197 protein-coding genes, 3 tRNA genes and 2 pseudogenes (1 of these 202 running past the window's edge) are annotated in these 229,594 nt (G+C 71.4%); 113 read left to right on the plus strand and 89 right to left on the minus strand.

The window, feature by feature from the left end; translation table 11 throughout:
- The 4 genes from QSK21_RS11185 to QSK21_RS11200 form a co-directional block, all read right to left on the minus strand.
- Nucleotides 1-814, minus strand: partial view of a DUF4097 family beta strand repeat-containing protein gene (locus tag QSK21_RS11185; RefSeq protein WP_285695455.1) — the 5' portion only. Its footprint begins 35 nt before the window's first position; the window shows 814 of its 849 coding nt (coding positions 1-814); the start codon lies at nt 812-814; the stop codon falls past the left edge of the window.
- A gap of 315 nt (nt 815-1,129) precedes the next feature.
- The gene (locus QSK21_RS11190; protein WP_285695457.1) at nt 1,130-1,756 is read right to left on the minus strand and encodes a cob(I)yrinic acid a,c-diamide adenosyltransferase; all 627 of its coding nucleotides are present in this window, start codon (nt 1,754-1,756) and stop codon (nt 1,130-1,132) included.
- Between the two features lie 53 nt (nt 1,757-1,809).
- Nucleotides 1,810-3,309 carry an aldehyde dehydrogenase family protein gene (locus QSK21_RS11195; RefSeq protein WP_285695458.1) on the minus strand — a complete coding sequence of 500 codons (1,500 nt, stop codon included), beginning with the start codon at nt 3,307-3,309 and terminating at the stop codon, nt 1,810-1,812.
- A 96-nt stretch (nt 3,310-3,405) separates the two neighbouring features.
- Complete coding sequence (locus tag QSK21_RS11200) at nt 3,406-4,779, minus strand: carotenoid oxygenase family protein (protein WP_285695459.1); 1,374 nt, start codon at nt 4,777-4,779, stop codon at nt 3,406-3,408.
- A 101-nt stretch (nt 4,780-4,880) separates the two neighbouring features.
- Between QSK21_RS11200 and QSK21_RS11205 the strand changes: the two genes are divergently transcribed.
- Entirely contained in the window at nt 4,881-5,417 is a 537-nt protein-coding gene (locus QSK21_RS11205; RefSeq protein WP_285695460.1) for a PadR family transcriptional regulator, read from the plus strand.
- A gap of 11 nt (nt 5,418-5,428) precedes the next feature.
- Here QSK21_RS11205 and QSK21_RS11210 read toward each other — a convergent pair whose 3' ends face one another.
- From QSK21_RS11210 to nucS, 4 genes are read right to left on the minus strand one after another with little or no spacing between them, the layout of a single operon-like run.
- Nucleotides 5,429-6,244, minus strand: coding sequence for a site-2 protease family protein (locus QSK21_RS11210; protein ID WP_285695461.1), 816 nt, complete (start codon nt 6,242-6,244; stop codon nt 5,429-5,431).
- 54 nt (nt 6,245-6,298) lie between these two features.
- A complete protein-coding gene (locus QSK21_RS11215) occupies nt 6,299-6,904 on the minus strand; it encodes a TetR/AcrR family transcriptional regulator (protein ID WP_285695463.1) in 606 nt (201 codons plus the stop codon).
- Nucleotides 6,905-6,945: 41 nt separating this feature from the next.
- A complete protein-coding gene (locus QSK21_RS11220) occupies nt 6,946-7,356 on the minus strand; it encodes a DUF3224 domain-containing protein (protein ID WP_285695466.1) in 411 nt (136 codons plus the stop codon).
- A 26-nt stretch (nt 7,357-7,382) separates the two neighbouring features.
- A complete protein-coding gene (gene nucS / locus QSK21_RS11225) occupies nt 7,383-8,063 on the minus strand; it encodes an endonuclease NucS (RefSeq protein WP_285695467.1) in 681 nt (226 codons plus the stop codon).
- A gap of 209 nt (nt 8,064-8,272) precedes the next feature.
- On the opposite strand from nucS, the gene QSK21_RS11230 reads away from it, so the two are divergent.
- Both QSK21_RS11230 and QSK21_RS11235 read left to right on the plus strand, forming a co-directional pair.
- Nucleotides 8,273-8,473 carry a hypothetical protein gene (locus QSK21_RS11230; RefSeq protein ID WP_285695468.1) on the plus strand — a complete coding sequence of 67 codons (201 nt, stop codon included), beginning with the start codon at nt 8,273-8,275 and terminating at the stop codon, nt 8,471-8,473.
- Between the two features lie 171 nt (nt 8,474-8,644).
- On the plus strand, nt 8,645-9,031 hold the full coding sequence (locus QSK21_RS11235) for an SCO5389 family protein (protein WP_285695469.1): 387 nt from the start codon (nt 8,645-8,647) through the stop codon (nt 9,029-9,031).
- A 44-nt stretch (nt 9,032-9,075) separates the two neighbouring features.
- Here the strand turns inward: QSK21_RS11235 and QSK21_RS11240 are convergent, their stop codons facing one another.
- Nucleotides 9,076-9,327, minus strand: coding sequence for a hypothetical protein (locus QSK21_RS11240; protein WP_285695470.1), 252 nt, complete (start codon nt 9,325-9,327; stop codon nt 9,076-9,078).
- Nucleotides 9,328-9,443: 116 nt separating this feature from the next.
- Here QSK21_RS11240 and QSK21_RS11245 point away from each other — a divergent pair, with 116 nt between their 5' ends.
- From QSK21_RS11245 to QSK21_RS11260, 4 genes are all read left to right on the plus strand, one after another.
- The gene (locus tag QSK21_RS11245) at nt 9,444-11,018 is read left to right on the plus strand and encodes a 3-hydroxyacyl-CoA dehydrogenase family protein (protein ID WP_285695471.1); all 1,575 of its coding nucleotides are present in this window, start codon (nt 9,444-9,446) and stop codon (nt 11,016-11,018) included.
- Between the two features lie 47 nt (nt 11,019-11,065).
- The gene (locus QSK21_RS11250; protein WP_285695472.1) at nt 11,066-11,359 is read left to right on the plus strand and encodes an Rv1322 family protein; all 294 of its coding nucleotides are present in this window, start codon (nt 11,066-11,068) and stop codon (nt 11,357-11,359) included.
- A 29-nt stretch (nt 11,360-11,388) separates the two neighbouring features.
- The gene (locus QSK21_RS11255) at nt 11,389-12,120 is read left to right on the plus strand and encodes an alpha/beta hydrolase (RefSeq protein WP_285695473.1); all 732 of its coding nucleotides are present in this window, start codon (nt 11,389-11,391) and stop codon (nt 12,118-12,120) included.
- Between the two features lie 146 nt (nt 12,121-12,266).
- Nucleotides 12,267-13,058, plus strand: a complete 792-nt coding sequence (locus tag QSK21_RS11260; RefSeq protein ID WP_285695474.1) for an alpha/beta fold hydrolase — start codon at nt 12,267-12,269, stop codon at nt 13,056-13,058.
- 31 nt (nt 13,059-13,089) lie between these two features.
- On the opposite strand, the gene QSK21_RS11265 is transcribed toward QSK21_RS11260, so the two are convergent.
- The 3 genes from QSK21_RS11265 to mce form a co-directional block, all read right to left on the minus strand.
- The gene (locus QSK21_RS11265) at nt 13,090-14,481 is read right to left on the minus strand and encodes an AI-2E family transporter (protein WP_285695475.1); all 1,392 of its coding nucleotides are present in this window, start codon (nt 14,479-14,481) and stop codon (nt 13,090-13,092) included.
- 215 nt (nt 14,482-14,696) lie between these two features.
- Nucleotides 14,697-16,067, minus strand: coding sequence for a DivIVA domain-containing protein (locus QSK21_RS11270; protein WP_285695476.1), 1,371 nt, complete (start codon nt 16,065-16,067; stop codon nt 14,697-14,699).
- Between the two features lie 422 nt (nt 16,068-16,489).
- The gene (gene mce, locus QSK21_RS11275; RefSeq protein ID WP_285695478.1) at nt 16,490-16,930 is read right to left on the minus strand and encodes a methylmalonyl-CoA epimerase; all 441 of its coding nucleotides are present in this window, start codon (nt 16,928-16,930) and stop codon (nt 16,490-16,492) included.
- A 178-nt stretch (nt 16,931-17,108) separates the two neighbouring features.
- Here mce and QSK21_RS11280 point away from each other — a divergent pair, with 178 nt between their 5' ends.
- The gene (locus QSK21_RS11280) at nt 17,109-18,299 is read left to right on the plus strand and encodes an acetyl-CoA C-acetyltransferase (protein ID WP_285695479.1); all 1,191 of its coding nucleotides are present in this window, start codon (nt 17,109-17,111) and stop codon (nt 18,297-18,299) included.
- A gap of 63 nt (nt 18,300-18,362) precedes the next feature.
- Here QSK21_RS11280 and QSK21_RS11285 read toward each other — a convergent pair whose 3' ends face one another.
- The gene (locus tag QSK21_RS11285) at nt 18,363-19,025 is read right to left on the minus strand and encodes a DUF4230 domain-containing protein (RefSeq protein WP_285695480.1); all 663 of its coding nucleotides are present in this window, start codon (nt 19,023-19,025) and stop codon (nt 18,363-18,365) included.
- Nucleotides 19,026-19,173: 148 nt separating this feature from the next.
- Between QSK21_RS11285 and QSK21_RS11290 the strand changes: the two genes are divergently transcribed.
- Nucleotides 19,174-19,494, plus strand: a complete 321-nt coding sequence (locus tag QSK21_RS11290; RefSeq protein ID WP_285695481.1) for a DUF3817 domain-containing protein — start codon at nt 19,174-19,176, stop codon at nt 19,492-19,494.
- An 85-nt stretch (nt 19,495-19,579) separates the two neighbouring features.
- Here QSK21_RS11290 and QSK21_RS11295 read toward each other — a convergent pair whose 3' ends face one another.
- Together QSK21_RS11295 and QSK21_RS11300 are read right to left on the minus strand one after the other, a co-directional pair.
- Nucleotides 19,580-20,905, minus strand: a complete 1,326-nt coding sequence (locus QSK21_RS11295; protein WP_285695482.1) for a hypothetical protein — start codon at nt 20,903-20,905, stop codon at nt 19,580-19,582.
- Nucleotides 20,898-21,950, minus strand: a complete 1,053-nt coding sequence (locus QSK21_RS11300) for an ATP-binding cassette domain-containing protein (RefSeq protein ID WP_285695483.1) — start codon at nt 21,948-21,950, stop codon at nt 20,898-20,900. Before QSK21_RS11300 ends, QSK21_RS11295 begins: the two co-directional genes overlap by 8 nt.
- 516 nt (nt 21,951-22,466) lie before the next feature.
- Here QSK21_RS11300 and QSK21_RS11305 point away from each other — a divergent pair.
- The 3 genes from QSK21_RS11305 to QSK21_RS11315 all read left to right on the plus strand — a co-directional run bounded on the left by QSK21_RS11305 (nt 22,467) and on the right by QSK21_RS11315 (nt 25,623).
- The gene (locus tag QSK21_RS11305; RefSeq protein WP_285695485.1) at nt 22,467-23,423 is read left to right on the plus strand and encodes a tetratricopeptide repeat protein; all 957 of its coding nucleotides are present in this window, start codon (nt 22,467-22,469) and stop codon (nt 23,421-23,423) included.
- A 9-nt stretch (nt 23,424-23,432) separates the two neighbouring features.
- Complete coding sequence (locus QSK21_RS11310) at nt 23,433-24,092, plus strand: cytidylate kinase-like family protein (RefSeq protein ID WP_285695486.1); 660 nt, start codon at nt 23,433-23,435, stop codon at nt 24,090-24,092.
- Nucleotides 24,093-24,243: 151 nt separating this feature from the next.
- Nucleotides 24,244-25,623 (plus strand): NAD-dependent malic enzyme, encoded by a 1,380-nt coding sequence (locus tag QSK21_RS11315; RefSeq protein WP_285695487.1) that lies wholly within the window; start codon nt 24,244-24,246, stop codon nt 25,621-25,623.
- Nucleotides 25,624-26,619: 996 nt separating this feature from the next.
- On the opposite strand, the gene QSK21_RS11320 is transcribed toward QSK21_RS11315, so the two are convergent.
- On the minus strand, nt 26,620-27,333 hold the full coding sequence (locus QSK21_RS11320) for a hypothetical protein (RefSeq protein ID WP_285695489.1): 714 nt from the start codon (nt 27,331-27,333) through the stop codon (nt 26,620-26,622).
- A gap of 179 nt (nt 27,334-27,512) precedes the next feature.
- Here QSK21_RS11320 and QSK21_RS11325 point away from each other — a divergent pair, with 179 nt between their 5' ends.
- The 6 genes from QSK21_RS11325 to QSK21_RS11350 all read left to right on the plus strand — a co-directional run bounded on the left by QSK21_RS11325 (nt 27,513) and on the right by QSK21_RS11350 (nt 31,940).
- Entirely contained in the window at nt 27,513-28,088 is a 576-nt protein-coding gene (locus QSK21_RS11325) for a YqgE/AlgH family protein (protein WP_285695491.1), read from the plus strand.
- A gap of 121 nt (nt 28,089-28,209) precedes the next feature.
- On the plus strand, nt 28,210-28,458 hold the full coding sequence (locus QSK21_RS11330) for a DUF3039 domain-containing protein (protein WP_285695492.1): 249 nt from the start codon (nt 28,210-28,212) through the stop codon (nt 28,456-28,458).
- 184 nt (nt 28,459-28,642) lie between these two features.
- Nucleotides 28,643-30,388: a DEAD/DEAH box helicase gene (locus tag QSK21_RS11335; protein ID WP_285695692.1), complete on the plus strand. Its 1,746-nt coding sequence runs from the start codon at nt 28,643-28,645 to the stop codon at nt 30,386-30,388.
- Between the two features lie 92 nt (nt 30,389-30,480).
- Entirely contained in the window at nt 30,481-31,113 is a 633-nt protein-coding gene (locus QSK21_RS11340; protein WP_285695493.1) for a GNAT family N-acetyltransferase, read from the plus strand.
- A 212-nt stretch (nt 31,114-31,325) separates the two neighbouring features.
- Complete coding sequence (locus tag QSK21_RS11345) at nt 31,326-31,817, plus strand: SepX/GlpR family protein (protein WP_285695494.1); 492 nt, start codon at nt 31,326-31,328, stop codon at nt 31,815-31,817.
- 49 nt (nt 31,818-31,866) lie between these two features.
- A tRNA-Ala gene (locus tag QSK21_RS11350) sits at nt 31,867-31,940 on the plus strand.
- 196 nt (nt 31,941-32,136) lie between these two features.
- On the opposite strand, the pseudogene QSK21_RS11355 reads toward QSK21_RS11350, so the two are convergent.
- The 7 genes and pseudogenes from QSK21_RS11355 to QSK21_RS11385 all read right to left on the minus strand — a co-directional run.
- Nucleotides 32,137-32,691 (minus strand): annotated as a pseudogene (locus tag QSK21_RS11355) (site-specific integrase); the annotation flags it as partial.
- Between the two features lie 14 nt (nt 32,692-32,705).
- Nucleotides 32,706-32,924, minus strand: a complete 219-nt coding sequence (locus QSK21_RS11360; RefSeq protein WP_285695495.1) for a hypothetical protein — start codon at nt 32,922-32,924, stop codon at nt 32,706-32,708.
- Nucleotides 32,912-33,094 (minus strand): hypothetical protein, encoded by a 183-nt coding sequence (locus QSK21_RS11365; protein ID WP_285695496.1) that lies wholly within the window; start codon nt 33,092-33,094, stop codon nt 32,912-32,914. The genes QSK21_RS11360 and QSK21_RS11365 overlap by 13 nt, the downstream gene beginning before the upstream one ends.
- 127 nt (nt 33,095-33,221) lie before the next feature.
- Nucleotides 33,222-34,043: a protein phosphatase 2C domain-containing protein gene (locus QSK21_RS11370; RefSeq protein WP_285695497.1), complete on the minus strand. Its 822-nt coding sequence runs from the start codon at nt 34,041-34,043 to the stop codon at nt 33,222-33,224.
- A 5-nt stretch (nt 34,044-34,048) separates the two neighbouring features.
- Nucleotides 34,049-34,894 carry a sigma-70 RNA polymerase sigma factor region 4 domain-containing protein gene (locus QSK21_RS11375; protein ID WP_285695499.1) on the minus strand — a complete coding sequence of 282 codons (846 nt, stop codon included), beginning with the start codon at nt 34,892-34,894 and terminating at the stop codon, nt 34,049-34,051.
- A 122-nt stretch (nt 34,895-35,016) separates the two neighbouring features.
- The gene (locus QSK21_RS11380) at nt 35,017-35,343 is read right to left on the minus strand and encodes an ATP-binding protein (RefSeq protein WP_502871547.1); all 327 of its coding nucleotides are present in this window, start codon (nt 35,341-35,343) and stop codon (nt 35,017-35,019) included.
- A gap of 158 nt (nt 35,344-35,501) precedes the next feature.
- Nucleotides 35,502-36,305: a helix-turn-helix domain-containing protein gene (locus QSK21_RS11385; protein ID WP_285695501.1), complete on the minus strand. Its 804-nt coding sequence runs from the start codon at nt 36,303-36,305 to the stop codon at nt 35,502-35,504.
- A 490-nt stretch (nt 36,306-36,795) separates the two neighbouring features.
- Between QSK21_RS11385 and QSK21_RS11390 the strand changes: the two genes are divergently transcribed.
- The 3 genes from QSK21_RS11390 to QSK21_RS11400 all read left to right on the plus strand — a co-directional run bounded on the left by QSK21_RS11390 (nt 36,796) and on the right by QSK21_RS11400 (nt 41,422).
- A complete protein-coding gene (locus QSK21_RS11390; RefSeq protein WP_285695503.1) occupies nt 36,796-38,844 on the plus strand; it encodes a helicase HerA domain-containing protein in 2,049 nt (682 codons plus the stop codon).
- Nucleotides 38,845-38,918: 74 nt separating this feature from the next.
- Nucleotides 38,919-40,229: a hypothetical protein gene (locus QSK21_RS11395; protein ID WP_285695504.1), complete on the plus strand. Its 1,311-nt coding sequence runs from the start codon at nt 38,919-38,921 to the stop codon at nt 40,227-40,229.
- Nucleotides 40,226-41,422, plus strand: a complete 1,197-nt coding sequence (locus QSK21_RS11400) for a DNA adenine methylase (RefSeq protein ID WP_285695506.1) — start codon at nt 40,226-40,228, stop codon at nt 41,420-41,422. The genes QSK21_RS11395 and QSK21_RS11400 overlap by 4 nt, the downstream gene beginning before the upstream one ends.
- A 99-nt stretch (nt 41,423-41,521) precedes the next feature.
- On the opposite strand, the gene QSK21_RS11405 is transcribed toward QSK21_RS11400, so the two are convergent.
- The 3 genes from QSK21_RS11405 to QSK21_RS11415 form a co-directional block, all read right to left on the minus strand.
- Entirely contained in the window at nt 41,522-41,767 is a 246-nt protein-coding gene (locus QSK21_RS11405; protein WP_285695507.1) for a hypothetical protein, read from the minus strand.
- Nucleotides 41,764-42,093, minus strand: a complete 330-nt coding sequence (locus QSK21_RS11410; protein ID WP_285695508.1) for a DUF6247 family protein — start codon at nt 42,091-42,093, stop codon at nt 41,764-41,766. The genes QSK21_RS11405 and QSK21_RS11410 overlap by 4 nt, the downstream gene beginning before the upstream one ends.
- 1,021 nt (nt 42,094-43,114) lie before the next feature.
- On the minus strand, nt 43,115-43,966 hold the full coding sequence (locus QSK21_RS11415; RefSeq protein WP_285695509.1) for a hypothetical protein: 852 nt from the start codon (nt 43,964-43,966) through the stop codon (nt 43,115-43,117).
- Nucleotides 43,967-44,006: 40 nt separating this feature from the next.
- On the opposite strand from QSK21_RS11415, the gene QSK21_RS11420 reads away from it, so the two are divergent.
- Nucleotides 44,007-45,287 carry an MFS transporter gene (locus tag QSK21_RS11420; RefSeq protein ID WP_285695510.1) on the plus strand — a complete coding sequence of 427 codons (1,281 nt, stop codon included), beginning with the start codon at nt 44,007-44,009 and terminating at the stop codon, nt 45,285-45,287.
- Nucleotides 45,288-45,320: 33 nt separating this feature from the next.
- Here the strand turns inward: QSK21_RS11420 and QSK21_RS11425 are convergent, their stop codons facing one another.
- Together QSK21_RS11425 and QSK21_RS36105 are read right to left on the minus strand one after the other, a co-directional pair.
- The gene (locus QSK21_RS11425; RefSeq protein ID WP_285695511.1) at nt 45,321-45,764 is read right to left on the minus strand and encodes a hypothetical protein; all 444 of its coding nucleotides are present in this window, start codon (nt 45,762-45,764) and stop codon (nt 45,321-45,323) included.
- A gap of 223 nt (nt 45,765-45,987) precedes the next feature.
- Nucleotides 45,988-46,629, minus strand: a pseudogene (locus QSK21_RS36105) (phytanoyl-CoA dioxygenase family protein); the annotation flags it as partial.
- Nucleotides 46,630-46,676: 47 nt separating this feature from the next.
- On the opposite strand from QSK21_RS36105, the gene QSK21_RS11430 reads away from it, so the two are divergent.
- Nucleotides 46,677-48,155, plus strand: coding sequence for a peptide deformylase (locus QSK21_RS11430; RefSeq protein ID WP_285695512.1), 1,479 nt, complete (start codon nt 46,677-46,679; stop codon nt 48,153-48,155).
- Between the two features lie 112 nt (nt 48,156-48,267).
- Here QSK21_RS11430 and QSK21_RS11435 read toward each other — a convergent pair whose 3' ends face one another.
- A complete protein-coding gene (locus QSK21_RS11435) occupies nt 48,268-48,414 on the minus strand; it encodes a hypothetical protein (RefSeq protein ID WP_285695513.1) in 147 nt (48 codons plus the stop codon).
- A gap of 501 nt (nt 48,415-48,915) precedes the next feature.
- On the opposite strand from QSK21_RS11435, the gene QSK21_RS11440 reads away from it, so the two are divergent.
- Nucleotides 48,916-49,788, plus strand: coding sequence for a DUF6924 domain-containing protein (locus QSK21_RS11440; protein WP_285695514.1), 873 nt, complete (start codon nt 48,916-48,918; stop codon nt 49,786-49,788).
- 29 nt (nt 49,789-49,817) lie between these two features.
- On the opposite strand, the gene QSK21_RS11445 is transcribed toward QSK21_RS11440, so the two are convergent.
- Nucleotides 49,818-51,350, minus strand: a complete 1,533-nt coding sequence (locus tag QSK21_RS11445; protein ID WP_285695515.1) for an AMP-binding protein — start codon at nt 51,348-51,350, stop codon at nt 49,818-49,820.
- A 175-nt stretch (nt 51,351-51,525) separates the two neighbouring features.
- Between QSK21_RS11445 and QSK21_RS11450 the strand changes: the two genes are divergently transcribed.
- Nucleotides 51,526-51,648: a hypothetical protein gene (locus QSK21_RS11450; RefSeq protein ID WP_285695516.1), complete on the plus strand. Its 123-nt coding sequence runs from the start codon at nt 51,526-51,528 to the stop codon at nt 51,646-51,648.
- Nucleotides 51,649-51,668: 20 nt separating this feature from the next.
- Here the strand turns inward: QSK21_RS11450 and QSK21_RS11455 are convergent, their stop codons facing one another.
- The 3 genes from QSK21_RS11455 to QSK21_RS11465 form a co-directional block, all read right to left on the minus strand.
- The gene (locus QSK21_RS11455; RefSeq protein WP_285695517.1) at nt 51,669-52,436 is read right to left on the minus strand and encodes an SDR family NAD(P)-dependent oxidoreductase; all 768 of its coding nucleotides are present in this window, start codon (nt 52,434-52,436) and stop codon (nt 51,669-51,671) included.
- A gap of 248 nt (nt 52,437-52,684) precedes the next feature.
- Nucleotides 52,685-52,861 (minus strand): hypothetical protein, encoded by a 177-nt coding sequence (locus tag QSK21_RS11460; RefSeq protein ID WP_285695518.1) that lies wholly within the window; start codon nt 52,859-52,861, stop codon nt 52,685-52,687.
- A gap of 358 nt (nt 52,862-53,219) precedes the next feature.
- Nucleotides 53,220-54,404, minus strand: coding sequence for an aminotransferase class I/II-fold pyridoxal phosphate-dependent enzyme (locus QSK21_RS11465; protein ID WP_285695519.1), 1,185 nt, complete (start codon nt 54,402-54,404; stop codon nt 53,220-53,222).
- Nucleotides 54,405-54,561: 157 nt separating this feature from the next.
- On the opposite strand from QSK21_RS11465, the gene QSK21_RS11470 reads away from it, so the two are divergent.
- From QSK21_RS11470 to QSK21_RS11500, 7 genes are all read left to right on the plus strand, one after another.
- Entirely contained in the window at nt 54,562-55,563 is a 1,002-nt protein-coding gene (locus tag QSK21_RS11470) for an ACP S-malonyltransferase (protein WP_285695520.1), read from the plus strand.
- Complete coding sequence (locus QSK21_RS11475; protein WP_285695522.1) at nt 55,560-55,832, plus strand: phosphopantetheine-binding protein; 273 nt, start codon at nt 55,560-55,562, stop codon at nt 55,830-55,832. Before QSK21_RS11470 ends, QSK21_RS11475 begins: the two co-directional genes overlap by 4 nt.
- Nucleotides 55,832-57,064, plus strand: coding sequence for a beta-ketoacyl-[acyl-carrier-protein] synthase family protein (locus tag QSK21_RS11480; RefSeq protein WP_285695523.1), 1,233 nt, complete (start codon nt 55,832-55,834; stop codon nt 57,062-57,064). The genes QSK21_RS11475 and QSK21_RS11480 overlap by 1 nt, the downstream gene beginning before the upstream one ends.
- A gap of 2 nt (nt 57,065-57,066) precedes the next feature.
- Entirely contained in the window at nt 57,067-58,341 is a 1,275-nt protein-coding gene (locus QSK21_RS11485) for a beta-ketoacyl-[acyl-carrier-protein] synthase family protein (RefSeq protein ID WP_285695524.1), read from the plus strand.
- Nucleotides 58,338-59,561: a GNAT family N-acetyltransferase gene (locus QSK21_RS11490; protein WP_285695526.1), complete on the plus strand. Its 1,224-nt coding sequence runs from the start codon at nt 58,338-58,340 to the stop codon at nt 59,559-59,561. Before QSK21_RS11485 ends, QSK21_RS11490 begins: the two co-directional genes overlap by 4 nt.
- The gene (locus QSK21_RS11495) at nt 59,558-61,810 is read left to right on the plus strand and encodes an MMPL family transporter (RefSeq protein WP_285695527.1); all 2,253 of its coding nucleotides are present in this window, start codon (nt 59,558-59,560) and stop codon (nt 61,808-61,810) included. The genes QSK21_RS11490 and QSK21_RS11495 overlap by 4 nt, the downstream gene beginning before the upstream one ends.
- 104 nt (nt 61,811-61,914) lie before the next feature.
- Nucleotides 61,915-62,061 carry a hypothetical protein gene (locus QSK21_RS11500; RefSeq protein WP_285695528.1) on the plus strand — a complete coding sequence of 49 codons (147 nt, stop codon included), beginning with the start codon at nt 61,915-61,917 and terminating at the stop codon, nt 62,059-62,061.
- A 101-nt stretch (nt 62,062-62,162) separates the two neighbouring features.
- Here QSK21_RS11500 and QSK21_RS11505 read toward each other — a convergent pair whose 3' ends face one another.
- The gene (locus QSK21_RS11505) at nt 62,163-63,083 is read right to left on the minus strand and encodes a hypothetical protein (protein ID WP_285695529.1); all 921 of its coding nucleotides are present in this window, start codon (nt 63,081-63,083) and stop codon (nt 62,163-62,165) included.
- Nucleotides 63,084-63,138: 55 nt separating this feature from the next.
- Here QSK21_RS11505 and QSK21_RS11510 point away from each other — a divergent pair, with 55 nt between their 5' ends.
- On the plus strand, nt 63,139-64,584 hold the full coding sequence (locus QSK21_RS11510) for a sensor histidine kinase (protein ID WP_285695531.1): 1,446 nt from the start codon (nt 63,139-63,141) through the stop codon (nt 64,582-64,584).
- A 246-nt stretch (nt 64,585-64,830) separates the two neighbouring features.
- Here QSK21_RS11510 and QSK21_RS11515 read toward each other — a convergent pair whose 3' ends face one another.
- The 5 genes from QSK21_RS11515 to QSK21_RS11535 form a co-directional block, all read right to left on the minus strand.
- A complete protein-coding gene (locus QSK21_RS11515) occupies nt 64,831-66,468 on the minus strand; it encodes a toprim domain-containing protein (RefSeq protein WP_285695533.1) in 1,638 nt (545 codons plus the stop codon).
- A 108-nt stretch (nt 66,469-66,576) separates the two neighbouring features.
- The gene (locus QSK21_RS11520) at nt 66,577-69,375 is read right to left on the minus strand and encodes an AAA family ATPase (protein WP_285695534.1); all 2,799 of its coding nucleotides are present in this window, start codon (nt 69,373-69,375) and stop codon (nt 66,577-66,579) included.
- A 171-nt stretch (nt 69,376-69,546) separates the two neighbouring features.
- A complete protein-coding gene (locus QSK21_RS11525) occupies nt 69,547-71,040 on the minus strand; it encodes a serine/threonine-protein kinase (protein WP_285695535.1) in 1,494 nt (497 codons plus the stop codon).
- Nucleotides 71,037-72,605, minus strand: a complete 1,569-nt coding sequence (locus QSK21_RS11530) for a serine/threonine-protein kinase (protein WP_285695536.1) — start codon at nt 72,603-72,605, stop codon at nt 71,037-71,039. The genes QSK21_RS11525 and QSK21_RS11530 overlap by 4 nt, the downstream gene beginning before the upstream one ends.
- A 110-nt stretch (nt 72,606-72,715) precedes the next feature.
- A complete protein-coding gene (locus QSK21_RS11535; protein ID WP_285695537.1) occupies nt 72,716-75,661 on the minus strand; it encodes an AfsR/SARP family transcriptional regulator in 2,946 nt (981 codons plus the stop codon).
- 96 nt (nt 75,662-75,757) lie between these two features.
- Between QSK21_RS11535 and QSK21_RS11540 the strand changes: the two genes are divergently transcribed.
- A complete protein-coding gene (locus tag QSK21_RS11540) occupies nt 75,758-78,748 on the plus strand; it encodes an AfsR/SARP family transcriptional regulator (RefSeq protein WP_285695539.1) in 2,991 nt (996 codons plus the stop codon).
- Here the strand turns inward: QSK21_RS11540 and QSK21_RS11545 are convergent.
- The gene (locus tag QSK21_RS11545; protein WP_285695540.1) at nt 78,745-79,812 is read right to left on the minus strand and encodes a LacI family DNA-binding transcriptional regulator; all 1,068 of its coding nucleotides are present in this window, start codon (nt 79,810-79,812) and stop codon (nt 78,745-78,747) included. The genes QSK21_RS11540 and QSK21_RS11545 overlap by 4 nt on opposite strands.
- Nucleotides 79,813-79,899: 87 nt before the next feature.
- Between QSK21_RS11545 and QSK21_RS11550 the strand changes: the two genes are divergently transcribed.
- A complete protein-coding gene (locus tag QSK21_RS11550) occupies nt 79,900-81,117 on the plus strand; it encodes an MFS transporter (protein ID WP_285695542.1) in 1,218 nt (405 codons plus the stop codon).
- Here QSK21_RS11550 and QSK21_RS11555 read toward each other — a convergent pair.
- A complete protein-coding gene (locus QSK21_RS11555; protein ID WP_352231272.1) occupies nt 81,075-82,676 on the minus strand; it encodes a dolichyl-phosphate-mannose--protein mannosyltransferase in 1,602 nt (533 codons plus the stop codon). The genes QSK21_RS11550 and QSK21_RS11555 overlap by 43 nt on opposite strands.
- Nucleotides 82,677-82,734: 58 nt before the next feature.
- Between QSK21_RS11555 and rsmI the strand changes: the two genes are divergently transcribed.
- Nucleotides 82,735-83,634, plus strand: coding sequence for a 16S rRNA (cytidine(1402)-2'-O)-methyltransferase (gene rsmI, locus QSK21_RS11560; RefSeq protein WP_502871550.1), 900 nt, complete (start codon nt 82,735-82,737; stop codon nt 83,632-83,634).
- Nucleotides 83,635-83,653: 19 nt separating this feature from the next.
- On the opposite strand, the gene QSK21_RS11565 is transcribed toward rsmI, so the two are convergent.
- Nucleotides 83,654-85,456, minus strand: a complete 1,803-nt coding sequence (locus QSK21_RS11565) for a hypothetical protein (protein WP_285695546.1) — start codon at nt 85,454-85,456, stop codon at nt 83,654-83,656.
- Between the two features lie 341 nt (nt 85,457-85,797).
- Here QSK21_RS11565 and QSK21_RS11570 point away from each other — a divergent pair, with 341 nt between their 5' ends.
- Nucleotides 85,798-87,096, plus strand: coding sequence for a glycosyltransferase family 2 protein (locus QSK21_RS11570; RefSeq protein ID WP_285695548.1), 1,299 nt, complete (start codon nt 85,798-85,800; stop codon nt 87,094-87,096).
- 153 nt (nt 87,097-87,249) lie between these two features.
- On the plus strand, nt 87,250-89,025 hold the full coding sequence (locus QSK21_RS11575) for a hypothetical protein (RefSeq protein ID WP_285695549.1): 1,776 nt from the start codon (nt 87,250-87,252) through the stop codon (nt 89,023-89,025).
- A 26-nt stretch (nt 89,026-89,051) separates the two neighbouring features.
- On the opposite strand, the gene QSK21_RS11580 is transcribed toward QSK21_RS11575, so the two are convergent.
- Complete coding sequence (locus QSK21_RS11580; RefSeq protein WP_285695550.1) at nt 89,052-90,689, minus strand: glycosyltransferase family protein; 1,638 nt, start codon at nt 90,687-90,689, stop codon at nt 89,052-89,054.
- A 118-nt stretch (nt 90,690-90,807) separates the two neighbouring features.
- Between QSK21_RS11580 and metG the strand changes: the two genes are divergently transcribed.
- From metG to QSK21_RS11615, 7 genes are all read left to right on the plus strand, one after another.
- Nucleotides 90,808-92,664: a methionine--tRNA ligase gene (gene metG / locus QSK21_RS11585; protein WP_285695551.1), complete on the plus strand. Its 1,857-nt coding sequence runs from the start codon at nt 90,808-90,810 to the stop codon at nt 92,662-92,664.
- Nucleotides 92,661-93,482 (plus strand): TatD family hydrolase, encoded by an 822-nt coding sequence (locus tag QSK21_RS11590; protein WP_285695553.1) that lies wholly within the window; start codon nt 92,661-92,663, stop codon nt 93,480-93,482. Before metG ends, QSK21_RS11590 begins: the two co-directional genes overlap by 4 nt.
- Entirely contained in the window at nt 93,476-94,456 is a 981-nt protein-coding gene (gene rsmA, locus QSK21_RS11595) for a 16S rRNA (adenine(1518)-N(6)/adenine(1519)-N(6))-dimethyltransferase RsmA (RefSeq protein ID WP_502871551.1), read from the plus strand. Before QSK21_RS11590 ends, rsmA begins: the two co-directional genes overlap by 7 nt.
- On the plus strand, nt 94,377-95,453 hold the full coding sequence (locus QSK21_RS11600; RefSeq protein ID WP_285695556.1) for a glycoside hydrolase family 26 protein: 1,077 nt from the start codon (nt 94,377-94,379) through the stop codon (nt 95,451-95,453). Before rsmA ends, QSK21_RS11600 begins: the two co-directional genes overlap by 80 nt.
- 58 nt (nt 95,454-95,511) lie before the next feature.
- Nucleotides 95,512-96,432 carry a 4-(cytidine 5'-diphospho)-2-C-methyl-D-erythritol kinase gene (locus tag QSK21_RS11605; protein WP_285695694.1) on the plus strand — a complete coding sequence of 307 codons (921 nt, stop codon included), beginning with the start codon at nt 95,512-95,514 and terminating at the stop codon, nt 96,430-96,432.
- A gap of 69 nt (nt 96,433-96,501) precedes the next feature.
- A complete protein-coding gene (locus tag QSK21_RS11610) occupies nt 96,502-96,879 on the plus strand; it encodes a hypothetical protein (RefSeq protein ID WP_285695557.1) in 378 nt (125 codons plus the stop codon).
- A gap of 54 nt (nt 96,880-96,933) precedes the next feature.
- On the plus strand, nt 96,934-99,039 hold the full coding sequence (locus QSK21_RS11615; RefSeq protein ID WP_285695558.1) for an ABC-F family ATP-binding cassette domain-containing protein: 2,106 nt from the start codon (nt 96,934-96,936) through the stop codon (nt 99,037-99,039).
- A gap of 16 nt (nt 99,040-99,055) precedes the next feature.
- Here QSK21_RS11615 and QSK21_RS11620 read toward each other — a convergent pair whose 3' ends face one another.
- On the minus strand, nt 99,056-99,556 hold the full coding sequence (locus tag QSK21_RS11620; RefSeq protein ID WP_285695559.1) for a MarR family winged helix-turn-helix transcriptional regulator: 501 nt from the start codon (nt 99,554-99,556) through the stop codon (nt 99,056-99,058).
- Between the two features lie 78 nt (nt 99,557-99,634).
- Here QSK21_RS11620 and QSK21_RS11625 point away from each other — a divergent pair, with 78 nt between their 5' ends.
- Nucleotides 99,635-100,432 (plus strand): trans-aconitate 2-methyltransferase, encoded by a 798-nt coding sequence (locus QSK21_RS11625; RefSeq protein WP_285695560.1) that lies wholly within the window; start codon nt 99,635-99,637, stop codon nt 100,430-100,432.
- 222 nt (nt 100,433-100,654) lie between these two features.
- Here QSK21_RS11625 and QSK21_RS11630 read toward each other — a convergent pair whose 3' ends face one another.
- Nucleotides 100,655-101,479, minus strand: coding sequence for a TetR/AcrR family transcriptional regulator (locus tag QSK21_RS11630; protein ID WP_285695561.1), 825 nt, complete (start codon nt 101,477-101,479; stop codon nt 100,655-100,657).
- Between the two features lie 53 nt (nt 101,480-101,532).
- Nucleotides 101,533-102,486: an acyl-CoA desaturase gene (locus QSK21_RS11635; protein WP_285695562.1), complete on the minus strand. Its 954-nt coding sequence runs from the start codon at nt 102,484-102,486 to the stop codon at nt 101,533-101,535.
- Nucleotides 102,487-102,946: 460 nt separating this feature from the next.
- Between QSK21_RS11635 and QSK21_RS11640 the strand changes: the two genes are divergently transcribed.
- The 13 genes from QSK21_RS11640 to rfbD all read left to right on the plus strand — a co-directional run bounded on the left by QSK21_RS11640 (nt 102,947) and on the right by rfbD (nt 116,581).
- On the plus strand, nt 102,947-103,714 hold the full coding sequence (locus QSK21_RS11640) for a sigma-70 family RNA polymerase sigma factor (RefSeq protein WP_285695564.1): 768 nt from the start codon (nt 102,947-102,949) through the stop codon (nt 103,712-103,714).
- 85 nt (nt 103,715-103,799) lie between these two features.
- Nucleotides 103,800-103,871 (plus strand) — tRNA-Gln (locus tag QSK21_RS11645).
- A gap of 219 nt (nt 103,872-104,090) precedes the next feature.
- Entirely contained in the window at nt 104,091-105,617 is a 1,527-nt protein-coding gene (gene glmU, locus QSK21_RS11650; RefSeq protein WP_285695565.1) for a bifunctional UDP-N-acetylglucosamine diphosphorylase/glucosamine-1-phosphate N-acetyltransferase GlmU, read from the plus strand.
- A gap of 103 nt (nt 105,618-105,720) precedes the next feature.
- Nucleotides 105,721-106,701, plus strand: coding sequence for a ribose-phosphate diphosphokinase (locus tag QSK21_RS11655; protein WP_285695566.1), 981 nt, complete (start codon nt 105,721-105,723; stop codon nt 106,699-106,701).
- Nucleotides 106,702-106,960: 259 nt separating this feature from the next.
- Entirely contained in the window at nt 106,961-107,578 is a 618-nt protein-coding gene (locus tag QSK21_RS11660) for a 50S ribosomal protein L25/general stress protein Ctc (RefSeq protein WP_285695567.1), read from the plus strand.
- 202 nt (nt 107,579-107,780) lie between these two features.
- Entirely contained in the window at nt 107,781-108,389 is a 609-nt protein-coding gene (gene pth / locus QSK21_RS11665; RefSeq protein WP_502871548.1) for an aminoacyl-tRNA hydrolase, read from the plus strand.
- Nucleotides 108,390-108,630: 241 nt separating this feature from the next.
- Nucleotides 108,631-110,115: a sugar transferase gene (locus QSK21_RS11670; protein ID WP_502871549.1), complete on the plus strand. Its 1,485-nt coding sequence runs from the start codon at nt 108,631-108,633 to the stop codon at nt 110,113-110,115.
- 97 nt (nt 110,116-110,212) lie between these two features.
- Entirely contained in the window at nt 110,213-111,130 is a 918-nt protein-coding gene (locus tag QSK21_RS11675; RefSeq protein WP_285695568.1) for an inositol monophosphatase family protein, read from the plus strand.
- An 86-nt stretch (nt 111,131-111,216) separates the two neighbouring features.
- The gene (gene cysD / locus QSK21_RS11680) at nt 111,217-112,134 is read left to right on the plus strand and encodes a sulfate adenylyltransferase subunit CysD (protein ID WP_285695569.1); all 918 of its coding nucleotides are present in this window, start codon (nt 111,217-111,219) and stop codon (nt 112,132-112,134) included.
- Between the two features lie 50 nt (nt 112,135-112,184).
- Nucleotides 112,185-113,447, plus strand: coding sequence for a sulfate adenylyltransferase subunit 1 (locus QSK21_RS11685; RefSeq protein ID WP_285695697.1), 1,263 nt, complete (start codon nt 112,185-112,187; stop codon nt 113,445-113,447).
- A gap of 172 nt (nt 113,448-113,619) precedes the next feature.
- Nucleotides 113,620-114,687 (plus strand): glucose-1-phosphate thymidylyltransferase, encoded by a 1,068-nt coding sequence (locus QSK21_RS11690; protein WP_285695570.1) that lies wholly within the window; start codon nt 113,620-113,622, stop codon nt 114,685-114,687.
- A gap of 17 nt (nt 114,688-114,704) precedes the next feature.
- Nucleotides 114,705-115,739 carry a dTDP-glucose 4,6-dehydratase gene (rfbB, locus tag QSK21_RS11695; protein WP_285695571.1) on the plus strand — a complete coding sequence of 345 codons (1,035 nt, stop codon included), beginning with the start codon at nt 114,705-114,707 and terminating at the stop codon, nt 115,737-115,739.
- On the plus strand, nt 115,736-116,581 hold the full coding sequence (gene rfbD / locus QSK21_RS11700) for a dTDP-4-dehydrorhamnose reductase (protein ID WP_285695572.1): 846 nt from the start codon (nt 115,736-115,738) through the stop codon (nt 116,579-116,581). Before rfbB ends, rfbD begins: the two co-directional genes overlap by 4 nt.
- Here rfbD and rfbC read toward each other — a convergent pair.
- From rfbC to QSK21_RS11720, 4 genes are read right to left on the minus strand one after another with little or no spacing between them, the layout of a single operon-like run.
- Nucleotides 116,578-117,189 carry a dTDP-4-dehydrorhamnose 3,5-epimerase gene (gene rfbC / locus QSK21_RS11705; RefSeq protein WP_285695573.1) on the minus strand — a complete coding sequence of 204 codons (612 nt, stop codon included), beginning with the start codon at nt 117,187-117,189 and terminating at the stop codon, nt 116,578-116,580. The genes rfbD and rfbC overlap by 4 nt on opposite strands.
- Nucleotides 117,190-117,199: 10 nt before the next feature.
- Nucleotides 117,200-118,516 (minus strand): O-antigen ligase family protein, encoded by a 1,317-nt coding sequence (locus QSK21_RS11710; protein WP_285695574.1) that lies wholly within the window; start codon nt 118,514-118,516, stop codon nt 117,200-117,202.
- A 59-nt stretch (nt 118,517-118,575) separates the two neighbouring features.
- Nucleotides 118,576-120,387, minus strand: a complete 1,812-nt coding sequence (locus QSK21_RS11715; protein ID WP_285695575.1) for a right-handed parallel beta-helix repeat-containing protein — start codon at nt 120,385-120,387, stop codon at nt 118,576-118,578.
- On the minus strand, nt 120,384-120,980 hold the full coding sequence (locus tag QSK21_RS11720; protein WP_285695576.1) for a DUF4352 domain-containing protein: 597 nt from the start codon (nt 120,978-120,980) through the stop codon (nt 120,384-120,386). The genes QSK21_RS11715 and QSK21_RS11720 overlap by 4 nt, the downstream gene beginning before the upstream one ends.
- Nucleotides 120,981-121,154: 174 nt before the next feature.
- Here QSK21_RS11720 and QSK21_RS11725 point away from each other — a divergent pair, with 174 nt between their 5' ends.
- Nucleotides 121,155-124,397 carry a LamG-like jellyroll fold domain-containing protein gene (locus QSK21_RS11725; RefSeq protein ID WP_285695577.1) on the plus strand — a complete coding sequence of 1,081 codons (3,243 nt, stop codon included), beginning with the start codon at nt 121,155-121,157 and terminating at the stop codon, nt 124,395-124,397.
- Nucleotides 124,398-124,688: 291 nt separating this feature from the next.
- Entirely contained in the window at nt 124,689-126,257 is a 1,569-nt protein-coding gene (locus QSK21_RS11730; RefSeq protein ID WP_285695578.1) for a YncE family protein, read from the plus strand.
- An 89-nt stretch (nt 126,258-126,346) separates the two neighbouring features.
- Here QSK21_RS11730 and QSK21_RS11735 read toward each other — a convergent pair whose 3' ends face one another.
- Nucleotides 126,347-127,462: a DUF1972 domain-containing protein gene (locus tag QSK21_RS11735; RefSeq protein WP_352231273.1), complete on the minus strand. Its 1,116-nt coding sequence runs from the start codon at nt 127,460-127,462 to the stop codon at nt 126,347-126,349.
- A 198-nt stretch (nt 127,463-127,660) separates the two neighbouring features.
- On the opposite strand from QSK21_RS11735, the gene QSK21_RS11740 reads away from it, so the two are divergent.
- From QSK21_RS11740 to QSK21_RS11750, 3 genes are read left to right on the plus strand one after another with little or no spacing between them, the layout of a single operon-like run.
- A complete protein-coding gene (locus QSK21_RS11740; protein ID WP_285695579.1) occupies nt 127,661-128,827 on the plus strand; it encodes a glycosyltransferase family 4 protein in 1,167 nt (388 codons plus the stop codon).
- Nucleotides 128,824-130,521 (plus strand): YveK family protein, encoded by a 1,698-nt coding sequence (locus QSK21_RS11745; protein WP_285695580.1) that lies wholly within the window; start codon nt 128,824-128,826, stop codon nt 130,519-130,521. Before QSK21_RS11740 ends, QSK21_RS11745 begins: the two co-directional genes overlap by 4 nt.
- Nucleotides 130,518-131,852, plus strand: coding sequence for a lipopolysaccharide biosynthesis protein (locus tag QSK21_RS11750; RefSeq protein WP_285695581.1), 1,335 nt, complete (start codon nt 130,518-130,520; stop codon nt 131,850-131,852). The genes QSK21_RS11745 and QSK21_RS11750 overlap by 4 nt, the downstream gene beginning before the upstream one ends.
- On the opposite strand, the gene QSK21_RS11755 is transcribed toward QSK21_RS11750, so the two are convergent.
- From QSK21_RS11755 to QSK21_RS11765, 3 genes are all read right to left on the minus strand, one after another.
- The gene (locus QSK21_RS11755; protein ID WP_285695582.1) at nt 131,759-132,772 is read right to left on the minus strand and encodes a sulfite exporter TauE/SafE family protein; all 1,014 of its coding nucleotides are present in this window, start codon (nt 132,770-132,772) and stop codon (nt 131,759-131,761) included. The genes QSK21_RS11750 and QSK21_RS11755 overlap by 94 nt on opposite strands.
- A 114-nt stretch (nt 132,773-132,886) precedes the next feature.
- On the minus strand, nt 132,887-134,365 hold the full coding sequence (cysC, locus tag QSK21_RS11760; protein WP_285695702.1) for an adenylyl-sulfate kinase: 1,479 nt from the start codon (nt 134,363-134,365) through the stop codon (nt 132,887-132,889).
- 181 nt (nt 134,366-134,546) lie between these two features.
- Nucleotides 134,547-135,359 (minus strand): class I SAM-dependent methyltransferase, encoded by an 813-nt coding sequence (locus QSK21_RS11765; RefSeq protein WP_285695583.1) that lies wholly within the window; start codon nt 135,357-135,359, stop codon nt 134,547-134,549.
- Nucleotides 135,360-135,707: 348 nt separating this feature from the next.
- Here QSK21_RS11765 and QSK21_RS11770 point away from each other — a divergent pair, with 348 nt between their 5' ends.
- The 9 genes from QSK21_RS11770 (at nt 135,708) to QSK21_RS11810 (ending at nt 146,725) form a co-directional block, all read left to right on the plus strand.
- Nucleotides 135,708-136,151, plus strand: coding sequence for an adenylyltransferase/cytidyltransferase family protein (locus QSK21_RS11770; protein WP_285695584.1), 444 nt, complete (start codon nt 135,708-135,710; stop codon nt 136,149-136,151).
- Entirely contained in the window at nt 136,148-136,933 is a 786-nt protein-coding gene (locus QSK21_RS11775) for a CDP-alcohol phosphatidyltransferase family protein (protein ID WP_285695585.1), read from the plus strand. Before QSK21_RS11770 ends, QSK21_RS11775 begins: the two co-directional genes overlap by 4 nt.
- The gene (locus QSK21_RS11780) at nt 136,930-137,376 is read left to right on the plus strand and encodes an FAD synthase family protein (protein WP_285695586.1); all 447 of its coding nucleotides are present in this window, start codon (nt 136,930-136,932) and stop codon (nt 137,374-137,376) included. Before QSK21_RS11775 ends, QSK21_RS11780 begins: the two co-directional genes overlap by 4 nt.
- 150 nt (nt 137,377-137,526) lie before the next feature.
- Nucleotides 137,527-141,204 (plus strand): transcription-repair coupling factor, encoded by a 3,678-nt coding sequence (gene mfd, locus QSK21_RS11785; RefSeq protein ID WP_285695587.1) that lies wholly within the window; start codon nt 137,527-137,529, stop codon nt 141,202-141,204.
- 43 nt (nt 141,205-141,247) lie between these two features.
- The gene (locus QSK21_RS11790; protein WP_285695589.1) at nt 141,248-141,859 is read left to right on the plus strand and encodes a SurA N-terminal domain-containing protein; all 612 of its coding nucleotides are present in this window, start codon (nt 141,248-141,250) and stop codon (nt 141,857-141,859) included.
- Between the two features lie 3 nt (nt 141,860-141,862).
- Nucleotides 141,863-142,849 carry a MazG family protein gene (locus QSK21_RS11795; RefSeq protein WP_285695591.1) on the plus strand — a complete coding sequence of 329 codons (987 nt, stop codon included), beginning with the start codon at nt 141,863-141,865 and terminating at the stop codon, nt 142,847-142,849.
- A complete protein-coding gene (locus tag QSK21_RS11800) occupies nt 142,812-145,355 on the plus strand; it encodes a penicillin-binding protein (protein ID WP_285695593.1) in 2,544 nt (847 codons plus the stop codon). The genes QSK21_RS11795 and QSK21_RS11800 overlap by 38 nt, the downstream gene beginning before the upstream one ends.
- 112 nt (nt 145,356-145,467) lie before the next feature.
- Nucleotides 145,468-146,415 (plus strand): NADP-dependent oxidoreductase, encoded by a 948-nt coding sequence (locus QSK21_RS11805; protein WP_285695594.1) that lies wholly within the window; start codon nt 145,468-145,470, stop codon nt 146,413-146,415.
- Between the two features lie 103 nt (nt 146,416-146,518).
- Nucleotides 146,519-146,725 carry a hypothetical protein gene (locus tag QSK21_RS11810; RefSeq protein WP_285695595.1) on the plus strand — a complete coding sequence of 69 codons (207 nt, stop codon included), beginning with the start codon at nt 146,519-146,521 and terminating at the stop codon, nt 146,723-146,725.
- A 31-nt stretch (nt 146,726-146,756) separates the two neighbouring features.
- Here QSK21_RS11810 and QSK21_RS11815 read toward each other — a convergent pair whose 3' ends face one another.
- Together QSK21_RS11815 and QSK21_RS11820 are read right to left on the minus strand one after the other, a co-directional pair.
- Nucleotides 146,757-148,184 (minus strand): sensor histidine kinase, encoded by a 1,428-nt coding sequence (locus tag QSK21_RS11815; RefSeq protein WP_285695596.1) that lies wholly within the window; start codon nt 148,182-148,184, stop codon nt 146,757-146,759.
- Between the two features lie 119 nt (nt 148,185-148,303).
- Nucleotides 148,304-149,251: a sulfite exporter TauE/SafE family protein gene (locus tag QSK21_RS11820; RefSeq protein ID WP_285695598.1), complete on the minus strand. Its 948-nt coding sequence runs from the start codon at nt 149,249-149,251 to the stop codon at nt 148,304-148,306.
- Nucleotides 149,252-149,500: 249 nt separating this feature from the next.
- On the opposite strand from QSK21_RS11820, the gene eno reads away from it, so the two are divergent.
- Genes eno through QSK21_RS11840 form a run of 4 tightly spaced genes read left to right on the plus strand, consistent with a single transcriptional unit; the run spans nt 149,501 to nt 152,726 of the window.
- Nucleotides 149,501-150,784, plus strand: a complete 1,284-nt coding sequence (gene eno / locus QSK21_RS11825) for a phosphopyruvate hydratase (RefSeq protein ID WP_285695599.1) — start codon at nt 149,501-149,503, stop codon at nt 150,782-150,784.
- A gap of 6 nt (nt 150,785-150,790) precedes the next feature.
- Nucleotides 150,791-151,225 carry a septum formation initiator family protein gene (locus tag QSK21_RS11830; RefSeq protein ID WP_285695600.1) on the plus strand — a complete coding sequence of 145 codons (435 nt, stop codon included), beginning with the start codon at nt 150,791-150,793 and terminating at the stop codon, nt 151,223-151,225.
- 44 nt (nt 151,226-151,269) lie between these two features.
- On the plus strand, nt 151,270-151,803 hold the full coding sequence (locus QSK21_RS11835) for a DUF501 domain-containing protein (RefSeq protein WP_285695601.1): 534 nt from the start codon (nt 151,270-151,272) through the stop codon (nt 151,801-151,803).
- Nucleotides 151,800-152,726: a Ppx/GppA phosphatase family protein gene (locus QSK21_RS11840; RefSeq protein WP_285695602.1), complete on the plus strand. Its 927-nt coding sequence runs from the start codon at nt 151,800-151,802 to the stop codon at nt 152,724-152,726. The genes QSK21_RS11835 and QSK21_RS11840 overlap by 4 nt, the downstream gene beginning before the upstream one ends.
- Before the next feature lie 10 nt (nt 152,727-152,736).
- Here QSK21_RS11840 and QSK21_RS11845 read toward each other — a convergent pair whose 3' ends face one another.
- On the minus strand, nt 152,737-153,537 hold the full coding sequence (locus QSK21_RS11845; protein ID WP_285695604.1) for a DUF2510 domain-containing protein: 801 nt from the start codon (nt 153,535-153,537) through the stop codon (nt 152,737-152,739).
- Between the two features lie 432 nt (nt 153,538-153,969).
- On the opposite strand from QSK21_RS11845, the gene QSK21_RS11850 reads away from it, so the two are divergent.
- The 5 genes from QSK21_RS11850 to QSK21_RS11870 all read left to right on the plus strand — a co-directional run bounded on the left by QSK21_RS11850 (nt 153,970) and on the right by QSK21_RS11870 (nt 159,031).
- Nucleotides 153,970-154,815 (plus strand): uracil-DNA glycosylase, encoded by an 846-nt coding sequence (locus QSK21_RS11850; RefSeq protein ID WP_285695605.1) that lies wholly within the window; start codon nt 153,970-153,972, stop codon nt 154,813-154,815.
- A gap of 272 nt (nt 154,816-155,087) precedes the next feature.
- Nucleotides 155,088-156,467 carry an NAD(P)/FAD-dependent oxidoreductase gene (locus QSK21_RS11855; protein WP_285695606.1) on the plus strand — a complete coding sequence of 460 codons (1,380 nt, stop codon included), beginning with the start codon at nt 155,088-155,090 and terminating at the stop codon, nt 156,465-156,467.
- On the plus strand, nt 156,464-157,780 hold the full coding sequence (locus QSK21_RS11860; protein WP_285695607.1) for a class I SAM-dependent methyltransferase: 1,317 nt from the start codon (nt 156,464-156,466) through the stop codon (nt 157,778-157,780). The genes QSK21_RS11855 and QSK21_RS11860 overlap by 4 nt, the downstream gene beginning before the upstream one ends.
- 239 nt (nt 157,781-158,019) lie before the next feature.
- Nucleotides 158,020-158,092 (plus strand) — tRNA-Leu (locus QSK21_RS11865).
- Nucleotides 158,093-158,227: 135 nt separating this feature from the next.
- A complete protein-coding gene (locus tag QSK21_RS11870) occupies nt 158,228-159,031 on the plus strand; it encodes a Bax inhibitor-1/YccA family protein (RefSeq protein ID WP_285695608.1) in 804 nt (267 codons plus the stop codon).
- Between the two features lie 853 nt (nt 159,032-159,884).
- Here QSK21_RS11870 and QSK21_RS11875 read toward each other — a convergent pair.
- From QSK21_RS11875 to QSK21_RS11890, 4 genes are all read right to left on the minus strand, one after another.
- Nucleotides 159,885-160,112 (minus strand): DUF4287 domain-containing protein, encoded by a 228-nt coding sequence (locus QSK21_RS11875; protein WP_285695609.1) that lies wholly within the window; start codon nt 160,110-160,112, stop codon nt 159,885-159,887.
- Between the two features lie 173 nt (nt 160,113-160,285).
- Nucleotides 160,286-161,506, minus strand: coding sequence for an acetyl-CoA C-acetyltransferase (locus QSK21_RS11880; protein ID WP_285695610.1), 1,221 nt, complete (start codon nt 161,504-161,506; stop codon nt 160,286-160,288).
- A gap of 206 nt (nt 161,507-161,712) precedes the next feature.
- Entirely contained in the window at nt 161,713-163,041 is a 1,329-nt protein-coding gene (locus QSK21_RS11885) for an outer membrane protein assembly factor BamB family protein (RefSeq protein WP_285695611.1), read from the minus strand.
- A 128-nt stretch (nt 163,042-163,169) separates the two neighbouring features.
- Nucleotides 163,170-164,210, minus strand: coding sequence for an SGNH/GDSL hydrolase family protein (locus QSK21_RS11890; protein WP_285695703.1), 1,041 nt, complete (start codon nt 164,208-164,210; stop codon nt 163,170-163,172).
- A gap of 191 nt (nt 164,211-164,401) precedes the next feature.
- On the opposite strand from QSK21_RS11890, the gene QSK21_RS11895 reads away from it, so the two are divergent.
- On the plus strand, nt 164,402-165,811 hold the full coding sequence (locus QSK21_RS11895; protein ID WP_285695613.1) for a cystathionine beta-synthase: 1,410 nt from the start codon (nt 164,402-164,404) through the stop codon (nt 165,809-165,811).
- A 181-nt stretch (nt 165,812-165,992) separates the two neighbouring features.
- Here QSK21_RS11895 and QSK21_RS11900 read toward each other — a convergent pair whose 3' ends face one another.
- The gene (locus QSK21_RS11900) at nt 165,993-168,161 is read right to left on the minus strand and encodes an MMPL family transporter (RefSeq protein ID WP_285695614.1); all 2,169 of its coding nucleotides are present in this window, start codon (nt 168,159-168,161) and stop codon (nt 165,993-165,995) included.
- Between the two features lie 175 nt (nt 168,162-168,336).
- Between QSK21_RS11900 and QSK21_RS11905 the strand changes: the two genes are divergently transcribed.
- Both QSK21_RS11905 and QSK21_RS11910 read left to right on the plus strand, forming a co-directional pair.
- On the plus strand, nt 168,337-169,497 hold the full coding sequence (locus QSK21_RS11905; RefSeq protein ID WP_285695615.1) for a cystathionine gamma-synthase: 1,161 nt from the start codon (nt 168,337-168,339) through the stop codon (nt 169,495-169,497).
- A gap of 109 nt (nt 169,498-169,606) precedes the next feature.
- Nucleotides 169,607-170,731: an alpha/beta hydrolase gene (locus QSK21_RS11910; protein WP_285695617.1), complete on the plus strand. Its 1,125-nt coding sequence runs from the start codon at nt 169,607-169,609 to the stop codon at nt 170,729-170,731.
- Nucleotides 170,732-170,735: 4 nt separating this feature from the next.
- Here QSK21_RS11910 and QSK21_RS11915 read toward each other — a convergent pair whose 3' ends face one another.
- The 3 genes from QSK21_RS11915 to QSK21_RS11925 all read right to left on the minus strand — a co-directional run bounded on the left by QSK21_RS11915 (nt 170,736) and on the right by QSK21_RS11925 (nt 174,891).
- A complete protein-coding gene (locus QSK21_RS11915; RefSeq protein WP_285695618.1) occupies nt 170,736-171,254 on the minus strand; it encodes a hypothetical protein in 519 nt (172 codons plus the stop codon).
- 51 nt (nt 171,255-171,305) lie between these two features.
- Nucleotides 171,306-173,357 (minus strand): vWA domain-containing protein, encoded by a 2,052-nt coding sequence (locus tag QSK21_RS11920; RefSeq protein WP_285695619.1) that lies wholly within the window; start codon nt 173,355-173,357, stop codon nt 171,306-171,308.
- A gap of 112 nt (nt 173,358-173,469) precedes the next feature.
- On the minus strand, nt 173,470-174,891 hold the full coding sequence (locus QSK21_RS11925; RefSeq protein WP_285695620.1) for a magnesium chelatase ATPase subunit I: 1,422 nt from the start codon (nt 174,889-174,891) through the stop codon (nt 173,470-173,472).
- A 167-nt stretch (nt 174,892-175,058) separates the two neighbouring features.
- On the opposite strand from QSK21_RS11925, the gene QSK21_RS11930 reads away from it, so the two are divergent.
- The 4 genes from QSK21_RS11930 to ilvA are packed head-to-tail and all read left to right on the plus strand — an operon-like array spanning nt 175,059 to nt 179,855.
- The gene (locus QSK21_RS11930; protein ID WP_285695621.1) at nt 175,059-176,249 is read left to right on the plus strand and encodes an FIST signal transduction protein; all 1,191 of its coding nucleotides are present in this window, start codon (nt 175,059-175,061) and stop codon (nt 176,247-176,249) included.
- A complete protein-coding gene (locus tag QSK21_RS11935) occupies nt 176,246-177,250 on the plus strand; it encodes an ROK family protein (RefSeq protein WP_285695623.1) in 1,005 nt (334 codons plus the stop codon). The genes QSK21_RS11930 and QSK21_RS11935 overlap by 4 nt, the downstream gene beginning before the upstream one ends.
- A gap of 52 nt (nt 177,251-177,302) precedes the next feature.
- Nucleotides 177,303-178,634 (plus strand): MFS transporter, encoded by a 1,332-nt coding sequence (locus tag QSK21_RS11940; protein ID WP_285695624.1) that lies wholly within the window; start codon nt 177,303-177,305, stop codon nt 178,632-178,634.
- Nucleotides 178,635-178,643: 9 nt separating this feature from the next.
- The gene (gene ilvA / locus QSK21_RS11945; protein ID WP_285695626.1) at nt 178,644-179,855 is read left to right on the plus strand and encodes a threonine ammonia-lyase; all 1,212 of its coding nucleotides are present in this window, start codon (nt 178,644-178,646) and stop codon (nt 179,853-179,855) included.
- A gap of 60 nt (nt 179,856-179,915) precedes the next feature.
- On the opposite strand, the gene QSK21_RS11950 is transcribed toward ilvA, so the two are convergent.
- The 4 genes from QSK21_RS11950 to hppD all read right to left on the minus strand — a co-directional run bounded on the left by QSK21_RS11950 (nt 179,916) and on the right by hppD (nt 185,789).
- Entirely contained in the window at nt 179,916-181,340 is a 1,425-nt protein-coding gene (locus QSK21_RS11950; RefSeq protein WP_285695628.1) for a M1 family metallopeptidase, read from the minus strand.
- A 31-nt stretch (nt 181,341-181,371) separates the two neighbouring features.
- Nucleotides 181,372-182,901 (minus strand): M1 family metallopeptidase, encoded by a 1,530-nt coding sequence (locus QSK21_RS11955; RefSeq protein WP_285695629.1) that lies wholly within the window; start codon nt 182,899-182,901, stop codon nt 181,372-181,374.
- A gap of 101 nt (nt 182,902-183,002) precedes the next feature.
- Complete coding sequence (locus QSK21_RS11960) at nt 183,003-184,523, minus strand: M1 family metallopeptidase (RefSeq protein ID WP_285695630.1); 1,521 nt, start codon at nt 184,521-184,523, stop codon at nt 183,003-183,005.
- A gap of 171 nt (nt 184,524-184,694) precedes the next feature.
- On the minus strand, nt 184,695-185,789 hold the full coding sequence (hppD, locus tag QSK21_RS11965; protein WP_285695631.1) for a 4-hydroxyphenylpyruvate dioxygenase: 1,095 nt from the start codon (nt 185,787-185,789) through the stop codon (nt 184,695-184,697).
- Nucleotides 185,790-185,915: 126 nt separating this feature from the next.
- Here hppD and QSK21_RS11970 point away from each other — a divergent pair, with 126 nt between their 5' ends.
- Nucleotides 185,916-186,449: an Lrp/AsnC family transcriptional regulator gene (locus QSK21_RS11970; RefSeq protein ID WP_285695632.1), complete on the plus strand. Its 534-nt coding sequence runs from the start codon at nt 185,916-185,918 to the stop codon at nt 186,447-186,449.
- 22 nt (nt 186,450-186,471) lie between these two features.
- Here the strand turns inward: QSK21_RS11970 and greA are convergent, their stop codons facing one another.
- Complete coding sequence (greA, locus tag QSK21_RS11975; protein ID WP_285695633.1) at nt 186,472-186,972, minus strand: transcription elongation factor GreA; 501 nt, start codon at nt 186,970-186,972, stop codon at nt 186,472-186,474.
- A 172-nt stretch (nt 186,973-187,144) separates the two neighbouring features.
- On the minus strand, nt 187,145-187,696 hold the full coding sequence (locus QSK21_RS11980; RefSeq protein ID WP_285695634.1) for a DUF4307 domain-containing protein: 552 nt from the start codon (nt 187,694-187,696) through the stop codon (nt 187,145-187,147).
- 199 nt (nt 187,697-187,895) lie between these two features.
- On the opposite strand from QSK21_RS11980, the gene mca reads away from it, so the two are divergent.
- The 7 genes from mca to QSK21_RS12015 all read left to right on the plus strand — a co-directional run bounded on the left by mca (nt 187,896) and on the right by QSK21_RS12015 (nt 195,402).
- Entirely contained in the window at nt 187,896-188,756 is an 861-nt protein-coding gene (gene mca / locus QSK21_RS11985; protein WP_285695704.1) for a mycothiol conjugate amidase Mca, read from the plus strand.
- Nucleotides 188,747-189,019: a hypothetical protein gene (locus QSK21_RS11990; protein ID WP_285695635.1), complete on the plus strand. Its 273-nt coding sequence runs from the start codon at nt 188,747-188,749 to the stop codon at nt 189,017-189,019. The genes mca and QSK21_RS11990 overlap by 10 nt, the downstream gene beginning before the upstream one ends.
- A gap of 49 nt (nt 189,020-189,068) precedes the next feature.
- Nucleotides 189,069-189,554 (plus strand): hypothetical protein, encoded by a 486-nt coding sequence (locus QSK21_RS11995; protein WP_285695636.1) that lies wholly within the window; start codon nt 189,069-189,071, stop codon nt 189,552-189,554.
- A gap of 40 nt (nt 189,555-189,594) precedes the next feature.
- Nucleotides 189,595-190,548 carry a ribonuclease Z gene (locus QSK21_RS12000; RefSeq protein WP_285695637.1) on the plus strand — a complete coding sequence of 318 codons (954 nt, stop codon included), beginning with the start codon at nt 189,595-189,597 and terminating at the stop codon, nt 190,546-190,548.
- Nucleotides 190,549-190,613: 65 nt separating this feature from the next.
- Nucleotides 190,614-191,975, plus strand: coding sequence for a dihydrolipoyl dehydrogenase family protein (locus tag QSK21_RS12005; RefSeq protein ID WP_285695639.1), 1,362 nt, complete (start codon nt 190,614-190,616; stop codon nt 191,973-191,975).
- Between the two features lie 41 nt (nt 191,976-192,016).
- Nucleotides 192,017-194,023 carry a thioredoxin domain-containing protein gene (locus QSK21_RS12010; RefSeq protein ID WP_285695640.1) on the plus strand — a complete coding sequence of 669 codons (2,007 nt, stop codon included), beginning with the start codon at nt 192,017-192,019 and terminating at the stop codon, nt 194,021-194,023.
- Between the two features lie 212 nt (nt 194,024-194,235).
- Entirely contained in the window at nt 194,236-195,402 is a 1,167-nt protein-coding gene (locus QSK21_RS12015; protein ID WP_285695641.1) for a C40 family peptidase, read from the plus strand.
- 7 nt (nt 195,403-195,409) lie between these two features.
- Here the strand turns inward: QSK21_RS12015 and QSK21_RS12020 are convergent, their stop codons facing one another.
- Nucleotides 195,410-196,048 (minus strand): acyl-CoA-like ligand-binding transcription factor, encoded by a 639-nt coding sequence (locus QSK21_RS12020; protein WP_285695642.1) that lies wholly within the window; start codon nt 196,046-196,048, stop codon nt 195,410-195,412.
- Nucleotides 196,029-197,555 carry an MFS transporter gene (locus QSK21_RS12025; protein WP_285695643.1) on the minus strand — a complete coding sequence of 509 codons (1,527 nt, stop codon included), beginning with the start codon at nt 197,553-197,555 and terminating at the stop codon, nt 196,029-196,031. The genes QSK21_RS12020 and QSK21_RS12025 overlap by 20 nt, the downstream gene beginning before the upstream one ends.
- Nucleotides 197,556-197,670: 115 nt before the next feature.
- Between QSK21_RS12025 and abmR the strand changes: the two genes are divergently transcribed.
- The 4 genes from abmR (at nt 197,671) to QSK21_RS12045 (ending at nt 202,299) form a co-directional block, all read left to right on the plus strand.
- On the plus strand, nt 197,671-198,192 hold the full coding sequence (abmR, locus tag QSK21_RS12030) for an ATP-binding transcription factor AbmR (protein ID WP_285695644.1): 522 nt from the start codon (nt 197,671-197,673) through the stop codon (nt 198,190-198,192).
- A gap of 228 nt (nt 198,193-198,420) precedes the next feature.
- Nucleotides 198,421-199,266 carry an isoprenyl transferase gene (locus QSK21_RS12035; protein WP_285695645.1) on the plus strand — a complete coding sequence of 282 codons (846 nt, stop codon included), beginning with the start codon at nt 198,421-198,423 and terminating at the stop codon, nt 199,264-199,266.
- Nucleotides 199,267-199,422: 156 nt separating this feature from the next.
- Nucleotides 199,423-200,742, plus strand: a complete 1,320-nt coding sequence (gene phoH2, locus QSK21_RS12040) for an RNA 5'-3' helicase PhoH2 (protein ID WP_285695705.1) — start codon at nt 199,423-199,425, stop codon at nt 200,740-200,742.
- A gap of 609 nt (nt 200,743-201,351) precedes the next feature.
- Nucleotides 201,352-202,299: an aggregation-promoting factor C-terminal-like domain-containing protein gene (locus tag QSK21_RS12045; RefSeq protein WP_285695647.1), complete on the plus strand. Its 948-nt coding sequence runs from the start codon at nt 201,352-201,354 to the stop codon at nt 202,297-202,299.
- Between the two features lie 29 nt (nt 202,300-202,328).
- Here QSK21_RS12045 and QSK21_RS12050 read toward each other — a convergent pair whose 3' ends face one another.
- The 4 genes from QSK21_RS12050 to QSK21_RS12065 all read right to left on the minus strand — a co-directional run bounded on the left by QSK21_RS12050 (nt 202,329) and on the right by QSK21_RS12065 (nt 207,867).
- Nucleotides 202,329-203,723 (minus strand): class II fumarate hydratase, encoded by a 1,395-nt coding sequence (locus QSK21_RS12050; RefSeq protein ID WP_285695648.1) that lies wholly within the window; start codon nt 203,721-203,723, stop codon nt 202,329-202,331.
- Between the two features lie 99 nt (nt 203,724-203,822).
- On the minus strand, nt 203,823-205,094 hold the full coding sequence (locus tag QSK21_RS12055; RefSeq protein ID WP_285695650.1) for a serine/threonine-protein kinase: 1,272 nt from the start codon (nt 205,092-205,094) through the stop codon (nt 203,823-203,825).
- 130 nt (nt 205,095-205,224) lie between these two features.
- Entirely contained in the window at nt 205,225-206,865 is a 1,641-nt protein-coding gene (locus QSK21_RS12060) for a fumarate hydratase (protein ID WP_285695651.1), read from the minus strand.
- A gap of 36 nt (nt 206,866-206,901) precedes the next feature.
- Nucleotides 206,902-207,867, minus strand: coding sequence for an EamA family transporter (locus QSK21_RS12065; protein ID WP_285695652.1), 966 nt, complete (start codon nt 207,865-207,867; stop codon nt 206,902-206,904).
- 114 nt (nt 207,868-207,981) lie between these two features.
- On the opposite strand from QSK21_RS12065, the gene pdxR reads away from it, so the two are divergent.
- Together pdxR and QSK21_RS12075 are read left to right on the plus strand one after the other, a co-directional pair.
- The gene (pdxR, locus tag QSK21_RS12070; RefSeq protein WP_285695653.1) at nt 207,982-209,547 is read left to right on the plus strand and encodes a MocR-like pyridoxine biosynthesis transcription factor PdxR; all 1,566 of its coding nucleotides are present in this window, start codon (nt 207,982-207,984) and stop codon (nt 209,545-209,547) included.
- Between the two features lie 28 nt (nt 209,548-209,575).
- Nucleotides 209,576-209,848: a hypothetical protein gene (locus QSK21_RS12075; protein WP_285695654.1), complete on the plus strand. Its 273-nt coding sequence runs from the start codon at nt 209,576-209,578 to the stop codon at nt 209,846-209,848.
- Here the strand turns inward: QSK21_RS12075 and QSK21_RS12080 are convergent.
- The gene (locus QSK21_RS12080; protein ID WP_285695655.1) at nt 209,808-210,596 is read right to left on the minus strand and encodes an ABC transporter permease; all 789 of its coding nucleotides are present in this window, start codon (nt 210,594-210,596) and stop codon (nt 209,808-209,810) included. The genes QSK21_RS12075 and QSK21_RS12080 overlap by 41 nt on opposite strands.
- Nucleotides 210,593-211,522 (minus strand): ABC transporter ATP-binding protein, encoded by a 930-nt coding sequence (locus QSK21_RS12085; protein ID WP_285695656.1) that lies wholly within the window; start codon nt 211,520-211,522, stop codon nt 210,593-210,595. Before QSK21_RS12085 ends, QSK21_RS12080 begins: the two co-directional genes overlap by 4 nt.
- Nucleotides 211,523-211,619: 97 nt before the next feature.
- Here QSK21_RS12085 and QSK21_RS12090 point away from each other — a divergent pair, with 97 nt between their 5' ends.
- Entirely contained in the window at nt 211,620-212,225 is a 606-nt protein-coding gene (locus QSK21_RS12090) for a DUF1707 SHOCT-like domain-containing protein (RefSeq protein ID WP_285695657.1), read from the plus strand.
- A 371-nt stretch (nt 212,226-212,596) separates the two neighbouring features.
- On the opposite strand, the gene glpX is transcribed toward QSK21_RS12090, so the two are convergent.
- The gene (glpX, locus tag QSK21_RS12095; RefSeq protein ID WP_285695658.1) at nt 212,597-213,616 is read right to left on the minus strand and encodes a class II fructose-bisphosphatase; all 1,020 of its coding nucleotides are present in this window, start codon (nt 213,614-213,616) and stop codon (nt 212,597-212,599) included.
- A gap of 200 nt (nt 213,617-213,816) precedes the next feature.
- On the opposite strand from glpX, the gene QSK21_RS12100 reads away from it, so the two are divergent.
- Nucleotides 213,817-214,521, plus strand: coding sequence for a TetR/AcrR family transcriptional regulator (locus QSK21_RS12100; RefSeq protein ID WP_285695659.1), 705 nt, complete (start codon nt 213,817-213,819; stop codon nt 214,519-214,521).
- Nucleotides 214,522-214,541: 20 nt separating this feature from the next.
- The gene (locus QSK21_RS12105; RefSeq protein WP_285695660.1) at nt 214,542-215,228 is read left to right on the plus strand and encodes a DUF4245 domain-containing protein; all 687 of its coding nucleotides are present in this window, start codon (nt 214,542-214,544) and stop codon (nt 215,226-215,228) included.
- Here the strand turns inward: QSK21_RS12105 and QSK21_RS12110 are convergent.
- A complete protein-coding gene (locus tag QSK21_RS12110; RefSeq protein ID WP_285695706.1) occupies nt 215,225-215,440 on the minus strand; it encodes an exodeoxyribonuclease VII small subunit in 216 nt (71 codons plus the stop codon). The genes QSK21_RS12105 and QSK21_RS12110 overlap by 4 nt on opposite strands.
- 67 nt (nt 215,441-215,507) lie before the next feature.
- The gene (xseA, locus tag QSK21_RS12115) at nt 215,508-216,743 is read right to left on the minus strand and encodes an exodeoxyribonuclease VII large subunit (RefSeq protein ID WP_285695661.1); all 1,236 of its coding nucleotides are present in this window, start codon (nt 216,741-216,743) and stop codon (nt 215,508-215,510) included.
- 96 nt (nt 216,744-216,839) lie between these two features.
- Here xseA and QSK21_RS12120 point away from each other — a divergent pair, with 96 nt between their 5' ends.
- Entirely contained in the window at nt 216,840-217,274 is a 435-nt protein-coding gene (locus QSK21_RS12120) for a MarR family winged helix-turn-helix transcriptional regulator (protein WP_285695663.1), read from the plus strand.
- Between the two features lie 6 nt (nt 217,275-217,280).
- Here QSK21_RS12120 and QSK21_RS12125 read toward each other — a convergent pair whose 3' ends face one another.
- Both QSK21_RS12125 and QSK21_RS12130 read right to left on the minus strand, forming a co-directional pair.
- Nucleotides 217,281-217,643, minus strand: a complete 363-nt coding sequence (locus QSK21_RS12125) for a 4a-hydroxytetrahydrobiopterin dehydratase (RefSeq protein ID WP_285695665.1) — start codon at nt 217,641-217,643, stop codon at nt 217,281-217,283.
- Between the two features lie 97 nt (nt 217,644-217,740).
- Entirely contained in the window at nt 217,741-218,937 is a 1,197-nt protein-coding gene (locus tag QSK21_RS12130) for an NsdA family TPR-like regulatory protein (protein WP_285695666.1), read from the minus strand.
- 167 nt (nt 218,938-219,104) lie between these two features.
- Between QSK21_RS12130 and QSK21_RS12135 the strand changes: the two genes are divergently transcribed.
- From QSK21_RS12135 to hemC, 3 genes are all read left to right on the plus strand, one after another.
- Nucleotides 219,105-219,362 (plus strand): hypothetical protein, encoded by a 258-nt coding sequence (locus QSK21_RS12135; protein ID WP_285695667.1) that lies wholly within the window; start codon nt 219,105-219,107, stop codon nt 219,360-219,362.
- Nucleotides 219,363-219,443: 81 nt separating this feature from the next.
- Nucleotides 219,444-219,983 carry a porphobilinogen synthase gene (locus QSK21_RS12140; protein WP_285695668.1) on the plus strand — a complete coding sequence of 180 codons (540 nt, stop codon included), beginning with the start codon at nt 219,444-219,446 and terminating at the stop codon, nt 219,981-219,983.
- A gap of 156 nt (nt 219,984-220,139) precedes the next feature.
- Entirely contained in the window at nt 220,140-221,144 is a 1,005-nt protein-coding gene (hemC, locus tag QSK21_RS12145; RefSeq protein WP_285695669.1) for a hydroxymethylbilane synthase, read from the plus strand.
- A 434-nt stretch (nt 221,145-221,578) separates the two neighbouring features.
- Here the strand turns inward: hemC and QSK21_RS12150 are convergent, their stop codons facing one another.
- Nucleotides 221,579-222,334 carry a DUF8129 domain-containing protein gene (locus QSK21_RS12150; protein WP_285695670.1) on the minus strand — a complete coding sequence of 252 codons (756 nt, stop codon included), beginning with the start codon at nt 222,332-222,334 and terminating at the stop codon, nt 221,579-221,581.
- 226 nt (nt 222,335-222,560) lie between these two features.
- On the opposite strand from QSK21_RS12150, the gene QSK21_RS12155 reads away from it, so the two are divergent.
- Nucleotides 222,561-223,529 carry a 4-hydroxy-3-methylbut-2-enyl diphosphate reductase gene (locus QSK21_RS12155; protein ID WP_285695672.1) on the plus strand — a complete coding sequence of 323 codons (969 nt, stop codon included), beginning with the start codon at nt 222,561-222,563 and terminating at the stop codon, nt 223,527-223,529.
- 13 nt (nt 223,530-223,542) lie between these two features.
- Here the strand turns inward: QSK21_RS12155 and QSK21_RS12160 are convergent, their stop codons facing one another.
- Nucleotides 223,543-224,157 carry a DUF6542 domain-containing protein gene (locus QSK21_RS12160; protein ID WP_285695673.1) on the minus strand — a complete coding sequence of 205 codons (615 nt, stop codon included), beginning with the start codon at nt 224,155-224,157 and terminating at the stop codon, nt 223,543-223,545.
- Nucleotides 224,154-225,587, minus strand: a complete 1,434-nt coding sequence (locus QSK21_RS12165) for a DNA recombination protein RmuC (protein ID WP_285695675.1) — start codon at nt 225,585-225,587, stop codon at nt 224,154-224,156. Before QSK21_RS12165 ends, QSK21_RS12160 begins: the two co-directional genes overlap by 4 nt.
- A gap of 101 nt (nt 225,588-225,688) precedes the next feature.
- Between QSK21_RS12165 and QSK21_RS12170 the strand changes: the two genes are divergently transcribed.
- Nucleotides 225,689-226,708, plus strand: a complete 1,020-nt coding sequence (locus QSK21_RS12170) for an alpha/beta hydrolase fold domain-containing protein (protein WP_285695676.1) — start codon at nt 225,689-225,691, stop codon at nt 226,706-226,708.
- 83 nt (nt 226,709-226,791) lie between these two features.
- Nucleotides 226,792-227,883, plus strand: coding sequence for a redox-regulated ATPase YchF (gene ychF / locus QSK21_RS12175; protein ID WP_285695678.1), 1,092 nt, complete (start codon nt 226,792-226,794; stop codon nt 227,881-227,883).
- A 32-nt stretch (nt 227,884-227,915) separates the two neighbouring features.
- On the opposite strand, the gene QSK21_RS12180 is transcribed toward ychF, so the two are convergent.
- Together QSK21_RS12180 and QSK21_RS12185 are read right to left on the minus strand one after the other, a co-directional pair.
- Entirely contained in the window at nt 227,916-229,037 is a 1,122-nt protein-coding gene (locus tag QSK21_RS12180) for a tyrosine-type recombinase/integrase (protein WP_285695679.1), read from the minus strand.
- A 4-nt stretch (nt 229,038-229,041) separates the two neighbouring features.
- Nucleotides 229,042-229,551, minus strand: coding sequence for a hypothetical protein (locus QSK21_RS12185; RefSeq protein WP_285695680.1), 510 nt, complete (start codon nt 229,549-229,551; stop codon nt 229,042-229,044).
- Nucleotides 229,552-229,594 lie beyond the last annotated feature (43 nt).

The following is a 229,594-nucleotide window of genomic DNA, read 5'->3' on the forward strand; positions in this document are numbered from 1 at the left end:
CGGATTCGGTGCGGACCTTGACGTGGTGCGGCGAGCGGTTGTTCCTGTGCAGGGCCGAGTCGATGGACTGGTGGCCGGACTCGCTGGTGAGGTCGATGTTGTAGCCGAGGTCGGCCTGCGGCAGGACGACCTTCACCATGCCCGAGTCCACCTGCACGTCGACGTTGTCGGGAACGGCGGTCAGGGCGAGCGAGACCATGCCGGACTCGCTGCGCGTGGTGACCTTCTTGGCGTTCAGGCCGGACGCCTTGATCCTCCCGCTGTCGGCCCGCAGCGTCACCGTGTCGGCGTGCCCGTCCAGCTCGATCCGTCCCGACTCGGCGGTCGCGGTGAGCGTCTTGGTGCGGATCCCCTTGGCCTTGATCGAGCCGGAGTCGCTGGTGAGCGAGAGGGAGTCGCCGGTCAGCCCGCTGACCTCGACCGAGCCCGAGTCCGCGGTCAGCCTGACCGCGGTCTTGCGGGGGACCTCGACCCGGAAGTCCGCCCCGCACGCGGTGTAGCCGATCCCGCCGGGCTTGCAGTCGCTGTCGAGGGTCAGCGTGCCGTTCCGCACGGTGCGCCGGGTCTTCGGCTTGTTCTTCTTGTTGGTCCAGTTCAGCCGTTCCACCACGCGGATGCCGGACCGGTCGGTACCGACGACCTCCAGCCGGCCGGAGTCCCCGCCGATCGCGAGCGTGGGGAAGGAGCCGGGGATGTCGTACGACTTCGTCTCGTGACGGATCCCGGCGTTGAAGTCAACGCTGCACCCCGCCACTGCCGTCGCCGCGAGCGCCACCGCCGCGGCCGTCACTGCCAAGCCCCTCTGGGTCTTCACGTCGTCTCCTGCGATCGGCCGTCCCCGTACGCTTCCAGCTTCACAGGTGGAGAAGGCGCCGGACAGGTGGAGGGCCAGCGTCCACAGGGTGGGGTTAACCCCACTTGTTTATTGCAAGCGAGAGCTGCGCTGTGTTTATTGGCGGTGCCTGCGGCGTCGGGCGCTGGGCGCCCTCCTTCTCCGGCACCGCGTGCGATCGCTGCATCGCTCCGACTCGCCTAGGGGCTCGCTTCGCGATCAGATTCTTGCTTCGCTCGAATCTGCCTTCGGACGCGATCGCGACGGTTGGGCGAGCGTTCGGGGCTGGGCTGGTGGTTAGCGTTCGCCGCCGGGCTTCCAGAGGATGTCGCCGTGCCCGGCGTTGGCGGCTCGGCACAGGATGAACAGCAGGTCGGAGAGCCGGTTGAGGTAGCGGACGGTGAGGGGGTTGATCCCGCCCTCCACGGCGTCCTCGGCGCCGATGGGGGCGGCCCCGTGCGCCTCGATCGCCGCCCAGGCCGACCGTTCCGCGCGCCGCGTCACCGTACGGGCGACGTGCAGGAGCGCCGCTCCTGGAGTCCCACCGGGGAGGATGAAGCTGCGCAGCGGGGGGAGCCCTTCGTTGTGGGCGTCGCAGTCGGCCTCCAGGCGCTCGATGTACGAAGCGTCGACGCGCAGCACCGAGTACTTGGGGTTGGGCACCACGGGCGTGGACAGGTCGGCGCCGACGTCGAACAGCTCGTTCTGGACGCGGGTCAGCAGCCTGGTCACCGGTTCGGGCAGGGAGCCCATCGCGATCGCGGCGCCGATCGCGGCGTTGGCCTCCTCGGTGTCCGCGTAGGCCGCCAGCCGGGGATCGGTCTTGGCGGTACGGGACATGTCGCCCAGAGCGGTCGTCCCGTCGTCCCCGGTACGGGTGTAGATGCGCGACAGCACGACCGGGGTCTCCCTGTTCTTCGCCATGCCCGTCACCCTAGTCCGGGACCGGCCCGGCCGGCTCCGGGGGTGGGCGGCGGTCAGCGCTTGGGGCGCCTGGCGTGCAGCAGGTTGACCATCTGCATGACGCGGGCCATGTCCTTGTCGGTACGGCCGAACGAGGTGAGGTTGATCGGCAGGGTGAACCGGGTGCGGGTGATGGCCTTGGGGCGCGTGAACTCGCGCAGGCCGTCGGCGCCGTGGATGCGTCCGAAGCCCGACTCGCCGACGCCGCCGAACGGCAGGGCCGCGACCGTGGCGTAGGCGGCGAAGGCGTTGATGGAGGTCATGCCGGAGCGCATCCGGCGGGCCAGGTCCATGGCGCGCGCCTTGTTCTTCGAGAAGATCGTGCCGGCCAGGCCGTAGCCGGTGCGGTTGGCCTTCTCCAGGGCCTCCTCCAGGTCCTTGACCTTGTGGACGGTGATGGTGGGCCCGAAGGTCTCCTCGCACACGGCGGCGGAGTCGTCCGGGACGCCGGTCAGCACCACCGGCTCGACATAGGGCTTGCGCACGGACTCGGGGCCGCCGACCACCGCCGTGCCGCCCTTGTCGAGGGCGTCCCTGATGTGGCGTTCGATGATGTCGAGCTGGCCGGGCATGGTGATCGGGCCGTACGCGCTGTCGCCGTCGAAGCCGGGACGCAGGGCGCGGGCCTTCTCGGTGAGGGCCGACAGGAACGCGTCGTACGCCGTGTCCACCACGTAGATCCGCTCGACGCCGATGCAGGTCTGCCCGGCGTTGGACATCGCGCCCCACAGCGCCGCGTCGGCGGCGGCGTCCAGGTCGGCGTCGGCGTCGACGATGCAGGCGTCCTTGCCGCCGCACTCGGCGACGAGCGGGGTCAGGTTCTCCGCGCAGGCCGCCATCACCTTCCTGGCGGTACGGGCGGAGCCGGTGAAGGCGATCTTGTCGACGTCCGGGGAGGACGCCAGCGCGGCGCCGGTCTCGCCGAGCCCGGTGACGACCTGGAGCACGGGCTGCTCGGGGACGACCTCGGCGACCAGCTCGGCGATGCGAACCCCGACGCCCGGGGTGTACTCGGACGGCTTGAACACCACGGCGTTCCCGGCGGCCAGCGCGTAGGCGATCGAGCCCATCGGGGTGAAGATCGGGTAGTTCCACGGGCCGATCACGCCGACCACGCCGAGCGGCTGGTACTCCAGGACGGCCTTCTGATTGATCGAGGCCACGCCGGGGAACACGCTGCGGGGACCGAGGACCTTGCGCGCGTTGCGGGCGGCCCAGTCGAGATGGGTGATCGCCATGACCGTCTCGAGCTGGGCGTCCTGCACCGGCTTGCCGGTCTCCTGGTGGATGAGCTCGGCCATCCCGTTCAGGTCGCGGGCCAGCGCGCTCTTGACGCCGAGCAGCCGCAGCCGCCGTTCCTTCCAGCCGAGGGCGCGCCACCAGCCCGCAGCCGCCCGCGCCCGCCGCAGGGCCTGCGCCACCGCGGCGGGATCGTGGACGGGGTGTTCGGCGACGACCTCTCCGGTGGCCGGGTTGAGGGATGTGAACGTGGGGCTCTCGGTGGCCACGGACATGGGTACCCTCCCGGTCGAGCTCGGTAAGCGCCTGCTTGCGCGATAACCGTACCGACAAGTAGAGCACGTTATTGGACCGGAAGGCGAATAATCGGGCTAGGCGCCGGGCGTGTCCGCCGGGTCGGGGATCCAGCTTCCGTGGAAGCCCGCCGGGACCCGGCGCGGCAGCCGCACCGAGGCGGTGCGGGACAGGTCCGACGCGTCCAGGACGAGCAGTTCCGACCCGGTTCCCGCCACGTCCGACACGATCGACAGCAGCCAGCCCTCGTCCTCGTTCCGAGCCCCCGAGGCCGGAACGAAGGCGGCCTCGCCGGGGATGAGGCCGGGGCCGGGCGTGTGCGCCGTCGCGGAACCGGTGCGCACGTCGTACTTCACGATCGAGTCACGGGACGCCGCGTAGAGGTAGCGGTGCTCCAGCCCGGTGCGGGCCTCGTCATGGGTGGGGAACTCCACGCCCCGGTCGTCCAGCGGCTCCTCGACGCACTTGCCGGTCGCGGGGTCGAGCGTCCAGCGGTGCATGCGGGCGTCACCGGTCACCGCGGCGGCCGTCACCGCCTCGGCCATGCGCACCCCGCCGATGGTCGACCAGAGCCTGGCGAAGTCGCGGGGGCTGTAGCGGGCGGCGTCGAGCACCACGCGGCCCTCCGCGTCCTCGTGCGCGTTGCCCACGTGGAAGATGAAGCACGGGTCGATGTCGAACCAGGTGACGGCCGTGCCGGCGGACGGGTCGCGCGGCATCACGCCCAGCCGGTAGCCGTAGCCGTCGTCCCAGCTGTAGGGTATCCGGCCCTGGAGGGCCAGCCCGACGTCGAACACCATCGGCAGGTCCAGCCACACCACATGGTTCTCGGTGATCGCGAAGTCGTGCATCATCGTCGAGCGCGGCACCTCCACCTCGCGGCTCTCCACCAGCTCGCCGTCCGCCGACAGCCGGTGGTAGGTGAGGTGGGGCGGGAGGGAGCCGTAGCCGAAGAACAGCAGGTCGCCGGTGCGCGGATCCTCCTTCGGGTGGGCGGTCATCGCGGTGGTCAGCCGCCCGCCGAAGTCGCGGGGGCCCACGGTGTCCAGCTCGGGCGTCAGCTCGTAGGGGAACCCGATCTCCACCAGCGCGTAGATCCTGCCGCTGTGCGGGACGACGTGCGTGTTGGCCGAGACCGCGGTGCGGTCGAAGGTCAGGTCGGGCCGGACGAACACGGCGTCGTCGGTCAGCTTGGCGGTGCGGACCCAGCGGTTGCGGTACCACTCGGCGCGGCCGTTCCTGAGCCGGATGCCGTGGACCATGCCGTGTCCCGAGAACCAGTGATCGGTCACCTCGCCCGGGGCCGGATTCGGCCCGTTGCGGAAGTAGCGTCCCGTCAGTTCGTCCGGAAGGGTGCCGGTGACCGGTAGGTCCACGGCGTCGATCTCGTCCGGGACGGGGGCCAGCGGACCCTCCAGCCATGCGCGGCGGGCGCCGGTCTGCTCACTCATGGTGGGCTCCTCAGTGTGGAAGGAGGATATTCCACTATCGACAGGTCGAAAGTAAACCTTCCAAAAGTGATATGTCAAGATCGATAGATAGGATTCTGCGCATGAGCCTTCGACACGCCGTACTGGGCCTGATCGTCCAGGTGCCCGGCTGCAGCGGGTACGACCTGCTCAAGATCTTCGAGATCTCGCTCGCGCACGTCTGGCAGGCCACCCAGAGCCAGATCTACGGAGAACTGGGCAAGCTCGCCGCCGACGGGCTCATCGAGGTCGCCTCGGAAGGCCCCCGGGGCCGCAAGGAGTACGCCCCCACCGAGGCCGGCCGCGACGAGCTGCGCCGCTGGCTCACCGGCACGCCACCCCGCCGCGTCACCCGGGACGAGGCCCTGCTCCGCGTCTTCTTCCTAGGCTCGATCCCGCACGACCAGGCACGCGAGTACCTGCGCAGAGAGGCCGACGACGCCGCCGCGGGGTACGACGAGCTGGTCGACCTGGAGCACCGCCTGAACTGGACACAGGACACCATGGCCGAATTCGGCCGCATCGCCCTGGAGTTCGGCCAGCGCTACATGGCCACGCGCCGCGACTGGGCCCGATGGGCCCTCACGCAACTGGAGGCCCGCTCCCGCGAGACCACCTGACGGCGGGCGGGTCAGTCCACCCAGAAGCGGAACAGGTCGAGACCCAGCTCGATGGGATTGATCGGCCAGTCCTCCGCGAACGGGAACTCGTTCAGCCCGAGCGCCCCGGAGATCCCCAGCGTGACATCGAAGAAGGCCCGGTTCACCGGCTCGATCAGCCAGAGCGCGACCAACAGCAGCAGGAAGAGGTAACCGCCGTACTGGTTGGCCTTGATCACCCAGGTGCGCGGCAGGTACGGCTCCCAGATCCCGAAGCCGTCCAGTCCCGGGATCGGCAGCAGGTTGAGGACCGTGGCGGTCACCTGGAGGAAGGCCAGGAACGCCACGCCTGCCCAGAACACCCCGTGCTCACGATCGGCGAAGTTGGCGAACAGCACCCCCAGCACGACCGCGAACAGCGCGTTGGCCAGGGGACCCGCCGCCGACACCAGGCTGTGCCTGATCCGCCCGGGGATCGAACCACGGTCGATCCACACCGCGCCGCCCGGCAGGCCGATGCCGCCGAGCAGGATGAACAGCACCGGAAGCCCGAAGCTCAGGATCGGGTCGGCGTACCTCGCCGGGTTCAGCGTGAGGTACCCGCGGGTCGCGACGGTGTGATCGCCCGAACGGAACGCGAAGTAGGCATGACCGAACTCATGCAGGCACAGCGACACCATCCAGGCGCCCAGCACGAACGCGAACAACGCGACACGCGCCGGCCGGTCCGGGATGTCGCCGTACCGCCACGCGATCAGCCCGGCGAGCACCGTGAGGACCGCGATCCCCAAGAACACCGGACTCGGCTGGATCGAGGAACGCCCCCGCATGTGGTGTACCGTGCCCATCCGCGTTCCTCTTCCCATCCGTGTCATCGCTCGTGGCGCCGTGCCGTTTGCGCCTCATAGCGCTGTGTTGTTCGTGGGGGGTGCTGCTATCACCGGTACCACATAGGTGTGCAGGAAATGTCGGAGTTCGGCGGGGTCCCGGTCGCGGTCCATGACGATCAGTGATGTGATCATGCGGAACAGGAACTCCACCGTCCCCTCCACGTCGATCTCCGCTCGCAGGACGCCGCGGCGCTGTGCGGCGTCGAAATGCGGGCGGACGTACTCGCGGCAGGTCGCCAGGACGCGCTCGGCGGACTGCGCCACCGCCGCCTGCATGTGCCCGGCCGCCTCCGGCACCAGGAACGCCGCTATCGCGGGACGCTCCCGGACGTAGGCGACCGCGTCCAGCGTGCCCTCCACGACCGCGTCCCGGACGGAGCGTTGCGCGCGCAGCCGCTCGGCGAGCCGGTCGAGAAAGCGGCGCAGGTCGCGCAGCACCACCGCGAGGATCAGCTCGTCCCGGCCGCCGGTGACGCTCCGGTACACCGTCGCCCGCGACAGGCGCGCCTCCGCCGCGATGTCCTCCACCGTGGTCTTGGCCACGCCGAAACGGGCGAAGCACACCTCGGCCGCGTCGATGATCCGCTCGCGGGTGGTGTCGGTCGTCGCCGGGGGCATACCCGCAGATTATCGATTCGCGCCGGTCGTTCGGCACGCCGTCAGCCGAGGGTGTAGTCGAGACTCCAGGAGTGCGTGCCGTCCGCGCCGACGACGATCCGTCCCTCGCCGCGGATGCCGGTCAGCTCGCCGGTGCCCGAGCCCGAGACGATCAGCCAGCGCAGCCACTGCGTCTCGGGGGTTCCGTCGTCGCTGCCCCCGCTGTGCTGGAGCACGAACGTGCCCTCGCGCCCGTGCAGGATGCCTTGGACGGTCTCGATGCCCACGTACGCGAGCGGCCCGCCCTCCACGCTCTCGACCGTGATCAGCTCGGTGACGCTGGTGCCCACCAGGTCGCCGTGGAAGGTCTTGCCCACCCGGACCCGGGTCTGCTTGGTGCCGATGTCCTCGTGGAACGGCTTCTCGGCGTCCCACGAGTCGAGGTCGAAGGTCCCGGTCGCATGACTCGTCATGCCGCTATCATGCCGCACTCGCCGTCTCAGAAGAGAGTGCCCTCATGTTCGATGCCTCGCAGGGCGTCGTAGTCGAGGGTGACGCAGCCGATGCCGCGGTCGGTGGCGAGGACGCGCGCCTGGGGGCGGATCTCCTGCGCGGCGAAGATGCCGCGTACGGGGGCCAGGCGGGGGTCGCGGTTGAGCAGTTCCAGGTAGCGGGTGAGCTGCTCGACGCCGTCGATCTCGCCACGGCGCTTGATCTCGACGGCGACCGTGGTCTGGTCGGCGTCCCGGCACAGGATGTCCACCGGGCCGATGGCGGTGGGGTACTCGCGGCGGATCAACGTGTAGCCCTCGCCCAGCGTGGTGATGTGCTCGGCCAGCAGTTCCTGGAGGTGCGCCTCCACGCCGTCCTTGACCAGGCCCGGGTCCACGCCCAGGTCGTGGCTGGAGTCGTGGACGATCTCGTTGATGGTGAGGATCAGCCGCTCGCCCGACTTGGCGTGCGTGACCGTCCAGCGGGCGATGGCACCGTCCTCGTCCAGGGGCTCCTCGCGCAGCTTGCAGGGCGGGTTCATCCAGTTGAGCGGCTTGTAGGCGCGGTCGTCCGCATGGATGCTGACGCTGCCGTCCGCCTTGATCAGGACGAGCCTCAGCGCCATGGGGAGGTGGGCGGTCAGCTTGCCGGCGTAGTCCACGCTGCAACGGGCGATTACGAGACGCACGAGGCCCCACCTTAGTGACGGCCGCGCGCGCTTGCGTCGCGCTCCGCGGATGAGGCGTAGGACACGGCCTAAGGCGTCCTAGACGGAAGGGGCTCGTCTAAGGCGTTCCGGGCGCCCTAGATAAGGCTTAGTCCCGATGTGGGGGTGGCCGCCTTAGGACGAACCTTGAAGATGTCGGGCCAGAGGGGCCCGGGATCCGAGGAGGGGCCATGTTCCACAACGACATCCTGGCGTCGATGATGCGGGAGCGTGCCCGCGACCTGCGAGCCAGCGCGCAGAGCGCGCGGGACGGCCGCGTCTCCCGCCGGGCCCGGAGGTTCTGGGCCGAGGAGGCCGCGCGGCAGGTCCCGGCGCGCCGCCCGTACCGGCGTTCCCACACGCACGGCGCGGCCGGCGCCACGGGCCGGTGAGGCCGCGGCACAGGCCGTCGAGGCCGCCGAGAGGGCCGGACGCGGACCCCCAGGGGACCGTGTCCGGCCTTTCCGTCTGACGGGCCTCTGGAATTCTCTCGGACGGCTGGTTAGCGTCACCGGTGGTGGATGGTCAACGCCCCTCGGATCCGGTGAAAGGAACCCCGGCCCATGTCCCTCGACGTGACCCCCGAACTCCTCGAGACGGCGCACCGGGGAGAGGTCGACGACGACGCGTTCGTCGAGTGCATCCGCACCTCCCTCCCCTACGCCTGGGAAATGATCAGCGGGCTGGTGGCCCGGCTACAGGTGGACGGCGGCGACTTCGCCGACAACCTCACGCCGCCGCCCGACGAGCAGTCCCGCGGCCAGTTGCTGCGGGTGCTGGCGAGCGACGCGATGCGCGGCTCGCTGGAGCGGTACTTCGGTGTGAAGCTCGCGTTCCAGAACTGTCACCGGGTCGCGGTGTTCCCGGACGGGTACTCGGCGGCGTACCGCAACTTCGTGACCGCCCGCGAGCAGATCCTCAACCAGTCCCCCGAACTGCGCGACTGCTGACCGCGTCCTGAGCAGGTGGCCGGGCCGGTCGCGGCCCGGCCATCTCATCGTTCCCCGTCCGCGGCGGCCGCCCGGACGGCGGGAAGCACCTCGCGACCCAGGCGGTCGATGTTGCGCAGCGTGGCCGCGTCCGACCCCGACGCCTCCACCAGAAGAATCAGGTGCCGGATGCCCGTGCGCCGCATCGTTTCGATCATCGTGCCGGCGCAGTCGGCGGGCGATCCGACCGGGTGCAGGCGGCACAGGTGCCGGGTGTAGGCGGCCGGGTCGCGTCTCGGCCGGGGACGGTCGTCCACGGGAAACGGGCCGCGAGCAGGAAGATCCCTACACGCACCACCCCGTACTACCAGGATCGGGGCACCGCCCACACCCGGTCTCGAGGCCGCGGCGCCGCTCTGCGACACTGCCGTTCATGAGCACTGGGTCGTTCAGCAAGGTCGGGGTCGTGGGGCTCGGCACGATGGGCGCGGGGATCGCCGAGGTGCTGGCCCGCGGTGGCCTGGACGTGGTCGGGATCGAGGTCGACGCGGGCGCGCTGGAACGCGGCCGCGGGCATCTGGAGAGCTCGACGGGACGGGCCGTCAAGCGCGGCAGGCTGACCGAGGAGGCTCAACAGGAGCTCCTCGGGCGGGTGGCGCTCTCCACCGACTTCGCCGAGCTGGGCTCCTGCGACCTGGTGATCGAGGCGGTGCCCGAGGCCATGGATCTCAAGCGCGGTGTGTTCGCCAGGCTCGACGAGGTGTGCCGGGCCGACGCGGTGCTGGCGACCAACACCTCCTCGCTGCCGGTGACCGAGATCGCCGCCTCCACCCGGCGTCCCGCCCAGGTCGTGGGCGTGCACTTCTTCAACCCCGCGCCGGTGATGCGGCTGGTCGAGGTCATCCGGACCGTGCTGACCGACCCCGATGCGGTACGGCGGGTCGAGGACCTGGTGCGGGCGCTCGGCAAGACCCCGGTGACCATCGGCGACCGGGCCGGGTTCGTCGCCAACCGGCTGCTGTTCGGCTACCTCAACCAGGCGGCCGGGATGCTGGAGTCAGGGCACGCCACCCGTGACGACATCGACACCGCGATGACGGCCGGGGCCGGGCTGCCGATGGGGCCGTTCACCCTCATGGACCTGATCGGGCTCGACACCTGCCTCGGTGTCCTGGAGGCGATCCACGCCGAGACACGGGACCGGCGCCACGCGCCGTCCCCCATCCTGTCCGAGCTGGTCAGGGCGGGCCTGCTGGGACGCAAGACCGGTCGCGGCTTCTACACCTACGGAGGGGACGGGCAGGACGAGGAGAAGGCCGAGTCGTCGTCCGAGAACCAGGGCAAGCCGTCGGTCGGCGTCGTCGGAGAAGGCTTCGAGGCCGTCATCGGCAAGGCCGACAAGGCGTGCCGCTTCCTCGCGGACGGCGCGGAGCTGGGCGACCTCACCGCCTGCGACCTGATCATCTTCGCGCCCGGCGCCACCGTGGAGGACCAACTGGCGGCGGCCGAGGCGGCGCGGACGGGCGCGATCCTGGCCGTGACCGATCCCGCGGTGCCGATCCTGCGGCAGGCGGTGGCCACCGGCCGTCCCGAGGACGTGGTGGGCCTGCGCCTGCCGGAGCCGGACGCCGGGCTCGTCGAGATCGCGACCACGGACGCCTGCGGCGCCGGCGTCGCGGATCGCGCCGCCGCCCTGATCTCCTCGCTCGGCCTCACGCCGGTGCGCTGCGGCGGCCGGGCCGGATTCATCGTGGACGCGCTGCGCTTCCCGTACCTCAACGACGCCGCCGCCATGCTCGGCTCGGGCTATGCCGGAGCGGACGACATCGACGCCGCGATGACGCTGGGCTGCGGCTACCCGACGGGCCCGATCGCCGACCTGGACCGGCTCGGCGCCGGCCTCGCCGTCGCCGTCCTGCGGGGCATGCACGCCGAGACCGGGGACCCGGCGCTGGTCCCCGTCCCGATGCTCCAGGAGCGCGCCGCGATGGGACGTCCGCTGCGCTGAGGCGACCGGAGGACGATCGGCCGCACAACCCTCCTATCCTGGACGCCATGAGCCCGCGCAAGAACCGCCGTGCCGTCTCCGGCCCGTCCCGTACGGGTGGCGGCGCCGGCCCGGACGGCGAGTGGAACGTCCGGACGATCGCCGGGGCCAACGCCACCAAGCCGTACCGCTGCCCGGGATGCGACCAGGAGATCCCGCCGGGCGTGGGCCATGTGGTCGCCTGGCCCGCCGACGGGCTCGGCGGGGCCGACGACCGCCGGCACTGGCATCGTCCCTGCTGGCAGGCGCGCGACCGGAGGGCACCGCGCCCGTTCCGGTCACGGGGCGCGCCGCGCTACTGAGCGTTTCCGACTTCTGAGGCAGGAGAGCGATGGGGGAGATCCGCGCGAGCACGGTGCTGCCCGCCCGCCGCGAGGCGATCACGCTGCACACCGCGGACGGGCTCGAACTGGTCGGCGAGCTGGCGCTGCCCGCCGACCGGCCCCCGGTGGCCACGCTGGTCTGCCTGCATCCGCTGCCGACCGCCGAGGGCATGATGGACAGCCATGTGCTGCGCAAGGCGTCCTTCCGGCTGCCCGCGCTGGCCGGGCTCGCGGTGCTGCGGTTCAACACGCGCGGGACGACCTCGGCGCACGGCACCAGCCAGGGGGAGTTCGGCGAGGGCGAGACCGAGCGGTTCGATGTCGCGGCGGCGCTGGAGTACGCCGAGTTCCACGACCTGCCCCACCCGTGGTTGCTCGGCTGGTCGTTCGGCACCGAGCTGGCCCTGAAGTGGGGCCGCGACCCGCTCGTCGAGGGCGCGGTGCTGCTCTCGCCGCCGCTGCGCCGCGCCGGTGACGCCGACCTGGACGCCTGGGCGGAGTTCGGACGTCCGCTGGTGGCGCTGGTGCCCGAGTTCGACGACTACCTGCGTCCGGCGGAGGCCAGGGAGCGGTTCACGCGGGTCCCGCAGGCCGAGGTGGTCGCGGTCGACGGGGCCAAGCACCTGTGGGTGGGCGAGCCCTACGTCCGGATCGTGCTGAACGAGATCGTCAAGCGGGTCGCCCCGGACGCCGCGCCGCTGCCCACCGAATGGGACGGCCTCTCCCAGAAAGCGGACTAACCGGTCGAAAAACCGCGACGGCCGATCGCGGCCACACCTTCCCGTCCGGCCCCGCTCCGGGGCGACGATGGCCTCACGGGCCCAGGACGGAGGCCGGTGGGAGGCGTTTCACCGGAGCGGCATCGACGCGGGAGGACCGGCGCCACATGACCGTGCAGCTCTACGCGAGGGACATCGGCACGGGCACCCCACTCGTCCTCCTGCACGCCTTCCCGCTGTCCTCGGCCATGTGGCTGGCGCAGCGCGAGGGCCTCGCCGGGCGCTTCCGCGTGGTCACCCCGGACCTGCGCGGCTTCGGCGGCTCCGTGCTCGGCGCGGACGAGCCGTCCATCGACCTCATGGCCGACGACGTGGCCATGCTGTTCCGGCGGCTGGGCATCGGCAGGGCGGTCGTCGGCGGCCTGTCCATGGGCGGGCACGTCGCGATGGCGCTGTGCCTGCGCCACCCCGACCTCGTCCTCGGCCTGGTGCTGGCCGGTGCCAAGGCCGGCGGCGACCCCGAGCCCGTGCGGCGGTCCCGGCTGCGGCAGGCCGAGATCCTCGAACGCGACGGCGACGTCGGCGTCCTCGTCGACGAGCTGCTGCCCGACCTGGTCGGCCCCACCACGTTGCGGCAGCGGGCCATGGTGTACGGGCGGGTGCGCGGCCTCGTCCAGGCCACCCCGGCGCGCGCCGCCGCCTGGGCGCAGCGGGCCATGGCCGCCCGCGCCGAGACGGCGGAGACGCTGCGCGAGCTGCGGGTCCCCACGCTGGTCATGGTGGGCGCGGAGGACACCCTCGCCACCGAGGAGGACGCCCGCGCCATGGCCGAGGCCATGCCCAACGCCGAGCCGATGGTCATCCCGCGCGCCGGGCACCTGTGCGCCGTCGAGCAGCCCGAGCTGTTCAACCAGACCGTCGCCGAGTTCGCCGCCGCCCTCGCCCGCGCCACGAAATAGGCCGTACCCGGAAACGGCCCGCACCCGGCGGCTAGATCGACTCCTGGCGCGGCAGCAGCACCTCGCGGATCACCAGGGAGATCGCCGCCGCGGTGGGGATGGCCAGCAGCGCCCCGATCACGCCGAACAGCGCCGCGCCGACCAGCGCCGCCACCACGGTCACCGCGGGCTGCACGTCCACCGTCCGCTTCATCACCCGCGGATAGACGAGATAGTTCTCCACCTGCTGGTAGATGATGTAGAAGACGAGGCTCGCGATGCCCTCGGGCACCCCGGTCAGGAACGCCACCAGCGTCACGATCACCGCCCCGATGGTCGCCCCGATCAGCGGGATCAGGTCGAGCACCGCCACGATCAGCGCCAGCGCCAGCGCGTACGGGACCCCGAGGATCTGCAGGAACACGTACGAGGTGACGCCCGCGATGAACGCGATGGTGAACTGGCCGGCCACGTACCCGCCGATCCGGTCCAGGATCTCGTCACCCAGCAGCGCCACCCTGGCCCGCCGCGAGCGCGGCACGAGCTGGTAGGCGAAGGTCTTGATCTGCGGCAGCGAGCTGAGGAAGTACAGCGTCAGGATCAGGACCGTGATCGTCTGGAAGGTGCCGCTGAGCGCCTGCCGGCCCACCTCGTAGGCCCGCTCGGCCAGCATCGACTGGAACCCGGGCTCGCTGATCTTGTTCTGTACCTGCTCCAGCAGCCGGTACCGCCGGTCCCACTCGGCGATCTGCGGGTTGTTCTGCAACTGCTGCACGTACTCCGGCACGTTGCGGGTCAGCGCCGTGATCTGCTCGGTGAGCGGCGGGACGAGCGAGGCCACGAACCCGGCGAAGAACAGGATCACGGCGAAGAACACCGCGGCCACCGACCAGCCGCGGGACAGCCCGAGCCGCTTCAGCCGCTCCACCGCCGGGTTGAGCCCGACCGCCAGGAACATCGCGACCACGATCATGACGATCACCGACTGGGCGCTCGCCGCCGCCCGGATCAGCAGCCAGGCCGTGATCACCCCGAGCGCGCCGATGAAACCGAACGTGAACGGATGCGAGGTCCCCATCGGCTGCCCGGGACGTCCGAACGGGAACCGGTGGTCCACGCCCGCTTCGAGCTTGCGCTGCTCGATGTCGTGCGCCGGGTCGGGGGTGCTCGCCTCGACCTTCCCCCGAACCGTCGGCACGGGAAGCCTTCTGCCGCCGTCGTCGCTCGGGAATTCGGGTTCGGTGTCGCTGTCGGTCGCTTCCTCCGTCACCTCGCCGGGCGGGCCGTCGGGCGTGTCGGCAGACGCGTCGTCGGGTGTGTCGCCGGGCGTGTCGCTGGGCGTGTTGCCGGGTGTGTCGCTGGGCGTGTCGTCTGAGGGCGGGGAGGGGTCGGGGACGGGTGAGCGCGCGGCGGCACCCTCCTCACCCGTGTCGTCGGGAGGCATGGGCTTATCCGTCTGGGGAGTCTCCTCGGCCATGCCAGCCTCCTCGCCCTGCCGCCGGGTTCCGTCCCGGCCCATACCGTTCAGACACTGAAAAGCCTAGAGGCGATCGCCGCCTCTAGGCTTTTCAGGTTCCGCCGTTCTCGCCGGCCGTGTCGTGCTGACGGGACGGACCGGGGACTACCACCCGCTCCCGGTTCACACCGGGCGTCGCGGGCTCACTCCTGCCACCAGTCCTCGTCGTCCTCGTCGTCCTTCTTGGCCTGCGCGTTCTTGGTGGCCGTCGGAGCCGCCTTGGAAGCAGACGCCGCAGCAGACGCCGAGGCAGACGCCGAGGCGGCCTTGGCCGGGCCGGAGGAGGGCGCCGCCGCGGGGGCGGGCTTGGGCTCGGGGGACGACAGCGCGGGCTTCTCCTGCACGGGCGCCAGCTCGTCCACGCCGCCCATCGCCGGGGCCACGCCGCCGATCAGCTGGCGTAGCTGGTTGAGGTGGCTGGTGATGCTGTCGCGCTGGCGGGTGAGCTCGTCCACCTGACGCTGGGCGGCGGTGCGCACCCGGTCGGCCTCGGCCTTGGTCTCGGCCAGCAGTTGCTCGGCCTGCGCCTTGGCCTCGGCGATGACGTTGTCGGAGTTCTTCCGCGCGTTGGCCATGAGCTGCTTGGCGTGCGAGTCGGCCTCGCGCCGGGTCTGCTCGGCCTGCTGGGTGGCCTTGGCGGCGCGCTGCTCGGCGGACGCGGCGCGCTGCTCGGCCTCGGCGACCAGCTTCTGGGTGGCCTGCTGGGCGGCGGCGTGCCGCTCGGCGTCCTGCCGGTCGGCCTCCTCGCGCCGGGCGGCGAGCTGGATCTCGAACTCGGCCTCGGCCTGGGCGCGCTGGGCCTCGCTCTCCTCCAGGATGCGCTGGGCCTGGGCGCGCATCTCGTCCGCCTGCCGCTTGGCGGTGGTGAGGATCTCGTCGCGCTCGCGCTTGGTGGAGGCGCGGAGCTGGGCGACCTCGCGCTCGGTGGTGGTGCGGAGCTTGGCGATCTCACGCTCGGCGGCGGCGCGCTTCTCGGCCACCTCGTGGTCGGCGGTGGCGCGGAGCTTGGCGACCTCGCGCTCGGTGGTGGAGGTCAGCTCGTCGGCCTCGCGCCGGGCGGACGTGCGCACGTCGTCGGCCTCGCGCTCGGCCGCGCTGCGCATCTCGTCGCACTCGCGCTGCGCGCTGGCGCGCAGCTCGCTGGCCTCGTTCTCGGTGGCCGCGCGCAGCTCGGCGGCGTCGACCTTGGCCGCGGCCTTGATCTCGTTGGCCTCGGACCTGGCGGCCTGGACGAGCTCGGTGGCCTGCTCCTCGGCGAGGCGCAGCAGCTGCTCGATACGGGCGCCGAGGCCCGAGTAGGTGGGGCGCTCCTGCTCCTGGAGCTGCCGATGCGCGTCCGACAGCTCACGCTGGAGGGCCTGGGTCGACTCGCGGGCCTGCCTGACCTCGTTGTCGAGTTGTTTGATGTGCTCGTCGACCTGGTGCCGGTCGTAGCCGCGAAGCACCACGTCGAACTCGCGTGGGGGTGTGTCTTCAAAGAAGTTGCTGAGCTGGGCGTCGATGTCGGACTGCATGTGGCTCAATCCTGATGTGACGGGGCTACGGGTGGTTCCGGGGACCGGTTGATCGCCTGGCCGCCGGGCCGGTCACCCGACGGCACGGGGCGCATGTGGCCCCAGACCTCTTCCGGCGAAAGAAGCGTACTCCGCGAGCTGCCGTGTTGGGGGCTCAACGGGATGCACCACGCGATTTGTCGTTCTTGCGAACTTGTCCCGGGTGTGTCGTCGTGCCCGAAGGCGGCTCGCCAAAAACCCTCAATTGCCACGAACTACCCCATCACACCCCGTGATGATCAATTGAACGGGCGGTGATCTCAATCACGTCACGATCGCGACCCCGCGGCCGGAATCGGTCCCGCGGGCCGACGCCGGCGCCTCCGGGCCTCCCAAGCCACCGGCCCTCACGGGGGCGCGGGTGCCTCAGCCCTCCGGGCGCCTCAGCCCTCGGGGCGCTCGTCCGCCTTCTGGACGAGCTCGGTCAGCACCCCGTGGCAATCCTTCGGATGCAGGAAATTGATCCGCGAGCCCATCGAGCCCCGGCGCGGCTCCTCGTACAGGACGCGCACGCCCTTGCCCGCGATGCCCGCCGCCTCGTCCGCCACGTCGCCGTCGGTGCCGAACGCGATGTGGTGCACGCCCTCGCCGTTCTTGGCGAGCCACTTCGCCACCGGCGAGTCGTCCCGGATCGGCTGAAGAAGCTGGAGGTAGCTGGCCGCGCCGTCCCCGGTCGAGTTGATTCTCAGCATCGCCTCGCGGACGCCCTGCTCCTCGTTCACCTCGATATGGACGTCGGTGAAGCCGTAGGTCCGCCGGTAGAAGTCCACCGTCGCCTCAAGGTCATGGCAGGCGATGCCGATGTGGTCGATCCGGGTCAGCATGGCGCTCCTCGCGGGACGTGCCCCAATGGGACGGGGCGGCCGGAATCGGGCTCGGTCGTCCTGGGTATCGTGGCAAACGTTGCACCGGACCTTTGTGGAGGCCCCCCACGATGACCGAGCTTGTGAGGGAAGCGATGAGCACGGCACGCCTGGCCATGAGGCGGACGAAGGAGGTCTCATGACCACGCGATCGGTGATCGTGGCCGGAGCGCGCACGCCGATCGGGCGCCTGCTCGGCTCGCTGAAGGACTTCACCGCCGTCGACCTCGGCGCGCACGCCATCCGCGCGGCGCTGGAGCGCGCGGGCGTGCCCGGCGACGCGGTGCAGTACGTGATCATGGGCCAGGTGCTCCAGGCGGGGGCGGGCCAGATCCCGTCCCGGCAGGCCGCGGTCAAGGCGGGCATCCCGATGAGCGTCCCCTCGATCACGATCAACAAGGTGTGCCTGTCGGGCCTGGACGCCATCGCGCTGGCCGACCAGCTCGTCCGGGCCGGCGAGTTCGACATCGTGGTGGCCGGCGGCATGGAGTCGATGACCGGCGCCCCGCACCTGATGCCCAAGTCGCGAGGCGGCTACAAGTACGGGTCGATCGAGGTCCTCGACCACATGGCGTACGACGCGCTCACCGACGCGTTCGACGGGCTGTCCATGGGCGAGTCCACCGAGCGGCACAGCGCCCGCGTGGGGATCGGCCGGGCCGAGCAGGACGAGTTCGCCGCCCGCTCGCACCAACGTGCCGCCGAGGCCATCAAGAACGGGGTCTTCGACGAGGAGATCGCCCCGGTGGAGATCCCCCAGCGGCGCGGCGAGCCCGTGATCTTCTCCGCCGACGAGGGGGTGCGCGGCGACACCACCGCCGAGACGCTGAGCCGGCTGCGCCCCGCGTTCAGCGAGGACGGCACCATCACCGCCGGGTCGTCCTCGCAGATCTCCGACGGCGCCGCGGCGGTCGTGGTGATGTCCAAGGCCAAGGCGCAGGAGCTGGGGCTGAGCTGGGTCGCGGAGATCGGCGCGCACGGCAACGTCGCGGGGCCGGACAACTCGCTGCTGTCCCAGCCGTCCAACGCGATCAGGCGCGCCCTGGCCAGGGAGGGCCTGGACGTCGCCGGCCTGGACCTCATCGAGATCAACGAGGCGTTCGCGGCCGTCGGCATCCAGTCGATGCGCGACCTGGGCGTCGGGCCCGAGAAGGTCAACGTCAACGGCGGCGCGATCGCCCTCGGCCACCCGGTCGGCATGTCGGGCGCCCGCATCGCCCTGCACCTGGCCTACGAGCTGAAGCGCCGTGGCGGCGGCACCGGCGCCGCCGCCCTGTGCGGTGGAGGCGGTCAAGGGGACGCCCTCATCCTCCGGGTGCCCGCGGCCTAGAGCCCGCTCGGGCGCCCGCCCGCCGTTCTCGCCTCTTGGGACGCTCCCATCTATTGGGACCGCCTATTGGGACGCGGTGTTCCGGACGGTCACGGTGGTGAAGCCCAGCGCCTTGAGCATGTTCTGGAGCATCAGCCTGGTGTTCTGGTCGGCGCGTTCGCGCAGGCCGCTCTGCGCGGCGGCCGCCTGGATCTTCTGGGCCGCGAGTACGTAGAGCTGCTGCTGATCGGCGGGGTTGCCGCTGAAGAAGTCGCCGGCGCGGTTGATCAGGCCGCGTTCGGTGGCGAAGACGTAGCTGCGCTTGGGGTCGAGGTTGGTCGGTTCGAGCTGTGCGCGCGGCAGCCGTACCGTCGCGGCCGTCCGGTCCTCGTTCACGGTCACCGCTCCCGAGCCGAGCTTGGCGAAGTCGACATAGGCGTCCACCGAGCCGTGCCCGACGAAGAGGGTGCGCGAGCCGCGTATCGCGTCCGGGAGGAACTTGGCGTCCTTCTCCAGGTCCACGACCACCTGGAAGTTGCCGGAGGCCGCCTCGAACCGGGCCAGGTCGCGGATCGACTGGAGCACCACGGGCCCGCTGCGGTCCCTGGTCTCCTCCTCGAAGGGGTTGATCCAGTCGGGGAGCATCCGCATCGCCTGCTGTCCGGCCAGGACCACGGCGGCGGTCAGGACGACGACGGCCGCCAGGACGCCCCAGCCCCGCCGTCCGCTTCGTTCGGAAGGTGCCATGCGGAGGGGCATTCCCGGCGGACGGGGCCGGTCACCTTACCTCGCGGTTCCGGATGTGAGCGAATGCGAGCGAACGTGAGCGAAGGCGTGTGATCAGGGCCATACGCCTGTCCGAAACACTCCGGGACTGCGTGTACGTTGACGTGCTGTGGACACCGTTCGAGCACTCAGGTACGTCTCCATCGGGGAGGCGACCTCGTTCCTCGTACTGCTGCTGATCGCGATGCCGCTCAAGTACGGAGCGGACATCCCGCAGGCTGTGTCGCTGGTAGGACCCATCCACGGGGTCCTGTTCCTGGCGTACATCGCGCTGGTGGTCGCGGCGCGCGAGGCCCTGGGATGGGATCTGAGGCGCACGGTGTTGGCACTGGTCGCAGGGGTGCTTCCGGTGGCGCCGTTCCTGGTGGAGCGCTACTGGGTCAAGCCGGCCGGGTCCGTCGACCGAGCGGTCGACGAGGCCACGGCCTGAAGCTCTGCATGGCCGCGGCGGGTCTGGGGGGTCCTGCTGCGGCCATGCAGGGATCATCTCCCGCACCCTCTTCGGGGGGCCGTCCCTACTTGGGAAGTCCGTCCGCCCCGCGTGGTTCCAGCGGACGCGGTGACGGGCGCGGAGCGTCCGCCGGGCGCGGTGTGACCGACAGCCGGAAGTCGCGGGCCGCGAGCGCGCAGCTCTGGTAGTTCGCGTAGTGGGTACGCAGCCAGCCGCGCCGCTGCTCCTCCGTCCACTGCCCGAACCTGCGCGCCGTCCGCGTGTCCGTGATGGGGGGTGCCGCCCGGCCGAGCAGCCAGGCGTCGACCAGCGCGCGGTAACCGGGGTTGCGGGGGGACGCGCATGCCTGTGCGTCGGCCAGTGAGCGCATGATCTGCCGTACGGCGCGTACCTCGTAGCCGGGGGACAGCTCGTCGTCGAGATGGATGGACGCCGTCCCGCCCGCGACCGTGGCGGGTTCCGTGGCGGGACGCTGCACGACGCGGTTGAACTCGCCGGGTGTGCCGCTGAGACGGGTCGCCAACGGTGTCGTCGCCGTCATGAGCGCGGGCAGCGCCGACCGTAGCGCTGGGTGCACGCACACCGTCAGCGGCCATTCGCGGCATGCCAGGCGCACCGGTGCCGGGACGACCGCGCTGCCTCCGGAGCCCTGGAGGCCCGTCATCGCGTTCCCCGTCACCAGCAGCGCGAGCACCATCGGGACCGCCACGGCGCGGCGCCGCGTCACCCACCCCACGTAGGCGAGCACCAGCGCCGCCGTGACGCCCATCGCCCACACCGTCTGATCCGCCAGCACGCTCGTGCGCAGCACGGTGAACAGCTCGACATGGTCGAGCGCCGCCGGGGGCAGCAGGCTCCACCACGACGTCCCGGGCGGGCGCAGCGCCGCCCACAGCCAGGTCAGCGCCGCGACCGCGACCACCGTCGCGGGACGCGGCACGGCCCGCCCCGCCAGATAGCCGATCACCACGTGCAGCACGAGGGACGCCGTGCCCGCCAGCAGCCCGAGCGGGTAGGGGTGCCCGGCCTCCTGCCGCAGCATGGTCTCGACGGTCACGGCGACCGTCACCGCCCCGTACGCCAGCGCCGCCGCCCCCGCGAGCAGCAGCAGGTCGAGCAGGGCGCCGGTGGCCGGGGAACGCGGCGAGAGGTCCCTCAGGTAGTTCAGGCCGCGCTCGCGTACCGCCGTCCAGGCGGCCAGCCCCGCGGCGACGGGACCCAGCAGCCGCACGGAGTTGATCAGCGCGACCACCGAGTTGTCCCAGTACCCCACGCCCGGGACCAGGGACCGCCAGGCGGTCACGATCCCGATCCCCGCCAGCAGCGGGACGGCGAGCAGCAGTGCCGCACGCCGCGCGTCGAGCCGGAGCACCCGCCCCAGCTCAGACACCGGCGCCGCTCCTCGCGGGCCGCCGTGCGGCGTGGTTCCCGGGACGGACCGCCACGGCCTGCTTCTCCGCGGGCAGCGGAGGCTCACCGCCCGCGGGATGGGCAGCGGCCCCCGCGTGCACGGCGGGGCGGGCGTCTTTGGACGGGCACGTCTGGACGAACTTGCCTGCATGGTCGATGGGATGGGGAGAAGGCGGAGGAAGCGCACCGGGCTGACCGGGCTGATCGGGCGGGCCGGAGGGCGTTTCAGGGGCTTGGACGGTTTCAGGGGCTTGGACGACCGTGCACGGGAGGGGCCTGGGGTTCGGCGCCGGGACGGGGACGCACGGCGCGGGTTCGCCCCCCGCCGATGTCGGGGCGCGGGGCGCCGAGGTGGCGCGGGACGGTGAGGCCGCACGGCGTGCCGAGGTCACACGGGGCGCGGAGGGGAGCAGGGCGGCGGAGGGCGCGGGACGGGGCGGGTAACGGGTCAGGCGCCCCCGGGCCAGCGTGTGGACCTCGCGGCACCAGGGGGCCAGGTGCTCGGGTCGGGCGCCGGAGACCACCACGGTGGGCGCCAGCGACCGGATCAGCGGGATCAGATCGGCGAGCGCGGCCTCGTCGGCGGTGGTGCGGCGCGCGTACAGCTCGTCGAGCGGATCGTCCAGGACGACGAGCTCGGGATCGTGGACGCACGCGGCGGCGAGCCCGGCGCGCAGCCGCACGTCCGGCGGGAGCAGCCCGAGCTCGGTGCGGCTCGAGTCGGCGACGTCGAGCCTTTTCATGATGTCGCGCGCTGCCGGCGCGCGCACCCGCTTGTAATAGGCCGCGTAGGTCACCAGTTCCTCGGTCGTCATGTTCCGGGCCCACTGGAACCTGCCGGGAAGGAAACCGATCCGCGCCCGGGCGGCGCGCAGGCCCCTGGCCGTCCCGATGTCATGCCCCAGAATTCTCAGCGCGCCGGAATGCGGCCGGCGCAATGTCGCGAACGTGGCCAGCAGAGTGGATTTACCGGCACCCGGTGGACCGGCCACGCCGATCACGCCTTCGGCCATGCCGAAGGCCACCGGGCGCAGGAGCCACCGCCCCCCGCGGCGGACACCCATCCCTTGGGCCACGATCGCGGAACGCTCCGCGATCACACTTAACCCCCCATTGTTCCGTCATGCGATTCAGTGGCGGCCTGGAGGGGCACCGATGGCCATTCCGTGCCGTGGCGCGTGTTCCGCTAGGGCCGGATCTCCTGCGAGCCCGGCGGCGAGCCCCGTTTGCCGTCGCACCATGCATCGACTCGGTGACTATAACCGTGCTTGGCGATAGCTGTCAGCCTTCTTTCAGGTCTGCCGCCTGGGGTCCTGGATTCTTTGCCTTCGGCAAGAACGGCCGAATTCCTTTATTCGGCGTTATGTCGGGTGCAGTGCGGCCGAGCCGGGCTGAAGGCGGCCGGATCACCCCGTACCGGACGTCCAGGCGGGCGGGCGACGGGTCCGGTGACAGGTCCGCCGGAGGGTCCCGCGCAAAGCGTGCTCAGCTAGCGGCGTACGGACGTACGGACCGCGGCGTTCATGCGGCAGGATGGACCCATGCCTTCTCGGGACTTTTCGTTGCACGGGGCCATCGACCTGGGGGCGCGCCAGGCCGCCGCCAAGAGGCAACAGGAACGCCAGGCGAACGCGGGCACGTCGGGTGCGCCGGGCGGCGACGGCGGTGGCGGCGCCTACGTCGTGGACGTGACCGACCAGACCTTCAACACCGAGGTGGTGGAGCGGTCGCGCACCGTTCCGGTGCTCGTCGACTTCTGGGCCGAATGGTGCGGGCCGTGCAAGCAGCTCGGCCCGATCCTGGAGAAGCTGGCGGGCGAGGCCGCGGGCAAATGGATCCTCGCCAAGGTCGACATCGACGCCAACCCGGCGCTCGCCCAGTACATGCAGCAGATGGGCGTGCGCGGCATCCCGTTCGTCGCCGCCGTCGTGGGCGGGCAGCTCCTGCCGTTCCTGAACGGCGCCGCCCCCGAGCCACAGGTGCGGCAGGCCATCGACCAGCTCTTCGAGGCGCTGCGCAAGGAGGGCCTCATCCCCGACGGCGCGGGCGCCCCGGACGGGCAGGGCGCGCAGGCGCAGCCGCAGGCCGACCCGGTGTACGCCGAGGCCGAGGCAGCCCTGCAGAAGGGCGACCTGGACGGCGCCAAGGCCGCCTTCCAGCGCATCCTCGACAAGTCCCCGCAGGACGCCGACGCCAAGCGCGGCCTGGCGCTGGTGGAGCTCAGCCTGCGCGTCAGGTCCCTGGACGCGCTCCAGGTCATCAAGGAGGCCGAGGAACGTCCCACCGACGTGCGGGCACAGACCCAGGCGGCCGACGTCGAACTGGTCTCCGGCCGCATCGAAGACGCCTTCGACCGGCTGGTGGCCACCGTCCGGCGCACCTCCGGGGACGACCGCGACACCGCGCGCAAGCACCTGCTCACCCTCTTCGAGGTCATGCCCTCGGACGACCCGCGCGTGGGCAAGGCCCGCCGCGGCCTCCAGTCGGCGCTGTTCTGACGGAACCCCGTGAGCGCGCGCGTCGTCACGGTCTCCGCCACGTTCGGCGCGGGCGGCAGCTCGATCGGCCCCGCCGTCGCCGACGCGCTGGGCCTGCCCTTCGTCGACCGCGCGATCCCCGTCTCCGTCGCCGCCGAGATCGGCTGCACCCTCGAAGAGGTCCTCGCGCACGACGACCGTGCCGAAAGGGGCCTCGGGCGGCTGCTCGCCAACGCCGCCAAGCTGCCCAGCGCCACCCTCGGCGGCATGGACGTCTACCTGCCCGGCACCGCGTTCGTCCCGGAAGAGGAGTTCGTCTCCCACACCGAACGGTTCATCCGGCAGGTCGCGCGCGAGGACGGCGGCGTGATCCTCGGCCGCGCCGGGGCCCTGGTGCTCGCCGACCACCCCCAGGCGCTGCACGTCAGGCTGGACGGCGCCCGCGAACGGCGGCTCGGCCGTGCCCTGCGGACGGCGGACAGGACGGACGAGGTGCCCCGGACCGGGACGTCCCGGCGCGCCATGGAGCGTATGCTCGATGACAATGACCGCGCACGGGCGGCCTACGTGAAGCACTTCTACGGGGCCGATCCCGCCGATCCGCGGCTCTACCACCTCGTGGTCGACACCACGAGGCTCCCCGAGCCCGCCGCCGTCGACCTCATCGTCAGCGCGGCGCGGGCGCTCTGAGGTGGCCCCGGGGGGCACCCTTCCCGGGACGGTCCGAGCCGGCAGGACGGCGAACCCGGGCGGCGGCCCCCCACGGACGCGCCGCGGGACGCGCCCGAGCGGAACAACGACGTACCCGGTAGAGATACCCGGTAGTAGAGGGGAACAAGTCGTGGCGAGCGTGCCCAGCGTGTCGTACTCCATCACCGTCCGCCTGGAGGTTCCGGCGGGCGGCAAGGCCGTCAGCCAGATCACCCACGTGGTGGAGAACGCCGGCGGCATCGTCACCGCCCTCGACGTCAACACCGCCGGGCACGAGACGCTCCGGATCGACGTCACCATCGCCACCCGCGACACCGAGCACGCCGAGTCCATCGCCGCGGCCCTCGAACAGATCGACGCCGTCCACATCCACAAGGTCAGCGACCGCACCTTCCTCATGCACCTCGGCGGCAAGATCGAGATGCAGTCCAAGGTGCCGCTGCGCAACCGCGACGAACTGTCCATGGCCTACACGCCCGGTGTGGCACGGGTCTCGCTGGCCATCGCCCGCAACCCCGAGGACGTCCGGCGGCTCACCATCAAGCGCAACAGCGTCGCCGTCGTCACCGACGGCTCCGCCGTCCTCGGCCTCGGCAACATCGGCCCGCAGGCCGCCCTGCCCGTCATGGAGGGCAAGGCCGCCCTGTTCAAACGGTTCGCCGGGATCGACGCCTGGCCGATCTGCCTGGACACCCAGGACACCGACGAGATCGTCCGTACCGTCCAGATCCTCGCGCCCGCCTTCGGCGGCATCAACCTGGAGGACATCTCCGCGCCCCGCTGCTTCGAGGTCGAGGCCAGGCTCCGCGACCTCCTGGACATCCCCGTCTTCCACGACGACCAGCACGGCACCGCGATCTGCGTCCTGGCCGCCCTGACCAACGCGCTGCGCGTCGTCGGCAAGGACATCGGCGCCGTGCGGATCACCATGGCCGGTGCCGGCGCCGCCGGCACCGCCATCCTCAAACTGCTCATGCACGCCGGCGCCACCGACATGATCGTCTGCGACTACAAGGGAGCGGTCCACAAGGGCCGCGACGACCTCGACGACTCCCTCCGCTGGATCGCCGAGCACACCAACGCCGACGGCTACACCGGCGACCTGCGCGGCGCCGTCAAGGGCGCCGACGTGTTCATCGGCGTCTCCGCCCCCGGCATCCTCACCGGCGGCGACATCGCCGCCATGAACGACGACGCCATCGTGTTCGCCCTCGCCAACCCCGAACCCGAGATCGCCCCCGACCAGGCCCGCGAACACGCCGCCGTCGTCGCCACCGGCCGCAGCGACTACCCCAACCAGATCAACAACGTGCTCGCCTTCCCCGGCGTCTTCCGCGGCCTCCTGGACGCCCAAGCCGACGGCGTCACCCAGGACATGCTCCTCGCCGCCGCCACCGCCCTGGCCGCCGTTGTCACCGACGACGAACTCGGCCCGAACTACATCATCCCCAGCGTCTTCCACGCCGACGTAGCCTCCAGCGTGGCCGCCGCGGTGAGGGAAGCTGTGTAGCTGTGACATATGTGGGGGGCGTGTCATTGTGGGGGGGCGTGTCATTGTGGGGGGCGACCCCCCACACCCCCCGGTGCGGGGCCAGCGGACCCCGCCGCTCGCCTTGACGGCTCGCGGCGGTGCCCACTGACCCCGGGTAGGGGCTCCGCCCCTACGACCCCGGCAGGGGGCTCCGCCCCCTGCACCCCCTTAGGGCTTGGCCCCTTCGGTCTCACTGGGGTGGCTCGGTCGACTGCCGATGCGTTCCGCTGTGGCGTCTCCACCCCGGCGGGGCGCTGTGTCATTGTGGGGGGCGACCTTCCCCACCCCCGAAAGGGTGCAGCGATCCCCGCCGACCCTTGGTAGGGGCTCCGCCCCTACGACCCCGGCAGGGGGCTTCGCCCGCTGTACCCCCGTGGAACTTTGCCTCTTTGGTCTCATTGGGGTGTGGTTCGGCTGGCTGCCCGATGCGTTCCGCTGCGGCGTCTCCGCGCCGGAGGGGCGACGTGTCCTTGTGTGGGTCGCCGCCCCGCGCCTTCCCGATGGCGGTCAACGGCTTCACCGTTCGACTGGGGCTCGCGGCGGTGTCTGCTGACCGTGGGCTTCGCCCGGCACGCCCGTTGGGGCCTTGCCTCCTTGGTCTCACTGGCGGATGGGCGTGCGTACTGGCCGCGCCGTTTTCGCCCCGGCGGGGGCCTCGGCCTGCTTGCCCTTGGTGGGGGCTCGCTGAGTGAAGGGCGTCGATGGCCTTGGCGTCCGTCAGGCTCGGAACGGGCAGCACGTCGGCTTGGGCACGTTCGGCCGGCCGTGGAGGGGGCGTCGACCCAGTGGGCATTTTTGCGGGAGTGGGCTTGTCGCTTCCCTTGGGGTCACGACGTGGGTCCCGGCTTCCCGTTATGCGTCGAGCCGTGTGATGGCCCAGATACCTACGGCAGGCTGCCGAGCGCGCCGACGACAGAGGGCGCTCGGGCGGGCTGGCAGGTCGATGGGCGCGACCTGACGCCTGGGTTGGGGGTGTCAGCTCTTCTTGGTTCCGCCGAAGAGGTGTTCGCGGCGGCGGGGCCAGATGCCGCCGTACCAGAAGATGATCGCGCCGGTGACCATCGCGGCGCCGCCGGTGGCGGCGCGTGCCCACAGTACGGTGTCGTCCGGGCCGGTGCGCGGTAGCTGGTCGTCCGGGGACTTGGAGGGCGTCGGCTCCTCGGTCGGGGTGGGGGACGCGGTGCGGCAGTTGGCGGTGACCGACCTCGTCCGTATCGGCTCGTTCCGCAGGGTGATCTGGATGGTGGTGCGGCGGTCCTCGCGGAGGGTGAGGGAGACGGTCCGGGTCTGGCCCGCGCCGATGCGGCCCGGTGTGGCGGCGGTGCCGTCGTTGCGTTCGATCGCGAAGTCCTCGGCGCGCGGGCCGGTGTTGCGGATGGTGACCTCGATCGTGCGTGCGGGGCAGCGTACGGAGCCGATCGAGATCTGCAGCGGCTGTACGGGCACCGCCGGGCGGGTCGTGGTGCGGGTGGGCGTCGGTGACGGGGAGGCCGTCCGGGTCGGGGACGCGGTGGTGCGCGTCGGCGATGGGCTGGTGGGGCTGCCCGAGGTGGGGGAGGGGGACGGGGAGGTCGTGCTGCCGGCCGGGCTGCCGTCCGCGCGCGAGACCTGGTCCCAGATGGCGGGGATGGCGATCAGCGCCCCGATGGCGAAGAAGACGGCGGCGATGACGACCCTGGGCAACTGCATCGCGATCCTCCCAGCCCGCGGGCGCGCACGTCCTCTCCGACCCGCGTACGGACGTGTTCCTAGATCATTATTGACCCAGGCCCGTATTGTGCTTGTATCCCCGGACAAGTGGAATGCTTAACAGGCTAACGAGTGGGGGGACGTGCCGCCGGAGGTCTCGGCAACGCATCATGGAATCCATGGAAGACGGCATCAGGGTGGGGCTCCTGCTGGTCGCCACGCCTCAACTGGAGGACCCGAACTTCAAGCGGAGCGTCGTCCTGGTGGTGGAACACGACGTGGAGGGCGGAACACTCGGCGTTGTCCTGAACCGGCCGACCGAGGTGCCGGTCGACCGTGTGCTGCCGCCGTGGGCCGAGCTGGTGACGGGTCCGTCCGTCGTCTTCCAGGGCGGTCCCGTCGCATTGGACAACGCGCTGGCGCTCGCCCGGCTCCCCGGCGAGGACGAGCCGCTGGGCTGGCGTGCCCTGGACGGCGGCTCCGAGGTCGCGAGGGTCGGTCTGGTCGATCTGGACGCCCCGCCCGCCCTGCTGGCGCCCGAGCTGCTGCAACTGCGGGTGTTCGCCGGGTACGCGGGCTGGTCGGCGGGCCAGTTGCGCTCGGAGATCGAGGAGGGCGCCTGGTATCTGGTGCCCGCCGAGGCAGGGGACGTCTTCGCGGGCGACCCCGATCGGCTCTGGCAGGAGGTCCTGCGTCGCCAGGGCGGCGACCTGGCGTTCGTGTCCACCTTTCCCGAGGATCCCACCCTGAACTGACGGGGAAGAGGCGCCGGGTTCGCGGTCGTTGGATTCAGGGACGACGGGCCGTACGGCATCTGGCGAAGGTGTCGGAGTCCTGAACTAAGGTGTGGGGCCAGGAGGCATGATGAGCACCCAGATGAGCACGAAGATCCTTCCCGAGAGCGATACCAGGCCGGATCTCTCGCATGGCGATGGCGATCATGAGCGGTTCGCCCACTATGTCAAGAAGGCCAAGATCACCGAGAGCGCCGTCACCGGCACCCCCGTGATCGCGCTGTGCGGCAAGGTCTGGGTCCCCAACCGCGACCCGAAGAAGTACCCGGTATGCCCGGAGTGCAAGGAGATCTACGACTCCATGCAGCCTGGGGGTGGGGACGAAGAGTGACCCCAGCCGCGTACCAGGGCCTGACCACCGCCCGGCACCGCGGCGAAGCCCCCAGGGGGGCGAGGGGTGAAGCCCGGTGGACGGGCCGTAGCGAGGAACGAGCGAAGGTGCGTCTACCCCGCGCCGGGGGGCGTGGGGGGCCGCGCCCCCACTATGAACCGTGAGTACGTTCGCTGCACCCGACATGCCCCCCGCGTTCCCCGAACGGGCCGCCTGGGGCACGGCGTCGTCGCTGCGTGCCTGGCAGCAGCAGGCGCTGGAGGCGTACTTCGGAGGCGACGGGAGCTCCTCGGGGCCGCGCGACTTCCTGGCCGTCGCCACGCCGGGTGCCGGTAAGACCACGTTCGCGCTGCGGCTGGCCCGGGAGCTGCTCGATCGCCGGATCGTCGCCGCCATCACCGTGGTCTGCCCCACCGAGCATCTGAAGCGGCAGTGGGCGGAGTCGGCGTCCAGGGTCGGCATCAAGATCGACCCCGAGTACCAGAACGGGCAGGGCGCGGTCGGCAAGGAGTACCTGGGCATCGCCGTCACGTACGCGACGGTCGCGGCGCGTCCCGCGCTGCACCGCAACCGCACCGAGGCGCGCAAGACCCTGGTGATCTTCGACGAGGTGCATCACGCGGGCGACGGCCTGTCCTGGGGTGACGCGGTGCGCGAGGCGTTCGAGCCGGCGACGCGGCGGCTGTCGCTGTCGGGGACGCCGTTCCGCACCGACATCAACCCGATCCCGTTCGTCCGGTACGAGGAGGGTCCGGACGGTGTCCGGCGCAGCAGGGCCGACTACACCTACGGGTACGGGCCGGCGCTCGCCGACGGCGTCGTCCGCCCGGTGATCTTCCTGGCGTACGCGGGGGAGATGCGCTGGCGGACCCGGGCGGGCGACGAGATCACCGCGACCCTCGGCGAGCCGCTGACCCAGGACCAGACGGCGCAGGCGTGGCGGGCCGCGCTCGACCCCAAGGGCGACTGGATCAGGCAGGTGCTGGTGGCCGCGGACCGCCGGCTCACCGAGCTGCGCCGCGCCATCCCCGACGCCGCCGGGCTGGTGATCGCCACCGACCACGAGGCGGCCCGCGCGTACGCCAAGATGCTGCGCTCGGTGACCGGCCAGGGCGCGACCGTGGTGCTGTCGGACGACCCCGCCGCGTCCAAGAAGATCAAGACGTTCGCGGAGACCGACGACCGTTGGATGGTGGCGGTGCGGATGGTGTCGGAGGGCGTCGACATCCCGCGCCTCGCCGTCGGCGTGTACGCCACGTCCACCAGCACGGCGCTGTTCTTCGCGCAGGCCGTGGGGCGTTTCGTCCGGGCGCGCAGGCGCGGTGAGACGGCCTCGGTGTTCCTGCCGTCCGTGCCGACGCTGATGGGGCACGCCGCCGAGATGGAGACCGAGCGCGACCACGTCCTCGACCGTCCCCTGCGGGAGGACGGCCTGGACGACGAGCTGCTCGCCGAAGCGAACCGGCGGCGCGACACCTCCGATGTCGGTGAGGAGCTCGCGTTCGAGACGGTGGAGGCGTCCGCCACGTTCGACCGCGTCCTGTACGACGGCGGCGAGTTCGGCATGCAGGCGGCCGCCGGTTCCGCCGAGGAGCAGGAGTACCTCGGGATCCCCGGCCTGCTCGAGCCCGAGCAGGTCGCCGCCCTGCTCCGCAAGCGCCAGGCGGAGCAGGTCAAGGCCGAGCGCAAGCGCAGGACGGCCGGCCAGAAGGCCGACGACCGCACCGCCGCGGAGACCCTGCACGAGCTGCGCAAGGAGCTGAACGGCCTGGTGGGCGCCTGGAACCATCGCACCGGCCAGCCGCACGGGGTGATCCACAACGAGCTGCGCCGTACGTGCGGCGGCCCGGCCATCGCCCAGGCGTCCGCCGACGACATCCGCAAACGGATCGCGAAGATCCGCGAATGGGCGGCGCGCCGCCGGTCCTGATTCCGGCCCGGCAGGCCCCCGACCTGCGTCATCCCGCAATAGTCGGCCACAATTGATAGCCTCTTTACCCCAGTCCAGGGAATCATGGAGTCGTGGAACGATTGCGGGGTTGGCCGGTCACCTTGACCGAGGGGCCGGTCGGGCTGCGCCCGCTCCGGCACCGTGACGCTGCTACCTGGCGTGACCTGCGGGTGCGCAACGCCGACTGGCTACGTCCCTGGGAACCCACCAACCCTGAGACACCGCTCTTCCGCAGCGGCCTCGGCCCGTACATCAGCATGGTGCACACCATGCGGCGCGAGGCCCGCCAAGGGCTCGCCCTGCCGTGGGTCGTCACGCACGAGGGTGACTTCGTCGGGCAGCTCACCATCGGGGCGATCGTGTGGGGTTCGGCCAGGTCCGCGCAGGTCGGGTACTGGGTGGATCGCCAGGTCGCCGGCCGCGGCGTCATCCCCACCGCGGTGGCGCTCGCCGTGGACCACTGTTTCTTCACCGTGGGCCTGCACCGGGTGGAGGCCAATATTCGCCCGGAGAACACCGCGAGCCGCCGCGTGGTGGAAAAACTCGGTTTCCGGGAAGAGGGAATTCGCCGCCGCCATCTGCACATCGACGGGGCCTGGCGGGACCACATCTGCTACGCCCTCACCGTCGAAGACGTCCCCGGTGGCCTGCGCGCACGCTGGCTCGGCGGCCAGCGGCGGGCATTTCCCCGCTCCCCTTCGTGACCCGACTTCCATCGGTCACTTTCTGCGGTAAGAATCCTCCGAACGCGAAGAGCGTGCAAACGGAGAGTAACCCCGGGCTCGATCTCGCGACACACCGCCCCTTATGCTCGTCAAGCTCTGACACCGGCTCGTACCGTGCGGGACGTGACCCTGCTCCCAATGCACATCCGCGCGCCGAAAGTCGGCCCGCCGTTGTCCCCGGCGGTGTGTCGGTGAGCAGTGCCGTCCTTTATCTTGCCATCGTCGCGGTCTGGGCCGTCGTCCTGGTCCCCATGTGGCTCCACCGCGACGGATCCCGCCTTCTCACCAAACGCACGCCCGAGGAGGGAGAAGAGCCCACGGCGGACCCGTCCCCTGCGCCCGCGCCCGCGCCGACGCCGCGCCGCCGCCAGAGCCGCGCCGCCATCATCGCCCGGCGCCGCCGGCGCACGGCCGGCCTCACCCTCCTCCTCGCCACCACCATCGGCGTCGTCGTCCCCGGCCTCGCCCCCTGGTGGATCACCCTCCCCCCGGTCGCCCTCCTCGCGGGCCACCTCGCCCTCCTCCGCGTCGCCGTCCGCATGGACGCCGCCTCCCGCCACCAGCGCAGGGCCCGCGCCCGCGAAGCCCGCCGCGAGGAACCCCAGGCCGAGATCATCGAACTGGCCGCCCCCACCGAGGTCTTCGACCAGTACGCCGACGACCGCCACGCCGTCGGCGAATAAACCCCTGCGCGAGCACCCTCCCGAGTTTGCTAACCTTACGGAGGTTCCTGGGGCTGTAGCGCAGTCCGGTAGCGCACCTCGTTCGCATCGAGGGGGTCAGGGGTTCAAATCCCCTCAGCTCCACCCAGCTCAAAGGCCGGTCCCCAGTGTGGGAACCGGCCTTTTTGCTGCCCGTACAGCAGCGAAGTACAGCAACGGGCCCTACGAACCCAGGACTTTTGCCGAGCCGCTTGAGCGCCCTGCGGGTGGCCACCGACGAGACCTCGCTGTAGACGTTCATGGTCACGGAGATCTGGCTGTGCCGGAGGATCTGCATCGCCACGCGCGGATGGACGTCCATGGCCACGAGCAGCGAGGCGCAGGTCTTCCGGGTGGCGTGGACGGGGATGCGCCGGACGCCCGCCTTGGCGCAGGCGGTGACGAAGCTCCGATTGAAGTTCCGAGGCTCGACCGGCTGACCGGTGCGGGTGGTGAACACCAGCCCCGTCTCAGGCCAGGGCTCGTCAGCCTGCTCACGGGCGGCTTCCTGCTCCTTCTTGCGCTCCTGGAGGGCCGTGACGCAGATGTCCAGCAGCGGTAGGACGGCGTCCGAGGATTCCGTCTTGGTCTCCCGGTGGAGTAGCCGGCCGTTGATCCGCTGGAGCTGCCAGCCAACGGTCAGCTCGCCCTTGTCCAGGTCGACGTCCTCCCAGCGGAGCCCGAGCATCTCCCCGCGCCGCAGGCCCAGGACGAGGATCAGGACGTAGGCCGCGTAGAGAGGGTCACGCCGCTTCCGGGCCGACTCCAGGAACTTGCGCGCCTCATCGACCGACCACGACTTGACCTTGCGCTGCATGACGGCCAGGACCCCGAGCACCACACACATCGTGTCCATCACCGGACCGCCGATCAGGCCACGTCCGCCGACGCGGACGACTCCGCCGAGGGAACCGGGACCGGCCGGGCCGCCGCGGCGATGGCGAGCTTCTCGGCGCGGAAGGCCACGCCCCAGCGCTTCTCACCGCCGATGTACTGCTCCCAGGGGAAGGCCACCAGGCCCACCGGCGTGACGATCTGCCCGATGGTCACCTCCTGGTCTCCGGGGACGGCCACGTTCAGCAGCTCCACCCCCCGGAGGCGTCGGCCACCGACAGGCCCACGGTGAAGACCGGCTTGCCGTCCCGGTCCACCTTGACCTCGCCCGTCTCCTGGCTGACCAGCTTGGGACGCGGCGGGGACACGCACACGAATGTCAGGGACGAGATGTCTACGGGGATGTTGCGCATGGATGCCTCCACTGCTCGGATTTTCGTCCACCCCCCTAGACACTTCTCAACTCGATGTCGAGGACTGTCTAGGGGGGTACGCAGTCAAGGTAAGCGATATTCGGTCGACTGTCTAGGGGGGGTAGGCAAAATTCTGAGATCAGTCCGAGAGCTGCCAGAAGATGGCGGTGGCGTCATCGTGCGTCTTGCCGCGTGGCCAGCGACGCCCCTCAGGGTCATCCCGTTCGGCCGCACGGGTCCGCGCGATGAGAGCCTCCGCCCCGTCCTGCCGGAGCACATCGAGCAGGCCCGGCCAGGTGAGCAGCCCAAACCGGTCAACAAGGCGACTGGCGCCGTCGCTGAGGACCGCGAGCGCGCGCAGTTCATCGCCCGCGTTCGAGCCGGTGAGGGCCTGGTCGGCGGCTTGCGGGTCGGTGCTGGCGACCCAGAACCCGCCCGGCCGGTTGCGGTAGCCGGCCAAGGCTTCAGTGAAGGACCGCAGGGCCGCAGTGTGCTCGGCGCTGCCGGTCGGTAGGGCGTCCAGATCCTTGCGCAGTTCCCGAGTGGTGACCGCCAGCCGGTCGTCACTCATCACCGCAGGGTCGGCGCCCTTGCGGTCCAGGACCAGGACCGAGTCAGCGAGCACCAGGTGATCCAGCTTGCCGTCTTGCAGCCGCGCCATGGCGACCGTCGCGGACGGCGTCCCGGGGTGGGCGAGGTCGCAGGCGGCCCCGTGCAGCGCGTTGACCCGCTCGATCGCGCGGCCGAGGGATTCGGCGAGCTGGCGGCCGGGCTGGATCTCGGCCAAGAGCAGCCCGCCGAGGGTGCGCGCGTACCACGCGGTTCCGTGCACGCATCCGGACGGCATCCCGGCCGGGGGGCCCGCCCCGTCCAGCAGCACCACCGCACCGGGGACGGCGGCGGCGAAATCCTCGTTGGCCCGGTCGGGTTTGGCGGCACAGGTGGCGAGACGAACACGCATCCGCGTCAGTGTGCCCCATCGTCATGCCGATAAAGCGGGGTCAGCAGCTCGGTACGGACCGGCTCATGGGTGTCGGGGTCGTACTCGGTGCCGACCACCACAGAGAAGCACTCCGTTCCGACCTGGCCCCACAGTGAGCCGATGTCGGTGGTCAGCAGGTTGACCACGCCAAGCGACCCCTCAGGGTGGATACCGGCGATGGCCAGGAGGGAGCCTTGCCCGTCCGGCCGAGGTAGCCGCCCCAGGTAGCCGACGTCATAGGGCCGCGCCGGGTCCTCTTCCTGGCCCGAGCGGAAGGTGTCGCCGGTGCGCGTGTCGCGCAGCAGCCAGCCGACGTCATCACGGTCCCACTCCAGGACCGGATCCTTCTCGTAGGTCTCACGCATGGCGGGCGACATGCGAGGGCCGCAGATGACCAGGAGCCCGGCCCGGTTGAGGTCGATCTCACCCGACAGCGACACATGGTCGTACCGAACCGACAGGTCAAAGGTGCGCGCCAGCTCCTCCAGGCGCTTGCCGGTGGTGAGGTCGTCCAGGGCGACATACGTCCGGTCGCTCGCGGGGTCGGGCCGCAGGGGGGTCACCACGGTCACCTCGCCGGAGCCGAGGAAGGCGCCCTCAGGCGCCGGCCCCGTGTGCCGGATCTGGTGGATGCGCCCGCGGCTCAACCCCGCAGCCGATGCGATCTGCGCGTACGACATCCCCTGCGCGTGCAGGTCTTGAATGAGCCGACGCCGCAGCCGCGCCAACTCGGTCACCTCCTGCTGCGCCTCCGCCAGGCGCTCGGTGGCCGCGCGCAGCAGCTCGTAGGGGTCTTCGATCTGCGCGATGCGCTCCAACTTGCCTGGCATGACTTCCCCTCTGGCCTTCCGCAGCGAGTCTAGGACCCTAGACACGCTGCGGGAAAGCTCATGACCAGTTGAGGAACTCACAGCCCGCAGGCGGCGCCGCCGCCGGGGGATGGGCGGACCACTCACGCCATCTCGCCGACGACGTCCGCCCACACCCGCCGTCCCATCAGGACGAGTTCGCTTCCCCATGCCTTGGAGAGCGCTTGGACGATGTACAGGCCGCGCCCCGACTCGGCATCGAGCCCGGCCGCCGGGTCGAGCGCCGGAACCTTGGCGGTCGTCCCCTTGTCGATGACGGCCACGCGCACATGGTCGGGGTGCATCTCCAGTTCGAGGACGAACCATCCGCCCGGTTCCCCGCTCGCGGTGTGCTCTACCGCGTTCGTGCAGAGCTCACTCACGACGAGTTCCACGCTGTGCGCCAGTTCGCCGGTGACCCGTTCGGCCACGTACGCCCAGGCAAAGCATCGTGCGTCCCGAACCGATGCGGGTCCGCTCGCGTACAGGCGGGCCAAGCGCCTCATGTCGATCACCACCGCGCGTCTAGGGGGCTACACACCCCGAGGACGCGCAGCGTATGACAGATCCAGAGGGCTATTCAATACGTTCAGTGAATAGAGCCTAGAGTCTCATCGAGATCACGAGCCGCCGCTTCGACCAGAACCCGAGCACGATCACCGAAGACCGCCGCCCGCTCGAACCCCTCGAAGATCTCCACGTACTCCCCGACCTCAGCGGCATCGGTCAAGGTCAGCTCACGCGTGAACGTCTCCACCGACACGGCCGCATCGTCGTACACGGTGAACCCATGCAGGGGAGTCCGACCAAGGGACACCGACCCCGGCACCACGCCCAGGCGCACGTTCGACCGCTCAGCCACCGCCAGCAGATGCGCGAGCTGCCCACGCATGCACTCACCGGACCCCGGCCACGTCCGCAACACCGCCTCAGCAACCACGAACGTCAACCGCCGATCCCCATCGAGCACGGCCAGCCGCTCAGACTCACCACCAGCGAGCCCGTCCCCGAACTCGGCCGCATACTCAGCAGTCCGCAGCAGGCCCGGCACCACCGCGGACTCAAACACCCGCACCACCCGAGCCCCCAGCGCCAACTCGCCGGCAGCCCCAGGCCGGAACGACACCCCCGCATCCACCCGCCGAGGCGGAGACTCGGCATACGCAGCCTCAACCAGCTCGGCCAGCCGCCCTGCCTCCGCCGGCCCCAGCTCCAGAACTGCAAAAAGCTTCAGCACCACTCCGGGATCAGCGACGCGCCGCCCAGTCTCCACCCGAGACACCGTCGGCTGAGGAACCCCAGCCTTGGCAGCAAGCCGAACCCCCGACAACCCAGCAGCCGCACGCAACCGCCGCAGCTCCTGGCCGATCTCCTGCAGCCGCTCAGCACCCATAACCGAGCGTTCTACCACCCACAGCACCAGCCAACAGCCCAGAGGGAGTCACCAGCCAACACACAGCTCGGACACATGGGACTGAAGCGCACAGAGTGCCCGATGAGAAGTTTCTTCACGTCGTCAAGCCTGGCCACCTGCGGCGGCCAGGGTGAGGGGGCTGGCCGCGCTGCGGCTCTCCGGCCGGTCCCGGCCAGCCCCCTCACCTGAACTGCTGTCGAGGCCGACGTAGAGGTCCTGTCTCTAGCAACCTTCCCGATCGCCCCAGAGTCGCCAATCCGCTCGACCATTGGACATTTCCGCTGGAGGGGGCGCTGTGGCGCCACTCAAGCTCACTCCAGGGCGCTCTTCCATGTGTAACGCAAGCCCACTCTTCCGAGAGTCGACCAAGCGCGTGAGGCACCGAACCGTCACCCCGTCGATTGTCGGAAGGCCTGTCCGCAGAGTGACGTAGCAACTATTCTTAGCCTTCCACGACACAGGGGGACACATGGCTAATCTCATACCTGGCGTCGGCGCCGGCTCGCTGCTCCACTCAGAGTTGATGGCGGAGGACCGGTCTATCCGGATCGGCGCGATCTACCGGATTGACTACGGCGAGGCCATCGTGCTCACCCACGATCGGTGGAAGGCGGAGGCGGGTGGCATACCCCAATATTCGTTCTTGCTCGCCACGGCTCAAGACATTAACGCCCCCGATGGGGACGATGACGAGGTACTCTTGCTGCGTGTCGAGGGCACAGCACCCTTGTCCATGGAAAGCGATCTACACGCAGTTCGCGAGGAATCTCTCCGCGCAGCGCTCTCGAACAATCAGAGTCCATCTCCTTCTGTCGTGCTTGATATAGACATGGATCCGGTCACCAAGAATCGGATTTCCTTTACGGGTCTACGATGCAGGATCCTTGGGACTTTCTATGAAGATGTCGACAATGGTAAGAAAGTTTTGGAATTCGGGGCGGATGTCGACAACTTCTATGCCACTTCGAGCTATCGCGTGCTAAAGCCATTGGGTGAGGGGCTGTCAACCATTGCTTCCTATCTGAAGCCGACAGACCGTCCCGTGGACCGCGTTCGCATCGGCGTTGTGCGGTACTCGGCGACACGCCGTCGAGCCAAAATGTCGAAGCAGGCTGCTTCTGCGGTCGAAGTCAACATCCGGGACTTCATTGGCAACAAGACTGCCCTGCTGGGCATGACTCGGATGGGAAAATCAAATACGGCCAAAATGATTATCGCTCGTACATTTGCAATATCGGAACGGCAACGAGCAAAAGGCGGCCACCCGGTCGGACAGCTCATCTTTGACCCGCAGGGTGAGTACGCCAATCCAAACACTCAAGACGGGACTGAAATCGCTGCTATCGGGGAGAAGCACGTCCGAATCTTCAAGTTCGGAGCGGACGGATCCCAGACACATGTCAAGCCTCTCTCAATAAACTTCTTCTCCGAAAATCAAATCGATGCAGTGCAAGGTCTCATCTCTGATCAACTTAGCACCGACGACGTTGGCTATGTGAAGGACTTTGCGGGTACATCCTATGCTGATGTTCCCAACGATCCCTCGACTACCACCCACGCTCAGCGCGCAAGATTGGTCCTCTATGCCGCACTCATGCGCGCAGGCTTCGATGTGCCGTCTGGGTTCCGTGCACGAGTCAACATCAAGAGTGACTTTCAGCGGAAGATAGCAGCAGAGCTCGGGCGAAATCCCTTTATCCGAGCAGGCAATACAGCTAATATCGTCGCTGTGGCCGCGAATGACGTAGAAGACGTTGTTCAGAAGATCGTGGATCTCCGCGAGGCGAGGGACGTCGATGCTGTGGACTTCACCAAGAACGTCAGATGGACGAGCGTCGAGCCGATTTTTACCACGAAGAGCCAGAAGCGCAGCGTACGCGGCTGGAAGAATCTCAACCCCTTGCGTCCGTTCCATAGTCCTCTGACGAAGAACGACCCAGCGATTGAAATCTATGAGGAGCTCGTTCAAGGGCGAATCGTGATCGTCGATCTCCACGTCGGAGCGAGCGCCATTACAAAGGCCCTCAGTGAGTCGATCACTGCGCGGTTGCTAGAGCGTCAGACCACGGTCTTTACGTCCGGGCAGGAACCGCCGGCCATCCAGGTGATGCTAGAAGAGGCTCACAACCTTTTCTCCTCTGACCGCTATAAGAACGAGAGAGATGTCTGGGTGAAGCTTGCTAAGGAGGCAAGCAAGCTGAACCTTGGAATGACTTATGCAACGCAAGAGGTATCCGGTGTCGCACACCAGGTGAAGGCCAATACTGCTAACTGGGTGGTCGCACATCTGAATAACACAAAAGAGGTCCGCGAACTCGCCCAGTTCTATGACTTCGGATCTTTCTCGGATGCCATAATCGCCTCAGAGGACCGTGGCTACGTACGGCTCAAGACCTTGTCGTCACCGTACATCGTGCCAGTGCAGATCGATCGGTACGACTTGGACCTTGTCAATGAGGCCCGCGCAGCTGCAGGTGATCCGCCTTTAATCCCAAGTAGCCAAGGAACGCTTATCTAATGCCATACGAGACTGTCAGCGGGGCGCACGAACTCGCCTCACGGCTAGGGCATTCTACCGCTGCGGTTCGCGCCGTGGCTGATCAGCGCCAGTTTTATGTGCCGGCTGAGTCACTGCGGGATATGGAGGATATACAGCAGAAAATCCGGCATCGCGCCGACTTTCAGACTTCCGGCCCACGACTGTCCGCTGCGCTCGCCGTAGATGGTTCGTACGTTGTTGAGCGAGTTCGCGATGGATTGCCTTCGGTGCTTTACGGATTCGCGCAAGCTGCGGCTGCATACCTTAACTTGGCCATTTTGGAAACACAGCGGGCGGAGCGATTTGTCGACCCATATGAGATCGAAAGAGCGGTAAATACGGCGCTTGTGACTCTCGACCTTCCTGTAGCCGGCGCTTACACACGTGAGGGCGTCGACATCAAAACGTCCTGGCGGGAGGCAATCGATCAACTCTTTCGCACGAAGAAAATCGAGGTAAATCGCCTCAATCAGACTTTGCTAGAGCTACTCTTCCTTCTGCACGGGGCTCCTGGGGAGCCTGCAATAACGGTTCCTGTGAACTGTCCCACTGAGGATTGTAGTAAGGACGTTCGTGTCCCGTCAGCAGGCTTGAAGTGTGATACGTGCGAAACTTGGCTATTCCCGACTGATGTGCTACGCATCTCTGAGGAAGTGAGCGAGGAGGGTAGTAATCAGTCTGCCCTTGGCCGGCTCATGTCCGTTGTTGAGCTCTTGGTCCTAGTCGGACTGGCGACTCTCCTGTGGGAGCAGTCTCGTCAGGAACTCCTTCCTGCCACGCTATTCATCGTGGACGGTCCCCTCGCTATGTATGGCCCTCCAGCGAAGCTGCGCGGTCGAGCTCTTGATTACTTTCAAAAAATGTCTTCAACCACTCCCGGAGCGGCGCCTTTTGTTTGCGGCATTGAAAAAACCGGCGTAATGGTTGACTATGCTCGGCAGTTGGCTCGCCATAATGTGTTGAAACCTGGTGACCTGCTCGTTTGTGATGAAGATATTATTGCCCGCGTTACCAACGCTTCCAATGCCCGGGCGTATGGAAAAGAGACTTATTGGGGTCGCAAATTCGTCTACCGTGCGCTGGATGGGCGGGTAATAGTACCGACTGTCATGCCGCCGCACGGGGCGCCATATGATGCTCACGGTGGACAACCAGACCCAAAGGATTACCCCACCCTTGCCTCAATTCTCGATGTGGTCGACCGCACCGGATCATCAATGTATGCAGACGGGATCATCCCTGTGGCGGCCGCGCATGGGAAGGCAGCGTTCCCCATTGGTGTCGGCACAGATGTTCTACGGTTGGTCGCTACAACGCGACTTGGACTCGACCGGGCATCCTACGGTTCTAATGTAGTACGATGATCGCTGTGAAAGTATCCGCACGTGATCAAGACTCCCTGCGCGCGGCAAACTTGCTTCCGGTTGGAACGACGCCACGTAAAATCGAGAGCGCTCCAGCTGAGGTCACTCATCCTCTGGCGTTTGGACGATATCAAAGCCCACTCCGATATCCAGGTGCTAAGAGCGGCTTGACTCGTGTGATTGGCGAGCTCCTTGCCGCCGCTCAGCGATCCGCTCAGATCAAAAAAATAGACCTTCTCGTGGAAGCGTTTGCCGGTGGTGCGTCCACTAGTCTCAGATTGGTGGGGGCAGGCATCGTTGAGCGGACTCTGCTTGCGGATGCCGATCCGATGGTGGCGGCCTTCTGGCAAGTGGCTGCCTCGCGCACGCAAGAACTTATCGAACGAATTGCCGACGAGTATACGAAATACGTTGCCGTCGGAGGAGATACAGCTCTAGAGCGTTGGGACTACTGGCGTGCTTGGACTGCGGCACCTGGTATCGGCCGATCAACAAGGGATCTAGAGTTCGCCACGAAATGCCTATTCTTGAACCGTACTACGTTCTCTGGAATTCTGCATGGGCAGGCTGGGCCAATTGGTGGCCGTGCCCAAACCTCTGAGTATGGCATTGGGTGTAGGTTCAATCTCAATAGCTTGACGAAGCGACTTGCATATATAGGGCACCTTTACGACACGGGTCGGATTGTGGACGTCTGGCTCTCGGACTGGAAAAGCACGCTGCATGGTGTCGCATCTCACTATAAGACGCTGCTCCCGGATCGCGTAGTGGCGTATCTTGATCCGCCGTATCTTTCAAAGTCGGGCAAGCTATATCAGCGCTCGTTTGATGTTCGGGCTGTTGAGGCCGGCAATGATCTGGATTGGGTGAGCGCACGGCAGCATTACGATTTGGCGGAATACCTCCGAGAAGAGATGCAGTACCGCTGGATCTTGTCCTACGACTATAACGAGCGACTGCTTACAGATGGGGCGCTTTATGCAGCAAAAGCGATGCGTCCTACGAGTTCTAGTCGCGAGTTGAAGGGTGTTAGGTCTTGGCGTATTAGCAAGCGCATCGTAACGCTGAATTATTCAGCCTCATCACGAACTGGACGTGGTCCAGCGCAGGAGCTACTGCTTACCACGCTTCCGCCGACTACAGTGCCAATCAATGAGAGGCTGCAATTGTGTCACATGACTGAAGGGGTGTAGGTGGAGTTCCGGGAGGTCATGAGACGACTCCGGCCCATATTAGCCCCTCGTAAACTTTGTTAAGGGAGACCGAACGAGCGGAGCGGGCTTGAGTTAGAATCAGCCCGTCCAGGTAATGTCGAACACGCGGATGGTCTCCTTGGTTTCGTCGACGTAGAAGGAGACCAGACCGTAGGTCCCGAAAATGACTTGGCGGAACTCGGGTTCGCTGTTGTAGAGCGCCATGGCGTCCCACGGGCGTTCCGCGACGTCGGCGAGCCTGCTCACCAGAGCGTCGAAGGCGTCGCTTGGCAGCCCGCCAACCTGGGCGAGGGCTGTGGCGTGTAGTTCGACGCGGTAGCTCAACGAGCGCCGTCCGTACGCTCCGCCCAGCCAGGGATTGCCTCGCTTGCCGGCACGAAGGCGGACGGATCGCCGCTACGGGCTTGCTCCGCCCGCTGTGCGAAGTCGGGGCTGGCGTAGGCCGTGGCGCGCAGGTGCCAGAGGCGCAGGACGTCTTGAAGCTGCTGGTAGCGCCACAGCTCGTGGGCGGCGTCGAGGGCGCTGCGGTAGTCCCGGATGAAGCGCTCCCGTTCGTCTTGCGGGAGCCGACGCAAAATGTCCTCGGGGTCGAGCGGATTGTTCTCAAGCGGCTCAGCCGTCACGTCGCCCTCCCACCGGTCGAGGCTCATCCTGCTGGCAACCTACTGGCAACCTGCTGTAACTGGATCCCTTGGACGAGTTTACGGTCCTTGGGCCGGAAGTGCGGGAACGACGGACACAAAGGCTGTGCCCGCGTTCGAGCGGGCTGAGGTTAAGGTGCTGCCGCGCGGCTTCCGGTGCTCGGGCCGTGGCCGGCCCTGCGCTCTGGGTCCGCTTGCCCTCGGATTGGGCGGGTGCTGTCGCAGGTCGGCGGAGCCTGCTGTACAGCAGCGGAGTACAGCAACGACGGCACATTGTGGCTGACGTCCGCTGCCGTTGGCACATGTCATGACGTGCTGGAACGCCTGACGGAGCAGGGTTGCCGGTAGTTCGCATCGAGGGGGTCAGGGGTTCAAATCCCCTCAGCTCCACCCAGGGTCCTTCTTGAGATGGCCTGAGGTTGTTTGACGAGATCCCGTTCGATCGTGAGATCGAACGGGATCTCATCGTTGGGTGGGCCGACCGCGGTGGTGGGTAGTAGCGGTCTCGCGGTGTGGATTGGTGCGTGTGGTTGTCGGCGCGGGGGTCAGCGGCCGACGGGTGGTGGTCGTCCGCGGCGGGACGGCGGGGTGCCTTCTTGCGTCGGGGTGGACGGCCGGGTGGTGGTGTCGGGGATGGACTCGGCTGGTTGGCGGGTTTGTTCCCAGGCTGCGGAGATGTGCAGGTTCGCGACCATGACCATCAGGGCGGTCAGGATCGTTTGTGCGGCTTGGCCGTGCACGAGGCGATGTTTGGGGTCGGCGAGGTCGATGAAATGGCTTTTGAGCCTGCCGTTAATGCCTTCGGTTCGTGCTCGGATGGCTTTGTAGGGCGCCGGTCCAGGGCTCGGTCAGGTAGTGCAGTTCCTGGTGGAGTTTGAGGAGGTCGCCCAGGTCGCTGGGGTGGACGGTGATGGTCTGCTGCCTGCAGATTCGTGGCAGCGACTCGGGTGGTGGCGGGTTGCGGAGTTCGTCGACGGGCAGCGTGACGGTGGGTTTGGCCGCTTGGTGCGGGCGCGTTGCCGGGTGTCGGTCAAATCGATGGAAGTCCGGCGGCCGGGCGTGGCGGTTTTCTTGGGATGCAGCCGGTTGCGGCGGGGCATTGCAGCCGAAACGTGCCGTGTGAGTCGGGTCGCTGTTTGAGCTTGAGGTAGAAGGGCTCGCGGGCGGCGATCAAGTCGAGCAGGGTGTCGCTGGGTGCACGGACGGCTTTGTCGTCCAGACCGGTGGTGGCTTCGGCCAGCGGCGCGGGAGTGAGGGGCAGGCCAGGTTCCCGTCGATGAGGGATGCGCCGTGCACGCTGCCTTGGATGCCGCGGCGGTCCCTGTTCGTAGTCCAAGACAAGTTGATAGCCCCGGTCGCGGGCGGGACGGGCGAAGTTGGTGGCGGTCTGGTCGGTGTAGGCGCGATCGACCGCCAACAACCCGATCGGCAGGCCCGGCGGCGCGAAGTCCGTCCAGGGCGGTGACGGCGTTAGGGCCGGTGCGTTTGCCGGGGGTGTCCAGGACCAGCCCGAGCGCGAGCTGGGGATGGGACCGCCGGTTAGGCGTGCGGCGACGGCGAGGGTGGCGCTGTAGTGCCAGCCTGCGGTGATCTCGATCGAGGCCAGGTGTTTGGAGCGTCGGGGTGGGCGCGCGAAGGCGGGGACGGCGGTGGTGCGATCCCAACGTCGCCGTTCCAGTGCCGCAGCTGCCCGCGGGTGGTGATGGTCGTGCCAGGCGGCGGCCAGGCGATCGGCCTGGGCTTGGGGCAGGCGGCTGCGCCGGTCGGCGCGGGCGGGGTCGGTCAGGCTGGTCAGCCGGTCGAAGGTCCGGTAGAGCCGCCGGGCCGCCTGCGGACGGTGGGGCTTGGTGTTTCCGGTGAGTTGCCGAGGGAGCTGCGGCACCCTGGTGGGCTGTGTCGGCCAGGACGCCGGGAGGGCATCTATGGGGTATCTGCGGCTGTTGCGACGGCCTCGCATTCTGCTGTTGTGGGCGGCGCAGACGCTGAGCGTGCTCGGCGACCGGATGTACGCGCTGGTCGTGATGTGGCTGGTGTGGGAGACCACCGGATCGGCCGCGCTTATGGGTCTGGTCGCGGTTGTGGAGTCGGTCCCCTACATCGCGGCCGGGATGATCGGTCATCGTCTGCTCGGCCGCTTCTCGACGCTCGGTCGGCTGGCCGCCCTCGACGCGGCGCGGATGCTGGTGGTGGCAGCGCTGCCGGTGGTGTGGGCGGTGCACGGGGCGAGCCTGGCCGCGCTGCTGGTCGTGGCTGCGCTTCTGGGAGTGCTAGGCGCGCTGTTCGATCCGAACTTGGGCGCCCTGGTGCCGGACCTGGTACGCGCCGATGAAGTTCAGGCCGTCACCGGGCTGATGGATCTGGTGGGTCGGATCGCCCGCATCGCCGGCCCGGGCGCGGCCGGGCTGCTGCTCCTGGCACTGCCCGAAATCACGCTCTACGTTGTGGACGCGGTCACGTTCGGGGTGTCGGCGGCCGTGCTGACGCTGCTGGCCCGGCGGCAGACGAAGACGCCGGCGACCGCGACGGGCAGGCGGGAGCCGATCGTAATGGCGCCCGCACTGGGGCGGCCGCGGGCGTGGCGGCTGGTGTCGGCGTACCCGGTGACGGCGTGCATGGTCGCCCTGCACGGGGCCGGGCAGATGCTGCTGGGTGTCGCGCTGGTGCTGCCTGCGTTGCTGGCGCTGCGCGGCGGCGACAGCTCGACTCTCTACGCAGCCGTGTCGACGGCGACCGGGGCCGGTGCGGTGCTGACGAACATGGTGGTCGGCAATGTGCGCGCAGCGATGGTGTTCCCGGGCGCGTATTGCGTGGCGTGGATCGTGCATGGCGTGGTGATGGCCGCCACGGGGGTGGTGGGATCGGCGGGGTGGATTGTGGCGCTGTCGCTGCTGGCCGGGGCTGTCGGCCCGTTCCTGGCCGTGGGGCTGCGCACCCACTTGGCCGAGTTCGAGCGCAGCGAGCGGCTGGCCTGGATGACGCTGGACCAGACGGTACTGCGTGCCGCTGGGACGGCCGGAACACTTGTTCTGCCGATGCTGGCGGCGCCCCTACCGGCGACCGGGTTCGTGGTGGGAGGCGTTGCCACGGTGGCGGTCGCGGCCCTGGCATGGGCGGCGGCCGGCGTCCTGCGGTCCCGTGCGGTGTCGCGGGCGGGCGGCGGGGCTCTGGTGGCCGAGCATGCGGGCGGGCCCTCCCCGCGCTGAGGAGGGCCCTTGGGCACGCCTGCGGCGCGGAGTTCAGACGGTGCCGTCGTCGGGGTCGAGCCGCCAGTGGGTGACCTCGACGTTCTCCAGCGGGATGCCGATCTGGGCGTACACGTGGCGGTGCATGCGGCCGAACCAGGCGACCTTGCGCTCGGCGTAGAACTCCTCGTCGTACCAGGCGACGCCGAGGATGATGGTGCCACCGCCGTGGGCGTTGTCGGGGTCGGCCTGGAAGTAGGTGGACTGCCAGTCCCAGAGCATCATCTCTTCGGGGCGGGCGCGCAGCCGCTCGTCGGATTCGCGGATCGCATCCACGCACCGCTGGACGGTGGCCTCATCGGGGCAGTAGTAGCGGCAGTCCGACCAGGCGACGAGCTGCTTGTCGCCGCGGCGGGCGGTGTCGTCGTCCTCGCCGATCAGGACCCTGATCCGGGTGACGGCCTTCTCCGGAGCCTCGTACATCGTGCGGGTGGTCATGCCCTCTGTCTCCTTCCGGTTGGCGGGCAGGGCAGTGCGGGAGGCGGGTCAGCGGGTGGTGGACCAGGTACCGGCCACCAGGCACAGCGGCACTGGGTTGGTGTCCGCTGTGGTGTACTGGATCGCGTCCGGGGCGACGTAGCAGACGTTGAGCCCCATGCGGGTGCAGCGCGTGGTATTGGGGGCCGACCGGTGGATCAGCCGCACGTCCCATCACCAGGGTGCCCCCGGTCGCCAGCGGCACCGCCTCGTGAGCGTCATTGGCGGGCGGTTCGGCCAGGGTGAGAGGGGCGCCGCGGCCGCACTTGTCGGCGCCGCGCACGTGCGGCCGGTACCCGCCGGCGTGTGAGCCGGGAACGACTCGCAGGCAGCCGTTGGCGGCTGTGGCGTCGCTGATGGCGAACCACACCGAAACTGCGCGCTCGGGGTCGAGCCGGTAGGTCTGGTTGTTGCCGTCCTGATGCGGCGGAACGGCGAACTGGCCGGGACGCTTGACCAGTAGCAGCGTGGGCTCGGCCACCGCGATGACCGGGCCGATCCGCGCTCGGACAGCTGCAAGGACCTGCGGCCGGGTCAAAACCCTACGCGCCCACGGTAAGCGGTGAAGCGGCGAGCAAGTGATGTCGCTGATGGCGGCCACGGCGAGCTGGTAGGCGATGCGCTGGGCGTGCGTCGGCGTAGCCCAGGCGATCCCTGCCCGGTAGCCGGCGCCGTGGGCGGTTGACTGCGCGGGAGCGTCCAGAGTTTCCAATGAGGTGCGAGTCACCGGGTCCTCCTGGGATGGTTCGGGCCGCCTTGTGGGCGGCCGTTCCGCATTCAGAGGACTACGGGTGGCGAGGATGAGACCATCGTGCGCAACGGTCATTCACGATTCATTCATGCAATTCACCGACGCTCACGGAAGGCCCGATCGTGTCGGGAGAGCCCTCCGCCCCGCGAGAGACCGCCTCGTTCGGTGACGCGCTGGCCTTATGGCGGACCCGGCGCCGGATGAGCAAACGCGCGCTGGCCCAGGCGATGGGATTCGACCCCTCCTACGTCTCGCACATCGAGTCCGGGCGGCATCACGCCTCGGCCGACTTCGCACGCAAGGCCGAGCAGGTTCTATCCGCCGGGGGTGACCTGTGGCAGGCATGGCAGGCCGCACCCTCGGCCACCCCCGCTGGCGCCGTGACCGCGCGGGGGCCGGCCGGGCTGGTAGTCGAGTTCGACCACGCCGAACTGCGCTACGACGGCCACACCTACACCGCGGCGATGTCCCGGACCATTGTCAACACCGGGCCCGACCCGGTCACCCGCTACCTGATCCGCATCAGCGTCGACCGCCACCCCGGTGACCCGGAGGCATCCAACCGGCTGTACCGGCGGCACCCGCTCACCTTCGATGATCTCGGCCTTTCCGCGTCCTGCGACGGTGAGCCGATGACCTGGCAGCCCAAGCTGGACCGCGACTCCTTCAAGGAGGTGTGGCTGTGCTTCGACAACGACCGGGGCCGGTTTCCGCTCTATCCGGGACAGCGCGCCACCCTCCGCTACTCCTACCGCGTCTCCGACGCCCAATGGGGACAGTGGTTCCAGCGCGCCGTACGGCTGCCCACCCTGAACCTGTCGGTCCGCCTGGTGTTCCCCGGAGAGCTGGCGGCAACCGTGTGGGGCACCGAAACCTCCACCACCGCCGAAGCCGTCACGCTCCGGACCCGGATCACCCACCGGCAGCACGACGACGGCCAGGACGTGTTCGACTGGGCGACCACTGACCCGCCGCTGAATGCCCGCTACCGGCTCGAATGGCGATTCCGTGGCCGCGACGACCAGGCCCGTGCCCCCGAACTACGGCTGGCCAGTGACCGAATGAAGGCCGCCGGGATCGTCCAGCAAGGAGACCCGGTGCTCACACAGGTTGCCGAGCCGTTCGGCCTACCCGCCGAAGCCGGCCAGGCCGCAGAGGTGATCGACGCGCTGCTGACAGCCATGCAACGTGTCCGTGAGCACCATGTGTTCGGCAAGGGCATGGGCCTGGCCGCCCCGCAGATCGGCATCCCGCGCGCGGCCGCGATCGTGCAGCCGCCCGGCGATGACGCAGAACCGCTAACTCTGCTCAACCCACGCATCGTCGCCGAGGACGGCGACGTCGACGAGCAGTACGAGGGGTGCCTGTCGTTCTTCGACGTTCGCGGCCTCGTCCCCCGGACCCGCCGCGTGGAGGTTGAGCACACCGCCATGGACGGCGCCCGCACCATCACAGTGTTCACCGACGCCCTGGCCCGTCTGGTTGGGCACGAAATCGACCACCTGTACGGGCGGCTCTACACCGACCGGATGCGCCCCGGTGTCCAGCCCATCCCGGTGGAGGAGTATCGCGGCACCGGTCAAACCTGGACCTACCAGTGACCAGACCCCAGATGCCAGACCGTACGGCGCTACTCGAAGGAGAGAGGTCGCTGCGTCCCCGGACCTCAGCGGCCCCTCTCATGATCATCTAGAGGGGTGCCAACCGACATCCTCACTCGATGTATAGATCCGATTTCCGGCTGTGAACGGCCACCTCGGCGTGCACGATGACGCGGATCCGGTCGACGACACCGCTCGCGTGCAGCCGCTGGACGCCTCCCCTGATCCGGACGGGTGCCGCCTCGAGCCGGAGGTGCATGAGCCAAACGTCGAACGCTGTGTGCGGGCACGGTTCGGTGCTGGCGGGGGAGCCGACGAGGGCGCCTCCTCGGTGACGAACCGCGTGGGGTTCTGCCTCCGCGTTCCGGCGTGTGGCTGCCTTGGCCGGATGAGGGGGCGCTGATCCCGTCCAGTAGGGCCAGAAGCTTGTCGAGGTCATCGACATTGCTACCTGCTGGGGCCGCTTTGGCGGTGGGGAGGTTTGACCAGGCGGGCGCTTTCGCGCCATAGGCGTTCTGGGCCGGTGGTGTGCGGCTGGTCGAGGTTGCCGCTCTTGTTCCGGATGTGCCCCGTTCACGGTTGTGCCGGGTCGAGACTTGACGCCAGCGCGTACACGCACATCGCGTTCATGTGGTGCGTGCGAGACCGCGCGGAGATGCGTCCCGCGGTGCTGGACGACGTGATCGACCGGCTCGCGGAATGTCCCTCTGTGGCCATCATCATGATTGGGAATCGCCGCAGCGGCCCTTGAAGGAGAGCCATGTCCTTTCCCGAGCTTCCTAAGCCCGCGCCCGGCGAAGTGTTGTTGGTTTGTACGTGCTATGAGGACCGCACGGCGCTGTGGGGAAGGCTGCTTGGCGAGATCGAGGGGCGCCGAGAAGGGGATGTGCTTCACGTTGAGGGCGGCAGGGTGCGGCTTCGTGTGCTCGAAGGGCACGGATGGCACGGCCTGCTCGGGGGGCACGTGCCGGCGCTTGTGCCGCCCGGCTCACCTGCACCGTTGATGGTCCTCTTGGCCGACATTCCGGTGGTCTATGGCGGGGACGCCCCCTTGCTGGTGGATTTGGCGCAGATACTCGGGCGCGGCGTCCGGGTTCCGTCGGCCCGGCTCGGTGAGGTGTTGGGCGCGTTGCTGGACGGCGCGCTCACGTTCGACCATCTGGTGGGCGACATGGACGTGACCGGGATCTATCAGGGGGACGGAGGCCGACCGGCCTTCCTCGCGACCACCACGCCGTCGCGGTGGACCTTCCCCTCACTGCCCTCCCCGGCCGGCCCGCTGCTGGTCCGTACCTCCTTCGACGACGAGGAGGGCTGGGTCGGCAGGAACATGGACCTGGACGAGATCGACGTCCAGCGCTTTCCGCTGACGGCGTTGGTCGTCGACGACCGGGCCTTCGAGGACCTCCGGCCGGGGCAGGTCCCCACGCTGGTCGCGCTCGCCGACGCCAGGACCTTCGCCGAGCCGGGCCGGCCGCTGACCGTCGTCGATCTGTGGGACACCCCGGGGCAGCCGGCGGTCCTTCCTTGCGGCATGGTCGGATTGATGGCGTGCAATCTGGAGATCGGCAACATGGATTTCCGCGACTTCGTCCCAGAGAAGGACGTCAAGCCGTGGTGGGAGGACTCCTGAAAAGAAGTGGGTCGCTCGGGAACCGTTTTTTAGATGGTGCGGCCTGTGTTCTGCCAGTAGGGGTCTCGTAGGAGGCGTTTGAAGAGCTTGCCCGAGTCTTCGCGGGGGAGTTCCCTTTCGAAGACGACCACTCGGGGGACCTTGTAGCCGGCGAGGGATTCGCGGACGTGGGCCTTGACCGTGTCCTCGGTGATGCCGTCGTCGGCGACCAGATGGCAGGCCAGGGCCTCGCCGTACTCCTCGTCGGGGATGCCGAAGACCGCGACGTCGGTCACGCCCGGCATTCCGATCAGGCAGTTCTCGATCTCGGCGGGATAGATGTTGACCCCGCCGGAGATCACCATGTGGTTGCGCCGGTCGGTCAGGTAGAGGTAGCCGTCCTCGTCCAGGTAGCCCATGTCGCCGACGCTGACGTAGCCGTCCCGTTCCATGGCGCGGCGCTTGTCGTCGGCGCCCATGTAGGTGAAGTCCGGCCAGAACGGCGGTGGTTTGAGGTAGACCTCCCCGACCTCTCCGGGCGGCAGCGGCCGGTCGTCGGCGTCGAGGATCCGGACGTCCGCGCCCTCGATCGCCTTCCCGACCGTTCCGAGGTGGGCGAGGTACTGCTCGCTGTCACAGGCGGTGACGATGCCCGTCTCGCTGCCGCCGTAGTACTCCAGGATGATCGGGCCCCACCAGTCGATCATCGCCTTCTTGACGTCCGGCGGGCACGGGGCGGCGGCGTGCACGACGGCCTTGAGGCTGGAGACGTCGTATCGGTTCCGCACCTCCTCGGGCAGCTTGAGCAGGCGGACGAACATGGTCGGCACCATCTGGATGTGGTCGATCCGTCCGGTCTCGACCGTCCGCAGCAGCTCTTCCGGGTCGAAGCGGGGCATGACGGTGAGATCGCAGCCGGTCGCCAGGGCCACGGTGGCGTGCGCGTACGGGGCGGTGTGGTACAGCGGCGCGGGGATGAGCGTGCGCATGCCGGGTTCGAGGCCGAAGTGCTTGAGAATGGTCATGGCCCCTTGCATGGTCTTCTCGGGCGTCGTGGCATCGCGCAGGATGCCTTTGGGCGTGCCCGTGGTGCCCGAGGTGTAGACCATCCCGATGAGCTGCCGCTCGGCGGGTTCGGCGATCGGCTCGGTCTGGGCGATCAGCGTCTCCAGCATGGGGTGGCGGCCGGACGCGGCGGTCCGCGCGGCGCCGAGCGCGTACGCCTCGGCGACCTCCGGCGGCACCTCGACCTCGATGATCCGCGCGTCCGGGGGCAGCACGGCCTCGACCGGGCCCAGCAGGTCGGTGTGGACGAACACGACCTTGGCCGCGCTGTCGACGAGCAGGTGGCGCAGGTCGTCGCCGGACCAGTGCCAATTGCAGGGCACCGGCAGCGCCCCCGCCAACTGGCCTCCGAGGTGGGCCTCGACGAACGCGATGTCGTTGCGCATCACGGTGACGATGCGGTCGCCGGGGCGGACGCCCATCGCCTGCAGGACGTTGGCGATGATGGCGGCGCGCTGCTGCACCTCGGCGTGACTCCGCGCGCGGGGGCCCGAACGGATGGCAGGTACGTCGGACACGGTTCGGCCCTCCTGGAGGCGAGTGGGCGGGCAGCCGGGCCGCTGATCGATCCTCAAGCGAATCTAGAACGTGCTCGTCCGCCCTACAACCGTCGCGTGGAAGCGGCCGACGGTGACGTCATAGGTCGCTGGCTTTGGCGGCTGCGGCGGCCAGGAGGTTGACATGGTCGCGTAGGTGGGCAATTTCTCCGTCGCGTACGGTGAGTACGACGCACAAGATGCACCGGACGGCTCGGCTCAGGCCGAACGCCTGCTCGCCCTTTTCGTGAACGGGCTTCGTTACGGTGCTGTGCGCTGATGGCCAGGCCCGGAAGTACGTTACTTTGCCGCTTCGGGGTCTTGGCCTTGGGCGGAGCGGCCTCCGTCGACCGGGATTATCGCGCCGTTGATGAAGTCGGCGTCATCGGAGAGCAGATGGGCGACCGTGGCCGCCACCTCTTCCGGGCGGCCCACTCGGCCCAAGGGGTGGAGCGACCGCATTTCCTCCACGATGCGCGCCGCGGTCGCCGGTTCCAGTTCTCGCAGGTACGTCTCGTAGCGTTCGGTCGCGATGGAACCCAGGGCCACGGCGTTCGTGCGGATTCCTTGCGGGCCGTAGTCGACTGCCAATGCTCGGGTCAGTCCTTCGATCGCGGCCTTTGCCGTCGCGTAGGAAACGGAGCCGCGGACCGGGCGCTGTGCCTGGTGGGACGAGACGTTGACGATCGCTCCGCCTGTGCCCGCGGAAAGGAAACGGCGGATCGCCGTTACACAGCCGGTCACGGTCGGGGCGACGTTGCGTTGGACGCTGTCGAGAAGTTCTCGTGCCGCCGGGAGTTCCAGGGACGCGGGCGGGAAAACGGCGGCGTTGTTCACCCAGCCCCTGAGCGGGGCGGCGGCTTCGGCCAGGTCGGCGGCCTGTTCGGTCACCGTTTCCGCTGCGGCGCTCCCGGTGACCGCCTTGAGACGGTCGGCCGCTGGATGGTCACGAGTCCAGTCGGCTGACAGGTCGATCACCACGACGTGGCCCCCGTCGGCCAGCAGGCGTTCGGCGATGGCGCGGCCGATTCCCCGGCCGCCCCCGGTCACCACGAAACCGGCGGCCATCCGCTACTCCGGACGGGTGAAGCAGACGCGCTGGATCGCCGGAGCGCGTCCGTTCGGCGCCCAAAGGCAAGGGCAGGGAACCTGGTCCGCCATGTGTCCCGTCCGTACGTTGCGAGATCTGCAATGCGGACCAGGTTATCCCGGCCGTGTCGATGTTCGGGAGATGAGGAGGGTTTCGCCCGTCACCTGCCGGGATTCGATGGCGGTGTGGGCCTCGGCGGCGTGGTCCAGTGGGAAGGACTGGCCGATCAGAGGTTACCGGCGATGCCCTTGGCGACGAGTTGAGGGCGTCGGCTCGGCTCCTGCTGGAAATCTTGGACGGTGCGCAGGGTCATGCCTCGGCGGGCCGGTTTGCGGGTGGTGCGGGCGGCTCCTATGACGCGGGCGCCCGCGTTCCGGGCCAGTTCGATGAGAAGGGCGCCCATTCCGCCTGTCGCTCCGACGACCAAGACCCGTTGTCCGGGGCGGATGTCGGCGGCCTCGAAGAGGTTGCATCGCCGCGGCGCCGTCATTGGCCAGTGCGGCGGTCGTTGTGAAGCCGACGGTGTCCGGGATGCGGGCGGGTTCGCGGGGACGGTCACACGGTCGGCGTACTCGCCCCGTTCGGATCTCCGTTTCCAGCATCAAAGTTTGGATGGCCGCCACGTCGATCACGACTTCGCCCGTGGCGGGCTATCCCGAGGTCAAGATCCTCCCGCCACGGGGCGGACTTCGCCTCGTTCTTCTACGAGTCGATGGTGAACAGTTCGTCTAGCGGAAGGCGGGCTGACCGGCACGCCGCGGTCAGTCGATCAGCCGGAGGCGGCGGCCAGCCGTCGCGAACGCCTCCAGGATGCGGTCGACCTGGGCCGGGGTGTGGGTGGCGGTGACGCTGACGCGGATCAGTGCCCGGCCTTCCGGGACGCCCGGGGGCACCATCGCGTTGGTGAAGACGCCCTCGTGGAACAGCTCCGTCCAGAAACGGAAGCACCGGAGGGTCTCGCCGACGTGGACGGGAATGGTGGGCGTCCCGGCGCGGGTGGTGGTGAAGCCGAGCGTGTCCAGCCCGGCGCCGAGGCGTTCGCCGGTGGCCAGGACGCGGCGGCGGCGTTCGGGTTCGGTGCGGATGATGTCGAGCGCGGCGAGCGCGGCGGCGGTGTCACCGGCCGGTAGCGAGGCCGTGTACACCGCCGCGCGGGCGTGGTGCCGCAGGTAACGGATGACCTCCTCGGGTCCGGCCACGGCGCCGCCGATGGTGCCGAAGCACTTGGAGAAGGTCAGGGTGTGCAGGTCGACGGCCGAGGGCATGCCGTAGTACTCGGCGGCGCCACGGCCGTTCTCGCCGAGCAGGCCGATGTCGTGGGCGCCGTCGAGGACGACGCGGGCGCCGTGCCGGCCGGCGAGCTTGCCGATGCCGGGCAGGTCGCACAGGTCGCCGCTGGTGGAGAACATGCCTTCGGTGGCGATGAGCCGTCCGGAGTCCGGGGAGGTCTCGTTCAGCAGCCGGCCGAGGTGCTCCATGTCGTTGTGGCGGAACCGCAGCAGCCGGGATCTGCCGAGCCGGACGGCGTCCACGAACGACGCGTGCATCGCGCGGTCGGCCAGCAGCACGTCGTCCGGGCCGAACAGGGGGGCGAGGGCGAGGTTGGCCTGGTACCCGGTGGAGGTGACCATGGCCGCCTCGTGGCCCAGGAACTCGGCGAGCCGCCCTTCCAGCTCCTCGTGCAGCGCCAGGGTGCCGTTGGCCATGCGGGAGCCGGAGTTGCCGGTGCCGTGCCTGCGCAGCGCCTCGGTCGCGGCGGCGGCCGGACGGGGGTCGGTGGCGAGCGCCAGATAGTCGTTGGATCCCGCCATCAGGACCCGCCGGCCGCCGCACACGATCTCGTTGGGCGCGGGCCGCTCCGAGATCGCCTTGTAGAAGGGGTAGACGCCCAGGGCCTCGACGGCCTTGTCGTCCCGGAAGGCGTGGCATTTGCCGAACACGTCCATGGCGACCCATGACTACAGCCCGTGAGCGCCCTGGCCGGGGAGGACCGGGCGGCGTGTTGCGATCCGGGCTTGGCCAGGGATTTTTCGGGAGAAGTTGATCGAAGCCTTACGCGGGGCGGCGTGACGTGCGGTGGGGCCGTGACGATACTCCGTGGCCATGTGCCGAGCCGATGCCGTGGGGTGGACGCCGCTCGCGGTGGTGTTCCCCGGCCAGGGCGCCCAGACCGTGGCCATGGGCGCGGTCTGGCGCGGCCACCCGGCGTGGGCACTGGCCGAGCGCGCCGAGGACGTGCTGCGGCGGAGCCTGCGGCCACTGCTGCTGGACGAGCGGCGCGCGCCGCAGGGGACGGCCGAGACGCAGCTCGCGGTGTTCCTGACCTCGATGATGGCCTGGAAGGCGCTGCGCGCCGAGGCCGTGACGCCGGCCGTGCTGGCGGGGCATTCGCTGGGGCAGATCAGCGCGCTGGCGGCGGCGGGGGTGCTGGGTTTCGACGACGCCGTCCGCCTGGTGGAGCGGCGCGGGCAGGTCACCGACGAGGTGTGCGCGAGCGAGCCCGGCGGGATGGTGGCGGCGCTCTCGCGGGACGCCGGCCTGGACGCCGAACGGGCCGCCGCGGCGTGCGAGGCGGCGCCGGGCGAGTGCTGGACGGCCAACGACAACGCGCCCGGCCAGGTCGTGTACTCCGGTACGGCACGGGGCCTGGACCGTACCGTCGAGCGCGCCCGAGAGCTGGGCGCGCGCAGGTTCCACCGGCTGAACGTGGCGGGTCCGTTCCACACGCCGCTGATGGCGCCCGCGGCCGGGCGGCTGACCGCGTTCGCGCGTTCGCTGGCGTTCGCCGCGCCCGGCCGCCCCGTGATCCTCAACGCGGACGCGCGTCCCGCCGGGCCGGGCACGCCGTGGCCGGACCTGCTCGGCGAGCATCTGGTCCGGCCCGTGCGCTGGCGCGCCACCCAGGAGCTTCTGGGCCGGTACGGGACGGCCGCGCTGGTGGAGGTCGGACCGGGCACCACGCTGGCGGGGCTGGCCCGGCGCACGGTCCCGCACCTGCACATCCTGTCGGCCGGCTGTCCCGCGACGGCCGCCCGCGCCGCCGCGTTCCTGCGCCGCCCCACCGCGCCTCCGCAACCGAACACGGGAAGGACATCCGATCGATGACCGATGACGAGATCTTCCAGCTACTGCGCCCGCTGTGCGCCCGGGTGCTGTCGGTGGAGCCGGCGGACGTCACGCCCGCCGCCGACCTGCGGCGCGAACTGGGCGCCGACAGCCTCGACCTGGCCGAGCTGGCCATGTCGGTCGAGGACGTGTTCGGCCTGGCCGTGCAGGAGGAGGCCACCGGCAGGGCCCGCACGGTCGGGGACGTGATCGGGCTGATCAGGTCCGGTCTGGACGGGGAGAGCCGGCTCGCGGGCAGGCCGGCCTGATGGCGCGGCGGACCCGGGTCGCGATCACGGGCATCGGGGTGCGGACGCCCATGGGCGACCACCCCAAGGAGCTGTGGAACGCGCTGACCGCGGGACGGTCCGCCGCGTCCCGCATCACCCGGTTCGGCACCGACGGGCTCCCCGCGGACTTCGCCTGCCAGGTGCCGCCGTTCGACACCGCCACGTACATGACGGCCAAGGAGGCGAGCCGGATGGACCCCGCCACCGTGCTGGCGTGCTGCGCCGCCTCCGACGCGCTCGCCGACGCGGGGGGCCCGGCGGCGCCGCCGGAGCGCCGCGCCGTGGTGATCGGGACCGCGATCGGCTCGAACCGGACCATCGAGTCCACGCTGCTCGACAACGGCGGCACCGACCGCGGGCGCCCGTATCCCATGCACGTGCCGAAGGGGATGCACAACGCCGCCGCGGCGGCGATCAGCATGCGGCACGAGATCCTGGGGCCGAGCCTGACGGTGTCGACCGCCTGCGCGTCCGGGGGCCATGCGATCGGGGAGGGGCTGCGGCTGCTCCGCGACGGGTCGGCCGACCTCGTGCTCGCGGGTGGCGCCGACGCGTGCGTGTCGCCCACCAAGATCCTGGCGCTGGCGCGGGCGGGCGCGCTGTCCCGGCGGGTCGGGGACCCGGCGGGCGCGTCACGGCCGTTCGACTCCGGCCGGGACGGGTTCGTCCTGGCCGAGGGCGCGGCCTGCCTGGTGCTCGAACCGCTGGAACGGGCACGGGACCGTGGCGCCCGCGTCTACGCCGAGGTCGCCGGGTACGGGCGGACGTCCGACGCCTACCACCTGACCATGCCCGACCCGGACGGGGCCGGGGCGTACCGCTGCATGCGGCAGGCGCTCGACGACGCGGGGCTGACGCCGGGCGAGGTCGCGCACGTGAACGCGCACGCCACCGGGACTCCGCACGGCGATCTGGCCGAGGCGCGGGCGATCGCCCGGCTGTTCGGCCCCGGCGGGGTGCCGGTCACGGCGCCGAAGAGCATGCTCGGCCACGGGCTCGGCGCGTCCGGTGCGGTGGAGGCGGTCATCGCGGTGCTGTCCCTGCTCCACCGGACGGTGCCGCCGTCGATCAATCTGGACGACCCGGATCCGGCCTGTGAGATCGACGCGGTGGTGCGCCCGCGTCCCGCCGCGCCGGGACCGGTGCTGTCCAACTCCTTCGGCTTCGGCGGGCACAACGCCTCGCTCGTCCTGGCACCGGCCGCGACCTGACCATGTTTCCGGAGCATGCCGACGGGCGGGGGCGGCCCCGGGTGGCGATCACCGGGATGGGAGTGATCACACCCGCGGGGGAGACCCTGGACGCGTTCTACGCGAACGTGCACCGGGGCCTCGGCCTGGCCGGGCCCGTGACCCGTTTCGACGCCGACGGCCTGCCGACGCGCATCGCCTGCGAGGTCCACGGGTTCGACGCGACCGACTACCTGCCCCCCAAGGACGTGCGGCGGCTGGACCCCTTCGCGCGGTTCGCGGTCGCCGCCGCGTTGCGCGCCGTCGAGGACGCCGGGGCGCCGCGCGGCGACCCGTACCGGCGCGGCGTGGTGTGCGGGACGGCTCTCGGCGGCCACCACATCGTCGCCGAGCAGGCGCTGGCCTGCGCGCGCAAGGGACCGTTGCGGGTCAGCGGGTTCCTGGCGCCGATGGGCATGGACAACTCGCCCGCCGCCGCGATCTCGGCGCGTCTCGGCTGGCTGGGTCCCGCCCTGACGGTGAACACCGCCTGCGCGGCGGGGGCGACCGCGATCGGCGAGGCGGTCCGCTGGATCCGTTCCGGCGACTGCGACACGGTCCTGGCCGGGGGGACGGACGCGGGCGTGAACCGGCTGATGATGGCCGCGTTCAGCCGGCTGCGCGCGCTCAGCAGGCGCAACGACGAGCCGGAACGCGCGTCCCGTCCCTTCGACAAGGCACGCGACGGCTATGTGATGGGGGAGGGTGCGGCGTTCCTCGTCCTGGAACGCCTGGACGTGGCCGCGCGGTGGGGTGCGCGGGTCTACGCGGAGGTCGCCGGGTACGGGCACACCTCGGACGCGTACCATCCGACGGCACCGCTCCCCGACGGGACGCAGGCGGCGCGCTGCATGCGCCTGGCGCTGGCCGACGCGGGCCTGGACCCGTCCGACATCGGGCACCTGAACGCGCACGGGACCGGGACCAGGCTGAACGACGCCATGGAGGCCACGGCCCTGACCGCGGTGTTCGGCCAGGCACCGCCCCCCGTCACCGCGCCCAAGGGGGTGCTCGGCCATCTGATGGGGGCGGCGGGCGCGGCCGAGGCGGTCGTCGCCGCGCTGAGCGCGCGGGACGGTCTCGTGCCGCCCGTCGCCAACCATGAGGACGGCGACCCCGAGCACCCCCTGGACATCGTCACCGTCGCTTCGCGCCGTGTCCGTCCCGGAGCGGCGGTGCTGAGCAACTCGTTCGGGTTCGGCGGGCACAACGCCGGCCTTGTGATCGCCCCCCACCGACTGGAGGTGGCAGGACCATGACGAGGACCATCGGGACGGCGGTCAGGGTGGAGGCGGTGCGGCGCCGCACGCAGCGGCGCCGGTTCATCGAGTTCCCGTATCGGCTGTATCGGGACGACCCTGTCCACGTGCCGCCGCTGCGCCGGGACTGCCGGCGCCTGCTCAGCCGGAGACGCAACCCCTTCTTCGAGTACGGCGAGGTGGGGCTGTTCCTGGCGTACCGCGGCGGGCGGGTCGCCGGGCGGATCGCGGCCGTGCACAATCCCCGCCACAACGCCGTGCACGGCGTCCGCGACGGGTTCTTCGGGCAGTTCGAATGCGAGGACGACCCCGACGCCGCGGTCGCGCTGGTCCGCGCCGCCGAACGCTGGCTGCGCGGGCGCGGGCTCACCTCGATCGTCGGCCCGGTCAACTTCACCACCAACGCCGAATGCGGCGTGCTCGTGGACGGGTTCGGCACGCCGCCGCGGGTGCAGATGCCCTACAACCCGCCCTACTACGAGGCGCTGCTGCGGCACGGCGGGCTGAGCAAGGTCAAGGACCTGTGGGCCTGGGAACGGGACATCTCGGCGCTCGACGCCCGGCTGCTGCACGTCGCCGAGCACGTCCAGGACCGCCACGAGATCACCGTGCGGAGCGTCGACCTGGGCCGCTTCGAGTCCGAACTGGTCCGGATCAAGTACGTCTACGACACCGCCTGGGAGCGCAACTGGGGCTTCGTGCCGATGACGGACGCGGAGTTCACCGCCCAGTCCCGCGAGTTCCGCAAGATCTGCGACCCCTCACTGGTCCTGCTCGCCGAGGCCGGCGGCGAGCCGGTCGGTGTCGCCTTCGCGCTGCCCGACCTCAACCAGGCGCTGCCCGCCGCGCGCGGCCGCCTCACCACGATGGGCGTGCCCATCGGCATGGTCAGGCTGGCTCGCGCCATACGCCGGATCGATCGGGCGCGCGGGGTGCTGCTGGGAGTCGTCCCCGAGTACCGCAACCGCGGGATCGAGGCGCTGCTGTACGTCCGCATCCAGCAGGCGCTCCGGAACGGCGGCTACCGGGGCGCGATCGAGCTGGGCTGGACGCTTGAGGACAACAAGCCGATCGTGCGCAGCCTGACCGCGCTCGGCTGCCGCCACACGAAGACCTACAGGCTCTTCCGGAGGGACCTCACGGCCGGGACCGGCGAGGCGCCTGCCGCGTCGCCGGCGACCGCCGTGCTGCTGGAGACCGCGGATCGAGGATCGGCGTGACGCCGTCCCCGCAGGCGACGCTGGAGCGGACGCTCCGGGAGGCGCCCGCGCCGCCCGCCGGCTCTCCGCCGGGACGCCGCACCCGGCGGCGCGCGCTGCTGGTGCTGTGCCTGGCCGCCGCCGGTTTCCTGGGTGCGCTCGCGGCCGGTCACGACGTCCACGAACGCCTGACGCCCGGTGGCACCATCGCGATCGGCGCCGAGTCGGGGCAGGCCGATGAGCTGCTGCGCGCCGGGTTCCGGGCCGGGGATCCCGACCTTGTCCTGGTGGCCCGCGCCGGTGGTCCGGTGGACGGCGCCCGTGCCGATGAGGCGGGGTCGCGGCTCGCCTCGCGGCTGGCCGCCGCACCCGGCGTCGCCCACGTGACCTCGTACTGGGAGGCGCGGGACCCGTCACTGCGCAGCCGCGACGGCCGCGCCGCACTGATCGTGGCCCAGTTGGAAGGCGACGAGCTGTGCCGCATCGAGACCGCGCGGCGGCTCGTCCCCGGCCTCACGGGACGGCACGGCCCGCTGGAGGTCGGCGCGACCGGCAAGGCCCAGGTGAGGGCCGAGATCCAGGACCGCAGCGAGCGCGACCTGCGCTGGGCCGAGCTCATCGCGGCGCCGCTGACCCTGGTCGTCCTGCTGCTGGTGTTCGGCGGCGTGCTCCCGGCCGCGCTGCCCGTCCTCGTCGGGGCGCTGGCCGTCACCGGCACGATGGCCGTCCTGCGCCTGCTCACCCTGGTCACGGACGTGTCGGTGTTCGCGATGAGCGTCGCGAGCGCGCTCGGCTTCGCCCTGGCCGTCGACTTCAGCCTGTTCGTCGTCACCAGGTTCCGCGAGGAGCTGGCGGCGGGACGCGATCCGGCGGGCGCGATCGGCGTCACCCTGCGCACCACGGGGAGGGCGGTGGGGTTCTCGGCGGCCGCCGTGTCGCTGTCGCTGGCCGCGCTGCTGATCTTCCCGTTCACGATCCTCCGGTCGATCGCGTACGGGGGCATCGCGGTCACGGTCCTGGCCGCGCTGGGCGGTCTTGTGGTGCTTCCGGCGGTACTGGTGCTGCTGGGGGACAGGATCAATGGGACGCGGGTGCCCGGCCGGCACCGTGGCCGTCCGCCCGGGTACGCGTGGCATCGGCTCGCGATGGCCGTCATGCGCCGTCCGCTGCGCGTCGCCGTTCCCACCGCGCTGCTGCTGGCCGCGCTGGGCCTGCCCTTCCTGGGCGTGCGGTTCGGCATGTTCGACGACCGCCTCCTCCCCCCGGACGCGCCCGCCGCCCAGGCTTCGCACCAGGTGCGCAGCGACTTCGACCTGGCCGCCGTCTCCACGACATCGGTCGTCCTGCCCGAACTGCGCGTCACCGCATCCGACCACGGGTGGTCGGCCGCGCGCCTGGACGCCTATGCCCGGCGCCTGTCGTCCCTGGACGGTGTCACCCGCGTCGACACCGCCACCGGCTCCTACACGCGCGGCACCGCCGCCCGCGTCGCGAACGTCGACGGCCGGTTCACGGGACCCGCCGGCACCTGGCTGGCGATCTCCACGGCGCACGAGCCGGCCTCGGTGGAGAACGGCGAGCTGGCCGAGCGCATACGCCTGGTGCCCGCCCCCGGCAAGGCCAGGGCGGGCGGGCCGGGGGCGGAGCTCGCCGACATCAGGGAGGGCGTCGGCACACGGCTGCCGATGGCGCTGGGCCTGGTGGCGATGGTGACGTTCGCCCTGATCACGGCGCTGACCGGGAGCGTGGTGCTCGGCGCGAAGGCGCTGGTGATGAACGCGCTGAGCCTCGGCGCGACGTTCGGCGTGCTCGTCCACATCTTCCAGGACGGGAACCTGCGCGGCCTGGTCGGGGACTTCGCCGTGACCGGCTTCGTGGACGCCCTGGCGCCCGCGCTGCTGTTCTGCGTCGCGTTCGGCCTGTCGATGGACTACGAGATCTTCCTTCTGGCGCGGATCACCGAGGAGTACCGGCGTGGCGGCGACACCGTCACCGCCGTCGCCACCGGCCTCCAGCGCACCGGACGGCTGTTCACCTGTGCCGCGCTCGTCTTCGCCGTCGTCATGGCGGCGCTGGCCACCTCGGGTCTGGCCCTGCTCAAGATGATCGGCGTGGGGCTCGCGCTGGCGGTCCTGCTGGACGCCACGCTGGTGCGGGCGCTGCTGGTCCCCGCCGTGATGCGGCTGGCCGGGCGCGCCAACTGGTGGACGCCCCTTTCCAGGAACGACGGTCGGTCGTTTTGCCGGGGCATCGTCTCCGCCAGGCGATGATTTTGACGTCCCCGCGACGATCACCGTTACCAAGGGCGGCATCGGGGAAGGTGCCGTAGTCGTACCGCTGGTACGGACTGAGTGTTGAAATGGGGGAGAGGGAAATGCGCCGATTGTCGGTGGTGGCGGGCCTGGGCATCGTGGTGCTGACGGGCTCGCTGGTCCTGGCCGGTTTCGCCCGCAAGGCGAGAGCACGGTCGCGGCACGGCGACACCGGCACGGGGAGGCGTTCCGCGACCCGGAGCCGGTGAGGCCGCGCTATTTCCGCACCTCCGCACGGCCGTTTCCGATCGCCGCGTACCCTGCCCGCGCCATGGGGAGGGTACGCGGCGATCTCGTTCCCGGCCCGCGCTCACATCCTGCCGTTGGCGCGCAGCACGGTGACGGCGTGCACGGTGATGTACCCCCGCCAGTCGAGGGCCCCGGCGGGGGAGATCTGCGCGTAGTCGACCGTCCAGCCGCCGTCGTCGCGCTGCTCGGCGGCCAGCCGGTCCAGATCCGCCTCGATCACCTTCCGGTCGAGCAGCGAGCGGGCCGGGCGTCCCGGGAACGGCGCGAGGTCCAGCGGGCGCAGCATCTCGTTCTCCGTCCCGCCCTCGACGGGCAGGGTCCCGCTCTCCGGGATGTACTGCCCCAGCTTGGACAGCAGCCCGGAGGCTTCGGGGTGGGTGTCGTACACGGCGTCCAGGAAACGCACCGCGAACGACAGGACGTAGGCGTGCGGGGCCTCGTCGATCGCCGCGATCGCGTCGAGGCAGTACCGGGTGGCCCGCTCCAGCCAGGGATGTCGTGCCAGCTCGGGGACGTGCTTGGCGAGCGTGTGGGCGGTGGCCGCGGATACCGAGGTGATCTGAAGGGACGAGGACGCCGGGTCCGCGGACGCCCACCACGGCGCCGACCCCTCCTCGACGCCGAGCGGCCGCAGCGCCATGGGCAGCCCGCCGTCCGGCAGGGACACCGCGTCGAGCCAGTCGCAGAGAGCGGAGGCGCGCGACGCCACCTCGCCGATCCGGTCGTCCCCGGCGGCCGCCGCGATCTCGGTGAGGGTCTCGAAGGCGTGCAGGGCGGCGCCCGGCTGGCTCTCCGGGGTGCGCAGGTCGCACTCCAGGCCCCAGCCGTAGCCGCCGTCGGGGTTGCGGTAGGCGTCGAGGGCCGACAGGGCGCCGGCGGCATCCGCGTCGGGGCCTTCGACGAGAAGCTGGAAGCGGCGGCGGTCCAGGATGCGCGCGTGGGTGGCCATGAACGCGGCCACGGCGGAGATCTCGTGAGTCATGGGTTCATCGTGGGCGGGGCGGCTACCTGCGGTCTTGTAGGTTCCGGTCGTCCGCGTGGTGTGTGATCCCGTGGTCGCCGCAAAGCGGAGGGGGACAGGGCGGAGACGTTTTCCGCCGTCCTCGCTGCGCGCCCGGCTGACCCTGGTCGCGGCCCTTGTCGCGACCGTGGCGTTCTGCGTCCCGGCGGCGCTGGTGATGACGGTCGCCCCGGCCGCCCTTCAGGACGACACGCGGATGCGCGCCGAGCTGGCGGCGCGGCGGGTGTCGAGCCAGGCGGAGCGCGGCGAGCTGCCGCCCGAGCTGCTCACCTTCGCGGCGGGAACGGCGCGGGCCGACCACATGCAGGTCGTGGCGCCGGACGGGCGGGTCATGGCGGCCAGCCACAAGCTGGCGGGCCAGGGACCCATCGCCACCTTGCTGCCCGCCGGCTTCGAGCAGCCCGTCGTGCTGAGGGCCCCGTTGCGGCTGTCGCCGCGGCACGAGTCGTTCGGCGAGACCCATCTGGTGGTGGCGGTGCGGACCCGCGCCCCCACCGGTCCCGTCGTGGTGTACTCGGCGGTCAACATCGCCCACATCGAGCGCACCATCACCGCCCTCCGCCTGGCGGCCCTCGTCGGCACCCCCTTCGCGGTGCTGCTGGTCACGGCGGTCGCCTGGACGGCGGTCGGGCTGACGCTGCGGCCGGTGGCCGCGATCCGGCGCAGGCTGGAGCGGATCAGCGGGCGGGACCTGGGCCGCAGGGTGCCGGTGCCGGACTCGGGGGACGAGATCGCGCGGCTCGCCGCGACCATCAACGACACGCTGGAGCGGCTGCACCGCTCCGCCGAGGCGCAGCGGCGGTTCGTCGCCGACGCCTCGCACGAGCTGCGCAGCCCGATCTCCGCGCTGCACACCCAGCTCGAGGTGGACGCGGAGTACCCGGACCAGACCGACTGGCTCGCCGCCAACCGGCGCGCGCTGGACGCGACCCGGCGGCTGGCCGAGACCGTGGACGAGCTGCTGGCCCTGGCCCGGATGGACGCGGGCACCACCACGGAGAAGCGGCCCGTGGACCTGTCCCGGCTCGCGGCGGCGCAGATCAGGCGGCGCGCCCGCGAGCGGGTGCCGATCCACGGCGACCTGGCCCCGGAGCCGCGGGTGCTCGGCTCGCCCGCGCAGCTCGACCGGCTGCTGACCAACCTGCTCGACAACGCCGTCCGGCACGCCCGCACCCGGGTGGACCTGAGCGTCCAGGTCGAGGACCGGCACGTCGTGCTGAAGGTCGCCGACGACGGGTCGGGGATCGCGCCGGAGGACAGGGAGCGGGTGTTCCAGCGGTTCACCCGGCTCAAGGAGGGGCGTGAGCTCGACAAGGGCGGAAGCGGCCTCGGGCTGCCGCTGTCCCGGGAGATCGCCCGGTCGCACGGCGGTGACCTGGGCATCGCCGACACCCCCGGCGGTGCCTGTTTCGTCCTGCGGCTTCCGCGCGCCCCTGAGGGCGGCGGCCCCGCCGGACGGTAAGGGAGGTCACGGCGACCGGTGCGCGCCTCAACCGGTCGCCGTGACCCCGTCCCCCCGCCCGGGTGGGACGTCTTCGCCGGCTCCACGGCGGTGGCCGACTCTCGGGGCCGCCGCTCGCCCCCCAGCGGGGAGCCGGACGCCGCTTACCCAGGCGTTATGAAGTTATTGCGTACCGGGTCGTAGGTTCACGCGGGGACCGGTTCCCTTCGGCGAGCGGTAGCATGGCCTCGATGAGTGGTCAACTGATTACCCAGAGTGAGTGACGGCGGCGGTCAGTTCGGCCGTGACCGTGACGCACGGGACGCGGGCGCGGGCCGCGACGCGGACGACCTGCCGGGCGGCCTCGCCCGCCCGGCCGCCCGCGATGACCGCCACCGCCGCTCGGATCGCCGCCAGCCGTTCCTCGGGCGTGGCGAGCGACCCGCCGGAACGCTCGATCGCCCCGTCCACCACCACGTCCATGAGGGGGACCGGCGAGCCCAGGACGTCGCGCACCCCGCGCCGCCCCTCCCCGCGCAGCACGTCCGCCGGGTCACGCCCGTCCGGGAACAGCGCGGCCTCCAGCGGGCCGCCCACGCCCTTCAGCGCCCGCCAGAGCCGCAGGGTCGCCGAACGACCCGCGCCGTCGCCGTCCAGGGCGACGACCAGCCCGCTGCGGTCCAGGCCGGCGATCTCGTCCAGCGCGGCGAGCTGCGCGGCGGTCAGCGACAGGCCGAGCGTGGCCACCGCCGCGTGCTCCCTGGACGCCACGTTCACCGCGATCGCGTCCAGCGGACCCTCCACCATGATTGGGCGCGCCCTGCCGCCCGCGAGCCGGTCGCGCATCTCGTGCAGCCCGAACAGCAGCTCGCTCTTGTGGAACGCGGCGGTGTCCGGGCCGTTGAGGTACTTCGGGCCCGGCGCGCCGTCGGGGAGGCGCCCGATGAACCCGGCGATCGTCCCGTCGGCCGGGGACCGGATCGCGAACATCGCGCGGTCGCGGAAGGTGTCGTAAAGACGGCCCGTCCTGCCACGCCGGGCCAGCCCGGCGGCGACGATCGCCGCGTCGTCATGGCCGCGGGCGCGCAGGTGCCGGGTGAGCGCGCGGGGACCGGGCGGCGCGTACCCGATCTGCCAGCGCCGCTGCACGTCCCGCCCGAAGCCGCGGCCCGACAGGTAGCCGGGGACCCAGCCGTCCGGCATCCGGGCGCGGAAGAACGCGTGCGCGGCGTCCATCAGGTCGTGGGCGTCGGAGAACTTCTGGGCCGCGCAGACGCGCCGGGCCGTGCGCAGGATCCGGTCGGCGAAGTCCGGGCCGGCGGCCACCCGGTCCGGGAAGGCGAGCCCGCCGGTGTCCAGGCCGAAGTGGGCCAGGACCAGGAAGGCCACCGAGTCGGCCTCGACGCGCCGCAGCCCATGGCAGCCACCGCGATCGGCGTGGTCCCCCGGTTCGAAGGCGTGCGCCAGCCGGTGCGCGAGGACCGTGCAGGCCCGCAGATCGTCCACCTCCTGGACGGGCGGGACGCCGCGCCGCGCGGCCAGCGCGGCGAGCCTCTCCCGTGCCTCGCGCGGACCGCGGGCGCGCGGGACCTCGGGGGGAAGGCCGTCGGTCTGGCTGATGTCGAAGACGGTGCGCGGACCGCCGCCGGGCGCCTCCGGCAGAATGGCAATGCCCTTCTCGCCGCGCCGCACCTGGCGTCCGGCGGCCAGCCACGACCCGTACGACCGGACGTCGGTGGCCGCCCGCCACTGCGCCGAGATCAGCAGCGTGTCGGTGAACCCGTACCGGCGCCCGAGGCGGGCCGCGCGTTCCAGCCACCAGCGCCACGGCAGCGTCCCGTCACGCAGCCGGGCGGCCTCGTGCCCGGCGAGCTCGCGCAGGACCGCCTCGTCGTGGGCGTGCATGGTCGGGCCTCCTCGCCGGCGGGCGTACGCAGGGGAAGCGGAAGGCCGGGACTCGCAACTACGTCATACCCATCCAAAGGGCTCGTTACAGCCCTTTTCACTGCCCCGTCACAGGTAGAGGCCGACCAGCTCCTCGGGATGGTCCAGCAGCGGCGGGAGGTCCTCGGCCCTCAGGGTGACCAGCTCCTCCGTGGTCGGGGCGGCGATCGCGGCGGCGTGTCCGTTCTTGGCGGCCCTGCCGTTCGCGGCCCCGTTCTTGGCGGCTTTGCCCTTGGCGCCGTTCTTCGCGGCGTTCTTGGCAGTGTTCTTCGCAGCGTCTTTCACAAGGGAGGCCCGCTGGGCGTCGCGGGCGGCGGTGGCCACCCGCTGGGCCTGGTTCGCCACAGCGACGTCCAGGAGGTTGCGCATCAGCCGCCCGTTGCCGAACGACTTCCCGCGCGGGACGCGGCGCAGCGACCCCCGCAGCAGCTCGGTCACCCCCGGCGCCAGCCGGAACCCGTCCGCCGCGGCCAGCCGCTCGAACATCGTCACCAGCTCGTCGTCGCTGTAGTCGGGGAAGTGCAACTGCTTGGGGAACCGGGAGTCGAGCCCCGGATTCGCGGCCAGGAACTCGGCCATCTCCCGCTGGTACCCCGCCACGATCACCACCAGGTCGTCGCGGTGGTCCTCCATCAGCTTCACCAGCTCGGCGATCGCCTCGTGCCCGTAGTCGCTCTTGTGCGGCGACTGGGTGAGCGTGTACGCCTCGTCGATGAACAGCACCCCGCCGATCGCCCGTTCCACCAGCCGCCGGGTGCGCGGCGCGGTCTGGCCGATGTACTCGCCGACCAGGTGCGCGCGGGACGCCTCCACGACATGCCCGGACGACAGCACGCCCAGCTTCTTGTAGATCCGGCCCAGCAGCCTGGCCACCATCGTCTTGCCGGTGCCCGGGTTGCCGGTGAACACCATGTGCCGGGTCGGCGGCGTGATCCGGAGCCCGCTGCGGCGGCGCAGCCGCGCCGCGTAGGTGCCCGCGACCAGCAGCTCGATCTCCTTCTTGATCGTGTCCAGGCCGGTGAGGTCGCGCAGCTCGGTCATCGGGTCGCCCTCGGCCCGGCTGGTGTCCAGTGCGTCCGGGATGTCCTTTTTGGTCACCACCAGCTCGGCGCCGTCCTCGGTCTTGGCGCGCACCGCGTCCACGACGAGGTCGGCGAGGTACGGCGCGAGACGGGCGTTGCGCAGCGTCTGGACGGGCGGCGTCGCGGCCAGCAGGGCACCGGCGGCGGCGATCGCGTGCCGGGTGCCGCGGGCGCCCCGCTCGCGCAGCGCCCGCCGGAACAGCTCGGCGTGGCCCTCCGCGTCGAACGGCCGGGTGCGCGCGATGCGGAAACGGAGCGGCAGCACCGGGTTGACCTCGCGGATCCGCTCGTCGCCGCCCGCGTCGCACAGCGCCACCAGGTGCAGGTCCGGATGGATCGCCAGCAGCCGGTGCAGCTCGCCCGCCAGCGCCTCCCCGTTGCCGGGATCGGTGACGATGCCGTCCAGCCCCTCGATGATCAGGAGCCGCTCGCCCGCGCACTCGCGCACGTCGGCGTGCAGCTTGCCGACCGCGTCCGAGAGCCGCTGCCCGGCGAACAGGTTGTCGGTCAGCCACACCGGGTCGCGGCCCAGGTTCAGCGCCCGGCCCAGTTCCTGTGCCGCGTCCCGCTTGCCGGTGCCGTCCGGGCCGACCAGCATCAGCCGCACCGGCTCGCCGCCCCCCGACAGCTCCGCCAGCGCCCGGCTCACCTCCGGCTGCCCCACCAGCCCGCTCTCCACCGGCTCGGGGGAGACCTTGGACACGGCCTCCTTGACCGGCTCCACCTTGAGCGCGTCCACCAGCGGGTTGATCACCCGCCTGCGCGGCGCGAACAGCCGCCGCAGGTCCGTCTGGAACTGCCCGACCGGGATCCACTCCGGCTTGGGGAACCACGGGTCGCCCGGAAGCCCCTGGACGGTCGCCACCCAGCGCATCGCCATGTCGAGCCAGGCGCGACAGGCGTCGGCCGCGCCCGCGACCAGCGCACGCAGCAGCCAGGCTCGGGTCCGCTCCTGCCACGCCGCCGGCTTGAAGCCGCGCCGTTCCACCGCGAACCGCGCCCGCAGCTCCTGGTAGCGGTCCTCGCCCAGTGCGGCGGCGAGTTCCGCTGGGACGTCCTCAATGCTCCCTTGCAGCAGCAGTTGGGTCAGGTGGGTCTCGACCGTCTCGTCCCTCGGCGCCACGGTCACCAGGTGCTCGTACGCGGCCAGCAGTCCAGCCGACACCCATTCCAGGTAGCCGACCGGGCCCATCAGCTCGGGGACCACCGCCAGGATGTCGTCGCCCGCGTGGGCGTGCCAGTGCTCGCGCAGCTCCAGCTTCGGCAGGCCGGTATCGCACTGGGGCGGGTCCTCGTACAGGCGGAGCAGCGCCTTGCGCCGCCCCTCCAGCGGCTCGATGCCCTCCAGCACGTCCAGGCAGTCCCGGGCCAGGGAGATCGCCAGCTCCCGGTCGGGCGCCTCCACCAGCCAGTCCACCGGCGGCCGCCATCGGCCGCCCGGCGCGTCCCAGCGGGTCATCCGGGTGCTCAGCGGGCCGGGGTTGAGCAGGTGCCGGTACAGCAGCCGCTCGGGAAGCTGCGACCACGAGCCCGCCTTGATCGCACCGCCGCCGGGCAGGAACGCCAGGATCCCGAAGATCTCCGCCGTCACCAGCGAGGCGGGCAGCGTCAGCAGCTTGTGCTCGTCGGTCGTCAGCCCCGCGCAGCGGGGATCGGCCGCCAGCGCGTCGATCCGCGCCGAGATCTCCTCGAACAGCCCGTCCGGCACCCGCCAGGGCCCGTAGGCGTAGACGTCGAGAACCGGCTCGTCGGTGAGCAGGAGCTCCAGATGATCCGGCAGCCGCAACGCATTCTCCCCATGAGTGACCCAAACCGGGGTACAGCCTATGGTTCCGAACGACCTGAGTTCGTCATCGGTCCGAGAGCCCGCCCCCTTCCATTGAACTGTGCCCGTCCTTCGATCGCTCTCGGGTTCGTCAACGACGGGTAAATTACGGCGACCCGGGCCTGTCCGGGCTCAGAGGCGTTCAAGGGCGGCGAAGGCCCATTGGGCGGCCCTGCGGGCGTCCTGCGACTGCCTGGCCTGGGGGACGCGCTCGCTGCGGTAGCCGACCTCGGCGGTGAGATTGCCGACCCTGAAGAAGACCACCGAGTTGCCCGAGGAATCGATCGTGGCGAAGCCTTCGTCGCCGAGGCCGGGGATGGTCTCGGGGGAGGCGGCCGCGTTCTTGCGTTCCTTGGCCAGGAGACCGCGTGCCCCGGCCGTGTCCGGTGCGGTCAGGAGTTCGAGCGTGAGGTCGTCGTCCTGATCTCCCGTGCCGCTCGCGGTGGGGCTGGTCTGCCAGTTGCAGCTCCTTGTGGGCCAGCCGGTGGACGCGTCGCGGCCCTCGTCGCCGTCGCTGAAGAACTCGCGGACCAGCCGGCCCGCCTGCTCGGCGCTGATCAGGCCGCACGGGGCCGGGGGCGTCGCGAAGCGGACCCGTTCGGGCGGCCGGGCCTGCGCCGTTCCCGGCGCCGTCGCCGCCCGCTGCGGCGTCTGTGGCGGGCCGGAGCCGCCACGCGTGGCGGCGATCACGATGATCACGATGGCCAGGGCCGCCGTCACGGCCGCGGCGAGGGCCGGGACGACCCAGGAGCGGCGCGGTCGTGGACGTGGTGGCCGCGTCGCCGTCACGGGTATCGCGGGCTGTGTCGGTTTGCCCTCCACCACCGCGCGCAGGAAAGACTCGGCCTCCTCCGCCGTCGCACGGGACGCGGGGTCCTTCACCAGCATCCGCATCAGCAGCGGGCCGAGCGGGCCTGCGGCGCGAGGCGGATCCGGCTCGCTGGTCAGGACGGCGCCGAGGGTTCCCATGACGGTGTCGCGTGCGAAAGGCGGGCGGCCCTCCGTCAAGGCGTACAGGGTCGCGCCCAGCGACCAGATGTCCGAGGCGGGACCGCTGGGGCCGTGCCGCACGCGTTCGGGCGCCATGTAGGACGGGGATCCGATCAGCGCGCCTTCCCGGGTGAGCGTGGCCTCGCCCTCCAGCGCCGCGATGCCGAAGTCGGTGAGGACGGCACGCCCGTCGTCGCGCAGCAAGATGTTGGCGGGCTTGACGTCCCGGTGCAGCACCCCCTGGGCATGGGCGGTACGGAGGGCGTCGAGGATCTCCAGGCCGATGCGCGCCACCCGATCGGGCGGCAGGGGCCCCTGGTCGGAGGTCACCGCGTCCAGGGAGCGGCCTGGGAGCAGGTCCATGACGATGCACGGCCTGCCCTCGTCCACGACCACGTCGTGCACCGTGACGATGGACCTGTGCTGGAGGAGGGCCGCGGCCCGCGCCTCCCGCAGGGCACGCTGGGACGCCTGCTCGCGCTGCCCGGGGCTCAGATGGTCGGGGAGCAGCAGTTCCTTGACCGCCACGTCCCGGCCCAGCAGGTCGTCGCGGGCCTGCCAGACGACGCCCATGCCGCCTCTGCCGAGCCGCCGGACGAGCCGGTAGCGGCCGTTGAGCGTACGGGTGGCCGTCACGACCGCCTGGCCAGCGCTTGCGCGACCCAGCGTGCCGCCTGCCGCGTCGCAGCGGGGGACGCGGTTCCGCGCTCGTACATGTACGAGACCTCCAGCACCGTGTTCCTCGCCCTCAGGACGACATAGGAGGCGTCCATGGCCTCGGACGAACCGGTCGAGGAGTAGATGAACGCCTCATCGCCCACTCCAGAGATGGCGCGGGCCGGGGTCTGCCGGGCACGTACGGGGCCGACGCCGATCTCCGGCCATCCCCAGACGTGGGACCCGCCGGACTTGCGGGCGTTGCGCCTGCTTACATACGTGTTATGGGCCTCGGCGGGAGAACTCGGCGAGGGGTCCCCGACGTTGAGGTTGATGTCCTCGATCTGGAACCCGCGTCTCTTGGTGCCCCACCCGCACTGTCCCTTGTCCCGCTCCACCCGAGGCGTCCCGTTGGGCAGCAGGCGCCGTATCTGGTCCCGTGTGAGGAGGCCGCAAAGATCCAGCGTGGACGCGCTGGGAGAAGCGGACGGGGACGGCGTCGCCGGGGGCCTGGCCTGGGCGGCGGACGGTGACGCGGACACGGCCGTTCCCCGATCGTCGTCACCGGACGACGTGATGGCCACGGCCACGGCGGCACCGACGAGCGCGACCACCGCCACGCCCGCCGCGACGGGGACCCACGCCTTCCCGCGACCCTTCGCCGAAGGCCGTCCCGGGGGCTTCGGCGCAGGCCCGTGAGGACCCGGGAACGGATCGGGCAGCCCCGACGGCCGTCCGGCGGCGACGTTCTCCAGCACCCGGCGGACGTCCTGGGCCTTCGGCCGCGCGGCCGGGTCCTTCTGGAGCAGATACCACAGCAGCGGCGCGAGGGAACCGGCCCGCCTCGGCGGAGCCGGAGCCTCGGTGAGCACGGCGCCCAGCACCGCCATCGGGTCGTCCCGCTCGAACGGCGGCCTGCCCTCCACGGCCGTGTACAGCGTGGCGGCCAGCGACCAGAGGTCCGACTCGGGGCCGGCGGGCCGCTCCTGGAGCCGTTCCGGCGCGATGTACCCGGGGGAGCCGACGAGCGTGCCGGTACGGGTCAGGGCGGGGTCGGTCTCGATGCCGGCGATGCCGAAGTCGGTCAGGACGACACGGCCGTCCTCGGAGAGCAGGACGTTGCCCGGCTTGACGTCCCGGTGGACGATGCCACGGGCATGGGCGGCCTCGAGCGCGTCCAGCACCTGGAGGCCGATCCGGGCGGCCACCGACGGAACCCGCGGGCCGTCGTGCCGGATCACCTGGTCCAGGGACGGGCCGCGCACCAGTTCCATCACGATCCACGGCCGGTCGTCCTCGACCACGACATCGTGCACGGTGATCACGCCGGGGTGGTCGATCAGCGCCGCCGCCCGCGCCTCCCGCCGCGCGCGGCCGGTCGCGACCTCGCGCTCCTCCGCGGTGAGGCCGTCCGGGAACGTGACCTCCTTGACGGCCACGGTCCGGCGCAGGGTCTCGTCCACGGCGGACCAGACCGTCCCCATCCCGCCGCCGCCGAGCCGTTCCCGCAGAAGATACCGCCCGGCGAGCAGCCGCTCCGACATGTGGACGCCGGACCCCCTTCCGCGACGCGCCCTTCGCTCCGGGAGATTATGCCGGGCGTGTCCGCCAGAGGCCGTCAGAAAATTCGTCAGGAGGTTTGTCGGAAGGTTCGTCAGGAGGTACTCAGCCCGCAGCCCGAGGAGCGCTTGAGGAGTTCCCGCATCCTCTCCGCGTCCGGGACGCGGATGCGTTCGAAGAGCTCCAGGGCCTCCTCGCGCCGGGCGCGGGCCTCATCGTGGTGTCCCAGAGCTTCGAGGGCGTCGGCCAGGACACGCAGAGCATGGCCCTGTCCCCAGGAATGCCGGTTCTCGCGCAGTATGCGCAAGGCCGAGCGGGCATCGCGGGCGGCCTCCTCGGGCCGGTCGAGCGCTAGCCGGGTCTCGGCGACGCGGTACATGGCCAGCCCTTCCCACTGCCGGTTGCGCCGGGCACGGAAGAACGTGACCGCCTCCTGGTGCCGCGCCATCGCCTCCGCGTGCCGCCCGAGGTGATGCAGGACGGCACCGAGATGGTAGAGCCCGAACCCGGTGCGCCCGCCGCCGAGTTCCTGATGCAGGGCCAGGCCGTGCTCCGCGGAGATCAGCGCCTCCTCGGGGCGGCCCAACGCCAGGAGCGCGCGGGCCACCGCGCCCAGGGCACCGGCCTCCCCGTAGCGGTCACCGATGCGGCGGAACGCGTCCAGCGCCTCGATGTAGTGGCGGAGCGCGTCCTCGTCCCGTCCCATGATGAGGTCGCAGCCGCCGAGAAGGGCGAGCGCGTCGGCGACGATCCACAGGTCGGCGGTGTCCCGGCCGCGGCGCAGCGCGACCCTCGACACCGCCGCGGTGTCGTCGATCCGGTCGGCGTAGAAGTAGAGGCGGCCGAGGTGCAGGTGGGCGCGGCCTTCGCTGCGCGCGTCCCGGCGGTCCCAGGCGCCGTCGATCACGGCGTGGGCGGCCCGCTCGCACTCCTTGGCGTGGACACCCGAGGTGACCAGGGTGTCGGTGAGCAGTAGCAGGTCGGCGGCCAGGGGGAGCAGCGCGGCCGGGCCGCGTGCGGCATGGGCGATCGCGGCGAACAGCGCCGGGGCCTCGGCGAAGAACCAGTCGCGTGCGGCGTCGGAGCCGCCGAAGGACAGCCCCTCCACGGCGGCGGGCAGCAGCGGGTTCTGCGCCCGGCCGTCCCCGGGGTTGACGGTGAGCTGCGCGTTGCGGGCCGTGGCCAGGTAGAAGTGGAACAGCCGGTGCTGCGCGGCCTGCCGCTCGGCCTGCGGCTCATCGCGTTCGGCGCACTGACGGGCGTAGAGCTGGAGCAGGTCGTGATAGCCGTACCGGCCGGCGGTGGGGGACCGCAGCAGGTTCGCGTCCACCAGCGCCTCGCACAGCCCCTCCGCCTCGCACGCGGACAGCCCGAGCAGCGCGGCGGCGGCGTCCCCCGAGAAGGTGGGGCTCTCGGCCAGGGCCAGCAGCCGGAACGCCCGCTTCTGCGCGTCGTCGAGCTGGTTGTAGCCGAGCTGGAACACCGCCTCCACGGCCAGGTCGGCGACGCGCAGCTCGGCCAGCGTGCGGCGGCGGTCGGCGAGCCGCCCGACCAGCGACTCCACCGTCCAGGCCGGGCGGGCGGCCAGCCGCGCCGCCACGATGCGGACGGCCAGCGGCAGATGGCCGCAGGCGGCCAGCAGCGCGCGGGCGGCGGCGGGCTCGGCGGCCAGCCGGTCGGCCCCCGCGATCCGGGACGCCAGCGCCCGCGCCTCGTGCGGCTCCATGACGTCGAGGTCGACGGGGCGGGCGGCGCCCAGCCCGGCCAGCTTGGACCGGCTGGTGATCAGCACCGCGCAGGACGGGCCGCCGGGCAGCAGCGGCCTGATCTGCCGGGCGTCGCGCGCGTCGTCGAGCACGACCAGGACGCGGCGCTCCGCCAGCCGGGTCCGGTACAGGGCGGCGCGCTCGGCGGGACCGGCCGGGATCGCGTCCCGGTCCACGCCCAGCGCCTGAAGGAACGCGCCGAGCACGGCGTGCGGGTCGGCGGGCTCGTCCCCGGCGCCGCGCAGGTCGCTGTAGAGCTGCCCGTCCGGGAAGCCGGACCGGACGAGGTGCGCGACATGCAACGCCAGCGCGGTCTTGCCGACGCCGCCGGGCCCGGCGATCGCCACCGTCGGGACGGTCCGCCGCGGCTCGGCCAGCAGCACGCCCCGCAGCTCGTCGACGAGCCGCTCGCGTCCGGTGAAGTCGGGCACGTCCCGGGGCAGCTGCGCGGGCGGCGCCGCGCCCGCCGCCCTGGCCCGGGGCGCGGGTGGCGCGGGCGTATGGCCGGTCTCGGTCAGCAGCCGCCGGTGCAGCGCCGACAGGTCATGGCCCGGCTCGATCCCCAGATCCTCGATCAGGGTGCGGCGGGTCTCCGCGTACACCTCCAGCGCCTCGGCGGGACGGCCCGCGCCGTGCAGGGCGAGCATCAGCAGGCCGCGCAGCCGTTCGCGCAGCGGGTGCTCGGCGACCAGCCCGGTCAGCTCGCCGATGATCTCGGCGTGGTCGCCCAGCTCCAGGTCCAGCTCCAGGCGCGACTCCAGGACGGCCAGCCGCCGCTCGGTCAGCCGGATCCGCTGGGCACGCGCGTACGGTCCCGGCACCCCGGAAAGCGGCGTGCCGCGCCACAGGCCCAGCGCGGAGCGCAGCAGCTCACGGGCCTGCGCGGGCCGCCCCTGCGAGCGGGCCTCCTCGGCCGCGGCCACGTCCCGCTCAAAACGCGCCACGTCCAGGGCCTCGGGCGGTAGCCGCAGCGCGTAGCCGTCGCCGACGGAGACCAGCAGCCGGTACGGCCGGTCCCTGTCGTGGTCCGGTTCGAGCAGGCGGCGCAGCCGTGAGGCGTAGGTGCGCAGGGCGCCCACCGCGCGGTCGGGCGGCGCGTCCCCCCAGACCGCGTTGACCAGTTCCTGGGCGGTGGCGGGACGGCCCTCCCTGAGCAGCAGCGCGGTCAGCATCGCCCGCTGCTGCGGCGGGCCGAGGGGCAGCTCCTCGGTACCGCGCCGGCCGCGAGGAGGACCGAGGACGGCGAAGGTCGTCGTCACCTGAGGCATTTCCATTGGTCAGCACCTTATGAGCCGACCTGCGCCTGGTCGAGCAAGCACCCGGTTTCCCGGCCCCGGCTCTGTCGCAGGCGAGTGAGAGACTGCCCTGCTGTGGACACTCCCGGGTTGCGCTTCACCGTGCTCGGGCCTGTGCGCGCGTGGCGAGGGGACGACGAACTGCGGCTCGGCGGCCCTCAGCAGCGGGCCCTGCTCGCCGTGCTGCTGCTGAACCGGGGGCGTGCCATGCCGATGGGGGCCCTGGTGGACGCGCTGTGGGGGGACGAGCCCCCGCCCCGCGCGGTGGGAACGGTGCGCACCTACGCGTCCCGGCTGCGCGGGGTCCTGGAGGACGACCGGGCCTCCCCCCGGTTGCTGGTCTCCAGCGGCCAGGGCTATGCGCTGCGCACCCCGCCCGGCCTGCTGGACGCCGAGGTGTTCGAGGACCTGGCCGCCGAGGCGGGCCGCGCCCGCATCGCCGGTGACCCGGCCCGCGCCCGGGAGCTGCTCGGCGCGGCGCTCGACCTGTGGCAGGGGGCGCCGCTGCCCGCACTGCCCGGCCCGTACCTGCGGGCCCGCCGGGCGCGGCTGGCCGACCGCAGGCTCGCCGTGCTCCAGGCCCGGCTGGAGGCCGATCTGGCGCTGGGCCGCCATGCCGAGGTCGTCGGCGAACTCGCCGTGCTGAGCGCCGAGCACCCGCTGCGCGAGCCGCTGCGCGGGCTGCTGATGATCGCGCTGTACCGGTGCGGGCGGCAGGCCGAGGCCCTGGAGTCCTACGCGGCGGCGCGCCGCACCCTGTCCCGGGAGCTGGGCATCGATCCAGGCCCCCAGTTGCGGCGCCTGCACGAGCGCATCCTCCGCAACGACCCGTCGCTGGCGGCGCCCGGCCGGCCGCCGGGAACGGAGGACGCGCACGCCCCCGAGCCCGGCCCCGCGCCCGAGCTGGACGCGCCCGCCGAACGGCCCGCCTCACTCCCCGCCGACCTGGCCGACTTCACGGGACGTACCGCACAGATCCAGCGGCTGACCGGGTGGTTGAGCGAGCACAGCCCGGACCCCGTGGTCGTCTCGGTGTCCGGGGTCGGCGGCGTGGGCAAGACCGCGCTGGCCGTGCACGCCGCCCACGCGGTACGGGACGACTACCCCGATGGGCAGCTCTACATCGACCTGCTGGGCACGGGCGAGCACCCGCTGCCTCCCGGCGTGGTGCTGGGGGAGTTCCTGCGCGCCCTCGGCGTGCCCGACTCGTCCGTCCCGGAGGGGGAGGGCGAGCGGTCGGCGCTGTTCCGCTCCCTGCTGTCGGGACGGCGCGTCCTGATCGTCCTCGACAACGCCCGCGACGCCCGGCAGGTCCGCCCGCTGCTGCCCGGCACGGCGGGCTGCGCGGTCCTGGTGACCTCCCGCGCCCGCCCGGCCAGGCTGCCGGGCGCCCGCCGGATCGACCTGGACGTCCTGGAACCCCGGGAGGCGATCGCGCTGTTCACCGGGATCGTGGGCGCCCGCGCCGCGGCGGAGCGGCGGGCCGTGGTCGACGTCGTGGGCCTCTGCGGCCACCTGCCGCTGGCGGTGCGGATCGCCGCCGCCCGGCTCGCGTCCCGTCCCGGCTGGTCCATCAGGACGCTGGCGGCCCGGCTCGCCGACGGCCGGCGCAGGCTGGCCGAGCTGCGCATCGGCGACCTGGCCGTCGAGGCCACCTTCCGGCTCGGGTACGACCAGCTCGACGCGCCGACCGCCCGCGCGTTCCGGCTGCTGGCCGTGCCGGACGTGCCGGCCCTCACGCCCCCGGCCGCCGCCGCGCTGCTCGGCACGTCCAGGGCGGCGGCCGAGCGCGTCCTGGAGTCGCTGGTCGACCTGGGCATGCTCGACTCGCCGGCCCCCGGCCGCTACCGCTACCACGACCTGCTGGGCCTGTTCGCCCGCCAGGTCAGCGGGCCCGACGGCGACGCCTCCGCGCGCCGCGCCGCCTTGCGCCGCCTGCTGCGCCACACCCTGGCCACACAGCGCGCGGTGCTGCACCTGGTCAGCCCGGGCACCCCGCTCGCGCCGCGCGGCGCGACGGCCGCGGCCGGTTTGGCGTTCCGTTCCGCGGCCGAGGCCCGTGACTGGACGTCCCGCGAGCTCACCGCCGGCCTGGCGATCATCCGCCAGGCCGCGGCGCCCGAGCACGACGTGGCGGAGGCGGCCGACCTGCTGGTCACGCTCGAACCCGTGCTGGAGGACGGCTACCGCTGGGACGAGGCCCGGCCGGCGGCGCGCGCCGTCCTGGACGAGGCGACCCGGCGCGGCGACCGCCGGGCCGAGGCGCGGGCGCGGTACGTGCTCGGGCGCATCCTCACCAACACCGGCGTGCTCGCCGAGGCCCGCGAGCACGCCGAGCGCGCCATCGCGCTCTGCCGTGAGACGGGTGACCGGGTGCTGCTGATGTGCGCGTTCGACGGCCTGTCGCACATCGCGTTCCACGAGCACGACCCCCACGAGGCCATCGGCAACATCGAGCGGGCGCTCGCGCTGGCCCGCGAGTTCGGTGACCGGGCGGGCGAGGCCGTACGCACCGGCAACCTCGCCTACGCCTACGCGGGGGCCGGCAAGGCGGCCGAGGCGGTCACGGCGGCCGAGCGCAGCCGCGCCCTGGCCCGCGCCGCCGGCCACGCCGCCGGCGAGGCGTACGCGCTCTACATTCTCGGCATCGCGCTGCGCGAGCTGGACCGGTGGGAGGAGGCGGAGGCCCGGTTCGACGGCGCGCGGGCCATCTGCTGGTCCCAGGGGTTGCGGGCGCTGGAGTCCTCCGTCCTGCTGCGGCTGGCCGAGACCAGGCTTCGCCGCGGACGCCCCCGCGAGGCCCGGGACGCCGCCGAGAGATCCCTGGCCATCGGCCGCGAGATCGGTGAGGAGTACCACCAGGGCCGGGCGCTGACCACCCTGGGCCTGATCCTGTCCGCGCTCGGCGAGCACGACCGGGCACGGGTCCGCTGGCGGGAGGCCCTGGAGCTGTTCACCACGCTGGAGGCCGCCGAGGCCGACGAGGTCCGCCGCCTCCTGCACAGCGACGGCGCCGCCGCCGGCGTGTTCCCTCTCTGGCCGTATCCCTCCGGCCGTGCCCTCTAGCCGGGGGCCGGGCCGGTCGAGCGGCGGGTGACCAGCTCGACCGGGAGCGACCGCGAGCCGGGACGGCCGCCGTCGAGGATCTCCAGGAGGGCGGTCAGCCCGCGGGCGCCCAGCTCCCCGGCGGGCAGCCGGACGGTGGTGAGCTCCGGTTCGACCGCCCTCGCCAGTTGCACGTCGTCGAAGCCGGTGACCGACAGGTCGCGGGGGATCTCCAGGCCGCGGGCCAGGGCCGCCTTGATCGCGCCCGCGGCGATCAGGTCGTCGTCGCAGACCAGCGCGGTGGGACGGTCCGGGCGGTCCAGCAGGCGGCCGGCCGCCTCCTTCGCCGCCTGGACGTTGATGGCGCCGGCCTCGCGGGCGAACCGGCCGCCGTCGAGGGCCTGGACGGCCTCGGCCAGGGCGGCGCCGCGGGCCCGGAACGTCCACTCGTCCACGGCCGCCGCGACGTGCCCGACCCGGCGGTGGCCCAGCGCCGCGAGATGGTCGGTGATGGCGCGCATGCCCGCCCCCACGTCGAAGTCCACCGTGGGCGCGCCCCCCGCGTCGGGGCCCGCGTCGAGCATGACCACGGGGACGTCCCCGAAGCCGGAGATCGCGTCCAGCGGCATGGACGAGGCGATGATCCCGTCGATCGCCTCGTGCCGGGCGCCGAAGGGCGCGTCCGCCGGCGCGCCGGTGCCGCCCGGGAAGCCGGCGTCGTCGGGCGGGTACACCACGATCCTGAACCCGTGGCGTGCCGCGACCCGTGCCGCGCCGATGTAGACGGCGCCGAAGAACAGCGAGGTGAGGGTCGGGACGACCAGCAGGACCGTCCGGGTGGTGCCCAGCCGCAGGTTGCGGGCGGCGACGTTGGGCCGGTACCCGAGGGCCTGCGCCGCCTCCTGGACGGACCGTGCCGTGGCCGGGGAGACCCTTCCGCTCCATTTGCCGTTCAGGACGAGCGACACCGTGGACTGCGAGACCCCGGCGGCCTGCGCCACGTCCCTGCTGGTGGGACGGTGCGCGGGACGCCCGGCCGGGTTCTCGTCCCGGGCGGGCGGCGCGTCCTCCGACGGCGTTCGCATGAGGAAACAGGGTAGAGCGGCGGGGCGGAGAAGTGATACGTATGACTCTGGACATAATACGTATGACTGCTGGATTCAGGCGAGGGCATGCGCTCCTATCTCGACTTCCTGCGGGTCGCCCACGCGGCCCGGCTCCTCGGCGGCACGCTGCTCGGACGGCTGCCCAACGGCATGGGCATGCTCGCGGTCATCCTGCACGTGCGCGCCGAAGGCGGCGGCTACCCGCTGGCCGGGACGCTCGGAGCCGCGTTCCTGCTGGCCATGGCCGTGGGCCAGCCGGTGCTCGGACGCGCCATGGACCGGTTCGGCCAGCCCCGCGTGCTGCAACCGGCGGCCCTGCTGTCCGCCGCCGGGTTCGCGCTGCTCGCCCTCACCGGCGCGGACCCGCTGCCGGTGACGGCCGCCGCCGTCGTCCTCGCCGGATTCGCCACACCGCCGCTCGAAGCCGGGCTGCGCGCGCTGTGGACCGCGGTGCTGCCCGGCCCCGCCCAGGTCAAGGCCGCCTACGCGCTGGACGCCGCCGCCCAGGAGATCCTCTTCACCGTCGGCCCGCTGCTGGTGGCCGCCGCCGCGCTGGTCAACACCGAGACGGCGCTGCTGCTCACCGGCGCGCTCGGCGTCGCGGGGACGCTGGTCGTCACCACCTCGCTGCCGTCCAGGACCTGGAAGGGGGACGAGCGCGCCGCCGACTGGGCCGGGCCGCTGCGCTCGTCCGGCCTGCGCGTCCTGTTCACGACGCTGGCCTGCTCGGGCATCGCGCTCGGCGTGTACGCGGTGGCCGCCACCGCCTACGGCGAGCGCGCCGGGGACGACCTGGCCTCCGGCATCCTCCTCGCCGCGATGTCCGCCGGGGCCCTGACCGGCGGCCTGGTGTACGGGGCACGCCCGTGGCCCGGCGACGACCACCGCCGCTTCCCCTGGCTGCTGGCGTTCCTCGCCGCCGGGTACCTGCCGCTGATCTGGACGCCCGGACTGCCGGTCATGACCGTGCTGGCCTTCGCCAGCGGCCTGTTCCTGGCCCCGATGCTCGCCTGTAGCTTCATCCTCGTCGACCGGCTGGCTCCCAGCGGGACGGTGACCGAGGCGTTCGCCTGGGTCGTCGCCGCGTTCAGCGTGGGCAGCGCGGTCGGCTCGGCCGCCGCGGGGTTCGGCCAGGATCTCGCCGGCGTCCGGGGCGCCTTCGCCGCCGCCGGGGCGGGCGGCCTGCTCGCCCTGGCCGTCTGCCTGCTCGGTGGCCGCCGCCTGCGTCCCGGTACGGGGGATCAGATCCAGTTGCGGAACCAGATCCGGGCGTGCCAGTCCTGATAGGGCAGGATCTTGGCGGCCAGTATCGGGTAGAAGTAGGCGAAGTTCGCCAGCACCACCAGCACGAACGCGCCCGCGGCCGCCGCCCCCGCCACGCGCCGCGTGCTCGGCGTCCCCGCGTGCCACAGCGTGGCCGTGCGCCCCGCCGGCCCGATGAGATACCCCAGGACCAGGACGATCGCCAGCACCATGAACGGCAGCACCGGCGTGGCGTAGAAGAGGAACATGGTGCGGTCGCCGAAGGCCGAGGGGAACCAGGGCAGCCAGCCCGCCAGGAACCCCAGCACGATCGCGCCCGCCCGCCAGTCGCGCACCGCCAGCCAGATCCCCACCGTGACGACCAGGGCCAGCAGCGCTCCCCACCACAGGGCCGGGGTGCCGATCCCCAGGATCTCCCGCGAGCAGCGGCTCGCGCCGCACGCCCCCTTGGGCTCGGTATAGAAGAAGGCCACCGGGCGCCACAGCACCGGCCAGTCCCACGGCCAGGACTGGTACGGGTGCTCGGAGTCCAGCCCGACGTGGAAGTTCAGCATCTCCCTGTGGTAGTTCCACAGATCGGGCAGCGCCTCGAACACCCGCGCGGGGACGAAGGCGGAGACCTCGCCGCGTCCCCAGCCGCCCGGCCGGAAGATCCAGCCCGACCAGGTGGCCAGATAGGTGACCGCGCCCCCCACGACGAGCTGGCCGAACGCGGGCAACGCGTCCAGCGCCAGCGTCCCCGGCAGCGGCTGCCGCACCCCGGCGGCGCGGCGCGCCCCGAAGTCCCAGAACACCAGCATGATCCCGAACGCGGCCACGTAGAAGATCCCGGTCCACTTGGTCGCGCAGGCCAGGCCGAGGCAGATCCCGGCCAGGACACGCCAGCCGTGCGGCACGAACGGGCCGAGGTCGGAGAGGGTGCCCGCCGTGGCGGCGGCCTCCACCCGCTCGGCCAGCAGCCGCCGGGAGCGGTCCCGGTCGATCACCAGGCACGCGAACCCGGCCAGGATCCAGAACATCACGAAGATGTCCAGCAGAGCGGTCCTGCTGGTGACGAAGTGGAGCCCGTCCAGCGCCAGCAGCAGCCCGGCCATGCACCCCAGCAGGCTGGACCCGGTCATCCGCCGCGCCACCCGGCACAGGATCAGCACCGACAGCGTCCCGCACAGCGCCGCCGCGAACCGCCAACCGAACGGGGTCGCGCCGAACAGCCACTCACCGCCCGCGATCATCCACTTGCCGAACGGGGGATGGGCGACGAACGAGGCGCCGCTCGACCAGATGTCGGCGTTCGGATCGGCGATCAGCAGCTTGTCGGCGTCCTTCCTGGTGTTGTGCTCCCAGCCGAACGTCAGCAGCGCCAGCGCGTCCTTGGCGTAGTAGGTCTCATCGAAGACCACCGCCTTCGGCACGCTCAGCCGGTCGAACCGCAGGAACCCGGCGAAGGCCGTCACCAGCAGCGCCCCGAGCCAGCCCGCCAGCGCGTTCCCCGGAACGGGCGGCGCCGGCCGCTTGCGCGGGGACGGCGGGTGCGACCGCCCTCCGGAGGCCGGTTCCGACACCAGGTCCGTCATCGCCATTCCGCCATCTTGTCATTGCAGCCCGACCCCCACACCTCACAGTACGGCGCTCATGCCCATGCCCCGGATCGGGCGCGTCATCACCGGCCACAATGGACGGGTGACGGGGAACGAAGACGGCACCGGACGGCTCCTGCTCGCCGCGGCACCGATCGGCAGGGCGGACGACGCCTCCGGACGGCTGCGCGCCGCCCTGGCCGACGCGCAGATCATCGCGGCCGAGGACACGCGGCGGCTGCGCCGCCTGGCCGCCGACCTGGACGTGCCCATCAGCGCCCGGGTCGTCTCCTACTACGACCAGAACGAGCGGGCCCGCGCCGCGGAACTGATCGAGGAGCTGCGGGCCGGCCGCGACGTGCTGGTGATCACCGACGCCGGGCTGCCCGGCGTGTCCGACCCCGGCTACCGGCTGGTCAACGCGGCGGTCGCCGCGGGCGTACCGGTGACCGCGCTGCCCGGCCCGTCCGCCGTCACCACGGCGCTCGTGGTGTCGGGACTGCCCACCGACAGGTTCTGCTTCGAGGGCTTCCCGCCCCGCAGACCGGGAGAGCGGGGCCGGCGGCTCGCGGCCCTCGCCGCCGAGCCCCGCACCATGGTGTTCTTCGAGGCCCCGCACCGCCTCGCCGCCACCCTGAAGGCGATGGCGGACGCGTTCGGCGCCGACCGTCCCGCCGCCGTGTGCCGGGAACTCACCAAGACCTACGAGGAGATCCGCCGGGGCCCCCTCGGCGACCTGGCCGACTGGGCCGCCGGAGGCGTCCGCGGAGAGATCACCCTGGTGGTCGGCGGCGCCCCGCAGACCCCCGGCCTGTCCGAACCCGCCGACCTCGCCGCCGCCGTCGCCGAACGCGAATCCACCGGAACACCCCGCAAACAGGCCATAGCCGAAGTCGCCAAGAACAATGGCCTACCCAAACGGGTCGTCTACGACGCCGTGGTCAGCGGCCCTTCCGCTTGAGCGACCGTTCGGGGCCGGGCTAGTTGGCGGCGGGTTCGGGCACCTTGTGCTCGACCGGTTCGGTGGTGGGTTCGAGGTCGGGCAGGGCGGTGGTGCGGCGGGTGCGCAGGCGGAGCAGAGCGGCCATCCGGTCGCGCCCCTCGGGGGAGAAGGCGATGCCGGCGGCCAGGCAGGCCAGCGGCAGGGCCGGAAGGACGTACCGGTAGTCGAACTCGGCGGTGGCGGCCGGGGCGAGCAGCAGCCCGGTGGCCAGCGTCCACGGCAGGAACGCCATCCCGCCGAGACGCCGCCACATGGCGCCCATGCCGGCCAGGCCGACCAGGAGGATGACACCGACCATGGTGCCGCGCACATAGACGTGGTCCTGGTACACGCGGATCACACTGGCGAACGGCTCCACCACGTTGGTGCGCGCACGGCCCCTCTCGTAGGCGACCGCCTCGTCGGCCGCGGTGTTGTCGCTGTCCATCCGCCAGTTCGGCAGCGCGCTGGAGCTCCTGCCGAACTCGTACTGCTGGTAGGTGGCCTTGTCGGGGAAGACCGTGCGGTTCCAGCGGAAGACCCGCAGGAAGTCGTAGCCCACGACCTGCAGATAGTCCACCGGCTGGGAGAGGATCGCGCGCTTCGCGAAGGCGTTGGCGACCTTGTTCTTGTCGGCGTCGAACCGCTCGCCGGGGTAGCGGCCCAGCGGCGAGGCCGCGTTCCAGATGCCGTCCTGGCTGTTGGGGAGCCGGTTCTCCGGCTCGGTGCACAGCGGGATCTCCTCCACCGGCGGGTTGATCTTGTGGCAGTCGGCGAACTTGTAGACCCGCGCGTACAGGAAGATGCCGTTGCTCTCGGTGATCGCGAACTTGTCGTTCTCCAGCTTGTACCAGCCCGCGTACATCACCACGGGCAGCGCGCAGAAGGCGACGGTGACCGCCAGGATCCGCCAGCCGTCCCGCCTGATCAGCATGAAGGTGAGCAGCCCGATCAGCACCGGCAGCCCGACCGACCTGGTCAGCCAGGCCACCCCGACGATCAGGCCGAGGGAGGCGGCGATCCTCCAGGTGGGGCGGCTGTGCCAGAGCAGCAGCGTGACCGCCCCCATCACCAGGAACGTGAACAGGGTGTCGGACAGGATCAGGTGCTCGAGCTGGATCTGGTAGGCGTCCAGCAGGAACGGGACGGTGGCCAGCGCCGCGCCCCACCCGGGCAGCCGGAACCGGGACCGCAGCAGCGCGTACACCATGACGCCGACGGCCAGCCCCATGAGGTGCTGAAGCGCGGTGACCAGCGCGAAGCTGTGGAACGGCTTGAGGATCAGCAGCATGAAGGCGTAGCCGTCGGGCCGCAGCGGATGCGGGTACGGCCGCATCGCCACATGCAGGTAGTCGAAGCTGTCGTTGAAGAACATCGCCGGCTGGTAGCCGACCATCGCGATGACCCGCAGCAGCGCGGCCACGGCGAGGACGACGGTGAAGGCCGGGTGCCGCCGCATCAGCGCCCACGTGCGCGCGGACCGCTCGCGCACGTGCCCGGACGGGTCGGCGGCGAACGCGCGTCCCGAGGCGACGGCGGACGAGACGACGCGCCGCGCACCACGCTGCACGCGGCCCGCGCCGCGCCTGGCCGGGGCCGCCCTGAGCGCGCGTGTTACCAGATTCTTGCCTTGATTCGCGCGCTTCGGCGTGTCGCCGGTTCCGAGGCGGACGTCTCCGGCGGCCGTCGCGGTGGCCATGGCGGCCACCGCGGGCATGCCCGACGCGGCATCATCCCCTTGGGCGCCGCCGTTCGAGGCGGAGCCGTTGGAGGCGGCCCCGTTCATCTCGGCCCCCTTCATGCCTGCCCCCTTCGTCGCGGCACCGGCACCGTTGCGGCGGGCACCGCGCCGTCCAGCCCCCGACTCGGTGGCACTGCGTTCTCCGGCGCGCGTCACAGCCGACCCAACCTTTCCGGGCCGCGGTGCCCGTATGCTTGTCCGTCTAGCCTGCCGCTTCTGGTCGTTGCTGAGCGGGTCTTCAGATTGCAAGTAGGCAACACGATACGGGCGCTCTTGGTGAGAGCGCCGCGCATCGCTCGCTTCGGGCGTGCATCATGAACGATGGTCGTCCGCCCGGCGGGACACGACGAGATCAGTGAAAAATACCGCAGACGGTCACCAGGGGAAGCGAAGGAGATCGCGTGGAACTCTCCGTAGTGATGCCGTGTCTGAACGAGGCCGAGACGGTCGAGACCTGCGTCCGCAAGACGATCGGCTTCTTCGAGGAGAACGGCATCGACGGCGAGGTCGTCATCGCCGACAACGGCAGCACCGACGGCAGCCAGCAGCTCGCCAGGGAGGCCGGCGCGCGCGTCGTGCCGGTGGTCGACAAGGGCTACGGCAACGCGCTGATGGGCGGCATCCGCGCCGCGCGCGGCCGGTACGTCGCGATGGGCGATGCCGACGACTCCTACGACTTCACCACGCTCGGGCCGTTCCTCGACGAGCTGCGCGACGGCGCCGACCTGGTGATGGGCAACCGCTTCAAGGGCGGCATCGCCCCGGGCGCGATGCCGGCCCTGCACCGCTACCTGGGCAACCCGGTGCTGAGCTTCATCGGGCGGCTGTTCTTCGGCAGCAAGATCGGTGACTTCCACTGCGGGCTGCGCGCCTTCAACAAGGAGTCGATCCTGCGGCTCGGGCTGCAGACCGGCGGCATGGAGTTCGCGAGCGAGATGGTGGTGAAGGCCACCCTCGCCAAGTACGACATCCGGGAGGTGCCGACCACCCTGTCGCCGGACGGCCGGTCGCGCGCGCCGCACCTCAACACCTGGCGGGACGGCTGGCGGCATCTGCGCTTCCTCCTTCTCTACAGCCCGCGGTGGCTCTTCCTCATCCCCGGGTTCGTGTTCATGACGCTCGGACTGATCGCCGGGATCGCGCTGTCGTTCGGCCCGGTCCGGATCGGAGAGATCGCCTTCGATGTCGACACGCTGGTGGGCGCCGCCGCGGCCATGGTGATCGGGTTCCAGGCGGTGCTGTTCGCGCTGCTCACCAAGGTCTACGCGATGCAGGAGGGCTTCCTCCCGCATGATCGCAGAGTACAGAGGTTCACCGACTGGTGGAGTCTGGAACGCGGCCTGGTGCTGGGCGGGCTGCTGGCCGTGGCCGGTCTGGCGGGCCTGGTCGCCTCTCTGCTGCACTGGCGCGTCAACAACTTCGGTGAGCTGGACCCGCGGCAGTCGCTGCGCATCGTCGTCCCGTCCGCGACCGCGCTGATGATGAGCCTTCAGGCGGTGTTCGCCTCGCTGTTCGCCAGCATCCTGAGCATCCGCCGCCGCCAGCACCCGCCGGCGATCGACCCGGCCGACGAGGCCGCGGACGTCGTCGACGCGGCCGCCCACCGGGTCGCGGCCGAGAGGCCGGCGCCGGGCGAGCCCGTGGCGGCCACCGCGCGCAAGCGGGCCGCCGCGCCGTCGTCCGGGGACGAATCCGACTGAGCCCGGACGTCGTCATCGCGTTCCGGAGTCGGAAGCCGGGAACCCGCTCAACGTTCCGCGGCGGGGAGGTCCGGCCTTCCCTGGACTATGACAGGCTGAAACGTTGATGGATCCTTCGCCCGTGCGGGCCCGTTACCGGGGACCGCGTCCCTGATGTCCGCGACCCAGGCCGCGACGGCCCCCGCCGTCCGGCGCCCGGCCCGGTCCACCGGCCCGGAGCGGCGAGCGGATCGGCGGTTCCGCCATTGGGGCCTCCTGCTCCTGCTGGGCTGGGCGGCGCAGGTCGCGGTGCGGCTGTGGATGTCGTCCCGGCAGGTCATGCCGGTGGCGACGCCGGACGAGACGGGCTACCTGTTCGCGGCCCGGGTGCTGACCGGCGGCCCCGAGGCCGACCTGTCGTACGGGACGGTGTACCGCGGCGGATACGCGCTGCTGCTGCTCCCCGCGTTCTGGCTGGCCGACGACCCGGTCGCCGTCTACCGGATCTGCCTGGTCATCAACGCCCTCATCAGCGCGGCGACGCTGCCGCTCGCGTACCTGATGCTGCGCCGCATGCGCCTGTCGCGGACATGGTCGTACGCGCTGGGGCACGCCACCGCGCTGCTTCCCGCCGTGGTGTTCTACGCGGAGTTCGTCCTCACCGACGCGGTGCTGCCCGTCGCGGTGTTCGGCTGGCTGCTGCTGACGCACTCCTGGCTGTCCGCGCCCAAGGGCGAGTCCCCGGTGCGGGTGGCCGTGTACGGGGCCTCCGCGGGCATGGTGGTCGCGTACGTGTACGCCTCGCATTCGCGCGGGATCATCCTGATGGTGGTGCAGGCGTGCGTGCTGGCCGTCGCCGTCCTGTGCCGGTGGCGAGGCTGGACACCGACGGGGATCGCCGCCGCGGCGATGGGCGCGGTCGCGTACGCGGGCATGAAGCTGAACGAGGGCCTGCTGCCGCGTCTGTACCCGGGCGGCGACAACAACCTGGCCGCGAACCTGGAGTGGCGCCTGACCCACTGGGACGGGTACGGCTGGACGCTGTCGCTGGGCACGGGCCAGATCTGGTACCAGATCGTGGCGACCGGCGGGGTGGCGGGCGTCGGGCTCGTCACCATCGCGGTGGTCGCGGTGCGGCGCGGCACGCCACCGCGGTTGCGCGTGCTCGCACTGGCCGTGCTGGCGGCCATCGCGGGCATCGCGTTCGCGACCTCCGCCGCGTTGCCGGTGGAATGGCGGGTCGGCAACTACGTGTACGGCCGTTACCTGGCGTGCGTCACGCCGGTGCTGTTCGCGGTCGGCGCGGCGGTGCTGTTGCGCGCGACGCTGCGTACCGTCCTGTGGGCCACGGCGGCGACGGTCGCGGTGACCGTCATGGCGGCCAGCGTGGTGCAGTGGTACGCGGGCGACCTGCTGACCCGCTACACCTACACCCTGTTCGACTTCCCCGAGACCTCGTTCCTGACCTGGAACTGGTCGTCGTTCCATCTCTGGCGCGCCACGCTGGCCGGGCTGGTCCTGCTGGGCCTGGCGGTGGTCGCGGCGCGGCTGCCCCGGCACGGGCGCGCGGCCGTCGTGGGCCTGCTGGTGCTGGTGAACGTGGCGGCGGTGACGACGGCCACGACCGAGATCTCCCGTCCGCTGTCACGGAACCTGGCCGCCTACAGCGACCTGCGCGACAGCACGGACCTGGACGCGCAGCGCTCGATCGCCCTCGACTGGAACATCCCATGGATGCTGCGGCTCTCGCAGTTCTACTGGGCGTGGAACAGCAAGGGCACCATGTTCGACGCCCGCTGGGTGCCTCCGCCTCAGGCGGACCTGGTGGTGCTGTCCTGGCCGAAGAACGTCCCGGCGCACATGACGTGGCGTAACGCGCCCCCGGGTTGGCGCATCGTGGCGAGCCGCCGCACGCCGGAGGGCGACTGGGTGGCGTGGCGCCGCCCCTAGCGCAGCATCCCCTAGTGCAGGCGCCCCTAGTGCCGGGCGGGGCCCCAGATTTCCAGGAGCCCGTCGGATGACCGCCACATCAGCCGCCACCCGTCCTTGGCGGTGGGGCGGTAGCCGCCGAGGATCTGCGACTCCTGGCCGCGCCACCGGGTGAACAGCATCGGCTGCCCGTAGGACGCCTCGGGCAGCGTCCAGGTCGAGTGGTCGAAGTCGCGGATCTGCCCATGCCACAGCGGTTCGCCCCAGGGGGAACGGGTGTAGAAGGTGAGGGTCTGCGCGAGGCGCCGGTCGGCCCACAGCACCGGCAGGTCGCGGTCGTGCTCTTTCAGGTGGACGCGCAGTTCGTTCCACGCCGTGTCGCGGGGCAGGTACGGGACGGTGCGCACGGCCGTGGCGACATAGGCCGTGCCCAGGACGACGGCCAGGGCGGGCGCGACCACCGTGCGGAGCCGGAACCGTGCCATCGGCCCCTCGGGAAGCCGCTGGGCCAGCAGGATCAGCGACCCGATGCCGCCCGCCAGCAGCGCGGGGAACACCGCGAACCAGTACCGCAGCAGCCAGGCCCGCAGCGAGATGTCGTGCGGGTCGATCACCCCGGCGAACAGCGTCAGCGGGACGGCCAGCGCCAGGAACCACACCAGCACCAGCGCCAGCCGCCGGTCCCTGGTCACCGCCCAGCCCACCACGGTCAGGACGAGCGCCACCACGAAGATCACACCGAAGGCGTTCCAGTCGTCCATCGCCCGGACGAACGACGCGAGCGCCAGCGCGCGGGTCACATGGTCGCGGGACTCGCCGCCGTGCGACGCCGCCGACATCAGCCCGGCCAGCGGGTCGCCCCAGACCAGCGCATTGTGGACGAGGCTGACGGCCAGGATCGCGATCATGGGCAGCGCGACCGTGACGTTGCGCCGCCACCCGATCCGCAGCAGCGCCAGGTACAGGGGTATGGCCAGGAACAGGAACGCCAGGAACTCCCTGACCAGGAAGGACGCGCCGAACAGGGTGCCGGCGGCCAGGAGCAGCCGGGTCTGGGCGCGGCCCGTCCCCCTCCGCTCCGCCGGCGCCCCGCTTCGGGGACCGGGCCGGCGGCTCGCGGCCACCAGCGCGGCCATGCCGAGCGCGAACAGCCCCGCGCCGGGCATGTCCGGCAGCATCACCCCGTGCGACCAGGTGATCTCCACCCCGTACGGGTTGGTCAGCGTGAAGAACGGGTGGACGATCAGCAGCAGCGCGGCGGCGACCCCGGCCAGGTCGCCGAACAGCGACCGCACGGCCAGGTAGCAGCCCACGAAGAACAGGCAGCCGCCGAGCGCCGCGACCGTGAAGTACGCGATCTGGCCGTCGCCGAGCAGCTCCTGCGCCGCCCGCGCGGGCAGGACGAGCCCGAGCCTGGTGACCTGGTGCGGGACGGTGCTGTAGGGCCACTGGTCGAGGGGGATGTGCGGCCAGTCGCGGGCGGCCAGCCAGACGTAGTACGGGTCGAAGTACAGCGGCGGCGTGTCGATCACCCATTGGGCCAGGACGGCGCACGCGGCCACCAGCCCCGACAGCCACCAGACCCTCCTCCGCCGCGCGCCCCCGCCGCGGGTCCGGGCGCGTTCCGGGGCGCCGGCCGGGGCCTCGTTCTCGCCGGCCGGCTCGCGGACCGTGGTCTGGGGCATGCGTGGTCAACCTTCGCTCGCGGGCCGGGGGACGTCCGGTCCGCAGGGTATCGGCAGGCCCGCCCTGCCGGACGGGGATATCGTCCGAGCGGGCCCGCGGGCCCTCTAGTCTGGAGACATGTCCTCGTCGAGCCGACACATCCTCACCGCGCCCGCCTGGCCGTACGCCAACGGGCCCCGCCATATCGGGCACGTCTCCGGCTTCGCGCTGCCCGCCGACATGTTCAGCCGCTACCAGCGGATGGCGGGCAACCAGGTCCTGATGGTCAGCGGCACCGACGAGCACGGCACGCCCATCCAGGTGCAGGCCGACAAGGAGGGCGTGACGGCCCGGGAGCTGGCCGACCGCTACAACCGGGTGATCGCCGAAGACCTGCTCGGGCTGGGCATGTCCTACGACCTGTTCACCCGCAGCACCACGGCCAACCACTACGCGGTCGTCCAGGAGATCTTCAAGGGCCTGTACGACAACGGCTATATCTTCCCCAAGACCACGATGGGCGCGATCTCGCCGTCCACCGGCCGCACCCTGCCCGACCGCTACATCGAGGGCACCTGCCCCATCTGCGGGTACGACGGCGCGCGCGGCGACCAGTGCGACAACTGCGGCAACCAGCTCGACCCGATCGACCTGATCAACCCGGTCAGCCGGATCAACGGGGAGAAGCCCGAGTTCGTCGAGACCGAGCACTTCATGCTCGACCTGCCCGCGTTCACCGAGTCCCTGGGCCGCTACCTGCGCTCCAAGCAGGCAGGGGCGGGGAACGGCGAGGGGCAGTGGCGGCCGAACGTGCTCAAGTTCGCGCTGAACCTGCTGGACGACCTCCAGCCGCGGGCGATCAGCCGCGACCTCGACTGGGGCGTCCCCATCCCGCTGGAGGGGTGGCGCGACAACCCGGCCAAGAAGCTGTACGTGTGGTTCGACGCGGTGATCGGGTACTTCTCCGCGTCCGTCGAATGGGCGCGCAGGAAGGGCGACCCGGAGGCGTGGCGCGCCTGGTGGCAGGACCCCGACGCCCTGTCCTACTACTTCATGGGCAAGGACAACATCGTCTTCCACGCCGAGATCTGGCCGGCGATGCTGCTCGGCTACAGCGGCAAGGGCGACAAGGGCGGCACGCCGGGCTCGCTGGGCGAGCTGAACCTCCCGACCGAGGTGGTGTCGTCGGAGTTCCTGACGATGGAGGGCCGCAAGTTCTCCTCGTCCCGGCAGGTGGTCATCTACGTCAAGGACTTCCTGGAGCGCTACGACGTCGACGCGCTGCGCTACTACGTGGCGGTGGCGGGCCCGGAGAACCAGGACACCGACTTCACCTGGGCCGAGTTCGTCCGGCGCAACAACGACGAGCTGGTCGCGGCCTGGGGCAACCTGGTCAACCGGTCGATCAACCTGGCCGCGCGGAACGTCGGGGCGATCCCGGAGGCGGGCGAGCTGACCGACGCCGACCGGGCGCTGCTGGAGCGCAGCCGCGGCGCGTTCGGGACGGTGGGCGCCGAGCTGCGGCGGTCGCGGTTCAAGAACGCGATCACCGAGGCGCTGGACGTGGTCCGCGACGCCAACCGGTACCTGTCCGACCAGGCGCCGTGGAAGCTCAAGGACGACCCGGAGCGGGTCAAGTCCATCCTGCACGTGGCGCTCCAGGTGGTGGACGACGCCAAGTCGCTGCTCACCCCGTTCCTGCCGAACTCCTCGCAGAAGGTGTACGAGATGCTGGGCGGCGAGGGGGTCTGGAGCGGCATGCCGCGGCTGGAGGTGGTCTCCCAGGAGGGCGGCCCGGACTACCCGGTGCTGACCGGCGACTACGCCACCGAGGCGGTGTGGGAGTCACGCCCGATCAAGGCGGGTGTGCCGCTGGCCAAGCCGGTGCCGCTGTTCAAGAAGCTGGACTCCTCGGTCGTCGACGAGGAGCTGGCCCGCCTCCGCGAGGAGGCAGGGGACGCCGGGGGCTCCGGGGGCTCCGGGGAGGGCCGGTGACAGGTCAGGCCGGGAAGGCCCCGCGGCCCCTCCCGCCGCTACCCGAACCGCTCCCGGTGGAGGTGTTCGACAGCCACTGCCACCTGGACGCGGCCGGCACGCCGATCGGCGAGGCGCTGGCGTCCGCCCGCGCCGCCGGGATCGGGCGCATCGTGACGATCGGCTGCGACCTGCCGTCCTCGCGGTTCGCCGTGGACGCCGCCGGCGGGTACGAGCGCGTGTTCGCGGGCGTGGCGATCCACCCCAACGAGACCTCGGGGATCACCGACGCCGTCCTGGACGACATCGAGGCGATGGCCGCGCACGACAAGGTCGTCGCGATCGGCGAGACCGGGCTCGACTACTACCGCGACCGCGCACCCACGGACGACCAGCACCGCTCGTTCCGCGCGCACATCGCGATCGCCAAGCGCACCGGCAAGGCCCTGGTCATCCACGACCGCGACGCCCATGACGACGTCCTGCGGATCCTCCAGGAGGAGGGCGCCCCGGAGCGGGTGGTGTTCCACTGCTTCTCGGGGGACGCCGCCATGGCCAAGGTGTGCGCCGACCGCGGCTATGTCATGAGCTTCGCCGGCAACGTCACCTTCAAGAACGCCGAGCCGCTGCGGGAGGCGCTGCGGGTCGCGCCGCTCGACCTGATCCTGGTGGAGACGGACGCGCCGTTCCTCACCCCGGTGCCGCACCGGGGCAAGCCCAACGCCTCGTACCTGATCCCGCACACGGTCCGTTTCATGGCCGAGGTGAAGGGCGTCGACGTCGCCGAGCTGTGCACCGCCATCGCCTCCAACGGCGAGCGGGTCTTCGGAGCCTGGTGACCGCGCGGTTGCTCGGACCCGCCGAGGTGCGGGACCTGGCGGCGCGGCTGGGCGTGCGCCCGACCAAGACCCTCGGCCAGAACTTCGTCATCGACGCCAACACCGTCCGCCGCATCGTACGGGCCGCCGACCCGGCGCCCGGCGACGTGGTCCTCGAGGTCGGCCCCGGGCTCGGCTCGCTGACGCTGGCGCTGCTGCCCGAGGTCCGCCGGGTCGTCGCCGTGGAGATCGACCCCGTCCTCGCCGGGGCGCTGCCCGCGACGGTCGCGGAGCGCGCCCCCGGCCTGGCGGAACGGCTGGAGGTCGTCAACGCCGACGCGCTGCGCGTCGAGTCCGTGCCGGGGCCGGAGCCGACCGCGCTGGTCGCGAACCTCCCCTACAACGTCGCCGTCCCGGTCGTCCTGCACCTGCTGGCCGCGCTGCCCTCGCTGCGGCGCGCGCTGGTGATGGTGCAGGCCGAGGTCGCCGACCGGATGACCGCGAGCCCCGGCGGCAGGATCTACGGGGCGCCGTCGGTCAAGCTCGCCTGGTACGGGCGGGCGCGCCGGGCCGGGCCGGTGAGCCGGGCGGTGTTCTGGCCCGTGCCGAACGTGGACTCGGGCCTGGTGTCCTTCACCCGCGGCGATCCGCCGCCGTGCCGGGTGTCGCGGGAGGAGGTGTTCGCGGTGGTGGACGCGGCGTTCGCGCAGCGCCGCAAGACCCTGCGCGCCGCGCTGGCGGGCTGGGCCGGGTCCGCCGCGGCGGCCGAACGGGCGCTGCGCGCCGCCGGTGTGGATCCCCGGGAACGGGGCGAAGCGCTCGACGTGGCCGCCTTCGCCAGGATCGCCCAGTATGGTCCAGGGGGCGTGCTGGACCGGAGCGAGGCGGAGGACCATGCTGAAGGGGCGGGCGACGGTGCGTTCGCGGACGAGGGCGGACAAACCCGCGGCGGTGGTGGCGGCGCTGACGCTAGCGCTGGCGACCGGATGCAGTGACGGGACGAACGCCACCCCGAAGATCACCACCACCGCCCGTGCCGGCGTGGCCCCCGTGCCGCCCAAGGAGGGCGCGTACTTCGGCGCCTGGGTCCCCCGTTCCGCCGCATCGTCCCGTTCCCCGTCCAGAGAGGCTTCGGACGCCCCGGAGTCCGGGGAGGCGCCGCCGGGAGCGCCGTCCGCGCGGCCCCTGCCCGGCCCGTTGGGCGACTTCGAGCGGCATCTCGGCCGGCCGCTGGACATCGTCCACCACTACCGGGGCTGGAAGAGCGACTTCCCGACCAAAGAGGACACCCAGGTGCTGGGCGCCGGCCCCCGCTACCTGCTGCTGACCTGGGGCGGCGCCGACACCCGTGAGATCGTCGCGGGACGGCACGACGCGCTGATCCGCAAGCGCGCGAGGGCCATCAGGAACACCCGCAAGCCGATCTTCCTGCGCTGGCAGCAGGACATGGACACCCAGGGCGCCAGGGCCCGGACGCACGGCGCGAAGGACTTCGTCGAGGCGTGGAAGCACCTGCGGACGATCTTCGCCCAGGAGCGGGTCGACAATGTCGCGTGGGTGTGGTGCCCCACCGCGACCGGGTTCGGCAGCCGCAACGCGCAGTCCTTCTACCCGGGTGACGACCAGGTCGACTGGATCTGCGCGGACGCGCAGCCCGGCGGTGACCACGACTACCGGGACCTGTCGGAGACCCTGAAGCTGTTCCTCGACTGGGCCGGGGACCGGCCCAAGCCGATCATGGTGGCGGAGTTCGGCGTCCCGGTGTCCTATGGCGTCCGCCGCGCCGAATGGCTGCGCAGGGCCGCGGAGACCCTGCAGAACCCCCAGGTCAAGGCCGTGGTGTACTTCAACTCCGACGAGCGGGCGCAGACCCCGGACGACCACCGCCGCCGTTACGCGGTGACCGGAGACAAGCAGGCGGTGTCCGCGCTCCGCGAACTGGCCACCACGCCGTACTTCAACCCGCGGAACCTGCCGGTCACGAGCGGCTGACCGGGGCGATGCCCTGGGGCGGGGCCGGGGTCCTCTACGCTTCCGTGACGTGACCTCTGTGACCGTACGGGTGCCCGCCAAGGTCAATCTTCAGCTCAGCGTCGGGCCGCTCCGCGACGACGGCTATCACGACCTCGTCAACGTCTTCCACGCCGTCTCGCTCGCCGACGAGGTGACCGCCGTCCCGTCCGAGCGGCTCCAGGTGTCGGTGGAGGCCGCGCCGCGTTCCCGGGTGGACGTCGCCGGCGTGCCGTCCGGCCGCGGCAACCTGGCGGCGCGGGCGGCGCTGCTGGTGGCGGCGCGGCTGGGCGTGGAGCCGCAGGCCGCGCTGAGGATCCGCAAGGCGATCCCCGTCGCGGGCGGGATGGCGGGCGGCAGCGCCGACGCCGCCGCCGCGCTGGTGGCCTGCGCGCGGCTGTGGGACGACCGGGAGGACCCGCTGCTCGGCCGTGCCGAGCTGCTGGAACTGGCCGCCGAACTCGGAAGCGACGTGCCGTTCGCGCTGGTCGGCGGGACCGCGGTCGGCCTGGGACGGGGAGAGCGGCTGACCCCGGCGCTCACCCGCGGCACCTTCCACTGGGTGTTCGCGCTCGCCGAAGGCGGCCTGTCCACCCCCGCCGTCTACGACGAGTGCGACCGGCTCCGCGCCGCGCGGGGGGAGCGGCCGCGCTCGCCGAAGGTGTCGCAGGAGCTGATGACCGCGCTGGCGACCGGGGACGCCAAGGGCCTCGGCGGCGCGCTGACCAACGATCTGCAGCCCGCGGCGCTGCTGCTGAAGCCCGCGCTGCGCCGCACCCTGGCCGCCGGGCGCGACCTCGGCGCGCTCGGCGCGCTGGTGTCGGGATCCGGCCCGACCTGCGCGTTCCTCGCCGAGTCCGACGAGCACGCGGCGGAACTGGAGGCCGGACTGGACGCCGCGGGCGCGGCGGCCGCGCTGGTCCGCGCGCACGGGCCCGTCCCCGGGGCGACGATCATCTGACCATCCGGCCGAACCATGACGCCCCCATGGGCGTCCCATACCGAAACCCCCTTTCGGAAGGGAGGCCGGATGGGTTCCATAGCTCTTCTGGCGGTACTGGTGATCGCGATCGCCATCGTGGGCGTGCTGGTGGCGCTGGTCGTCATCGCCGTGAACGCGAGCAGGTCGGGCGCCTCGCACGGTGCCGGATACGGCGCGGGGACCTACACGGGGACCTACTACGACGAGCCGGGCTCCGCGTCCGCCACCTCCGACCCGGGCTCCTCCGAAGGGTCCTGGCACGGCGGCTGGAGCAGAAGCGACAGCGGCGGAGGCTGGAGCGGAGGCGACAGCGGCGGAGGCTGGAGCGGAGGCGACAGCGGCGGAGGCTGGAGCGGAGGCGACAGCGGCGGAGGCTGGAGCGGAGGCGGCGGAGGAAGCGACAGCGGCGGAGGCGGCGGCTTCTGACCGCGCGGCGCGCGTCCGGTACCGCCCCGGCGGGGCATTAGCCTGGAAAGCGCCGTGAATCTGATCAACGTTGAGAACGTCACCAAGAGCTACGGGCCCACGCCGCTGCTGGACGCGGTCTCCCTCGGCATCGACGAGGGCGACCGCGTGGGCGTCGTCGGGCGCAACGGCGGTGGCAAGACCACCCTGGTGGAGATCCTCGCCAAGGCCGCCGAGCCCGACGAGGGCCGCGTCACCCACGCTCGCGGGCTGCGGGCCGGGTACCTGACCCAGCGGGACGTCTTCCCGCCGGGCGCCACCGTGCGCGGCGTCGTCCTCGGCGACCGTCCCGAGCACGAGTGGGCCGGCGACACCCGCGCCCGCGACATCCTGTCCGGGCTGATCGGCGACCTCGACCTGGACGCCACACTGGACGGCATGTCCGGCGGCGAGCTGCGCCGGATCGCGCTGGCCCGGCTGCTGGTCCCCGACCTCGACCTGGTCATCCTGGACGAGCCCACCAACCACCTCGACCTGGAGGCCATCGACTGGCTGGCCCGCCACCTGCGCGGCCGCCGCGTGGCGCTGCTGGTGGTCACCCACGACCGGTGGTTCCTGGACGAGGTCACCGACCGCACCTGGGAGGTCGTGGACGGCCGGGTCGAACGCTACGAGGGCGGCTACTCGGCGTACGTCCTGGCCAAGGCCGAACGGGCACGGATCGCCGCCGCCACGGAGGCCAAGCGGCGGAACCTGCTCCGCAAGGAGCTGGCCTGGCTGCGCCGCGGCCCGCAGGCCCGCACGTCCAAGCCCAAGTTCCGGGTGGACGCCGCGCAGGCGCTGATCGCCGACGAGCCGCCGCCGCGCGACGCGGTGGAACTGACCCGGTTCGCCACGGCCCGCCTCGGCAAGACCGTCCTGGAAGCCGAGGACGTGACCGTCCGGGTCGACTCCCGGAGCGGAGCGCCAGCGGAGCGGAGGGAGCCGACCCGGACTTTTCCTCCGGGGGGTGTGGGGGGTCGTCCCCCCGGTGGGGAAGGTGTCGACTCCCGGAGCGGAGCGCCGGCGGAGTGGAGGGAGCCGACCCGGACTTTTCCTCCGGGGGGTGTGGGGGGTCGTCCCCCCGGTGGGGAAGGTGTCGACTCCCGGAGCGGAGCGCCGGCGGAGTGGAGGGAATCGACCCGGACTTTTCCTCCGGGGGGTGTGGGGGGTCGTCCCCCCGGTGGGGAAGGTGTCGACTCCCGGAAGAGGGAATCGACCCGGACTCTGTTCGAGCACCTGACGTGGCGGCTCGGCCCCGGCGACCGGATCGGGGTGGTCGGCGTCAACGGCAGCGGCAAGAGCACGCTGCTGCGGCTGCTGGACGGCTCGGTCGCCCCCGAGTCGGGACGGCTCGTGCGCGGGCGCACCGTCCAGCTCGCGCACCTGTCGCAGAACCTGGAGGAGCTGGATCCGTCCCGGCGGGTGCTGGAGTCGGTCGAGGAGATCAGGCGCCGCATCACGGTCGGCAAGCGGGAGTGGACGGCCGGTCAGCTTCTGGAGCGCCTGGGGTTCCGCGGCGACCGGCAGTGGACCCCGGTCGGCGACCTGTCCGGCGGCGAACGCCGCCGCCTCCAGCTACTGCGGCTGCTGATGGGCGAGCCGAACGTGCTGCTGCTGGACGAGCCCACCAACGACCTCGACATCGAGACCCTCACCGAGGTCGAGGACCTGCTGGACGGCTGGCCCGGCACGCTGGTCGTGGTCAGCCACGACCGGTACTTCCTTGAGCGGGTCACCGACCGGATCGTGGCGCTGCTCGGCGACGGCCGGGTGTCGCTGCTGCCCGGCGGAGTGGACGAGTATCTGCGGCGCCGCGCCGAGGGCACCGCCCCGACCCGTGCCGCCGCGTCCGGGACGACCGCGACGGCCGTCACCGCGCCCAAGCCCACGGACAGCGCGGCGAAGGGCGGCGCGGCGAAGGGCGGCGGTCGGGAGTGGCGGGCGCGCAAGGAGCTGGACCGGCTGGAACGCCGCCTCGACCGGCTCGCCCAGCAGGAGGCCGAGCTGCACGAGCAGCTCGCCGCCGCCGCCACCGACTACGAACGTCTCCAGGAACTCGACGGCAAACTGAAAGCGATCCAGGCCGAGGCCGCCCGGGTCGAGGAGGAGTGGCTGATGCTCGCCGAGGACGTCTCCTGAACGCCGTGCCGGCGGCCTACGGGCGCCGGGGCGTGTCGAACGGGATCAGCAGCTTGCGCAGCAGCCCGGACAGGGTCTCCCGCTCGGCCGTGGTCAGCCCGTCCAGGATCAGGTGCTCGCGGGCCAGCAGGTCGGCGAACGCGGCGTCCACCCGGGTCATCCCCGCCTCGGTGAGCCGGACCAGCACACCGCGCTTGTCCGCCGGATCGGGATGGCGCTCCACCAGCCCGGCCGCCGCCAGCCGGTCGATCCGGTTGGTCATGGTGCCGGAGGTGACCAGTGTCGCGCGCAGCAGCGCGCCGGGGCTGAGCTGGTAGGGGGCTCCGGCGCGGCGCAGCGCCGTGAGCACGTCGAACTCCCAGCCCTCCAGCTCGTGCGCGACGAACACCGCACGCCTCGCGCGGTCGAGGTGGCGCGCCAGGCGCGACACGCGGCTGAGGACCTGCAAGGGCCGGACGTCCAGATCCGGGCGCTCGGTGTTCCACGCCTCGACCAGCCGGTCCACCTCGTCCTGCATGGCGGACAGCCTAGCCCGTCTCGATCTCGAGACGACTTTCTTGACATCAAGATTACCGCCTTGGCATGCTGTCTCTCGATGTCGAGACAAGCAGCCGCTCCCGTGTGGGACCCCGTCCAATACGGGGCGTTCGGCGACCACCGGGCACGGCCGTTCGACGAACTGCTCGCCCGCGTCGACCTCACCGCACCCGCCCACATCGCCGACCTCGGCTGCGGATCGGGCGAGCTGACCGCCCGGCTGGCCCGCCGCTGGCCGGACGCCTCCATCGAAGCCCTCGACGCCTCACCCGAAATGATCGACGCCGCCCGGGCCCACGCCATCCCCGGACGGCTCGCCTTCACGGTCGGCGACCTCACCCGCTGGCGCCCCCGGCGGCCGGTCGACCTCATCATCTCCAACGCCGTCCTGCACTGGATCCCCGGCCACACCGACCTGCTCCCACGCTGGACCGCCGACCTCACACCCGGCGGACGGCTCGCCTTCCAGGTCCCCGGCAACCACGACGCCCCCAGCCACGCACTCCTACGCGAACTGTGCCAGGCACCGCGCTGGCGCCACCGGCTCGGCGGACTCGCCCCCCAGCGGCCCGTCCTCGACCCGCAGGGATACCTCGACCTCCTCACCCGCCACGGCTGCGAGGTCGACGCCTGGGAGACCACCTACATCCAGGTCCTCCAAGGGGACGACCCCGTCCTCGAATGGGTCAAAGGCACGACCCTGCGCCCCATCCTCACCGCCCTCGACACCGGAGAGGCACACGACTTCCTGAACGCCTACGGCGCCCTGCTGCGCCAGGCATACCCACCCGGCCCCTACGGCACCGCCTTCCCCTTCCGGCGCGTGTTCGTCATCGCGGGCCGGGCCGGCCCATGAACCCGCCGCCCACCGTGCGCGACCAGTGGCTCGTTCCCCTGCGGTGCGCGGAAACGCGCGGCGGGCGGCGCCCCGCCACGCCCCGAACAGGGCCACGGCGGCGGGCCACCACCATCAGGACCCCCGGCCTCGAAATCCGACGGCCGGGCCAGCCGGTAACACGGTGACCCCTGCCGGTGGCCGCCAGGACGAACTCCAGGCGGCCACCGGCCCACCAAGGGCCTACGGCTCCCCGCGTTCCGGAGCTCCCAGCGGAGCGACCTCGCCCTGCCCCGGCGCGGCACCGTCCTCGGCCGCCGCCTCCACGGCGGGCGGCGCCTCCGCGTCCTCGGACCTACGGCTCTTGCGCCGTTCCTTCTCGGCCTTGGCCGCCGCCTTCTCCTCGGCCTTCTGCGCCTTCTCGGCGGCCTTCTCAGCCCGCTTCTCCTGCCGTTCCTGCTCCTTACGGCGGCGCTTCGGATCGAGGGACGGACGCGGCTCCAGCCCCGACAACCCGTTCCAGGCCAGGTTCACCAGATGCGCCGCGACCTCCTCCCGCTTGGGCCGCCGCGCGTCCAGCCACCACTGCCCCGTCAGCGCCACCATGCCGACCAGCATCTGCGCGTACATGGGCGCGTACTTGTCGTCGTAATCGCGGCGATCCAGCTCCTGGGCCATCACATACTCGACCTCACCCGCGATCTCGCTCAGCAGACTGGCGAAACTCCCCGTCCCCGTCCCCCCGTGCGAATCGCGCACCAGGATCCGGAAACCGTCGGTGTTGGTCTCGATGTACTCCAGCAGCGCCAGCGCCGCCTTCTCCAGCTTGCCGCGGTAGTGGACCGCCGAGTTCAGTGCGTCGATCACCAGGGCGAGCAACCGCTCGAACTCCCGGTCCACCACCACCGCGTACAGCCCTTCCTTGCCGCCAAAGTGCTCGTACACCACGGGCTTGGACACCCCGGCCTTGGCGGCGATCTCTTCCACCGAGGTGCCGTCCAGCCCGCGCTCGGCGAACAACGTCCGGCCGACGTCGAGAAGTTGTTCGCGGCGTTCCTTACCGGTCATCCGCTTTCTGCGGGATCTGGGGGCGGGTTCTGTCACAGAGTCGATTGTGACGCTCACGCGGCGCGCTTCGTGCGCTTGGCCGCCAATCGCTCCGCATTCGGCCACCGCACACTGTGCGCCCAGCCCACCTTCTCGAACATCCAGATGATCCGGGCGCTGATGTCCACCTGCCCGGGCAGCACCCCGTGCCGAGCGCACGTCGGGTCGCAATGATGCAGGTTGTGCCACGACTCACCGAGCGACGGAATCGCCAGCCACCACACGTTGCGCGACTTGTCGCGGACCTCGAAGTCCTCGGCGCCGAAGGTGTGGCAGATCGAGTTGATCGACCAGGTGACGTGATGCACCAGCGTGACCCGTACCAGGCCCGCCCAGAAGAACGCGGTCAGCGCGCCCGCCCACGACATCGTGATCAAGCCCCCCAGCACGCCGGGCAGCAGCAGGCTGACCGCCACCATGGCGGGGAACGCCTTGTGGATCCGGACGATGTCCTTGTCGTTGAGCAGGTCCTTGGTGAACCGCTGCTTGGACGTGCGGTTGCCGTTGAACAGCCACCCGTAGTGCGCCCACGCCAGGCCCTTGGTCAGCGCCTTCCAGTCGTTGCCGAAGCGCCACGGCGAGTGCGGGTCCGCCTCCTTATCGGAGTGCTTGTGGTGCCGCCGGTGGTCGGCCACCCACGTGATCACCGGGCCCTCGATGGCCAGGCTGCCCGCGAGCGCCATCGCGATCTTCAGCGGCCGCTTGGCCTTGAACGAACCGTGCGTGAAGTAGCGGTGGTAGCCGACGGTGATGCCGGCCGCGGAGACCAGGTAGAAGATCGCCATCAGGATGACGTCGGTCCAGCCCAGGAAGTTCCGCCAGGCCAGCGGGATGGCGGCGAAGAGCGCCAGGAACGGAACTCCGGTGAAGACCCCGACGAGAACCCGCTCGAACCTCCCCTGCGGTTCCGGCTCGATTTCGGGACGACCTTGTGGGCGGGGTGGATCGAGAACGGGGGCAGTAGCCATGAGTCACCACTTCCTGCTTCTTGGCTGCCTTACCTACGCCACCGTAACCTACGGTTCCGTAGGTTGGACAGGGCCCCAAGCGTAAAATCGTCGGGATCCGCCCCGGCCGCCACCGGTCAGCCCCAGAAACGCCTGGTCAGAGCGTTTGTGAACACGACCGAGTGATGCCTCTCACCCCCCGGGCAACGTCCGGCACGCCCCAAAGGTTCGCGCGCACACCGCCCTCCCGCGCCGACGCCGGCCTCCCATGCGCGCTCGCCTTGCCACTCATCCGCTTGTCGCACCACCTGCGCGCCTCCCCGTCCTGGGAAAACGGGCAGGTGGCTTTGAACGGTGCGTGCTCGCTCAGAAGCAACCTAAACCACCCTCATCTGAATAAAGGCCATCAAGTGCCGATCAATGGTGACTCCAAGTAGTATCATCGCCACAGATTGTCGGTGCGCCGTCGTACCTTGCGCGCATGACCAAGAAACTCCCCGAAGAGCTCCGGGAACTGGCGATCTCCCTCCGCAGGGAAGGCAAGACCTACCGCGAGATCGCCGGCTCCCTCGGAGTCTCCATCAGCACCTGCTCCCTCTGGCTCCACGACGTCCCCGCCCCCGAGCGTCCCGGCTACCACCAGGAGCGCGTCGCCGCGATGTGGGAATCCCGCTGGGCGCCCTTCCATCGCGAACGTGAGAGGGCGCGGCTCCGGGCCAAGGTCGATGCCAGCAAGGAGGTCGCGGACCTGAGCGACCGCGAGGTCCTTCTCGCCGGTGCGCTGATCTACTGGTGCGAGGGCACCAAGGACAAGCCCTACCGGCGCTCCGAGCTCGTCGACTTCATCAACAGTGACCCGGCGGTGATCACCTTCTTCCTCCGGTTCCTGAGGGTCGCGGGAGTGCCGCGCGAGCGCCTGCGGTTCCGGATCCACATCCACGAGTCGGCGGACCTCGGCGAGGCCGAGCGCTATTGGGCGGCGCTGGCGGGCATCGGCGTGGACGAGTTCCAGAAACCGGTGCTCAAGCGCCACAACGCCAAGACCACCCGCAAGAACCTCACAGAGGATTACCGCGGGTGCCTGAACATCCGCGTCCGGAAAAGCGCGGACCTGTACCGGCGCATCGAGGGGTACGCCTACGGGGCGATGCTGGGCTCGGCCGCGGCGGGCGACCGCTTTCGGCGGGAGGCGGAGCACATGCTCGGGCGTCTGGAGAAGGAGCGGCCGGTCCCATCGCCGGGGAAATGAGTGAGGGGGCGGGGGCGGCGGTCGGTATCATGGCTGCCGCCCCTTCCCACGTTGGACAGGATGTCCGACTTGGGGGGAAATGTAGTCCGGTGTGGTGTAATCGGCAGCACTGAGGCCTTTGGTGCCTTATGTCCGGGTTCGAGTCCTGGCACCGGAGCTTCTTGTTCGCATCATCGGAGGTGGTCCCTGGTGGGTGCGGATCGTCGGCGTGTGCAGGGGCCGGGCGGCGGGGTGACATGAGGCGGCCTGACGGTATCCTTCGGATGTCGGGCGTGTTGCCAACCTGTTCGAGCAGGTGGATCTCGATGGGCTGAGCCCCGTGATCGGCGTCCGAGGCCAACAAGATCCCGTCCCCGCGATGCCGAGGAGCTTTCACGTGCCCGCTCGCCGCCCGGCCGCCGTCATCGTCCTCGCCGCCGGTGAGGGCACCCGGATGAAGTCCCGCACCTCCAAGGTGCTGCACGAGCTGTGCGGACGGAGCATGCTCGGGCACGTGCTGGCCGCGGCCTGCGCGCTGGAGCCGGAGCGGCTGGTGGTGGTGGTCGGGCATCGCCGGGAGCAGGTGATCGCCCACTTGGAGGGGCTGGAGCTGACGCCGTGTCCCGAGCCGGTGGTGCAGAAGCGCCAGGGCGGTACGGGGCATGCCGTGCGGATGGCGTTGGAGCAGGCGTGGGGCGGGGGGAAGGGCGAGCTGCGCGGCACGGTGGTGGTCACCAATGGGGATCATCCGCTGTTGCGTGGTGAGACGCTGGCCGAGCTGGTCCGGGTGCATGAGGTCGAGGGCAACGCGGTGACGGTGCTCACCACGGAGATGCCGGATGCGACGGGTTATGGCCGGGTCCTTCGCGGGGAGGACGGCGCGGTCGCGGCGATCGTGGAGCACAAGGACGCGACGGAGGCGCAGCGCGCGGTCCGTGAGATCAATGTGGGGATGTACGCCTTCGACGGGGCGTTGCTGGCCGATGCGCTGAAGCAGGTGACCACGGATAACGCCAAGGGCGAGGAGTACTTGACGGATGTGGTCGGCATTCTGCGGGGGCATGGGCATCGGGCGGGCGCGTTCCTGACGCCCGACTGGGTGGAGACGCAGGGTGTCAATGACCGGGTGCAGTTGGCGCAGGCGCGGCGGCAGTTGAACGATCGTCTTCTGGAGGGTCACATGCGTGCCGGGGTGACGATCGTCGATCCGGCTACTACGTGGGTGGATGTCCAGGTGACGGCTGAGCCGGACGTGGTGGTGCATCCGGGTACGCAGTTGCGTGGCCGCACGCATTTGGGTGAGGGTTCGGAGGTCGGTCCTGGTTGCACGCTGACGAACACTCGTGTGGGGGCGGGTGCGACGGTGGTCAACGCGGTGTGTGTGGACGCGGAGGTGGGTCCGGAGGCGTCGGTGGGCCCGTACGCGTACTTGCGGCCGGGTACGCGGCTGGCGCGTAAGTCCAAGGTCGGCACGTATGTGGAGACGAAGAACGCCGATGTGGGTGAGGGCAGTAAGGTCCCGCATCTGACGTATGTGGGGGACGCGGAGATCGGCGCGGGGTCGAACATCGGGGCGGCTTGTGTGTTCGTCAATTACGACGGGGTGTCGAAGCATCGCAGTGTGGTGGGCGACCATGTGAAGGTCGGCAGCGACAACATGATCGTGGCGCCGGTGACGATCGGGGACGGCGCGTATACGGCGGCCGGTTCGGTGATCGTTCAGGATGTGCCGCCGGGGGCGATGGCGGTGGCGCGGGGCCGGCAGCGGAACATCGAGGGCTGGGTGGAGCGGAAGCGGGCGGGGACGCCTGCGGCGGAGGCCGCGCGGCGGGCGGCCGAGCGGGCTGCGGCGGTGGGTGACCGCCGGGCGGCGGATGGGCTTGGGGACGAGTCCGGGGACGGGGACGGGGACGGGGACCGATGATGACTTCCCGGGGTGCGCTGAGGGCGGCCGTGGGAGTGGGGACGTGCCTTGAGGGTGGGATCCCCGTGAGAAGCACCGTTCCATTGAGGGGGAGTTGTCCAAGGTGAGTGGGATCAAGGCGAGCGGCCAGAAGAAGCTGATGCTCTTCACCGGCCGTGCCCACCCGGACCTGGCCAGGGAGGTCGCCGACAACCTCCAGCTCGAGCTGACGCCGACGTCGGCGTACGACTTCGCCAATGGCGAGACGTTCGTGCGCTTCCTGGAGTCGGTGCGCGGGTCGGATGCGTTCGTGATCCAGAGCCACACGGCTCCCATCAATCAGTGGATCATGGAGCATCTGATCATGGTGGATGCGCTGAAGCGGGCGTCCGCCAAGCGGATCACCGTGGTGGCGCCGTTCTTCGGGTATGCGCGGCAGGACAAGAAGCATCGTGGTCGTGAGCCGATCTCGGCGCGGTTGATGGCGGATCTGTTCAAGACCGCGGGTGCCGACCGGCTGATCACGGTGGATCTGCACACGGCGCAGATCATGGGCTTCTTCGACGGCCCGGTGGATCATCTGTTCGCGTTGGATCTGCTGGCGGCGCATTTCGAGTCGCGGCTGGATCTGTCGGGGGTGACGGTGGTGGCGCCGGACGCGGGCCGGGTGCGGGTGACCGAGCGCTGGTCGGATCGGCTCGGGGGTGTCCCGATGGCGATCATCCACAAGAAGCGCGATCCGGATGTGGCCAACGAGGTGAAGGTCTTCGACGTGGTCGGGGAGGTGGAGGGCCGGACGTGCGTGGTGGTCGACGACATGATCGACACCGGTGGGACGATCGTGAAGGCGGCGGACGCGTTGTTCGACCATGGCGCCGCGCGGGTGGTGGTGGCGGCGACGCATGGTGTTCTGTCGGGCCCGGCCGTGGACCGTTTGAAGAACTCGCGGGTTTCTGAGGTGGTGCTGACGAACACGCTGCCGATTCCGGAGGAGAAGAGGTTCGACAAGCTCACCGTGGTGTCGATCGCGCCGCTGGTGGCGCGGGCGATCAACGAGGTGTTCAGTGACGGCTCGGTGACCAGCCTGTTCGGCGGGCACAGCTGATCCGTGCGGTGTGCGGCGGGCCGGGGGCGGCTCGGCCCTTGGCCCGCTGGCTTCGTGGGTGGGGACGATCGGCTAGACTTGCGGGGTCCGCGTAGGGCCCGGGTCGTTCAGTGTGGCTCCGCCAGAGGACTCGCGCTCCCCGGGTTACGCAAAGAATCTTCGAGGCGCCTGACGCATCGAGCAACGCCTGATTCGCTTTGTCCGTAGCGGACGTCCAGCGCTGGACGGCCGTGGATCGCAACAACGAGGAGTTTTCGCCGTGTCCGAGGTACGTATCGCCGCCGAGCCGCGCACCGAGTTCGGTAAGGGTGCCGCGCGGCGCACCCGCCGGGCCGGCAAGGTTCCCGCCGTTCTGTACGGTCATGGCACCGCGCCGCAGCACATCTCGCTGCCCGGCCATGATCTGATGCTGGCGCTGAAGACGCCGAACGTGCTGCTGCGCGTGGAGGGCGTGGGTTCCGGTTCGGAGCTGGCGCTGCCGAAGGATGTGCAGCGGGACCCGATCAAGGGTTTCCTTGAGCATGTCGACCTGTTGCTGGTCAGGCGGGGTGAGAAGGTCAGTGTGTCCATCCCGATCCAGGTGACCGGTGAGGTGGTGGCCGGTGGCCGGCTGGTGCAGCCGGAGGTGGAGATCGCCGTCGAGGCGGAGGCCACGCAGATTCCGGAGGCGGTGACCCTGGACATCGAGGGTTTGGAGATCGACTCTCAGGTGCTGGCCAAGGATCTGAAGTTGCCGGCCGGGACGACGCTGGTCGCGGACGAGGAGCTGCTGATCGCGCAGATCGTCGACGCGTCCATCTCGACCGAGCCGGCCGCTGAGGAGGCCGAGGCGGAGGCGGAGGCCGCGCCCGAGGCGGAGGCCGAGCCCACCGAGTGACCGTGGTCGCCTGGTGCGATCGGTGTGGTGTCGTGGCGGCCCCGTCGGCGTTCTCGCCAGTGGGGCCGTCAGTGTTGTGGGCCGGTGGGAGGGGTGAGGCGGGTGTGCGGTGACGCCGGCCGGTTTCCCCTTGCCGAGGGGGCGTCGGGTGTTGCGGTCGGGTCCGGAGGCGGGTTCGGGCTTGCGGGAGGCTGATCGCGGAGTGGGCCGTGAAGGCGGCGAGGGCGGCGCGCGGTTGCGCTCGGAGCCGTGGGTGGTCGTGGGGTTGGGCAATCCGGGGCCGTCGTATGCGGGGAATCGGCATAACGCCGGGTTCATGGTGCTGGATGTGCTGGCGGCGCGTGCCGGGGGGCGGTTCAGGTCGCATCGGTCGCGGTGCGATGTGCTGGAGGGGCGTCTTTCGGGTGTGCGGGTCGTGCTGGCGAAGCCGCGGAGTTTCATGAACGAGTCGGGTGGCCCGGTGAAGGCGCTGCGGGACTTCTACAAGGTGCCCGTGGAGCGTCTGGTGGTCGTTCATGACGAGCTGGACATTCCGTACGGCGCGGTGCGGTTGAAGCGCGGCGGTGGTGACGGCGGGCACAACGGGTTGCGTTCGGTCACTCGGGCGCTGGGGGACAGGGAGTACCCGCGGGTGCGGTTCGGTGTGGGCCGCCCGCCGGGTCGGATGGACGCGGCCGCGTTCGTCCTCAAGGATTTCTCGTCGGCGGAGCGCAAGGAGCTCGATCTGAATGTGGAGCGGGCGGCGGACGCGGTGGAGGCGTTGCTGACCGAGGGGCTGGAGGCGGCCCAGAACGTCTTCCACGCCTCCTGAGTTTCGATCTTTCGGGTTCCGATCACTTTCCGGGTTCCCGTCGGTGCGGGCCGTGGTCGTCCGCGCGGTGTGCCCGGCCCTGGCATGCATCGGATTGTTCGGTCTTCGGGTGGTTCGTGACTCGCCTTTATAAAATGCTGCGCAATATGCGCGCGGGACGTGTGAACCTCACCTGTTGTTCGGCCGTCTTCGAGACGGATCGTGCGTGACGGGGCGCATGCGGCAGGGGTGGTGATAGTCGGTGGCCGTTGTTGACGAGATTGGCAGGGCGCAGGCCCGGACCGGGCCTGGACCGGCTCGGCGTCCTTCGGGGCCCACTTGGACGAACCGGTATCGCCGGTACGCGGTGTTCCTGGATCTGGCCAGCATGCTGTCCGCCGGCGTGATCGCGTTCGTGCTGCGGTTCCCGGGGATCCCGAAGGAGCCGAACGTCCCCTACGTCGCGCTGACCGTTCTGCTGCCGTTGCTGTTCCTGTCGATCCTGGTGCTGTGCCGGGCGTACGAGCCGCGTTTCGTCGGTGTCGGGTGGGAGGAGTTCCACCGGGTGCTGCGGGCGGGGTTCGTGCTCACCGCGACCGTGGCGATCGCGGCGTACGCGACCAAGACGGAGGTGGCGCGCGGGTATGTGGTGATGGCGCTGCCGCTGGGCACCTTCCTGGCCCTGGTGGCGCGGTACCGGCTGCGCAAGTGGCTGCACAAGCGGCGCTGGCAGGGCGACTTCATGCGCCGCGTGGTGGCCGTCGGGCACCGTACGTCGGTGGCCGACCTGATCAGGCTGCTGCGGGAGAAGCGGTACCACGGGATGGACATCGTGGCGGTGTGCCTGCCGCCCGCCATGGTCTCCGGTGAGGACGCGGTCGACGAGGTCGAGGGCGTGCCGGTGCTGGGCGATTTCTCGCAGGCGGCGAGCGTGGTGCAGCGCAGCGGCGCCGATTCGGTGGCGGTGCTGGCGTGCCCGGAGATGGACGGTGTGGCGCTGCGCAGGCTGGCGTGGCAGATCGAGCGGGACGATGTCGAGCTGGTGGTGGCGCCCGCGCTGATGGACGTGACCGGTCCGCGGATCTCGATCCGGCCGGTGGCGGGGCTGCCGCTGCTGCATGTGGAGCATCCGGAGCTGGAGGGGGCCCGTAAGCTGCTCAAGGGCCTGTTCGACCGGGCGTGCGCGCTGGCCGGGCTGGTGCTGCTGAGCCCGTTGCTGCTGGTGGTCGCCGTCCTGATCAAGGTGACCAGCGAGGGCCCGGTGATGTTCCGGCAGGTCAGGGTGGGCCGGGACGGCCGCGAGTTCACCGTGCTGAAGTTCCGCACCATGGTGCGGGACGCCGAGCTGCGCAAGGACGAGCTGATCGCCTACAACGAGCATGACGGCGGCGTGCTGTTCAAGATCAAGTCTGATCCGCGGATCACCGCGGTGGGCCGCCGGCTGCGCCGCTACTCGCTGGACGAGCTGCCCCAGTTGTTCAACGTGCTGCGCGGGGAGATGTCCCTGGTCGGGCCGCGCCCGCCGCTGCCGGACGAGGTGGCCCGGTACGGCGGGGACGTGTACCGGCGGCTGGCGGTCAAGCCGGGCATGACGGGGCTGTGGCAGGTGAACGGCCGGTCGGACCTGTCCTGGGAGGAATCGGTCCGGCTCGATCTCCGTTATGTGGACAACTGGACGCTGGCGCTGGATCTCCAGATTCTGTGGAAGACCTGGTCGGCGGTGTTCCGCGGCTCCGGGGCGTACTAGCCCCTACCAGGGGCCCTGGTGTCCTGGCGGATGTCCGGTGTGCAGGACAATGTGTACCGGGCATCTGGTGACGCATGAGCCGGGGACGTGAGGGCCGATGACGGAGCGACCGGCGGCGGGGACCGCCGCCACCGCGGACGACCATGAGCTGGCCGGGGAACTGGCCGGTCAGGCGGGGCGGCTGCTGCTGGCGGTCCGCGACGAGGTCGGTTTCGGTGACGCGCGTGCCCTGAAGGACACCGGTGACCTGCGGGCGCACGAGTACCTGATGGGGGAGCTGGCCGGGCGCCGTCCCGGCGACGCCGTCCTGTCGGAGGAGGGCCGGGCGTCGGTGGCGGGCAAGAGCGCCACCGCGGTCGCGATGGACGGCCCGCCCACGGCCAACACCGACGAGGCGCTGAGGCTCGCCGCGTCGCGGGTGTGGATCGTGGACCCGCTGGACGGGACCCGCGAGTTCGCCGAGGAGGGCCGCGGCGACTGGGCCGTCCACGTCGCCCTGTGGGACGGGGCGCGCGGCGGGCTCGGCGCGGGTGCCGTGGCGCTGCCGGCGCAGGGGGTGACGCTCAGGACCACCCCTCGGGGCGCCGTGACCGCCTCCCTCAGGGACGGCTCCGAGGAGCCTTTGCGGATGGCGCCTCCGGCGCCCGGGGGGCTGCGGATCGCGGTGAGCCGCTCCCGTCCACCCGAGTTCGTGGGCCGTCTGGCCGGACGGCTGGCGGACGACGGTATCGCGGTCGAGCCGGTGCCCATCGGCTCGGCCGGGGCGAAGATCGCCGCCGTGCTGCTGGGCGAGGTGGACGCCTACGTCCACGCGGGCGGCCAGTACGAGTGGGATTCGGCCGCTCCGGTCGCGGTGGCGCTGGCCGCGGGCGCCCACGCGTCCCGGATCGACGGCTCGGCCCTGACCTACAACCGGAAGGACCCGCGGCTCCCGGATATCCTGGTGTGCCATCCCGGGTCGGCATCGACGCTGCTGACCGTCATCCGAGAGGTCACGGGAGGCCCGCCGGGCTGACGGGGCGGAGTCCGGGTACATCTCACCCGGATCGTCCGCCGAACCGACCGGTGCACTGCCAGACGAGCGTGGAGAGACACCAGACCATGCAGCGTTGCGATTACCTGCTGTCCCAGCTAGACGTCCTCGAGGCCGAATCGGTCCACATCATCAGGGAGGTCGCCGCCGAGTTCGAGCGGCCGGTCCTGCTGTTCTCCGGCGGCAAGGACAGCATCGTGATGCTGCACCTGGCCCGCAAGGCGTTCGCGCCCGCGCCGATCCCGTTCCCGGTGATGCACGTCGACACCGGCCACAACTTCCCCGAGGTGATCGAGTTCCGCGACGGGACGGTCGCCCGGATGGGCGTGCGGCTGGTGGTGGCGTCCGTGCAGGAGTCCATCGACCGGGGCCGGGTGGTGGAGGAGACCGGGCGGCGGGCGTCCCGCAACCGGTTGCAGACCACCACGCTGCTCGACGCGATCGAGGAGCACCGGTTCGACGCGGCCTTCGGCGGCGCCCGCAGGGACGAGGAGAAGGCCCGCGCGAAGGAGCGGGTGGTCTCGTTCCGGGACGAGTTCGGTCAGTGGGACCCCAAGAACCAGCGACCCGAGTTGTGGAACCTTTACAACACCAGGATCCGGCAGGGCGAGCACGTGCGGGTGTTCCCGCTGTCCAACTGGACGGAGCTGGACATCTGGGACTACATCCGGCGGGAGGGGCTGGAGCTGCCGCCGATCTACTTCGCCCACACCCGGCTGGTGTTCGAGCGGGACGGGATGCTGCTGGACGCCGAGACCACGTTCGCCAACCGCGGCGACGACGAGCCGGCGTTCGAGGCGACCGTCCGCTACCGCACCGTCGGCGACGCGTCCTGCACGGGCGCGGTGAAGTCCAACGCCGCCACGCTGGAACAGGTGATCGAGGAGATCGCCGCCACGCGCGTCACCGAGCGCGGCCAGACACGGGCCGACGACCGGTCGAGCGAGGCGGCCATGGAGGACCGCAAGAAGGAGGGGTACTTCTGATGCCCGCGCAGGAGACCGCGCAGACCGCTGGACCGGCCACGGGCCATCAGATGGACATCCTGCGGTTCGCCACCGCCGGGTCGGTGGACGACGGCAAGTCCACGCTGATCGGGCGGCTGCTGTTCGACTCCAAGTCGATCTTCGAGGACCAGCTGGAGTCGGTGGAGCGCACCAGCGTCGACCGCGGCGAGGAGTACACCAACCTGGCGCTGCTCACCGACGGCCTGCGGGCCGAACGGGAGCAGGGCATCACGATCGACGTGGCGTACCGGTACTTCGCCACGCCGCGGCGCAAGTTCATCATCGCCGACACCCCCGGGCACATCCAGTACACCCGGAACATGGTCACCGGGGCGTCCACCGCCGACCTGGCGATCGTCCTGGTGGACGCGCGCAAGGGCATCCTGGAGCAGTCCAGGCGGCACGCGTTCCTGACCACGCTGCTGAAGGTGCCGCACCTGGTGGTCGCGGTGAACAAGATGGACCTGGTCGGATACGACCAGGGGACCTTCGAGCGGATCGTGGACGAGTTCACCGCGTTCGCCACCAAGCTGGAGGTGGCCGACCTCACCTTCATCCCGATCTCGGCGCTGCACGGTGACAACGTGGTGGACCGGTCGCCGAACATGCCGTGGTACAAGGGCACCTCGCTGCTGCACCACCTGGAGCACGTGCACATCGCCTCCGACCGCAACCTGATCGACGTGCGGTTCCCGGTGCAGTACGTGATCCGCCCGCACGCGTCCACCGACCCCGAGCTGCACGACTACCGCGGCTACGCGGGGCAGGTCGCCGGAGGCGTGCTCAAGCCCGGCGACGAGGTGGTGCACCTGCCGTCCGGGCTGACCACGACGATCACGCACATCGACGGCCCGAACGGCCCGGTGGAGGAGGCGTTCCCGCCGATGTCGGTCACGCTGCGGCTGGCCGACGACATCGACATCTCCCGCGGCGACATGATCGCCCGGCCGAACAACCGTCCCGAGGTCGCGCAGGACCTGGACGCGATGGTGTGCTGGATGACCCCGGACCGGCAGCTCACGCCGCGGATGAAGGTCGTGATCAAGCACACCACCCGGACCGCCAGGGCGATGGTGAAGGAGCTCAACTACCGGCTGGACGTCAACACCCTGCACCGGGACGAGAACGCCCCGGCCCTGGGGCTGAACGAGATCGGCCGGATCTCGCTGCGGGTCACCCAGCCGCTGTTCGTCGACGACTACGGCCGCAACCGGATGACCGGCGGCTTCATCCTGATCGACGAGTCCACCAACAACACGGTCGCGGCCGGCATGATCGTCGGCGCCCGGTAGACGGCGCCCGGTAGGAAGGTAGGCGGAACCCCTGGGCCGGGCCGGTCCTGGCCCGGCCATCGGGACACCGGGCGCGGCGGACTACCGGTAATCTCGGCGGGTAACCCGACTTTTCCGGCATCACTGGAGCCTCGTTGAGATCGTCCGTTCCCAGCAGTCCCCAGGCGGCGCCGTGAAGGCCCTGGTCCTGGCCGGCGGCTCCGGGTCGCGGCTGCGGCCGATCACGCACACCTCGGCCAAGCAGCTCGTGCCGGTGGCCAACAAGCCGGTGCTCTTCTACGGCCTGGAGGCGATCGCCGACGCCGGCATCCGCGAGGTCGGGATCGTGGTCGGCGACACCGCCGCGGAGATCCGGGCGGCCGTCGGCGACGGGTCCTCGTTCGGGCTGACGGTGACCTACCTGCCGCAGGAGGCGCCGCTCGGGCTGGCGCACGCGGTGCTGGTGGCCCGCGAGTTCCTGGGCGAGGACGACTTCGTCATGTACCTGGGCGACAACTTCATCGTCGGCGGCATCACCGGGCTGGTGGAGCGGTTCCGGCGGGAGCGCCCGGACGCGCAGATCATGCTGACCCGGGTGAAGGATCCCCGGGCGTTCGGCGTGGCCGAGGTGGACGCCTCGGGACGGGTGGTCGGCCTGGAGGAGAAGCCGGAGCGGCCCAAGAGCGACCTGGCGCTGGTCGGCGTGTACCTGTTCGGCCCGGCCGTGCACGCGGCGGTGGCCGGGCTCAAGCCGTCCTGGCGGAACGAGCTGGAGATCACCGACGCGATCCAGGCGCTGATCGACGACGGCGCCCGGGTGGAGTCCACGGTGATCTCCGGCTACTGGAAGGACACCGGCAACGTCACCGACATGCTGGAGGTCAACCGGCTCGTCCTGGAGGGCCTGGAGCCGTCGGTGCGGGGACGGGTGGACGAGGCCAGCGAGCTGATCGGCCGGGTCGTGGTGGAGGAGGGCGCGGAGGTCACCGGGTCCCGGGTGGTCGGCCCCGCGATCGTGGGCGCCGGCTCGGTGGTGCGCGACTCCTATATCGGCCCGTTCACCTCGATCGACCGGGACTGCACGGTGCTGGACAGCGAGATCGAGTACTCCATCGTGCTGCGCGGCGCGTCCATCGACGGGGTCGGCCGGATCGAGGTGTCGCTGATCGGCCGGGAGGCCGCGGTGACCCCGGCGCCCCGCGTCCCGAAGGCGCACCGCCTGGTCCTGGGCGACCACAGCGCCGTGCAGATCAGCGGATAGAGGAGGACGGTCGGCAGATGAGGGTCCTGGTCACCGGCGGCGCCGGTTTCATCGGCTCGCACTTCGTGCGCGAGCTGGTCTCGGGCGGCTATCCCGCGTGGGCGGGGGCGGAGGTGACCGTGCTGGACCGGCTGACCTACGCGGGCAACCTGGCCAACCTGGAGCCGGTCGAGGGTGGGTTCACGTTCGTGCACGGCGACATCTGCGACGACGAGCTGCTCGCGCAGGTCGTGCCCGGCCACGACGTGGTGATCAACTTCGCGGCCGAGTCGCATGTGGACCGGTCGATCGCCAGCGCCGGCGAGTTCGTGCGCACCAACGTGCAGGGCGTGCAGGCGCTGCTGCGCGCCTGCCTGGTGGCCGGTACCCCCCGGATCGTCCAGGTGTCCACGGACGAGGTGTACGGCAGCATCGACAGCGGCTCCTGGGACGAGTCGGCGCCGGCCGCGCCGAACTCGCCGTACTCGGCGTCCAAGGCGGGCGGCGACATGATCGCCCGCGCGTACGCGCGGACGCACGGGCTGCCGGTCAGCATCACCCGTTGCGGCAACAACTACGGCCCGTACCAGTACCCGGAGAAGGTCATCCCGCTGTTCGTCACCAACCTGATGGACGGCCGCCCGGTCCCGTTGTACGGGGACGGCGGCAACGTCCGCGACTGGGTGCACGTGGCCGACCACTGCCGCGGCGTCCACCTGGTCGCCGAGGTCGGCGCGCCGGGCGGGATCTACCACATCGCCGGGACGGCGGAGCTGACCAACCTGGAGCTGACGCGGCGGATCCTGAACGCGCTCGGCGCGGATTGGGACATGGTGCGGCGGGTGCCCGACCGCAAGGGCCACGACCGCCGCTACTCGCTGAACGACGCCAAGCTGCGCGCCCTCGGCTACGCCCCGCGGGTGTCGTTCGAGAACGGGCTGGAGGAGACGATCCGCTGGTACGCGGAGAACCGGGCCTGGTGGGAGCCGCTCAAGAAGCGCGCCCATGACCGGTTCGGTGAGGGACCGGGTGCCTGGGAGCCCGCGCCCGGACAGCACACGGACGCCCGGTGACCTGGCTGATCATCGGCGCGGGAGGGATGCTCGGCACCGACCTGGTGGAACGCCTGGGCGGTGAGGCGGTCGGGCTCACGCGCGCCGAGCTGGACCTGTGCGACCCCGCCGCCGTCCAGGCCGCGCTGCGCCGTCACCGCCCGGCCGTGGTCGTCAACTGCGCCGCCTGGACGGCCGTGGACGACGCCGAGACCCAGGAGGAGGCCGCCCTGGCCGTCAACGGCACCGCCGTGGCGGCCCTGGCCCGTGCCTGCGGCGACGCGGGCGCCACGCTCGTCCAGATCTCCACCGACTACGTCTTCGACGGCAAGGGGGACCGCCCTTATCCCGAGGACGCACCGACCTGCCCCCTCAACGCCTACGGCCGTACCAAGCTCGCCGGTGAACGGGCCGCGGCCGGCGTGGACGCCTACATCGTCAGGACGGCGTGGCTGTACGGGGCGCACGGCGGCAGCTTCGTGCGGACGATGGCGCGGCTGGCGTCCGAGCGCGACACGGTGAGCGTCGTGAACGACCAGACCGGCCAGCCCACCTGGACCGGGGACCTGGCCGACCGCGTCATCGCCCTGGTCTCCGCGGGCGCCCCGCCGGGGATCTATCACGGCACGAACGGGGGCGCCACGACCTGGTACGGCCTCGCCCGCGAGGTGTTCACGCTGCTCGGGCTGGACCCGGACCGGGTACGGCCCACCACCAGCGCCGACTTCCCCCGGCCCGCCCCGCGCCCGGCGTACGGCGTCCTCGGGCACGGCGGCTGGGCCAAGGCGGGGCTGCCGCCGATGCGCGACTGGCGCGACGCCCTGCACGAAGCCTGGCCCTCCCTGCGGGCCGCCTGGTCCTAGCCGTCTTGACCGTCCTGGCCGTCCTGGCGTCCGGCGTAGAAGTCCAGGCACGTGCGGTAGTCGGGGAGCAGCCCCGACTTCTCGGCCTCGGCGAGGGTGGGCGCGGCGGCGTCCTTGGGCGACAGGATCGGCTCGACATCCGAGGGCCAGGGGATGCCGAGGTCCGCGTCCAGCGGATGCACCCCGTGCTCGCGCCGCGGCGCGTACGGCTCCGAGCACAGGTACATGACCATCGTGTCGTCCGTCAGGGCCATGAAGGCGTGACCGAGCCCTTCGGCGATGTAGAGGCAGCGGCGGTTGCCCGGGTCCAGCGTCACGGCCTCGTGCCGTCCGAACGTGGGTGAGCCGACGCGCAGGTCCACGACGACGTCGAGGATCGCGCCGCGCACGCACGTCACGTACTTCGCCTGCCCCGGCGGAACGTCGGCGAAGTGCACGCCGCGCAGGACGCCCTTGGACGACACCGAGCAGTTCGCCTGCGCGAGCCCGAAGGTGTGACCGGTCCGCTCCAGGTGGTCCTGCCGGAACCACTCGTGGAACGAGCCGCGCTCGTCATCGTGCACTTGGGGGGTGAAGGCGTAGGCGCCTTGGATGGTCAGCGGATCCACGCCCGCGAGTTTAGGGGTGCCGGTCCGTGCCCGGTCCGGCCCGCACCGCCTGTACGGGGACCGGGTCGCCTCCCTGGCGGCGCAGCACCTCCGTCCACGCGACGAGGAGCAGCAGCCAGATGCCCGAGACGTTAGCGGGCGCCGCCATGCCCTCGTTGGTGATGCCGTTCAGCAGAAAGCAGGACAGGATGCCCAGCAGCATGCCGGCGTCGGTGCGCAGGCTGCGGTGATGTGCCAGCAGGAGCAGGACGAACCCGAGCGTCAGCAGGAGCGCGACGAAGATGGCCGTGCCGACCGCCCCGTTGTCGACCAGGGTGTTGACGAACGCGTTGTGCGCGCCGCCCAGGCCGATGTCGTCCAGGAACAGGCCCCTGGACGCGCCCAGGCCGTGCCCGAAGACCGGTTCTTCCGCGTAGGCGCGCATGGCCAGCGTCCACAGCTCCGTACGCGAGTTGAGGGAGGCCAGCTTCTCGGCCGACTCGCCCCGAGCCACGAAGGCCAGGATCTTCTCGGAGAACGCGAGCGCGGCGACGGTCGAGACGGCGGCGCCGAGCACCAGCACGTCCACGCGCCCGCGCGGGCCGCGCGAGGTGGCCAGCAGCACCACCAGCCCGGCGGCGCAGCCCGCCGCCGCTCCGCGCGTCCCGGTGGCGATCAGCGCCCCGGCGAGCACGGCCATGGCGCCGAGGTACAGCAGCGGATGCCACAGCCGGTGCTGCGGCGTCTCGAAGCGGATCAGGTAGCTCACCGTGAGCAGCAGCGCCACCGCCAGGTACACGGCCGCCTGGACGGGGTGCACGTACAGCCAGTTGAAGCGGTCCTCGGTGAGCGAGGTGCGGGGGAACGGGTGGGCCACGCCGATCGCGACCGACGCCAGCACGATCGCGATGAAGGCGTGCCCCAGCCGGTGCATGTCGCGCGGTTCCGCCCGGGTCGCCAGGACGTACGTCACGCACATGGTGATCAGCAGTTGCACGCCGCGGACGACGCCCAGCGAGAGGAACGGCGACCACAGCGCGGACATCGCCAGGTAGCCGGCGAACGCCCACGCGGCCAGCAGCAGCCCCGTCGTCGGCCGGGACGGGGGGCGCAGCCCGAACCGGTAGTAGAGGTAGAGGGCGGCGAGGCCGTAGACGCCGATCTCCACCATGATCGTGAGGTCGGCGCTGCCGTTGACCGTCTGATCCACCTCGCGGCTGCGCAGCTTGTAGTCGCTGGACAGCATGAGGGCCAGCGGCACCACGACGGCCCACCACCCGGACACCGGCGGCAGCGGCCGGTACCGGGGGAGGAGGGTCAGGCGCGGGAATCGCCCCGGTGCGGTCATCGCGTTCTCCTGTTGGTGCACAGCGCCCCAAGGATAAGCCGCCCCGCGCCCGGTGACGCTCAGTCGGAGGCCATCGGCCACGCGCCCGTGTGACGGGCTCCGGCGGGACGGCCGAGCAGGGCGGCGACACGGGCGGGCAGGGGACGCGCGGCCGACGCGGCCCGGGCGGCGACGGCGGGGGAGAGCGCGCCGTCCGCGCCGGCCGCCGCCGGGTCGTCCTCGGCGATGCCCGCCCTCTCCTGGCCGGTGGCGTCCCGGAACGCGGCCAGGCCGGTGTAGGCGTCCGGTGCGCCCGCGCCGCGCGACCACACGATCAGCCGCCGCGGCGAGCCGGGGCCGGGCCGGACGAACACGTCGCCGTCGGCCGTGATCCCCATCGCGGCCGCCGAGCGGTCGTGCGTGTGGTCCTCCACGCACAGCAGGCACGGGGCGCCGGGACGCGCGTCCGCGAGCACGTTGTTGCCCAGCGTGATACGGCCGAGCCGCCAGGTCATCGTGGGATCGGGGAACGGCCGGCGGGGGTCGCGGCCTCGCGCGCCGGGCGCCTCGGGCCGCCGCTCGTCCTGCACGAGATGGACGGCGCGGCCGTTCGTCACCAGCGTGTTGTTCCAGATCTGCACGCCCTCGGTGTCGTTGACGCGGAGCCCGTCGCCGCCGTTGTCCCGGACGAGGTTGCCCGCGACGACCGCCTCCGCGCTCAGCTCCAGGACGATGCCGTGACCGGCGTTGCGGGCCACCCGGTTGCCGGTCACCGTGATGCCGTGCACCGACTCGTCCAACCAGAGGCCCTTGCCGAGGTTGCCGGACAGGACGCTGCCGGTCACGGTCACCCCCCGGGACCGGGTGACCTTGACGCCGCCCGACACCGGCGCCTGCTTGAAGCGCTCCAGGTTGTTACGGGTGCTGCGGACGCGTTCGAGACGCAGGTCGTCGGCCTGGTTGCCGTGGACGCCGAGCATGCCGTTGCGGGTCAGCGTGACCCGGCGGACGCGGGCGTGCGGCCCCACCACGCTGAGCCCGGTCGTGGCCGAGTCGGTGACCGCCACGTTCTCCACGCTCACCCCGGAGCCGGTCACGCGCACGCTGGCGAGCTGCGGGAGGGACGGAGCGTAGCGGCGCACGCCGACCCCGCGCAGCGCCGACCCGTCCCCGCCGATCGTGATCGCGATGCCGAGCGTGCTCGCCCGCACCGTCCGCCCGCGCGGGTCCGAGCCCAGGTACAGCCGTCCGGCCCGCTCGTCGACGTAGAACGCGCCGGCGGTCACCTCGTCACGGGAGGAGACCTGGCGCTGCGCCACATCGTCGATCCACACCTGGTCGGGGTGGGCCGCCATCGGGTGGGCGGGATCGATGAACTGGAAGTCCGGGTCGTCGCTGGGCGGCGCCCCGCGCGTGTAGGACGGGCTGGCGTCGAACCTGGCCGTCCAGCCGTCCTTGACCCAGGCGTCGCCGTCCCGCGTCCAGCCGTCCACGGGGGAGCTGCCGTCGAACCAGGCGGCCTCGCCCGGGTGGGACTGGACGGTGAGGCGCTTGCCCGGCGGGATGGTGACCGACTCGTGGTAGGTCCCGCCGCGCAGCACGATCGTGCCGCCGGAGGGCGCCAGCGCGATCGCCTTGCCCACGGTGCGCAGGGGCGCCCCCATCGTGCCCGCCGCCGTGTCGTCCCCGGACGGGGAGACGACGGTGGCCTTCTCCGGCACCTCGTAGGCCGCGGTGCCCACCGTGACGGCGCCCGCGGCGGTCGCCGTGCCGGGGGGCGGCCCGGCCTCCCCCGGGTCCCCGTCCAGAGGCCGCCAGACCAGCAAGGCGGCGGCGACGGTCACGATCAGAGCCGGCGCGCCGGCGACGAGGGCCCGGCGTGCCGGGCTCACCGCTGGAGCGATCCCGCGAACACGGCCGTCTTGTGCTTGTCGTCGAAGGCCACGCCCAGCACGACGGACCCGTACCCCTCGGGCGGCAGGTCGAAGGCGTACGAGGCCGAACGGCTCTTGCCCGGCGCCACCGTCCCGTAGAAGTCGTTGATGTTGGCGTACGAGGTGGGGCTCGCCTGCGTGCGGGCCTTGCCGTAGCGGGCGACCACCCGGACCTTGTTGAGGTCGAGCGGCTGCGCGGACCCGTTGGTGAACCGCAGCGTGAAGATCGTCAGGTTCCGGCCGGTGATCTCACCCGGCCCCTTGGCCTGGTTCCTGGCGTACCGTATGTCGGTGATCGCGACGGTGATCTTGTCCGGGTAGGTGATGGGCTTGCGCAGCCCCGTCATGTTCTTGAACGCCACGGCCCCGGGCGCCGCGGTGGTCTCCGCCTCGGACCGCTCGCTGGGCGGCGGGGGCTTGGGGCCGGAGGCGGGCTTCTTGTCGCCCGAGCATCCCGCCACCGCCACCGCGAGTGCGAGGGACAGCGCGAGAGCCGTGCCCCGGCCCGCCGAGCGAGAAAACGTGGATGGGCGCGATCCCCGGAGGGGCATGCGGATATCTCCTCGGTCTTGTGTCGCGGAATCGGCGTCCGAGTGAACGGGGGAGCCCGGAGCGCCGGTAGTGGCCAACAGTTTAGACAGTGGCTCCGCTAATCTTCCTTTGCCTTCTTTAGCTTGGATGGGGGATTTCAGCCGGTGATAACTGTCTCCGTCTTGCGCCCGGCCGTGCGAAGAGCCGTCCTGGCCACCGTCACGGCCTTCGGCACGGCCGTCTTCGGTCTCACGGCGATGCCCGCGGCCCCGGCCGCCGCCGACACCGCGCCGCCGCCGGGCACCCCGCCGACGGTGAGCGCCGACGCCTTACCGACCTGGCAGGTCAACGGGGTCGTGTGGAGCATGACGACGGTCGGCGACACCGTCTACGCCACGGGCAACTTCACCAAGGCGCGGCCGCCGGGCACGGCGGCGGGCAGCCCGCAGGAGGTGACCCGCAACAACATCCTGGCCTTCGACATCAGGACCGGTGAGCTGGTCACCTCGTTCGACCACTCGCTGAACGGCCAGGGACTGCGCATCGTCCGCTCGCCCGACGGCAGCCGGGTGTACGTGGGCGGCGAGTTCACCACGGTCGACGGGCAGCCGCGCAGCCGGATCGCCGCGTTCGACACCGCCACCGGCGCGCTCGACCCCGACTTCAAGCCCACCGTGTCCAACGTGGTGCGGGCGATCGCCGCGACCGACTCGACGGTGTACTTCGGCGGCAACTTCTTCAACGTCAACGGCAGCTCGCGGACCCGGCTGGCCGCGGTGCGGGCCTCCGACGGCGCGAACATCGACACCTGGCGCCCGACCGCCGACGACAACGAGGTGTACGCGATGGCGATGGCGCCCGGCGACACCCGGGTGCTGGTCGGCGGCCGGTTCCAGACGCTCAACGGCGCCTCCCAGGTCGGCATCGGCGCCATCGACGCCACCACGGGCGCGCTCGCCCCGTGGAGCAGCCGCCCGATCCCCAGCAGGTCGGGCAGCAACTTCTCGTACGTGACCGACCTGTTCGTGTCGGGCGACACCGTGTACGGGTCGGCCAACGGTGAGGGCGGTCACTGGTTCGACGGGCGGTTCGCGGCCAAGGCGGCGACGGGCGACCTGGTGTGGCTCGACAACTGCTACGGCGCGACCTACGGCATGTTCGTCGAAGGCCAGTCCGTCTACAGCGTCTCGCACGCGCACGACTGCTCCTCCCTGGGCGCGTTCCCCGAGACCAACCCGAGGAGCTGGCACCGGGCGCTGGCCGAGACCACGTACCCGACCGGGACGGACCTGATGCCGCCCGGCACCAACAGCAACTACAGCGGGCAGCCCATCCCGAGCCTGCTGCACTGGTACCCGACGCTGTCGGCGGGCACGTTCACCGGGCAGAGCCAGGCCGCCTGGGCCGTGACGGGCACCTCCGACTACGTCGCCATGGGCGGCGAGTTCCCCCGGGTCAACGGCGTCAACCAGCAGGGCCTCGTGCGGTTCGCCGTCAAGGACAAGGCCCCCAACGACGAGGGGCCGATCGCGTCCGAGCTGGGCACGCCCACCGCCCAGTCCGTGCCCGGAGGCAAGGTCCGGGTGAGCGTGACCACGACGTGGGACATGGACAACAACACGCTCACCTACGAGCTGCTCCGCGGGAACGACACCACCCCGGTCGCCACCGTGGAGAAGCCATCGACGTTCTGGCGGCAGCCCATCGTGTCGCTGTTCGACACCACGGCCGAGGCCGGGTCGTCCAACACCTACCGGGTCCGCGTCAAGGATCCGAGCGGTAACACCATCACCAGCGCGGCCTCCAACGCGGCCAGCCCCGGAACCGGGACGCCCGGCACGAGCGGCCCGTACAGCGGCGTCGTCCTAGGGGACGCGCCCGACGCGTACTGGCGGCTCGGCGAGCCCAGCGGTTCCGCCCTCGACCACGCGGGCAGCAACGACCTCACCCTGGGCGCGGGTGTCACGCACGGGCAGACGGGCGGCATCTCCGCCGACTCCGACAGGGCGATGGCGTTCAACGGCACCACCACCGGCACGGGCGCCAGCGGCGCGGTGCCCACGCCACGCGACTTCTCCATCGAGGCATGGGTGAGGACCACCAGCGCCGGCGGCGGAGAGATCATCGGGTACGGCAACAGGACCAGCGGGAACAGCACCAACTACGACCGCAACCTGTACCTGACCGACGACGGCCGTGTGGTGTTCGGCGTCAACAGCGGCGGCGTCAAGACGATCATGAGCGGTCCCGGCCTCAACAACGGCCAGTGGCACCACGTCGTCGGCACGCTCGACTCCGGCGCCGGCATGAAGCTGTACGTGGACGGGCAGCAGGTCGCCGCCAACGCCACCATCAAGAAGGGGCAGGCGTTCTCCGGCCTCTGGCGCGTGGGCGGCGACAACCTCAGCGGCTGGACCAACAGGCCGTCCAGCGACTACCTCAACGGGACGCTGGACGAGGTGGCCGCCTACCCGCGCGCCCTGACCGCCGCCGAAGTGGCCGAGCACCACGGCGTGGGCGCGGGCACGGTCACGCCCAACCAGCCGCCCACGGCCGCGTTCACCTCGTCCTGTGACGAGCTGGAGTGCTCGTTCGACGCGTCCGGGTCCACCGACGGCGACGGCACCGTGGCGTCCTACGCTTGGGACTTCGGCGACGGCCAGACCGGTACGGGGGCCACGCCGTCCCACTCCTACGGAGCGGCGGGCCAGTACACGGTGAAGCTGACGGTCACCGACGACGACGGCGCCACCGACGAGGTCACGCACGACGTCACCGTGACCTCGTCGACGCTCGCGTCCGACGCGTTCGAGCGCACCGTGACCGGCGGCTTCGGGACGGCCGACGTCGGCGGCGCGTGGACGAGCCTCGGCACGCCGGGCGCCGTGTCGGTCTCGGACGGCGCCGGCCGCGTCACGCTGGCGGCGCCGACCAACAGCGGTGGCGCGTACCTCAACGGCGTCAGCACCGACGCGTCCGACGTCTCGCTCAAGGTGTCGGTCGACAAGGAGGGCACCGGCAACGGCGTCTACTTCTGGGTGCTCGGCCGCCGCGTCACCGGGGTGGGCGAGTACCGGGCCAGGCTCAGGTTGCGGCCCTCCGGCGTCGTGTCGGCGTGGGTCAGCCGTACCGACGCCGCGCAGGCCGAGACGGGGATCGTCGCCGAGCAGAGCCTCCCGGGGCTCACCTACACGCCGGGACAGCGGCTGCGGGTGCGCTTCCAGGTCACCGGCGCCTCGCCGACCACGCTGAGGATGAAGGCGTGGGCGGACGGGACGGCCGAGCCCGCCGCGTGGCAGATCACCGCCACCGACGACACCGACGGCATGCAGGTCGCCGGAAGCGTCGGGCTGCGGGCCTATCTCGCCGGCAGCACCACCAATGCGCCGATCGTGGTCTCGGTGGACGATTTCCTGGCCACCAGGGCCGGAGGCTGACCGGAGAAGGGCACGACGCATGAAGGCGCCCCGGGGTTGTCATCCCCGGGGCGTTTTCTTTTCGTTCTGAAAGGTTCTCCCGGACGTGTGCGAGCACCCGGTGTAGAGGGATTCATCACGATTTCAAGAAGTGACCCGTCCCTCCCCGCGCGAAGGTTTACTATCGCCAGGCCAGTGTGACCGCAGGGGTCACAGGGGGCTATGAGCAGGGGAACCGATCACGTGAGAGCTGGACTGCTTGCGCGCCGCGCCGCATCGCGGAGCCGCCTTCCCGTCGCGGTAGCGTCCATCGTGCTTCTCGGCGCCGGACTGGTGCCCGCGGGGACGGCCGCGGCCGACACCGCGCCCGCCCAGGGGACCCCGCCGACGGTGAGCGCCGACGCCTTGCCGACCGTGCAGGTCAACGGCGTCGTGTGGAGCATGACCACGGTCGGCAACACGGTGTACGCGACGGGCAGGTTCACCAAGGCCCGTCCCGCGGGCACGGCGCCGGGGAGCGCGCAGGAGGTGACCCGCAACAACATCCTGGCCTTCGACATCAGGACCGGGAAGCTCATCACCTCCTTCAACCACTCGCTGAACGGCCAGGGACTGCGCATCACCCGCTCGCCCGACGGCAAGCGGGTGTACGTCGGCGGCGAGTTCACCACCGTGGACGGGCAGGCGCGCAGCCGCCTCGCCGCGTTCGACACCGCCACCGGCAAGCTGGTCGCCGGGTTCAAGCCCAAGGTCTCCAACGTCGTGCGCGCCATCGCCGCGACCAACAAGTGGGTGTTCTTCGGCGGCAACTTCTTCAACGTCAACGGCAGCTCGCGGACCCGGCTGGCCGCGGTGCGGGCCGCCGACGGCTCGCTCGGCTCCTGGAAGCCCTCCGCCGACGACAACGAGGTCTACGCGATCGCGATCCACGGCAACCGGGTGATCGTCGGCGGCCGGTTCCAGAAGCTGAACGGCACGACCAAGGTCGGCATCGGCGCGTTCAACGGCTCCACCGGCGCGCTGGAGCCCTGGAGCAGCCGCCCGATCCCGGCCAGGAAGGGCAGCAACTTCTCGTACGTGACCGACCTGTTCGTGCTGGGCGACACCGTGTACGGGTCGGCCAACGGTGAGGGCGGTCACTGGTTCGACGGGCGGTTCGCGGCCAAGGCGGCGACGGGCGACCTGGTGTGGCTCGACAACTGCTACGGCGCGAGCTACGGCGTGTTCGCCACGGGCCAGTCGCTCTACAGCGTCTCGCACGCGCACGACTGCTCCTCGCTCGGCGCGTTCCCGGAGACCAACCCGAGGACGTGGCACCGCGCGCTGGCCGAGACCACCTACGCCACCGGCAGGGACCAGGCTCCTCCCGGGACCAACAGCAACTACAGCAGGCAGCCCATCCCGAGCCTGCTGCACTGGTACCCGACGCTGACGGCGGGCACGTTCACCGGGCAGAGCCAGGCCGCCTGGGCCGTCACCGGCAACGCGAGCTATGTCGCGATGGGCGGTGAGTTCCCCAAGGTCAACGGCACCGCCCAGCAGGGGCTCGTGCGGTTCGCGGTCAAGTCGATCGCGCCGAACAAGCAGGGCCCGATCGTGTCGTCCCTCGGCACGCCCCGCGCGGTCAAGGGACGGAACGGCATCACGGTCTCCTGGAAGACCACGTGGGACATGGACAACAAGAACCTGACCTACGAGGTCCTGCGGGACAACGGCACCACCCCGATCGGCACCGTGAAGCGCGACTCGACCTTCTGGTCCATGCCGACGCTGACGTTCACCGACAAGACGGCGCCCGCCGGGGCGCACACCTACCGGATCCGCGTGAAGGACCCGCTCGGTGTGACGATCACCAGCGCGCGGTCCAACGCGGTCGGCTGAACGGGTCGACGGACGACCGGACGAAGACGCGCCCCCGGGTGGCCGGCCACCCGGGGGCGCGTTCACGTGCGCGCCGGTCGTGGCTTCGTCTACCGCCGTGCCCGGACGGTCTTGCGGGTCAGCCTGCGGGCCACCAGGTCCTCGCAGAGTCGTTCGTAGGCGGCGGCCACGTCGTCCCATACATAGCGTTCCGCGGCCCGCTTGCGCGCCGCGGAGCCCCGTTCGGCCGCGGCCTGCGGATCGGCCTCGGCGGCCTCGATCAGGTGCGCCAGCGACACGGCGTCGGTGAAGAAGCGGCCCGCCTCCTCGCCGAGCACCTCGCGGTTGAAGTTCACGTCATAGGCCACCACGGACGCCCCGGCCCCCATCGCCCGCAGCAGCGACGGGTTGGTGCCGCCGACCGAATGCCCGTGGATGTAGGTGAGCGCACCCGCGTACAAGGCGTCCAGTAGGTCTTGGTCCCAGACGCCGCCGAGGAACCGGATCCGCGGGTCGTCGCCCGCCAGCTCACGCACCCTCTCGGTGTAGGCGTCGGAGTACGGCGCCGAGCCGACGACCACCAGCGGCTTGACGGCACCGCTGCGCCGGTAGCCCTCGACCGCCAGGTGGACGTGGTTCTCCGGCTCGAACCTGGCCACCACCAGGTGGTAGCCGCCCGGCTGGTAGCCGGCCTCGGTCAGCTTGGTCACGTCGGTGCCGGCCAGGATCGGCGCGCCGTAGGCGATGAACACCGAGGACGCCCCGAACCGTTCGGTGTAGTAGTCCTGGATGCCGCGGGCGTCGGCGATCAGGGCGTCCGACCAGCGCACGGCAAGGCTCTCGGCGTTGCGGTAGTAGCGGCGGCCCGCCCCGCTCCACTTGGTGCGCTTCCACTCCAGGCCGTCCACGTGCGTGGCCACCGGGATTCGCATCATCCGCAGCACCGGCAGCAGCGGCGCGTTGGCGGCGTTGAAGACGAGCGCGACGTCCGGGCCCCTGCGGGCGATGCGGCGCGCCGCGGTGTGCGTCACGGAGAACGCCGTGTGGCTGAGCGTCTCGGCCACCTTCTTCTTGATGGCGGGCAGATGCACCAGCCGCATCCCGAGGTACTCGCCTCCGGGATGGCGCTCTCCCCGGCAGTAGACGGTCACCTCGTGCCCCGCCTTCACCAGCCGCCGGCCGATCTCCTCGACCGCCGTCTCGAAGCCGCCGTAGCGCGCCGGCACTCCGCGGGTCCCAACCATGGCGATGCGCAACGTGACCCTCCGCCTCCTCTTCGCGATATTTCCGCCCAGGACTCGGCATTTTGCGCCGAGGCTGCTAACCGCTGCGGGCTTCAGACGTCTAGACGGTAAAGGAGAGTTAATCTGAGCGTGGCGCGAAAGCGGTAGTCGGATTGACAGTAATTTCCAGAGGGAGGGACGTTGACCGAACGTGACGCGGGTCCCGTAGTGGTGCTCGCGCACCCTTCGCCCGACCTGTACGGCTCCGACCGCATGCTGGTGGAGTCGGTGCGGGCGCTGGCGCCCACCCGCCGGGTGGTGGTGACACTACCCGCCGAGGGTCCGCTTTCGCAGGCGCTCAGGGACGCCGGAGCGAGGATCGAAATCCTTCCCGTCCCGGTGCTCCGCAAGGCGTACATGTCCCCGCTGGGCCTGCTGCGGCTGGCCTTCGCCAACCTGCGCGCGCTCCCGAAGGCGCGGCGGCTGCTGCGGCGCATCGGGGCCGAGGCGCTGTATGTGAACACCATCACCATCCCGATCTGGCTGGCCGCCGCCAAGCTCGCCCGAGTCCCCGCGCTGTGCCACGTCCACGAGGCGGAGGACGGTGTGCCCCGCCCCGTGCGCGCCGCGCTGTCGGCCCCGCTGCGGCTGGCCCGCACGGTCGTCGTCAACAGCCGGGCCAGCGCCGCCGCCCTCGGCTCGGCCGGGCGGCGCGCCCAGATCGTCTACAACGGTGTGGAGGAGCCCCCCAGCGTCACCGAGCCGCGGGCCGCGCTGACGGGCCCGGTGCGGATCACGCTGGTCGGCCGGCTGTCGCCGCGCAAGGGGTCCGACATCGCGATCCGCGCGGCCGGACTGCTGCGGGAGCGCGGGTACGATGCGACCCTGACCTTGGTGGGCAGCGTCTTCCCTGGCTACGAGTGGTTCGAGAAGGAACTGCGGGAACTGGCCGGCGACGCCTTGGAGGACGGGAGCGTGGTGCTGGCCGGGTTCCGCCCCCAGGTCTGGGACTTGCTGGCCGAGACGGACGTGGCGATCGTGCCCTCCAGGGTCGAACCGTTCGGTAACGTCGCGGTGGAGGCGATGCTGGCCGGCCGCCCGGTGGTGGCGGCGGACCTGCAGGGCCTCGCCGAGATCGTGACCGATGGCGAGAATGGTGTGCTGGTCCCGGCCGACGACCCGGTCGCTCTGGCGGACGGGGTGGCCCGCCTGCTGGACGATTGGGACGGAGCACTGGCCATGGCCAAACGCGCACGCGCGGACGCCACCCGGCGGTTCGGCAAGGATCGGTACCACCGGGAGATGCGGGAGGCGGTCCGTGCCCTCACCGATCCCGATGCCCCCGTGAGGACTTCGAGCATCCGATGACAGCACAGACCCCCGCCACACCGGAGATCAGCCTGGTGGAAGCCGTCTGGCGCTTCCGGCTGATGTCGTTCCTCATCATCCTGGCCTGCGTGCTGGCCGCCGCCGCGGCGACGCAGCTTGTGTTCAGCGACGTCAAGGCCACCGCGAGGTTCGCGGTGACCGACCCCACCAACACCAACAACGTGCTGCGGCAGGGCGTGATGTCCGGGCAGGGCTACGCCGCCTACACCGCGCAGCGGGCCGCGTTCGCCGGCTCCACACCGGTGATGAACCGCGCCGCCGAGATCCTCAAGGAGGAGGGCGGCGGGCCCGTGCTGACCGGCGGGGCGCTGCGCGGGCGCGTGCAGACCTCCAGCAAGCCCGACGGCGGCGTGGTCATCGTGACCGCGACCGCGTCCACCATGCGCGAGGCCGCCATGCAGGCCAACGCGGTGGTGAAGGCGTACCAGGAGGTCACGATCAAGACCAACCAGCAGCAGCTCGACAAGCAGCTGGCGACGCTCCAGGCCACGAAGCAGAAGCTCACGAGCCAGCTACAGTTGGCCACCCCGGGGACCCGCGAGTACCGGGTGCTGAGCTCGGACCTGCTCAAGCTTCAGGAACGCGAGTCCGGCGTGGTGTCGGCGCGCTCCAACACCAACGACGGCGTGCAGTTCGTCGACACCGCCGACCCGTCCGCCGCGGCGCCGAGCAAGCTCCCGCGCAACGCGGCGATCGGCCTGGCGATCGGGACGATCCTGGCCTGCGTGGTGTCGTTCCTGCGGGCCGCGGGCCTGGCCCGGCGCGAGGCCCTCACCATGGCCCACGGCCCCGCGACCCCCGGTCCGGGCCCGGCGCCGCCCGGCTACGAACTTCCGCCCGGGTACGGCGAACCGCAGACCGGCTACGGCGATCTGCCGCCGGGCGGCGGCTACGGCCGGCTCCCGCGCGGTTCGTACGCCGAGAACGAGTTCCGCGGCGAGCTGGAGGCACCGGCCGCCCGCGCCGAGATCCCCCGCCCGGCGGCACCGCCGCGCCGCGCCGGGGGCGGCGAGCGGTCCAGGGGCGGACGCCGCCGCGGCGCGCGTGACAGGACGTCCGAGCCGCCCGCCGACCGGCCGGGACGCCGCTGGTCCGACGAGGTCAACGGCGCCGCGTCGGCGCCACCGGCGGCGCCGATGCCCTCGTCCGCGTCCTCGTCCATGCCTTCTTCCCCCAAGCCCCCGCCCCCGTCCACCGAGGCGCTGCTCGACCGGGCCGAGGCGCTGCTCGACCGGCCGGAGCCCGGCGCCGCCACGCCCGGCCCGCCGCCCCCTCCGTCCACCGGCGGCCCGCTCGGCCGTTCCGGCTCGGGGAGCGGCACGTCGTCGCGCGCCAAGAAGCCCGCGGCTCCCAAGCCGCCGGCCTCGCCGGCCCCGGCGTCCGCGGACGCCAAGGTCGCCGGCGGTCCCAAGAGGTCACGTTCCAAGGGCGGTGCGCACGCCGCTGACGCGCCCGCCGACGATCAGGCGAAGAGGGAGATCCCGGCAGAACTGTGGGCGGACGGCATCGATCTGAGCGGGGACCCGAACCAAACGATGAAGGACAACCCGATCATCTCCGACACGGACGCGGCCGCCATGGACGCGGCCGCCATCCTCAGGGAACTGAGCGAAGAGGCGGAGAAGGGCAAGGGCGGCGGCTCGTCGTCCCTGATGCGCTACAACGACAAGTGAGCCCGCGTCCCGGAGGGGCCGGGCGGGGCCTGGGCCGGGCGGGACGGCTGCTGTCGTCCGCGGGCGGCGCGGTGACGGTCCAGTTCGTCACCGCCGGCGGCAGCCTGGTCGTGCAGGCGCTGGCCGCCCGCACCCTGGGCGCCGACGGGTTCGGCGCGTACGCGCTGCTGCTGTCCGTGCTGGTGATGATCACGGCCCTCCAGACGTCCTTCGTGGGCGACACGCTGACCGTCTTCGACCGGTTCGAGCCGCGGATCCGCGGGGCACTGCTGCTCTCGGTGGCCGGCACGGTCGCCGCGGGCACGCTGGCGGGCGCGGCGGTGGCGGTGGGCCTGGGAGTCGCGGTGCCCGCCGGGGCCGCGCTGTTCGCGCTCTGGCTGCTGAACGAGACCGGACGGCGGATCTTCACCGCGCGGGGGGAGTTCTGGCGGCTGGCCGCCAACGACTGCTGCTACGTCGCGGTCACGCTGGGCACGCTCGCCGGTGCGCTGGCGCTGGACGTGCCGGCTTCGGTGGACCTGCTGCTGGGCGCCATGAGCGTGGGCTGCGCCGTCTCGATCGCGCTGGCCGTGCTGCGGCTGCCCAAGCGGGAACTCGCGCCTGCCCCGCTGCGCGGTAGCGCGCTGAGGGAGGTCCTGGGGTTCGCCTGGTGGCGTTCGGTCCAGGCGGCGATCCGGCCGAGCGCGCTGCTGGCGGCGCGCTTCCTGATCGTCGCGTTCTCCTCCACCGCCCTGCTGGCCGGGATCGAGGCCGCGCGGCTGCTGCTGGCCCCGGCGCTGACCCTGATCAACGGGGCGGGCGGGTTCCTGCTGAGCCACTTCGCCAAGGCCGAGCGCGAGGGACGTCCCGTGGCCACGCGGCGGGCGTTGCGCGCCAGCGCGGTGCTGGGCGCCGTGGCCCTGGCGGTGAGCGCGGCGGGCGTCCTGCTGGCCGGTCCCCTCGGGCCGGTGGTGACCGGCGGCTCCTTCGAGGTGGACGGCACGGCGCTGATCGGCTGGGGCGTCTACGCGGTCTGCGTCGCCTGCACGCTTCCGCTGGCGATGCTGGCGACCGTCCGCAAGGAGTCCCGCACCGTGTTCATGATCCGGGCGACGGAGGCGCTCACCGGCCTGGCGGCGCTGGCGGCGCTCCTGGTCGCCGGGGAGGGCAACGCCGTGTACGCGCCGTACTGCCTCGGGATCGGCGGGCTGGTGTCGTCGGCCCTGCTGTGGCGGATGCTCCGCCGGGGCGACCCCGATCAGCGTCCGCGGCGCAGGGACGCGGACGCCGCGGCGTCCTCCGGCCCGGCGGACGCCTTGGCCGCGGGCACGGGCACCGCCGGAAGGCCGTGACGGCGGCGCAGAAGCATCCACGCGACGCCCGTGGCCGCCGCCAGTCCCAGCAGCGTCCAGGCGAGCACGGTGTTGCTCAGGCCGAACATCTTCAAGGCCGAGGCGACCAGCACGAAGGCCAGGGCCCGCCGGATCAGGCCGCCGGGGGCCCTGGAGGAGATGCGCGAGCCGAGGTACACGCCGGGGATGGAGCCGGCCAGCAGCGCGGCCGTGACCTCAAGCTGGAGGTCGCCGAACAGCAGATGACCCAAGGCGGCGGCGAGGACCAGGGGCACGGCCTGTAGCAGGTCCGTGCCGACCAGGTGGTTGCTCTTGAGCGCGGGGTAGAGCGCCAGCAGCCCCACGATGATCAGCGAGCCGGAGCCCACCGAGGTCATCCCGACCACCAGCCCGCCGGCCGCCCCCACCAGCGCGGTCGGGAGGGGGCGCACGGCGATCCCGGGGGCCTGTGCCGCCGACGGCTCGTCGGGCGCCACCGTGCGCCGCTCCGCCCCGGTACGGCCCGCCGCGCGGTCCTTCAGCGCCAGGTAGCCGCGGACCACCAGCCCGGCGGCGGCGATCAGCAGCGCCACCCCCATCGCCTTCTGGATCACGTCCTGGACGTTCTCGCCGTCGCCCAGCGCCCGCGCCACCAGCACCCCGCAGAACGCGGCGGGCACCGACCCGGCGCACAGCCAGCCGACCAGGCGCATGTCGATCGTGCCCCGCCGATAGTGCACCGCGCTGCCGACGGGCTTCATCACGGCGGCGGCGGCCAGGTCGCTGGACACCGCGGCCAGCGGGCTGACCCCGAAGAAGGTCACCAGCATGGGCGTCATCAGCGCGCCGCCGCCCATGCCGGTCAGCCCGACGACGATGGCGACCAGGAAGGAGCCCAGCGCCATCGTCCAGTCGAAGCCGGCCAGCCAATCGAAGTTCATCGCCATGACCTATCGAGTAACAAGGGAATAGAGTCCGCCACAGCGTACGAGGCCCCCACAAAGGGGACGTATGTGAGGGGTACCCCTCTCAGGGGCAACGCAGAGTGAATCCGGTCACGCCGGACGTACCCAGCCGCCGTTCTCCAGCAGCCCGAGCACCCGCGCGACCGCCTCGTCCGGCGTCATCCGCGAGGTGTCCAGCACCAGATCGGCGTCGTCCGGCTCCTCGTACGGGTCGGAGATCCCGGTGAACTCGGGGATGAGCCCCGCCCTGGCCTTTGCGTACAGGCCCTTGGTGTCGCGCCGCTCGCACTCCTCCAGCGGCGTGGCCACGTGGACCAGCAGGAAGTCGCCCGCCGCGGACACCATCCGGCGCACCTCGGCGCGGGTCGCGGCGTACGGGGCGATCGGCGCGCAGATCGCCACCCCGCCGTGCCGGGTGATCTCGGTGGCCACGAAGCCGATCCGGCGGATGTTGAGGTCGCGGTCGGCGCGGGAGAAGGTCAGCCCGGCCGACAGCAGCCTGCGGACCACGTCCCCGTCCAGCAGCGAGACGGTGCGGCCGCCGCGTTCGATCAGCGCGTCCGACAGGCCCCTGGCCACGGTGGACTTGCCCGAGCTCGACAGGCCGGTGAAGAACACCGTGAGGCCGCGCTCGTGCTTGGGCGGGCGCGCCACGGCCAGTTCGGCCGCCACCGCGGGCGGGGTGAACCAGTCGGGGATCGGCTCGCCGCGGTCGAGCAGCTCGCCGAGCTGCTCGGGGGTCAGCTCGGCCTGGACGTGGTCGGGCTCGATCCTGGCGACCGGGCGCCACACCTCCACGTCGGCGTCGTACGCCCATGGCTCGGGCACCGCCACGGGGATCGCCGTGCCCTCGACGTCCTCCTCGGCCAGCAGGTGCGTGGCGCCGTAGGCGGCGGCGACGTGCGAGCGCAGCCGCAGGTCGCGCTCCGCCGCGCCCTCACCGCCCCGCAGCGGCAGCGGTACTGGGATGACCTGCGTGCCCTCGGGCAGTTCCTTGCGCACCGCCAGCAACGCCCGTACCAGGGCCTCGTCATGGCCGCCGCCCAGGAGCGGCAGCACCAGCACCCGCGCGTCCAGCCGCTCGGCGAGCTGCCGTAGCTGCCCGAGCTGCTTGCGGTGCAGTGGCTCACGGGTCGCGACGGCGAGCACGTTGCCCTCGTGCGGTTCGATCTCGTCGGGACGGCGGCGCAACCTGTGGAACGGGCCGTGCGCCGGGGCGCGCAGCGGCTCCAGCGTCCCCGCGAGCCGCCAGCCCTGGGAGGTCGGGTCCTGCCAGACCTCGGCGACGTCCAGCACGGCCAGCGGCAGGCCCTCCGGGTCCTGGAGGACGACCCGCTCGTGCGCGGTCAGCTCCTTGGGGACGGCGAGCGTGACGGGGACCGGCCAGGGCGTCCCGTCGGCCAGCCGTCCGCCCGCGATCACCATGGCCGTGTCGAAGGACCCGAGGAACCCGGCCAGCGGCCGGTACACGCCCGCCAGCAGCAGCTCCAGGTCCGCGAGCTCGATCGCGTCCGGGGTCCACGCGGGCAGTTCGCGCAAAGTGTCGGGAAGGCCGGCGTCGGCGGTCACCACGGCTCCGATCCTGCCCGGCTCCCCGCCGGGCTGATCCAGGTCATCAGGGGTTTCCGCAGAAAAATACCGAGCCCTGGAAGGTGTGCGCACCACGGCCCGCCGCGATCGTGCCCCCTGCCTGCCCCTTACGTGCCGCGCCCATGCCCTGTGCTGCCGCTTCGTGGCGGGCGGCGGCCCTCTAGAGGACCCTCGCGAACCGGCTCTCCGGCTTGCGGATCACCAGGGTCACCTCGCTGTGGTCGGCGCTCAGCCGGCCCCGGCTGAGCGCCGCCACCACCCGGCACAGGCCCGTCAGCAGCCGCGTTCCGGCCCCGAACGCCTCGATGCCGGCCCGCGAGGTGTACTCCTCGGCGATCACCAGCCCGCGCATCACGCAGTACCAGCGCATGCCCTGGCGGGACGCGACCGGGTCGTACAGCGCGGGCGGCGGCGGGCCGGTGGGGCGCCACCCGTCCGGATCCGGCCGCCGCGGCGCCGTGCGGGCCAGGCCGCGCCACATCCGCTCGCGCAGGCGGCGCGGGAGCAGGCGGTCGAGGAACCCGAAGGCGGTGTCGCGGTCGCGCAGCCGCACCAGCAGCAGCCCCCCGGGGCGCAGGGAGGCCACGAACCGGTCGAGGACCAGCTCGGCGTGCGGCACCCGTTCGATCAGGAACGGCGCGTGCACGATGTCGTAGGCGCGCGGCGGCATCGGCACCGTGCGCAGGTCGCCCAGATGCCAGGCGTCCAGGTCGGCGCGCCTGCGGGTGTTGGCGCGCAGCGCCGGCGTGTCGAGGTCGACGCCGGTGGAGCGGTGCTCCCGCGTGCCCAGGTCGAGCCCCCGTCCCCAGCCGCAGCCCGCCTCCAGCACATGGACGTCCCGCAGCGGGCGGTCGTGGGCGTACTGGCGGGCGCGGGCGGAGAACAGATCGCCTGCCTCCGCCGGCGGCGGCCGCAGATCGGTGGCCTGCTCCTCCGCCGCGCGGCGGGGGATTCCCCTGGTCGAGCTGGTCATCTGACCCGCTCCTTTCCGGGTGGTCGCTCGAGGCTTCGAAGGTGCGACACTGCTCGGCCCGGCCGGTGGAACCGGCCGGATGATCTCTGCCCGGGGGGTGGGCGCCGTGCCGTGGCCCGGATCCGGGCCCGGAATTCATGGCGCCTTAACTCCGCAGGGTAATCTGCCGACTGCGGACTGTCCGCCATTTGTCCATTCCCGGCCGGGGTCGTGTCGTCCGGCCATCCGGAGGCGGGCGTGATGCGTCGAGAGTTACATCGGAGGAATTCTGAGCTGCTAACGTACGCCTGATTCCGGATATATCCCGGCCTCGGGTTTATCAGGGCTCGGCCTGGTTCAGGGGGATGGATGCACAGCATGGTCGGGTACGCGCCCGCCGTCTTCGACCTGTTCCACGTCGGGCATCTCGATCTGCTGCGCCGCGCGGAGGCCGGATGCGACCGGCTGGTCGCGGGCGTGTACACCGACGAGCTGGCCGAGTCCCTGCTGGGGTACCGGCCCGTGGTCCCGCTGATCGAGCGCATGGAGATCGTCGGCGATGTCCGGCACGTGGCCGAGGTGGTCGTGGTCGCCGAGCCCGGCCTGCGCGCGGCGTGGGAGTCGATCGGCTTCGGGCGGGTGTTCACCGGCTGCCCCGACGGGGTCGCGGCCGAGGCCGCCGAGCGCGAGCTGGCCGGGACGGGCGTGCGCGTGGTCGCCTTCGAGGGGCTGGCCGAGACCGGCAGCGCCATCCTCCGCAACGCCCTGGCGGGCGAGAGGCCGGCCCAGGACAGGAGGACGTCGGTAGCGTGACCGCCCCATCCGGAACCGCCTCGGCCCCTCAGGCCCAGGGCCACAGGCCGCCTGAGGGCTTCGGAGAGGCCCTGGCCCGGCTCGCCTCCGTCCAGAAGAGCAACAAGGGCGCGCCCGCGTACTCGCGCTTCGTCAACCGCAAGCTCGGCAGGGTCCTGGCGGCCCTCTCCTACGTGGTCGGTCTGACCCCCAACCAGGTCACCGCGATCAGCGCGACGTTCACCTTCACCGGCATCGCCCTGATCGCGCTCGTGGACCCCGCGCCCTGGCTGGGCGCCGCGGTCTGCCTGGCACTGGTGATCGGCTACGCCTTCGACGCCGCCGACGGCCAGCTCGCCCGGCTTCGCGGCGGAGGCTCGCGGTCCGGCGAGTACCTGGACCACATGGTCGACAGCGCCAAGATCTCCTCCCTGCACCTGGCCGTGTTGATCTCCTGGTACCGCTTCGGCGATCTCGACGGCGCCGCCCCGCTGCTGATCCCGGTCGGCTTCACGGTGGTCGCCGCGGTGATGTTCTTCGGGATGATCCTCAAGGACCTGCTGGCCCGCGCGCACCGCGCCGCGACCGGGGCGCCGCCGCCCGCGCCCGCCCCGGCGTCCACGCTGCGCTCCCTGCTGGTGATCCCCACCGACTACGGGATGCTGTGCGTGGCGTTCCTGCTGATCGGGTTCCCCACGGTGTTCATGCCGCTGTACGGGCTGTTCTTCGCGGGCAACCTGCTGTTCCTGCTGGCCGCGTCGGTGAAGTGGTTCCGCGAGGTCGGCTCCCTGGACGCCACATGAGCGGCGGCACCGTGAGCGCGGACACGGGGCGCGGGATCACCGGGTACGTGCCGGGCGCCTTCGACATGTTCCACATCGGGCACCTCAACATCCTGCGCCGCGCCCGTCTGGAGTGCGACCACCTGATCGCCGGGGTGGTGACCGACGAGGTGCTGGAAAGGGTCAAGGGGCGGCCCCCGATCGTCCCGCTGGCCGAGCGGCTGGCGATCGTCGGCAGCATGGCCTGCGTGGACGAGGTCGTGACCGACGTGTCCAGCGACAAGGTCGTCATGTGGGAGCGGCTGCGCTTCGACGTGCTGTTCAAGGGCGACGACTGGAAGGGCACCGAGAAGGGCGACCGGCTGGAGGCCGACCTCGGGGCGCGCGGGGTGCGGGTCGTCTACTTCCCCTACACGGTGCACACCTCCAGCACCGCCCTGCGCCGGTTGATCACCGAAGCCTGACCTCGTCCCGGAATGTGGCGGGGCGGGACCGCGTTGCAGCCCGTGGCGCGTAGTCTGGTGCCGGTACCGGGGTCCACTGGGGATCACCGGGGCTTCGGGCTGCCTCGCGGCCGGGCGGGTGGCCTGCCCGGCGGGGAGAAGTAACGGGCGATGACGCTTTCCACGATTGTTGACCTTGCATGTTCCGGTCCCGAGCTGAGGGGCGCGCTGACCTCCGCGCGCGTCGATCATGATCTTGTGGGGCCGCCGGCGCTGTGGCCGGTCGTCGGCGCGGCGCTGAGCCGTGCCCTGCGCGAGCGGGACGGCGCCGGCGTGGTGCTGGCGGTCACCGCCACCTGGCGCGAGGCCGAGGAGCTGACCGGCGCGCTGACCAGCCTGATCGGCGATGACCGGGTGGCGCACTTCCCGGCCTGGGAGACGCTGCCGCACGAGCGGCTGTCGCCGCGGGCCGACACCGTCGGGCAGCGCCTGGCGGTGCTGCGGCGGCTCGTCCACCCGGAGGCCGCCGCGTCCGAGAGCCCTGATGAGCACCGTGACGAGCACCGTGCGGGCAGGTCGGGACGGCTGGACGTCGTGGTCACCCCGATCCGCGCCGTGCTCCAGCCGATCGTGCAGGGCCTGGCCGACCTGGAGCCGGTACGGCTGCGCGCCGGGGACGAGGCCGACCTCGAAGACGTCGTGCACCGCCTGGTGGACGCCGGCTACAGCCGTGTCGACCTGGTGGAGAAGCGCGGCGAGATCGCGGTGCGCGGCGGGATCCTGGACGTCTTCCCGCCCACCGAGGAGCACCCGCTGCGGGTGGAGTTCTGGGGCGACACGGTCGAGGAGATCCGCTCCTTCAAGGCCGCCGACCAGCGCTCGCTGGACAACGCGCCGAACGGGCTGTGGGCGCCGCCGTGCCGCGAGCTGCCGCTGACCCCGGAGGTCCGGGAGCGGGCGCGGCGGCTGGCGGCCGAGCATCCGTCGCTGGAGGAGATCCTGACCCGGATCGCCGACGGCGAGATCGTCGAGGGCATGGAGGCGTTCTCGCCCGTCCTGGCCGGGGACATGGAGCTGCTCACCGACCTGCTCCCCAAGGGGTCGGCGCTGCTGGTGTGCGAGCCGGAGCGCATCCGCACCCGCTCGGCCGAGCTGGTCCGCACCAGCCAGGAGTTCCTTGAGGCGAGCTGGGTGAACGCCGCCGCGGGCGGGGAGGCGCCGATCGACCTGGGCGCCGCCGCGTTCCGTTCGCTGGACGAGATCAGGGCGCACAGCGCCGAGCTGGGCCTGCCCCGCTGGACGATCAGCGCGCTCAACCCCGGGAATGTCGTCCTCGGCGAAGCGGGGAACGACACCGACGCGGCCGGTGCAGGGGGGTCGACCTCCCTGGACGACACGGTGCTGGACGACACGGTGCTGGATGGCACGGTGCTGGATGGCACAGTGCTGGATGACACAGGAGGGGCTCTCGACCTGGGCGCGCAGGCGGCCGAGGCGTACCGGGGCGACACCGCGCGGGTCATGGGCGACCTGAAGCGGTGGATCGACGGCGGCTGGCGGGTCGTGCTGGTCACGCCCGGCCACGGCCCCGCCGAACGGCTCGTCCAGATGGTGGGCGAGGAGGGTCTGGGCGCCGTTCTCACCGACCTGGCCGAGCCGCCGCGTCCCGCGCTGGTGAACGTCACCACCGGCCTGCTGGAGCACGGGTTCACCTGGGAGAGCGTCAAGCTCGCCGTGCTCACCGAGTCCGACCTGTCGGGGCAGAGGTCGTCCACCAAGGACATGCGGAAGATGCCCTCGCGGCGGCGCGGCGGCATCGACCCCTTGCAGCTCAGCCCCGGCGACTACGTGGTGCACGAGCAGCACGGCGTCGGCCGGTACGTGGAGATGGTGAGCCGCACCGTCCAGGGCGCCACGCGCGAGTACCTGATCCTGGAGTACGCCAAGGGCGACCGGCTGTTCGTCCCGACCGACCAGCTCGACGAGCTGACCCGGTACGTGGGCGGCGAGGCGCCGAGCGTGCACCGGCTGGGCGGCGCCGACTGGCAGAAGGCGAAGTCGCGTGCGCGCAAGGCGGTCCGGCAGATCGCCGGGGAGCTGATCCGGCTCTACTCGGCGCGCATGGCCAGCCCCGGGCACGCGTTCGCGCCGGACACGCCGTGGCAGCGGGAGCTGGAGGACGCCTTCCCGTACGTGGAGACGCCCGACCAGCTCGCCGCCATCGACGAGGTCAAGGCCGACATGGAGAAGCCCGTCCCGATGGACCGGCTGATCTGCGGCGACGTGGGCTACGGCAAGACCGAGATCGCCGTGCGCGCCGCGTTCAAGGCGGTGCAGGACGGGCGGCAGGTCGCGGTGCTGGTCCCGACGACGCTGCTGGTGCAGCAGCACCTGTCCACCTTCTCCGAGCGGTTCGGCCCCTTCCCGGTCGTGGTCAAGGCGATCTCGCGGTTCCAGACCGACAAGGAGGTCGAGGAGACGCTGCGCGGCCTGTCCGAGGGCAGCGTGGACGTGGTGGTGGGCACGCACCGGCTCCTGTCGGCGCGGACCCGGTTCAGGAACCTCGGCCTGGTGATCATCGACGAGGAGCAGCGGTTCGGCGTCGAGCACAAGGAGGAGCTGAAGCGGCTGCGCACGCAGGTCGACGTGCTGGCGATGTCGGCCACCCCGATCCCGCGGACGCTGGAGATGGGGCTGACCGGCATCCGGGAGATGTCCACCATCCTCACCCCGCCGGAGGAGCGGCACCCGATCCTCACCTTCGTCGGCCCGTACGAGGAGAAGCAGATCGCCGCGGCCATCCGCCGCGAGCTGCTGCGCGAGGGCCAGGTGTTCTTCGTGCACAACCGGGTGAGGTCCATCAACAAGGTCGCGGCGAACCTGGCGCGGCTCGTCCCGGAGGCCCGCATCGCGATCGCGCACGGGCAGATGAACGAACACGAGCTCGAACGCGTCATGGTCGACTACTGGGAGCGCAACTACGACGTCCTGGTGGCGACGACCATCGTCGAGTCGGGCCTGGACGTGCCCAACGCCAACACGCTGATCGTCGACCGGGCCGACCTGTACGGGCTGTCGCAGCTCCACCAGCTTCGCGGCCGGGTCGGACGTGGACGCGAGCGCGCCTACGCCTACTTCCTGTACCAGCCGGAGGCGCCGCTGACCGAGACCGCGCACGAGCGGCTGTCCACCCTCGCCCAGCACACCGAGATGGGCGCGGGCATGTACGTGGCGATGAAGGACCTGGAGATCCGCGGCGCCGGGAACATCCTGGGCGCCGAGCAGTCCGGGCATGTCGCGGGCGTCGGCTTCGACCTGTACGTCCGGATGGTCGGTGAGGCGGTGCGCGAGCTGAAGGAGGGCGGCGGCGTGGAGGAGGTGCCCGAGACCAGGGTCGAGCTTCCCGTGGACGCGCACCTGCCGCACGAGTACGTCCCGGGCGAGCGGCTGCGCCTCGACGCGTACCGCAGGATCGCCGCGATCACCTCGGAGGAGGAGATCGCCCAGGTGCACGACGAGCTGAAGGACCGGTTCGGACCGCCGCCCGTCCCGGTGCTGAACCTGCTGGAGGTCGCGCGGTTCCGTGCGCGCGCCCGCAAGGCGGGGCTCACCGAGATCACCGTGCAGGGCAACTTCGTCAAGTTCTCGCCGGTGGACCTGCCGGACTCCCGCCAGGTGCGGCTGCAGCGGCTCTACCCGAAGAGCGTGCTCAAGCGGAATGTCGGGACACTCCTGGTCCCGACCCCCAGGACGGCGCCGCTCGGCGGGCGCCCGCTGCGCGACACCGAACTGCTCCGCTGGGCGACAGACCTGGTGGACGCGTTGTTCCTGGAGCCCGCGCGGCCGTAGTCTGGCGACCTGCACAAAGATCGGAAGCGACGAGGTGGGCTCCGTGCCGGGTAGAACGATCAAGGTGCTGGCCGTCGCCGTGTCGGCGGCCGTGGCGCTTGCGGGCTGCGGCGGCGGGCCGGTCAGGACCGGCTCGGCCGCCATCGTCGGCGACCACCGCATCACGATCTCCACGCTCGGCCAGGCGGTGGAGGACTGGGAGCGCGAGTTCCGCGCCGATCCCAGGGCGAACCTGCTGCGCTCGATGAACCCTCCGTCCGCCGAGACGGAGATCCAGAACGCCCTGTTCCAGTTGGTGCAGATCCGGCTGACCGACGAGGCGGCCCGGCGCGCCGGGGTGCGGGTGAGCGACGGCCAGGTCGACATGGCTTTGCACAGCCTCGACAGGAATTCGCGCCTGGGCCCCGCCTCCTCGTTCACCCGCGCCCGCGGGCTGCCCGCCCGGTACGCCCGCGACCTGGCCCGCCAGGCGGTCATCGTGGGCGAGGTCATCCGCAGGGACGGCGACGACGGGACCGGTTTCCGCACCCTGGTCGGCCAGACCGCCAAGAGCCTCGGCGTCAGGATCAACCCCCGCTACGGCACCTTCGATCCCGACCGCCTGATCGGCCCGGTCCGCACCACCCTCTCCAGCCCCGGATCGGGCGTCGGCTGATCCATGAGCGCCGAGTCGAGGCCCGCCACCGGGCTGGTCATGCTTGCCACCACGCATCGGGTGGCTCCTGGGTTGCTGTCCTGGCGGGCGTGGGAGGCGCTGCGGTCGGCCGACCGGGTCCTGGCCGGGTCCGCCGAGCATCCGCTGTTGCCGTACGCGCGGGATGCCGGTGTCCCGGTCGAGGTGACCGAGCCGGACGCCCGCCGGCTGGTCGAGGCGGCGCGAGGCGGGCGGGTCGTGTGGCTGGCCGCGCCGGACGGGGACGAGCCGCTGATGCGCGCGATCGGTGAGCTCGTCGTCGCCGATCCGCTCGACGTCGAGGTGCTGCACGGCTCCTACGACCTGCCCGGCGCCCGGGTGCTCGACCTGGTGTCGGTGATGGACAGGCTGCGCCGCGAGTGCCCCTGGGACGCCAAGCAGACCCACGCCACGCTCGTCCGGTACCTGATCGAGGAGGCGTACGAGGTCGCCGAGACCGTGGAGGAGGGCGACTACGGCGCGCTGCGCGAGGAACTGGGCGACGTGCTGATGCAGGTGGCGTTCCACTCCGTGGTGGCGTCCGAGCGTACGGACGGGACGGCGTTCACCATCGACGACGTCGCCGCCGGGATCGTCGACAAGCTGGTGCGGCGCCACCCGCACGTGTTCGCGGACGTGACCGTCTCCGGCGCGGACGAGGTCAACGCCAACTGGGAGGCCATCAAGGAGGCCGAGCGGGTGGCCAAGAGCGGCGAGGACGTGTCCGCGCTGGACGGCGTCCCCCTCGGGCAGCCCGCGCTGTCGCTCGCCGCGCAGCTTCAGCGCCGCGCGGCCCGCGCCGGTGCCCCCGACGAGCTGCGGCCGACCGGCGACGGCCTCGCCGAGCGGCTGTTCGCCCTGGTCGGCGAGGCGCAGGACGCGGGTCTCGACCCCGAGGCGGAATTGCGGGCGATCTCCAGGGTATTCCGGGACCGTGTCCGGAGCTGGGAGCGGGAGCGGAGACGCCGGTAGAGCCGAGGCCGCCTGGAAGATCGCGCGGGCGGCCTTACTGGGCCTGTTCGGCAGGGTCGGGCACGTCTACGCTGAGCGCGTGCTGGCCAAGTCGCGGGACGAGCGAGCCACCGAACGGGGCATCTGGCGCGCGGACAAGAGCACCCGCCCCACCGGTGCGGAGCGGGCCAGGGCGATCCGCGGGCTGGGCGGGCTCGGCGTCCTCGCCGGGGTCCTGGTCGCGCTGATCGTGCTGCCCACCGCCTGCATGACCGGTGTCGGCGCGCGTGACGCGGCCAACTGGTTCCAGAGCGAGCCGGACGACCTGAACACCTCGGGCGTGCCGCAGCGGTCCCGGATCCTGGCGGCCGACGGCAAGCTCATCGCCACGTTCTTCTACGAGAACCGGGTGAACGTGCGGCTCGACCAGGTCGCCCCGATCGCCCGCAAAGCCGTCCTGGCCATCGAGGACGCGCGGTTCTACGAGCACGGCGCGCTGGACTCGCAGGGCACGCTGCGCGCCCTGGCCAGCAACCTCGGCTCCGGCGAGGTCACCCAGGGCGGCTCGGGCATCACCCAGCAGTACGTGAAGAACCTGCTGCTCTCCCAGGCCCGTTCTGAGGAGGAGCAGCGCCGCGCCAGGGAGGTCACGGCCGCGCGCAAGCTGCGCGAGCTGCGGTACGCGGTCGCGGTGGAACGGCGGTTCTCCAAGGACGAGATCCTGACCCGGTACCTGAACATCGCCTACTTCGGCGGCGGTGCGTACGGGATCGAGGCGGCGTCCCGGCACTTCTTCTCCAAGCCCGCGTCCAGGCTCACGCTGCCCGAGGCCGCCCTGCTGGCCGGGGTCATCCGCTACCCGTACGCCTACGACCCGGTGCGCAGGCCCGGCGCGGCCAGGGAACGCCGCGACGTCGTGATCAACCGGATGCTGGAGCTGGGCTGGATCGGGAAGCGGGAGGCGGCGGCCGCGAAGGCGCGCCCGCTGGGGCTGCGCGTCCACAAGACCCCCAACGGCTGCGTCACCAGCTCCGCGCCGTTCTTCTGCGACTACGTCCAGCGGGAGATTCTCACCAACCCGGTGTTCGGCGCCACCGCCGAGGAGCGCGAGAGGCTGCTCAAACGGGGCGGGCTGACCATCCGCACCACCCTCGACCGGCGGACGCAGCGGGCCGCGCAGCGCGCCGTCGACCGGCACGTCCCGCCGAAGAACTCGGCGCGCAAGGCGGCGGCGGAGGCGCTGGTCGAGCCCGGCACCGGCGAGATCAAGGGCATGGTGGTGGACCGCGACCTCGGGCCCGACTCCGAGCGCGGCAAGACCTGGATCAACTTCGCGGCCGACGCCGGCCACGGCTCCAGCATCGGCATGCAGGCCGGGTCCACGTTCAAGGCGTTCACCCTCGCCGCCGCGCTGGAGGAGGGCATGCCGTTCGGGACACGCCTCATGGCGCCGCGCACCTTCATCCCCAGGGGCTTCAAGGACTGCGAGGGCCGCCCGGTGTCCAGCGACGAGCCGCTGCGCAACTCCGCCGACGGCGAGGGCGGCAAGCAGTTCAGCCTGGTCACGGGAACACACCACTCCGTCAACACGTTCTTCCTCGCCCTGGAGCGCGAGGTCGGCCTGTGCGACACGGTCAAGATGGCCGAGAAGCTGGGGATGAGGCAGGCCAGCGGGAAGCCCTTACAGCAGCTCCCGTCGTTCACGCTGGGGTTCAACGAGGTGTCGCCGCTGCGGATGGCCGCCGCGTACGCGGCGTTCGGCGCCCGCGGCAAGTACTGCGAGCCGATCGCCATCAAGTGGATCACCGACTCCGCGGGCCGGCGGCTCAACGTCCCCGGCCGCAAGTGCAAGCAGGTGATGGACAAGGGCGTCGCGGACGCGGTCAACCACGTGCTGCGCGGCGTCCTCACCAAGGGGACGGCGCGCGGGATGGGCATCGGCCGTCCCGCGGCCGGCAAGACCGGCACGGTCGACAACTACTCGGCGGCCTGGTTCGCCGGGTACACGCCCGAACTGGCCGCGGCCGTCTGGGTCGGCGACCCGCGCGGCGGCTACCGGTACCCGATGACCAGCCTGTGCATGGACGGCCGCTGCTACGGCGCGGTGTTCGGCGCCACCATCCCCGCCCCGATCTGGCGCGACAGCATGATCGGCGCGCTGCGGGGACGGGACGCCTCGTCGTTCCGGCCGCCGCCCTCCCGCTTCTTCAGCCGCGGTTCCGGCGAGGAGCGGGGCAGGCTGCCCGACGTCCGCGGGCTGACGATCGGCGACGCCCTCGACAGGCTCCGGTCCGCCGGCTTCCAGGCGCGGGTCGGCAGGGGCGTCCCGTCCGACGAGTACCCGGCGGGGACGGTCGCGGAGATGTCGCCCGGCCCCGGCGCCGCCGACCCGGGCGAGATCGTCACCGTGCGTCCCAGCACCGGCGGCGGCGAGGACGTCGAGGACGACGAGCCGCCCACGGACCCCGCTCCGCCCCGGCCGCCGATCACCATCCCGCCGTTCCCGGGGCCGCGCCCGCAGGAGTGATACCCGCCTCCCGTACCGCGCGGTTGTGTGACCTGGCCAGGGGCGGGGTAGGTGGGGCGATACCGGCCCGCCGTATGGGCCGGCCAGGGGGAAGCGGGAGTCGGGGAACGTCATGAGAGCCATCGCCATCTCCGAGCCGGGGGCCGCCCCGGTCCCCATGCGCCTGCCCGTGATGGAACCGGGGCCGGGCGAGGCGCTGGTCCGGCTGTTCGCGGCCGGTCTGAACCCGGCGGACTGGAAGATCGCCGACGGGATGCTCAAGGACACGGTGCCCTACTCCTTTCCGCTGATCCTGGGCCTGGACGGGGCGGGCGTGGTGGACGCCACCGGCCCCGGAGCACGGTTCCCGGTGGGGGAGCAGGTCTTCGGCCGGTTCTTCGGAGTGCCGCGCGGCCAGGGCACCTACGCCGAGTACACGATCGCGGGCGCCGACGACGCCGTGGTGCCGATGCCCGAGGGCATGCTCTACACCGAGGCCGCCGCGCTGCCCACCGCGGGCATGACCGCGCTGACCGCCGTCGAGGAGGCGGGGATCGAGGCGGGGAGCGACGCGGAGGTGCTGGTCGTCGGCGCCACCGGCGGCGTGGGCCAGCCCACCGTACGGCTGGCCGCGTCCCGCGGCGCCCGCGTGGTGGCCACTGCGCGTCCCGACGCGGCCGGGCGGATGCGGGAGCTGGGCGCCGCCGACGTCGTCGACTACGGCGGGGGGGATCTGAAGGAGCTCGTCCGCGCCGCGCGCCCGGACGGCCTCGACGCGATCATCGATCTGGTCGGCGACCGCGGGGAGGTGGAGCGGCTGGCCGGGCTGCTGCGCCCCGGCGGCGTGTACGTCAGCACCGTGTGGGCGGTGAACCCCGACTCCCTGGACGCCCGGAACGTGCGCGGCGTCAACCTCGACTACACGCCCACGCCCGAACTGCTGGAGCGCGTCGTGGGCCTGGTCGCCGACGGGGCCATGGAGATCACGATCGAGGCGGAGGTCTCGCTGGAGGAGGCGCCCGCCGCGATCGCCCGCAGCCGGAGCGGCGGTGCCCGCGGCAAGACCGTCATCCGCCCCTGACCGCACCGCCCGGCCGCCCCGCCGTCCGGGCGGGCGGACTGAACGGGCGCCCAGCGGGCATGGAGGAGCCCGTGAGCCCGACGGCCACGGAAGGGGGACGAGCATGGCTGAGGACACCCGGCGCACCCGGATCCGCGACATCGAGGAGACGCTCTCGGTCCTGCGCGGCGAGCTCGGCGAGCGCAGCGACGATCCCCGGGACTTCGGCGACTCCGGCCAGGACCTGGAGGCCAGGGAGGAGCACGAGACCCAGATCCGGGCCTTGGAGGACGAGCGCCGCCTGCTGCTGGAACAGTTGGGCGAGGGCTGACCGGGCGTCGCCGGCCCCCGTCCTCGCGGGCTCAGTCCTGTGAGCCCTCCTCGGGAGGCAGCGCCGGGAGCCGGAGGACGAACCGGGCGCCGGAACGCCCGTCGAGGCGGCCGGTCAGGTCCAGCGAGCCGCCGTGCGCGGTCGCGATGTCCCGTGCGATCCCCAGGCCGAGCCCGGTCCCTCCGGCGTCGCGGTGCCGGGCGTCGGAGAGCCGGGTGAACCGTTCGAAGACCCGCCCGCGATCCTCGGGCGCGACGCCGGGCCCGTCGTCGAGGACCGCGATCACCGCCGTTCGCGCGCCGTCGTCCGCGGTCTCGGACCGTACGATCACCGTGACGGAGCTCGCGGCGTGCCGGTCGGCGTTGTCCAGCAGGTTGGTCAGCAGCCGGTCCAGCTCCGACCGCCCGCCGAGCACGATCACCGGCTCGCCGTTCTCCACCGAGAACCGGGCGCGCCGCGGCCTGGCCAGCACGCACCGGTCGGCCAGCTCCTGAAGCTCGATGCGCTCCTTGGTGATGTGCTTGCCGGACTCCAGCCGGGCGATGGCCAGCAGGTCGTCCAGAACGGCCTGGAGCCGCTCGGTGATGTCCTGGAGCGTCGTCAGCGTCTCCCGCGAGCGCTCGTCGGTGACGTCCGACAGCGCCAGCTCCAGCTCCATCCGCAGCCCGGTCAGGGGGCTGCGCAGCTCGTGCGAGACGTCGGAGACGAAGCCGCGGAGCCGGGCCACCGCGCCCTCCAGTCGGTCCAGGGTGGCGTTCACCGACGCGGCCAGCCGGGCGATCTCGTCCTCGCGGTGCGGCACCGTCACCCGGCGTTGCAGGTCGGTGGCGGTGATCTCGTCCAGCTCCGCCGTGATCTTTTCCACCGGGCGCAGCGCGCGGCCGGCGGCCAGCCAGGTCGCGTAGCCGGTCAGGGCGACGCCCAGCGGGACCGGCAGCGCCGTGAGCACCGCCTGGGTGACGTCCGGCACCAATCCGGGCTCGGGTGCCAGGGCGTAGACGAACCACGTTCGCGGCCCCTCCCGGACCCGGAAGGCGGTCACCAGGTAGCACGGGCCGTCCGGGGCCTGCACGCGGCAGCTGTGGCCTTCCGTGCGCGTCCTCTCGGGAGGGGGCACCATGAAATCGACCGGCGGATAGCCGACCATGGGCACGCTCGCCGACACGATGACCCCTCTGGCGTCTACCACCTGGACGAGGTCCTCCCTAAGCAGCCGCCGGTTCAGCCGGTGGGCCATGAGAAGCCGGGTCACGACCTCCCCGTCCTCGTTCAGCTCGCCCCTGACCTCGGCGATGATGTCGCGGCGTTGTAGTGCCTGCAATGCGATGTAGCCCCCGACGAGGACCACGGTGGCCGCGAGCACCGCCAGAGCGGTGACACGCGTGCGGAGGGTGAGGGTGGGCAGGCGCCCCTCATGCCTTCGCGGCGTGTCCGCCGCGGGTTGATCGCGTTCCTCCACCGCAGAGGCATTCCCTGGCCGCTGTAATGGGGAGCGCTTCCCTCGGCCAACGATGCGTTCGCCCGCCCGGCACGGGGCCGGGCGGGCGGAGGGTGCAGAGGGGGTGTCGACCCTCCCGCTCAGGCGGACGAGGCGGCGGCCTTGTCCGAGTCGGGCGGGGTCCCCCCGGCCGTGGCCACGGCCTCGGCCGGCGGCTCCAGGTCGCGCTCGGCGAGGTGGCGCCGGATGGAGTAGGCCAGCGCGGCGGCCCACACCGCGTAGATCACCGCGTAGAACGCGTACCGGACGCCGTCGGGGGCGTCGATCCAGTCGCTGCGCAGGATGGTGCGGGTGTTGGTGAGGACGATCAGGCCGCCGACCGCGCTGCCCAGCACCCGTGGCGGGATGTGCCGCACCAGCCAGGCCGCGATCGGGGCGGCGATGATGCCGCCGATCAGCAGCGCGGCGACCCAGTCCGCCTTGACGCCCTCGCCCTCGATGCCGACCAGGAAGCCGATGCTGGCGGCGACGGCGATCAGGAACTCGCTGGTGTCGATGGAGCCGATGGTCTTGCGCGGCTCCAGGCGCCCGCTGGCCAGGAGGGCCGGGGTGCCGACCGGGCCCCAGCCGCCACCGCCGGTGGCGTCCACGAACCCGGCGACCACGCCGAGCGGGCCCAGGAACCGTTTGCGCAGCGGCTTGCCGAGCTGGTTGCGCCGCAGGCCGCGCAGGGTGAACCTGATCAGGATGTAGAGGCCGAGCACCAGCAGGATCGACGCCATCACCGGCTCGGCGGTCTCGGTGGACAGCCCCGACAGGAAGGTGGCGCCGGCGAACGCGCCCACCGCGCCGGGCACACCGATCTTGAGGACCACCGGCCAGTCGACGTTGCCGAACCGCCAGTGCGAGGCGCCCGACACCAGCGTGGTGCCGATCTCGGCGAGGTGGACGGTGGCCGACGCGGCGGCCGGGCTGGTGTTGATGGCCAGCAGGAGCGTGGTCGAGGTGACCCCGTAGGCCATGCCGAGGCTGCCGTCGACGAGCTGGGCGCCGAGGCCGACCAGGGCGAGCAGGACGAGTTTTCGCACGAGTTCACCGCCAGGGGCTGGAGGTATTTCCCATCCTTTTAGTATAGTTAGCATTGATAGTAGACAATATATGGATTCCCAAGTCAAGTGGCAGGTACGCCTCATACCGGCCATACCGGTCACTCCGCCGATAGGCCACCAAATCCAAAGATCCCGGGCGAACGGGCGTGCCAGGTGGGCGCCCCAGGGGCGGCGCGGATAGGCTCGGTGACCGACCAACCGCCACAGCTCAGCTCAGGGGAGATGCCCGTGTCGTCGATCGAGGCCGTACTCGCCCGGGAGATCCTGGACTCCCGTGGCAACCCGACCGTCGAGGTCGAGGTGCTGCTCGCCGACGGGACCGAGGCCCACGCCGCCGTCCCCAGCGGCGCCAGCACCGGCCAGTTCGAGGCCGTCGAGCTGCGCGACGGCGGCGAGCGCTACGGCGGGAAGGGGGTGCGCAACGCCGTCAAGGCCGTCAACGAGACCATCGACGAGCGCCTGGTCGGCTACCCCTCCACCGAGCAGCGCCTGATCGACCAGCTCCTGCTCGACCTGGACGGTACCCCCGGCAAGTCCCAGCTGGGCGCCAACGCGATCCTCGGCGTCAGCCTCGCCGTGGCCAAGGCCGCCGCCGAGTCCTCGGGGCTCCCGCTCTTCCGGTACGTGGGCGGGCCCAACGCGCACCTGCTGCCCGTCCCGATGATGAACATCCTCAACGGCGGCGCGCACGCCGACAGCAACGTCGACGTCCAGGAGTTCATGATCGCCCCGATCGGCGCGCCCACCTTCTCCGAGGCGCTGCGCTGGGGCGCCGAGACCTATCACGCGCTCAAGTCCGTGCTCAAGGGCAAGGGCCTGAGCACCGGACTGGGCGACGAGGGCGGGTTCGCTCCCGACCTGCCCAGCAACCGCGCCGCCCTCGACCTGATCCTGGAGGCCGTGGGCAAGGCCGGATTCACCCCCGGCCGCGACATCGCCCTGGCCCTGGACGTGGCCGCCACCGAGTTCCACTCCGACGGCTTCTACGAGTTCGAGGGCTCCAAGCGCTCCTCCGAGGAGATGGCCGCCTACTACGGCGAGCTTCTGGACGCCTACCCGATGGTCTCCATCGAGGACCCGCTGGACGAGGAGGACTGGGCCGGCTGGGAGGCGCTCACCGGCTCCGTGGGCTCCCGCGTCCAGTTGGTCGGCGACGACCTGTTCGTCACCAACCCCGAGCGGCTCTCCCGCGGCATCGCCTCCGGCGCCGCCAACGCGCTGCTGGTCAAGGTCAACCAGATCGGCACCCTCACCGAGACCCTGGACGCGGTCACGCTGGCGCAGACCAGCGGCTACCGCTGCATGATGAGCCACCGGTCCGGCGAGACCGAGGACACCACCATCGCCGACCTCGCGGTGGCCACCAACTGCGGCCAGATCAAGACGGGCGCCCCCGCGCGCAGCGACCGGGTCGCCAAGTACAACCAGCTCCTGCGCATCGAGGACCTGCTGGGCGACGCGGCCCGCTACGCCGGCGCCGCCGCGTTCCCACGGTTCTCCTGGGAGGGCTGACCCGCATTGGCCACGGGTGACGAAAAGCGTGCCGACCGCGAGCACGGCCGCGCCGACGCGTCCCGTGGCAGCCCCGCCCTGACCAGCCGCGCCGCGATCCTGGCGGTGGTGGTCTGCGCGATCGCGCTGAGCCTGGCCTACCCCGTACGGGAGTACGTGGCGCAGCGGCAGGAGATCGCCGAGCTCCGGCAGCAGGAGCGCGTGGCCCGCCGGGAGGTGGACGAGCTCACCAGGCGAAAGCAGCGACTTGGTGAGGAGTCGTACATTAAACGGGAGGCCACGCGCAGGTTCCACTACTGCGATCCGGGCGTGCAGTGCTACATCGTCCTGGACGGCAGTGGCGGCGAGGGCCAGCGGCCCCGGAAGCCCACCCCGTCCAAGCGTCCGCCGTGGTACGAGGCGCTCTGGCGGTCCGTGGAGGCCGCCGACCGGCCTCGCTAGATCCCAGTCCCGGCCACCGGGAACTCTGCGGGGGGCATCCAGACATGATCGACGAACAGGACGAGGCCGCGGTCGCGGCGCAACTAGGCCGCCCGCCGCGCGGTGTGCGGCGGGTGGCCCACCGCTGCCCGTGCGGCGCCCCTGCCGTGATCGAGACCGCGCCCCGGCTGCCCGGCGGGACCCCGTTCCCGACGCTGTTCTACCTGACCTGCCCCAAGGCCGCGTCCGCCATCGGCACGCTGGAGGGCGGCGGCATGATGCGCGAGATGCAGGCACGCCTCGCGGACGACCCGGACCTGCGCGCCGCCTACACCGCCGCCCACGAGGACTACCTCCGCCGCCGCGACGAGGCCGCGCGCGACGAGGGCGTCGAGCCGCTGCCGCCCGGCACCCAGAGCGCGGGCGGCATGCCCGAGCGCGTCAAGTGCCTGCACGCCCTGGTCGCGCACGAGCTGGCCGTCCCCGGCGCCAACCCGTTCGGACGGGAGGCCCTGGACGCGCTCCCCGACTGGTGGCGCTCAGGGTCATGCGTCCCCGCCGATTCCACCGCCGCTTCCAGGACACGGGAGGCCCGATGACTCGCGTCGCCGCCGTCGACTGCGGGACCAACTCCGTCCGCCTGCTGATCGCCGACATGCCCTCGGCGGACGGCGGAACGCTGACCGACGTGGAACGCCGGATGGAGATCGTCCGGCTCGGCCAGGACGTGGACAAGACCGGGCGGCTGGCGCCCGAGGCGCTGGAGCGCACCTTCACCGCGATGCGCCGGTACGCCGAGCTGATCGAGCGGCACGGCGCGGAGAAGACCCGGGTGGTGGCCACCAGCGCCACCCGCGACGCCGCCAACAGGGACGAGTTCGTCTCCGGCGTGGTGGACATCTTCGGCGCCGTACCCGAGGTGATCACCGGGGACGAGGAGGCGGAGCTGTCGTTCATGGGCGCCACCCGGGAACTGGCCGAGCTCCGCCCGCCCCGCCCCTACCTGGTGGTCGACATCGGGGGCGGCTCCACCGAATTCGTGCTGGGCACCTCCTCCGTACAGGCGGCGCGGTCGGTGGACATCGGCTGCGTCCGGCTGACCGAGCGGCACCTGCGCGACGACCCGCCCTCGCCCGAGCAGATCACCTCCGCCGTGGCCGACATCGACGGCGCGCTCGCGCGGGTCCGCGAGACCGTCCCGGTGGACGAGGCCCGCACGCTGGTCGGCCTGGCCGGCTCGGTGACCACGGTCGCCGGGATCGCCCTCGGCCTGCCCCACTACGACCCCGCCGAGATCCACCACTCGCGGATCACCGCGGCCCAGGTCCACGACGTCACCCGCGACCTCCTGCACGCCACCCGCGCCGAACGCGCCAGGATCGGCGTCATGCACCCCGGCCGTGTGGACGTGATCGGCACCGGGTCCCTCATCCTCGACCGCGTCATGCGCGAGTACGGCTTCGGCGCGGTCGTCGTCAGCGAGCACGACATCCTGGACGGCATCGCGTGGTCGCTGCTCTGAGCCCGTCGCGCTAGGCCGCCTGTAAGGCCGCCAGCAGCGCCGGGATGAGCACGGCGTTCGGGTTCTGCTGCGGCACGTACAGGACGGGCGTGGTGCTGCCGGACTGCTGGATCCAGACACGACCCCCCTCCAGCACCGCCCCGGAGATCGCCCGCCAGCTCAGGGACACCTGCTCGGCCCGCACCCCGCCGGGATGCACGGTCAGCCCGTGCGCCACGTCGATCGACTCGCCCGCCAGCACCCGTCCGGCCAGCTCGGACACCAGCCGCCGCTCCGCCAGCACCTGGCACAGCCCGACCAGGCCGCGCCAGACCCTCTCGGCCACACCGCTCGCCGGGCCGTTGCCCGGCGCGCCGTCGAGCTGGGCGCCGGGATGGCCGTGCAGGGTGATCGCGCTGTCCTCGATGACCACCTCGACCTTGGGACCGCCGAGGAAGGGATGCCGCCCCGCCTGGAAGATCCACTGGATGGCGGGCCGCCCGTACCCGCCGGGGACGCTCGCCGCCCAGTACGCCACCCACTCCACGTGCACCCATGCCATGGACGAGCCGCCGTACGCCACGACCTGCTCGTCGGCGTGCAGCAGCAGCCCGCCCACGGTGGCGTCGATCAGCCTGACCGTCTCCTGCCCTGCGTCCCACCCCGCCTCCTGGACGGGAGCGGCCTGGTAGTCGGTCCGCCGGGAGGCCGGGGCACGTCGCCGGGAGCCGCCGGGCGGCTCGGGGTTGAGGTTCTCGGTCCAGTGCGTCCCGTTCCACCAGCGCAGGCTGCCGCTCCCCGCGGGATCGGGATACCAGCCTGGTTGCGACAAGGACTGCCTCCGCTTCGCATGGCGCGCCGGAACTGCCTCCCCGACTCGGCGCTCCGCATCGTACCGAGCCCGCCACCACATGCGCCGTCCGGAACTGGACGCATGTCCAGCTCGCCGGGCACCCGGACGCGGGGGCGGCCCCCAACACCCCCGATGGAAGACCACAACCGCCCTCCGGGCTCTCGGTCGGTCGTGTTTTCTGTGGGGGGCGACCCCCCACACCCCCCGATAGAAGGGCACGACCGCCCTTCGGGCTCTCGGTCGGTCGTGTTTTCTGTGGGGGGCGACCCCCCACACCCCCCGATAGAAGGGCACGACCGCCCTTCGGGCTCTCGGTCGGTCGTGTTTTCTGTGGGGGGCGACCCCCACACCCCCGATGGATGGGCACGACCGCCCTCCGGGCGCTCGGTCGGTCGTGCGACCATCGCATTCATGACGAACGCTCAGCCGGACGCGGGAGGGCGGGCGCCGTTCGTGCCGCCTGGGACGGGGTGGCCCGGTGACCCCGCTACACCTGACACGCCCGTGGCGCGTACGGCGCAGGACGTGGTGGAGCTGGCGGCGGGCGCCTCGGGGCTGGCGGAACTGGCCGCCCGCGAGTCGGTGTGCAGGGCGTGTCCGCGGCTGGTGGAGTGGCGGGAACGGGTGGCCGTCGAGCGGCGTCGCGCGTACGCGAACGAGCGGTACTGGGGACGCCCCGTCCCGGGATGGGGCGAGGACGAGCCGCGCATCCTGCTCGTCGGTCTCGCCCCGGCGGCGCACGGCGGCAACCGCACGGGACGGATCTTCACCGGTGACCGGTCGGGCGACTGGCTGTTCGCCTCCCTGCACCGGGTGGGGCTGGCGAGCCTGCCCACCAGCGTCCACGCGGGCGACGGCCAACGGCTGATCGGGGTCAGGGTGGGCGCGACGGTCCGTTGCGCGCCGCCGGACAACAAGCCGACCCCTGAGGAGCGCGGCAGGTGCCAGCCGTGGCTGGCGCGTGAGGTGTCACTGGTCGCACCGTTCATGCGCTGCGTGGTCGTCCTTGGCGGGTACGCGTGGCAAGGCGTGTGGGCGGCGCTTCAGCAGGCCGGATATCAGGTGCCGCGTCCCAGGCCCGCGTTCGGCCATGGCAAGGAGGTGGAACTGGCGGCACCGGCCGGGAAGCCGTTGACCTTGCTGGGCTGCTACCACCCGTCCCAGCAGAACACCTTCACCGGGCGGGTCACCGAGCCGATGCTGGACGCCGTCTTCGCCCGCGCCCGCGAGCTCGCCGGGCTGCCGAAACCGGGGTGATCCCGCTCCCGGGAGCGGGGAGGGCCGCAGACATGCGAACGGCGGGGCAGGGCCTTGGCCAAGCGGCCGGGCTCGATCGCACCCCGCAGGCGATCGCCGTCCCGGCCGCTTGACGCCCCCGTCGGGCCCTGTCCCGCCGCCGTTCCCTCGATACATCCATGTGTGATGCGGGCAGGGGCCCGGGAGTTCGCGGCGGGCCGGGAAAAATGCCGGATTGCGGTGTTGGTGGCGCCTTGCGTGATCCGGGCCGTGTATCGGGTACCGCTCCGGGCATGGCTGCTGAACCAGCGAACACCACCCAGCACATCGTGATCGTCGGCGGTGGCTACGTCGGCATGTACACGGCGCTACGCCTGCAAACCCGGCTGCGGCGCGAGCTGAGGCGCGGCGAGGTCACCATCACGGTGATCGACCCCCATCCGTACATGACCTACCAGCCCTTCCTCCCGGAGGCCGCCGCGGGGAACCTGGAGCCCCGGCACGTGGTGGCCCCGCTGCGCCGCGTCCTGCGCCGCTGCCGCGTGCTCACCGGGCACGTGACCAGGATCGAGACCGCTCGCAGGGTGGTGGAGTTCTGCCCGGTCGGAGCGGAGATGAACACCGGCGCCGAGCAGATCGGCTACGACCGGCTGGTGGTGGCGGCCGGATCGGTCTCGCGGACGCTGCCGATCCCCGGCCTGGCCGAGAACGGCGTCGGCTTCAAGACCGTCGAAGAGGCCATCTACCTGCGCAACCATGTGATCCGCCAGCTCGACGGCGCCGCCTCCCTCAACTACCGCCATGACGGCTCCCAGCGGGCGGAGGCCGAGATCAAGGCCCGGCGCAGGGCGCTGACCTTCGTGTTCGTCGGGGCCGGCTTCGCCGGGATCGAGGCGATCGGCGAGCTGGAGGACATGGCCAGGGACATCTGCAAGTGGTACTCGGGCATCGACCCGGACGAGATGCGCTGGATCATGATCGAGGCCACCGAGCGGATCCTGCCCGAGGTGGGCCCGGAGATGGGGCGCTGGACGGCCGAGGCGCTGCGCGCCCGGGGCATCGAGGTCAGGACCGAGACGCTGGTGAAGTCGGCCGAGGACCGGCACATCGTGCTCAGCGACGGCGAGGAGTTCGACGCCAACACCCTGGTGTGGACGGCGGGCGTCAAGCCCCATCCGGTCGTGCACGAGGGCGACCTGCCGATCGACCGGCAGGGCCGGATCAAGGTCACCGCCGAGCTGACCGCCGAGGGTCTGGACGGGGTGTACGCCGCGGGCGACAACGCCGCCGTCCCGGACCTGACCAAGCCGGGCGAGTTCTGCGCGCCCAACGCCCAGAACGCCGTCCGCCAGGCCAGGCGGCTCGGCGACAACATCGTGGCCGACATACGCGGCAGGCGGCGCAAACCGTACCGACACGCCTACGCGGGCTCGGTGGCCAGTCTCGGCCTCCACAAGGGCGTGGCCAACGTGTACGGCCTGAAGATCCGGGGTTTCCCGGCATGGATGATGCATCGGACCTACCACCTGTCCCGGATGCCGACGGTGAACCGTAAAATTCGGATCACCGCCGACTGGACGCTCGCCGCGTTCTTCCGGCGCGAGATCGTCTCGATGGGAGAGCTGTCGCGGCCCCGGCACGAGTTCGAGTACGCGGCCGGCCGGCGGAGATGACGATCGGGGTCCTACTCGTCCGAGAGGAGGTGCTGCCGCTGATGCACGACGGTGTCGCCTCCCGGCTCGCCCCCCTGTTGAGCAAGATCATGCTGGGCGAGGAGTGGGACGGCGGGACCGCCTCCGACCTGCCGATCCAGGTACGGGCCTGGGACGGCAGCGTCATCGGCCCGCCGGGAGCGCCCGCGTTCGTGATCCGGCACCGCCGCGCGCTGCGGCGACTGCTGTGGAAGCCGGGCGAGATGGGGCTCGTCCGCGCCTATGTCGCGGGCGAACTGGACATCGAGGGCGACGTGTTCGCCGCGCTCGACGCCGTGCAGCGGGTGATGCGCAGCGGCGACGAGCAGATCCGGCTGAGCAGCGACGACAAGCGCGAGATCGTGCGTACCGCGGTGATGCTCGGCGCCGTCGGGCCCGAGCCCAAGCCGCCGCCCGAGGAGTTCCCCCCGGGGCGCCGAGGCGACCGCTCGTCCGGCCCGCTGACCGAGTCGGCCGCGTTCTTCGCCCGCATGCTCGGCACCGAGATGGCGCACTCCGGCGGCCTCTGGGACGAGGCGATCGACCTTGACGACGCCCAGCGGACCGCGCTGGAGAGCGTCACCGAACGGCTCTCCCTGTTCCAAGGGGCCCGTGTCCTCGACCTCAACGCCGGGTGGGGCGCGCTCGCCTGCCACCTCGCCGCCCGCCACGGCTGCCGCGTCGTCGCCCTGACCCGTACGCCCGAGCAGGCCGCCTACATCAAGGAACGCGCGGCCGGGCTCGGCGACCGCATCCAGGTGCTCGGCTGGGACCTGGACGAGGCGGGACGCGGCCCGTACGACGCGATCGTGGGGCTCACCGAGATCGAGCCCCTGGACCGGGACGCCGCCCGCCTGTACGAGCTGCTGGCCCCAGGCGGGCGGTTGGTGCTGCAACAGCCGGTGCGCCGGCCGGGGCCGCACCGCGTCCGCCGCACCTTCACCACGAGCTACATGTTCCCGGAGGACGGTGAGCTGCTGCCGCTCGGCGAGCTGATCGGCACCTTGGAGAACGCCGGCCTGGAGGTGCGCGGCGTCGCCGCCCTCCGCGAGCACCACGCCCGCACGCTCCGCGCCTGGGCCGCCAACCTTGAGCGGCACTGGGCCGAGTGCGTCGAGCTGGCCGGAATCGGCCGCGCCCGGGTCTGGCTTCTCTACTTGGCGGCCTCCGCGCTGGCCACCGAGAGCGGCCGGATCGGCGTCCATGAGATCCGCGCGATCCGCCGCGACCGCGACGGCCGGGCGGGCACCACCCTCGTCGAGGGCCGCTCGGTCCCGGGCCGGGTGGCCCCGTGACTATGCCTTTTTCGTGCGGTAATCGCCGTCGGTAGCGATATGGATACCGCCGATCGGTGGCGCGTTTCGCGGTAGGGCCGTCCAAGATCGGGAAGGTATCGCCGCGAGTTTCGGGGACGATCCACGGCACGGGGGGAGGGAAGCGACCGCCCGGGACGGGCCGCCCGATCCGGCGGAAAAGCGGTCCCGGCCGAATATCGGTTGTCTGGTAGTTCGATGTATCCCGGTATGATTACGCCGCCCCTGTAGCCCAATGGCAGAGGCAGGCTCCCTAAAAGAGCTTTTGTGTCGGTTCGAATCCGACCGGGGGCACCGCAGGCCCGGCGCCGTCACGCGCCGGGCCCGTTCTTTCCTACGGGCCGATACCGAGCCGACACCTTGCAGGAACCTCAACCAGGGCTCGGCCGTCTAGACTGATCAGGAAAGGTCGCCCCTCAGGAGGCATCCATGGAGAGCAGGAACCCCGCCTTCCGGGGTAACGCCTTCGGCCGGCAGACGGGCTGGCGCAGGGAGGAGAGTCTCCAGCCCGGCGCGCAGCCGTACATGTACGGCGCGCCGCCCGCGGCCCCTCCGGCCGTCCGCCCGATGACCCTTGACGACGTGGTGGTCCGCGGGTTCCTCACCCTGGCCACGCTGGTCGTCACGGCCGCCCTGGCCTGGGCGCTGATCCCGGTCGAGCTGGCCGTGCCGGTGCTGGTGGTCTCGGTGATCGCGTCGCTGGGCGTCTGGGCGTTCATCACCTTCGGGCGGAACGCCAAGGCCCCCCTGGTCATAGCGTTCGCCGCCCTGTACGGCGTGATGGTCGGCATCATCAGCCACGCCTACAACGACGTCTACCACGGCGTGGTGTTCCAGGCCGTGATCGGCACCGCGCTGGCGTTCGGCGCGATGCTCGCCGTCCACGCCCTACGCATCATCCGCGTCACGCCCAAGTTCGCCCGCTTCGTCATCGCCGCGGGCTTCGCCCTGATCGGCCTGATGCTGGTCAACCTCGTGGTCCAGCTCTTCGGCGGCGAGGACGGCATCGGCATCCGCGACCCGAGCAACCCGCTGGCCTACGTGTTCAGCGTCGTCGCGATCCTCGTGGGCTGCTTCTTCCTCCTGCTGGACTTCGACTCCATCGAGCAGGGCGTCCGCCACGGCGCACCGGAAACCTTCGCCTGGTACTGCGCCTTCGGCCTGGTCCTCAGCCTCGTCTGGATCTACCTGGAGCTCCTCCGCTTCCTCTCCTACTTCACCGGCAGAGACTGAGCTGTGTTTATTGCAAGCACGAGCTGCGCTCGTCGCTGGCGCTCCTCGCTTGTCGTGCTTGCGGCGATCGCTGCATCGCTTCGACTCGCCTAGGGGCTCGCTCCGCGATCAGGTTTCTCGCAGGCTCGAAACCTGCCTTCGGACGCGATCGCAACGCTTGAGCTTGTTGCGGGGCTGGGCTGTGGGCTGAGGTCGGTGAGCTTGCTTGTCCGCTCGAGGTCTGCCCTGCTCAGGGTGAAGCGGACCTCAAGGAAGGCAGTGGGAGAAACCGGATCGCGCACTGACTCGCCAGACGGGCCGCGAGGCACAACAAGCACAACCAGCAGCCCAGCCCCGCAGCGACCCTAACCGCCGCGATCGCGTCCGAAGGCGGATTCGAGCGAAGCGAGAATCTGAGCGCGGAGCGAGCCGCCGCGAGGAGCGCAGCTAGCGCCCGCCAATGAACACAGTCGCACCCACCTCAGCCCCCAACCCCAGCCACGAACGGTCGCTCAAGCGTTGCGATCGCGTCCGAAGGCAGGGGCGAGCGCGAGCGAGACCCTGATCGCGGAGCGAGCCCCTGGGCGAGTCGGAGCGATGCAGCGATCGCCGCAAGCACGACAAGCGACGAGCCGCCAGGCGAGGAGCGCAGCTCGTGCTTGCAATAAACACAGCACCCACCTCAGCCCGTTGCCCCAGCCCCGAACGGCGGCCAGGCGTTGCGATCGCGTCCGAAGGCAGTTCCGAGCTTGCGAGGAACTGATCGCGGAGCTCGCCTCTAGGCGAGTCGGAGCGATGCAGCGATCGCCGCAAGCACGACAAGCGACGAGCCGCCAGGCGAGGAGCGCAGCTCGTGCTTGCCAATAAACACAGCTCAGTAGTGGCGTGCGCGGCGGGTGCGTTCGTGTTCGCGGACCAGGGCGGCGGCGTAGCCATGCGAGAGGCCGTGTTCGTCGGCGAGCCAGTTGCTGCGCTCGTCGCAGCGGACGAAGCTTGGGCCGTTCTCGATGGTGGTGAACCACTCGGGGATGTCACGTCCTGTGACTTGCGGAATGCGTGCGATGAGCTTGCTGTGCGTCTCCGGCGAGTGGTTCAGTGACAATTGGCACCTCCAGGTCGCGGGGCTCCTTCCTGCCGACTCTGCAACAGGAGCGGGGATGTGACAACCCCCTAACGCGGACCTATCCATGACGTTACGTGGATCATTCGTAACGTGATGGCCCCGGTGAACGCGCAGGTGGCCCGGGCGGGGTGCCCGGGCCACGGGTGGCGGGCTCAGCTCAGCCGCTCGACGATCATCGCCATGCCCTGGCCGCCGCCGACGCACATGGTCTCGAGGCCGAACTGCTTGTCGTGGAAGGCCAGCGAGTTGACGAGGGTGGACGTGATGCGGGCGCCGGTCATGCCGAAGGGGTGGCCGACGGCGATGGCGCCGCCGTTGACGTTGAGCTTGTCGATGTCGATGCCGAGGTCTTCGGCGGACGGCAGCACCTGCGCGGCGAACGCCTCGTTGATCTCGACGAGGTCGATGTCGTCGATGGTCATGCCCGCCTTGGCGAGGGCCTGCTTGGACGCGCCGACGGGGCCGAGCCCCATGATCTCGGGGGAGAGGCCGGTGACGCCGGTGGACACGATGCGGGCGAGCGGGGTGATGCCGAGTTCGGCGGCCTTGGTGTCGCTCATGATGACGACGGCGGCGGCGCCGTCGTTCAGCGGGCAGCAGTTGCCGGCGGTGACGGTTCCGTCGGGCCTGAACACGGGCTGGAGGGCGGCGACCTTCTCGTAGGTGGTGCCGGGACGGGGGCCGTCGTCCTTGCTGATGACGGTGCCGTCGGGGAGTGTGACCGGGGTGATGTCCTTCTCCCAGAAGCCGTTGCTCAGCGCTTTCTCGGCCAGGTTCTGGGAGCGGACGCCGAACTCGTCCTGCGCCTTGCGGGAGACTCCGCGGATCTGCGCGACGTTCTCCGCGGTCTGGCCCATCGCGATGTAGATGTCGGGGAGGTCGCCGTCTTCGCGGGGGTCGCGCCAGGTCTCGGCGCCGCCTTCGGCGCGCTTGGCGGTGCGGGCCTCCGCGTCCGCGAACACCGGGTTCTGGGTGTCGGGGAGGCCGTCGCTGCTGCCCTTGGAGAACCGGCTGACGGTCTCCACCCCGGCCGAGATGATGACGTCGGCCTCGCCGGCCTTGATGGCGTGGAAGGCCATCCGGGTGGTCTGGAGGGACGACGAGCAGTACCGGGTGATGGTGGCGCCGGGCACGTCGTCCCAGCCGAGCAGCACCGAGACGACCCTGGCCATGTTGTAGCCCTGTTCGCCGCCGGGCAGGCCGCAGCCCAGCAGCAGGTCGTCGACCTGGGACGGCTCCAGTTGCGGGACCTTGGCCATGGCGGCCTTGACCATCTGGACGGCCAGGTCGTCGGGACGGATGTCCTTCAGCGACCCTTTGAACGCGCGGCCGATCGGCGAGCGCGCGGTGGCGACGATGACTGCCTCGGGCATGTGGATCTCCCTGGATCGAGCGACCTGTGTCCGGCTCGCGGTGCTACTCGCCGGTCATTTCCCGCAATGTAACGTGCGTGCCGGGTTCGTCCAGAGGGCAGGTCCCGGAAAGGCCCGCACTGTGTGGCCGGGCTCCGCTGTGACGTCCTCTGCCTTGTGGCGTGGCACATGCCCATCGTCCAGGCGGGTCTTATAGGGGCTCTTATCTACATGCCGTACATGCCGGGCGCGCTGCCTTCGGTGTCGTGGATGCCGTGCAGGGCGCCACGTTCGTCCCGCCATACCCGCCAGCCGCCGGACGACCCGGTGTACCAGGCGGGCGGTGCCCCGGGGGACGTGACGCGGCGGCCGGTGGAGATGTCGTACGCGCACAGCGACGCGACCGGGTAGAACCCGCGCTGGCCGGTGATCTTCAGCGGGGGCGGGTTCAGGTCGCAGAACGTCCAGCCGCGCGTGCCCCCGCCGGTGACCTTGGCGCCGTCCCGCAGCCGGTAGGCGGGGCCGGGCCTGTCCTGGACGACGAATCCGAGCGTGGACAGGTCGGGCGGGAACGACAGCTTCCACGGCGGCTTCGGCGCCCTGTCCGCGGGCAGGGTCGTCATGGTACGGCCGGTGAGCGGGTCGATCCGCTCGAAGCCGCCGGCGCCGCCCCGGCCGGTGAAGCTTCGGGCGAACAGGGCGACGGCGGGGTTGGCGCTGGGGTAGACGCGGACCATCCGTTCGCGTGTCCACAGCGGCTTCCCGTCCGACAGGCGCAGCCCGAAGAAGCCGTAGGGCGACAGCCGCCCGCGCTTGCGCGGCTTGTAGGGCGCCATGTGGCCGACGAGCACGTCGTCGGCGGGTGCCACTCCGAAGGTCCAGCCGCCGGCGAAGCTGACGCCCCGTCCCAGGGCGCGGTCCACCGGGAACTTCCACAGGGCCTTGCCGGTACGCGGGTGGCGCGCCTCAAGGGAGGGTCTGCGCGTCATCCGGAACAGCACGATCCGTGCGGGGTCGGCGTGCTCGACCTCGGCGATGCCGGGTGTCGCCCACCGGGCGCGGCCGGTGGCGGGGTCCAGCGCGACGAACCGTGACTCCTTCATGGACGTGGCCTCCGACAGGCACACGTCCGTCCCGCAGCGCGCCGGGCCGAGCGTCGAGGAGACGGGGCGGGTCCATCTCTCGGTGCCGGTACGGGCGTCCCGCGCGGTGAGCGTGGCGAGCCGCCGGTCGGTCCTGGGCGGCTCCACCGCCACCACCAGCCCGGAGCCGGGGGGGCCGGCGATGGCGGGCGGCTGGACGCCCATGCCCGCGGGGCGCCCCACCATGGTCGCGGGGTGGGACCACAGCCGCGCCCCTGTGGCCAGGTCGAACGCAACGGTCTCCAGCGTGCCGTCGGGACGCAGCCCGGTCACCGCGGCCACGCCCGCGCCCGCGACGGGACGGCTGACGGCGTTGGTCCCGGACCCCGCCCACGCCCGCGCGTTCCCGGCATGGTCGTCCCCGGAAGGGGAACAGCCCGCCGCCCCCGCCGCCATGAAGATCACCGCCGCCACGAAAAGTCGCGAATCGGATGCGAAAAGTAGCCGGCAGTGGGTGTGCGAAGACATGAATCGAGTTCCCCCTGGAATGGCCGGAGAAAGGCGGAAGAAAGGCGGTCATGGGTGGCCCGGGCGGGCCGGGGTCAGGCGGCTCCCGGTGTCATTGCGGTAGCACCGCCGGACTCGCCCGGGTGGGCGTCCCCGTCCTCGGAACGGTCGACGCCGCGGCGCCGCAGCAGCGTGGCCCAGCGTCCCCGCGGACCGCGCTCGCGGCCGGCGACCCGGGCGCCGGAGACCTCCATGCCGGGCTCCTCGGCGGCCTCGGCCGCCGCGAGGTAGACCGGCAGGATGCCCTGGCCGGGACGGAAGCCGGGGAGGGACTCCAGGTCGGGCTCCAGCCCCAGCGCGGCCGCCATCGACGGCAGCATCGCGGCGGCCGCGGCGGCGTAGCCCCGCGCGGACGGGTGGTAGCGGTCGGCGCTGAACATCTCCAGCGGGTCGGCCGCGAACTCCCGTCCCAGCAGGTCGCCGATCGACACCGACCGGGCGCCGCGCTCGACCGCCACGATGGTCTGGGCGGCGGCGAGCTGGCGGCTGGCGCGCCGAGCGAACCACCGCAGCGGCTGCATCAGCGGCTTCACCGAGCCGAGGTCGGGGCAGGTGCCCACAACCACCTCGCAGCCGGTCGCGCGGAGCCGCTGGACCGCGGCGGCCAGGTGCCGGATCGACTCGCCCGCCGGCACCCGGTTGGTGACGTCATTGGCGCCGATCATGATGACGGCGATGGCGGGCCGGGCCTTCAGCGCCCGCGTCACCTGCTCGGCCAGCGCCTCGGAGCGGGCGCCCGAGCGGGCCACGTTGGTGAGCCGCACCGGCCGTCCCGAGATGGACGACAGCCCGGTGGCCAGCAGCGCCGCCGGGGTCTCCTCGGGCGTGTGGACGCCGAGCCCGGCGGCGGTGGAGTCGCCCAGGACGACGAAGGAGAGCGGCTCACCCGGCAGGCCCTTGCCGTAGACGCCGTCGGCGACGGGGGGATCGCCGTTGGGCGTGGCAAGAATGATCTTCCTGGCGAGCTTGGCCTCCACCACCAGCAACCCGAAGGTGAGGCCGCCGACCACGGTCAGCCCGCCGCCTCCATACGCCGCGGCCGTCGCGATGCGCCGTGCCGTGAACGCCCTCAGCATTGCCATTGCCGTCGACCCTCCGTGACCATCCGGAACCGATCCCGACCTTGGTGAGCCGTCCGCGGCGCCCAGTGGGCTACCGTCGGAAATTGAAATCTATCCGACTTCACTTCCTCCTTCTCCGCAGGACACGCGCCTGTTACGGGGATCGCAGGGGGATGGGACACGGCAGCTACACAAGGGACATCGCGGTGCGCGTACACGATTCGCTGGTCGAGCTGATGGGTGACACCCCGCTCGTCCGGCTGCGCAAGGTGACCGGCCAGGGCCGGGCCGAAGGCGGGGGGCCGCAGGTGCTGGCCAAGGTGGAGTACTTCAACCCCGGAGGGTCGGTGAAGGACCGGATCGCGGTCCGGATGATCGAGGCCGCGGAGCGGTCGGGCGAGCTGCGCCCCGGCGGCACGATCGTCGAGCCGACCTCGGGCAACACCGGGGTGGGGCTGGCGATCGTCGCGCAGGAACGCGGCTACCGGTGTGTCTTCGTGTGCCCCGACAAGGTCGCCAAGGACAAGCTGGACGTGCTGCGCGCGTACGGCGCCGAGGTGGTGGTGTGCCCGTCGGCGGTGTCGCCGGATCATCCCGACTCCTACTATTCGGTCTCCGACCGGCTGGCGGCCGAGATCCCCGGCGCGTGGAAGCCCGACCAGTACCGCAACGAGAACAACCCGCGCTCGCACTACGAGACGACCGGCCCGGAGATCTGGGAGCAGACCGAGGGCAAGGTGACCCACTTCGTCGCGGGCATCGGCACCGGCGGCACGATCAGCGGCGCGGGCCGCTACCTCAAGGAGGTGTCGGGCGGCTCGGTCAAGGTGATCGGCGTCGATCCGGAGGGCTCGGTGTACTCGGGCGGCACCGGACGGCCGTACCTCACCGAGGGCGTCGGCGAGGACATCTGGCCCGACACCTACGACCGGACGATCTGCGACGAGGTCATCGCGGTGTCCGACAAGGACTCGTTCCTGATGACGCGCCGGCTGGCGCGCGAGGAGGCGCTGCTGGTCGGCGGGTCCTGCGGGATGGCGGTGGTCGCGGCGCTGCGGCTGGCGGCCCGGCTCTCCGAGGGGGAGAAGGCGTCGGACGCGGTGATCGTGGTCCTGCTGCCGGACGGCGGCCGCGGCTATCTCTCCAAGATCTTCAACGATGACTGGATGGCCGACTACGGCTTCCTCACCCCGTCCACCGAGGAGGCCAGGATCGGTGAGGTGCTGACCCGCAAGGGCGGGACGCTGCCGGAGTTCGTGCACGTCCACCCGGAGGAGAGCGTGGAGACCGCGATCGCGGTGATGCGCGAGTACGAGGTGTCGCAGCTTCCGGTGATGAAGCAGGAGCCGCCGGTGATGGCGGCCGAGGTGATCGGCTCGATCGTGGAGCGGGACCTGCTGGACGCCCTGGTCAGGAACCGGGCCCGGCTGGACGACCCGGTCGAGGCGCACATGTCCTCGCCGCTGCCGATCGTGGGGTCGGGGGAGCCTGTGAGCAAGGCGGTGACGGCGCTGGAGAGCGCGGGCGCCGCGGTGGTGCTGGTGGAGGGCAAGCCCAAGGGCCTGGTCACCCGCCAGGACCTGATCACCTTCCTGGCCAATTCCGCCAAACGCTAGCCCGGCGGCCCGGCGTCCCGCCCGCCCGGAACGGCGAAGCGCCGGAGACCCGCGGCCTCCGGCGCTTCCTCTCTCTATCTTTATCTCTCTCTGAGGAGTCGGGTTGCGGTCCGCGGCCTTGTGGGCGGCTTTCCGGACCGCGGTTCCCGCAACCCGACGTCTGGGGGGACGGCGGTGAGCCCTAGCGGCCCATCCCCGAGGGTTCGTACTCGTCCTTGCGGAGGACGGGGGGCTCACCGGACGGCCGGTCGGGCTCGTCGCCGTGGCCGGGCCACCACGCCTTGTGCCCCAGCATGGCGGTCAGGCCGGGCACCAGGAAGGTCGACATCACGAAGGCCGACAGGGCGATGCCGATCGCGACCGAGAAGCCGATCTGCTGGAGCATCGACACCGGGGCCAGCACCATGACGGAGAACGTCCCGGCGAGGATCAGCCCGGCCGCGGCGACCGTGGGCCCGCCGTGCTCGACCGCCAGCGCGGCGGCCTTGCGCGGCTCGTTGCCCTCCCTGGCCTCCTCGCGCAGCCGCGCGGTCATCAGGATGTTGTAGTCGGTCCCGATCGCCAGGACGAACAGGTAGAGCACGATCGGCAACTGGAAGCTGACCCCCGGCTCGCCCATGGCGCCCTGGAAGACGTACACCGCGGAGCCGAGCGTGGCGGTGAAGCCCAGCAGCACGGCCACGACCAGGTAGATCGGCGCGACCAGCGACCTCAGCAGCAGGGCCAGGATCAGCGCGATCAGCACCGCCGCCACCGGCAGGATCACCGACAGGTCCCGGTTGTTGACCGCGTTGATGTCGGCGAAGATCGCCGTCTGGCCGCCGACGTAGGCCCGCACGCCGTCGGGCGCGGCCTTGTGCACGGCCGGTGTGAGGTCGTCCTTGACGAGGCTGATCGACTCGTTGGACATCGGGTTGTCCTTGAGCAGCAGGTCGACCCGCGCCACGGACCTGTCCTGGGTGCCCGGCACGCCCGGCCGGACCTGCCCGACGCCCGGCGCGCCCTTGGCCTGCGCGCTGAACTCGTCGATCTGCCGCTGCGAGATCGGCTGCCCGTTCTCGGTCTTGAGGAAGACCTGCACCGGGGTGGTGAGGCCGGGCGGGAAGCCCTTCTGCAGGTCCTTGGTGGCCTGCGCGGACTCGGTGTCCTGCGGGAAGCCGGCCGCGAAGTCGTAGTCGGCCTTGAACCCGAACACGCCCGCCGCGAGGGCGACCATCAGACCGCCGGAGACCAGGGCGACCAGGGCGGGACGCCGGCCCACCGTCCGGCCGATGGCCGCCGCCCCCGAGCTCTTGGGCTGCTTCTTCCACGCCTTGGACGGCCAGAACACCGCGGGGCCGAGCAGCACGATGATCGCCGGGAACAGGGTGAGGGACGTGACGCCCATCACCGCGACGGCGATGGCGAGTGACGGGCCCAGCGCGCTGAACCCGCCGAAGGCGGCCAGCAGCAGCACCAGGAAGCTGACCGCGATCGCGGCGGCGGCCGAGGTGATGACCTCGCCGACCCGCTCCAGCGAGGTCGTCATGGCGGTCCGCTTGTCGTCGCCCGCGCGCAGCCGCTCGCGGAACCGGAACATCAGGAACAGGTAGTAGTCGGCGCCGATGCCGAACAGCACGATCAGGATGATCGTGGACAGGCTCTGGTCGCCGGAGAAGTCGAAGATCTTCGAGGCGATCCCGATCACGCCCATCGCGACCTGCATGGTCACCGAGATCACCAGGATCGGCAGCAGCGCCGCCAGCGGGGCCCGGAAGATCAGCAGGATCAGGCCGATGATCAGCACGAAGGTGGCGATGCCGACGATCTCGAAGGACTGGTTGAAGGAGTCCTCGTTGTCCACCCAGCCGGCCACGTCACCGCCGACCTTGGCCTCCAGGCCGGTGCCGTTCAGCTGGGTTTTCAGATCGGCGCGGATCTCCTTGACCGCGTCGGACTGCTTGGTCTGGGCCTCGCTGTCGAACCCCTTCATCGGCACGGCGACGACCTGGACGGCCTTGTTCGGCGCCACGGTCTCGGGACCGGCCATGAAGCCCTGCACCGTCTCGGGCTTGTCGGCGTTCAGGGTCTGGGCGATCTGGCCCACCTTGGCGGTGTCCGCGGCGGTCAGCAGCGCCCCGTCGGAGCGCTTGACCACGATCAGGGCGGAGGTGTCCTCCTGCTGGGGGAAGGCCCTCTGGGCGATGTCCATCGCCTGGACGGACTCATACGACGAGGGCAGGAAGTCGCCCTGGTCGGACTCGGTGGACAGCTGGGGTGAGAAGGCGATGATGGCGACCGCGGCGACCAGCCAGGCCACGATCGTCCACCACGGGTGTCTCACGACGGCGCGCGCCAACCGTGCGAACATGCGACATCCTTCGGAAAGACTCGGTGGGAATGGAGTACTCCAGGTTCGAGTACCTTTCACACGGTAGAGATCGGCGGGCTCTTTGGGGTCAACCCGGGTACCGAAATGCCGGGTGATACCTGCGGTGGACGGTCTCCTCCTCCAGGAGGGGAGACCGGTGGATAGCCTCGTGCCTATGGACAAGGACGTTCACCAGGGTTTCGAGACCCTGGCCATACATGCAGGTCAGGAACCTGACCTGACCACGGGGGCGGTCGTCCCGCCGATTCACCAGGCCTCCACCTACAAGCAGGACGGTGTGGGGCTGCTGCGGGGCGGCTACGAATACTCGCGGGCGGGCAATCCGACGCGTACCGCTCTGGAGGTGTGCCTGGCGGAGGTCGAGGGGGGAGCACGGGGGCTGGCGTTCGCGTCCGGGCTCGCGGCGGAGGACACCCTCCTGCGCGCGCTGTGCCGTCCCGGCGATCACGTGATCATCCCTGGCGACGCGTACGGCGGGACGTACCGGCTGTTCACCAAGGTGGCCGAGCCCTGGGGCCTGGTGCACGACCCGGTGCCGCTGGGCGACGTGGACGCGGTACGGGCCGCGGTCCGCCCGGAGACCAAGATCATTTGGGTGGAGACCCCGACCAACCCGCTGCTGGGCATCGCCGACCTCGCCGCGCTGGCGTCCGTCGCGCACGAGGCGGGCGCCCTGCTGGTGGTCGACAACACCTTCGCCTCGCCGTACCTCCAGCGCCCGCTGGCCCTGGGCGCGGACGTGGTCATGCATTCCACGACCAAGTACATCGGCGGGCACTCGGACACGGTCGGCGGGGCGCTGGTCACGGCCTCGGCCGAGCTGGGGGAGCGGCTGGCCTACTACCAGAACGCCATGGGCGGCGTCGCCGGGCCGTTCGACTGCTGGCTGGCGCTGCGCGGGCTCAAGACCCTCGGCGTGCGGATGGACCGGCACTGCGCCAACGCGACGGCCGTCGCCGACATGCTTTCGGGACGCGAGGAGGTCCGCTCGGTGCTGTACCCGGGGCTGCCAGAGCACCCCGGCCACGGCATCGCCGCCAAGCAGATGAAGGCGTTCGGGGGGATGGTGTCGTTCCGGATGGGCTCCGAGGAGGAGGCCGTGCGGGTCTGCGAGTCCACGAAGCTGTTCATCCTCGGCGAGTCGCTGGGCGGGGTGGAGTCGCTGATCGAGCATCCGGGCCGGATGACCCACGCCTCGGCCAAGGGGTCCCCGCTGGAGGTCCCCGGGGACCTGGTGCGGCTGTCGGTCGGCATCGAGGACGTGGACGACCTGCTCCGCGACCTGGAGCGCGCGATCACCGCGGCCACCCGGTGACCGGCCGCCGTGCCCGGCCCTGACCGGATCTTTGACCGCTCCGTACCGGGCGATTCGGGTGGCTTTGCCCGCCGCTAGGTGATCAAGGCTTTATGATATGGCACGCCGGGTGTCCGATGAGAAGGGACCGGGAGTGCGCAAAGTTCTGGTCTGCGGGGCGGCGTTCGCCGCGACGTGCATCTCCGCCGTGGCGGCGTCCGGCGCGGCGGGAGCCGCTCCGCCGGTGCCGGCACCGGGGTCCTCGTCGTCCGCCTCGCCCGGCCAGGGCGACGGACCGGGGACGCAGGCCCCGTCCGGCTCGCCGGGCTCCTCCGGCCCGTCGGCGACCGCACAGGCCGGGAACGGGCAGTCGTCCGCCCCCGACCCCGTCGTGTCGACCCGGGCCGTCATGGTGACGCCCAAGCTGCCCAGGACCGCCACGTACGCCTACGGCATCCACCCGCGCCAGCGCCTCGACGTCTACTGGCAGGACACCACACCCGAGGGCCAGGACGACGACGCGGCGACGCGGCAGGCGCGCGGGACCGCGCCCACCCCGGCGGTGCTGCTCTTCCACGGCGGTTCGTGGATCGGCGGGGACAAGTCGGGCTGGAAGTACTTCGCACGCCGCCTCACCGCGCAGGGCTACACGGTCTTCGCCGCCAACTACCGGCTCGCGACGCAGGCGCCCTGGCCCGCGCAGCGGGACGACGCCATGGCGGCCCTGACCTACGTCAAGCGGCACGCGGTCAGGTGGAACGTGGACCCGGACCGTGTCGCGGTGATGGGGTCGTCCGCCGGCGGCCTGCTGGCGAGCCAGCTCGCCACCTACGGCGAGGGCGGCACGCGGGTCCGCGGCGCCGTGTCCCTGTCACCGGTGAACATCCCGTACCTGGCCTACCAGGCGGGCGAGAAGCCGGACGCCACGAGAAGCCAGCGCAGCCTGCGCCGCGCGGTCGTGAAACTGCTGGGCTGCGTGCCCGTCGAGACCGACCCCGACTGCATGGCGCAGGCCGAGGACACCAACACCATCAGCCATGTCTCCCCGGGCGACGCGCCGATGCTGCTGCTGCACTACAAGGACGAGTTCGTCCCGCCCGCGCAGAGCACCGGCCTGGCCGCCGCCCTACGCGGGGTCGGCCTGGACGCGAGCGTCAAGGTGTATCCGGGCAGGCAGCACGCGACGGCGCTGCTGAACGAGGAGACCGCCGTCCCGCTGATCATCTCCTGGCTCAAGGAGCGCACCGCCCCGTGAGGGCTCAGGACCCGTTCCACACCATCAGCACGAGGATGATCAGCCAGATCAGCGCGACGACGCCCGAGATCGCGGCGATCCGGCCGCGCTCGACCTGAGCGACGTCCTGATCCCGCGGGGCGGTGGCGGTCGCCTTCTCCTCCGGCTCGCCCTTCCCGCCCTCGGCGGTCTCCTGGGACGGCCCGGGGGCCGGGGACGCCTCGGCCCGTTCCAAGAGCTGAGCGGCCTTGCGCTGGTCGCGCTCCACGAGGAGCAGCAGCACCAGCGCGACGACGAACAGGGTCATCGACACCACGAGCCAGATCTCGTCCAGCCGCCCCTGCCCCAGGAACAGCCCGAACAGGAAGACACCGAGCGTGCCGAGTCCGTAGATCCGGGTGTTGCGGTTGAGGAAGCGCACCACGGCCGGGTCCCGCCTGCGGATGTAGCGCGGGGTGACGGAGGTCGCGGCGGTCAGCGGGCCCAGCGTGAAGATCGCGAAGCCGATGTGCAGGACGAGCAGGAGCCGGTCGGAGGTGGACATGGCCACGACCCTAACGGCCGGACCCGCCGCGGGGGGCGGACCCCCGCGCGATCACCGGCGTCCGCGCCGCACCCGCAGGTAGTCGCTGACCACGTACTGGCCGAGCCGTTCGGCGTCGGGCGCGAACACCCGGCCGCCGTTGCGCCGCGCGACCTCCTCCACGAACGACACCAGCCGCCGGTCCTCGGCCAGCATGAAGAAGTTCATGCTGGCGCCGCGCCTGGTCATCTTGTCGACCTCGGCCAGCGTCAGCACCAGCGTGTCGGGGGAGGGCGGGTAGTCGAACAGCGACCGCCCGTCGGGACGCAGGTGCGCGGTCGGCTCGCCGTCGGTGACCACCAGGACGATCGGCTCGAAGTCGGGGTGCCGGTCCAGATGGCGGCCCGCGATCATCAGCGCGTGGTGCAGGTTGGTGCCCTGCACCATGTCCCAGTCCAGTCCGGCCATCTCGGTGGGGTGCAGGGTCCTGGCGTAGTTGGAGAACCCGATGATCTGGATGGCGTCCTGCGGGTACTTGCTGGTGACCAGCGCGTGCAGGGCCAGCGTGGTCTGCTTCGCCGCCGCCCAGGTGCCGCGCAGCACCATCGAGTACGACAGGTCCACCAGCAGGCACACCGCCGCGGCGCTGCGGCGCTCGGTCTCCTGCACCTCGAAGTCGTCCACGCTCAGCTTGACCGCGCCGTTCCGCCTGGTGACCGCCCTGGGCGCGGGGGGCCCGCCGGACGCGGACGAGCCGCCCGGAGCGTCGAGGACGGGCGCGTCCAGCGCCGCCGCGGACGGCTCCATGGCGCTGCGGCGGATGGCGTTGCCGACGGTGCGGACCACGTCCAGGGGCTGCTCGTCGCCGAACCGCCACTCGCGGCTCGACCCCGTCAGCTCCCCGGCCTGCCCGGCGTCCCGCTGGTCGTGGTCGCCCTGCCGGCCCGCGGTGAGCTGGGAGAACACCCGGCGCAGCGCGGTGTCGCCGAGGCGCCGCACGGCCTTGGGCGTCAGCTCCAGCTTGCCGCGCTTGCGCTGCAGGTAGCCCTGGCGCTCCAGCTCGGTCTCGATCCGGCGCAGCGCCTCCAGGTCGTCCACGGCACGGCGGCCCAGCGCGCGCCGCACCGCCTCCTCGTCGATGTCGTCGAGACGGGCGCCCGGGTAGTCCTGGGCCAGCGCCGCCTCCAGCTCGGCCAGGTCGGCCAGCTCGGCCAGCGCCGTCGTGGCGTCGCCCATGCCCAGCGCCTCGTCGCCGGTCATCCGTTCCGGCTGCCCCCAGCCCAGGTCGGGACGGCGGGCGCGCAGCGCGTCGTTCAGCCGGGACATCTCCATGGCCAGCCCCGCGTCCTGCATGACCTGGTCCATCAGGGCGGCCAGCTCCGCCCGCTGCTCGGGGCTCAGCGAGGCCAGCAGCCGGTCCATCGCGGCGGCGCGGCGGGCCAGCGAGTCGACCAGCTCCTCCAGGTTCCGCGGGTTGTCGGGGAACATGTCCCCGTACCGCTCCATGAACCGGTCGAAGTCCTCCTGGGTGTGCTCGCCGCGGGCGTCCTTCTCCAGCATCTCGTTGAGCGCGGCCATCATGTCCTTGACGCGCTGCATGGCCTGCGGGTCCTGGCTTTCCAGAGCCTGCTTCATGCCCTGGAACTGCGCGTCCAGGATGTCCCTGCGGAGAAGGTCCTTCAGCCGTTCGAACGTGGCACGGGCCGCGTCCGACCTCCACTGGTAGTCCGACAGCCGCCGGATCGCCTGGGCGGTGTCGTCGGGGAGCGCGTCCAGCTCGGCCTCGCGCAGCCGCGCGTCGTCGCTGGGGTCGGGGAACAGCTCGGCCCGCTCCTGCCCGATCGCGGTGTCGAGCAGGGCGCGCGCCTCCTCCAGCGTCCCGTCGAGGCGGCCGCGTTCGCGCAGCCTGCGGCGTCGCTCCCGCACCTGCCGCAGCAGGTCGTCGAGACCGCGGCGCCCTTCGGCGCCCGGCAGGCCGCGCCGCAGCAGCTCCCGCAGCGCCTCCTCCGGACGGGTGCCCTCCAGGACGGAGTCGCCCATCGCGTCCAGCGCGTCCCGTACGTCGTACGGCGGGGCGAGCGGGTCGGGACCCTCCTCATACGCCCCGTACCGGTAACGGCTCATCGCACTCCCCAACTCCTCAGGACGCCTACGTCTGCGCTGCCCGCGCGGGGGGACGGCCCCCCGGAGAGGCGGCGCTCATGCCCTCGCTCTGTCCGGTCGTGCCGCCGGCACCTCACGTGCGGTAGGTGGCCGTACCGTCCGCTCCGCCCTCCCGGACGTCCTTGGACAACCTGCGGGTGAGGTAGAGGCCCTCCAGGGCGAACTCCAGCGCGGCGGCGGCCTGCTCGGGGGACTCGCCGCTCATGCCGAGCCGCTCCATGATCTTGGCGAGCCCGGGGACCTGGCCGATCCGGCGCAGCAGCTCGGCGGCCGGCACCAGCTCGCCCGACTCCACCTGCTCGCCGGAGTCGAACTTCGCCAGCAGCCCGGTCAGGTCGGCGGGGCCCAGCGTGCGCCGGTAGGTCTCGGCGATGGCGCGGCGCAGCAGGTGCTCCAGCACCTCCTGCTCGCGGCCCTCCTCGCTGACCTCGAACTCCACCTTGCCCATCAGGGACGGCACCACCGCGGGCAGGTCGCAGACCCGGGCCACGGCGCGCTCCTCGCCCGTGAGCGCGGCCCGCCGCACGGCGCCCGCCGCCACGGTCTCGGCCCCGGCCAGCGCGAACCGCGCCGACACGCCGGACCTGGTGTCCACCGCCGTCGACTCGCGCACCAGCCGGGTGAACCTGGCGATCACCTCGATCAGATGGTCGGGCACCTCGGCCGGCTGCCCGGCCAGGTCGGCGAACTCCGCCTCCTGGCGGATCAGCTCCAGCTCGGTGCCCAGCTCCAGCGGGTAGTGGGTGCGGATCTCGGCGCCGAACCTGTCCTTGAGCGGGGTGATGATCCGGCCCCGGTTGGTGTAGTCCTCGGGGTTGGCGCTGGCCACCAGCAGCAGGTCCAGCGGCAGCCGCAGCGCGTACCCGCGGACCTGGACGTCCCGCTCCTCCAGCACGTTCAGCAGCGCCACCTGGATCCGCTCGGCCAGGTCGGGCAGCTCGTTGATGGAGAAGACGCCCCGGTTGGTGCGCGGCACCAGGCCGAAGTGGACGGTCTCGGGGTCGCCCAGCGGCCGGCCCTCGGCCACCTTGATCGGGTCCACGTCGCCGATCAGGTCGCCGACGCTGGTGTCGGGCGTGGCCAGCTTCTCCCCGTACCGGTCGTCGCGGTGCTTCCAGGCCACCGGCAGGGCCTCGCCCAGCTCGCCGGCCATCCTGCGGCACCGCACGCACACCGGCGCGTACGGGTGGTCGTTGATCTCGCATCCCTCGACGACCGGGGTCCACTCGTCCAGCAGCCCGACCAGGGTGCGGATCAGCCGGGTCTTGCCCTGGCCGCGCTCGCCGAGCAGGACCAGGTCGTGCCCGGCCAGCAGGGCGCGCTCCAGATGGGGCAGCACCGTGTCGTCGAACCCGACGATGCCGGGGAAGCGGGGCTCGCCCGATCTCAGGCGGTTCAGCAGGTTGTGCCGGATCTCGGCCTTGACCGAGCGGTGCACGTGGCCACTGGTGCGAAGCTCGCCCAGTGTTCTCTCGCGAGGTTCGGATGGACGCACGCGATCGACACTACGTCGCCGATCCGCGATATCGCACCCTCACGGGCCCGATTCCCTTGCGGCTCGGGCGTCCCGGACTCGGCGGCCGCCCTGTTTGGGTGGCGTGCGCGTGAAGGGGGAAACTGGAAGTGTGAACGACCCGCTGAACCGTGAGGGAGGCTCCGCCGATGGCCCGATTCGGTGACGGCCTCGCCCTCGGCCCTGACCTGACCGCGGCGGCGCGGACCGCGGTGCGCACGGCGCTGGAGCCGCTCAGCGCCCCACCGGACCTGGTCTGCGTCTTCGTCTCCGCCGACGATCCCGGCGCGCTGGAGGCGGCCGGGCTGGCCGCGATGGAGGCGGCCGGCGCCCGGACGGTGCTGGGCTGTAGCGCCAACGGGGTGATCGGGGGTTCCCGCGGCGTCGAGGAGGCCAGCGCGGTCAGCGCCTGGGCCGGGGTGCTGCCCGGCGCCCGGCTGGAGCCGTTCCGGCTGGAGACGCTCAAGGCCGAGGACCGGCTGATCGTCGTCGGCATGCCCGAGGGCCAGGACGACGACGTGGTGGGCGTGCTGCTGGCCGATCCCTACAGCTTCCCGGTGGACGCCTTCGTGGAGCGGTCCGGGGAGGCGCTGCCCGGGCTGCCGCTGGTCGGCGGCATGGCGGACGGGCCGAGCCGCGGCGCCACCCGCCTGTTCCTCAACGGGGACGTGTACGACACGGGCGCGGTCGGGGTGGTGCTCGGCGGCGCCGTGACCGCGGTCACGGTGGTCAGCCAGGGCGCCCGCCCGATCGGCCCGGACATGGTGGTGACCAAGGCCGACGAGAACATCCTGTACGAGCTGGCCGGCACGCCCGCGCTGGAGAAGCTGGAGCAGATCGTCCTCGGCCTGTCCGTGGAGGAGCAGGAGATGGCCGGCCAGGGACTGCTGATCGGCGTGGCCATGGACGAGTACGCCGACGAGCACGAGCGCGGCGACTTCCTGGTCCGGGGCGTGGTGGGCGCCGACACCGACACCGGGGCGATCGCGATCGGCGACGTGGTCGACGTCGGCCGCACCGTCCGCTTCCAGGTCAGGGACGCGGGCGCCGCCGAGGCCGACCTCACCACGCTGCTGGAGCGCTTCGACCTGGCGCCGGTGGAGGGGGCCCTGCTGTTCTCCTGCAACGGGCGGGGCCGCGCCATGTTCCCCGACTCCGATCACGACGCCCGGGTGCTGGAACGCGCGTTCCGCCCGTCCGGGGTGGGCGGGTTCTTCGCCGCCGGTGAGATCGGCCCGGTGGCGGGGCGCAACCACGTGCACGGGTTCACCGCGTCCATCCTCGCCTTCGGCCCCGAACAGGAGATCACCTTCGTCCCGGACCAGGACGGCGGGTCGTGAGCGACCGCGGCTCCGAGGTGCCCGTGCTGGCGATCGACATCGGCGGGACCAAGATGGCCGCCGCCATGGTGGGCGCGGACGGGCGCCTGACGGCCCACGAGCGCGTCGAGACGCCGAACCGGCCGATCGAACACCCGGACCCGGAGACACGGAGCCGGGACGCCGAGGCCATCTGGGCGGCCCTCGACGCGCTGGTCGGCAAGGTGCTCGCCGCGGCCGGAGCGGACGCGGAGCGGATCGCCGGCGTCGGTGTGGGCTGCGGAGGCCCGATGACCTGGCCCGCCGCCGAGGTGTCGCCGCTCAACATGCGCGCTTGGCGCGGCTTCCCGTTACGTGACCGTCTCCGGGCGCGTTTCCCCGGCCTTCCCGTGCGCGTTCACAACGACGCCGTCTGCGTCGCGATCGCCGAGCACTGGCAGGGCGCCGGGAAGGGGTACGGCAACGTCCTGGGCATGGTGGTCTCGACCGGCGTGGGCGGCGGCCTGGTGCTGGGCGGACGCCTGATCGACGGCAAGAGCGGGAACGCCGGGCACGTCGGGCATATCGTCGTGGACCCCGACGGCCCGCCGTGCGGTTGCGGGGGCCGTGGCTGCCTGGAGGCGATCGCGCGCGGGCCGGGCCTGACGGCGTGGGCGCGTGAGCAGGGCTGGCGGCGGGACGACGAGCGCGACCCCACCGGCGTGGACCTGGCCGCCGACGCCCGCGCGGGCCACCCGGTGGCCATGGCCGCCATGCGCAGAGCGGGCCGGGCACTGGGCATCGCCCTCGCGTCCACCGCCAATGTCCTCGACCTGGACGTGGTGGCGATCGGCGGGGGCCTGTCCCAGGCGGGCGACCTGCTGTTCGGCCCGCTGGAGGAGGCGTTCGCCGTTCACGCCCGCATGGACTTCGCGCGGCGGGTGCGCATCGTCCCGGCGACGCTGGGGCAGACCAGCGGGCTCATCGGCGCGGCGGCCCTGATCCAGCGGCCCGACCTGTACTGGGGTGGGGACGACCGGTAGCAGGGGCGGGCGGCCCCCCGGAGACGCCTTCGACCGCAGGCTGCTTGCCCCCATGCTGCTGGGTACGGTGCTGAACCCGATCAATAGCTCGATTCTCGCCGTCTCGCTGGTGCCGATCGGGGCCGCCCTGGGGGCGCCGCCGTCCGAGACGGCGTGGCTGGTGGCCGCGCTCTACATGGCGACCGCGGTCGGGCAGCCGGTGACCGGACGCCTGATCGACCTGTTCGGGCCGCGCCGCCTCTACCTGGCGGGCATGGCCCTCACCGGGGTCGCGGGCCTGATCGGCATGCTGGCGCCGAACCTGGGCGTGCTGATCCTGGCGCGGGTGCTGCTCGGCTTCGGCACCTGCGCGGGCTACCCGTCCGCGATGTACCTGATCCGCAGCGAGGGGGAACGCACCGGACGCGACAGCCCCGCCGGCGTGCTGACCGCGCTGGCCGTCTCCAGCCAGGTCATGGCCGTGATCGGACCGAGCCTGGGCGGGTTGCTGATCGAGCTCGGCGGGTGGCGCACCACCCTGGCCGTCAACCTTCCGCTGGCCGTGGCCGGGGTGGTGCTGGGCATGCGGCGCCTGCCGAGGACGCCCCTGCCGCCGCGCGCCCCGGGGGAGCGGCGGATGTCCCGTCTCGACCTGCCGGGCGTGACGCTGTTCTCCGCGATGCTGATCTCGCTGCTGCTGTTCCTCATGAACCCCGCGTCCACGCGCTGGTACCTGCCGGTCCTCAGCGTGGCGGCGGCGGTGTGCTGGGTGGTACGCGCGCTACGGGCGCCGGAGCCCTTTCTCGACCTGCGCGTCTTAGCCGGGAACGTGCCGCTGCTGACCACGTACTGCCGCGCCTTACTCGCCTACGTCGTCGGCTATGCGGCCCTGTACGGCTACACGCAATGGCTGGAGGAGGGGCGGGGCCTGTCGGCCGCGCATGCGGGCCTCCTGCAATTGCCGCTGTTCGCCACCGCGATCGTCGCCGCCACCTACTCGGGCCGCCGCTCGGAGATCCGCGGGAGGCTCGTCGTCGGCGCCGTGGTCCAGGTCGTCGCCTGCCTGCTGCTTCTGCTGCTGGATTCGCACAGCGCCATCTGGCTGCTGCTCGTGGTGGCGTTCGCCTTCGGCATCCCCCAGGGGCTGAACGGGCTCGCCCTGCAGAACGCGGTGTACTACCAGTCCGATCGCGAGCGCACGGCCTCCTCGGCCGGGTTGCTGCGCACCTTCACCTACGTCGGCGCGATGATCACCTCCTGCCTCACCGGCCTGTTCTTCGCCGAGCGGGCCGACACCGGCGGCCTGCACGAGCTGGCCCTGTCCATGCTCGGGATGGCCGCGCTGTTCCTGCTGATCACCGTCCCCGATCGCGCGCTGTCCGGGCTCGGCGGGCGCGGCGCATAGGATCGCCGCATGCCGCTCGTCAACGCCGACGACATCCGATCCGCCCGCGCGCTGCTGCGCGACGTGGTGGTCCCCACCCCTCTCATGCACTCCCGGGCGCTGTCCGAGGCCATCGGCGGCCCGGTCTACCTGAAGTGCGAGAACCTCCAGCGCACCGGATCGTTCAAGATCCGCGGGGCGTACGTGCGGATCGCGCGGCTCAGCGATGACGAACGAGCCCGCGGGGTCGTCGCGGCGAGCGCGGGCAACCACGCGCAGGGCGTGGCGCTGGCGGCGTCCATGCTCGGCTGCAAGGCCACCGTGTTCATGCCGGAGGGCGCCCCGCTGCCCAAGGTCGCCGCGACCAAGGCGTACGGCGCCGAGGTGGTCTTCACCGGCCCCACCGTGGACGACTGCCTGGACGCGGCCATGGAGCACGCCGCCAGGGAGGGGTCCGTCCTGATCCACCCGTTCGACCATCCGGACGTGGTGGCCGGGCAGGGGACGATCGGCCTGGAAATCCTGGAGCAGTGCCCCGACGTGCGGACGGTCGTCGGCGGCGTGGGCGGCGGCGGGCTGATCTCCGGGGTCGCGGCGGCGCTGAAGCAGGCCGCCGACCACGACGTCAAGGTGGTGGGCGCGCAGGCGAAGAAGGCGGCGGCGTTCCCGCCGTCCCTGGCGGCGGGCAAGCCGGTCCGGGTGGACGTGCAGCCCACGATGGCGGACGGCATCGCGGTCGGGCGGCCGGGCGAGCTGACCTACGAGCTGGTGACCGAGCTGGTCGACGCGGTGGTCACGGTGACCGAGGAGTCGATCTCGCAGGCGCTGCTGCTCTGCCTCGAACGCGCCAAGCAGGTGGTGGAGCCCGCCGGGGCGGCGGGCGTGGCGGCGCTGCTGGAGCACTCCTACGCGGTGCGGACCCCCGTGGTGGCGCTGCTGTCGGGCGGGAACATCGACCCCGTGCTGCTGGCCAAGGTGCTCAGGCACGGGCTGGCGGGCGCCGGCCGGTACCTGGTGGTGCGCTGCCGGCTGATCGACCGTCCCGGCGCGCTGGTGACGCTGCTGCGCGAGCTGGCCGAGCTGGGCGTGAACGTGCTGGACGTGATGCACGAGCGGGTCGCCGCGCGCCTCCACGTCGAGGAGGCGGAGGTGCTGATGCACCTGGAGACGCGCGGCCCCGAACACTGCGAGGAAGTGCTTGGCCGGCTCAGGGACAAGGGCTACGCGGTGCTCGCCGCGTGAGCGGACCGTGCTCCCCGCCCGGGGGCGGGTCGCCGGCCGCTCACGCGTGCGAGCGCCACGTCACAGGGACGGCTTGCCGGAGGTGAAGACCCACTTCCGGAAGAGGTCGTCCAGCCGCTCGCCGGAAATGTCCTCGGCGAACCGGATGAACTCGCGGGTGGTGAAGGTCCCGCCGCGGTTCCGGGCCGGCCATTCCTTGATCAGCCGGGCGAAGTCCTTCTCGCCGATCTCCAGCCGCAGGGCGTGGACGGTCATCGCGCCGCGGTCGTAGACGGTGGGGTGGAAGATGTTGTCCCGGCCGGGGTCGGCCGTGAGCGGCTTCCACAGGTCGTCGTCCGCCGGTGTGGCGTAGGTCTCGTCGAAGCTCTGCTGGACCGGCTTGTTCTGGAACTTCTCCAGGTACAGCCACTCGGCGTAGGTCGCGAAGCCCTCGTTCAGCCAGATGTCCGACCACCGCTCCGGCGTGCTGCTGTCGCCGTACCACTGGTGCGCCAGCTCGTGCGCGATGGTCGTGCGGGACGGCAGCGTCCCGGGGGCGTGGGCGCGGTCGTAGATCGAGCGCGCCTGGGTCTCCAGCGCGTACCCGATGTTCGCCCTGACGACGATGCCTCCGGTGGAGGTGAACGGGTACCTGCCGAACTTGGTGGCCAGGAAGTCCTGGATGAGGGCGGTCTGGTCGTGGAACTCGCGGCCCAGCGCGGGGCTGATGCCCAGCGCCTGGTCGGTGGCGGTGATGTTGGGGATGCCGGTGGAGGTCTTCCCGCTGAGAACGTCGTACTTGCCGATCGTGAGCATGCTCAGCTCGCTGGCCATCGGCTGGCGCATCTCCCAGCGCGTGGTGGTGAGGCCGCCCTTGGTGACCTTGCCGGAGAAGTCGCCGTTGGCCAGCGTCGTCAGCGACTTGGGCGCGGTCAGGAAGAACCTGTAGGTGGCCTTGTCCGCGGGCGTGTCGTTCACCGGGTACACCGTGGCCGCGCCGAACGGCTGGTTGACCATCAGCGCGCCGTCACTGGTCGGCACCCAGCCGGAGGTGCCCAGCGTGGCGTCGTTGATGGTCTGGGGGACGCCCGAGTAGGCGACGGTGACCGTGAACTTGCTGTTCTTCCGCAGCCCCTTGCGCGGGGTGATCTCCAGTTCCTGGGCGCCGGTGCGCCTGAACGCGGCCTTGGCGCCGTTCACCCGCAGCGAGGAGATCCGCAAGGGACCCAGGAAGTCCAGGTTGAACCGGGACAGGTTCTGCGTGGCGCGCGCCTGGATGCCGGTGACGGCCTGGATCCCCTTGCCGACCGGGTCGTACTTCAGCGCGATGTCGTAGTGGGCGACGTCGTACCCGCCGTTGCCCATGTCGGGGAAGTAGGGGTCGCCGGCTCCCGGAGCGCCGGGCGTGTACTTGGTGGTGGCCCCCGCGGGCACCGCCGAGACCAGGATTCCCGCCGTGGCGGCGAGCGCCACCACGGCCGTCCCTTTCGAGGCTCTGCTGCTCATCGCCCAAAAGTCCCAGCGCGGGCACCACTGATCAAGCGCGATTCGATTGCGATTTGGACCGGTTCAGGACAGTCGCATCCTCGGACGGGCGGTTGGTCCGTTTCGGCATGGCGGGCCGTCCGGGCTCGTAGAGCCAGTCCCGGAAGAGCGGGCCGAGGTTCCTTCCGGACACCTGCTCGGCGAGCGCGATGAGGTCGCGGGTCGTGCCGTGGCCGTGGGCGCGCGTGGCCGTCCAGGCGCGCAGGATCCGGAAGAACGCGCGGTCACCGACGGTGGTGCGCAGCGCGTGCACGGTCATGGCCCCGCGCGTGTAGATGGGGAAGTGGTCGAACAGGCCCTTCGGACCCGGCCTGCCGGTGGGCCGCTCCCAGTCCTTCGCGCTCGCGCGCTTGTACGCCTGCCTGAAGAACTGCTCGGCGGTCCGGCCCTTGTGCTGCTCGCTCCACAGCCATTCGGCGTACGTGGCGAAGCCCTCGTTCAGCCAGATGTCCTCCCAGCGCCGCAGGCTGACGCTGTTGCCGAACCACTGGTGGGCGAGCTCGTGCACGATCAGCGGGACGTCGGCGGCGCTCGGGTAGACGGGCCGGTTCTGCGTCTCCAGCGCGTAGCCGACCGGGACGTTGTCGATGACGCCGCCGGAGGAGTCGAACGGGTACCGGCCGAAGAGCCGCGCCGCCCAGTCCGTCACCTTGCCGGTGGTGGCGTGGAACCGTGCCACGTCCTGCATCAGCGAGGTGTCCACCGCGCTGATCGTCCGGATTCCGGCGGGGGAGCGTCCCTCGCGCACGCGGAACCTTCCGATCGCCACCATGGCCAGGTAGCCCGCCATGGGCCGCCGGGAGCGCCACAGGTGCGTCACGGTCCGCGGCGCGCCCGCCCGGCCGCCCGTCCGGCCGCCCGCCAGGAACGACCGCACCGGCTCGCCGTTGGCCAGGACGGACAGCCCCTCCGGCACGGTGATCCGGTAGGAGTACGTGGCCTTGTCGGTGGGATGGTCGTTCAGCGGGAACCAGGTGGCCGAGCCCTGTGGCTGCGACAGGCTGACCGCGCCGTCGGGGGTGCGGATCCAGCCGGAGCCGCGGCCGTTCGGCGCACCCGTGTAGGCGACGGCGACGGTGAAGTGGTGTCCCTTCACGATGCCCGGGCGCGGCGTGACGATGAGCTCCTGGCCGTCCCGGCGGTACGCGGCGGGGCTCCCGTCGACGGTGACCTCGTGGATCTGGTTGCCGACGAAGTCCAGGTCGAACCGGGACAGGTTCTGCGTCGCGACCGCGGTGACCCGCGTGGTGGCCGCGATCCGCCGGTCGCGCGGCTCGTACCGGAGCCGGATGTCGTAGTGGCGGGCGTCGTAGCCGCCGTTGCCCGCCTGCGGGAAGTACGGGTCGCCGACGCCCGGAGCGCCCGGGGTGAACGCTCCGTCCGCCCCGTCCTGCGCCGGGTGTTGCTGTGCGGGCCGTGGCGGGGCGGGCGAGGCGGTCGCGGCGGTGAGGGCGCTCGCGAACAGCGCCGGGACGAGGATCAGGGAGGCGGCGGAGGCGCGCGCCGCGGAGCATGTCACCACGCGGCCACCATGGCGAGCCCGCCCGCTCCTGTCGCGCGGTCAGACCATGGCTTTCCGGATCCGTTGCCCACTCCTGGGGATCGGTTGCCGATCCCCAGGGGTCAGCGCCGTGGCCGTCCCCGCTCGTACAGCCAGCTCTGGAAGAGGTCGTCGAGCTGCTTCCCCGACACCCGCTCGGCGGTCTCGATGAACTGCTGCGTCGTGGCGTTGGAGTGGCGGCGCTCCTTGGTCCAGGTTTGCAGGATCTTGAAGAATGTGTCGTCGCCCACCCGCCTGCGCAGCGTGTGCAGGGTCATCGCGCCCCTGTCGTACACCGTGCGGCCGAACATCTGGGCCCTGCCGGGGTTCCCGGTCGGGACGTCCCACAGCTCGCGGTTGCCGGAGTCGGAGTACAGGGAGTCGAACTGCGACTGCACCGACTGCCCGCCGGCCTTCTCCTCCCACATCCACTCGGCGTAGGTCGCGAAGCCCTCGTTCAGCCAGATGTCCTGCCAGCGCGTCACGCTGACGCTGTCGCCGAACCACTGGTGCGCCAGCTCGTGCGCGACGATCCCCTCGTCCGCGCCGAACGCCCCGTACACCGGGCGGGTCTGGGTCTCCAGCGCAAAGTTCACCCTGGCGTTGTCGACCAGTCCGCCGGTGGAGCCGAACGGGTAGGGCCCGAACCGGCGCACCCACTCGTCGGTGATCTCCGAGTTCTTGGCGTAGAAGGCGTCCAGCGGGGTGCCGATCACCGAGGGGTCCACGGCCGTGATGTTGGTGATGCCGCCGGGCGTCCTGCCCGTCCGCACGCCGAACCTGCCGACGTTGACGGTGGCCAGGTAGGTGGCCATGGGCTGGGAGACCTTCCAGTTGGAGGTCACCCGCCCGCCCTTCGCCGCGACCGGGGCGATCACGGGGCTCGGCTGCGCCGGCACCTCGCCCGGGGGCACGCCGGGTCGCGCGGGCGGCACCTCGGCCCCGCCGCCTTCGGACCCGGTGACCGGCGTGGACGGCTCGCCGTTGGAGATCGCGGTGAGCCCGGCGGGCACGGTGAGCTGGATGTCGAAGGTGGCCTTGTCGCTGGGATGGTCGTTGCTGGGGAACCAGGTGTGCGCTCCGCTCGGCTGGCAGGCCACGAACACCCCGTCGGGGGTGCGGATCCACCCGTACCGGCCCAGGATCGGGTCCTCCACGGGACGGGGCGTGCCCGCGTACCGCACGGTGACGGTGAATCTGGCGCCCTTCTCCACCGGCGTGGCCGGATTGATCACCAGTTCCTCGTCCTCGCGCCGGTGCCGCGCCGCCGCGCCGTTCACCCGCACCTCCGAGACGGTCAGCCCGGTGAGGTCGAGGTTGAGGCTCGGCAGCCGCTGCGTCGCCGACGCGGTGATCTCCGCCGTGCCGTCCAGCTCGTTGGGGGCGCCGGGGGTGATGTTCAGCCTCAGGGTGTAGTGCTGGACGTCGTACCCGCCGTTGCCGTTGCCCGGGACGTAGGCGTCGCCGACGCTGTCGGGGCCCGAAGGGCCGGTCGGCCCCGGGGATCCGGCGTCCGGTGGCAGCGGCGGGGGCTCGTCATCCCGGGGAAGGCTGATACAGGCCGTCAGCGCGCCCGCGACGGCGAGGGCGGACAGCCCGGACACGCCGCGACGGACGTGGCTGCGGGCCCCGCGAGGGCTCCTGGGCGTACTTCCGGCCGTGTGCACGGTGCCAAGACTGCCCGTGCCCGGCACACGGGGCAACTCGGATGAATTGCCCCGTGGTCACTTATGGTGATTCTTTCGGGCCGAAGGCTACGGATCGGGTGATAGGGATCACAGATTGCCGCGCCTGGCCTGCTCCCGCTCGATCGCCTCGAACAGCGCCTTGAAATTGCCCTTGCCGAAGCCCATCGATCCGTGCCGCTCGATCAGCTCGAAGAACACCGTGGGACGGTCCTGGACGGGCTTGGTGAAGATCTGCAGGAGATAGCCGTCCTCGTCCCGGTCCACCAGGATCCGGCGCGTGCGCAGTTCCTCCACCGGTACCCGCACCTCGCCGATCCGGGCGCGCAGCTCCGGGTCCTGGTAGTAGGAGTCGGGGGTGTCGAGGAACTCCACGCCCGCGGCGCTCATCGCGTCCACGGCGGCGAGGATGTCGCCGGTCGCCAGCGCGATGTGCTGCACGCCCGGCCCGCCGTAGAACTCCAGGTACTCGTCGATCTGCGACTTCCTGCGGCCCTCGGCCGGCTCGTTGATCGGGAACTTGACCTTGCGCGTGCCGTCCGCCACGACCTTGGACATCAGCGCCGAGTACTCGGTCGCGATGTCGTCCCCGATGAACTCGGCCATGTCGGTGAAGCCCATCACCTTGTGGTAGAAGTCCGCCCACTCGTCCATGCGCTCGACGTTGCCCACGCAGTGGTCGATCGCCTGGAAGTGCCGTCCGGAGGCGGGCGGCTCCACGATGGGCGCGGCCGGGACGAAGCCCGGCAGGTAGGGGCCGGTGTAGTTGGAGCGGTCGACCAGCGAGTGCCGGGTCTCGCCGTAGGTGGCGATCGCGGCGACCACCACCTTGCCGTGATCGTCCTCCAGGACGTGCGGCTCCTCGATCCCGCGGGCGCCCCGGGAGGTCGCGTGCTCGTACGCGGCCTCCACGTCCGGCACCTCGATGGCCAGGTCGATCACCCCGTCCCCGTGCTCGGCGACGTGCCTCCCCAGCTCCGTGCCCGCCCGCACCGGGCCGCGGAAGACGAACCTGGCGCTTCCCGATTCCAGGACGTGCGCGGCCTCGTCCGGGCTCCCGTTCTCAGGTCCGCGATAGGCGACCCTGCGCATCCCGAAGGCGGTCGAGTAGAAGTGCGCGGCCTGCTTGGCGTTGCCCACGGCGAAGACGACGGCGTCCATGCCCTTGACCGGAAACTCATCCATGCCCCCAATCTCCGCACCGCCTTGCAGACTGCGCAAGGGTTACCTGAATCAGTGGACAATCTGTACAGTGAATCGCCGGAATGGCAGGACGCCCTGTGCAGTCTGACCACGAGGGGGCGGGACCGGATGATCGACGATCTGGACGCACGGATGATCGCGCTGTTCACGGCCGAGCCCAGGATCGGCGTGCTGGAGGCGTCCCGACGGCTCGGGGTGGCGCGCGGCACCGTCCAGGCCCGGCTCGACCGGCTGTCCAGGCACGGGGTGATCCGCGGCTTCGGCCCGCAGATCGACCCGGCCGCGCTCGGCTACGGGGTCACGGCGTTCGTGACGCTACAGATCCGCCAGCCCGGCGGTCACGACCCCGTCGCCGAGCGGCTGGCCGGGGTGCCCGAAGTGATCGAGGCGCACACCATCACCGGCGCCGGCGACATGCTCTGCCGCGTGGTCGCCCGCAGCAACCAGGACCTGCAACGGGTGATCGACATGATCGTGGCGGTGCGGGGCGTGGAGCGCGCGTCCTCGGTGATCTCCCTGGCCACCCAGGTGCCGTACCGCACCCTCCCCCTGGTCGCCGCGGCCGCGGGCACGGAAAACGCCCCCGAACCCGGCCGCGGACGGGGTATCGGGGGCGTTCCGGCGAACGATGGAGCGCTGTGAGGCGCCGGGCCGGCGCCCGGCGTCAGCTTCCCGCGTAGGGGGTGGCGTCAAGGATCTCCACGGTCATGCTCCGGCCGTTGGGCAGGGTGTAGGTGGCCTTGTCCCCCACCTTCTTGCCGTTGATCGCGGCGCCGAGCGGGGAGTTGGGGGAGTAGACGTCGATGGGAGCGCCGCTCTCCTCGCGGGACGCGAGCAGGAAGGTGACCTCCTCGTCGTCGCCCTCGAAGGAGACCGTGACGGTCATGCCGGGGCCGACCACGCCCTCGGTGCGGGGGGCCTCGCCGACCCGGGCGTTCTCAAGGATGGACTGGAGCTGGAGGATGCGCCCCTCGATCTTGCCCTGCTCCTCCTTGGCCGCGTGGTAGCCGCCGTTCTCGCGCAGGTCGCCCTCCTCCCGCGCCGCCTCGATCTTCTGAGCGATCTCGATGCGGCCCGGGCCCGACAGGTGGTCCAGCTCAGCCTTGAGCCGGTCGTACGCATCCTGGGTCAGCCAGGTTACGTTGTCAGCGCGGGTCTCGGTCACGGGTACTCCTCATCCACATGTAGCGATCTCGCCGGTCCCGGCGGGACGGGCGACACATCGACATGAAGTGCGGCCGGGTGAAACCTCTAGCCTATCCGGTGTGTGCGGGTAAAGGTTCCCTGAACGGCTCGCACGCAACCCGCCAAAACCGGTCGGGCTGTCACCAGGTGATTCACACCTTGTGGCAGTCTTTGACGCGGGCGCCCGTGGCCCGTTTCGACGTGCTCAAGGTGTCGGTCCGGGTGATCTTCGAGACGCCCTTCGGAACGGTGATCCGCTTGGCCGCCAGAATGGCGAAGCTTTTGTCGAAGGCGTCCACCGTGCACTGGACCACATCGCCCTCGTCCTTGGCGACGGCATACTTGACCTGCACCGATGTGTCGCTCTGTATGACGAACGCGATGGTCTGCGAGGCGATTCCCGGGGTGGTGCCCGCATGACCGACGATCACCGCCCAGCCGGCCGCGAACACCACCGCAAGCAGGCCGATCACCACGGCGCCCAGCGGGCCGAGGCGGCGGCCGTCCCGCCCGTCCCTCCCGTCCCGCTCCGGACGGTGGCCACCTCCGGACGCTCCGTCCCCTGGAGGCCACTCGCCGGGCGGCCCGTCGTGCGCCGCCACCGGACCGCGCTCCTCGCCGTCGCCCTCCCGGTCACCCGTCCCGTCATCCGTCCGGGCGGGCAGGGTGGACGCCGGTGACCCTGGCTTGACGCTCGTTGACATGCGGGGAATCTCCGTGCGGCACGTGGACGTTGTCAGGAACAATTCTCTTCCGTCGCGAGGGGTGCTCCGAACCGGGGTCCCTCGAGGCGATTCGCGTGCAGGTTGCTGAGAGGGAGTATCCGTGTCCGAGGCCATAGACCAGGCCATAGACGAGGCGCCGCTCGACCCGTCCGGCGGGCCGGGGCAAGGGCTGCGGCTGATGGCCGTGCACGCCCACCCGGACGACGAGTCGAGCAAGGGCGCGGCCACCATGGCCCGGTACGTCGCCGACGGCGTCGAGGTGCTCGTGGTCACGTGCACCGGCGGCGAGCGCGGCAGCATCCTCAACCCCGCGATGGACCGTGCCGAGATCAAGGAGAACATCGGGAAGGTCCGCGAGGAGGAGATGGCGCGCGCCCGGGAGATCCTCGGGGTGGAGCAGCGCTGGCTCGGCTTCGTCGACTCCGGCTTCCCCGAGGGCGACCCGCCGCCTCCTCTGCCGGAGGGCTGTTTCGCGTTGCAGCCGTTGGAGGTCGCGTCCGAGCCGCTGGTGCGGGCCGTCCGCGAGTTCCGGCCGCACGTGATCCTGACCTATGACGAGAAGGGCGGCTACCCGCACCCCGACCACGTGAAGTGCCACGAGGTGTCGGTGGAGGCGTTCGAGGCCGCGGGCGACCCGGACCGTTACCCGGACGCGGGCGAGCCCTGGCAGCCGCTCAAGCTCTACTACCACATGACCTTCACCAAGGAGCGGGTCCTGGCGCTGCACGCCGCCATGGAGAGCAAGGGCCTGGAGTCCCCGTACAAGGAGTGGATCGAGCGCTTCGAGAAGGAGGAGCGCCCGGCCCTGTGGGACGTGACCACCCGCGTCCCGTGCGGGGACTTCTTCGAGACCAGGGACAAGGCACTGCTGGCGCACGCCACCCAGATCGACCCCAACGGCTTCTGGTTCCGCGTCCCACTGGACGTCCAGCGCGAGGTATGGCCCACCGAGGACTACCATTTGGCCAGGTCCCTGGTCGACACGGAGCTGCCGGAGGACGATCTGTTCGCCGGCGTCCGGGAGAAGGTATGTCTGTAGTGTCCGTTTTCGCCGCCCTGCCGACGCACGGGGCGCCGCTCGCGATGCCGCTCAACGACGACACCGTGACCCCGGGGTTCCTCGGATTCGGGGTGTTCGTGGCCCTGCTGATCGCGCTGATCTTCCTGATCCGGTCGATGAACAAGCAGATCCGCAAGATCCAGGCTCCTCGCGAGGCGGACCTCAAACAGCAGGAATGGGAGGCCGCCCAGGCCGCCAAGGCTGTCCAGGTCGCCAAGGACGAACCTTCCGAAAAGCCCTGAGCCGCCCCGAAACGGGTTGAGCCTCTTCCTGCCCGGGGAGGACGTCGGTGTGCGTGCCGACGAGAAGCAGGATGAACCGGCCGTCCCGCTGGAGGCCCTGGAAGAGGACCTCCGGCGCGCCGAGCGGACCGGCGACGAGCGCGCGATCCTTCTGGCCCGCTACCGGCTGGGCCGTGCGGTCTGCGCGGCCGGTGACACGGACCGCGCGGCGGACCTGCTCCAGCCCCTGCCGAACGCGTTCGCGGCCTTGAAGGAGCCAGACCGCTTCAATCGCGGACGCGCCCTGACCGGCCTCGGCGAGGTCTGCCTGGCCCGCCGCCTCCCGGTGGTGGCGATCAACTTCTTCGGCCAGGCCCTGGAGATCATGCGTGCCGAACGGGCGCTCGCGCAGGAGGCGGACGTGTGGGTGCACTTCGCCGAGGCCGCCCGCATGCGCTCCGATCCCGACGCCGAGCGCGCCTCCCTGGACAGGGCGGACGCCGCGCGGCGGTCCTGGGAGGCGGCCAGGAAGGCGGCCAGGGACGCGGCCGGATAATCGGAGGCCGGCCGCGGCCGATCACCGGCACCATGGGGGCATGTCCGTACGCGATCTGCTGGTGCTCGGGTCCGCCAGCGCGGTGCCGACCAAGACCCGCAACCACAACGGCTACCTGCTGCGCTGGGACGGGCACGGCCTACTGTTCGACCCGGGCGAGGGCACCCAGCGGCAGATGACGTTCGCGGGCGTCACCGCCACCGCCGTCACCTGGATCTGCCTGACGCACTTCCACGGCGACCACTGCCTCGGCGTCCCCGGCATGATACAGCGGATCGCGAGGGACGAGGTGGAGCACGTGGTGAACGCGGCGTTCCCCGCGAGCGGGGAGGAGTACTGGCGGCGCCTGCGGCACGCGACGTCCTTCTACGACACCAGCGAGATCGCGGAACATCCGCTCGCGGGCGACACGGTGCGGCTGGACACCGGCCCGGCGCCGTTCACGCTGACCGCGCGCCGGCTCGACCACTCCATCGAGGCGTACGGGTACCGGCTGGAGGAGCCGGACGGGGTGACGATGCTGCCCGGGGAGCTGGCGGCGCGGGGCGTGCGCGGCCCGCTCGTCCGGAGGCTGCGGGACGAGGGCCGGGTCACGGCGCCGGACGGCCGCACGGTCGCGCTGGAGGAGGTGAGCGTCCGGCGTCCGGGGCAGAAGGTGGCGTTCGTGATGGACACCGGCCTGTGCCCCGCCGCCTACGAGTTGGCCCGGGACGCCGACATGCTCGTCATCGAGTCCACGTTCCTGGACGCGGACGCGCGGCTGGCCGAGGAGCGCAAGCACCTGACGGCGGGGTGGGCGGGCGAGATCGCGGCGGCCGCCAGCGTGCGCCACCTGGTCCTGACCCACTTTTCCGAGCGGTACCGATCCGAGGACGAGCCCCTGTTCGCCGAGCAGGCGGCGGCGCGCTTCGACGGCGAGATCACGATCGCGCACGACCTGGACCGGATCCCGATGCCGCGCCGCCGTTCCGCGTCCGTCGCGCGCACGGGCTGAGCGGCCCTCGTTCCGAACCGGGCCGGAAAGGTGATAACCGGCTCTGCTCGGGGACGCCCTTGGCCATGGCCGAAGAAGTCGACGTCGTGGTGATCGGGCTCGGGCCGGGGGGAGAGGAGGCCGCGGGGCGGCTCGCGGGGGCCGGGCTGGACGTGGTCGGCGTCGAGGACCGGCTGGTCGGCGGCGAATGCCCGTACTTCGCGTGCGTCCCGACCAAGATGATGGTGCGCGCCGCGGGCCTGCTGGCCGAGGGGCGGCGGATCCCCGGGACGGCCGGGGACGCGACCGTCCGCCCCGACTGGTCGCAGGTCGCCCGGCGGATCCGGGACGAGGCGACCAGCGGATGGGACGACCGGGCCGCCGCCGAACGGCTCACCGCGAGGGGCGTCACGCTCGTCCGCGGCCGCGGGCGGATCACCGCGCCGGGTGAGGTGAGGGTCGGGGACCGGACGTTCCGCGCGCGGCGCGGGCTGCTCATCAACGTCGGCACCGATCCCGCCGTGCCCGCGATCGACGGGCTGGAGGGCACCCCGTACTGGACGAACCGCGAGGCGGTGCGGGCCGAGCGGGTGCCGCGCTCGCTGGCGGTGCTCGGCGGCGGCGTGGTCGGCGTGGAGCTGGCGCAGGCGTTCGCGCGCTTCGGCAGCGAGGTCACGGTCCTGGAGGTGGCCGACCGGCTGCTGGGCACGGCGGAGCCCGAGGCGTCGGAGCTGGTCGCGAGGGTGTTCCGGAACGAGGGCATCGCCGTGCGGACGGGCGTCGCGGTCTCCGCCGTCCGGCACGGGAACGACGCGTTCACGCTCGACCTGGGCGGCGGCGAGACCCTGACCGCCGAGCGGCTGCTGGTCGCGGCCGGGCGCCGCAGCGACCTCAAGGGTCTCGGCGTGGCCGCGGTGGGACTGGACGAGAACGCCACGACGATCCCCGTTGACGGCAGCATGCGCGCGGCCGAGGGCGTATGGGCGATCGGGGACGTGACGGGCAAGGGCCACTTCACCCACATCTCGGCCTACCAGGGGGCCATCGCCGTCCGGTCGATCCTGAGGGAGAAGGGACCGACGGCCGCGTACCGGGCCGTCCCGAGGGTCACGTTCACCGACCCGGAGATCGGCGCGGTCGGGCTGACCGAGGCGGAGGCGCGGGATCAGAACCTCTCCGTCCGCACCGGTGTCACGCCGCTGGAGCAATCGGCTCGCGGCTGGATCCACAAGGTGGGCAACGAAGGGTTCATCAAACTCGTGGAGGACGTGGAGTCGGGGGTTCTGGTGGGCGCGACCGTGGCGGGGCCGTCCGGGGGCGAGGTCTTGGGCGCGCTGTCGGTCGCCGTGCACGCCGAGGTCCCCACGGACGAGCTGCGCGGCATGATCTACGCCTATCCCACCTTTCACCGTGCGATCGAGGCGGCCCTGGCGAATCTGGAGGAGTAGCCCGGGGGTGCACGCCCCTCCCGATGGGGCAGGATCGACCTATGAACCGGCTCAAGGACGCCACCAGCCCGTACCTGTTGCAGCACGCGGACAACCCGGTCGACTGGTGGGAGTGGTCGGACGAGGCGTTCGCCGAGGCGCGGCGCCGGAACGTGCCGATCCTGCTGTCCGTGGGGTACGCGGCCTGCCACTGGTGCCATGTCATGGCGCACGAGTCGTTCGAGGACGCGCGAACGGCCGGGCTGATGAACGAGCTGTACGTTAACATCAAGGTCGACCGGGAGGAGCGGCCCGACGTCGACGCGGTCTACATGGAGGCCACCCAGGCCATGACGGGGCAGGGCGGCTGGCCGATGACGGTGTTCATGACGCCGGAGGGCCATCCGTTCTACTGCGGCACCTACTTCCCCCGGCCCCAGTTCCAGGCGTTGCTCCAGGCCGTCCACAAGGCGTGGACGGAGCAGCGGGACGAGGTCGTGGACCAAGGGCAGAAGGTCGTGGCGGCGCTCACCTCGCGCGGCGGCATCGGAAGCGCCGAGGGCGTGGCGGACCAGGGGGCGCCGCGCGTGCCCGACTCCGGCGAGCTGGAGCAGGCCGTGCGGGTTCTCGCGCGCTCGTACGACGAGACGCGCGGTGGGTTCGGCCGGGCGCCCAAGTTCCCGCCGTCGATGGTGCTGGAGTTCCTGCTGCGGCATCACGCCCGTACAGGGGACGACCAGGCGCTTGCGATGGCCGGGCACACCCTTGAGGCCATGGCGCGTGGCGGCATGTACGACCAGCTCGGAGGCGGCTTCGCGCGCTACTCGGTGGACGACTCCTGGGTGGTGCCGCACTTCGAGAAGATGCTGTACGACAACGCGCTTCTCGCCCGTGTGTACGCGCATTGGTGGCGGCTCACCGGTTCGCCGTTCGCGCGCCGGATCGCCTTGGAGACGTGCGACTGGATGCTGCGCGACCTCCGCACGCCCGAGGGTGGCCTGGCCTCCGCCTTGGACGCCGACAGCGAGGGCGTGGAGGGCAAGTTCTACGTATGGACGCCCGGCCAGTTGCGCGAGGTGCTGGGCGAAGAGGACGGCGCCTACGCGGCCGAGCTGTTCAACGTGACCGGGCCGGGCACGTTCGAGCACGGCACCTCCGTGCTGCAACTGTTGCGGGATCCCGAGGACGAGGACCGGTACGAGCGTGTGCGCACGAGACTGTTCGCGGCGCGCGAGCAACGCGTCCCACCGGCCCGTGACGACAAGGTGGTGGCCGCTTGGAACGGGTTGGCCATCGCCGCCTTGGCCGAGTGCGGCGCGTTGATGGGCCGGGCCGACCTGGTGGCGGCGGCGACCGAGGTCGCGGCGCTCATCACACGGCTGCACATGACCGACGCCCGTCTCTTGCGGACGTCCCGGAACGGCGTGGCCGGGGCCAACGCGGGCGTCCTCGAAGACTATGCGGACGTGGCCGAGGGGCTGCTGGCCTTGCACGGTGTCACGGGCGACCCTGCGTACGTCGCTCAGGCAGGTGCGCTGCTCGACACGGTCTTGGACCGGTTCGGGGACGGCATGGGCGGTTTCTACGACACCGCCGACGACGCCGAACGACTCTTCCGCAGACCGCAGGATCCGACAGACAACGCGACCCCGTCCGGGCAGTTCGCCGCTGCGGGCGCGCTGCTGTCGTACGCGGCGCTGACCGGCTCCGAGCGGCACCGCGAGGCGGCGGGCGCCGCGCTGACCCCGGCAGGGCTGCTGGCGCGCGAGCACGCCCGGTTCGCAGGCTGGGGCCTGGCCGTGGCCGAGGCGCACGCCACCGGGCCGCTGGAGATCGCGGTGATCGGCGGCCGGGACGACGAGCGGACCCGTGTCCTGCACAGGACCGCGCTCATGGCGACGGCGCCCGGGGCGGTGGTGAGCATCGGTGAGCCCGGAGCGGACGGGGTTCCGCTGCTCCAAGGGCGAGGACTGGTGGACGGTGCCCCCGCGGCGTATGTATGCCGGGGCTTCACCTGCCGGCTTCCCGTGACGACACCGGCGGACCTGGGGCGTGAGCTGCGGGTTTGAACGGCTCGCACCGGGAAGGCCGGATTTATGGCAAGGTGACCTTGATCCTGGGCCGTCCTTGGTGTTACCACTGAGTAGCAAAGCCGGGCTGGCGGAGTGCATCCCTTATGCCTGGGATGGCCCCCGGAGGCGGGGGGTAGTCCAAGGGGGATCGACTGCGGCTCGGGACCGTAGTCTGGGCCCCGCCAGGCCGACCGCGAGGGAGTGTTGCCGTGCGCAAGCCGGACCGCCGGATGGCTCCGACGATCATCGGCGTTGCGGTGGTGACCACGCTGGCCGCCAACGGGGCCGTCCTGCTGGCCCAGAACCAGGCGAAACCCGAGGCGACGGCCCGCGCGGAGAACCCGAGGTTCGTCGCGGCCAACAGCACGATCTCCCCGGACGTGGTGGCGCCCCTGGGCAAGCGCATGGACCCGCACGTCCTGATCGCCGCGCCCGCCACGCTCCCGGTGAACGTGGTCGACCGGGTCCGCTCGGTCAAGGGCGTCGCGGGCGTCGAGGTCGTGGACGCCGTCCAGGCCGTCGTCGCGGGCAGGCGGGTGGGCGTGATGGGCGTCGACCCGTCCACGTTCCGCAACTACACCCCGAAGCCGACCGCGCAGTCCGACGCGCTGTGGCGCAACGTGGCCGCCGGGGACGTGGCGATCTCCTTCACCATGGGCAACGACGGCGGCGTACAGCTCGGCAGCCAGGTCCCGGTCGGCGGGAGGCGGAAGCAGACCCGGCTGCGCGTCGGCGCCTACGCCACGATGGGCATGGGCGACGTGGACGCGGTGGTCTCGCACGCCACGGCGCAGGAGCTGGGCATGCCGTCGGGGAACGCGATGCTGGTCAGCGTCCCGAAGGGCAAGTCCGCCGCCTACCTCAAGCGGTTCAAGAAGCTGCTGCCCAAGGGCGCCAAGGCGGTCGAGGTCAACCCCTCCATCGACTACCCCACGGCCGGGGAGGTGCCGACGGCGCGCGGCCAGGTGATGACGGCGGCCCAGGTGCGCACCGTCATCCGCGCCGCCTACAGCCGGCTCGGCTGGCCGTACGTGTGGGGCGGCGAGTCCGAGGCCGAGGGCGGCTACGACTGCTCCGGGCTGATGCAGTACGCGTTCGCCAGGGCCGGGATCAGGCTGCCCCGGGTGGCGGCGGACCAGGCACGGGCCGGCTGGGTGATCCCGTACAGCAAGGCGCGGCCCGGCGACATGCTGATCTGGGCCAACGACCCGACCGCGCCCGGCTACATCTCGCACATCGCGCTCTACATCGGCGACGGCAAGATGATCGCGGCGCCGCGCCGGGGCACGGTCGTCCAGGTCCAGAACGTCTACACGCGCAACATGAAGGGCGCCGTGCGGGTCAACCCGCGGCACGCCGCCACCATCGCGGGCTGACCGGGATTCACAGCGGGAGCCCGGCGTCCAGGAACGCCAGGTTCTCGTCCACCAGCGCGGGCAGGTCCAGGTTCCCGCCGCTGTCGAGCCAGGCGTACAGCGCCGACATCATCGCGCCGAGCACCGCCCAGGCGAACACCTGGACCCGCTGGTCGCCGGGGTCGTGTCCCGTCCGCTCCGCCGCCAGCTCGGCTATCGCCGCCTGCGTGCCGGTGCGCAGCTCCTCGAACAGGCGGCCGCGCAGCGCCGGCTCGTTCAGCATCAGCCGGGTCCGCCGCGTGATCGTCTCCCGCTCCTGCTCGTAGACGTAGGGGAAGATGTCCCGCAGGGCGGCGCGCAGCGCCTCGATCGGGGAGAGCTCCCGCGGCTGGTGACGGAACATCTCGATCAGGATCGGGTCGTACTCGTCCGTGATGACCACGTCTTCCTTGGTCGGGAAGTAGCGGAAGAACGTGCTCGGCGAGATCTCGGCCGCCGCGCAGATCTGCTCCACGGTGGTCGCGGCGTAGCCCTGCTCGGTGAAGAGCCGGAGGGCGTGGTCCTGGATCGCCTTCCGGGTCCGCAGTTTCTTGCGTTCGCGCAGGGGCAGCCGTCGCAGGTACTCGTCGTACCGCTCCAGCGACCGCTCAGGAAGCGACGTGCTCATGCTCCGATTGTCGGTCATCGGCGGACGGGGCCGCATGGGGTGGGAGGAAGGCCGCCACCAGCGCGGCCGCGATGAGGGCGACCGCCGCGCACGCCGCCAGCGCCACGTCCATGCCCTGGACGTAGGCGTCCCGGGCCGAGGCGAGGAGCGCGCCGTCGCCGAGCCGTTCGGCGACCGCGGCGGCGCCGCCGATCGAGTCCCGGGCGGTCTCGGCCGCCGCCGCGGGCAGGCCACCCGGGTCGATCCTGTCCCGGTAGACGGACGAGACGATGCTGCCGAGCCCGGCGATGCCCAGCGCGGCACCGGTCTGCCGCAGCGCCTGGACGAGCCCCGAGCCGCGTCCCGTGCGGTCGCCGGGCAGGCACGACAGCACGGTGTCCATCGCGGGGATCATGGCGAGCCCGACGCCCAGCCCGGCCACGGTCAGCCAGGCCGCGGTGAACCCGTAGCCGTCGCCGGTGCCGGTCGTCGCGCCCAGCCCGAACCCGGCGCCCAGCAGGACCAGCCCCGCCACCATGATCGGCTTGGTCCCGACGCGCCCGGCCAGCCGCTCGGTGACGATCCCGCCCGCCATCAGGCCGAGCAGCATCGGGATCAGCCGCACACCGGTGCCCAGCACGTCGTTGCCCTGCACGACCTGGAGGTACTGCGGCGCCGTGAACAGCGCCCCCGCCATGATCACCGCGGAGAGGGTGCCGGCCGCCAGCGCCCACACGAACCGGCGGTCGCGGAACATCGCCACGTCCATGATGGGTTCGCGGGCCCGCCGCTCCCACAGGACGAACAGGGTCAGCAGCACCAGGCCCCCGCAGATCGCGCCGAGGGTCAGCGGGTCGGCCCAGCCCCGTACCGGGCCCTCGATCATCCCGTACACCAGCGCCACCAGGCCGGCCATCGACAGCGCCGAGCCGCCCAGGTCGATCCGGGGCGCGGCCGGGTCGCGGGACTCGGGCAGCAGCAGCGCGATGGCGATCCCGCCGAGCGCCACCACGGGCACGTTGATCAGGAAGATGGAGCCCCACCAGTAGTGCTCCAGCAGCCAGCCGCCCAGCAGCGGCCCCAGCGGCAGGCCCAGCGCCATCGACGCCGACCAGACCGCGATGGCGCGGGTGCGCTCCTCCGGCGGGAAGATCGTGGGCAGGATCGACATCGAGAGCGGCATCACGAGCGCGGCGCCGATGCCCATGCCCGCGCGGGCCGCGATCAGCGTGGCGGCGTCCCCGGCGAGCGCGCCGGCCAGGGAGGCGGCGCCGAACAGCGCCAGCCCGGCCAGCAGCAGGCGCTTGCGGCCGAACCTGTCTCCCAGGAGCCCGGCGGGCAGCAGCAGCGCCGCGAACACCAGCACGTAGGAGTCCACGATCCACTGCAGCTCGCTGGTGCTCGCGTCCAGATCCTCCGAGAGCGTGGCCAGCGCCACGTTCAGGATCGTCAGGTCGAAGCCCAGCGCGAGCAGCGCGACCGCGAGCGCCCCCAGGCCCCACCACCGCCGGGCGTCTGGTGCCCTCATGACGGTCACCTCCTAATAAGTCTCTCTATGAAATGAGAGTAACTGTCAAAAGATGGTGGATGTCAACATCGGGAGTCGCTCGACCGGTGCGAGGGAACGCTGTAATTTTGATTACATGACTACGAGTGAAGCGGCCGAGGAGCTTCGCGGCTGGTTCTCCGGCCGGCTGCCGGAGGTCTGGTTCGAGGGGACGCCCGAGATCGTCGTCGACCGGGAGGAGGTCAGCGTCGTGGGCCGGCTGCCCGAGCCGGAGGCGGCGCGCGGCGTCGGCGAGAGCGAGCGGGCCGGGGTGCTGGCCGGCCACATCCAGCGCTTCCGCGAGGAGACGCGCGACCAGCGCATCGCCATCGCCCGCGAGGCCGAGCACAAGTTCGGCCACAAGGTCTCCTGGGGCGTGGAGTGCGGCGACCGCCGGGAGATGTTCACGACCCTGTCGGTGCCGGTGATGACCCGGCTGCGCCAGCCCGAGCGGCGCGTCCTCGACACCCTGGTGGAGGCCGGCGTCGCGCGCAGCCGCAGCGACGCGCTGGCCTGGTGCGTACGGCTGGTCGGCAAGAACACCGACGAGTGGCTGGGCCGGCTCCGCGAGGCCCTGGAGCACGTGGAGCGCGCCCGCGCCGCCGGTCCCGACGCCTGAGGACCCGCCGTCACCGTCCGTCCCGGTCGCCCCGGTCCTCGCTACCCTCCAGGTGACCGCGGAGTCGATGAGCTCCTGCGGTATATCCCGTAATGGCCGATACGGTGGGATATCTATCTCCGCCGGGTCATAATTGGGCGGCGTTTGTGTGCAGGGGTGATTGCGCGAAGGGAAGCCCGCATGGGGTTTCGGCGTGGTGACGAGGACCGGGGCGGACGGGGGGATTCCATGCGGGAGCAACGAGTCCGGAGGGCGGCGTCCGGCGGCGTGAGCAGGGTGGGCTCGGCGATCCGCCGCAGCGGCCCGTACGCCAGGATCCGCGACGCCGTCTACCGCCTGTACGAGCGGCGGGTGGAGTCGTCCCTGCCCGCGACCGGCGTGATCCCGCGCCATGTCGGGGTGATCCTGGACGGCAACCGGCGCTGGGCGCGCGCCATGGGGCTCGCCGACGTCAACGACGGCCACCAGCGCGGCGCCGACAAGATCTCCGATCTGCTGCAATGGAGCACCGAGGCCGGGGTCGAGGTGGTCACGCTCTGGCTGCTGTCCACCGACAACCTCAACCGGCCCGCCGCCGAGCTGGACCCGCTGCTGGAGATCATCGAGAACACCGTGCGCAAGCTCGCCGACGAAGGCTGGCACGTCAAGCCGGTCGGCGCGCTGGACCTGCTGCCCGATAAGACCGCCCGCGTCCTGAAAGACGCGGGTGAGGCCACTTCTGACGCCCCTGGCCTGATTGTGAACGTCGCCGTTGGGTATGGGGGTAGGCGTGAGATCGCTGATGCGGTGCGCTCTCTGCTGCTCGAGCAGGCAGGCAAAGGCACCAGCATCGAGGAACTCGCCGAGATCCTCGATGTCGAGCACATCGCGGAGCATCTCTACACGCGCGGTCAGCCGGACCCTGACCTGGTCATCCGCACCTCGGGCGAGCAGCGGCTCTCCGGTTTCATGCTCTGGCAGAGCGCCCACTCGGAGTTCCACTTCTGCGAGGTCCACTGGCCGGACTTCCGCAAGGTCGACTTCCTGCGGGCGCTGCGCTCGTATGCCGCGCGGCACCGGCGCTTCGGTTCCTAAGGGCACGCGCCCGCCTCTCTCTGGGCGGCCGCACGCCACCGCTCCGGGCCGGGTCGCCGGCCGCCGGGGGGCGGACCGGGGTGCCCTCGGCAGTTCCCCTCATTTCAGGGAGATCGAGTGGCCACAACCTCCGCGCGCCGTCCCGACGACTCCGGGATCCCCACCGGGACGACGGCCGTCCCCGGCCGGCGCACGTACGTCCTCGACACCAGCGTCCTGCTGGCCGACCCCGGAGCGATGACGCGCTTCGCCGAGCACGAGGTCGTACTTCCCATCGTCGTCATCTCCGAGCTGGAGGCCAAGCGGCACCATCCCGAGCTCGGCTACTTCGCCCGCCAGGCCCTGCGCACGCTGGACGACCTGCGTCTGGAGCACGGCCGGCTGGACGAGGCGCTGCCGCTGGGCGACCAGGGCGGGACGCTGCGGGTCGAGCTCAACCACTCCGACGCCAGCGTCCTGCCGGACGGGTTCAGGCTGGGCGACAACGACACCCGGATCCTGTCGGTGGCCGGCTGGCTGGCCCGCGAGGGCCGTGACGTCGTGCTGGTCTCCAAGGACCTGCCGATGCGGGTGAAGGCGTCGGCGGTGGGGCTCGCGGCCGAGGAGTACCGGGCCGAGCTGGCGGTGGTGGAGTCCGGCTGGACGGGCATGCGCGAGCTGGAGGTGCCCGGGGCATGCCTGGAGGCGCTGTACGAGACGGGGACGGCCGACCTGGAGGAGGCGCGGGAGCTGCCCTGCCACACCGGGCTGCGGCTGCTGTCGGAGCGTGGCTCGGCGCTCGGCCGGGTGCAGGCCGACAAGTCCGTCCGGCTGGTGCGCGGCGACCGCGAGGTGTTCGGCCTGCGCGGCCGCTCAGCCGAGCAGCGCGTCGCGCTGGACCTGCTGATGGACGAGGACGTCGGCATCGTCTCGCTGGGCGGGCGCGCCGGCACCGGCAAGTCGGCGCTGGCGATGTGCGCGGGTCTGGAGGCGGTGCTGGAGCGCCGCCGCCACCGCAAGGTGGTGGTCTTCCGCCCGCTGTACGCGGTGGGCGGCCAGGAGCTCGGCTACCTGCCCGGTTCGGAGAACGACAAGATGTCGCCCTGGGCGCAGGCGGTCTACGACACCCTGTCCGCGGTGACCACGCCGGAGGTCATCGAAGAGGTTTTGGACCGTGGCATGTTGGAGGTCCTGCCCCTCACCCACATCCGGGGCCGCTCGCTGCACGACGCTTTCGTGATCGTCGACGAGGCGCAGTCGCTGGAACGCGGCGTGCTGCTGACCGTCCTGTCGCGGATCGGCGCGGGCTCGCGCGTGGTGCTCACCCATGACGTGGCGCAGCGCGACAACCTGCGGGTCGGACGGCACGACGGCGTGGTGGCGGTGGTGGAGAAGCTGAAGGGGCATCCGCTGTTCGCGCACGTCACGCTGACGCGCTCCGAACGGTCCCCGATCGCCGCCCTGGTGACCGACATGCTGGGGGATGTCGGGGTCTGACCGCCCGGACGCCATGCTCGGGCCCCGGTGGAGATCATCGGGGCCCGTCGCGCGCCGTCGCGGGCCGCTGTGACGATCACGTTCCGTGATCGCCGAATGGCGGCCTGTGTGCTTGTGATGAAGGTCACAGGCACCGGGGCGGGCATGCGGAATCGCAGCTCTGGCGGGCGTTTCGCGGCCCCGCCGGAAGAGTTGACAACCGGCACATCCTTAGCTTTTGTCTCGTTTCGGTTGCGGAGCATGCCTTGACCTCAGGCATTGTGTCTCCCCGTAAGCACCCCCAGAACGCGGTGTGGGCCACATGCGTCACCCCTGTGACGACGGCGCGGCGGCCCGCCGGTGTTCCGGGTCCGGGCCGCCGGAGTCCCCGGTCCGGCCGCCGGACCGGGGGTGGAAGCAGTTCATGGGCGCGTCCATGCGCTCATGACCGTCGGAAGGACCGCCTTGTACGGAGACCGCCCCGGGTCCCCTAGGCGAGACGATCGACAGAGCTTTGCACCCCAGGATTCTCTGGGTCCCGCTTACGCGCCCACGTACAACGAGGACGTCAAGGTCGCCGGTCCCCCCAACGGCGCCGCGTCCGGAGGCAGCGCGGGCGACACGGCGGCCATGGGGGCCGTCCAGGCCGATTCCTGGACGCCCCGCCTGGCCCTGGGCGCCGCGCAGCAGCCGCTCTACCTCAACCAGGACGGCCCGCAGGCCAACACCGCGCGGAGCGCCGTCCAGGCGCTGGCCGAGCTGGGCAACCCCGGACCGCTGGGCACCGCTCAGGCGAACGGCCCGTCCAGCACGTACGCCCCCTCCAGCACGTACGCGCCGTCCAGCACCCACGCGCCTCCTCCGATGGAGGCCCTGGACTTCATGGGCCCGCCCAGCCCTCCGCGGGACGACCCCTTCGCCGAGGGACGGCCGCCGTCGCGGACCGGGGGCGGCAAGGGCACCGGCCTCAAGATCGCGATCGTGGCCGCGGGAGCGGCCGTCGTGGTCGGCGGTGGCGCGGTCGCCGCGCTGGCGATGACCGGCGGCGACGCGGACGGCACCGCCACCGTGGCCGCCCGGCGCCCCGGTACGGCCACACCCACCGTCAACCCGTGGGTCGAGCAGCAGCAGCGCCGCAGGCTCGCCTACGAGCGGGCCGTCAGGGCGGCGCGCCAGGCCCCCGCCCAGAAGCCGAAGCTGCTGCCCAGGGGCGAGCCCATCCCCACCAAGAAGCCCGAGTCCAGCGGCCCGCCGACCGCCGGCAACCCCGTCCCCGCCGGTGAGGCGCAGGCGATCGCCAAGGCGATGCTGCCCAGCTTCGGCATGGACCCCGACACCCAGTTCGGGTGCCTGGTGAAGCTGTGGAACAAGGAGAGCGGCTGGCGCGTCACCGCGTCCAACCCCTCGGGCGCCTACGGCATCCCGCAGGCCCTGCCCGGCTCCAAGATGGCCAGCGCGGGCGCCGACTGGCGCACCAGCGCCCGTACCCAGATCAAGTGGGGACTCGGCTACATCAAGGACCGCTACGGCACCCCCTGCGCCGCCTGGCAACACTCCCAGTCCGTGGGCTGGTACTAGTCTCGTTCGCTCCAGCGTGCCGCGGCGCCCTACACGCCGCGGGTCATGGCGAGGACGTCGAGGGCGGCGTCGAGCTGCTCCACGGTCAGTTTGCCTTCGGCGACATAGCCGCGTTCCAGGACGACCTCGCGGATCGTCTTGCGTTCGCTGAGGGCCTGCTTGGCGACCTTGGCGGCCTCCTCGTAGCCGATGTAGCGGTTCAGCGGGGTCACGATCGACGGTGAGGACTCGGCGTACTCGCGCAGCCGGTTCACGTCCGCCTCGATGCCCGCCACGCAACGGTCGGCCAGCAGCCGCGACACGCCGGCCAGCAGGCCGATCGACTCCAGCAGGTTGCGGGCCAGCATCGGCAGCGTCACGTTCAACTCGAAGCCGCCGGACGCGCCGCCGAACGCGATCGCGGCGTCGTTCCCGATGACCTGGGCCGCGACCTGGATGACCGCCTCGGGGATCACCGGGTTCACCTTGCCCGGCATGATCGACGAACCCGGTTGCAGGTCGGGCAGGCGGATCTCGGCGAGCCCGGTCCGCGGGCCCGAGCCCATCCAGCGCAGATCGTTGGCGATCTTGTTGAGGCCGACCGCGATGGTGCGCAGCGCCCCGGACGCCTCCACCAGGCCGTCCCGCGCGCCCTGGGCCTCGAAGTGGTCGCGCGCCTCGGTCAGCGGCAGCCCGGTCGCCCTGGCGATCTCCTCGATGACCCGGGGGGCGAAGCCGGGCGGGGTGTTGATGCCGGTGCCGACCGCCGTCCCGCCCAGGGGAAGCTCCGCCAGCCGCGGCAGGACGGCCTCCAGCCGCTCCACCCCGTACCGGACCTGCGCCGCGTACCCGCCGAACTCCTGGCCCAGTGTGACCGGCGTGGCGTCCATCAGGTGCGTGCGGCCCGACTTGACCACGGTGGCGAACTCGCGGGCCTTGGCGTCCAGCGTCTCCTCCAGATGCCGCAGCGCCGGGATCAGGTCGTGCACGACGGCGCCCGTCGCCGCGATGTGGATCGAGGACGGGAACACGTCGTTGGACGACTGCGAGGCGTTCACATGGTCGTTGGGATGCACCGGACGGCCCAGCCGCTCCTGCGCGAGGGTGGCGATCACCTCGTTGGCGTTCATGTTCGAGGACGTTCCGGAGCCGGTCTGGAACACGTCGATGGGGAACTGGTCGTTCCAGCGCCCCGCCGCGACCTCCAGGGCGGCCTCGGCGATGGCCTCCGCGAGGTCGCCGTCGAGCACGCCCAGCTCGGCGTTCACCTTCGCGGCGGCCGCCTTGACCTGTCCGAGCGCGGCGATGTGCGCCGGCTCCAGGCCGCGTCCCGAGATCGGGAAGTTCTCCACCGCGCGCTGCGTCTGCGCGCGCCACTTCGCCGCCGCCGGAACCCGCACCTCGCCCATGGAGTCGTGCTCGACGCGGAACCCGTCCTCCGTCATGATCGCCACCTCCGTCTCGGAACCACCCCTCCTGTCAAGGGCAGCCTTGAGAAGGCCACGGTCATTCCCGCCACGCGGTGGTGGATGCCCGCGCGGCGTTCAGCCTCCGGGGGTGCTGGGCTGGACGGTGTAGGACTTGCGCTCGCCGGGCGATCCACCCGGCTGCCGCGCCCCGTTCACCCAGACCTCGCAGGCCGCAGCGTCGTACACCACCGCGTTGAGGTGGGGCTGGTCGTACTGCCGGGCGTCGCCCATCGCCAGCGTCTCGTCGGAGACCACGTTGATCGTCGGCCCCGGCACCGAGACGAAGATCTTGCAGGGGCCGGTGCGCGCCATCACCACCAGCGTGCTCGTCCCCACGCCCGCGGGCGGCGACGTGCCCGCCTGCGGCCCGGAGGCCGAGGCGACGGGGGACGGGGCGGGGCTCTCCCGCATCATCCCGACGACCAGCGCCGTCGTGGCGATCACCAGCACCAGCACCACGGCGGCGACCAGCGCGATCGCCGTGATCATCTGGTGCCGGGGGGTGGGCGGGCGGCGGCGCCCGGCGCGCGGCCCGGTCAGGGCGCGTTCCAGCCGGTCGGCGGCGCGGGCGTGGCTGAGCCGCCGGGTGGGGTTCTTCTCCAGCAGCCCCGTCACCACCGGCGTCAGCGCCCCGGCGTTCTGCGGGTACGGCGGCGACTCGTTGGCCAGCGCGCTCAGCGTGGCCATCACGTTCTCCCGCTCGAACGGCGGGCGCCCCTCCAGCGCCGCGTACAGGGTGGCGCCCAGCGACCACAGGTCGGAGCGCGGCGTGGCCTTCTCACCGGCCGCGACCTCGGGCGCCACGTACGCGGGCGACCCCATGAAGTGGCCCGACTTGGTGAGGCTCGGCGACCCCGAGGAGAAGGCCAGCCCGAAGTCGGTGAGCACGACCCGGTCGCCGTCCAGCAGCACGTTGCTGGGCTTGAGGTCGCGGTGCACGATCCCGGCCTTGTGCGCGATGCCGAGGGCGTCCAGTAACTGGCGGCCGATCTCGCCCACCCGCTCGGGCGGCAGCGGGCCGTCCCGCTCGATCAGCTGCTCCAGGTTGGGCGCCTCGATCAGCTCCATCACGATCCAGGGCCTGCCCTGCTCGATCACCACGTCGTAGACCTCGACGATCGAGGGGGTGCGCAGCTGCGCCGGCGCGCGCGCCTCGCGGAGCGTGCGCCGGTAGAAGACGACCCGGTCGTCCTCGGAGAGGTCATCGGGGAGCCGCAGCTCCTTGATCGCTACAGCGCGATCGAGGAGGTCGTCATGCCCTCTCCACACGATGCCGTTGGCGCCCTGACCTATTTCCGAGTCCAGCCGGTAGCGCGTCGCTAGTACGAGGCGCTCTGACTGAGACATGGCCGAAAAGATACCGGAGTGGCCATGCGGTCACCCGGGAGACTTAGGGATGAATTTGGATATTGCTCTAATTCGGTGAGACCTGGACCGCCCGGTCCGGCGGGCCTCGCCGCTGGTCGTCCCATCGCCGTCAGCGCCTGCCGATGGTCAGGACGGGGCCGGTGGTGTCGGCGAAGAAGTCCCCGCCCTTGTCGTCCACGACGATGAACGCGGGGAAGTCCTCGACCTCGATCCTCCAGACCGCCTCCATCCCCAGCTCGGGGTATTCCAGCACCTCGACCTTCTTGATGCAGTCCTGCGCGAGCCGCGCCGCCGGGCCGCCGATCGAGCCGAGGTAGAAGCCGCCGTGCGCCTTGCACGCGTCGGTCACCTGCTTGGAGCGGTTCCCCTTCGCCAGCATCACCAGCGAGCCGCCCGCCGCCTGGAACTGCTCGACGTAGGAGTCCATCCGTCCCGCCGTCGTCGGGCCGAACGACCCCGATGCGTACCCTTCGGGGGTCTTGGCCGGGCCCGCGTAGTAGACGGCGTGGTCCCGCATGTACTGCGGCATGGGCTCGCCCGCGTCCAGCCGCTCCTTGATCTTGGCGTGCGCGATGTCGCGCGCCACCACCAGCGGCCCGGTCAGCGACAGCCGCGTCTTCACCGGGTAGCGGGTCAGCTCGGCCCGGATCTCGTCCATCGGGCGGTTCAGGTCGATCCGGACGACGTCGCCGTCCAACTGGTCGTCGGTGGTCTCCGGCAGGTACTTCGCGGGATCGGTCTCCAGCCGCTCCAGGAACACGCCCTCCGCGGTGATCTTCGCCAGGGCCTGCCGGTCCGCGCTGCACGACACCGCGATCGCCACCGGGCAGGACGCGCCGTGCCTGGGCAGCCGGACCACCCGCACGTCGTGGCAGAAGTACTTGCCGCCGAACTGCGCCCCGATCCCCAGCCGCTGGGTCAGCTCGAACACCTCCCGCTCCAGGTCCAGGTCGCGGAACCCGTGGCCGAGCGGCGACCCGTCCTTGGGCAGCGTGTCCAGGTAGTGGGCGGAGGCGTACTTCGCGGTCTTCAGGGCGTACTCGGCGGACGTGCCGCCCACCACGATCGCCAGATGGTAGGGCGGGCACGCGGCGGTGCCCAGCGAGCGGATCTTCTCTTCCAGGAACGCCAGCATCCGCTTCGGATTCAGGACGGCCTTGGTCTCCTGGTACAGGAACGACTTGTTGGCGCTGCCGCCGCCCTTGGCCATGAACAGGAACTTGTAGGCGTCACCCGGCGCCGCGTACAGCTCGATCTGCGCGGGGAGGTTGTTGCCGGTGTTCTTCTCGTCCCACATCGTGAGCGGCGCCATCTGCGAGTAGCGCAAATTCAGCTTGGTGTAGGCGTCGTACACGCCGCGCGACAGGTGCTCCTCGTCCCGCCCGTCGGTCATGACATGCTGGCCGCGCTTGCCCATGATGATCGCCGTGCCGGTGTCCTGGCACATCGGCAGCACGCCGCCGGACGCGATCCCCGCGTTCTTCAGCAGGTCCAGCGCCACGAACCGGTCGTTGGGCGACGCCTCCGGATCGTCCAGGATCCTGCGGAGCTGCGCCAGGTGCGCGGGGCGCAGCAGGTGGGAGATGTCGCGCATCGCGGTCTCGGTGAGCAGCCGCAGCGCCTCCGGCTCCACCTGGAGGAACGTCCGCCCGCCCGCCTCGAACGTGGTCACGCCGTCGGACGTGAGCAGCCGGTACTCGGTGTCGTCGGGGCCGAGGGGGAGCAGATCGGTGTAAGAGAACTCAGGCATCGAAGATCCTCGCGGGTGCGAACGGGGCGACTCAGTTTATATTTGGCGGCTCACCCGGCGTCGGACGCGGGTCGTCCCATCGGCCGGCCCCGCCTTCGGACGCGGTCGCGACGGCCGGGGCGAGCGGGGCCGCAGGCCGACGACGACCCCGGCGGCGACCAGGGCGGCACCGGCCAGATCCGCCGGGGCCGGGTCTCCCAGGCCCAGGGCGACCGTGGTGATCACGGCGCTGATGGGGACGATGCCGGCGAACAGACCGGCCCGGTCGGCGCCCAGCCTGCCCAGCGCGTCGTACCAGAGGAGGAACGCCCCGGTCGTCACGACCACCGACAGGTAGGCCAGGCCCGCCAGTTCCGCGCCGGTCGGGACGCGCAGCACCGCCCGGCCGTCCGCCACCAGCCCGACGACCAGGAGCATGGGCGCGGCCAGCGCCGCCGACCACGCCGACACCCGTAACGGGCCCAGCTTCGGCAGCAGCGGGACGGCCAGCAGCGAGAAGCACACCTCGCCGCCCAGAGCGCCGAGCGCCAGCAGCAGGCCGCGCACCGTACCGCTGCCCAGGCCGTTGGCCAGCGCCGCCCCGGCCGTCACCACGCACGCCGCCAGCACCACGGGCGGGGCGGGACGGCGCCGTTCCAGCAGCGGCCCGACCAGGGCGAGCGCGACGGGCACGGTGGCGATCACGGTGCCGATGGTGGCCGGGCCGGTGTCCTTGGTCGCGGCGACGATGCAGACGTTGAACGCGGCGAGGCCCGTCGCCGCCAGCGCCGCCAGCAGCGCCAGGTCCTGGAGGGACGGTCGCGGTGGTGCGGGTGCGGCGCCGGGCCGCCGGTCGATGAGCGCGATGACGGCGAACAAGATCGCGGCCGCCGCCGCGTAACGCAGCGCCTGGCCGCCGAAGACGGGATAGCCGGAGATCATCGCGGAGATGGCGGTCAGCGTGCCGACCGCGAACATCGCCGTGCCCGCGCCGATCATTCCCCTGCCGGTGCCGGTGTCCATGACCGGGACGTTAGAAGCGGCTTGGCCTCCACCACAGAACCAATCAAACTCTGACATTCAGGTCCAATTTCACGGTGTGTGACATCATCGGGCCCTCCTGACGCTGAACATGGTGTGACCGACCTTCATCTCCCCCTCGACCGCTCCGCCGGTCGGCTCGCCGCCCAGATCGCCGCCGGGCTGCGCGGCGGTATCCGCTCCGGCCGGCTCACCGCCGGGACCAGGCTCCCCTCCAGCCGCGACCTGGCACGCGACCTGGAGGTCTCCCGCGGTGTCGTGGTCACCGCGTACGAGCAGCTCATCGCCGAAGGCTTCCTGGTCGCCCGGCGCGGCGACGGCACCCGGGTGGCCGCGCTGGCGCGCCCCGACGTGCGTCCGCGCGAATCCGTGGGCGCCGTCACCACGGTGCCCGCGACGGTGACGCACGGCGCCGCCCGCCCGAGATGGACCCACGCGACGACGGCCGACGCCGTACCGGCCCCCTTCGGCCAGGCGGCGCGGACGGTTTCCACCAACGGCAGGGCCGCGACCCGGCCCGCCCCGCCCGGCGAACCACCCGGCGGCGTGAACCGGGGCGCCTTCCCCTTCGATCTGTGGCCCGGCACGCCCGACCTGGGCGCGTTCCCGCGCGAACGGTGGGCCGCCGCCGTGCGCGCGGCGCTGCGCCAGATCCCCAACGACGAGCTCACCTATCCCGACTGCGGCGGCGTCCCCGCGGTACGCGCCGAGCTGGCCGCCTACCTCGGCCGGGTGCGCGCCGCCAACACCGGCCTCGGCCAGGTCGTGATCATGAGCGGGGTGGCGCACGGGGTGTCCAGCGCCGTCCGCGCCCTTCAGGCCGCCGGGCACCGGACGCTGGCCCTGGAGGACCCCACCAGCGTCCGTCAGCTCCCGATGCTGGAGTCCACCGGCATCCGGCTGGTCCGCGTCCCGGTCGACCGGCACGGCATCGACGTCGACGCGCTCGCCCGTACCGGCGCGCGCGCCGTCCTGGTCACGCCCGCGCACCAGTACCCGACCGGCGTCGTGCTCTCCCCGGAACGCCGCGCCCAGCTCATCGCCTGGGCCCGCGAGGTCGACGGGCTGGTCATCGAGGACGACTACGACGCCGAGTTCCGGTACGACCGCGAGCCCGTGGGCTGCCTGCAAGGCGTCGATCCCGAACGGGTCATCCTCCTCGGCTCCGTCAGCAAGGCCCTGGCCCCCGCCCTGCGCTTGGGCTGGGCCGTGGCGCCCCCGCGCATAGCCGAGGAACTGCGGACGTTCCGCGCGCACACGGACTTGGGCGCCCCCGTCCTGGAGCAGCACGCACTCGCCCAGCTCATCAGGAGCGGCGCCTACGACCGGCACCTGCGGACGATGCGCCGCCAGTACCGCACACGGCGCGACGTCCTTGTCGAAGCCCTCCACACCCACATCCCCGACGCCGTCGTACGAGGCGTCTCCGCGGGCATCCACCTGTACGTGGAACTGCCCAAGGGCTGCGACGAGGACGAAGTCGTCGCCGCGGCCGCCCAGCGCGGGATGGCGGTCGCCGGGGCCCGTCCCATGTGGTCCGCCGAACGCGCGCAGGAGGCCGCACCCGCGTTGGTCATGGGGTACGCGAGACTGGGTGAGAGCAGGCTGACGAGAGCGGCGGAACTTCTTGGCCAGGTGATTAACCGACGCCCCGTCGGGTAGTTAGCCGGTCCCGGTGAAGGAGGGACGCATGAGCCTAGATGAGGCCGCTCGCCAGTTGAAACTGGCGGTCCACGACGCCCAGGTCGCCTTCGACTGTGTCGGACTGGGCGACCTGGAACGAGCCCAGGAACACGTGCTGACCGCCAGAGCGGCAACGGACGCGGCCATGACCGTCGTGGCCCACTCCCTCAAGCACCTGACCCCCGAACAGGCCCGTGCCCAAGGCGAGCACGCCGTCATGGCCCTTGAGGATGCGCCGCCTAGTCGATCAGCCGGCGGCGCATCCCCCTCACCGCGATGACCCACATGAGGGTGGCGAACACCACTACGACCCCCAGATGAAGCAGGTCGGCGAGGGGTTCCAAACCGAAGACCGCGTGCCGGATCAGCTCCACGGCGTGGTAGAGGGGGTTGATCCGTGACACGGTCTGCACCCATTGCGGCAGCGAGTCGACCGGGAAGAAGGTGCCGCCGATCAGGAACAGCGGGGTCACCCCGCCGGTGATCACGTAGTCGAAGGAGTTGATCGACGGCACCACCGAGGACGTCCACATCCCGAACAGCCCGAAGCCCAGCGCCGCGCAGAACACGATGAACGGGACCAGCAGCATCCCGAACGACGGGTCGAGGCCGAAGAACAGCGCCACGATGATCGGGGTGCACGAGTACACCGCCGACTTGGCCGCGATCCACAGCGCCTCGCCCGTCACCAGCTCGTGCACGTCCACCGGCGCAGCCAGCATCGCGTCGTAGGTGTGCTGGAACACCCGCCGGATGTAGCCGTTGAACATGCCCGGGAACACCGAGGTGAACAGGGCCGCGACCCCCACCACCCCGGTGGCCACGAATTCGAGGTAGCGGTAGTCGCCGACCACGGCCACCATCGACCCGAAGCCGTACCCGAACGCGAGCAGGAAGAAGGTCGGCTCCACCATCGAGGCGAACGACTGCGACCCCCAGTAGCGCTTGAACAGCGCCAGCTCATGCCGCCAAATGCCCCGCACCGGCGCCATCTCGAACCGCCGTAGCGGCTGCGTCTGCACAGTCATTCCACCCGCTCACCGGTGAGCACCACGAACACGTCCTCCAGGTTGGAGGCCCGCCGCACGCCGTCCGGGCCGAGCTCCTCGTCCAGGGACGGCGGTATCGTCTCGGCCTTCAGCACCGACACCGACGGCCCGGTGCGGCGCGTCGGCAGCCCCGCCGCCCGCGCCATCCGCTCGACCTCCTCCAGCCGGTCCGGCGGGCCGTGGTGCTCCACCACCCGCGCCCCGGCGTACTTCTCGACCAGCCGGGACGGGGAGCCGCGCGCGATCACCTTGCCGTGCGACATCAGCGCGCACTCGTCCGCCAGCCGCTCGGCCTCCTCGATGTAGTGCGTGGACATCAGCACCGTCGTCCCGTTCGCGCGCAGCCCGTCGATGAGCCCCCACAGCTCGGCCCGCACCTGCGGGTCCAGGCCCACGGTGGGCTCGTCCAGGAGCACCAGCGCGGGACGGTGCACCAGCCCCCGCGCGATCAGCAGCCTGCGCCGCATCCCGCCGGACAGGTCGTCGACCTTGGTGCGCTGCCGCGCCGTGAGATGGGCCAGCTCCAGGGCGTCGTCGACCGCCGCACGCCGCCGCGACCGCGGCACCCGGTACAGATGCGCGAAGACCTCAAGGTTCTCCCGGGCGGTCAGCTCCTCGTCGAGGTTGTCCTGCTGCGGCACGACCCCCATGGCCGCCCGCGCCCGCTTGGACTCCCTCGGCACGTCGAACCCCAGCACCTGGATGGACCCCGACGTCGGGATCGCCTGCGCCGTGAGCAGCTTCATCGTCGTGGACTTGCCGGCCCCGTTCGGCCCGAGAAGCCCCAGGCACGTCCCCGCGGGAACGTCGAGATCAAGCCCGTCGACCGCCGTGAAGTCCCCGAACCGCTTGACCACGCCGCGAAGGCTGATGGCGGGTGGGGCGGCGGTTCCCCCCTCAGTCACGATCTCGTGACGCTGAACCGACATGCCCGCCACAGTATGCGGCGGACCGGACGATTCCCCACAGGTTTTCCGCAGGTGCGCCCGCTACCCTGGAACGGTGGACACGCCCATCCGTCGGCCCGCCGAACGGGCGCCCCGCGTCCGCGACCTCCGTGCCTCCGACGCCGACCGCGAGCGCGTCGTCAAGGTGCTCGGCGAGGCCCTCGCCGACGGCCGGATCACCCTGGAGGAGCACTCCGAGCGCACCTCCCACGCCTACGCCGCCCGCACCCTGGGCGAGCTGACCGGCCTCACCGCGGACCTCAGCCCCCAGGAGGCCCAGCCCATCCTGGTCGACGACCGCCCGATCTCGGCCTTCTTCGGCCGCATGCGCCGCGAAGGCCGATGGGTCGTCCCCGTCAAAGTTCCCCTCCTCGCCCTCTTCGGAACGGTCGAGCTCGATCTGCGCCAGGCCGTCCTCCAGCGCCGCCACATCGTCCTCGACTCCCTGATCATCGGCGGCCGCCTCCGCATTCTCGTCCCCGACGGCGTCCAGGTGAACGTGACGGGCCGCACCATCCTCAGCACCCGCGAGGTACGCACCCGCCCCACCCCGGATGGCCCCACCATCGAGGTCGGAGGAACCCTCGTCTTCGGCTCCATCAAGGCCAAGGCCCCCAAACGAACCCTCCGAGAACGCATGAAAAACCGCCTACGCCGCTAGAGAGGCAAGGGACGAAGCCCCCAATAGGGGGCAAGGGGGTGCAGGGGGCGGAGCCCCCTGCCGGGGGTGTCGGGGGCGGAGCCCCTGACCGGGGTCAGCGGTCACCGCCGCGAGCCGTCAAGGCGAGCGGCGGGGATCGCTGACCCCGCATCGGGGGGCGTGGGGGGTCGCCCCCTCCACATATGTCACAGCCCCAACGGGGGTGCAGGGGGCGGAGCCCCCTGCCGGGGGTGTCGGGGGCGGAGCCCCTGACCGGGGTCAGTGGCCGCCGCTGCGAGCCGTCAAGGCGAGCGGCGGTGGTCGCTGGCCCCGCATCGGGGGGCGTGGGGGGTCGCCCCCCCACAATGAAGGGAGTTTGAGGGGTCGCCCCCTCAAAAGGCAATAGTGCTGTAGGCCCTTAGCTTTTCCAGCTTGTGTTCGCTGGCCACCGTTCGGATGGTGCCGCTGCGGGAGCGCATGACCAGCGAGTGGGTGAACGCGGAGCCTTTCCTGTACCGGACGCCGTCGACGAGTTCGCCGTCGGTGATGCCGGTGGCGGCGAAGAAGACGTCGTCGGAGGTGACGAGGTCGTCGGTGGTGAGGACGCGGCCGAGGTCGTGGCCCGCGTCGAGGGCCTTCTGGCGTTCGGCGTCGTCTCTGGGCCAGAGCCGGCCTTGGATGACGCCGCCGAGCGCTTTGATGGCGGAGGCGGCGATGATGCCTTCGGGGGTGCCGCCGATGCCGACGAGCAGGTCGGTGCCGGTGCCTTCGCGGGCCGCCATGATCGCGCCGGCCACATCGCCGTCCGTGATCAGTTTGACCCGGGCGCCGGTCTCCCTGACCTCCTTGATCATCCCCTCGTGCCTGGGCCGGTCCAGGATGATCACGGTGACGTCCTCGGTGGAGGAGCCCTTGGCCTTGGCGATGGCGCGGACGTTGTCCCCGATGGGACGTTCGATGTCGACGACGCCGGCCGCTTCGGGCCCGGTGACCAGCTTCTCCATGTAGAAGACGGCGGACGGGTCGTACATGGAGCCGCGCGGGGCGACGGCCAGGACGGCGATGGCGTTGTTCATGCCGTAGGCGGTGAGCCGGGTGCCGTCGATGGGGTCGACGGCGACGTCGCATTCGGCGCCGCGCCCGTCGCCGACCTCTTCGCCGTTGTAGAGCATGGGGGCGTTGTCCTTCTCGCCCTCTCCGATGACCACGACGCCCTGCATCGAGACGGTGTTGATGAGCTGCCGCATGGCGTTGACCGCGGCGGCGTCGGCGCCGTTCTTGTCGCCGCGGCCGACCCAGCGGGACGCCGCCATGGCGGCGGCCTCGGTCACCCGGACCAGCTCCATTGCCAGGTTGCGGTCCGGCGCGGACGGCTCGGTGGCCAGCGGGGAACGGACGGTGTCATCGGACATGCGCAACGGCCTTTCGGTCGATCGGCGACACTGGGTCGGTGGGTGACACGAATTCTCCGTGGGGGCATCAGGGCGCCACAAATTGGACCAGACCAGCGGTTCCGGCGCCGTGGCGGGTCCCCGTGCCCTGAGTCCCGTTTCGGTCTCCCGGCGGGTAAGGGATCGTTTCCCCCGTGTGAGAGGGCGTAATCTCAGTCTCCATGAGCAGCGACATCGAGCTTTCGGCCGGTGGGGTGACCGCGGACGCGGGCGCGCCGGCGGGGAGCCGTCAGGCGGGCGCCGCCGGGGGGTCCGGTACGGGCGAGGGGGCGGCGCGCACCTCCGACCGGGGGGCCGCGACTCGCAGCGCGTTGTTGTCCGCGGCCGGTGAGGTGTTCCGCGAGTCGGGTTTCGCGCAGGCGGCGGTGACGGACATCGTCGCGAAGGCCGGGGCGAGCGTCGGGAGCCTGTACCACCATTTCAACGGCAAGGCCGATCTTTACCTGACGCTGTTCGAGGAGTTCCAGGCCCGCCAGCAGGAGCGCACCCGGGAGGCGATCAACGCGGCCAGGGAGGCGGGTGAGAAGGACCCGATGCGCCTGTTCATCGCCGGTGCCCGCGCCTATCTGGACGGTTGCCTGGACGAGGGCCATGTGGCGCGGCTGTTCATCTCGGGGGACGGCCCGCCCGGGTTCGACCGGGTGATGCGGCAGCGGCTCAACAAGTGGGCGCGCCGCAACGCCGCGTTGTTCCATACCGCCGATGGCGGGGTGGACGAGGCGCTGGTGACCGTTCTGACCGGGGCTATGGCGGGCGCGGTGTCGGAGCTGAACAGCCGGGAGGACGAGGAGTCCTCAAGGCGGCTGGCGTCGGACGTCCTCGCGATCATCGGGACGATCCGGAACCCCCGTACAGAGCAGCCCTGAGGGTGCGGGATCCTGGGACCGTGACCGAGAAGACCTCCACACCTCAGGAAGCCGCGCCCCCGGAGAGCCCTCAGGCTCCGGAGTCTCCCGCCGCTTCGCGCGGGACGATCGAGGTGAGTCCCGGGGTCTACAAGAGGCTCACCACGGGGATAGGCGGTTTCGCGTTCGCCATGGCGGTGTGCCTGCTGCTGGTGGGGGCGATCTACCTGGTCAGTCCGCGTAACGACAAGGAACTGCTGCCGACGGTCGACTACAGCTCCCAGTTGTGGGCGATGCGCTCTGACGCCCCGTACGTCGCGTACGCGCCCGAGGGCCTTCCGGCCGGGTGGCGCGCCACCAGTTCGCGTGTGCACGGCCTGGGGAGCGGCGGTGACGACCCGGTGGCGTGGCATCTGGGGTTCGTGACGCCGACCGGCGAGTACGCGGCGGTCGAGCAGAGCAACGAGAGGGCTTCGGCCTATGTCCCGCGGATGACCAGCATCAAGAAGACGATCGGCACCCAGCAGGTCAACGGGGTCGCCTGGAACAAGCACCACCGCGTGGACAAGAACGCCCGTTCGCTGGTGCGCACCCTGCCCAGCGGGATCACGATCGTGGTGACGGGCACGGCGTCCTTCGAGGAACTGGGCGTACTGGCCGCCGCGCTCAGGCCCCAGCCGAAGCCCAAGGGCAACGCCCCGCTGTCGCCGTCCCCGGCGCCGTCCTAGAACGGGGCGGCGGTCTCTCCGGAGCCGCCGTTCTCGGCCGTCGCGGTCGCGGCGGCCAGCCGGGCGCGGGCGCCCTCCAGCCACTCCTCGCAGATCGCGGCAAGCCGTTCGCCGCGTTCCCACAGCTCAAGGGACTCTTCGAGGGTCAGCCCGCCGGTCTCCAGGCGCTTGACGACCGCGGCGAGTTCGTCACGGGCCTGCTCGTACGACATGCGTTCACCGGAGACCGGCGTCGGTTCACCGGTGACCTCAGCGTCTGCCTCTGCCACGGGGACCACCCTACGACCCGGGACGCCCCCGTGTGTCGGCGGAACCGCCCTCGACGGTGACGGCGAGGCGGCCGTCGGCGAGGCGGACCAGCAGCCGGTCGCCCTTGGCGGCCTCGGCGGCGCCCCGTACGACGGAGCCGTCGTCGCGTTGGACGATGGCGTAGCCGCGGCGCAGCGTGGCGGCGGGGGAGAGGGCCAGCAGCCGGGCCCGGGTGTGGGAGAGTTCGTCCCCCGACCGGTCCAGCGCGCCCGACAGGCAGCGGCGGGCCCGGTCGCGCAGCGCCAGCACTTGCTCGGACTGCCGTTCGATCTCGCGGACGGGGTCGGCCAGCGCGGGACGCGACCGCACCGACCGCAGCCACGCCAGTTCCCGTTCGATCCCGCCCGCGAGGCTCCGGCGGCCCCGCTCGCGCAGTTCCCGGACGAGCTGGAGCTGCTCCCGTACGTCCGGCACGACCTTCTTGGCCGCGTCGGTCGGGGTGGAGGCGCGCACGTCGGCGACCAGGTCGAGGATCGGCGTGTCCTGCTCGTGGCCGATCGCGCTGACCACCGGGGTGCGGGCCGTGGCGACGGCCCGGACCAGGGCCTCGTCGGAGAACGGCAGCAGGTCCTCCATGGAGCCGCCGCCCCGCGCGATGACGATCACGTCGACCTCGGGGTCGGCGTCCAGCCTGCGCAGCGCCTCCATGACCTCGCCGACCGCGTACGAGCCCTGGACGGCGGTGTTCTCCACCCGGAACGCGACGGCGGGCCAGCGGCGCCGCGCGTTCTGCAGGACGTCGTGCTCGGCGTCGGACTGGCGCCCGCAGATCAGGCCGATCTTCCCGGGCAGGAACGGCAGCGGCCGCTTGCGCTCGGGCCGGAACAGCCCCTCGGCGGCCAGCACCCGCCGGAGCCGTTCCAGCCGGGCCAGCAGCTCGCCGACGCCGACCGGCCGTACCTCGATCGCGCTGAGCGAGAACGTGCCCCGGTTGATCCAGAAGTCGGGCTTGGCGTGGATCACGACGCGCGCGCCGTCCGTCACGGCCGGGCCCGCGGCCTCGAACACCGCGCGCGGGCCGACGACCCGGACCGACATGTTCGCCACCGGGTCGCGCAACGTGAGGTAGCAGGTGCCGCCGCGGGCGTTGAGGTCGGTGATCTGCCCCTCGACCCAGATGCGTCCCAGCCGTCCGATCCAGCCGCCCACCGCCTGCAGCACGGTGCGCACGGGAACGGGTGACTCGGCTGTGGTCTGCATCGCCATGGGATCTCAGCCTAGGCCCGCGACATGCTGTGATAGGACGGACGTCCGGCGCCGGCCCGCCGGGCTCACACCGACACGCCATCCGGAGAGGTGCAGGTGGATCCCGATCGCGAACTGGCCGAGCGGCTGAACCGGCGGCTGCGCGACGTCGTCCTGCTGCTCCGGCAGGCCGGCGCGGACCTGCCGGTCACCGGGCAGCAGGTCTCGGTGCTGGCGTCGCTGGAGGGCGGGCCGATGCGGATGACCGCGCTGGCCGCCGAGCACGGCGTCCGGCTGCCGACGATGACCGCGCAGATCAACAGGCTGGAACGGGCCGGTCTCGTCGCGCGCGGCCGGGACGCCTCGGACGCGCGCGTCGTCACCGCGAGCCTGACCCCGGAGGGACGAATCCGCCTCCAGGAGGCACGGGAAGTTCGCAACACGTTCATGGCGGAACGGATCGCCGCCCTCACCCCCGAAGACCGCGCCGCCCTGGCCGCCGCACTACCCGCCCTGGACGCCCTGTTCACCCCTCCAGGCCGCCCTAGTTAAGCCCCTTCAGCCCGGCGATGCGGGAACCGTGGTCCTCACGATGGTCATGATTGCGTAGGGCTCTCTGGCACGGCGCCGTGCGCCTCGGCCACCGCGTTGATCCGCTCGGCCGTGACGAAGTCGAGTTCGGTCACTACATCGCCGGCCGTGTGGGTGGTCATGGTGAAGGCGCAACCGGTCCCATCTGATGTCGATGTCGGGGCGGTGTTCCATCTCGACGGCGACGCGGGCGACCTCGGCCACGATCCGCGTCGCCGTGTCGTACTCGACGGCGAAGGTCCGGCTGATCTGCGACGTGTCGCCCGTCCAGCCGGTCGCGGCGAGCCGTTCGGCGACCTGTTCCGCGGACAAGGGGGTCCTGAGGCTCACGTGTGGTTGCCCTCGCTGGTCGGCGGGGCTTCCGGGGTCCATAAACGAGACTGGCGCCCGCCTCCCTGGGGAGGTCGGGCGCCGGTGCATCGCGGTGTCAGCGTAGCTCAGCGGCGAGGCGCGTGAGCCGCTGTGATCCGATCCGGGTGGCGAGCGCGTCAAGCTCCTCGGCCGTCCGCATGGCTTCGCTGTGTTCACCGGCCTGCCGATAGGCGCGGGCGAGCTGGTACACGAAGTCGCCCGCCCATTCGGCGCCTCGCATCACGGAGGGGAGCTTGGCCAGTCCCTCGGTGAGAACGCCGATCGCCTTGCGGTTGTAAGCGGGTTGGTGTCTGCCGAGGTGCCGCCACGCCTGCCCCCGGTGCAGCTCAAAGAACCCGTCAACCTGGTAGTACAGCCATGGCGGTGTTTCGTCGGCCCTCTCCCTTGCCTGCTCGGCGTGTTCGTCGGCGAGGTCAAGGAGCCGATCGGCCTCGGCGGCGTCGCCGAGGACGGCGTGAGCACGCGCTTCCTGCGAGGCGGAGATGGCGACCTGGCCGGGCCAGATCGCGGGGGCACGGCGGGCGGCTTGGCGGAGCCCAATGACAGTGCCGACCTGGCCGCGCTCCCACGCGATCTGGCCCTGAAAGCCCATGACCTCCGAGACGAGATCGGCGTCATCCGACTCGGTGGCGTGCCGCAATGCGCGGTCCAGGAGGGCAGAGGCCCTGCCGTAGCGACCAGTGCTGATGTGAAGCCAGCCGAGAAACTGCGTCCACTGCCCGGTGATCCCGACGAGTGCGGGGCGGTGCTTGCCGGCTGCGCCGGTGAGGATCTGCTCGACGGCTTCGAGTTGGGCGTGGACGGCGGGCAGGATGGCGGCGGACCCGATGGCGTCTTCAAGACGGCGCTGTGCGGCCAGGACGACCGCGAGAGACTTCAGGACGGCGCTGTCCACACGCAGCGGATGCTTGGCGACGTAGTCGAGGCGGTCTTCGTCGTCGGGCGTAAAGGCGCCGTTGAGGCCGTCAGTTCGCCACAGGGACGGCGCCGCAGCCCCGAACAACTCGGCCTCGCTGAGGCCCGTCACGCGGGCGTACAGCGCCCGGTACGGGTGCCGGGGACTGGGCACGGCTTTGCCCGCCTCCCACGCCTTGATCATGTCGGTAAGGGATTTGACGTGCGCGACCCTTGGTAGCTCGCCAGGCGTGGCGGCGGCACGCATCCGCCGGGCTAGGTCCGCACGCGACCAGTACGGGTCCGCTTCGCGCGCCGCGCGCAGGCGCGCGCCGATGGCCTTGTTCTCGGCTGACATGTTGCGATGCACCTCGGCCGGGATGGCGGGGGAGTCTCCCCTTCTCTCCCCCAGTGTGCCCCTAGATGTGCGACCTGTGAGATGGATTCACTGAGCGTCAAGACACGACGGCCCCGGCGGCGGTACGAACGCCGGTACCCGGGGCCTGCCAGGAGGTGAGTCCCGGCATGAACGATGGTACGACGGCCAGACTGCCCGCGGACGTCAGCGCGCGGTATCCGATTCCGGAGTACACCACGTGGTGGTGGGGTGATCACTGGAGCGCCGTCCATACCGGCGACGGCTCGGTGATCCGAGGCGACAAGTACCGGGACCTGGTGACCCGGTGCTTCCTGGAACGGACCCGGCGGCAGGGCATTGAGATGCGGGCCGGGGTGTACCTGCTGGGCGTCGGCGGCGACTACCCGTCCGGGCCCGGCGGTTGAGAACCCGCGGCCCGTGGGCGCACCAGGCGCGTTCCCGGGTCGCGGCTACCTGGCTCGTCCTCGATCACTAAGGAGACGGTCATGCAAGCACGTGTGCAGTGTCCGCGTCCCGACGCGCTGGTCATGGTGGTGCTGGTCCGCCAGGACGCGGACGGCCCATCCCGGATGCCGGTCCTCACCGTGCCCGAGCTGCCCGCCATGGCCCGGCACCTCGAACGTGTGGGCATACCCGCGGTGAAGGTGTTCGCGTCCCCTACGTCCCGCACCGGCGACGAGCGGGGCGGCGTGGCGGCCGACTCGCTGATGGCCCGCGCGGTCGCCACCCTGAAAGACGCCGCGCCGGGGCTGACAGTGATGACGGGAACGTGCCTGTGCTCGTGGACGAGCCTGGGCGAATGTCACCACACCGGCCGAGACGGCGCGATCGACCTGCCCGCCACAGTGGAGGCGCTCGCCGCCCAAGCGATCGCCCAAGCCGAGGCCGGCGTGGAAGTGATCGGCCCCGCGGCGATGGCGCCCGGCCAGGTCACCGCGTGCCGCCGCGCGCTGGACGAGACCGGGCACGGCCGGACGCAGATCATGCCGCACCTGGTCGTCTCCTCCGCCCTGTACGCGGGCTAGGGGCGGCCATGGACGCGGCCCCGGCCTCGGGAGCCCCGGCGGCCGAGCCCGACCGCGCCGTCGGGACGGGCTTGCAGATGGTGGCCGAGGGCGCCGATAGCCTCGCCTGCGGCGGTCCATCACTCATCTCACCTGCGACGATCAAGGGAACCTTCGATGACCATCACGCCGAGCACCCCCGCTGATTCGCCGGCCGAGCGGTACTTCGCCGGCAGGCTGCCGGACCGGCCGCTACGGCTCGGCTGCCGCCGCTCGCATCTGGCCCGCGCCTACGCTCACCGCGTCGTCGATGCCCTGCACCGGGTCGCGCCGGGCCTGATGATCGAGCTGGTCGAGATCACCACGTCCGGGGACCGGTACAAGGGTGACCTGTCCAAGATCGGCGGCAAGGGCCAGTTCATGAAGGAGATCGACCGGGCGCTCACCCTCGGCGAGGTCGACATGGCCATGCACGCCATGAAGGACGTGCCCGGCGACGTGCCGTTGCCCGAGGGTCTGGTGTTCGCCGCCTACCTGGAACGCGAGGACGTACGTGACTGCGTGATCTGGCGGGAGGGATCCAAGTACGCCGGCATCGACGATCTTCCCCCGGGCGCGGCGATCGGGACCAGCGCGGTACGCCGCAAGGCACAGATCCTCCGGCATCGCCCGGATCTCCAGGTGGAGCGATTCCGCGGGAACGTCGTCCCCAGGATCGCCAAGCTCGACGAGTCCGATTATCTGGAGGGGATCGTGCTGTCGCGCGGCGGCGTGGTCGGTGTCGGGATGGATCACCGGATCGGGCAGGTCTTCACGATGGAGGAGATGTGCCCGGCGGTCGGCGCCGGGGTGGTGGGCGTGCAGTGCCGCAGGGCGGATGAGGGAATGGTGGAGTTGCTCCAGCTCATCGACCACGCCGAGACCCGTATCCACATCACGGCCGAGCGGACGATGCTGCATGGCCTGCAAGGGCACTGCAACTCCCCGATCGCCGGGCACTGCCGCACCACCGAAGACGGACAACTGTCCCTGCAAGGCATGGTGTTCACCCGCGAGGGAGCGCACTTCGCCTACGCGCAGGAGTGGGACGCCCGGGATCGCGCGTTCGAGCTGGGCGCGTACGTGGCAGGGGTGCTCAACCGCAAGGGCGCCCGCGACATCATCGCCGGGATTCCGCACTAGGGCGCAACACAGGCTGAGCAGGTGGTGAGCCCTCTGTCGGCCTGGACGGTGGCACCGCGCGAGGCGGTGACGGCTCTCGCCGAGGCCAGCGTGAAGCCTCGTCGGCGCGGCCTGCCGGCAAGCAGTCCGAGCGCCTGACGGCTCCGAACATCGCGGTGACCACTCTCGGAAGGAGACTGTGATGAGTCGACGTGCCAAGCGGATATTCGCCGCGATCATCGCCACGGTTACCGCGCTGGTGCTGATCTGGCTGCCGACGGCCGCTCAGGCCGGCATCGCCCTCAACGCGCTCGACTAGCTAGCCCGCACGCTCAGGCGGCGAGGGTGAGCGTGGCACTGCCGGACATCCGCGACGTGGGCCGCAAGGCCGTCGACGCTTTGCCAACTCGGAGCCGAGTGTTCTCGATGTGCCTTCCGAAGCCTGTAACGCCGGGTCAGGACAGCCCGTTCAGTTTGGCGATGCGGTTTTCGTACATGCGGAGGACGTCGGGGCGGGCGGCGTGTTTGCGCTCGTACTCGCGCAGCAGCTTCACCTGGTCGGACGACAGGCCGCGGAGGCGGGCGCGGAGCTGGGGCAGCGTGGCTTCGTCGTAGTTCGGCACCGGGAGTTCCGCGGCCAGCTTCTCGGCCTCGGCCGGGGCCGCCGGCTTCACCTCGGGTTTCGGCTCGAACAGGGACTCATCCGGCTTCCCGGCGTCGCCCTCCGCCTTGCGGGCCTCCGGCTCCTTCCTGGCCTCAGGCTTCGCCTTGGCTTCGGGCTTCGGTTCGGGCCTGGCCTGGGGCTCGGTCTCGGGCTTGGTGTCGGGGACGGCCCGTGCGCTCGGCGCGGGAGCGGGTTTGCCCACGGAGATCTCGCCGGTGCCACCGGCGCCGGGCTTGGCGGGGGCATCGGCCGTCTTGCGGGGGCGGGAGGGCTCGGGCGCCGGCTGCTCGCCGCGCACCCGTTCCATCACGCGTCCCACCACCTTCTCGGCGGTGTGCTGGACGTCGTCGCGCAGCCGTCCGATCACCGGGCGCACCCCGCCGCCCTCGGTGATCTCCTTGTAGTCCTTGGTCAGCCGGTCGCTCAGCAGCAGGGCCCGGCCGACGCCGAACATCGCCAGCCGGACCGCGTGCAGCGGGAGGTCACGAACCTGCTCGCCCACCGTCTCCTTCACCTGCTGCTTGAGGTGGCGCGGCGATCTCGTCATGTCTCCTTCTCCCTGCTACGACGGCACCGTGTGTCCACCCTCACTCTGCCGCATCGCCGCGGCACCGGCACCCCGGCCTAATGGAATTTTGGTCAACAAAGCCGTGCGCTGGGTCACATGGGCGGCTTCACCTGCGCGTACGTGCCAATACCCTGTCCCCCGGCAAGCATCCGCGGTGCCCTCACGGCCGGTACGGGACGCCTGCGGCGCCTCGTACGATGGGGCCATGACCTCCGACAGCCAGCGCCGTGTCCTGCTCGCCAAGCCGCGTGGTTACTGCGCGGGAGTGGACCGGGCCGTGGAGACCGTCGAGATCGCCCTGGAGAAGTACGGGGCGCCCATCTACGTCCGCAAGCAGATCGTGCACAACGTGCACGTCGTGAAGACCCTGGAGGAACGCGGCGCGATCTTCGTGGACGAGACCGAGGAGGTGCCCGAGGGCGCCATCGTCGTCTTCTCCGCGCACGGCGTGGCGCCTGCCGTCCACGACGAGGCCAGGGGCCTGGGGCTGCGCACCATCGACGCGACCTGCCCGCTGGTGACCAAGGTGCACAAGGAGGCCGTCCGGTTCGCCAGGGACGACTACGACATCCTCCTGATCGGGCACGAGGGGCACGAGGAGGTCATCGGCACCACCGGCGAGGCGCCCGACCACATCCACCTGGTGGACGGCCCGGACGACGTCGCCAACGTCCAGGTCCGCGACCCCGACAAGGTCGCCTGGCTGTCCCAGACCACGCTGTCGGTGGACGAGACCATCGCGACGGTGGAGAAGCTGCGGGAGCGGTTCCCGAACCTGGTGGACCCGCCGTCCGACGACATCTGCTACGCCACGCAGAACCGCCAGACCGCCGTCAAGGAGATCGCCGCCCGCGCCCAGCTCGTGATCGTGGTCGGCTCCACCAACTCCTCCAACTCCGTACGGCTGGTCGAGGTCGCCAAGGAGCACGGCGCCGACCGGGCCTACCTGGTCGACTACCCCGAGCACATCGAGGAGTCCTGGCTGGAGGGCGTCATCACGGTCGGCGTCACCAGCGGGGCCTCGGTGCCGGAGGAACTCGTCGAGGGAGTCCTGGAGTGGCTGGCGGCCCGGGGGTTCGCGGAGGTCGAGGAGGTCGAGTCCGTCCCCGAGAGCATGCGCTTCGCGCTGCCGCACGAGCTCCGCAAGGACCTGCGGACGCTGCCCGTCGTCTGAGCCCCCGTCCGCCCTACTCGGCCTCTTCGCGGGCGACGCGGTGCCTGCCGACCGGGGGCTCCTCCCAGCGGACGGGGTTCTCGTTCTCCTCCTGCTCGAACAGGCGGCTGCCGCGCAACCGGCCGCGCAGCTCGCGCACGTTGCTCATCAGGCCGCGGGGCAGTGTGATGGCCAGCACCAGCAGCGTGCCGCCGAACAGCCAGGACGCGTCGCGGGCCAGCGCGGACAGCACGCCCACCGAGACGCTGCGCAGGAGCGAGGGCTCGCCCAGGGCGGCGACCAGTTCCGCCAGGACGGCGGCGCCCAGGAACACCGCGGGCGGGCTGACGGCGAGCGTCAGCAGGTCGGCCTTGCGGGTGGCCAGCGCGGCCACGACGCAACCCGCGGCGAACCCCACCCCGGACAGGACGGGCAGGCCGAACCAGTGGGCACCCAGCGCCCCGGCGAGCCCGGCGGCGAACACCACGACCACGCCGCCGCGCCCGGTCAGGGTGACGGGGCCTCCCCGGCTTCTCCGTGCCGGGACGGAGCCGCGTCCCCGGCCGCCCCGGCCCCGCTGACCTCGCACACGTCCCCCTGCGTCCGGTGAGGCGCCCGCGGGCGCTTCGCGTACCGTCGGTGAACTCATGGCCATCTCTCCCGGCGTTCGACGCGGTCAGGGCTGGCCCGCCGGCCGAAACCTACAGGTTCCGCCGTGGAGCCAGGGCGTGTGACACCCTTCTCACGATCAGCGGACGCACCGTTAACCGATTCCGGTCGGTCCGGTTTCCCTCTGCCCATTTCCGGCTCGTCCATCCCGGCGAGCCGTGATTCGAGGTCGTCGTCCGGCTCAGGGGTGTCCGGGGTGTCCGGTTCGGTGGCCGCCAGTTCGGGGGCCGACACGGCGCGGGGACCCTCCTCGACGCGGCCGGGCGGCTCCAGCGAACCCTCCACCACGCCGAGGTCGTTCAGCCTGCGGGCACTGACCAGCACCCGTGTTTCCAGTGACCCCACGACCCGGTTATATGCCTTGATCGCACTTGTGAGGGAGCGTCCCAGCTCGTCGACGTGCCCGCCCAACGTGCCCAGCCGCTCGTACAGTTCCTTGCCCAGGTCGAACACCGCGCGGGCGTTGCGTGACAGCGCCGCCTGCTGCCATGCGTAGGACGCGGTGCGCAGCATCGTCACCAGCGTGGTCGGGGTCGCGATGTGGACGCGGCGGCGCATCGCGTACTCCAGCAGCTCGGGATCGCGGTCCAGCGCGGGCGCGAGGAACGCCTCCCCTGGGATGAACAGCACCACGAACTCCGGCGCGGGACTGAACGCCTGCCAGTACGACTTGGCGGCAAGGCGGTCCACGTGGTCGCGTAGATGGCGGGCGTGCGCGTCGAGCCGCACCGGGTCACCCGTTTCGACGGCCTCCAGATACGCGGCGAGTGACACTTTGGAGTCGACGACGATGTTCTTGCCACCGGCCAGACGTACCACCATGTCGGGTCGTACGGTGCCGTCCTCGGTGGAGGAGGTGGCCTGCTCATCGAAATCGCAGTGATGGGCCATGCCGGCGAGTTCCACGACGCGGCGGAGCTGGAGCTCGCCCCAGCGGCCGCGTGCCTCGGGACGTTGCAGCGCCCGCACCAGCGCCTGGGTCTGCCCGCGCAACTGCTCGGAGCTGTGCCGGACGAACTCGACCTGCTTGGCGAGCATGGCGTGCGACTCCCGGCGCCCCGTCTCCACCTCGCGCAACTGGTCCTCGACCTTGGCCAGGGTGTCCTTCAACGGGGCGACCAGGTGCTCCACCGCCTGCTTGCGGCGTTCCAGTTCGCCCGCGGCCTCCGCCCCCGCGGCCTTGAGACGGGCGTCCGCGAGCTCCAGGAAGCGCTGGTTGCTGGCGTCCAGGGCCTTGGCGGACAGGTTCTCGAAATGCTCGGCCATCCGCTCCTCGGCGTAGGCCAGCTTCTCCTCGGCGGCCCGCGCGCGGGCGATCAGCGCGCCCTGACGGCCGGTCGCGAGCGCGAAGCCGACCACGGCGCCCAAGGCGATCCCGAGGGCGAGACCGGCGAGCAGCGCGAGATCCATGCGTTCATCGTGACAGCGGTGGACGGGCGCGCCCGCGCGACGCGCCGGAAGCGCCCGGCGCACCGGACAATTAGACTGCTAGTTCGCTTACAGGGAGAGTCATGACGACCAGCGGCACCGGCACCCGCGACACTCGTCCCGTGACGGACACTCCGGTGGGACGGAGGATCGCCCGCGCGCTCGCTCTCGAACCGGGCGGCCCGCCCAGCGCGCAGGCCCGGCTCGCCTGCCAAGTGGTCAAGGCGGTGGTGAAGGGCGGCTGGGCATCGATCCCCGACACCGATGAAGGGCTGCTGCGCTTCCAGCGCATCACCGACGCGTTCAGCCGCGTCCAGACCGTCCCGCCAGGTGTCGCGCTCGCCTCCGAAGACCTTGGGACGTGCGGGGCCGAATGGGTGCGGGCGGGTTCCCCTGATGAACGCAAGGTTTTCCTCTACCTGCATGGAGGGGCCTACTTCTTCGGAAGCCCGCGCCTCTACCGTCCGTCCACATGGAGGCTGTCGGCGGCTACGGGACGTCCCGTCCTGGCCCTGGACTACCGGCGCGCTCCCCAGCACACCCCCTACGACGCCTTGGACGACGCCGTCGCCGCATACGACTTCCTCCTGGGCAACGGTTACGCCCCGCATGACATCGTCGTCGGCGGTGACTCGGCAGGGGGACACCTTGGGCTCGCCCTGCTACTGGCGCTCAAGCGGCGCGGTACGGGCCTGCCCGCAGCGGCCGTGTTCCTCTCCCCATGGGTGGACTTCCTGTGCGAGGCCGACTCCCACAGGCTCAACGCGCGCAGCGAAGCCGTCATACCGCCGGGCAAGCTCGCCTGGCTCGGCCGCCGCTTCAGCGAGGGCGCGTCCGAGGACGACCCGCTCCTCGCACCTCGCCGTGCGGGTGCGTCCGACCTGGAGGGGATGCCGCCCATGCTGCTGATCGCCAGCGGCGGTGAGATCCTCCGGGACGAGACCCGCGAACTGGCCGAACGCTCCAAGGCCGCCGGGGTGCGCGCCGTCTACCAGGAATGGGACGGCCTGATGCACGTCTTCACGCAGTTCGCCGATTTCATCCCGGAAGGCAAGGCCGCATTCCGGCACATCGCCGCATTCCTCCGCGGCTCCGAAGCCTGAGGGGCGGCCGTCGCCCCGACCGGCCGTACGTTCACCTGATCGTGGTCCTGGACCGGTCGCCGCGGCCCATAAACTTGACGGCCGTGAGCCTTTCCATCGGAATCGTCGGGCTGCCCAACGTCGGCAAGTCCACCCTGTTCAACGCGCTGACCAAGAACGAGGCGCTGGCCGCCAACTACCCGTTCGCGACCATCGAGCCCAACGTCGGCGTGGTGGGGGTGCCCGACCCCAGGCTGGAACGGCTGGCGGAGATCTTCGGATCGGCCAAGATCATTCCGGCCACGATGGAGTTCGTCGACATCGCCGGAATCGTCAAGGGCGCGTCCGAAGGGCAGGGACTGGGCAACAAGTTCCTCGCCAACATCCGCGAGACCGCTGCGATCTGCCAGGTCATCCGGGCCTTCCACGACCCGGACGTGACGCATGTGGAGGGCGAGACCGACCCGGCGCGCGACATCGAGACGATCAACACCGAGCTGATCCTGGCCGACCTGCAGACCATCGAACGGGCTCTGCCGCGCCTGGAGAAGGAGGCGCGGACCAAGAAGGACAAGGACAAGCTCGCCGTCGTCGACGCCGTACAGGGCGCGCAGAAGCTGCTGGACGACGGCGTCACGCTGTTCGCGGGCGCCGAGCGCGCGGGGATCGACCTGCCGCTGCTGCGCGAGCTGCACCTGCTCACCGCCAAGCCCTTCCTGTACGTGTTCAACCTCGACGACGCGGAACTCACCGACGAGGCGCTGCGCGCCCGGCTGGGCGACCTGGTCGCCCCCGCCGAGGCGATCTTCCTGGACGCCAAGATCGAGGCGGAGCTGATCGAGCTGCCCGACGATGAGGCCCTGGAACTGCTGCAGAGCATGGGGCAGGAGGAGTCCGGGCTGTCGCAGCTCGTCCGGATCGGGTTCGACACCCTCGGCCTGCAGACGTACCTCACCGCGGGCCCCAAGGAGGCGCGCGCCTGGACGATCCGCAAGGGCGCGACCGCGCCCGAGGCCGCCGGCGTCATCCACACCGACTTCCAGCGCGGCTTCATCAAGGCCGAGGTCGTCTCCTTCGACGACCTGGACGCGGCGGGCTCGATGGCCGCCGCCCGCACCGCAGGCAAGGTCCGCATAGAAGGCAAGGACTACGTCATGCAGGACGGCGACGTCGTCGAGTTCCGCTTCAACGTCTAGGCGGGGCGCGTCCGCGCAGGTAGACCGGCACGTCACGCCTCCCGAGTCCGCAGAGAGTCCGCGCCCAGTGTCTCGGCCAGCAGCGCCGCCGCCTTACGGGTGCGGTCCTCGGCCGTAGGCCACAGGTGCGCGTAGGTGTTCAGGGTCGTGGTCGCCTTCGCGTGCCCGAGTGCCCGCTGAACGGTCACCACGTCGCACCCGGCCGCGATCAGCCCGGACGCGTAGAAGTGACGCAGGTCATGAAGCTTCATGCCGGACACCCCGGCCGCCCTCTGCGCCCTGCGCCACTGGTAGCCGATCGAGTTCTGGTGCGGCGGCGCGTCCCCGTCGCCGACGAACAGCCACCGCGCCGGGTCGTCTCCCGGCCGGTACGCCTCGACGTGCCGGGCGAGGATGTTCACCAGCTCGTCAGCGAGGTACACCGTGCGCTCGCTGCCGTACTTCGGCGCCCGGATCTCCACCCCGCCGCGCTCCCGCTGGACCTGCCGGACGACGTCCAGCGATCGGCCGAGGAAGTTCACATCACCGACGCGGAGTCCGGCCGCCTCGCCGAGCCGCAGACCGGCGAACGCGGCCAGGGCGACGAACGCCCGGAACGGCGGGGCGGCGCCGTCGAGAAGCGCGGCCACTTCCTCGACGGTCGGTAGGCGCATCGCCGCGGCGGCACGGCGCCCGCGAGGCAGCGTCACACCTTCGGACGGGTCGGAGATGATGACCCGGTCGCGGACGGCCGCACGCAGGACGGCGCGCACGTTGTTGAACCTGGTGCGGATCGTCCCGGCCGCGAGGCCGGCCGTGCGGTCCTCGCCCCGGTCCTTGGTCTGCATGGCCTTGATCCACGCCTCGACGTGCGATCGGCGCAGCGACGACAGCGGCACGTCGCGGAACGTCGTCGACTCCGCGGCGAGGCGCATTGCCCGTTCGGTGCCCGACACCCAGATCTGCCGCTTGGACCAGTCGGCGAAGTAGTCGGCGAACGTGATGCGCCCGGCCGCCGGGTCGACGTACTGGCCCGTCTTGATCGAGGCCGTGACCTCGTCCAGCCAGCGCTGAGCGTCCACCTTGCGCGCGAAATGCTTCGCGTGTTCCTTGCCCGCGCCGTCGCGGTACCGGGCGCGCCACTTGCCGCTGGGGCGCTTCTGGATGCTCGCCATGGCGCTACTCGACCCGTGAGGCGCGCGGGTCGACGACCGTCAGCAGGCCGCGGTCTCGAGCGCGGGTCACCCACCGACCAGCAGTCGAACGCGGGACCCCCAAGCCGGACGCGACCGCCTGGGTAGGCGCGTCGCCGAGCAGCACCGCCAGGCGATAGATGCGCGCCACCCAGCGCAGGGTCTCAGTCGTCGGGCCCGTCTTGCCCGCGTCGACCGGCGGGCGCGCCCCACTGAGCAGCAACGTCGCTCGCAGCGCATCCATGACGCCGTCCCGCAGGATCGTCGCGAGCGGTATCGAGCGCAGTACCTCGCCGGTCACCTCGGCCCCGTCGCCGGCGCGCACTACGGCCATCCGCGCGACGTACCGTCCGGCCTGGTCATCGTATTCGGCCATCAGCTCGACGGCGTACCCGCCGACTTCGTCGGCGCTCACCGTGATCAGGTTCGGGATCTTCACCCCGTCGCCGATGTCGAGCTGGACGTCTTCCGGCCGGAAGCTGCCCTTGGTCTTCATGCGGTGAATGTTGCATGCAATCCGCAGGTGCCGTCAAGGGTCG

It is taken from the genome of Actinomadura sp. NBRC 104412, assembly GCF_030269515.1.
Lineage (GTDB): Bacteria > Actinomycetota > Actinomycetes > Streptosporangiales > Streptosporangiaceae > Spirillospora.

Excerpts from the sequence above, each read along its gene's own strand:
- QSK21_RS11840 (WP_285695602.1), top strand. The coding sequence starts at position 151,800 with ATGACTCGCGTCGCCGCCGTCGACTGCGGGACCAACTCCGTCCGCCTG.
- QSK21_RS11245 (WP_285695471.1), top strand. The coding sequence starts at position 9,444 with ATGAGCACTGGGTCGTTCAGCAAGGTCGGGGTCGTGGGGCTCGGCACG.
- QSK21_RS11460 (WP_285695518.1), bottom strand. The coding sequence starts at position 52,861 with ATGGGCGCCCTTCTCATCGAACTGGCCCGGAACGCGGGCGCCCGCGTC.
- QSK21_RS12165 (WP_285695675.1), bottom strand. The coding sequence starts at position 225,587 with ATGGATCTCGCGCTGCTCGCCGGTCTCGCCCTCGGGATCGCCTTGGGC.
- QSK21_RS11470 (WP_285695520.1), top strand. The coding sequence starts at position 54,562 with ATGTGCCGAGCCGATGCCGTGGGGTGGACGCCGCTCGCGGTGGTGTTC.
- QSK21_RS11400 (WP_285695506.1), top strand. The coding sequence starts at position 40,226 with ATGATCGCTGTGAAAGTATCCGCACGTGATCAAGACTCCCTGCGCGCG.
- QSK21_RS11850 (WP_285695605.1), top strand. The coding sequence starts at position 153,970 with ATGACGAACGCTCAGCCGGACGCGGGAGGGCGGGCGCCGTTCGTGCCG.
- QSK21_RS11640 (WP_285695564.1), top strand. The coding sequence starts at position 102,947 with ATGACCAAGAAACTCCCCGAAGAGCTCCGGGAACTGGCGATCTCCCTC.
- QSK21_RS11390 (WP_285695503.1), top strand. The coding sequence starts at position 36,796 with ATGGCTAATCTCATACCTGGCGTCGGCGCCGGCTCGCTGCTCCACTCA.
- QSK21_RS12005 (WP_285695639.1), top strand. The coding sequence starts at position 190,614 with ATGGCCGAAGAAGTCGACGTCGTGGTGATCGGGCTCGGGCCGGGGGGA.
- QSK21_RS11915 (WP_285695618.1), bottom strand. The coding sequence starts at position 171,254 with ATGTCCACCTCCGACCGGCTCCTGCTCGTCCTGCACATCGGCTTCGCG.
- QSK21_RS12170 (WP_285695676.1), top strand. The coding sequence starts at position 225,689 with ATGACGACCAGCGGCACCGGCACCCGCGACACTCGTCCCGTGACGGAC.
- QSK21_RS12150 (WP_285695670.1), bottom strand. The coding sequence starts at position 222,334 with ATGACGAGATCGCCGCGCCACCTCAAGCAGCAGGTGAAGGAGACGGTG.
- rfbB (WP_285695571.1), top strand. The coding sequence starts at position 114,705 with ATGAGGGTCCTGGTCACCGGCGGCGCCGGTTTCATCGGCTCGCACTTC.
- QSK21_RS11285 (WP_285695480.1), bottom strand. The coding sequence starts at position 19,025 with ATGGCACCTTCCGAACGAAGCGGACGGCGGGGCTGGGGCGTCCTGGCG.
- QSK21_RS11305 (WP_285695485.1), top strand. The coding sequence starts at position 22,467 with ATGCCTTCTCGGGACTTTTCGTTGCACGGGGCCATCGACCTGGGGGCG.
- QSK21_RS11545 (WP_285695540.1), bottom strand. The coding sequence starts at position 79,812 with ATGCGAACGCCGTCGGAGGACGCGCCGCCCGCCCGGGACGAGAACCCG.
- QSK21_RS11205 (WP_285695460.1), top strand. The coding sequence starts at position 4,881 with ATGAGCCTTCGACACGCCGTACTGGGCCTGATCGTCCAGGTGCCCGGC.
- QSK21_RS11950 (WP_285695628.1), bottom strand. The coding sequence starts at position 181,340 with ATGAGCAGCAGAGCCTCGAAAGGGACGGCCGTGGTGGCGCTCGCCGCC.
- QSK21_RS11575 (WP_285695549.1), top strand. The coding sequence starts at position 87,250 with ATGTCCGCGACCCAGGCCGCGACGGCCCCCGCCGTCCGGCGCCCGGCC.
- QSK21_RS11425 (WP_285695511.1), bottom strand. The coding sequence starts at position 45,764 with ATGACCACCCGCACGATGTACGAGGCTCCGGAGAAGGCCGTCACCCGG.
- QSK21_RS11270 (WP_285695476.1), bottom strand. The coding sequence starts at position 16,067 with ATGCAGTCCGACATCGACGCCCAGCTCAGCAACTTCTTTGAAGACACA.
- mce (WP_285695478.1), bottom strand. The coding sequence starts at position 16,930 with ATGCTGACCCGGATCGACCACATCGGCATCGCCTGCCATGACCTTGAG.
- QSK21_RS11230 (WP_285695468.1), top strand. The coding sequence starts at position 8,273 with ATGTTCCACAACGACATCCTGGCGTCGATGATGCGGGAGCGTGCCCGC.
- QSK21_RS12180 (WP_285695679.1), bottom strand. The coding sequence starts at position 229,037 with ATGGCGAGCATCCAGAAGCGCCCCAGCGGCAAGTGGCGCGCCCGGTAC.
- QSK21_RS12025 (WP_285695643.1), bottom strand. The coding sequence starts at position 197,555 with ATGAGGGCACCAGACGCCCGGCGGTGGTGGGGCCTGGGGGCGCTCGCG.
- cysD (WP_285695569.1), top strand. The coding sequence starts at position 111,217 with ATGCAGCGTTGCGATTACCTGCTGTCCCAGCTAGACGTCCTCGAGGCC.
- QSK21_RS11280 (WP_285695479.1), top strand. The coding sequence starts at position 17,109 with ATGACCACGCGATCGGTGATCGTGGCCGGAGCGCGCACGCCGATCGGG.
- QSK21_RS11860 (WP_285695607.1), top strand. The coding sequence starts at position 156,464 with ATGACGATCGGGGTCCTACTCGTCCGAGAGGAGGTGCTGCCGCTGATG.
- QSK21_RS11255 (WP_285695473.1), top strand. The coding sequence starts at position 11,389 with ATGGGGGAGATCCGCGCGAGCACGGTGCTGCCCGCCCGCCGCGAGGCG.
- QSK21_RS11980 (WP_285695634.1), bottom strand. The coding sequence starts at position 187,696 with ATGTCAACGAGCGTCAAGCCAGGGTCACCGGCGTCCACCCTGCCCGCC.
- QSK21_RS11210 (WP_285695461.1), bottom strand. The coding sequence starts at position 6,244 with ATGGGCACGGTACACCACATGCGGGGGCGTTCCTCGATCCAGCCGAGT.
- QSK21_RS11810 (WP_285695595.1), top strand. The coding sequence starts at position 146,519 with ATGGCTGAGGACACCCGGCGCACCCGGATCCGCGACATCGAGGAGACG.
- QSK21_RS12000 (WP_285695637.1), top strand. The coding sequence starts at position 189,595 with ATGTCCGTACGCGATCTGCTGGTGCTCGGGTCCGCCAGCGCGGTGCCG.
- glpX (WP_285695658.1), bottom strand. The coding sequence starts at position 213,616 with ATGTCCGATGACACCGTCCGTTCCCCGCTGGCCACCGAGCCGTCCGCG.
- hppD (WP_285695631.1), bottom strand. The coding sequence starts at position 185,789 with ATGGATGAGTTTCCGGTCAAGGGCATGGACGCCGTCGTCTTCGCCGTG.
- QSK21_RS11530 (WP_285695536.1), bottom strand. The coding sequence starts at position 72,605 with ATGTCGGAGCGGCTGCTCGCCGGGCGGTATCTTCTGCGGGAACGGCTC.
- QSK21_RS11630 (WP_285695561.1), bottom strand. The coding sequence starts at position 101,479 with ATGACCGGTAAGGAACGCCGCGAACAACTTCTCGACGTCGGCCGGACG.
- QSK21_RS12140 (WP_285695668.1), top strand. The coding sequence starts at position 219,444 with ATGCAAGCACGTGTGCAGTGTCCGCGTCCCGACGCGCTGGTCATGGTG.
- QSK21_RS11855 (WP_285695606.1), top strand. The coding sequence starts at position 155,088 with ATGGCTGCTGAACCAGCGAACACCACCCAGCACATCGTGATCGTCGGC.
- abmR (WP_285695644.1), top strand. The coding sequence starts at position 197,671 with ATGACTACGAGTGAAGCGGCCGAGGAGCTTCGCGGCTGGTTCTCCGGC.
- QSK21_RS12020 (WP_285695642.1), bottom strand. The coding sequence starts at position 196,048 with ATGAGCACGTCGCTTCCTGAGCGGTCGCTGGAGCGGTACGACGAGTAC.
- QSK21_RS11485 (WP_285695524.1), top strand. The coding sequence starts at position 57,067 with ATGTTTCCGGAGCATGCCGACGGGCGGGGGCGGCCCCGGGTGGCGATC.
- QSK21_RS11635 (WP_285695562.1), bottom strand. The coding sequence starts at position 102,486 with ATGGCTACTGCCCCCGTTCTCGATCCACCCCGCCCACAAGGTCGTCCC.
- QSK21_RS11555 (WP_352231272.1), bottom strand. The coding sequence starts at position 82,676 with ATGGCGATGACGGACCTGGTGTCGGAACCGGCCTCCGGAGGGCGGTCG.
- QSK21_RS11410 (WP_285695508.1), bottom strand. The coding sequence starts at position 42,093 with ATGAGCCTCGACCGGTGGGAGGGCGACGTGACGGCTGAGCCGCTTGAG.
- QSK21_RS12065 (WP_285695652.1), bottom strand. The coding sequence starts at position 207,867 with ATGGACACCGGCACCGGCAGGGGAATGATCGGCGCGGGCACGGCGATG.
- QSK21_RS12160 (WP_285695673.1), bottom strand. The coding sequence starts at position 224,157 with ATGAGTTCACCGACGGTACGCGAAGCGCCCGCGGGCGCCTCACCGGAC.
- mfd (WP_285695587.1), top strand. The coding sequence starts at position 137,527 with ATGACGCTTTCCACGATTGTTGACCTTGCATGTTCCGGTCCCGAGCTG.
- rsmI (WP_502871550.1), top strand. The coding sequence starts at position 82,735 with ATGCCCCGGATCGGGCGCGTCATCACCGGCCACAATGGACGGGTGACG.
- QSK21_RS11330 (WP_285695492.1), top strand. The coding sequence starts at position 28,210 with ATGAGCACGAAGATCCTTCCCGAGAGCGATACCAGGCCGGATCTCTCG.
- QSK21_RS11435 (WP_285695513.1), bottom strand. The coding sequence starts at position 48,414 with ATGCACCTCCGGCTCGAGGCGGCACCCGTCCGGATCAGGGGAGGCGTC.
- QSK21_RS11500 (WP_285695528.1), top strand. The coding sequence starts at position 61,915 with ATGCGCCGATTGTCGGTGGTGGCGGGCCTGGGCATCGTGGTGCTGACG.
- QSK21_RS12045 (WP_285695647.1), top strand. The coding sequence starts at position 201,352 with ATGGGGGCCGTCCAGGCCGATTCCTGGACGCCCCGCCTGGCCCTGGGC.
- QSK21_RS11475 (WP_285695522.1), top strand. The coding sequence starts at position 55,560 with ATGACCGATGACGAGATCTTCCAGCTACTGCGCCCGCTGTGCGCCCGG.
- QSK21_RS11375 (WP_285695499.1), bottom strand. The coding sequence starts at position 34,894 with ATGCCAGGCAAGTTGGAGCGCATCGCGCAGATCGAAGACCCCTACGAG.
- QSK21_RS11195 (WP_285695458.1), bottom strand. The coding sequence starts at position 3,309 with ATGTCCGTGGCCACCGAGAGCCCCACGTTCACATCCCTCAACCCGGCC.
- QSK21_RS12155 (WP_285695672.1), top strand. The coding sequence starts at position 222,561 with ATGACCTCCGACAGCCAGCGCCGTGTCCTGCTCGCCAAGCCGCGTGGT.
- QSK21_RS11385 (WP_285695501.1), bottom strand. The coding sequence starts at position 36,305 with ATGGGTGCTGAGCGGCTGCAGGAGATCGGCCAGGAGCTGCGGCGGTTG.
- QSK21_RS11940 (WP_285695624.1), top strand. The coding sequence starts at position 177,303 with ATGCTGCTGGGTACGGTGCTGAACCCGATCAATAGCTCGATTCTCGCC.
- QSK21_RS11930 (WP_285695621.1), top strand. The coding sequence starts at position 175,059 with ATGGCCCGATTCGGTGACGGCCTCGCCCTCGGCCCTGACCTGACCGCG.
- QSK21_RS11440 (WP_285695514.1), top strand. The coding sequence starts at position 48,916 with ATGTCCTTTCCCGAGCTTCCTAAGCCCGCGCCCGGCGAAGTGTTGTTG.
- QSK21_RS11745 (WP_285695580.1), top strand. The coding sequence starts at position 128,824 with ATGACAGCACAGACCCCCGCCACACCGGAGATCAGCCTGGTGGAAGCC.
- QSK21_RS11710 (WP_285695574.1), bottom strand. The coding sequence starts at position 118,516 with ATGACCGCACCGGGGCGATTCCCGCGCCTGACCCTCCTCCCCCGGTAC.
- QSK21_RS11190 (WP_285695457.1), bottom strand. The coding sequence starts at position 1,756 with ATGGCGAAGAACAGGGAGACCCCGGTCGTGCTGTCGCGCATCTACACC.
- QSK21_RS12135 (WP_285695667.1), top strand. The coding sequence starts at position 219,105 with ATGAACGATGGTACGACGGCCAGACTGCCCGCGGACGTCAGCGCGCGG.
- QSK21_RS11490 (WP_285695526.1), top strand. The coding sequence starts at position 58,338 with ATGACGAGGACCATCGGGACGGCGGTCAGGGTGGAGGCGGTGCGGCGC.
- metG (WP_285695551.1), top strand. The coding sequence starts at position 90,808 with ATGTCCTCGTCGAGCCGACACATCCTCACCGCGCCCGCCTGGCCGTAC.
- QSK21_RS11795 (WP_285695591.1), top strand. The coding sequence starts at position 141,863 with ATGAGCGCCGAGTCGAGGCCCGCCACCGGGCTGGTCATGCTTGCCACC.
- QSK21_RS11370 (WP_285695497.1), bottom strand. The coding sequence starts at position 34,043 with ATGCGTGTTCGTCTCGCCACCTGTGCCGCCAAACCCGACCGGGCCAAC.
- QSK21_RS11900 (WP_285695614.1), bottom strand. The coding sequence starts at position 168,161 with ATGTTCGCACGGTTGGCGCGCGCCGTCGTGAGACACCCGTGGTGGACG.
- QSK21_RS11770 (WP_285695584.1), top strand. The coding sequence starts at position 135,708 with ATGCACAGCATGGTCGGGTACGCGCCCGCCGTCTTCGACCTGTTCCAC.
- QSK21_RS11250 (WP_285695472.1), top strand. The coding sequence starts at position 11,066 with ATGAGCCCGCGCAAGAACCGCCGTGCCGTCTCCGGCCCGTCCCGTACG.
- QSK21_RS12010 (WP_285695640.1), top strand. The coding sequence starts at position 192,017 with ATGAACCGGCTCAAGGACGCCACCAGCCCGTACCTGTTGCAGCACGCG.
- QSK21_RS11970 (WP_285695632.1), top strand. The coding sequence starts at position 185,916 with ATGATCGACGATCTGGACGCACGGATGATCGCGCTGTTCACGGCCGAG.
- QSK21_RS11215 (WP_285695463.1), bottom strand. The coding sequence starts at position 6,904 with ATGCCCCCGGCGACGACCGACACCACCCGCGAGCGGATCATCGACGCG.
- QSK21_RS12060 (WP_285695651.1), bottom strand. The coding sequence starts at position 206,865 with ATGCCTGAGTTCTCTTACACCGATCTGCTCCCCCTCGGCCCCGACGAC.
- QSK21_RS11550 (WP_285695542.1), top strand. The coding sequence starts at position 79,900 with ATGCGCTCCTATCTCGACTTCCTGCGGGTCGCCCACGCGGCCCGGCTC.
- QSK21_RS11620 (WP_285695559.1), bottom strand. The coding sequence starts at position 99,556 with ATGCAGGACGAGGTGGACCGGCTGGTCGAGGCGTGGAACACCGAGCGC.
- QSK21_RS11320 (WP_285695489.1), bottom strand. The coding sequence starts at position 27,333 with ATGCAGTTGCCCAGGGTCGTCATCGCCGCCGTCTTCTTCGCCATCGGG.
- QSK21_RS11780 (WP_285695586.1), top strand. The coding sequence starts at position 136,930 with ATGAGCGGCGGCACCGTGAGCGCGGACACGGGGCGCGGGATCACCGGG.
- QSK21_RS11835 (WP_285695601.1), top strand. The coding sequence starts at position 151,270 with ATGATCGACGAACAGGACGAGGCCGCGGTCGCGGCGCAACTAGGCCGC.
- QSK21_RS11480 (WP_285695523.1), top strand. The coding sequence starts at position 55,832 with ATGGCGCGGCGGACCCGGGTCGCGATCACGGGCATCGGGGTGCGGACG.
- QSK21_RS11325 (WP_285695491.1), top strand. The coding sequence starts at position 27,513 with ATGGAAGACGGCATCAGGGTGGGGCTCCTGCTGGTCGCCACGCCTCAA.
- QSK21_RS12110 (WP_285695706.1), bottom strand. The coding sequence starts at position 215,440 with ATGTCGTACGAGCAGGCCCGTGACGAACTCGCCGCGGTCGTCAAGCGC.
- QSK21_RS11880 (WP_285695610.1), bottom strand. The coding sequence starts at position 161,506 with ATGCCCGAGGCAGTCATCGTCGCCACCGCGCGCTCGCCGATCGGCCGC.
- QSK21_RS11990 (WP_285695635.1), top strand. The coding sequence starts at position 188,747 with ATGTCTGTAGTGTCCGTTTTCGCCGCCCTGCCGACGCACGGGGCGCCG.
- QSK21_RS11465 (WP_285695519.1), bottom strand. The coding sequence starts at position 54,404 with ATGGACGTGTTCGGCAAATGCCACGCCTTCCGGGACGACAAGGCCGTC.
- ilvA (WP_285695626.1), top strand. The coding sequence starts at position 178,644 with ATGCCGCTCGTCAACGCCGACGACATCCGATCCGCCCGCGCGCTGCTG.
- QSK21_RS12055 (WP_285695650.1), bottom strand. The coding sequence starts at position 205,094 with ATGTCTCAGTCAGAGCGCCTCGTACTAGCGACGCGCTACCGGCTGGAC.
- QSK21_RS11765 (WP_285695583.1), bottom strand. The coding sequence starts at position 135,359 with ATGACCAGCTCGACCAGGGGAATCCCCCGCCGCGCGGCGGAGGAGCAG.
- xseA (WP_285695661.1), bottom strand. The coding sequence starts at position 216,743 with ATGGCGATGCAGACCACAGCCGAGTCACCCGTTCCCGTGCGCACCGTG.
- QSK21_RS11260 (WP_285695474.1), top strand. The coding sequence starts at position 12,267 with ATGACCGTGCAGCTCTACGCGAGGGACATCGGCACGGGCACCCCACTC.
- QSK21_RS11455 (WP_285695517.1), bottom strand. The coding sequence starts at position 52,436 with ATGGCCGCCGGTTTCGTGGTGACCGGGGGCGGCCGGGGAATCGGCCGC.
- hemC (WP_285695669.1), top strand. The coding sequence starts at position 220,140 with ATGACCATCACGCCGAGCACCCCCGCTGATTCGCCGGCCGAGCGGTAC.
- QSK21_RS11220 (WP_285695466.1), bottom strand. The coding sequence starts at position 7,356 with ATGACGAGTCATGCGACCGGGACCTTCGACCTCGACTCGTGGGACGCC.
- QSK21_RS11335 (WP_285695692.1), top strand. The coding sequence starts at position 28,643 with ATGCCCCCCGCGTTCCCCGAACGGGCCGCCTGGGGCACGGCGTCGTCG.
- QSK21_RS11720 (WP_285695576.1), bottom strand. The coding sequence starts at position 120,980 with ATGCCCCTCCGGGGATCGCGCCCATCCACGTTTTCTCGCTCGGCGGGC.
- QSK21_RS11890 (WP_285695703.1), bottom strand. The coding sequence starts at position 164,210 with ATGCTGAGGGCGTTCACGGCACGGCGCATCGCGACGGCCGCGGCGTAT.
- QSK21_RS12050 (WP_285695648.1), bottom strand. The coding sequence starts at position 203,723 with ATGACGGAGGACGGGTTCCGCGTCGAGCACGACTCCATGGGCGAGGTG.
- QSK21_RS11805 (WP_285695594.1), top strand. The coding sequence starts at position 145,468 with ATGAGAGCCATCGCCATCTCCGAGCCGGGGGCCGCCCCGGTCCCCATG.
- QSK21_RS12100 (WP_285695659.1), top strand. The coding sequence starts at position 213,817 with ATGAGCAGCGACATCGAGCTTTCGGCCGGTGGGGTGACCGCGGACGCG.
- QSK21_RS11755 (WP_285695582.1), bottom strand. The coding sequence starts at position 132,772 with ATGAACTTCGATTGGCTGGCCGGCTTCGACTGGACGATGGCGCTGGGC.
- QSK21_RS11535 (WP_285695537.1), bottom strand. The coding sequence starts at position 75,661 with ATGGAAATGCCTCAGGTGACGACGACCTTCGCCGTCCTCGGTCCTCCT.
- QSK21_RS11505 (WP_285695529.1), bottom strand. The coding sequence starts at position 63,083 with ATGACTCACGAGATCTCCGCCGTGGCCGCGTTCATGGCCACCCACGCG.
- mca (WP_285695704.1), top strand. The coding sequence starts at position 187,896 with ATGGCCGTGCACGCCCACCCGGACGACGAGTCGAGCAAGGGCGCGGCC.
- QSK21_RS12035 (WP_285695645.1), top strand. The coding sequence starts at position 198,421 with ATGCGGGAGCAACGAGTCCGGAGGGCGGCGTCCGGCGGCGTGAGCAGG.
- QSK21_RS11685 (WP_285695697.1), top strand. The coding sequence starts at position 112,185 with ATGGACATCCTGCGGTTCGCCACCGCCGGGTCGGTGGACGACGGCAAG.
- QSK21_RS11200 (WP_285695459.1), bottom strand. The coding sequence starts at position 4,779 with ATGAGTGAGCAGACCGGCGCCCGCCGCGCATGGCTGGAGGGTCCGCTG.
- QSK21_RS12080 (WP_285695655.1), bottom strand. The coding sequence starts at position 210,596 with ATGACTGTGCAGACGCAGCCGCTACGGCGGTTCGAGATGGCGCCGGTG.
- QSK21_RS11870 (WP_285695608.1), top strand. The coding sequence starts at position 158,228 with ATGGAGAGCAGGAACCCCGCCTTCCGGGGTAACGCCTTCGGCCGGCAG.
- QSK21_RS11610 (WP_285695557.1), top strand. The coding sequence starts at position 96,502 with ATGGGTTCCATAGCTCTTCTGGCGGTACTGGTGATCGCGATCGCCATC.
- QSK21_RS11675 (WP_285695568.1), top strand. The coding sequence starts at position 110,213 with ATGACGGAGCGACCGGCGGCGGGGACCGCCGCCACCGCGGACGACCAT.
- QSK21_RS11265 (WP_285695475.1), bottom strand. The coding sequence starts at position 14,481 with ATGCCTCCCGACGACACGGGTGAGGAGGGTGCCGCCGCGCGCTCACCC.
- QSK21_RS11905 (WP_285695615.1), top strand. The coding sequence starts at position 168,337 with ATGGACAAGGACGTTCACCAGGGTTTCGAGACCCTGGCCATACATGCA.
- QSK21_RS11235 (WP_285695469.1), top strand. The coding sequence starts at position 8,645 with ATGTCCCTCGACGTGACCCCCGAACTCCTCGAGACGGCGCACCGGGGA.
- QSK21_RS11625 (WP_285695560.1), top strand. The coding sequence starts at position 99,635 with ATGTCGAGACAAGCAGCCGCTCCCGTGTGGGACCCCGTCCAATACGGG.
- QSK21_RS11515 (WP_285695533.1), bottom strand. The coding sequence starts at position 66,468 with ATGCACGCCCACGACGAGGCGGTCCTGCGCGAGCTCGCCGGGCACGAG.
- QSK21_RS11565 (WP_285695546.1), bottom strand. The coding sequence starts at position 85,456 with ATGAAGGGGGCCGAGATGAACGGGGCCGCCTCCAACGGCTCCGCCTCG.
- QSK21_RS11920 (WP_285695619.1), bottom strand. The coding sequence starts at position 173,357 with ATGAGCCGTTACCGGTACGGGGCGTATGAGGAGGGTCCCGACCCGCTC.
- QSK21_RS12075 (WP_285695654.1), top strand. The coding sequence starts at position 209,576 with ATGAGCCTAGATGAGGCCGCTCGCCAGTTGAAACTGGCGGTCCACGAC.
- QSK21_RS11420 (WP_285695510.1), top strand. The coding sequence starts at position 44,007 with ATGGGGTATCTGCGGCTGTTGCGACGGCCTCGCATTCTGCTGTTGTGG.
- QSK21_RS11580 (WP_285695550.1), bottom strand. The coding sequence starts at position 90,689 with ATGCCCCAGACCACGGTCCGCGAGCCGGCCGGCGAGAACGAGGCCCCG.
- QSK21_RS12130 (WP_285695666.1), bottom strand. The coding sequence starts at position 218,937 with ATGTCAGCCGAGAACAAGGCCATCGGCGCGCGCCTGCGCGCGGCGCGC.
- QSK21_RS12185 (WP_285695680.1), bottom strand. The coding sequence starts at position 229,551 with ATGAAGACCAAGGGCAGCTTCCGGCCGGAAGACGTCCAGCTCGACATC.